Source organism: Janthinobacterium saanense (assembly GCF_014200675.1).
In the GTDB taxonomy this organism is placed as follows: Bacteria; Pseudomonadota; Gammaproteobacteria; order Burkholderiales; family Burkholderiaceae_D; genus Janthinobacterium.
Genome location: NZ_JACHCI010000005.1, coordinates 1 through 230686 on the forward strand (window position 1 = coordinate 1; position 230686 = coordinate 230686).

The 230686-nt window shown below is 60.6% G+C and carries 201 protein-coding genes, 1 tRNA gene and 1 pseudogene (1 of these 203 cut by a window edge); 116 read left to right on the forward strand and 87 right to left on the reverse strand.

The window, feature by feature from the left end; translation table 11 throughout:
* Window positions 1-802 precede the first annotated feature (802 nt).
* From HDE72_RS09155 to HDE72_RS09165, 3 genes are read left to right on the forward strand one after another with little or no spacing between them, the layout of a single operon-like run.
* The gene (locus tag HDE72_RS09155; protein ID WP_183739326.1) at window positions 803-1597 is read left to right on the forward strand and encodes a sialate O-acetylesterase; all 795 of its coding nucleotides are present in this window, start codon (window positions 803-805) and stop codon (window positions 1595-1597) included.
* A gap of 20 nt (window positions 1598-1617) precedes the next feature.
* Complete coding sequence (locus tag HDE72_RS09160) at window positions 1618-2631, forward strand: acyltransferase family protein (protein ID WP_183739329.1); 1014 nt, start codon at window positions 1618-1620, stop codon at window positions 2629-2631.
* Window positions 2615-3379, forward strand: a complete 765-nt coding sequence (locus HDE72_RS09165) for a hypothetical protein (RefSeq protein ID WP_183739332.1) — start codon at window positions 2615-2617, stop codon at window positions 3377-3379. Before HDE72_RS09160 ends, HDE72_RS09165 begins: the two co-directional genes overlap by 17 nt.
* A gap of 163 nt (window positions 3380-3542) precedes the next feature.
* Here HDE72_RS09165 and moaC read toward each other — a convergent pair whose 3' ends face one another.
* On the reverse strand, window positions 3543-4046 hold the full coding sequence (gene moaC / locus HDE72_RS09170; RefSeq protein WP_183739335.1) for a cyclic pyranopterin monophosphate synthase MoaC: 504 nt from the start codon (window positions 4044-4046) through the stop codon (window positions 3543-3545).
* A 221-nt stretch (window positions 4047-4267) separates the two neighbouring features.
* On the opposite strand from moaC, the gene HDE72_RS09175 reads away from it, so the two are divergent.
* The gene (locus HDE72_RS09175) at window positions 4268-5776 is read left to right on the forward strand and encodes a M48 family metalloprotease (RefSeq protein WP_311735216.1); all 1509 of its coding nucleotides are present in this window, start codon (window positions 4268-4270) and stop codon (window positions 5774-5776) included.
* A gap of 10 nt (window positions 5777-5786) precedes the next feature.
* On the opposite strand, the gene HDE72_RS09180 is transcribed toward HDE72_RS09175, so the two are convergent.
* The 4 genes from HDE72_RS09180 to HDE72_RS09195 form a co-directional block, all read right to left on the reverse strand.
* Window positions 5787-6374, reverse strand: coding sequence for a DUF2946 family protein (locus HDE72_RS09180; RefSeq protein WP_183739338.1), 588 nt, complete (start codon window positions 6372-6374; stop codon window positions 5787-5789).
* Complete coding sequence (locus HDE72_RS09185; RefSeq protein ID WP_183739341.1) at window positions 6367-7380, reverse strand: YheT family hydrolase; 1014 nt, start codon at window positions 7378-7380, stop codon at window positions 6367-6369. Before HDE72_RS09185 ends, HDE72_RS09180 begins: the two co-directional genes overlap by 8 nt.
* A gap of 9 nt (window positions 7381-7389) precedes the next feature.
* The gene (locus tag HDE72_RS09190; RefSeq protein ID WP_183739344.1) at window positions 7390-7815 is read right to left on the reverse strand and encodes a YybH family protein; all 426 of its coding nucleotides are present in this window, start codon (window positions 7813-7815) and stop codon (window positions 7390-7392) included.
* 91 nt (window positions 7816-7906) lie between these two features.
* The gene (locus tag HDE72_RS09195; protein WP_183674399.1) at window positions 7907-8101 is read right to left on the reverse strand and encodes a zinc-finger domain-containing protein; all 195 of its coding nucleotides are present in this window, start codon (window positions 8099-8101) and stop codon (window positions 7907-7909) included.
* 449 nt (window positions 8102-8550) lie between these two features.
* Between HDE72_RS09195 and HDE72_RS09200 the strand changes: the two genes are divergently transcribed.
* The 9 genes from HDE72_RS09200 to HDE72_RS09240 all read left to right on the forward strand — a co-directional run bounded on the left by HDE72_RS09200 (window position 8551) and on the right by HDE72_RS09240 (window position 18604).
* Window positions 8551-9762 carry a phosphoglycerate kinase gene (locus tag HDE72_RS09200; protein WP_183739349.1) on the forward strand — a complete coding sequence of 404 codons (1212 nt, stop codon included), beginning with the start codon at window positions 8551-8553 and terminating at the stop codon, window positions 9760-9762.
* A gap of 119 nt (window positions 9763-9881) precedes the next feature.
* Window positions 9882-11333 carry a pyruvate kinase gene (gene pyk, locus HDE72_RS09205; protein ID WP_183739352.1) on the forward strand — a complete coding sequence of 484 codons (1452 nt, stop codon included), beginning with the start codon at window positions 9882-9884 and terminating at the stop codon, window positions 11331-11333.
* Between the two features lie 78 nt (window positions 11334-11411).
* Window positions 11412-12476 carry a class II fructose-bisphosphate aldolase gene (gene fba / locus HDE72_RS09210; RefSeq protein WP_183739355.1) on the forward strand — a complete coding sequence of 355 codons (1065 nt, stop codon included), beginning with the start codon at window positions 11412-11414 and terminating at the stop codon, window positions 12474-12476.
* Window positions 12477-12583: 107 nt separating this feature from the next.
* On the forward strand, window positions 12584-13477 hold the full coding sequence (locus HDE72_RS09215) for a phosphoribosylaminoimidazolesuccinocarboxamide synthase (protein ID WP_183739358.1): 894 nt from the start codon (window positions 12584-12586) through the stop codon (window positions 13475-13477).
* A gap of 2 nt (window positions 13478-13479) precedes the next feature.
* Window positions 13480-13983 carry a 5-(carboxyamino)imidazole ribonucleotide mutase gene (gene purE / locus HDE72_RS09220; protein ID WP_183739361.1) on the forward strand — a complete coding sequence of 168 codons (504 nt, stop codon included), beginning with the start codon at window positions 13480-13482 and terminating at the stop codon, window positions 13981-13983.
* Entirely contained in the window at window positions 13983-15179 is a 1197-nt protein-coding gene (locus HDE72_RS09225; protein WP_183739365.1) for a 5-(carboxyamino)imidazole ribonucleotide synthase, read from the forward strand. The genes purE and HDE72_RS09225 overlap by 1 nt, the downstream gene beginning before the upstream one ends.
* Before the next feature lie 2 nt (window positions 15180-15181).
* Window positions 15182-16210, forward strand: coding sequence for an L-threonylcarbamoyladenylate synthase (locus tag HDE72_RS09230; protein ID WP_409254958.1), 1029 nt, complete (start codon window positions 15182-15184; stop codon window positions 16208-16210).
* Window positions 16211-16450: 240 nt separating this feature from the next.
* Window positions 16451-17839, forward strand: a complete 1389-nt coding sequence (locus HDE72_RS09235) for an SGNH/GDSL hydrolase family protein (protein WP_183739371.1) — start codon at window positions 16451-16453, stop codon at window positions 17837-17839.
* A gap of 84 nt (window positions 17840-17923) precedes the next feature.
* Window positions 17924-18604 (forward strand): OmpW/AlkL family protein, encoded by a 681-nt coding sequence (locus tag HDE72_RS09240; RefSeq protein ID WP_183739374.1) that lies wholly within the window; start codon window positions 17924-17926, stop codon window positions 18602-18604.
* Between the two features lie 55 nt (window positions 18605-18659).
* Here HDE72_RS09240 and HDE72_RS09245 read toward each other — a convergent pair whose 3' ends face one another.
* Window positions 18660-19166 (reverse strand): flavin reductase family protein, encoded by a 507-nt coding sequence (locus HDE72_RS09245; RefSeq protein WP_183739377.1) that lies wholly within the window; start codon window positions 19164-19166, stop codon window positions 18660-18662.
* Between the two features lie 207 nt (window positions 19167-19373).
* Here HDE72_RS09245 and msrA point away from each other — a divergent pair, with 207 nt between their 5' ends.
* On the forward strand, window positions 19374-19907 hold the full coding sequence (msrA, locus tag HDE72_RS09250; RefSeq protein ID WP_183739395.1) for a peptide-methionine (S)-S-oxide reductase MsrA: 534 nt from the start codon (window positions 19374-19376) through the stop codon (window positions 19905-19907).
* Window positions 19908-19945: 38 nt separating this feature from the next.
* On the opposite strand, the gene HDE72_RS09255 is transcribed toward msrA, so the two are convergent.
* Both HDE72_RS09255 and pdxH read right to left on the reverse strand, forming a co-directional pair.
* Window positions 19946-21142 (reverse strand): class I SAM-dependent methyltransferase, encoded by a 1197-nt coding sequence (locus HDE72_RS09255; protein WP_409254955.1) that lies wholly within the window; start codon window positions 21140-21142, stop codon window positions 19946-19948.
* Between the two features lie 163 nt (window positions 21143-21305).
* A complete protein-coding gene (pdxH, locus tag HDE72_RS09260; protein WP_183739401.1) occupies window positions 21306-22517 on the reverse strand; it encodes a pyridoxamine 5'-phosphate oxidase in 1212 nt (403 codons plus the stop codon).
* An 82-nt stretch (window positions 22518-22599) separates the two neighbouring features.
* Here pdxH and tcdA point away from each other — a divergent pair, with 82 nt between their 5' ends.
* The 3 genes from tcdA (at window position 22600) to cysK (ending at window position 25176) form a co-directional block, all read left to right on the forward strand.
* Window positions 22600-23448 (forward strand): tRNA cyclic N6-threonylcarbamoyladenosine(37) synthase TcdA, encoded by an 849-nt coding sequence (tcdA, locus tag HDE72_RS09265; protein ID WP_183739404.1) that lies wholly within the window; start codon window positions 22600-22602, stop codon window positions 23446-23448.
* A gap of 241 nt (window positions 23449-23689) precedes the next feature.
* On the forward strand, window positions 23690-24160 hold the full coding sequence (locus tag HDE72_RS09270; protein ID WP_183739408.1) for an FKBP-type peptidyl-prolyl cis-trans isomerase: 471 nt from the start codon (window positions 23690-23692) through the stop codon (window positions 24158-24160).
* An 83-nt stretch (window positions 24161-24243) separates the two neighbouring features.
* On the forward strand, window positions 24244-25176 hold the full coding sequence (gene cysK, locus HDE72_RS09275; RefSeq protein ID WP_183739412.1) for a cysteine synthase A: 933 nt from the start codon (window positions 24244-24246) through the stop codon (window positions 25174-25176).
* On the opposite strand, the gene HDE72_RS09280 is transcribed toward cysK, so the two are convergent.
* On the reverse strand, window positions 25173-26441 hold the full coding sequence (locus tag HDE72_RS09280) for an SGNH/GDSL hydrolase family protein (protein WP_183739414.1): 1269 nt from the start codon (window positions 26439-26441) through the stop codon (window positions 25173-25175). The two genes, cysK and HDE72_RS09280, sit on opposite strands and share 4 nt — an antisense overlap.
* Window positions 26442-26538: 97 nt before the next feature.
* Here HDE72_RS09280 and HDE72_RS09285 point away from each other — a divergent pair, with 97 nt between their 5' ends.
* Together HDE72_RS09285 and HDE72_RS09290 are read left to right on the forward strand one after the other, a co-directional pair.
* Window positions 26539-27459 carry a LysR family transcriptional regulator gene (locus HDE72_RS09285; protein WP_183739416.1) on the forward strand — a complete coding sequence of 307 codons (921 nt, stop codon included), beginning with the start codon at window positions 26539-26541 and terminating at the stop codon, window positions 27457-27459.
* A gap of 87 nt (window positions 27460-27546) precedes the next feature.
* Complete coding sequence (locus HDE72_RS09290; RefSeq protein ID WP_183739418.1) at window positions 27547-27948, forward strand: ribosomal maturation YjgA family protein; 402 nt, start codon at window positions 27547-27549, stop codon at window positions 27946-27948.
* A gap of 53 nt (window positions 27949-28001) precedes the next feature.
* Here HDE72_RS09290 and HDE72_RS09295 read toward each other — a convergent pair whose 3' ends face one another.
* The 3 genes from HDE72_RS09295 to HDE72_RS09305 are packed head-to-tail and all read right to left on the reverse strand — an operon-like array spanning window position 28002 to window position 31954.
* Window positions 28002-30809: a M16 family metallopeptidase gene (locus HDE72_RS09295; RefSeq protein ID WP_183739420.1), complete on the reverse strand. Its 2808-nt coding sequence runs from the start codon at window positions 30807-30809 to the stop codon at window positions 28002-28004.
* A gap of 18 nt (window positions 30810-30827) precedes the next feature.
* Window positions 30828-31226, reverse strand: coding sequence for a hypothetical protein (locus tag HDE72_RS09300; RefSeq protein ID WP_183739422.1), 399 nt, complete (start codon window positions 31224-31226; stop codon window positions 30828-30830).
* Window positions 31226-31954 (reverse strand): P-loop NTPase family protein, encoded by a 729-nt coding sequence (locus tag HDE72_RS09305; protein WP_183739424.1) that lies wholly within the window; start codon window positions 31952-31954, stop codon window positions 31226-31228. Before HDE72_RS09305 ends, HDE72_RS09300 begins: the two co-directional genes overlap by 1 nt.
* A 360-nt stretch (window positions 31955-32314) precedes the next feature.
* Here HDE72_RS09305 and HDE72_RS09310 point away from each other — a divergent pair, with 360 nt between their 5' ends.
* Window positions 32315-34078 (forward strand): tetratricopeptide repeat-containing diguanylate cyclase, encoded by a 1764-nt coding sequence (locus HDE72_RS09310; RefSeq protein WP_311735208.1) that lies wholly within the window; start codon window positions 32315-32317, stop codon window positions 34076-34078.
* Window positions 34079-34080: 2 nt separating this feature from the next.
* Here HDE72_RS09310 and HDE72_RS09315 read toward each other — a convergent pair whose 3' ends face one another.
* Window positions 34081-34563: a CinA family protein gene (locus HDE72_RS09315; protein WP_183739428.1), complete on the reverse strand. Its 483-nt coding sequence runs from the start codon at window positions 34561-34563 to the stop codon at window positions 34081-34083.
* Window positions 34564-34777: 214 nt separating this feature from the next.
* On the opposite strand from HDE72_RS09315, the gene HDE72_RS09320 reads away from it, so the two are divergent.
* The 3 genes from HDE72_RS09320 to HDE72_RS09330 are packed head-to-tail and all read left to right on the forward strand — an operon-like array spanning window position 34778 to window position 40007.
* Window positions 34778-35398, forward strand: a complete 621-nt coding sequence (locus HDE72_RS09320) for a TOL_0243 family YfiR-like periplasmic protein (protein ID WP_183739431.1) — start codon at window positions 34778-34780, stop codon at window positions 35396-35398.
* A gap of 2 nt (window positions 35399-35400) precedes the next feature.
* Window positions 35401-37449 carry a sensor histidine kinase, YfiR-like protein-associated gene (locus HDE72_RS09325; protein WP_183739435.1) on the forward strand — a complete coding sequence of 683 codons (2049 nt, stop codon included), beginning with the start codon at window positions 35401-35403 and terminating at the stop codon, window positions 37447-37449.
* A complete protein-coding gene (locus tag HDE72_RS09330) occupies window positions 37446-40007 on the forward strand; it encodes an EAL domain-containing protein (RefSeq protein WP_183739438.1) in 2562 nt (853 codons plus the stop codon). Before HDE72_RS09325 ends, HDE72_RS09330 begins: the two co-directional genes overlap by 4 nt.
* A gap of 6 nt (window positions 40008-40013) precedes the next feature.
* Here the strand turns inward: HDE72_RS09330 and thiL are convergent, their stop codons facing one another.
* Both thiL and HDE72_RS09340 read right to left on the reverse strand, forming a co-directional pair.
* On the reverse strand, window positions 40014-40994 hold the full coding sequence (gene thiL, locus HDE72_RS09335; RefSeq protein WP_183739441.1) for a thiamine-phosphate kinase: 981 nt from the start codon (window positions 40992-40994) through the stop codon (window positions 40014-40016).
* Window positions 40995-41045: 51 nt separating this feature from the next.
* Window positions 41046-41570 (reverse strand): MarR family winged helix-turn-helix transcriptional regulator, encoded by a 525-nt coding sequence (locus HDE72_RS09340; protein ID WP_183739444.1) that lies wholly within the window; start codon window positions 41568-41570, stop codon window positions 41046-41048.
* A 118-nt stretch (window positions 41571-41688) separates the two neighbouring features.
* Here HDE72_RS09340 and HDE72_RS09345 point away from each other — a divergent pair, with 118 nt between their 5' ends.
* Window positions 41689-42894 carry an MFS transporter gene (locus HDE72_RS09345; RefSeq protein ID WP_183739447.1) on the forward strand — a complete coding sequence of 402 codons (1206 nt, stop codon included), beginning with the start codon at window positions 41689-41691 and terminating at the stop codon, window positions 42892-42894.
* Between the two features lie 205 nt (window positions 42895-43099).
* Window positions 43100-45418, forward strand: coding sequence for an NADP-dependent malic enzyme (locus tag HDE72_RS09350; RefSeq protein WP_260176588.1), 2319 nt, complete (start codon window positions 43100-43102; stop codon window positions 45416-45418).
* Window positions 45419-45700: 282 nt separating this feature from the next.
* Here the strand turns inward: HDE72_RS09350 and HDE72_RS09355 are convergent, their stop codons facing one another.
* The 3 genes from HDE72_RS09355 to HDE72_RS09365 all read right to left on the reverse strand — a co-directional run bounded on the left by HDE72_RS09355 (window position 45701) and on the right by HDE72_RS09365 (window position 47209).
* Window positions 45701-46201 carry a hypothetical protein gene (locus HDE72_RS09355; protein WP_183739450.1) on the reverse strand — a complete coding sequence of 167 codons (501 nt, stop codon included), beginning with the start codon at window positions 46199-46201 and terminating at the stop codon, window positions 45701-45703.
* Window positions 46202-46267: 66 nt separating this feature from the next.
* Window positions 46268-46927 (reverse strand): M56 family metallopeptidase, encoded by a 660-nt coding sequence (locus HDE72_RS09360; RefSeq protein ID WP_183739453.1) that lies wholly within the window; start codon window positions 46925-46927, stop codon window positions 46268-46270.
* Window positions 46928-46930: 3 nt separating this feature from the next.
* On the reverse strand, window positions 46931-47209 hold the full coding sequence (locus HDE72_RS09365; RefSeq protein ID WP_409254959.1) for a GNAT family N-acetyltransferase: 279 nt from the start codon (window positions 47207-47209) through the stop codon (window positions 46931-46933).
* Window positions 47210-47451: 242 nt separating this feature from the next.
* Between HDE72_RS09365 and HDE72_RS09370 the strand changes: the two genes are divergently transcribed.
* Both HDE72_RS09370 and HDE72_RS09375 read left to right on the forward strand, forming a co-directional pair.
* Window positions 47452-47844 (forward strand): Imm10 family immunity protein, encoded by a 393-nt coding sequence (locus HDE72_RS09370; RefSeq protein WP_183739459.1) that lies wholly within the window; start codon window positions 47452-47454, stop codon window positions 47842-47844.
* A gap of 27 nt (window positions 47845-47871) precedes the next feature.
* Window positions 47872-48391 (forward strand): annotated as a pseudogene (locus HDE72_RS09375) (GNAT family N-acetyltransferase).
* A gap of 49 nt (window positions 48392-48440) precedes the next feature.
* On the opposite strand, the gene HDE72_RS09380 reads toward HDE72_RS09375, so the two are convergent.
* The 4 genes from HDE72_RS09380 to HDE72_RS09395 form a co-directional block, all read right to left on the reverse strand.
* Window positions 48441-49460 (reverse strand): hypothetical protein, encoded by a 1020-nt coding sequence (locus HDE72_RS09380; protein ID WP_183739462.1) that lies wholly within the window; start codon window positions 49458-49460, stop codon window positions 48441-48443.
* Window positions 49447-50877, reverse strand: coding sequence for an MBOAT family O-acyltransferase (locus HDE72_RS09385; RefSeq protein ID WP_183739465.1), 1431 nt, complete (start codon window positions 50875-50877; stop codon window positions 49447-49449). The genes HDE72_RS09380 and HDE72_RS09385 overlap by 14 nt, the downstream gene beginning before the upstream one ends.
* 4 nt (window positions 50878-50881) lie before the next feature.
* Entirely contained in the window at window positions 50882-52006 is a 1125-nt protein-coding gene (locus tag HDE72_RS09390; RefSeq protein ID WP_183739469.1) for a hypothetical protein, read from the reverse strand.
* 329 nt (window positions 52007-52335) lie between these two features.
* Window positions 52336-52422, reverse strand: a tRNA-Leu gene (locus tag HDE72_RS09395).
* Window positions 52423-52609: 187 nt separating this feature from the next.
* On the opposite strand from HDE72_RS09395, the gene HDE72_RS09400 reads away from it, so the two are divergent.
* Both HDE72_RS09400 and HDE72_RS09405 read left to right on the forward strand, forming a co-directional pair.
* Window positions 52610-52804, forward strand: coding sequence for a hypothetical protein (locus tag HDE72_RS09400; protein WP_183739471.1), 195 nt, complete (start codon window positions 52610-52612; stop codon window positions 52802-52804).
* Window positions 52801-53421 carry a TetR/AcrR family transcriptional regulator gene (locus tag HDE72_RS09405; protein WP_183739474.1) on the forward strand — a complete coding sequence of 207 codons (621 nt, stop codon included), beginning with the start codon at window positions 52801-52803 and terminating at the stop codon, window positions 53419-53421. The genes HDE72_RS09400 and HDE72_RS09405 overlap by 4 nt, the downstream gene beginning before the upstream one ends.
* A 70-nt stretch (window positions 53422-53491) precedes the next feature.
* Here HDE72_RS09405 and HDE72_RS09410 read toward each other — a convergent pair whose 3' ends face one another.
* Together HDE72_RS09410 and HDE72_RS09415 are read right to left on the reverse strand one after the other, a co-directional pair.
* A complete protein-coding gene (locus tag HDE72_RS09410) occupies window positions 53492-54808 on the reverse strand; it encodes an enoyl ACP reductase FabMG family protein (protein ID WP_183739477.1) in 1317 nt (438 codons plus the stop codon).
* Window positions 54809-55094: 286 nt separating this feature from the next.
* Window positions 55095-57440, reverse strand: a complete 2346-nt coding sequence (locus tag HDE72_RS09415; RefSeq protein ID WP_409254956.1) for a DNA polymerase II — start codon at window positions 57438-57440, stop codon at window positions 55095-55097.
* 226 nt (window positions 57441-57666) lie between these two features.
* On the opposite strand from HDE72_RS09415, the gene HDE72_RS27965 reads away from it, so the two are divergent.
* Both HDE72_RS27965 and HDE72_RS09425 read left to right on the forward strand, forming a co-directional pair.
* Window positions 57667-58137 carry a type II secretion system protein gene (locus HDE72_RS27965; protein ID WP_183739483.1) on the forward strand — a complete coding sequence of 157 codons (471 nt, stop codon included), beginning with the start codon at window positions 57667-57669 and terminating at the stop codon, window positions 58135-58137.
* Between the two features lie 98 nt (window positions 58138-58235).
* Window positions 58236-59915, forward strand: a complete 1680-nt coding sequence (locus HDE72_RS09425; RefSeq protein ID WP_183739486.1) for an AMP-binding protein — start codon at window positions 58236-58238, stop codon at window positions 59913-59915.
* Between the two features lie 62 nt (window positions 59916-59977).
* Here HDE72_RS09425 and HDE72_RS09430 read toward each other — a convergent pair whose 3' ends face one another.
* The 8 genes from HDE72_RS09430 to hutC all read right to left on the reverse strand — a co-directional run bounded on the left by HDE72_RS09430 (window position 59978) and on the right by hutC (window position 70513).
* A complete protein-coding gene (locus HDE72_RS09430; RefSeq protein WP_183739489.1) occupies window positions 59978-60988 on the reverse strand; it encodes a choice-of-anchor A family protein in 1011 nt (336 codons plus the stop codon).
* Between the two features lie 212 nt (window positions 60989-61200).
* Entirely contained in the window at window positions 61201-62925 is a 1725-nt protein-coding gene (locus tag HDE72_RS09435; RefSeq protein WP_183739492.1) for an ArnT family glycosyltransferase, read from the reverse strand.
* 196 nt (window positions 62926-63121) lie between these two features.
* Entirely contained in the window at window positions 63122-63391 is a 270-nt protein-coding gene (locus HDE72_RS09440; RefSeq protein ID WP_183739507.1) for a type B 50S ribosomal protein L31, read from the reverse strand.
* A gap of 278 nt (window positions 63392-63669) precedes the next feature.
* Window positions 63670-64932 carry a transcription termination factor Rho gene (gene rho / locus HDE72_RS09445; protein ID WP_034746249.1) on the reverse strand — a complete coding sequence of 421 codons (1263 nt, stop codon included), beginning with the start codon at window positions 64930-64932 and terminating at the stop codon, window positions 63670-63672.
* 154 nt (window positions 64933-65086) lie between these two features.
* The gene (gene trxA, locus HDE72_RS09450) at window positions 65087-65413 is read right to left on the reverse strand and encodes a thioredoxin TrxA (protein WP_183739510.1); all 327 of its coding nucleotides are present in this window, start codon (window positions 65411-65413) and stop codon (window positions 65087-65089) included.
* A gap of 277 nt (window positions 65414-65690) precedes the next feature.
* Window positions 65691-66140 (reverse strand): response regulator, encoded by a 450-nt coding sequence (locus HDE72_RS09455; RefSeq protein ID WP_183739513.1) that lies wholly within the window; start codon window positions 66138-66140, stop codon window positions 65691-65693.
* 32 nt (window positions 66141-66172) lie between these two features.
* Window positions 66173-69580 carry a PAS domain-containing hybrid sensor histidine kinase/response regulator gene (locus HDE72_RS09460; protein WP_260176589.1) on the reverse strand — a complete coding sequence of 1136 codons (3408 nt, stop codon included), beginning with the start codon at window positions 69578-69580 and terminating at the stop codon, window positions 66173-66175.
* 213 nt (window positions 69581-69793) lie between these two features.
* Window positions 69794-70513, reverse strand: coding sequence for a histidine utilization repressor (hutC, locus tag HDE72_RS09465; protein ID WP_183739516.1), 720 nt, complete (start codon window positions 70511-70513; stop codon window positions 69794-69796).
* Window positions 70514-70674: 161 nt separating this feature from the next.
* Here hutC and ada point away from each other — a divergent pair, with 161 nt between their 5' ends.
* The 3 genes from ada (at window position 70675) to HDE72_RS09480 (ending at window position 74173) form a co-directional block, all read left to right on the forward strand.
* Window positions 70675-71742 (forward strand): bifunctional DNA-binding transcriptional regulator/O6-methylguanine-DNA methyltransferase Ada, encoded by a 1068-nt coding sequence (ada, locus tag HDE72_RS09470; protein ID WP_183739519.1) that lies wholly within the window; start codon window positions 70675-70677, stop codon window positions 71740-71742.
* Window positions 71739-72428, forward strand: a complete 690-nt coding sequence (locus HDE72_RS09475; RefSeq protein WP_183739523.1) for a 2OG-Fe(II) oxygenase — start codon at window positions 71739-71741, stop codon at window positions 72426-72428. Before ada ends, HDE72_RS09475 begins: the two co-directional genes overlap by 4 nt.
* A gap of 86 nt (window positions 72429-72514) precedes the next feature.
* Entirely contained in the window at window positions 72515-74173 is a 1659-nt protein-coding gene (locus tag HDE72_RS09480; protein WP_183739526.1) for a mechanosensitive ion channel family protein, read from the forward strand.
* 15 nt (window positions 74174-74188) lie between these two features.
* On the opposite strand, the gene HDE72_RS09485 is transcribed toward HDE72_RS09480, so the two are convergent.
* The 3 genes from HDE72_RS09485 to HDE72_RS09495 all read right to left on the reverse strand — a co-directional run bounded on the left by HDE72_RS09485 (window position 74189) and on the right by HDE72_RS09495 (window position 76895).
* The gene (locus tag HDE72_RS09485; RefSeq protein WP_183739529.1) at window positions 74189-74632 is read right to left on the reverse strand and encodes an STY0301 family protein; all 444 of its coding nucleotides are present in this window, start codon (window positions 74630-74632) and stop codon (window positions 74189-74191) included.
* Entirely contained in the window at window positions 74619-75029 is a 411-nt protein-coding gene (locus tag HDE72_RS09490; protein WP_183739532.1) for a BPSL0067 family protein, read from the reverse strand. The genes HDE72_RS09485 and HDE72_RS09490 overlap by 14 nt, the downstream gene beginning before the upstream one ends.
* A gap of 345 nt (window positions 75030-75374) precedes the next feature.
* Complete coding sequence (locus HDE72_RS09495) at window positions 75375-76895, reverse strand: hypothetical protein (RefSeq protein WP_183739535.1); 1521 nt, start codon at window positions 76893-76895, stop codon at window positions 75375-75377.
* A 126-nt stretch (window positions 76896-77021) separates the two neighbouring features.
* Here HDE72_RS09495 and HDE72_RS09500 point away from each other — a divergent pair, with 126 nt between their 5' ends.
* The 9 genes from HDE72_RS09500 (at window position 77022) to HDE72_RS09540 (ending at window position 88277) form a co-directional block, all read left to right on the forward strand.
* Window positions 77022-77645, forward strand: coding sequence for a GNAT family N-acetyltransferase (locus tag HDE72_RS09500; protein ID WP_183739538.1), 624 nt, complete (start codon window positions 77022-77024; stop codon window positions 77643-77645).
* Between the two features lie 53 nt (window positions 77646-77698).
* Complete coding sequence (locus HDE72_RS09505) at window positions 77699-79372, forward strand: amidohydrolase (RefSeq protein WP_183739541.1); 1674 nt, start codon at window positions 77699-77701, stop codon at window positions 79370-79372.
* A 97-nt stretch (window positions 79373-79469) separates the two neighbouring features.
* Entirely contained in the window at window positions 79470-81173 is a 1704-nt protein-coding gene (gene hutU, locus HDE72_RS09510; RefSeq protein WP_183739544.1) for a urocanate hydratase, read from the forward strand.
* A gap of 2 nt (window positions 81174-81175) precedes the next feature.
* On the forward strand, window positions 81176-82735 hold the full coding sequence (gene hutH, locus HDE72_RS09515; RefSeq protein ID WP_183739546.1) for a histidine ammonia-lyase: 1560 nt from the start codon (window positions 81176-81178) through the stop codon (window positions 82733-82735).
* Window positions 82736-82794: 59 nt separating this feature from the next.
* Window positions 82795-83583 carry an N-formylglutamate deformylase gene (gene hutG, locus HDE72_RS09520; protein WP_183739549.1) on the forward strand — a complete coding sequence of 263 codons (789 nt, stop codon included), beginning with the start codon at window positions 82795-82797 and terminating at the stop codon, window positions 83581-83583.
* Between the two features lie 5 nt (window positions 83584-83588).
* Window positions 83589-84950, forward strand: coding sequence for a formimidoylglutamate deiminase (locus HDE72_RS09525; RefSeq protein WP_183739552.1), 1362 nt, complete (start codon window positions 83589-83591; stop codon window positions 84948-84950).
* Window positions 84950-85525 (forward strand): HutD/Ves family protein, encoded by a 576-nt coding sequence (locus HDE72_RS09530; RefSeq protein ID WP_183739555.1) that lies wholly within the window; start codon window positions 84950-84952, stop codon window positions 85523-85525. Before HDE72_RS09525 ends, HDE72_RS09530 begins: the two co-directional genes overlap by 1 nt.
* Window positions 85526-85538: 13 nt before the next feature.
* Window positions 85539-86765, forward strand: coding sequence for an imidazolonepropionase (hutI, locus tag HDE72_RS09535; RefSeq protein WP_183739558.1), 1227 nt, complete (start codon window positions 85539-85541; stop codon window positions 86763-86765).
* Window positions 86766-86855: 90 nt separating this feature from the next.
* The gene (locus HDE72_RS09540) at window positions 86856-88277 is read left to right on the forward strand and encodes a glycine betaine ABC transporter substrate-binding protein (RefSeq protein ID WP_183739561.1); all 1422 of its coding nucleotides are present in this window, start codon (window positions 86856-86858) and stop codon (window positions 88275-88277) included.
* 5 nt (window positions 88278-88282) lie between these two features.
* Here the strand turns inward: HDE72_RS09540 and HDE72_RS09545 are convergent, their stop codons facing one another.
* Window positions 88283-88462, reverse strand: coding sequence for a hypothetical protein (locus tag HDE72_RS09545; RefSeq protein WP_183674584.1), 180 nt, complete (start codon window positions 88460-88462; stop codon window positions 88283-88285).
* Between the two features lie 252 nt (window positions 88463-88714).
* Here HDE72_RS09545 and HDE72_RS09550 point away from each other — a divergent pair, with 252 nt between their 5' ends.
* Window positions 88715-88852: a hypothetical protein gene (locus HDE72_RS09550; RefSeq protein ID WP_183739564.1), complete on the forward strand. Its 138-nt coding sequence runs from the start codon at window positions 88715-88717 to the stop codon at window positions 88850-88852.
* A 194-nt stretch (window positions 88853-89046) separates the two neighbouring features.
* Here HDE72_RS09550 and HDE72_RS09555 read toward each other — a convergent pair whose 3' ends face one another.
* Window positions 89047-89547, reverse strand: coding sequence for a GNAT family N-acetyltransferase (locus HDE72_RS09555; protein ID WP_183739567.1), 501 nt, complete (start codon window positions 89545-89547; stop codon window positions 89047-89049).
* Entirely contained in the window at window positions 89544-90488 is a 945-nt protein-coding gene (locus HDE72_RS09560; RefSeq protein ID WP_183739570.1) for a DMT family transporter, read from the reverse strand. Before HDE72_RS09560 ends, HDE72_RS09555 begins: the two co-directional genes overlap by 4 nt.
* Before the next feature lie 165 nt (window positions 90489-90653).
* Here HDE72_RS09560 and HDE72_RS27730 point away from each other — a divergent pair, with 165 nt between their 5' ends.
* Window positions 90654-90785, forward strand: a complete 132-nt coding sequence (locus HDE72_RS27730; protein ID WP_260176590.1) for a hypothetical protein — start codon at window positions 90654-90656, stop codon at window positions 90783-90785.
* Between the two features lie 10 nt (window positions 90786-90795).
* Here the strand turns inward: HDE72_RS27730 and HDE72_RS09565 are convergent, their stop codons facing one another.
* Window positions 90796-91245, reverse strand: coding sequence for an outer membrane lipoprotein (locus HDE72_RS09565; protein ID WP_183739573.1), 450 nt, complete (start codon window positions 91243-91245; stop codon window positions 90796-90798).
* 176 nt (window positions 91246-91421) lie between these two features.
* Window positions 91422-91850, reverse strand: a complete 429-nt coding sequence (locus tag HDE72_RS09570; RefSeq protein WP_183739577.1) for an Mpo1 family 2-hydroxy fatty acid dioxygenase — start codon at window positions 91848-91850, stop codon at window positions 91422-91424.
* A gap of 111 nt (window positions 91851-91961) precedes the next feature.
* Between HDE72_RS09570 and HDE72_RS09575 the strand changes: the two genes are divergently transcribed.
* Complete coding sequence (locus HDE72_RS09575; RefSeq protein WP_183739580.1) at window positions 91962-92480, forward strand: DNA-deoxyinosine glycosylase; 519 nt, start codon at window positions 91962-91964, stop codon at window positions 92478-92480.
* Window positions 92481-92519: 39 nt separating this feature from the next.
* On the opposite strand, the gene HDE72_RS09580 is transcribed toward HDE72_RS09575, so the two are convergent.
* Window positions 92520-93455, reverse strand: coding sequence for a LysR family transcriptional regulator (locus HDE72_RS09580; RefSeq protein WP_183739583.1), 936 nt, complete (start codon window positions 93453-93455; stop codon window positions 92520-92522).
* A 92-nt stretch (window positions 93456-93547) separates the two neighbouring features.
* On the opposite strand from HDE72_RS09580, the gene HDE72_RS09585 reads away from it, so the two are divergent.
* From HDE72_RS09585 to HDE72_RS09630, 10 genes are all read left to right on the forward strand, one after another.
* On the forward strand, window positions 93548-94543 hold the full coding sequence (locus HDE72_RS09585; protein WP_183739586.1) for a zinc-dependent alcohol dehydrogenase family protein: 996 nt from the start codon (window positions 93548-93550) through the stop codon (window positions 94541-94543).
* A gap of 396 nt (window positions 94544-94939) precedes the next feature.
* The gene (gene uxaC, locus HDE72_RS09590; RefSeq protein ID WP_221291219.1) at window positions 94940-96343 is read left to right on the forward strand and encodes a glucuronate isomerase; all 1404 of its coding nucleotides are present in this window, start codon (window positions 94940-94942) and stop codon (window positions 96341-96343) included.
* A gap of 19 nt (window positions 96344-96362) precedes the next feature.
* On the forward strand, window positions 96363-97961 hold the full coding sequence (locus HDE72_RS09595; protein ID WP_183739589.1) for a UxaA family hydrolase: 1599 nt from the start codon (window positions 96363-96365) through the stop codon (window positions 97959-97961).
* A gap of 11 nt (window positions 97962-97972) precedes the next feature.
* Entirely contained in the window at window positions 97973-99415 is a 1443-nt protein-coding gene (locus HDE72_RS09600; protein WP_183739592.1) for a tagaturonate reductase, read from the forward strand.
* Between the two features lie 132 nt (window positions 99416-99547).
* Window positions 99548-100837: an MFS transporter gene (locus HDE72_RS09605; protein WP_183739595.1), complete on the forward strand. Its 1290-nt coding sequence runs from the start codon at window positions 99548-99550 to the stop codon at window positions 100835-100837.
* Between the two features lie 117 nt (window positions 100838-100954).
* Window positions 100955-102226: a porin gene (locus HDE72_RS09610; RefSeq protein ID WP_183739598.1), complete on the forward strand. Its 1272-nt coding sequence runs from the start codon at window positions 100955-100957 to the stop codon at window positions 102224-102226.
* A gap of 87 nt (window positions 102227-102313) precedes the next feature.
* Window positions 102314-104449, forward strand: coding sequence for a glycoside hydrolase family 28 protein (locus HDE72_RS09615; protein WP_183739601.1), 2136 nt, complete (start codon window positions 102314-102316; stop codon window positions 104447-104449).
* A gap of 77 nt (window positions 104450-104526) precedes the next feature.
* The gene (gene kdgK, locus HDE72_RS09620; protein WP_311735209.1) at window positions 104527-105468 is read left to right on the forward strand and encodes a 2-dehydro-3-deoxygluconokinase; all 942 of its coding nucleotides are present in this window, start codon (window positions 104527-104529) and stop codon (window positions 105466-105468) included.
* Between the two features lie 81 nt (window positions 105469-105549).
* Window positions 105550-106272 carry a GntR family transcriptional regulator gene (locus tag HDE72_RS09625; RefSeq protein WP_183739604.1) on the forward strand — a complete coding sequence of 241 codons (723 nt, stop codon included), beginning with the start codon at window positions 105550-105552 and terminating at the stop codon, window positions 106270-106272.
* Between the two features lie 86 nt (window positions 106273-106358).
* Window positions 106359-107888 carry a methyl-accepting chemotaxis protein gene (locus HDE72_RS09630; RefSeq protein ID WP_183739607.1) on the forward strand — a complete coding sequence of 510 codons (1530 nt, stop codon included), beginning with the start codon at window positions 106359-106361 and terminating at the stop codon, window positions 107886-107888.
* On the opposite strand, the gene HDE72_RS09635 is transcribed toward HDE72_RS09630, so the two are convergent.
* From HDE72_RS09635 to HDE72_RS09645, 3 genes are all read right to left on the reverse strand, one after another.
* Window positions 107872-108534, reverse strand: a complete 663-nt coding sequence (locus HDE72_RS09635; RefSeq protein WP_183739610.1) for a DUF2306 domain-containing protein — start codon at window positions 108532-108534, stop codon at window positions 107872-107874. The two genes, HDE72_RS09630 and HDE72_RS09635, sit on opposite strands and share 17 nt — an antisense overlap.
* A gap of 91 nt (window positions 108535-108625) precedes the next feature.
* Entirely contained in the window at window positions 108626-109834 is a 1209-nt protein-coding gene (locus HDE72_RS09640; protein WP_183739614.1) for a DUF2863 family protein, read from the reverse strand.
* 114 nt (window positions 109835-109948) lie between these two features.
* Window positions 109949-110815: an HDOD domain-containing protein gene (locus HDE72_RS09645; RefSeq protein WP_183740139.1), complete on the reverse strand. Its 867-nt coding sequence runs from the start codon at window positions 110813-110815 to the stop codon at window positions 109949-109951.
* Between the two features lie 262 nt (window positions 110816-111077).
* Between HDE72_RS09645 and HDE72_RS09650 the strand changes: the two genes are divergently transcribed.
* Window positions 111078-111677 (forward strand): DNA-3-methyladenine glycosylase, encoded by a 600-nt coding sequence (locus HDE72_RS09650; protein ID WP_183739618.1) that lies wholly within the window; start codon window positions 111078-111080, stop codon window positions 111675-111677.
* Here the strand turns inward: HDE72_RS09650 and HDE72_RS09655 are convergent.
* Both HDE72_RS09655 and HDE72_RS09660 read right to left on the reverse strand, forming a co-directional pair.
* Entirely contained in the window at window positions 111654-113339 is a 1686-nt protein-coding gene (locus tag HDE72_RS09655) for a methyl-accepting chemotaxis protein (RefSeq protein WP_183739620.1), read from the reverse strand. The two genes, HDE72_RS09650 and HDE72_RS09655, sit on opposite strands and share 24 nt — an antisense overlap.
* Window positions 113340-113424: 85 nt before the next feature.
* On the reverse strand, window positions 113425-113883 hold the full coding sequence (locus HDE72_RS09660; protein ID WP_183739623.1) for a cache domain-containing protein: 459 nt from the start codon (window positions 113881-113883) through the stop codon (window positions 113425-113427).
* Window positions 113884-114169: 286 nt separating this feature from the next.
* On the opposite strand from HDE72_RS09660, the gene HDE72_RS09665 reads away from it, so the two are divergent.
* The 7 genes from HDE72_RS09665 (at window position 114170) to HDE72_RS09695 (ending at window position 123785) form a co-directional block, all read left to right on the forward strand.
* Window positions 114170-115543, forward strand: a complete 1374-nt coding sequence (locus HDE72_RS09665; protein WP_221291220.1) for a KamA family radical SAM protein — start codon at window positions 114170-114172, stop codon at window positions 115541-115543.
* Window positions 115544-115545: 2 nt separating this feature from the next.
* Window positions 115546-116889, forward strand: a complete 1344-nt coding sequence (locus tag HDE72_RS09670; protein WP_183739626.1) for an MFS transporter — start codon at window positions 115546-115548, stop codon at window positions 116887-116889.
* Window positions 116834-117685, forward strand: coding sequence for a fumarylacetoacetate hydrolase family protein (locus tag HDE72_RS09675; RefSeq protein ID WP_183739627.1), 852 nt, complete (start codon window positions 116834-116836; stop codon window positions 117683-117685). The genes HDE72_RS09670 and HDE72_RS09675 overlap by 56 nt, the downstream gene beginning before the upstream one ends.
* Window positions 117686-117853: 168 nt before the next feature.
* Complete coding sequence (locus HDE72_RS09680) at window positions 117854-120004, forward strand: TonB-dependent siderophore receptor (protein ID WP_183739630.1); 2151 nt, start codon at window positions 117854-117856, stop codon at window positions 120002-120004.
* 3 nt (window positions 120005-120007) lie between these two features.
* Window positions 120008-121540, forward strand: coding sequence for a histidine-type phosphatase (locus HDE72_RS09685; protein WP_183739633.1), 1533 nt, complete (start codon window positions 120008-120010; stop codon window positions 121538-121540).
* Between the two features lie 45 nt (window positions 121541-121585).
* Window positions 121586-122140: a carboxymuconolactone decarboxylase family protein gene (locus HDE72_RS09690; protein WP_183739636.1), complete on the forward strand. Its 555-nt coding sequence runs from the start codon at window positions 121586-121588 to the stop codon at window positions 122138-122140.
* 103 nt (window positions 122141-122243) lie between these two features.
* Window positions 122244-123785, forward strand: a complete 1542-nt coding sequence (locus HDE72_RS09695; protein ID WP_260176591.1) for a S1C family serine protease — start codon at window positions 122244-122246, stop codon at window positions 123783-123785.
* 55 nt (window positions 123786-123840) lie between these two features.
* Here HDE72_RS09695 and HDE72_RS09700 read toward each other — a convergent pair whose 3' ends face one another.
* The 3 genes from HDE72_RS09700 to yjgA form a co-directional block, all read right to left on the reverse strand.
* Entirely contained in the window at window positions 123841-124509 is a 669-nt protein-coding gene (locus tag HDE72_RS09700; protein ID WP_183739639.1) for an alpha/beta hydrolase, read from the reverse strand.
* The gene (gene mog / locus HDE72_RS09705) at window positions 124506-125132 is read right to left on the reverse strand and encodes a molybdopterin adenylyltransferase (RefSeq protein ID WP_183739642.1); all 627 of its coding nucleotides are present in this window, start codon (window positions 125130-125132) and stop codon (window positions 124506-124508) included. Before mog ends, HDE72_RS09700 begins: the two co-directional genes overlap by 4 nt.
* Before the next feature lie 87 nt (window positions 125133-125219).
* Window positions 125220-125819, reverse strand: a complete 600-nt coding sequence (yjgA, locus tag HDE72_RS09710) for a ribosome biogenesis factor YjgA (RefSeq protein WP_183739645.1) — start codon at window positions 125817-125819, stop codon at window positions 125220-125222.
* Between the two features lie 92 nt (window positions 125820-125911).
* Here yjgA and pmbA point away from each other — a divergent pair, with 92 nt between their 5' ends.
* Complete coding sequence (gene pmbA / locus HDE72_RS09715; protein WP_183739648.1) at window positions 125912-127264, forward strand: metalloprotease PmbA; 1353 nt, start codon at window positions 125912-125914, stop codon at window positions 127262-127264.
* Window positions 127265-127337: 73 nt separating this feature from the next.
* Here the strand turns inward: pmbA and HDE72_RS09720 are convergent, their stop codons facing one another.
* Window positions 127338-128321 carry a hypothetical protein gene (locus HDE72_RS09720; protein WP_183739651.1) on the reverse strand — a complete coding sequence of 328 codons (984 nt, stop codon included), beginning with the start codon at window positions 128319-128321 and terminating at the stop codon, window positions 127338-127340.
* A gap of 312 nt (window positions 128322-128633) precedes the next feature.
* Here HDE72_RS09720 and HDE72_RS09725 point away from each other — a divergent pair, with 312 nt between their 5' ends.
* Entirely contained in the window at window positions 128634-131048 is a 2415-nt protein-coding gene (locus HDE72_RS09725) for a TonB-dependent receptor plug domain-containing protein (RefSeq protein ID WP_183739654.1), read from the forward strand.
* Window positions 131045-132349, forward strand: coding sequence for an aminotransferase class V-fold PLP-dependent enzyme (locus HDE72_RS09730; RefSeq protein WP_221291221.1), 1305 nt, complete (start codon window positions 131045-131047; stop codon window positions 132347-132349). Before HDE72_RS09725 ends, HDE72_RS09730 begins: the two co-directional genes overlap by 4 nt.
* Before the next feature lie 70 nt (window positions 132350-132419).
* Here the strand turns inward: HDE72_RS09730 and HDE72_RS09735 are convergent, their stop codons facing one another.
* Window positions 132420-133544, reverse strand: coding sequence for a M14 family metallopeptidase (locus HDE72_RS09735; RefSeq protein ID WP_183739657.1), 1125 nt, complete (start codon window positions 133542-133544; stop codon window positions 132420-132422).
* A gap of 154 nt (window positions 133545-133698) precedes the next feature.
* Here HDE72_RS09735 and HDE72_RS09740 point away from each other — a divergent pair, with 154 nt between their 5' ends.
* A complete protein-coding gene (locus HDE72_RS09740) occupies window positions 133699-133962 on the forward strand; it encodes a hypothetical protein (RefSeq protein WP_183739660.1) in 264 nt (87 codons plus the stop codon).
* Window positions 133963-133994: 32 nt separating this feature from the next.
* Here the strand turns inward: HDE72_RS09740 and paaX are convergent, their stop codons facing one another.
* Entirely contained in the window at window positions 133995-134927 is a 933-nt protein-coding gene (paaX, locus tag HDE72_RS09745; protein ID WP_183739664.1) for a phenylacetic acid degradation operon negative regulatory protein PaaX, read from the reverse strand.
* A gap of 233 nt (window positions 134928-135160) precedes the next feature.
* Here paaX and paaA point away from each other — a divergent pair, with 233 nt between their 5' ends.
* The 12 genes from paaA (at window position 135161) to paaZ (ending at window position 147116) form a co-directional block, all read left to right on the forward strand.
* Window positions 135161-136150 carry a 1,2-phenylacetyl-CoA epoxidase subunit PaaA gene (gene paaA, locus HDE72_RS09750; RefSeq protein WP_183739667.1) on the forward strand — a complete coding sequence of 330 codons (990 nt, stop codon included), beginning with the start codon at window positions 135161-135163 and terminating at the stop codon, window positions 136148-136150.
* 23 nt (window positions 136151-136173) lie between these two features.
* The gene (gene paaB / locus HDE72_RS09755) at window positions 136174-136458 is read left to right on the forward strand and encodes a 1,2-phenylacetyl-CoA epoxidase subunit PaaB (protein ID WP_034746356.1); all 285 of its coding nucleotides are present in this window, start codon (window positions 136174-136176) and stop codon (window positions 136456-136458) included.
* A 13-nt stretch (window positions 136459-136471) separates the two neighbouring features.
* Window positions 136472-137224 carry a 1,2-phenylacetyl-CoA epoxidase subunit PaaC gene (gene paaC, locus HDE72_RS09760; protein ID WP_183739671.1) on the forward strand — a complete coding sequence of 251 codons (753 nt, stop codon included), beginning with the start codon at window positions 136472-136474 and terminating at the stop codon, window positions 137222-137224.
* A complete protein-coding gene (gene paaD, locus HDE72_RS09765; RefSeq protein WP_183739673.1) occupies window positions 137224-137763 on the forward strand; it encodes a 1,2-phenylacetyl-CoA epoxidase subunit PaaD in 540 nt (179 codons plus the stop codon). Before paaC ends, paaD begins: the two co-directional genes overlap by 1 nt.
* A 40-nt stretch (window positions 137764-137803) precedes the next feature.
* Complete coding sequence (paaE, locus tag HDE72_RS09770) at window positions 137804-138883, forward strand: 1,2-phenylacetyl-CoA epoxidase subunit PaaE (RefSeq protein ID WP_183739676.1); 1080 nt, start codon at window positions 137804-137806, stop codon at window positions 138881-138883.
* Window positions 138884-138973: 90 nt separating this feature from the next.
* Window positions 138974-139765, forward strand: coding sequence for a 2-(1,2-epoxy-1,2-dihydrophenyl)acetyl-CoA isomerase PaaG (paaG, locus tag HDE72_RS09775; RefSeq protein WP_183739679.1), 792 nt, complete (start codon window positions 138974-138976; stop codon window positions 139763-139765).
* Between the two features lie 9 nt (window positions 139766-139774).
* Window positions 139775-141340 (forward strand): 3-hydroxyacyl-CoA dehydrogenase PaaH, encoded by a 1566-nt coding sequence (gene paaH, locus HDE72_RS09780; RefSeq protein WP_183739682.1) that lies wholly within the window; start codon window positions 139775-139777, stop codon window positions 141338-141340.
* Window positions 141333-141785 carry a hydroxyphenylacetyl-CoA thioesterase PaaI gene (paaI, locus tag HDE72_RS09785; protein ID WP_183739685.1) on the forward strand — a complete coding sequence of 151 codons (453 nt, stop codon included), beginning with the start codon at window positions 141333-141335 and terminating at the stop codon, window positions 141783-141785. Before paaH ends, paaI begins: the two co-directional genes overlap by 8 nt.
* 21 nt (window positions 141786-141806) lie before the next feature.
* Window positions 141807-143135, forward strand: coding sequence for a phenylacetate--CoA ligase PaaK (gene paaK, locus HDE72_RS09790; RefSeq protein ID WP_183739689.1), 1329 nt, complete (start codon window positions 141807-141809; stop codon window positions 143133-143135).
* 20 nt (window positions 143136-143155) lie between these two features.
* Window positions 143156-144361: a 3-oxoadipyl-CoA thiolase gene (gene pcaF, locus HDE72_RS09795; RefSeq protein ID WP_183739691.1), complete on the forward strand. Its 1206-nt coding sequence runs from the start codon at window positions 143156-143158 to the stop codon at window positions 144359-144361.
* Between the two features lie 22 nt (window positions 144362-144383).
* On the forward strand, window positions 144384-144998 hold the full coding sequence (gene paaY / locus HDE72_RS09800) for a phenylacetic acid degradation protein PaaY (protein ID WP_183739694.1): 615 nt from the start codon (window positions 144384-144386) through the stop codon (window positions 144996-144998).
* Window positions 144999-145064: 66 nt separating this feature from the next.
* Window positions 145065-147116 carry a phenylacetic acid degradation bifunctional protein PaaZ gene (paaZ, locus tag HDE72_RS09805; RefSeq protein ID WP_183739697.1) on the forward strand — a complete coding sequence of 684 codons (2052 nt, stop codon included), beginning with the start codon at window positions 145065-145067 and terminating at the stop codon, window positions 147114-147116.
* Between the two features lies 1 nt (window position 147117).
* Here the strand turns inward: paaZ and HDE72_RS09810 are convergent, their stop codons facing one another.
* The 12 genes from HDE72_RS09810 to HDE72_RS09865 all read right to left on the reverse strand — a co-directional run bounded on the left by HDE72_RS09810 (window position 147118) and on the right by HDE72_RS09865 (window position 159051).
* On the reverse strand, window positions 147118-148341 hold the full coding sequence (locus HDE72_RS09810) for a M24 family metallopeptidase (protein ID WP_183739701.1): 1224 nt from the start codon (window positions 148339-148341) through the stop codon (window positions 147118-147120).
* A 47-nt stretch (window positions 148342-148388) separates the two neighbouring features.
* Window positions 148389-148931: a type II secretion system protein gene (locus HDE72_RS09815; protein ID WP_260176593.1), complete on the reverse strand. Its 543-nt coding sequence runs from the start codon at window positions 148929-148931 to the stop codon at window positions 148389-148391.
* Window positions 148918-149307 (reverse strand): type IV pilin protein, encoded by a 390-nt coding sequence (locus HDE72_RS09820; RefSeq protein ID WP_260176594.1) that lies wholly within the window; start codon window positions 149305-149307, stop codon window positions 148918-148920. Before HDE72_RS09820 ends, HDE72_RS09815 begins: the two co-directional genes overlap by 14 nt.
* Before the next feature lie 5 nt (window positions 149308-149312).
* Window positions 149313-149783, reverse strand: coding sequence for a type II secretion system protein (locus tag HDE72_RS09825; RefSeq protein ID WP_311735210.1), 471 nt, complete (start codon window positions 149781-149783; stop codon window positions 149313-149315).
* Window positions 149780-151672, reverse strand: a complete 1893-nt coding sequence (locus HDE72_RS09830) for a general secretion pathway protein GspD (RefSeq protein WP_260176595.1) — start codon at window positions 151670-151672, stop codon at window positions 149780-149782. Before HDE72_RS09830 ends, HDE72_RS09825 begins: the two co-directional genes overlap by 4 nt.
* Complete coding sequence (locus tag HDE72_RS09835) at window positions 151669-152202, reverse strand: hypothetical protein (RefSeq protein WP_183739706.1); 534 nt, start codon at window positions 152200-152202, stop codon at window positions 151669-151671. The genes HDE72_RS09830 and HDE72_RS09835 overlap by 4 nt, the downstream gene beginning before the upstream one ends.
* Complete coding sequence (gene pilO, locus HDE72_RS09840; protein ID WP_183739709.1) at window positions 152199-152816, reverse strand: type 4a pilus biogenesis protein PilO; 618 nt, start codon at window positions 152814-152816, stop codon at window positions 152199-152201. The genes HDE72_RS09835 and pilO overlap by 4 nt, the downstream gene beginning before the upstream one ends.
* A complete protein-coding gene (locus tag HDE72_RS09845) occupies window positions 152804-153358 on the reverse strand; it encodes a hypothetical protein (protein ID WP_183739712.1) in 555 nt (184 codons plus the stop codon). Before HDE72_RS09845 ends, pilO begins: the two co-directional genes overlap by 13 nt.
* Window positions 153349-154131 carry a hypothetical protein gene (locus tag HDE72_RS09850; protein WP_183739715.1) on the reverse strand — a complete coding sequence of 261 codons (783 nt, stop codon included), beginning with the start codon at window positions 154129-154131 and terminating at the stop codon, window positions 153349-153351. Before HDE72_RS09850 ends, HDE72_RS09845 begins: the two co-directional genes overlap by 10 nt.
* Window positions 154118-155773, reverse strand: a complete 1656-nt coding sequence (locus tag HDE72_RS09855; RefSeq protein WP_183740159.1) for a GspE/PulE family protein — start codon at window positions 155771-155773, stop codon at window positions 154118-154120. Before HDE72_RS09855 ends, HDE72_RS09850 begins: the two co-directional genes overlap by 14 nt.
* 38 nt (window positions 155774-155811) lie before the next feature.
* Window positions 155812-157005, reverse strand: coding sequence for a type II secretion system F family protein (locus tag HDE72_RS09860; protein WP_183739718.1), 1194 nt, complete (start codon window positions 157003-157005; stop codon window positions 155812-155814).
* Window positions 157006-157263: 258 nt separating this feature from the next.
* Complete coding sequence (locus HDE72_RS09865; protein ID WP_183739721.1) at window positions 157264-159051, reverse strand: M4 family metallopeptidase; 1788 nt, start codon at window positions 159049-159051, stop codon at window positions 157264-157266.
* Window positions 159052-159747: 696 nt separating this feature from the next.
* Between HDE72_RS09865 and HDE72_RS09870 the strand changes: the two genes are divergently transcribed.
* Window positions 159748-160368 (forward strand): hypothetical protein, encoded by a 621-nt coding sequence (locus tag HDE72_RS09870; RefSeq protein WP_260176597.1) that lies wholly within the window; start codon window positions 159748-159750, stop codon window positions 160366-160368.
* A 63-nt stretch (window positions 160369-160431) separates the two neighbouring features.
* On the opposite strand, the gene argH is transcribed toward HDE72_RS09870, so the two are convergent.
* On the reverse strand, window positions 160432-161829 hold the full coding sequence (argH, locus tag HDE72_RS09875; RefSeq protein WP_183739728.1) for an argininosuccinate lyase: 1398 nt from the start codon (window positions 161827-161829) through the stop codon (window positions 160432-160434).
* A gap of 272 nt (window positions 161830-162101) precedes the next feature.
* On the opposite strand from argH, the gene HDE72_RS09880 reads away from it, so the two are divergent.
* From HDE72_RS09880 to HDE72_RS09890, 3 genes are all read left to right on the forward strand, one after another.
* A complete protein-coding gene (locus HDE72_RS09880; RefSeq protein WP_183739733.1) occupies window positions 162102-162305 on the forward strand; it encodes a hypothetical protein in 204 nt (67 codons plus the stop codon).
* A 160-nt stretch (window positions 162306-162465) separates the two neighbouring features.
* Window positions 162466-162915 carry a GNAT family N-acetyltransferase gene (locus tag HDE72_RS09885; RefSeq protein WP_183739736.1) on the forward strand — a complete coding sequence of 150 codons (450 nt, stop codon included), beginning with the start codon at window positions 162466-162468 and terminating at the stop codon, window positions 162913-162915.
* A 203-nt stretch (window positions 162916-163118) separates the two neighbouring features.
* Window positions 163119-163322 carry a hypothetical protein gene (locus HDE72_RS09890; protein WP_183739739.1) on the forward strand — a complete coding sequence of 68 codons (204 nt, stop codon included), beginning with the start codon at window positions 163119-163121 and terminating at the stop codon, window positions 163320-163322.
* A gap of 71 nt (window positions 163323-163393) precedes the next feature.
* Here HDE72_RS09890 and HDE72_RS09895 read toward each other — a convergent pair whose 3' ends face one another.
* Both HDE72_RS09895 and HDE72_RS09900 read right to left on the reverse strand, forming a co-directional pair.
* Window positions 163394-164782 carry a YfcC family protein gene (locus HDE72_RS09895; RefSeq protein WP_183739742.1) on the reverse strand — a complete coding sequence of 463 codons (1389 nt, stop codon included), beginning with the start codon at window positions 164780-164782 and terminating at the stop codon, window positions 163394-163396.
* A gap of 29 nt (window positions 164783-164811) precedes the next feature.
* Complete coding sequence (locus HDE72_RS09900; RefSeq protein ID WP_183739745.1) at window positions 164812-165948, reverse strand: succinylglutamate desuccinylase/aspartoacylase family protein; 1137 nt, start codon at window positions 165946-165948, stop codon at window positions 164812-164814.
* Between the two features lie 201 nt (window positions 165949-166149).
* Here HDE72_RS09900 and HDE72_RS09905 point away from each other — a divergent pair, with 201 nt between their 5' ends.
* From HDE72_RS09905 to HDE72_RS09920, 4 genes are all read left to right on the forward strand, one after another.
* Window positions 166150-167151, forward strand: a complete 1002-nt coding sequence (locus HDE72_RS09905) for a MurR/RpiR family transcriptional regulator (protein ID WP_183739748.1) — start codon at window positions 166150-166152, stop codon at window positions 167149-167151.
* 20 nt (window positions 167152-167171) lie between these two features.
* Complete coding sequence (locus HDE72_RS09910) at window positions 167172-169967, forward strand: TonB-dependent receptor (protein ID WP_183739751.1); 2796 nt, start codon at window positions 167172-167174, stop codon at window positions 169965-169967.
* 120 nt (window positions 169968-170087) lie between these two features.
* Entirely contained in the window at window positions 170088-171347 is a 1260-nt protein-coding gene (locus tag HDE72_RS09915; RefSeq protein ID WP_183739754.1) for a cyanophycinase, read from the forward strand.
* Window positions 171348-171435: 88 nt separating this feature from the next.
* Complete coding sequence (locus HDE72_RS09920; protein WP_183739757.1) at window positions 171436-172869, forward strand: IgA Peptidase M64; 1434 nt, start codon at window positions 171436-171438, stop codon at window positions 172867-172869.
* 11 nt (window positions 172870-172880) lie between these two features.
* On the opposite strand, the gene HDE72_RS09925 is transcribed toward HDE72_RS09920, so the two are convergent.
* Entirely contained in the window at window positions 172881-175064 is a 2184-nt protein-coding gene (locus HDE72_RS09925; protein ID WP_183739760.1) for a TonB-dependent receptor, read from the reverse strand.
* 461 nt (window positions 175065-175525) lie between these two features.
* Here HDE72_RS09925 and fabI point away from each other — a divergent pair, with 461 nt between their 5' ends.
* The 11 genes from fabI to HDE72_RS09980 all read left to right on the forward strand — a co-directional run bounded on the left by fabI (window position 175526) and on the right by HDE72_RS09980 (window position 191163).
* Complete coding sequence (gene fabI / locus HDE72_RS09930) at window positions 175526-176299, forward strand: enoyl-ACP reductase FabI (RefSeq protein WP_311735211.1); 774 nt, start codon at window positions 175526-175528, stop codon at window positions 176297-176299.
* A 10-nt stretch (window positions 176300-176309) separates the two neighbouring features.
* The gene (locus HDE72_RS09935; protein WP_183739766.1) at window positions 176310-177773 is read left to right on the forward strand and encodes an efflux transporter outer membrane subunit; all 1464 of its coding nucleotides are present in this window, start codon (window positions 176310-176312) and stop codon (window positions 177771-177773) included.
* Window positions 177774-177791: 18 nt separating this feature from the next.
* The gene (locus HDE72_RS09940) at window positions 177792-178865 is read left to right on the forward strand and encodes an HlyD family secretion protein (RefSeq protein ID WP_183739769.1); all 1074 of its coding nucleotides are present in this window, start codon (window positions 177792-177794) and stop codon (window positions 178863-178865) included.
* Window positions 178866-178873: 8 nt separating this feature from the next.
* Window positions 178874-181633 (forward strand): ribosome-associated ATPase/putative transporter RbbA, encoded by a 2760-nt coding sequence (gene rbbA / locus HDE72_RS09945; protein ID WP_409254957.1) that lies wholly within the window; start codon window positions 178874-178876, stop codon window positions 181631-181633.
* Between the two features lie 11 nt (window positions 181634-181644).
* Window positions 181645-182769 (forward strand): ABC transporter permease, encoded by a 1125-nt coding sequence (locus tag HDE72_RS09950; RefSeq protein ID WP_183740162.1) that lies wholly within the window; start codon window positions 181645-181647, stop codon window positions 182767-182769.
* A gap of 123 nt (window positions 182770-182892) precedes the next feature.
* Complete coding sequence (locus tag HDE72_RS09955; RefSeq protein WP_260176612.1) at window positions 182893-185100, forward strand: DUF3141 domain-containing protein; 2208 nt, start codon at window positions 182893-182895, stop codon at window positions 185098-185100.
* Between the two features lie 9 nt (window positions 185101-185109).
* On the forward strand, window positions 185110-186525 hold the full coding sequence (locus tag HDE72_RS09960) for a bifunctional enoyl-CoA hydratase/phosphate acetyltransferase (RefSeq protein ID WP_183739778.1): 1416 nt from the start codon (window positions 185110-185112) through the stop codon (window positions 186523-186525).
* Window positions 186522-187733: an acetate/propionate family kinase gene (locus tag HDE72_RS09965; protein ID WP_183739781.1), complete on the forward strand. Its 1212-nt coding sequence runs from the start codon at window positions 186522-186524 to the stop codon at window positions 187731-187733. Before HDE72_RS09960 ends, HDE72_RS09965 begins: the two co-directional genes overlap by 4 nt.
* Before the next feature lie 198 nt (window positions 187734-187931).
* The gene (locus tag HDE72_RS09970; RefSeq protein WP_183739784.1) at window positions 187932-188408 is read left to right on the forward strand and encodes a hypothetical protein; all 477 of its coding nucleotides are present in this window, start codon (window positions 187932-187934) and stop codon (window positions 188406-188408) included.
* 165 nt (window positions 188409-188573) lie between these two features.
* Entirely contained in the window at window positions 188574-190811 is a 2238-nt protein-coding gene (locus HDE72_RS09975) for a DUF8189 domain-containing protein (RefSeq protein WP_221291222.1), read from the forward strand.
* Window positions 190812-190824: 13 nt separating this feature from the next.
* Window positions 190825-191163: a hypothetical protein gene (locus HDE72_RS09980; protein ID WP_183739787.1), complete on the forward strand. Its 339-nt coding sequence runs from the start codon at window positions 190825-190827 to the stop codon at window positions 191161-191163.
* 80 nt (window positions 191164-191243) lie between these two features.
* On the opposite strand, the gene parC is transcribed toward HDE72_RS09980, so the two are convergent.
* Genes parC through HDE72_RS10000 form a run of 4 tightly spaced genes read right to left on the reverse strand, consistent with a single transcriptional unit; the run spans window position 191244 to window position 199146 of the window.
* On the reverse strand, window positions 191244-193604 hold the full coding sequence (gene parC, locus HDE72_RS09985) for a DNA topoisomerase IV subunit A (protein ID WP_183739789.1): 2361 nt from the start codon (window positions 193602-193604) through the stop codon (window positions 191244-191246).
* A gap of 50 nt (window positions 193605-193654) precedes the next feature.
* A complete protein-coding gene (locus tag HDE72_RS09990; RefSeq protein ID WP_183739792.1) occupies window positions 193655-195427 on the reverse strand; it encodes a J domain-containing protein in 1773 nt (590 codons plus the stop codon).
* A gap of 12 nt (window positions 195428-195439) precedes the next feature.
* Window positions 195440-197149, reverse strand: a complete 1710-nt coding sequence (locus tag HDE72_RS09995) for a molecular chaperone HscC (RefSeq protein WP_311735212.1) — start codon at window positions 197147-197149, stop codon at window positions 195440-195442.
* Window positions 197149-199146, reverse strand: a complete 1998-nt coding sequence (locus tag HDE72_RS10000; protein ID WP_183739796.1) for a DNA topoisomerase IV subunit B — start codon at window positions 199144-199146, stop codon at window positions 197149-197151. The genes HDE72_RS09995 and HDE72_RS10000 overlap by 1 nt, the downstream gene beginning before the upstream one ends.
* Before the next feature lie 461 nt (window positions 199147-199607).
* Between HDE72_RS10000 and kdpF the strand changes: the two genes are divergently transcribed.
* From kdpF to HDE72_RS10035, 7 genes are all read left to right on the forward strand, one after another.
* Window positions 199608-199697, forward strand: a complete 90-nt coding sequence (gene kdpF / locus HDE72_RS10005; RefSeq protein ID WP_034746483.1) for a K(+)-transporting ATPase subunit F — start codon at window positions 199608-199610, stop codon at window positions 199695-199697.
* Window positions 199697-201502 (forward strand): potassium-transporting ATPase subunit KdpA, encoded by a 1806-nt coding sequence (gene kdpA, locus HDE72_RS10010; protein WP_183739799.1) that lies wholly within the window; start codon window positions 199697-199699, stop codon window positions 201500-201502. Before kdpF ends, kdpA begins: the two co-directional genes overlap by 1 nt.
* 9 nt (window positions 201503-201511) lie before the next feature.
* Window positions 201512-203596, forward strand: coding sequence for a potassium-transporting ATPase subunit KdpB (gene kdpB / locus HDE72_RS10015; RefSeq protein WP_183739802.1), 2085 nt, complete (start codon window positions 201512-201514; stop codon window positions 203594-203596).
* A gap of 10 nt (window positions 203597-203606) precedes the next feature.
* Complete coding sequence (gene kdpC, locus HDE72_RS10020; protein ID WP_183739805.1) at window positions 203607-204182, forward strand: potassium-transporting ATPase subunit KdpC; 576 nt, start codon at window positions 203607-203609, stop codon at window positions 204180-204182.
* Window positions 204183-204241: 59 nt separating this feature from the next.
* A complete protein-coding gene (locus tag HDE72_RS10025; RefSeq protein ID WP_183739809.1) occupies window positions 204242-207007 on the forward strand; it encodes a DUF4118 domain-containing protein in 2766 nt (921 codons plus the stop codon).
* Window positions 207000-207698: a two-component system response regulator KdpE gene (gene kdpE / locus HDE72_RS10030; RefSeq protein WP_183674826.1), complete on the forward strand. Its 699-nt coding sequence runs from the start codon at window positions 207000-207002 to the stop codon at window positions 207696-207698. The genes HDE72_RS10025 and kdpE overlap by 8 nt, the downstream gene beginning before the upstream one ends.
* Before the next feature lie 139 nt (window positions 207699-207837).
* Window positions 207838-208587, forward strand: a complete 750-nt coding sequence (locus HDE72_RS10035; protein WP_183739812.1) for a TorF family putative porin — start codon at window positions 207838-207840, stop codon at window positions 208585-208587.
* 53 nt (window positions 208588-208640) lie between these two features.
* Here the strand turns inward: HDE72_RS10035 and HDE72_RS10040 are convergent, their stop codons facing one another.
* The 3 genes from HDE72_RS10040 to HDE72_RS10050 are packed head-to-tail and all read right to left on the reverse strand — an operon-like array spanning window position 208641 to window position 210530.
* Complete coding sequence (locus HDE72_RS10040) at window positions 208641-209138, reverse strand: P-loop NTPase family protein (protein ID WP_260176598.1); 498 nt, start codon at window positions 209136-209138, stop codon at window positions 208641-208643.
* 10 nt (window positions 209139-209148) lie between these two features.
* Entirely contained in the window at window positions 209149-210198 is a 1050-nt protein-coding gene (dapA, locus tag HDE72_RS10045; RefSeq protein WP_183739818.1) for a 4-hydroxy-tetrahydrodipicolinate synthase, read from the reverse strand.
* Window positions 210195-210530 (reverse strand): hypothetical protein, encoded by a 336-nt coding sequence (locus HDE72_RS10050; protein WP_260176599.1) that lies wholly within the window; start codon window positions 210528-210530, stop codon window positions 210195-210197. The genes dapA and HDE72_RS10050 overlap by 4 nt, the downstream gene beginning before the upstream one ends.
* A gap of 249 nt (window positions 210531-210779) precedes the next feature.
* Between HDE72_RS10050 and HDE72_RS10055 the strand changes: the two genes are divergently transcribed.
* Both HDE72_RS10055 and HDE72_RS10060 read left to right on the forward strand, forming a co-directional pair.
* The gene (locus HDE72_RS10055; protein WP_183739821.1) at window positions 210780-211775 is read left to right on the forward strand and encodes a gamma-glutamyl-gamma-aminobutyrate hydrolase family protein; all 996 of its coding nucleotides are present in this window, start codon (window positions 210780-210782) and stop codon (window positions 211773-211775) included.
* Window positions 211776-211786: 11 nt separating this feature from the next.
* Window positions 211787-212848: an alginate lyase family protein gene (locus HDE72_RS10060; RefSeq protein ID WP_183739824.1), complete on the forward strand. Its 1062-nt coding sequence runs from the start codon at window positions 211787-211789 to the stop codon at window positions 212846-212848.
* A gap of 11 nt (window positions 212849-212859) precedes the next feature.
* On the opposite strand, the gene HDE72_RS10065 is transcribed toward HDE72_RS10060, so the two are convergent.
* From HDE72_RS10065 to HDE72_RS10085, 5 genes are all read right to left on the reverse strand, one after another.
* Window positions 212860-213990 (reverse strand): YbdK family carboxylate-amine ligase, encoded by a 1131-nt coding sequence (locus HDE72_RS10065; protein WP_183674848.1) that lies wholly within the window; start codon window positions 213988-213990, stop codon window positions 212860-212862.
* The gene (locus tag HDE72_RS10070) at window positions 213991-215178 is read right to left on the reverse strand and encodes a cation:proton antiporter (protein ID WP_183739827.1); all 1188 of its coding nucleotides are present in this window, start codon (window positions 215176-215178) and stop codon (window positions 213991-213993) included. It lies immediately after the preceding gene.
* A 293-nt stretch (window positions 215179-215471) separates the two neighbouring features.
* Entirely contained in the window at window positions 215472-216641 is a 1170-nt protein-coding gene (locus HDE72_RS10075; RefSeq protein WP_183739830.1) for a vWA domain-containing protein, read from the reverse strand.
* Entirely contained in the window at window positions 216635-217261 is a 627-nt protein-coding gene (locus tag HDE72_RS10080) for a GNAT family N-acetyltransferase (protein WP_183739833.1), read from the reverse strand. Before HDE72_RS10080 ends, HDE72_RS10075 begins: the two co-directional genes overlap by 7 nt.
* A 9-nt stretch (window positions 217262-217270) precedes the next feature.
* Window positions 217271-218140 (reverse strand): AAA family ATPase, encoded by an 870-nt coding sequence (locus HDE72_RS10085; RefSeq protein WP_183739836.1) that lies wholly within the window; start codon window positions 218138-218140, stop codon window positions 217271-217273.
* Between the two features lie 228 nt (window positions 218141-218368).
* Here HDE72_RS10085 and HDE72_RS10090 point away from each other — a divergent pair, with 228 nt between their 5' ends.
* Both HDE72_RS10090 and HDE72_RS10095 read left to right on the forward strand, forming a co-directional pair.
* Window positions 218369-218698, forward strand: coding sequence for a c-type cytochrome (locus HDE72_RS10090; protein ID WP_183739839.1), 330 nt, complete (start codon window positions 218369-218371; stop codon window positions 218696-218698).
* An 11-nt stretch (window positions 218699-218709) separates the two neighbouring features.
* Window positions 218710-219051, forward strand: coding sequence for a c-type cytochrome (locus tag HDE72_RS10095; RefSeq protein ID WP_183739842.1), 342 nt, complete (start codon window positions 218710-218712; stop codon window positions 219049-219051).
* 11 nt (window positions 219052-219062) lie between these two features.
* Here the strand turns inward: HDE72_RS10095 and HDE72_RS10100 are convergent, their stop codons facing one another.
* The 4 genes from HDE72_RS10100 to HDE72_RS10115 are packed head-to-tail and all read right to left on the reverse strand — an operon-like array spanning window position 219063 to window position 221515.
* Window positions 219063-219464 carry a DoxX-like family protein gene (locus HDE72_RS10100; RefSeq protein WP_183739845.1) on the reverse strand — a complete coding sequence of 134 codons (402 nt, stop codon included), beginning with the start codon at window positions 219462-219464 and terminating at the stop codon, window positions 219063-219065.
* Window positions 219461-219931, reverse strand: a complete 471-nt coding sequence (locus tag HDE72_RS10105; protein ID WP_183739848.1) for a DUF2269 family protein — start codon at window positions 219929-219931, stop codon at window positions 219461-219463. The genes HDE72_RS10100 and HDE72_RS10105 overlap by 4 nt, the downstream gene beginning before the upstream one ends.
* A complete protein-coding gene (locus HDE72_RS10110; protein ID WP_221291223.1) occupies window positions 219928-221046 on the reverse strand; it encodes a saccharopine dehydrogenase family protein in 1119 nt (372 codons plus the stop codon). The genes HDE72_RS10105 and HDE72_RS10110 overlap by 4 nt, the downstream gene beginning before the upstream one ends.
* A 46-nt stretch (window positions 221047-221092) precedes the next feature.
* Window positions 221093-221515 carry a DUF1841 family protein gene (locus HDE72_RS10115; RefSeq protein WP_183739854.1) on the reverse strand — a complete coding sequence of 141 codons (423 nt, stop codon included), beginning with the start codon at window positions 221513-221515 and terminating at the stop codon, window positions 221093-221095.
* A 486-nt stretch (window positions 221516-222001) separates the two neighbouring features.
* Between HDE72_RS10115 and mqo the strand changes: the two genes are divergently transcribed.
* A complete protein-coding gene (gene mqo, locus HDE72_RS10120) occupies window positions 222002-223648 on the forward strand; it encodes a malate dehydrogenase (quinone) (RefSeq protein WP_183739857.1) in 1647 nt (548 codons plus the stop codon).
* A 136-nt stretch (window positions 223649-223784) separates the two neighbouring features.
* Here mqo and HDE72_RS10125 read toward each other — a convergent pair whose 3' ends face one another.
* Window positions 223785-224396, reverse strand: coding sequence for an RNA pyrophosphohydrolase (locus HDE72_RS10125; protein ID WP_183739860.1), 612 nt, complete (start codon window positions 224394-224396; stop codon window positions 223785-223787).
* Between the two features lie 204 nt (window positions 224397-224600).
* On the opposite strand from HDE72_RS10125, the gene HDE72_RS10130 reads away from it, so the two are divergent.
* Window positions 224601-226337, forward strand: a complete 1737-nt coding sequence (locus HDE72_RS10130) for a proline--tRNA ligase (protein ID WP_183739863.1) — start codon at window positions 224601-224603, stop codon at window positions 226335-226337.
* 5 nt (window positions 226338-226342) lie between these two features.
* Window positions 226343-226960, forward strand: a complete 618-nt coding sequence (locus HDE72_RS10135; protein ID WP_183739866.1) for a lytic transglycosylase domain-containing protein — start codon at window positions 226343-226345, stop codon at window positions 226958-226960.
* Between the two features lie 116 nt (window positions 226961-227076).
* Here HDE72_RS10135 and HDE72_RS10140 read toward each other — a convergent pair whose 3' ends face one another.
* Together HDE72_RS10140 and ffh are read right to left on the reverse strand one after the other, a co-directional pair.
* Window positions 227077-227472 carry an SWIB/MDM2 domain-containing protein gene (locus HDE72_RS10140; RefSeq protein WP_183739869.1) on the reverse strand — a complete coding sequence of 132 codons (396 nt, stop codon included), beginning with the start codon at window positions 227470-227472 and terminating at the stop codon, window positions 227077-227079.
* A gap of 430 nt (window positions 227473-227902) precedes the next feature.
* Window positions 227903-229270 carry a signal recognition particle protein gene (gene ffh, locus HDE72_RS10145; RefSeq protein ID WP_183739871.1) on the reverse strand — a complete coding sequence of 456 codons (1368 nt, stop codon included), beginning with the start codon at window positions 229268-229270 and terminating at the stop codon, window positions 227903-227905.
* Here ffh and HDE72_RS10150 point away from each other — a divergent pair.
* The 3 genes from HDE72_RS10150 to HDE72_RS10160 form a co-directional block, all read left to right on the forward strand.
* A complete protein-coding gene (locus HDE72_RS10150) occupies window positions 229269-229430 on the forward strand; it encodes a hypothetical protein (protein ID WP_183739874.1) in 162 nt (53 codons plus the stop codon). The two genes, ffh and HDE72_RS10150, sit on opposite strands and share 2 nt — an antisense overlap.
* Window positions 229431-229514: 84 nt before the next feature.
* A complete protein-coding gene (locus HDE72_RS10155; RefSeq protein WP_183739876.1) occupies window positions 229515-230024 on the forward strand; it encodes a sigma-70 family RNA polymerase sigma factor in 510 nt (169 codons plus the stop codon).
* A 2-nt stretch (window positions 230025-230026) separates the two neighbouring features.
* Window positions 230027-230686, forward strand: partial view of a FecR domain-containing protein gene (locus tag HDE72_RS10160; protein WP_183739879.1) — the 5' portion only. 324 nt of this gene lie beyond the right edge of the window; 660 of the gene's 984 nt are visible here — the first part of the coding sequence; it begins with the start codon at window positions 230027-230029; its stop codon lies off the right edge, out of view.

Below are 230686 nucleotides of genomic sequence, written 5' to 3' on the forward strand. Positions count from 1 at the left end.
GCTGATATCGCTCGGGTAAATCTTTCTGGCCATTTCTTTGCCGCTCCGTGGATCAACTCATGGAGCCTTAGACATCAAAATGTTAAACAGGTTCTAAGGTGTGTCGCGATTTACCGCGGCGATGGCCACTGCCTCGGTAGCGCATGTTTCGCGCCTTGGCCGTAACTCACGGTTTCTCGCGACGGTCTTGTCAGGCGCTGCTAAAGAATCTATCGGTCCGTGGCTATATGGTGCCATGTCGGGAAAAAGCTTCTGCATCATGCATCCTCGACGTCATTTTTCGATCTACTTTCCCGTATGAAATGATGAATGGCCGCGCATTTAAACATGCGGTTCGCTAGTTATGAGCGGCACTTTGTGGCGTTTGCCTGGCGTCGTTCAGTCTGCCTGATTCGGTGGGATCGAACCGAATCCGTGCTCGTCAAATACAGTAGCGTACCCTCATCAAGGGGCGAGTGTTTCATTTTTTCAGCTTTTCATATGATGTTACTTTTCGAAAAACAGCGATTTTCGAACGTTAATTAAATTTCAAATTAAATAAATAATTGACAATGTTGCGCAACTTTAATTAGTAACTAATAGTAACAAACTCTATATTTAGATGTTCTTTATGCATGACTTGGCGATAACTCTCGCATGGAAATGTGATTTATTAGATGATATGTTATAATTTGTCAATTTTTAAAATATTTAAATTTAAATTTAAATATTTTCAATATAATTAATTTAATATTTATTATGCTTTTTTGTTTTTATTGATTTAATAGTTATATTTATTAATCGTATATATCGGGTAAAGTACATGAAAATTTTTTTTGTAATTAGATATATCATCGTTTTTATTTTTTGTTCGGCCATTTCTGCTTGTGGGGGAGGGGGTGCTAGTGCTACTCCTGCGGCGGTTACGCCTCCAGTTGCCAAATTTTTATTTCCAGAACTTCGTATTCTTGTTCTCGGTCAATCGATATCTTCGAATTGTAATGAATCTGTTTACGGACCTGTTAATAATGTACTTCAAATAGGGAAAAACGGTGCAATAAAAGCCGCTGCAGATCCTTTTGAATGGGCAGACTGTGCTCGTGGAAGTATGTGGATGCCACTTGGACGAAATTTAATCGAGGCTGGTATTGCGCAAAAAGTAATATTTATGCCAATTGGTGTTGCAGGCAGCAAAGTGGGAGATTGGCAAGCAGGAGGAGCAGCGTTCGGTAAGTTGGATGATGCAATTGCACTAATCCAGGCAAACGGGCTCAATTTTGATTTTGCATTTTGGCATCAAGGTTCTTCCGATTATGGTATAGATCAAAAGGTGTATTCTGAAAAATTGAATTCGGTACTTAATTATGTAAACGGAAAGGTGAAAATAAGTCGTTGGTTGATTGCGATTCATTCTCGCTGTTCTGGTCTGTATGATAAAAATGTCGAGGCTGCTCAGTTAGCTCTCGCTGCTGCTTCCAATCTTCATCGATATCCGGGGGCAAATAATAATTTATTAGGTGATGAATATCGTTTTGATGGATGTCATCTTAATAAAATCGGTCAGGAAAAGATGGCATCTATGTGGGTAGATTCAATAAATTATGCTGTTAAACAATAAAAGGTTAATTGGGATTTTAAATGAAATTGAAGTTCAGATATTCGTTGGAAAATTTTAGAGGTGTTGCAATAATTTTTGTCATGTTAGGTCACATGTCATCATTTATGGATATGGGTACCACCGGTAATTATTTTCATTTCTTTTTTGTTGATGCCACAGCATGGTTTATTTTTATTTCTGGATATCTTTTTTTCTATCTTGAAATAGATCGGTTTAAGTATGGAAATTATTTGTATAAAAAAATAAAATACGTCATCTTTCCATATTTATTACTATCTATCCCAGCTATATTGTTGGGATTGTATTATTCTAGAAATATTATGCATGATCTAACGCCAGGTATGTATGCACTCTGGTCTTTGTTTGTCGGTGGAATAGTAGTTGCGCCTATGTGGTTTATACCGATGATAGCTATTTTCTTCTTGCTGACGCCAGTATTTAATGTTATTTCTAGAACAAAATTAATACTTTTTGTAACCATTGTTAGTTTGTTTTTTGGTATTTTTTCGTTTAGATCTATTTATAATACGAATCCATTTTTCTCTTTTTTGCATTTTTCGGGATTTTATTTTTTAGGTATGGCTACGGCAAAATATACATCATCCTTGGATGCAATGAGTAATTCTTTTAAAACGATCATTATTTTGGTTTCTTTTTCTGTTTTTCTTTTGGTAGGTGTTTTCTATCCAGGTATGGAAAATGAGCCCATGGGTTTTTTGGGGGCGTATGGAGAATTGAATTACATAATTTTAGGCAAATTAGCTTTGTTGATTTTCATATTCTTTATTTTTGAAAAATTCTTCAATGTGAAAAATGTGTTTCTTGGCTTTTTGGCGAAAATAAGTTTTGGTTTGTTTTTCATTCATGGTTTCATGATGTTGTTTTTTTCTAAGTTTTTATATGGTTTTTTTTACCCCAATTCATTTATAAAATTTCTTTGTGAGATAGTTGTAGTTATTTTCTTTTCCATTGCTGTTGTTGTTTTATTGAAACGTGTATTTGGAAGGTGGAGCAGGTATGTTATTGGTTGTTAAATTTTTCATTACGATCTTGTTGTTGTCGTTTTCGACTTCCGCAATTTCCAAAGATATTTATGTTTTATTACTCCAGGAAAAGACTTCATCCATTTGTAAAGTTGAGATGTTGGACGGTGTTCAAGGGGTGTACCAACTTGGCTTGGATGGGCAAGAAATACCAGTACGTTCTTCATCTTTTTCTGGGAATTGCATGGAGAGCGGAATTTGGATCTCGCTGGGCCAGGAGATGATCAAATCAGCTAAGGCTAGCCGCGTAATTTTTATGCTGGTTGGAGCAGAGCGGACCGCCATAGATGACTGGCTGGAAGGGGGGCGTGCTCGAGAAAAATTACAATTAGCGTTGGTAAAGGCTAATGAGAAAAAAATTAATTTCGATTATGTTTTTTGGCAAGGTGGATTGATTGATCATTCATTTTCCGAACAGAATTATCAGATGAAAGTTCAAAAAGTACTTAAGCTCGTGAAGTTGAATGCGAGGGCTGGGAAATTTATTATTTCTGGAAGTGTAAATTGTTCTGGGAAAATAAATAAAAATCATACAGGTTATAGATGGGATCCGCTTTTAAAGCGTTTTTCAGGTCCTATTATTAGTGAACTTGGCAGTCAATCTTATACCGATCAGTGTGAATTCAATGAGCTTGGAAATAGGAAGATGACACAGCTTTGGTTACGGGCGATAAATGAGGCAGAGATAGGAGACAGAAAATATCAGAAAGAATCACTTCTGTTCTATTTCAAGACTTAAGACGGAGCTCTAAAAATCTGTCGCCAGTCTGTCCGAGAAGTACGGCGTCAAGCGGCGTCAACGAGTACACGCGAAACTTCAAGGGGCTGGATGGTGTCTACGCTGCCATGCCGAGGCCAGCGTATGCCACAGGTGGTGGTTTTGTGTGAAGACGTCAATCTAGTCAAGCCGCCGTCCAATCCCCCGACTTCCCCCCTTGCTTTTCCAGCACCCGCACATTGGTCATAACCATGCCCCGGTCGACTGCCTTGCACATGTCGTAGATGGTCAGTAGCCCGATCTGCACGGATGTCAGCGCTTCCATTTCCACGCCGGTCTTGCCTGTGGTGTCGACTTGGGCGCGGCAGTGCACGCTGTTGGTGGTCTCATCCACTTCGAAGTCGACCGTGACGCGCGTCAATGCCAGCGGGTGGCACAGGGGGATCAAATCGCTGGTGCGCTTGGCGGCCATGATGGCGGCGATGCGGGCGATGCCCAGCACGTCGCCTTTGCTGGCGTTGCCGGAAACGATCAGGGCCAGGGTGGCTGGCTGCATGCGGATGGTGCCGGCCGCCACGGCGCTGCGGCGCGTGTCGTCCTTGCCGCCCACGTCGACCATATGGGCCTGGCCGGCGGCGTCGAAGTGGCTCAGTTCCCCGGCGGGGGCTTGCTTGTCGGATGGTGTCATGGCGTCGGGTCAGGGTGAAAAAGAGCTGGTGAAGGGGCATCATGCAAACGCATCAGGCATTTGCATGTGAGAAACACCTATGCTTACGAGGTATCATATCACCCGTGAAATCAAAACCCACCTCTCATTCCTGCCATTTCCGCCTGAGCGTGAGCGTGCTGGCGCCGCTATTAGCTGCGCTGCTGGCCGCGCCGCTGGTCCATGCAGATGCTCCGGCAACTGTGCCCGTTAAACCGGCCAGCAGCTGGACGCCCTTGGCCGTGCCGCCGGCGCCGAATTTGCCCAATCTGGGCGATACCTCGCGTGAAGACTTGTCGCCGGCGATGGAGCGCAAGGTGGGCGAAGAGATCATGCGCGACTTGCGAGGGGACCGCGATTATCTCGATGACGCGCCCTTGCTCGAATATATGAATACCTTCGGCAATGCGCTGGTGGCGGCGCGCCCCAGCGTGCGGGGCGAGACCAGTTACGACTATTATTTTTTCGTCGTCCGCGATCCGCAATTGAATGCCTTCGCCTTGCCGGGCGGCTTTATCGGCGTGCACTCGGCACTGTTGCTGGCTGCGCAAAGCGAGGCGGAGCTGGCTTCCGTGCTGTCGCATGAAATCGGCCACGTTGCCCAGCGGCACATTGCACGCATGCTGGGCCAGCAGCGCCAGGATGCCTTGCTGCCGCTGGCCGCCATCCTGCTGGCGGCGCTGGCGTCGCGCGCGGGCGGCGATGCGGCCATCGGCGTGTTTGCTGCAGGGCAAGGCCTGGCCATCCAGCGCCAGCTCAACTTTGGCCGCGATGCTGAACGCGAGGCTGACCGCATCGGTTTCCAGATCATGGGCGAGGCCGGTTTCGATACCACCGGCATGGTGGCTTTTTTTGGCCGCATGCAGGCGGCCAGCCGTTCCTATAGCGACCTGGTGCCCGCCTATTTGCAAACCCATCCGCTGACAACGGAAAGGATAGCCGACATCCAGGCGCGTATCCGCGAGCAGCCCTACAAGCAGCGGCCCGACAGCCTCAATTTTCACCTGGCGCGTGCCCGCGCGCGCGTGCTGCAAGATGAAAGCATGCAGGGGCTGCTCAATGCGCAAGCTTATTTCAAGACGCAGCTGGAACTGCAAAGCCGCTTCCAGCTGACGGCCGCCCACTATGGCCTGGCGTTTGTGGCCATCAAGCAGGGCAAGGTCGCCGAAGCCCAGGCTGAACTCGACGCGGCCAATGCCGCCCTGTACAAGCCGGCCGCGTCCAATGTATTTACCTCGGCCGGCACGCAGGCGCCCAATTCGCTGCTGGCGGCGATGGCGCTGGAAGTGTTGTTGATGCCGGGACAAAAGCCGGAAGTGGCGGAGCAGGCGATGAAAGAGGCCGACGCGGCGCGCCAGAAGTTTCCCCTGTCGCGCGGCATTGCCTACCAGTATGCGGAAGCGCAGATCGCTGCCGGCAAGCTGGAGCAGGCAATCCTGTATCTGCGCGACCAGGTGCAGTTGTACCGGGAAGAGCCGGCACTGTACGACTTGCTGGCAAAAGCCTATGCGGGCCAGGGCAAGATGACCTTGCAGCACATGGCCCTGGCCGAATCGTATGTGTTGCAGGGCGCCACCATGTCCGCGCTGGACCAGTTGACGATCGCCCGCAAATCCACCGACGCCACCTTTTATGACCAGGCCGTGATCGATGCGCGCGAGCGGGAATTGCAAGAAAAACGCCGAGAACAGATCAAAGATCAGAAGTCATGATGGCTGTGGCTTAGGCTTGCGGCGCCTGCTGAAAGCCGAAATGCTGGGCCATCGTGGCATGGGCCAGCGGCTGCACGCTGATCTCCTTGCCAGCGTGTAATAGTGTCAGCGCTGGCTGGCCATCTTCCAGCCAGGCCAGCAAACCATCATCCGTGACGCTCTGGCCGGCCAGGCGCAGCGCTGGCAGCACCTGGGCCAGATCGCGGTCATCGAGCTGGGCGACGATCTCGCCACCATGCAAGACCAGGGCGCCGTTGTCGCACAGATAGGCTGCGTCGATATTGTCCAGCGGCGCGCCCGTTTGCAGCAAAAAACCGTGCTGCGGGTCGCTGCGGGCGATGTAGGGCGTCGCCTCCAGGTTCAGGTAGACGCGCTGCGGACCATTCTGGAAAAACCAGCAGCCGCGTTCATCGTGAGTGTAATTGTGGTTGATAAAGCCCAGCAGGGCTGCGTGGACAATCTTGTCGCCGGGCAGTTGCAATTGCTGCGCGTGCTGGTCGCGCATGCGCCAGTGGCCGCGCGCGTCCAGGCCCAGCCAGCCGTAGCAGTGGGGCACATTGGGCCATTTGGCCAGCGCCTGTTTGACGAGCTCATCCATGTAAAGTGTGTTCCGTGTTGGTTTGTCGGGCGTCAGCCTGACAGCTTGCGCTTGCGGGCGGCGCGCCGTTGCTCTCTTCAAAAAAGCGCATCAGCCGCTGCGGCAGCCAGTCCAGGCGTCCCGGCAAGCTGCCGAACACAAAACCAACGTGGCCGCCATGGCGTGGATAGTCGAGCTGTACGGCAGGCGAGGCGCTGCCCGGCAGGTAGCGCCCGGGCAAGAAGGGGTCGTTGCGGGCGTTCAGCACCAGCGTGGGCACAGTGATGTCGTGCAACACGTGTTTGGCGCTGGCGCGGTCCCAGTAATCATCGGCGTCGCGGTAGCCATGCAGGGGCGCCGTGACGACATTGTCGAAATCATGCAAATTGCGCGCAGCCAGCATGGTTTCACGCGCAAACAGGCCGGGAAACTGTTCCAGCTTGGCCAGGCATTTCGGTTTCAGGGTGCGCAAGAACATGCGCGTGTATAGCCGGTTGGCCCCCGTGGAGAGGGCCTTGCCGCCTTGCGCCAGGTCCAGCGGAGCGGAAACGGCGCCCGCCGCATCGACGATTTCCGCCGCATGCTGCGACTGGCCCAGCCAGCACAGCAGGGCGTTGCCGCCCAGCGAGACGCCGGCTGCGTAAAATTTCCCCGTGGCACGCGGATGCAGCTTGCGCAGCACCCAGTCCACTTCCTGCGCATCGCCAGAATGATAGAAACGGGGCGCCAGATTGGCCTCGCCCGAGCAGCCGCGAAAATGCGGCACGGCGCCAGACCAGCCGCGCGCCGCCACTTCGGCCATCAAGGCCCGTGCATAATGGCTGTCCGACGAGCCTTCCAGGCCGTGGAACAGCACCACAAACGGTAATCCCGGCTGGCCGTCGACCAGGTCGACATCGACAAAGTCGCCATCGGGCGCCGTCCAGCGTTCGCGCCGGAAGGCTACCTTGGGCTTGGCGATGCACATGGCCGGATATATCGTTTGCAAGTGGCCGTTGGGCAACCAGAGCGGGGAAATGTAATTCATGGGCAAGGCTTAATGCAGTATCTGCGTTCCCACATTGTCTGTTGGCGCGCCGCCCGGTGCGATCGACGCGTGGTGCAGCACGATGCGCCAGCCGCGCGGTGTCTTGATGTACACATTGCTGGCCAGTAAATGCGCTGGTCCCTTGTCGCTGGCCGTGACGCCTTCGATGACGGTGTGTATGGAACTCATCAGATTGTGTGTTTCATGCAGTTGCACCGGCACGATGTGCAGGCCGCCACCAGTCAGGATGCTGGTCCATGAAGCGCGGATGGCGGCATGTCCGATCAGGCGCACGCCGCCCGGATGGATGCAGACGATTTCTTCGTCATCGGCCCACAGCGCCATCAGCGCTTCGAGATCGGCGCGGTTGAGCGCATCGTAAAAGGCCGCTTCCACTTCGGCGGCGCTGCCATTTAATTCCTTCAGACTTTTCATGGTGACTCCGCTCTCGCTGCTGTATTGCTGGACTTTGCTGGGCTGCAAATAAAAACGGCGCGCCAGTTTGAGTGGGCGCGCCGTCTGGCGATTAATGATGGCCGGCGCTGGCGCCTTCCTTCAGGGTGTAGGCCGTGCCGCAGTAAGGGCACTTGGCCACGCCATCTTTGTTGAATTCTAGAAACACGCGCGGATGCGACGACCACAGCGGCATGGCCGGGTTAGGGCAGTGGGCAGGCAGGTCTTTACCGTCGAGTTCGACCGCTGGCTGGGTGGTGTGTGTCATCTTGTCATGCTCCGTGAGGCTGTGTTGGGGTATCGTTAGGAAGAATCGGCTACTGCCAGGGCTAGATTTTAACGGATTCGGGCAGGCAGCAAAAATCATGGCTGAAATGGCAGCTTTGATAAGCTTCCGCTGGCAGGCGGCTGGGCCTGACTATACGCCATCGGTGGCGCCGAAAAACCCGATTGTCCGATGACGGGGCCGCTTTCCTGTCCATAGCTGTTCTGCGCGGCACTGTTGTGCCCGTACCACAGTGGGCGCATGGCCTGGTCCATGAGCATCACGAGCAGCATGACGCCTGATGACATGTTGCAAACGATAGCGCGCGCTCAGGCGTTTTTTGTGAAATTATCTTTGTTGTATGTTTTTCAGTAATCCCGGACAAATCGGCGATTTGGTCTGGTGCTTGCGGTAAAATAGCGCACTTCCTTCCACTCGTCATCTGGATCGCCATGTCAGCTGTTCTCAACTTCGTCCGTCTGCAAGATTTGATCGCCCAAAATGCACTGCAAGGCAAGCGCGTCTTTATCCGCGCCGACCTGAATGTTCCGCAAGATGACAGTGGCAAGATTACCGAAGACACGCGCATCCGCGCTTCGGTGCCCGCCATTCGTGCGGCCGCCGCTGCTGGCGCTGCCGTGATGGTGACTTCGCATCTGGGCCGTCCGACGGAAGGCGAATTCAAGCCGGAAGACAGCCTGGCGCCCGTCGCCGCCCGCCTGTCCGAACTGCTGGGACAGCCGGTGGAATTGAAACAGAATTGGGTCGATGGCGCAGGCCTGGAAAACCTGGCTGCCGGCCAAGTGGTATTGCTCGAAAACGTGCGCGTGAACAAGGGCGAAAAGAAAAACAGCGATGAACTGGCGCAAAAAATGGCCAAGCTGTGCGATATCTACGTCAACGATGCCTTCGGCACCGCCCACCGCGCTGAAGCGTCCACCCACGGCATCGCCAAGTTCGCGCCGGTCGCCTGCGCCGGCCCGCTGCTGGCTGCCGAACTCGATGCCCTGGGCAAAGCGCTGCACGCCCCGGCCCGTCCTTTGCTGGCCATCGTTGCCGGCTCGAAAGTATCGAGCAAGCTGACCATCCTGAAAGCGCTGTCCGACAAGGTCGATAACCTGATCGTCGGCGGCGGCATCGCCAATACCTTCATGAAAGCCGTTGGCTTGAATATCGGCAAATCCTTGGTGGAAGCCGAACTGGTCGATGAAGCCAAGGCCATCATCGACATCATGGCCAAGCGCGGCGCGCAAGTGCCGATTCCGGTCGATGTGGTGTGCGCCAAGGAATTCTCGCCAACCGCAGTGGCAACGGTGAAAGATGTGGCCGACGTGGCTGACGACGACATGATCCTCGATATCGGCCCGAAAACCTCGGCCCTGCTGGCGCAGCAGATCAAGGCTGCCGGCACCATCGTCTGGAACGGCCCGGTGGGCGTGTTCGAATTCGACCAGTTTGGCAACGGCACCAAGACCCTGGCGCTGGCAATTGCCGAATCGAGCGCTTTCTCGATTGCTGGCGGTGGCGACACCCTGGCGGCGATTGCCAAATACGATATTACCGACAAGATCAGCTATATCTCGACCGGCGGCGGCGCCTTTTTGGAGTTCCTGGAAGGCAAGACCTTGCCTGCAGTAGAAATACTGATGCAGCGCGCTGGCTAAAGCGCACGACGTCACAGAACAGTACCAAGCGCAGCCTGACCGCTGCGCTTTTACCTTGCCGGGCGGTGTCGCCGTCTGGCCTTGCTGAGTTAGCGTCTTGTCGACGCATAAGGAATCCTATGCCACGCGGTACAAAAATCGTAGCAACCATCGGCCCCGCCTCGACCAATTTCGATATCCTGGTCAAGATGATACGAGCGGGTGTCGATGTGGTGCGGCTCAATTTTTCCCACGGCAAGGCGCAAGACCATATCGACCGCGCGGCGCTGGTGCGCCAGGCAGCAGCCGAGTGCGGCCGCGAAGTGGCCATCATGGCCGATATGCAAGGGCCGAAGATTCGTGTCGGCAAGTTTGAAAACAACCGCATCCAGCTGGAGGCGGGCGACAAGTTCATCCTCGACGCCAAGTGGGGCGAGAATGGCGAACTGGGCAACCAGGAGCGCGTGGGTCTCGACTACAAGGCCTTGCCGCGCGATTTGCACAAGCATGACGTGCTGCTGCTGAACGACGGCCTGATCGTGCTGATCGTCGAGCGCATCCACGGCAGCGAAATCCATACGGTCGTCAAGATCGGCGGCGAGTTGTCGAACAACAAGGGTATCAACCGCCAGGGCGGTGGCTTGACGGCGCCGGCGCTGACAGCCAAGGACATGGAAGACATCAAGACGGCCATGAGTTTCCAGGCCGACTACCTGGCCATTTCCTTCCCGAAAAGTGCGACCGACATGGAAATGGCGCGCCAGCTGGCCAATATCGCCGGCGAACCGTTCCACCACAAGCCGATGATGATCGCCAAGATCGAGCGCGCCGAAGCGATTCCTGCGCTGCAGGAAATTCTGGATGCCTCCGACGGCATCATGGTGGCGCGCGGCGACCTGGCCGTGGAAGTGGGCAATGCGGCCGTGCCGGCCTTGCAAAAGCGCATGATCAAGATGGCGCGCGCCTCCAACAAGCTGGCGATCACGGCCACGCAAATGATGGAATCGATGATCGTCAACGCCGTGCCGACCCGCGCCGAAGTGTCCGACGTGGCCAATGCCGTGCTCGATGGCACCGACGCCGTGATGACCTCGGCTGAAACAGCTTCCGGTAAATACCCGATCGAGACGGTGGAAATGATGGCCGCCATCTGCGTGGAAGCGGAACAGTCCGAATACAACAAGCTCGACGCCGATTTCCTCAACGTCACGTTTACCCGCATCGACCAGTCGATCGCCTATGGCGCGCTGTTTACTGCCCACCATTTGCGCGTGAAAGCCATCGTGGCGCTGACGGAATCGGGTTCCACGGCTCTCTGGATGAGCCGCCACAGCATCGATACGCCGATCTTTGCACTGACGCCGAGTGTGACGACTTTGCGCAAAGCGGCGCTGTACCGCAATGTGCGGGCGTATCATCTGCTGCAGAATGCCCCGAGCGCGCAAGTGCTGAAACAGGCCGAAGATTTGCTGGTGGCCAACGGTACCGCGAAAAAGGGGGATTTGATCGTCGTCACCTGGGGCGAACCGATGGGGCAAGTGGGCGGCACCAACGCCCTCAAGATTGTGAAGGTCGGCGAGTTTGATTGTTAATAGCTAAGATTTCAGGCGCCGGCGCGGTTGATGACCGCGAAGCGCCGCAACGGTTCTATTGTTCTCTGGAGTATTACCATGTCTCTCGTATCCATGCGTCAATTGCTGGACCATGCCGCCGAAAACGGTTATGGCATCCCTGCTTTCAACGTCAATAACCTGGAGCAAGTGCAAGCCATCATGGCTGCCGCCGATGCGCTCAACAGCCCGGTGATCATGCAAGCGTCCGCTGGCGCGCGCAAGTACGCAGGCGAAGCCTTCCTGCGCCACCTGATCGACGCTGCCGTCGAAGCCTACCCACACATTCCTGTTGTCATGCATCAAGACCATGGCCAGTCGCCAGCCGTCTGCATGGGCGCCATCCGCTCGGGCTTCACGTCCGTCATGATGGACGGTTCGCTGGAAGCCGATGGCAAGTCGGTCGCTTCCTACGAATACAACGTGGAAGTATCGCGTGAAGTGGTGAAATTCTCGCACGCCATCGGCGTGACGGTGGAAGCCGAACTGGGTGTGCTCGGTTCGCTGGAAACCATGAAGGGCGACAAGGAAGACGGCCACGGCGCCGACGGCACCATGACGCGCGAGCAATTGCTGACCGATGTAGCGCAAGCTGCCGACTTCGTGCAGCGCACCCAGTGCGACGCGCTGGCAATCGCCATCGGCACCTCGCACGGCGCCTACAAGTTCACCCGCAAGCCGACTGGCGATATCCTGGCCATCGACCGCATCAAGGAAATCCACACGCGCATCCCGAACACCCATCTGGTGATGCACGGTTCTTCGTCGGTGCCACAGGAATTGCTGGCCATCATCCGTGAATTCGGCGGTGACATGAAAGAAACCTACGGCGTGCCGGTAGAAGAAATCCAGGAAGGCATCCGTCACGGCGTGCGCAAGATCAATATCGATACCGACATCCGCCTGGCGATGACGGCAGCGACCCGTAAATTCCTGTTTGAAAACCCATCGAAATTCGATCCGCGCGACTTCCTCAAGCCAGCCCGTGCCGCTGCCGAGCAGATCGTGCGCGCCCGCTTCCAGGCGTTTGGCTGCGAAGGCCAGGCGTCGAAAATCAAGGTGATTCCGCTGGAAAAAATGGCTGAGCGCTACAAGGCCGGCGAGCTGTCGCAGATTGTGAAGTAAAATTCTGTCTGGCACGGGCCGCAAACGCAGCCCGTGCCCGATATTCTTGACCGGCAGGCAAGCCCCTGCCTGCCGGTTTTGTTTCATCAAATCATTCCTCCTCCGCTATGAACAGCCTCTATCAGACTTCCATCCATTCCCTGCCATTGCTGGGCCACGGCAAGGTTCGCGACAACTATGCCGTCGGCGACGACAAGATCCTGATCGTCACCACCGACCGTCTGTCGGCCTTCGATGTCGTCATGAACGAGCCGATTCCCGGCAAGGGCAAGGTCCTCAATCAGATGAGCGACTTCTGGTTCGAGAAACTGGGCCATATCGTGCCGAATCATTTGACCGGCGTGGCGCCGGAATCGGTGGTGGCGCCAGAGGAAGTGGAACAAGTGCAAGGCCGTGCCGTGGTGGCCAAGCGCTTGAAACCCATCATGGTCGAGGCGGTGGTGCGCGGTTACATCATCGGTTCGGGCTGGAAAGATTACCAGGACACGGGCAGCATCTGCGGCATCAAGCTGCCAGCCGGCTTGCAGCAAGCTGAAAAGCTGCCTGAGCCATTGTTCACCCCGGCGGCCAAGGCCGATCTGGGCGAGCATGATGAAAACATCAGCTTTGCCGACATGGAAAGCCGCATTGGTGCCGAACTGGCCGCCAAGATGCGCGATGTCAGCATTGCACTGTACAAGGCTGCGGCCGATTACGCGGCCACGCGCGGCATCATCATCGCCGACACCAAGTTTGAATTTGGCCTGGACGACAATGGCGTGATGCATTTGATGGATGAAGTGCTGACGGCTGATTCGTCGCGCTTCTGGCCTGCTGATTCGTATCAGCCTGGCATGTCGCCACCATCGTTCGACAAGCAATTCGTGCGTGATTACCTGGAAACCTTGACCTGGGGCAAAACCGCACCGGCGCCTGCGCTGCCAGCCGACGTGATCGATAAAACCCAGGCCAAGTATTTCGAAGCCATCGAGCGCCTGACGGGCGAGAAGCTGAAGGCGTAAGAATGAGCGATCTGCAACAACAGCCGCTGGTCGGCATCATCATGGGCTCGTCTTCGGACTGGGACGTGATGCAAAACGCGGTGGCCATTTTGAAACAGTTTGGTGTGCCATTTGAAGCGCAAGTCATTTCCGCGCACCGTATGCCGGACGAAATGTATGCCTACGCCAAGAGCGCCCGCGCGCGTGGCTTGCGCGCCATCATCGCCGGCGCCGGTGGGGCGGCCCATTTGCCTGGCATGGTGGCCGCGATGACCATCGTGCCGGTGCTGGGCGTGCCCGTGCCATCGAAATATTTGCGTGGCGAAGATTCGCTGCTGTCCATCGTGCAAATGCCCAAGGGCGTGCCGGTAGCCACCTTTGCCATCGGCGAAGCGGGCGCTGCCAATGCGGCATTGACGGCGGTCGCCATGATCGCCTCCACCGATGACGCGCTGGCCGAGCAACTCGAAGCTTTCCGCGTCACGCAAACCGAGGCCGCCAAGGCCATGACACTGCCCTTAGCATAATGAATCATTCGAAGTTCAGTCCTATTTTGCCAGCCGCCACGCCGCCAGCCTGGCTGGGCGTGATGGGCGGCGGCCAGCTGGGCCGCATGTTTGCCCAGGCCGCACAAGGCATGGGTTATCAGGTGGCGGTGCTGGAACCGGCCCGCGACTGTCCTGCCGGGCAGATCGCCCAGCGCGTGGTCGAAGCCGGCTACAGCGATGCAGCCGGCCTGGCTGCGCTGGCTGCGCAGTGCCTGGCCATCACCACCGAATTTGAAAACGTTCCCGCCGACAGCCTGTCGCGCCTGGCCGAGACGGTGTTTGTGGCCCCCAACGCCCACGGCGTGTCGGTGGCGCAAGACCGCATCGCTGAAAAACGTTTCTTTGTCGATTGTTCCGCCAAGTCGGGCGTGTTGCCGGCGCCGCACAAGGTGATTGCCACCCTGCAAGATATTGCCGACATCGGCGACGACTTGTTGCCTGGCATCTTGAAAACCGTGCGCATGGGTTACGACGGCAAGGGCCAGTACCGCGTGCGCACACGCGACGACGTGCGGGCCGCCTTCGAAGAAATGGGGCAAGTCGTTTGCTTGCTGGAAAAAATGTTGCCGCTGGCCTATGAAGTCTCGGTGCTGACGGCGCGCGGTGTCGATGGCCAGTCGGTGGTGTATCCGATTGCTGAAAACGTGCACCGCGATGGCATTCTGTTTACCACCACCGTGCCGGGGCCGAATGTGTCTGGCGACAGCGCGCTCAAGGCGCAGCATGCAGCGCAAGTCATCGTGGCCGAACTCGGTTATGTGGGCGTGCTGTGCATCGAATTTTTCGTGCTGACCGATGGCAGCCTGGTGGTCAATGAAATGGCGCCCCGTCCGCATAACAGCGGCCACTACACCATGGACGCCTGCGTCACCAGCCAGTTTGCGCAGCAGGTGCGGGCCATGGCGCGCTTGCCGCTGGGCGACGTGCGCCAGCATTCGCCGGCCGTGATGCTCAATATTCTCGGCGATGTCTGGTTTGATGGCGACAGCGAGGCGGCGCGCGAACCGGCCTGGGACCGCATCCTGGCCTTGCCAGGCGCGTGTTTGCATCTGTATGGCAAGAATGATCCGCGCCGGGGCCGCAAGATGGGCCATCTGACCTTGATCGCTGCCAGCTTGCCAGAGGCGCAGGAACATCTGCACGCCGCCTGCCTGATACTGGGAATTGCGCCGTGAGTGTGCCTAACGCAACACTGGAACTGGCTGCGATTGCAGCGGCGGCGCGTCTGCTGGAAACGGGGGCGCTGGTGGCCTTCCCCACGGAAACCGTGTACGGCCTGGGCGCCGATGCTGAAAACCCGGCTGCCGTGGCGCGCATCTATCAAGCCAAGGGCCGTCCGTCCGATCATCCGGTGATCGTGCACGTGGCGCCGGGTGCGGATTTGAGCCACTGGTCCGATGATTTACCGGTAGAAGCACGACAACTGGTGGCGGCTTTCTGGCCCGGTCCGCTGACCCTGATCGTCAGGCGCGCCGCGCATATCCCCGATGCTGTTTCCGGTGGGCAAGATACGGTGGGCTTGCGCTGCCCCTCGCATCCGGTAGCGATCGCCTTGTTGCAAGAATTCAAGGGTGGCAAGGGCGGCCTGGCGGCGCCGTCGGCCAATAAATTCGGCAATGTCAGCCCGACGACGGCGCAGCATGTACGCGATGAGTTTGCTGATGAACTAGCCAGCGGCTTGCTGGGCGCGGTGCTCGATGGCGGGCAAAGCGCGGTCGGCATCGAGTCGACCATCGTCGATTTGTCACGCCTGGCCACGCATGGCCCGGTGCTGTTGCGCCCTGGCCATATCAGCAGCGCGCAGATTGCGGCCGTGATTGGCCGCGCACCGGCGGTGGCCGATGCTGCTGCGCCGCGCGCGTCCGGCACGCTGGAATCGCATTACGCACCGCATACGCCTGTTGCGATGCAGCACAGTGATGAGTTGGGCGAAACGCTGAACCGCTTGCTGAACGATGGCCGCCGCGTGGCCCTGATCCATTACTCGGATTTGCCAGCCGCCAGCGCCAGCGTGCGCCTGACTGCCGATCCGCAAGGTTACGCACATGCGCTGTACGCCTCGCTGCGCACGATGGACCAGGTCGGCGCCGAGCTGATACTGGTGGAAGCACCGCCTACCGGCCCGGACTGGCTGGGCATCAATGACCGTCTGCGGCGTGCCGCTTTCGGCTCAAGTGGTATCTTGCAGCAATTCCTCGACGCCTGATCAAAGCCCCTCACGGGGCTTTTTCTTGATGCAGCGCAATAGAAGTGCTTGCCCCGAAACATGGTTAATCAGCCATAATCTGCCCCAAACTCCCGCGGCGATGGGTGGCAACATTGTTGTAAATTGGCAGATTTTTGAAACATAATTTCTATACAAGACTACAGAACGATGGCATATTAGGTGGGTAGCGAATAGCACGCCCGTTCGTTTAGAAACCAGAAAAAGACCCAAGGAGACAAAATGCATCAAACAAAATTCGCGCTGGCCGTGTTGGCTGCGGCTGTTCTGGCCGGTTGCGGTGGTTCGACTGCCGGTGACCAGACACTGAAAGTAAAATACAGCGCCCAGGTATCGTTTGGCGACAGCCTGTCCGACGTGGGTTCCTATGCCGTTGGCACGGTCGCTGCATTAAAAGGCGGTAAATTCACCATCAATGGCGATAACCGGGCCATCAATCCTGAACTGACGGGCAAGAACTGGACCGAATTGATGGCGGCGCAATTCAGCCTGCCAGCGCCGTGCGCGGCGGAAACCGGTCTCGACGGCGACGCCAGCCAGGGTTTCTCGGTTCCCATCAAATTCAATACCGGCTGCTATGGCTACGCCATGGGCGGTTCGCGCGTGACCAATCCGATTGGCCCGAACAATAAACTGACCGGTAGCGCGCTGGGCGCCTTGACCGTGCCGGTAGTGACCCAGATCAGCAACCACCTGGCAGCTATTGGCGGCAAGTTCAAGGGCGATGAAATCATTTTCGTGATGGCAGGCGGCAATGACGCCTTGTTCCAGCTGGGCGCCTTGCAAAGTGGCGCCACCGCTGCCGGTACCGCTGCCGGTGCGGCGGCAGGCGCGCAAGCTTTTGGCGCCAATCTGGTCGCGGCCTTCGCTGCCGGCGCACCTAATCCAGCGACGGCTGCGCAATCCATCGGCGCCGCAGTGGCCGCCGCCAGTGCGGCGCCAGGTGCGACATCAGCATCGATTGTGGGTGCTGCCGTGCAAGCCGCCGTCATCGCCGGCAATACGGCGGTTGGTTCGCAGGCCGTGTATCTTCCGCTGGTCGCCCAGGCGCAGGCCGCTGCCACCGCCACCGGCAATGCCGCTGGCGCCGCTGCTGGCGCGGCTTACGCCGCTGCCCAGGGACCGGCACTGGTAGCCGCCATGGCAACGGCAGGCAACGATCTGGTTGCGCTGGTGAAAAACCAGATCATCGCGAATGGCGCGACCCGCGTGGTGGTCAATAACCTGCCCGATATCGCCAACACGCCTTCCGGCCTGAGCAAGGACGCGCCGACCAAGGCCTTGATCAACGCCATGGTCAGCGCCTACAACGGCGCGCTGACCCCGTTGGCTAGCGAGCCGAAAGTGCTGATCGTTGATGTGTTTGCCGTCAGCCACGACCAGGCCACCAATCCAGCCCCGTATGGCTTGACCAATGTGAGCGAAACTGCTTGCGACCTGACCCCGGCCAAGAATCCCCTGGGCAGCTCGCTGGTTTGCAATGGCAGCAACCTGAAAGCCGGTGACGTGAGCCACTACTCGTATGCCGATGATGTGCATCCTACCCCGTTCAACAACCTGTTGCTGGCGCGTTATGTGTCCAAAGCCATGGTCGTGAAGGGCTGGCTGTAAGACATCGCGCGTGGGGCCGCTTTGCCGGTCCCACGCTAAAGAGTACTCACGGCGTATCGCCGACATCATGAATCAGGAGACATAATGAAAATTCGTTTGAACAGTGCATTAAAAGTGGTGGCGCTGGCCGCCGCGATGGTGGCGGCATCGGGTGCCTCGGCGCAAAGCGCAGGCACTTGGACGGCCAAGGTCGGCATGAACAAGATCACACCGAAAGTAGACAGTGGCGACCTGTCGGCGCCGGCATTGCCAGGCACCAAGGCCGATGTCAAAGCCGACACCAAGCCTATCTTCACCATTGCCTACATGATCACGGACAATGTTTCGGCTGAGCTGGACCTGGGCGTACCGTATAAACATGACCTGGTTGGCGCTGGCGCGATCGCCGGCACCGGCAAGCTGGGTTCTGCCGAAGTCTTGCCACCGACCGCGTTCATCCAATACCGCTTCTTCCAGCCTAACGCGATGATACGTCCGTATGCTGGTATCGGCCTCACGTATGCCTATTTCCAAAAGGAAACTGGTTCCGGCCAGATGACCGCCTTGCTCAATACGGGCGGCTCGGGCGAGACGTACAAGCTGGATAATAAATTGACGGTCAGCTTCCAGGTCGGCGCCACCTGGGCCTTCAATGAACGCTGGTTTGCCGACGTTGCCGTGGTCAAGACGCCGCTGAAAACCACGGCCCATTTCACGACCGGCCAGACGCAGGAGATCAAGCTCAATCCACTGGCAGTCAGCCTCGGTATCGGCTACAAGTTTTAATTAGCCCAGTCATAAAAAAATCCGCCTCGGCGGATTTTTTTTCGTCCCGGCTGTATCAAACCTGCGGCGTGTTGAACTGGCCGTTGTGGAAAATCAGCGGCGCTTGCGGGTTGTAGGCGCATTCTTCGACTTCACCGACGAAGATGACATGGTCGCCTTCCGGGTAGCGGCTGCGGTTGTGGCATTCGAACCAGGCCGACGCGCCTTTCAGGATAGGCTGGCCGGTGCGCGACAGTTCGTACTCGACACCCTCGAAGGGGTTTTCCGTGCGGCGCGCAAAGCGCTGCGCCAGCTCTGCCTGGTCGACGCCCAGCACATTGATCACGTAATGGGAATTGCCGCTGAAGATGGGCATGCTGTTGGCCACCGAGCCCAGGCTCCACAGCACCAAAGGCGGCGATAGCGAGACGGAATTGAAAGAGCTGGCCGTCAGGCCGCGGAAACTGCCGTCCGCCAGGCGCGTGGTGATCACCGTGACGCCGGTGGCAAACTGTGACAATGCTTGTCGGAAATGCGTCGTATCGAATGTCTGCGCTGGTGCGCGGGGAGAGCGTGTGTTCATGGGGGACCTGTCTTATTTGCTGACATTATGCCAAAAATCGGCCAGGCCAGCGTAATCATGGCTGGCAGACCCTGTAGATGGTGCGTCACGCGCTCCGTTTCAAGCGTTGATGCAGCGCATGCCGCTTTGCGTTACAGTGGTGTAACGACAGGGTAGTTGCACTGGAATCTAGTCGCTGTTTTGCTTGGACCTCTGCGGGAGAGCATCATGAATGGACGGACGGAAGTCGCGCTATTGGGCGGTGGCTGTTTCTGGTGCCTGGAAGCGGTATTCCTGGAAGTGGGCGGCGTCACGCATGTCGAGTCCGGTTACGCGGGCGGCACGGTGGCCGCTCCCAGCTATGCGCAAGTGTGTGCCGGCGACACGGGACACGCGGAAGTGGTGCGCCTGGAATTCGATCCGGCCGTCATCACTTACCACGATCTGCTGGAAATGTTTTTCACCATCCACGATCCCACCACCCTGAATCGCCAGGGCAACGATGTGGGAACGCAATACCGTTCCGTGATTTATTTCCAGTCAGCCGAGCAGGAAAAAGTGGCGCGCAAGGTGATCGCCGAGATGGCCAATGTGTGGGATGCGCCCATCGTCACGGAACTGGCGCCTGCCCAGCCTTACTTCAAGGCCGAGGATGAACACCAGCGTTATTTCGAGCGGCATCCCTTGCAGAGCTATTGCGCCTGCGTGGTGGCGGCCAAGCTGGAGAAGTTCTGCGCCATGCATGCAAACCGCCTGAAATAAGCGTGATGCCCGATGGTCCGCATCGGGCATCAGCGCGCTCAGTTAGCCAGCGCCGGCGTTGCGGGCTGCTGTTTGTCGTACATATAGTTGCGCGACCAGGGTAGCGTGGAGGAACGCCGCCCGGCCTTCACGCAGACGATCTGGTACAGGCTGATCAGATCCTGCTCAAACGCGTAACTGCAACCTGCCAGGTAGACATGCCAGATGCGGAAGCGCCGTTCGCCGGCCAACGGACGGATCTGCTCGGCATTGGCTTCGAAGTTTTCCGTCCACAATTGACAGGTACGCGCATAGTGGCGGCGCAGGTTTTCCACGTCCAGCACTTCCAGTCCCCCTTGCTGCATGGTTTTCAGCACATTGCCGATATGCGCCAGCTCGCCGTGCGGAAACACGTACTTTTCGATGAATTCACCGCCGCCATACGGCGTTTCGCCATTGTCGGGATCGGTCGACGTGATGCCGTGGTTCATCGCCATGCCGTCCGGCGCCAGCAGTTTGTTGATGATGCCGAAATAGTCAGGCAAATGTTTCAGGCCCACATGTTCAAACATGCCCACGCTGGTGATGCGGTCGAACTGGCCCGTCACGTCGCGGTAGTCTTGCAAACGGATTTCAATCAGGTGTTCCAGGCCGGCCGCCGCAACGCGCTCGCGTGCCAGCGCAAACTGGTTTTCCGACAAGGTCACGCCCACGCAGCGGGCGCCATATTGCTGCGCCGCCCGTATCACTAGCGCGCCCCAGCCGCAGCCGATGTCGAGCAGGGTCTGGCCAGGCTGCAACTGGATCTTGCGCAGGATATGGTCGATCTTCTTGACTTGCGCCTGTTCCAGGGTTTCATCGCCGTTCTCAAAATAGGCGCAGGAATACACCAGGGCGGGGTCGAGAAATTGCTGGTAAAACGCGTTGGACACATCGTAGTGGTAACGGATGGCTTCGGCATCCTTGCGCTTGTCATGCGTAAAGCTGCGCACGATGCGTGCCAGCTTGCCCTCCTGCTTGAGGGTGTTGCGCGCCAGCGCATTGCCGATCGAAATCATGTCGTTGGCAGACCCCTTGACTTCGATATTGCCCTCGACATAGGCCGAGCCCAGATTGGCCAGCGACGGGTTGAGCAGGTAGCGTGCCGACGCCACCGTCGGCAGGCGGATGGTGACGCGGGGTGCTTCGCTGGACAGGTCGATATGCTGACCGTTCCACAGTTCTATACGCAGTGGCAAGGCAGTCTTGCTGCGCATGCCGGCAATCCAGGACTTGAGTTGGTTTTGTACAAACAAAATGGCCTCCAATGCAGCGACCGTCATGACGGCCGCAAATTGAGTAACATGTCATTAACACTCTACCGTGATAGCCTACACCTATATTGCCTTGCTTGCTGCGCGCCGCCGTGTATCGTTTCTGCTAAGGTTGTAAACGTTGCATGCTCCATTGCCCTTCGGCATCGCGCGTAAACACGATGCGGTCGTGGAAGCGCGAGCGCCGGCCTTGCCAGAATTCGATGCGCTCGGGCTGCAGGCGGTAGCCGCCCCAGTGTTCCGGGCGCGGCGGACTGGCCTCTTCGCCGACGGTGGCCGCCACGGCGGCGTAGTTGGCTTCCAGCGTGGCGCGGTCGCTGATTGGCGCGCTTTGCTGGGATGCGATGGCTGCCAGCCGGCTAAGCAGGGGGCGTACATTGAAATACTCGTCGCTCTCGGCCGCCGTGGTTTTCACCACCGTGCCTTCGATACGCACCTGGCGTTCCAGTTCGCGCCAGAAGAACAGCAGCGCGGCATGCGGGTTGTGCGCCAGTTGCTGACCCTTGTCACTATCATAATTCGTGTACCAGGTGAAACCGCGCTCGTCGAACTGCTTGATCAGCACGATGCGCGAGCTGGGCTTGCCATCAGGCGTGACGGTGGCCAGGCTCATGGCGTTCGGTTCGCCCACTTGCGCGTTGACGGCTTCGCCAAACCATTTCTGGAACTGGGCAATGGGATCGGCCAGCACATCGGACTCGCTGAGGCTGGAATGAGCGTAATCGGTGCGCATGGCAGCGAGCAAGGCGGCGGCATCGGGTGCTTCGGGAGCCAAGGTGGCGTCAGGCGCGATGCCGCGGCGGCGCTGCATGGCCGTGCCCAGTTGCTCCATCTGCTGTGCGCTGAACAAACGCTTGGCCATGGGCGCCAGCTGGCTTTCTTCCTTGCTCATATGGGCCTGGTAAGCGGCCACGTAATCGCGCACGCCATGGGCCGATAATTGCTTGCCCGTGCCGGCGGCGATGGCTTCCAGTTCCGGGCGCAAGCTGGCCCAGGCCGCGTCCATGCGCTGATGGTCGGCCAGGATTTCCGGCACCAGGGTGGTCAGCAGGGTGGCATCATCGCCAGTCGCTGTCGCTTGCAGCATGGGCATCAAGTCTTGCTCTTCGTCATCGTGGTGCAAATGCGCGGCTTTATTGAAATATTGCAACACTGCCTTGGCCGCCTGTTGCGCCTCGGCCGTGTTGCCTTGCTGCAGCAGATGCACCAGCAGGTTTTGCATGGTACTCAGCTGCTTGCGGATCTTGTCGTGGCAATGCTTGAGGACGGCAATCGGCTGGTCAAAGCCGGGAACGGTGTCGAACAGGGGGGCGGTCATGGTGTAGCTCTCTTGGTAGGCGGTGTGGGGGCTGGGCCTATTTTAGAATATCTCGAAGCGCCTTGTCCGTTAAAATGGCGGTATGCATACTTCCACCAATGAACTTATTTCTTCGGACTTGACCGAGATCGATTTTGACCGCCGTTTTGGCGGTATTGCCCGTCTGTATGGCGCACCGGCGCTGGAGCGCTTCCGCGCGGCGCACGTGTGCGTGATCGGCGTGGGCGGCGTCGGCTCGTGGATCGTCGAAGCGCTGGCGCGCAGCGCCGTGGGCCGGCTGACCCTGATCGACCTGGACAATGTTGCCGAATCGAATATCAATCGCCAGATCCAGGCCATGAGCGACACCATAGGCCAGGCCAAGATCACGGCCCTGGCCGAACGCATCGCGCTGATCAATCCGTTTTGCGCGGTGACCGAGGTCGAGGATTTCATCGCGCCCGATAACCTGGAGCAACTTTTGAAGGGCCGCGACTTTGACTACGTGGTCGACGCCATCGACAATGCCAAGGCCAAGGCGGCGCTGATCGCCTATTGCCGCGCGCACCAACTGCCCATGCTGACCATCGGCAGCGCGGGTGGCCAGACCGACCCGACCCTGATCGCCGTGCGCGACCTGTCGAAGACGGAACAGGAGCCCTTGCTCAAGCGCGTGCGCAAGCTGTTGCGCACCGAATATGGTTTCCCCCGTGGCGTGAAAAACAAATTCAATGTCGACGCCGTGTTTTCGATGGAACCGTTGACGACGCCGGAGAATCCCGAAGCTTGCGACATCGATGGCGCTGCCGCCGGCGTGACCGGCTTGAACTGCGCCGGTTTCGGTTCCAGCGTGGTGGTCACGGCCAGCTTCGGCATGGTGGCCGCGTCCCATGTGCTGAAAACCTTGCGCCAGCCCGCCGCTAGCGAGATGGCCGAGTCCGCCGCCGCTTGAGGTGACAGCCTGACAGGGCATTTACAACGCCTAACAAAACCGTAGCGAGCGGAAGGGAGTTGTGGCTGAGAAGCGCAACTGTACGGAGGTACAGTGAGCATCGCAGGCCGCAAATACCGACGCGCAGTAGGTTTTGATAGGCGCTCTTAAGCCTATCGTCGCGGCGGTTTGCTATTATTCGTGGATTGCCTGCCCGTTTGGCATGGCAGGCACTTATCGAAACTCACAGAAAGAATACATCATGACGCGTAGCTCCGTTTTGTTTGCCCTGATCTGCTCCGTCGCCGCGTCGCTGGCGCAGGCACAGGTCGCTGTACCGGCTCCCGTGCCTGCTTCGGCAGTCTCGCTGAGCCCAGGCCCTGCCGCCGATAAGTTCATCATCATCGACAACAAGGTTGGTACGGGCAAGGAAGCCGTTGCTGGCAATAACGTGACCGTGCACTACACGGGCTGGCTGTACCGTCCACTGGCGAAAAATTCGCGCGGCAAGCAGTTCGACAGCTCCGTCGGCCGTGGCCCGTTTGACTTCCCGCTGGGTAAAGGCATGGTCATCAAGGGTTGGGATCAAGGCGTGGCTGGCATGAAAGTGGGCGGCAAGCGCACCCTGATCATTCCTGGCGAACTCGCTTACGGCCCGCGCGGCGCCGGCAATGGCGATATTCCGCCAAACTCGGCATTGATCTTCGATGTCGAATTGCTCGATGTAAAGTAATTGACCATTTAACAGTGGCGCATTGTTGCGCCACTGTTAAAAGGGTAGACTGGGGTCTTCTGGCATTGCAGTGGAGACCCCTCATGAAGATCGCGAACGACGTTACTGAACTGATCGGTAACACCCCCCTGGTGCGCATCAATCGCATCGCTGATGGCAGTGTGGCCACCATCCTGGCCAAACTCGAATTCTACAATCCTGCCCACAGTGTCAAAGACCGCATCGGCCTGTCGATGATTGCGGCCGCCGAAAGCGCAGGCAAGATTCATCCCGACACCATCATCGTTGAACCGACCAGCGGCAACACCGGCATTGCGCTGGCCATGGTCTGCGCGGCGCGCGGCTACCGCTGCACTTTGGTCATGCCCGACACCATGAGCCGCGAACGGCGCATCCTGCTGCGCGCGTATGGCGCGGAACTGATATTGACGCCAGGCAGCGAAGGCATGCTGGGTGCGATCCGCAAGGCCGAGGAACTGGCGGCCACCGACCCGCGCTATCTGATACTGCAGCAATTCAACAATCCCGCCAACCCTGCCATTCACCGCCAGACGACGGCCGAGGAAATCTGGCGCGACACGGATGGACAAGTGGACATCATCGTGGCCGGCGTGGGCACCGGCGGCACCATCACGGGCGTGGGCGAAGTGTTGAAGGAACGCAAGCCCGGCCTGCAAGTGATTGCCGTGGAACCGGAAGCGTCGCCCATGCTGTCGAAAGGGACCAAAGGGCCGCATCCTATCCAGGGCATAGGCGCCGGTTTCGTGCCGCAGATCCTGAACACGGCCATTTACGATGAAGTCATCTGTGTCAAGAATGACGACGCGTTTGCCACGGCGCGCCTGGCCGCCAGCAGCGAAGGCTTGCTGGTCGGCATTTCTTCGGGCGCCGCCCTGTGGGCTGCCGTGCAAGTGGCGCGCCGTCCTGAAAATGCCGGCAAGACTATCGTCACCATCATCCCCTCGTTCGGCGAGCGCTACCTGAGCACGGCCTTGTACGCCGGCCTGGGCGACTAAGGTTTGGCCGGCGCCGGCAGCAGCAGCGACAGCGCGATTTGATCGGCCAGCGCCTGGTTGCCGGCATCGCCCGGATGCAAATGGTCGCCGGAATCATAGGCGGCCCGCAGGCGCAGCGGGTGCGCCGGATCGCGCGCCCAGGCGTCGAAGTCCAGCACCGCATCGTAGTTGCCGCTGCCCCGTATCCAGGCATTGAGTTGCTGGCGCAGCGTATCTTTTCCCGGCTGGTAATAGTCGCTCAGTGGCGTGCCGGGCAGCGCCCCTTCGAACGGCGTCAGGGTGGCGCCGATCACGCGCACACCGCGGCTGTGCGCCCGCGCAATCAATTGCGTGTAGCCCGCGATTAATGCTTTCAGCGTGGGGCGTGCGGCATGGGCCTCGAAGGCGGTGCCGGGCCAGCTGATGTCATTGATGCCTATCAACACGACGACGGCGCGCACGCCCGGCTGCGCCAGCACGTCGCGCTCGAAGCGCGCCAGCGCATTGTCTCCCATGCCATCGGACAACAAACGGCCGCCGGAAATGCCGGCGTTGATGACGGCCACGCCATGCGGCGCCAGGCGGGCCGCCAGCACGTCGGGCCAGCGGGTGTCTGCATCCAGGCTGGCGCTGGCGCCATCGGTGATCGAATCGCCGATCACCGCCACCACGGACGCCGCCGCCGGTACTTCCACTTCGATGGCGCTCAGTATCAGGCGCGCGGTGCTGGTGCGCACGCCAGGCTGGCTGGTGTCGATGCGGGTGGCGCGGGTCTGGTCGTTTGGTGCTATCCAGGCGGTGGCGCGGCCATCCCAATGAAAGGTGTTCATCGCACTGTGCGGCGGCAGGTGCAGGCTGACCGTCAGCCGCGCCAGGTCCGGTACGGTTAGGGCGATGGGATCGCTGAGCAGTGGTGCGCCCGGGGCGATGGTGGCCGACGCCCGCCCGCCAAAGGTGATGGTGCGCAAGCTGCCCGGACGTATGGCCGACGCTTCGCCGGCCAGCGCCACGGTGGCCGCCTGAATGGTCAACGGCGTGCGCCCATAGGCATTCGACAGCACGATGCGCACGCGCTTGCCGCCCAGGCTGATGCGGGCCACCTGGCGCACGGTTTGTTCATCCAGTGTGGCTGGCACATTGCTGGGAAACAGGAAATCCTGTCCCCAGACGGCTTGCGGGCTGGCTGTCCAGCTGGCAAGCCAGGCTGGTGCCGGATCGGCGTGGGCTGCGCCGCTCAGGGAGCAGGCCAGCAGGGCGCTGGCAGCGAGGGTGGGTAATCGTTTCATGGTATCAACTTCATCGTGGGGAATGCCCCATGATCAATTCAAAACCATTTATGTACTAGACTGTCTCATCTAAGAACATTTATGAATTGAATTCACAATGGCCAGACTGGAAGTGAACCGCTCCGGCGAGCTGGAAATCTTCGTGCGGGTGATCGAGCTGGGGGGATTTTCAGCCGCCGCGCGCGCCTGCGGCATGACGCCATCGGCTGTCAGCAAGCTGGTGGCTCGGCTCGAGCAGCGCCTGGGCGCGCGGTTGCTGAACCGTTCCACGCGGCAGCTGAAACTGACGCCGGAAGGTTGCGGGTTGTATGAGCGGGGCGTGCGCGTGCTGGCTGCCCTCGACGAGGCGGAACGTTGCGCCGGCATCCAGGGCGTGCCGCGCGGGCGCTTGCGTGTGAATACCAACGTGCCGTTCGGCCAGCATTTCTTGTTGCCGCTAGTGCCGGCTTTTCTCGAACGTTATCCCGAGGTGACGCTGGACATCGTGCTGACCGATGAAGTGGTCGATATCCTGGAGCAGCGCACCGATGTGGCGGTGCGGGCGGGGCCCTTGAAAAGTTCGAGCCTGGTGGCGCGCAAGCTGGGCCAGACGCGCATGGTGCTGGTGGCGTCACCGGCCTATCTGGCGCGCCACGGCACGCCGCTCCTGCCTGCCGAGCTGGAACAGCACAACCGCCTGGGCGCCAACTATGCGCGTGCCCAGGCCGGCTGGCCGCTGCGGCAGGCCGACGGCACGCAGATCGCCGTGCCCGTCACGGGCAATGTCCAGGCCAGCGATGGCGAAGCCTTGCGGCGCCTGGCGCTGGCCGGCCTGGGCCTGGCCCGGCTGGCGCAATTCCAGGTACGCGACGATATTGCGGCGGGCCGCTTGCAAGCCGTGCTGGAAGCGTTTAATCCCGGTGATCTGGAAGAAGTCCATGCCGTCTTCGTCGGTCCGGGCGGACAAGTGCCGCTGCGCGTGCGCGCCTTGCTGGATTTCCTGGCCGAACAGGTGGTCTTTGATGCGCCAAGGGAATAAGCCGCGGCAGTTCTGGCAAGCCCGGCAGGCGCAGTACAATAGGGGAACGCGCCGCAATCGTTCGGCCCCGTCTCTTTAAGTGAAAATATGTTCCTGGTAAAACCTGAACGCCGCCGCCTGCTGCAGGCGGGCGCGACCGTGGCCGTCATCGCGCTGGGCCTGGCCTCGCGTGCTTATCCCTCTTTCGTGCCTGAGGTGCTGGGCAAGTATCCGGGCGACGCCCTGTGGGCCATGATGATCTTCTTCGCGCTGGGCGCCGTGGCCACGCGTTTGCTGACATGGAAGCTGGCAGCCTGGGCGCTGCTGGTCTGCTTTGCCGTCGAATTCAGCCAGTTGTACCAGGCGCCGTGGATCAATGCGATCCGCGCGCATACCCTGGGGCATCTGGTACTGGGTTCCTTTTTCGGCTGGGTCGACCTGATCGCCTACACGGTAGGCGTGGCCATCGCGGCGCTGGTGGACAAGGGAATCTTGTTCCAGCGCCGCTAAGTTTTGCTAAGGTTTGATATGGGGGGGCAGGCCTGAAGGACTGACCCCAGGAATTACTTTACGTTCCCTTCCGTATCGCGCACTTCCACCGGCGCCAGTTTCAGCCTGGACAGTTGTGGCGCGATCTTCGCTTGGTCGCCCACGCCGATGACGATCAGCTTTTCAGGCTGCAGGTATTTCTTGACCACCTCCTGCACCTGCTTGCCCGTTACGCTGGAGAAACGTTGCGGCAAGCTGCTGTAGTAGTCCAGGCCCAGGCCGTAGATATACGTATTGGCCATGCTGGCGCTGATGCTGGCATTCGTTTCGAACTGGCCCGGCAGCGACAGTACTTGCGAATTGCGCGCATTCGACAACTCCTTGGCCGTCAACGGTTTGGCGATCATGGCGCGGATTTCCTTGAACGTTTCCGATACCGCCGGGCCCGTCACATCGGTACGCACGCCAGCGGCGATCGAGAATGGACCTGGCTGGCTGCGGTACTGGAATTGCGAGCGCACGCCATAGGTATAGCCCTTTTCTTCGCGCAAGTTATTGCTCAGGCGGCTGGTAAACAAGCCACCCAGCGCCGCGTTCATCACTTGCAGCGGAGCATAATCAGGCGTCTTGCGGTCCACGGCAATCGTCGACAGGCGCACGGCCGTTTGCGGCGCGCCCGGCTTGTCGACCAGGATCAGCCTGGCCTTGGTGGTTTGCGGCGTGGCGTTCACCGATGGCGCCACCGTGCCGGCTTTCCAGGCGCCGAATTTCGCTTCAGCCAGCGTTTTCAATTCCGCCTCGCCGATATCGCCCGAGACGATCAGCGCCGCATTGTTCGGCACATAGTGCTGCTGCCAGAACGCTTGCAGGTCGGCGCGGGTAGTGGCTTTCAGCGCTGCTTCCGTGCCCAGCTGGATATTGCCATACGGATGTTTCGGACCATACAGGGCGGCCGCTTCCACGCGGGCCGCAACCGCGCCGGCGTTTTCGCGCTGCTGCGCCAGTTCGCCGATGCGGCTGGCGCGCTGGCGCTCGACTTCTTCTTGCGGGAATTGCGGGTGCTGCACCACGTCGGCCAGCAGGTCCAGCGCTTGCGGGAAGGTGGCTTTCAGCGATGTCAGCTGGGCGAACGAGGCATCCGCGCCGGAACCGGTGCCCAGGAAGGCGCCCAGTTGCGCCACTTCATCGGCGATCTGCGGCGCGCTGCGCGTGGCCGTGCCTTCCTGCAGCAATTGCGCCGTAAAGCTGGACAAGCCGGGCTGGGCCAGCGGATTGGCGCCCGAGCCGCTCTTGATCACCAGCTGGGTCGATACCAGCGGCACGCCCGGATTGCTGTTGTAGATCACGGTCAAGCCATTGGCCAGGGTGAACGACTTGCCTTGTGGCAAATGGATGGCCGGTGCGGGGCCGGCCAGCGGCACCTTGTTGCGCCAGGCTTCATCGGCATTGATGGCCGTGCCCGGTGCAGCCTTGAGCTTGCCTGGCGCCGGTGTCGGCACTTCAGGGCCCAAGTCCGGCGTGCCGGGCACGCCATAGACCACCACGCGGGCCTGGTTTTTCAGGTAAGTGTCGACGGCGCGCTGCACGCCGGCCGCCGTCACTTTGCGGTAGCGCTCGATATCTTTCGCCAGATAGCCAGGGTCGCCCGTGTACTGGTTGTACTGGTTCATCATGTTGGCGTTGCTGCCGACTTTTTCCACCTGGCCCAGCATGCCCGTTTCGATGCCGTTGCGGGCCCGTTCGATTTCCTTCTCGGTGGGCCCCTGGGTACGCAATTGCTCCAGCTCGGCATTCATGGCTAGTTCGATTTCTTCGGGCTTGTGGCCGGGGCGCGCCGTCACGTCGACCGAAAACACGGAAGTCAAGGCGTTCGAGCTCTGGTTGGCGCCCACGTCCTGCGCGATCTGCTTGTCGTACACCAGCGATTTGTACAGGCGGCTGGACTTGCCGCCGGCCAGGATTTGCGCGGCGATCGACAATTCTGCATCGTCAGGCTGGAAAGCCGGTGGCGTCAGCCAGGCCATGAAGACGCGTGGCAATTCCACATGGTCTTGCACCACCACGCGGCGTTCCTGCGTGATCGGCGGCGTCACCACATTCGGCTTGGCCACGGCCGGGCTGCTCTTGAAGCTGCCAAAGTATTTGTTGACCAGTTCCTTGGTCCTGGCCTTGTCGATGTCGCCGGCGATCACCAGGCTGGCATTGTTGGGGCCATAGTATTTGGTAAAGAATTCGCGGATATCGGCCAGCTTGGCATTCTGGATGTCGGCATGCGAACCGATCACGCTGGCGTAATACGGGTGGGTCTTGGGAAACAGCTGGTGGTACAAGGCTTCTTCGACGATGCCGTAAGGGCGGTTTTCCACACTTTGGCGGCGCTCGTTGCGCACCACGTCCTGCTGGTTGGTCAGCGCCGTCTGGTCCAGCACGTCGAGCAGATAACCCATGCGGTCGGAATGGGCCCACAGCGCCAATTCCAGCTGGTTAGCCGGGACTGTATCGAAATAATTGGTGCGGTCGAAATCGGTGCTGCCGTTTGAATCGGTGGCGCCCGCGCCTTCGAGCAACTGGTCGGCCAGGCCGCGCGGCACGTGCTTGGTGGCGGCGAACATCATGTGCTCGAACAAATGGGCAAAACCGGTCAGGCCAGGCGCTTCATTGGCCGGTCCCACGTGGTACCAGATATTGACGGCGGTCACCGGCAGCTTGTGGTTTTCCACCAGGATCACTTCCAGGCCATTCGGCAGGGTGTATTTTTCGTAGGCAATATTCGGCACGACTGTCGCGGACGCTGCCGCGTCGGCGGCGTAGCTGAGCGATAGCGGGGCGCCGTACAGCGACAGGATCAGGGCGGGAATGGCCAGCAATTTCGTCGATTTCATGCGTGCTTCCAGGTGGGGTTAGGAGGAGGTATTGTTTACTTGTGTCGCCGGCGATGCCGGGGCTGGCTGGTACAGCAGGGCTGCGCCGCCCAGCACCAGCAGCGCGCAGCTGATGGCAACGATGGCGGCCGCACCCAGCAGACGCCATTCGCGCGGCGTGAACCAGGCCGTGGACGCTGGCGTGGGTGTGGCGGCTGGCGCTGGCGCTGGCGTATCTATCAGCGGCGACAAGCCCCCCGCCGCGCGCGCCTGCGCCGCCAGTGCTTGCGTGGCTGCATCAAGCTGAGCCAACTGGCGCTGCACGGTTTCGGCCAGCACGGCTTCGTTCAGCGCCACCAGCGCAAATATCGGGTCGTCAACATCGATCTTGATGCCCGTCTTGTCGAATACATGGCTGCGCAGTTTATGCTGGTCCACTACCATTGCACCTTGTCGAGTTGTTCAAAGATGTCGCGGTAAACGACCTTGATGCGCTGCTTTTCCATGATGTTGAACTTTTCATTTTGCAGCACTTCCTGCATCGTCAGGCGCGCCGTATTCATCTTCTTCACATCGGCGCCGAAGGTGTCGGGATTGCGCTGGCTCAGGGTAATGCTGCCCTTGACGCGCGCGCGGTTGTCGGCATACGACTGCGATTCCATGAATTGCTTGCCCGACGCCGATTGCAGCAGGCCGAAGTGTTCGTTTTGCCACAGCACCAGCGGCACATTGGTGGACCTGGCCGTGGCGACAAAGCCGGTGGCCGTGTCGTGCAGGGTGTCGCCGCCGCCCACGATGGTGTGGATATACACTTTGCGGCCCGATTCTTCCAGCAGCGAGAAGCAATCGTTTTCCAGCAGATAGCCCATCAGCGGCGAAAAGGTGTTGGCGCCATTGTCGACCACGCAGTTGCCGTCTTCTTCCAGGATATCGATCATCAGCGCATCGAAACGTTTCGGGTCGATATTGCGCGTATCGGTCATCACCGGCACATGCTTGACGTTCATCGCCTTGTAGCGCGAGAAGGTGGCGTTTTCCTGGTCGGTGTCATAGCAGCGCAAAGGCGTGCCATCCTTGCCGCCTATCCATTGCGCCAGCAGGGTAGAGACCAGCGTCTTGCCGATGCCGCCCTTGCCCTGCAGGATGAAATGTACCGTGTTTTGCATTGCGACTACTCCAAGTTGTTGCGTCAAAAGTTCTGTACCAGCGGCGCCGTTCCTGCCATCTCCGCACACGGGCTGGCAAGCAGGGCAGGCAGGCAAGGCGGAAGCAAAAGCGTAGGGGGCATGAATAGGAAAGGCGGGGCGGCTGGCGATTGTTGAGAATAAGTCTTTTTTATCTGTTAGGCAACCGCAGCAATGATGGCGGCATCACCGTCGATGCCCGGCATGGCGTGCTTTTTTACCACAATAATTTGCAAAGTTGCCATGGATGCCAGTGAATCTGGTTATGATGGTAGTGAGGATACCATTGTTGCAGGGCAATTTTTTGCGTGAAGTAGAGTCCAGCGTTTGAACGGGGATGCAGTGCCGATATCCAGTCTCGATAAAGCCGATATAGACCGCTTGAATTTGCAGGGATTGTCTTGCCTGGTCGGTAATCGCCGCCAGGCGCGGCGCCTGGTGCAGATGGCGCTGGCGGCAGCGCGCCAGCGGCAATATGCGCGCGGCAGCGCCTACGCCGAACTCAATCACTGCTGGTTGGCCTATTACGGCGGCGAGGCAGAACCGTCGTGCGATGTGGTGCAAACGCATTTTTTGCAGTGCGGCGACCTGGAAGGCGCGATGGGCGTGGCCACCTTGCAAGGCGCGTATGCCAGCCGGCGCGGCGAGTTTGCCATCGCCGAGCAGCATTTTCTGCTGGCGCGCGAACTGGCCGCGCAAATTCCCGATTCCCTGCATAAATTCATGCTGTATGGCCGCCTGGGCGTCGATGCGCTGAACCGTGGCGACACGCAGGAAGGGCCGCGCAATTTTTTGCTGGCGCTCGATATTGCCGAACGCTATGGCACGCCCGCGCACCGGGTCAACAGCCTGTCGAACCTGGCCTCGTCGCAGCACGACCTGGGCAATGATGAAGACGCCATTCCCCTGTTGTACGAAGCGCTCGACATCATTGGCACGCAAAAGCTGAAATACCAGCAAACCATCGTCTCGGCCAACCTGGCCATGTGTTTATTGACCACCGGCAAGCCGGCCGAAGCGCTGGCCGTGATCGAACCGTTTTATGAGTGGCCGGAAGAAGACCTGGCCATCCGCGCTTTTTTATTTTGCATCGCGGCCCATGCCACGATTTTGTTGCAGCGGCCGGAACAGGCCCAGCAACTGCTGCTGCGCGCGGAACAGTATGCGCGCCAGGGCCAGGACCTGGAAGAACAGATGCATGCCTGGCTGGTGCGCGGCAAGCTCGACTTGCAGGGCGGCGCGCTGGCGCGCGCGCTGGTCTCGCTGACGCAGGCGCACGACTTGCTGAGCTGGACGCGCAACCCGTTTCACCAGCAGCAGATCTTGCGGGGCCTGGCCGATATCAATGCCCGCCTGGGGCAGTGGGAGCTGGCCTACGGCTTTCTGCAGCAATACCAGGCGGCATATGAGGCCAGCAGCAAGTCGGCGCGCGCCTCGCGCATCCTGATGCGCAACCTGGAAAAGGAAATGTGCAGCCTCAAGGCCGAGCGCGACACGGCGCTGGAACTGCAGGCCGCGCGCGAATCGGAAAATGCCAAGCTGGAACATTTGAACCGCGAGCTGGCGCACCAGATCATGCATGTCAGTGCGCTGCAAGACAGCCTGAAGGAGCAGGCCATGCGCGATCACCTGACGGGCTTGTACAACCGCCGCCACTTTGAAAACAGCCTGAACGCGATCCTGCAGGAAACCGGCGCGCAGGCGCCGCTGGCCATCGTGCTGATCGACCTCGATTTCTTCAAACGCGTCAACGATACCTATGGGCATAACTTTGGCGATGAAGTGCTGATCCAGTTTGCGCGCCTGGTGGAAAGCCAGTTGCGCGGCAGCGACATGCTGTGCCGTTATGGCGGCGAAGAATTCTGCCTGTTGTTGCGCGACGCCGACAGTCTGATCGCCATGCACAAGATCGATGCAATCGCCGCGCTGTACCGCCGGCTGCAGATACGGCAGGCGCCGCACAGCCTGTCTGGCTGCACCTTTTCAGCGGGCATCGCCGAATATCCGCGCCACGGCGTTGACCGTCATAGCTTGCTGGCGTGCGCCGACGGCGCCCTGTATGCCGCCAAACTGGCCGGCCGCGACCGGGCGCTGGCGGCGCAATAAAGCTATTGGATAAACCGCAGCAAACCTTGCAGGGCATGGGCGATGGCCTGTTCGCGCACGGCCTGGCGGTCGCCGGCAAACACCCGCCGTTCCGTGTGGACGACGGCGCCATGGGCCCAGCCGAAACACACGGTGCCGACCGGTTTGCCGGGCACGGCGCCGCCGGGGCCGGCGATGCCGGTGGTCGATACCGCCACCTGGGCGTCGCTATTGGCCAGCGCGCCTTCGGCCATGGCGGCGGCCACTTCCTCGCTGACGGCGCCTGCTTCGGCAATCAGGGCGGCCGGCACGTTCAGCAAGTCGGTCTTGGCGGCATTGCTGTAGGTAACGAAGCCACGTTCGAACCAGGCAGATGAACCGGCGATGTCGGTGACGGCTTGCGCCACGCCGCCGCCCGTGCATGATTCCGCTGTTGCCAGTAGCCATTGTTTCGCCTGCAAGGCCAGGCCTGCCTGGCTGGACAGGCTGAATATATCGTTGTGCATGCTTGGCTCCTGACGCGGAAAAGGGGAATTGGGGACTGTATCACGGCCGATGCACCCGCTTGAGCGCGGTAAAAGAAACTTTCCCCGCTAACAGCGAAAATGCGTACACTCTTTTATGCATTTGGCAGCAGAATATATAAGGTTTGACCGCCCCATCAGGCTAACTGGCTGGTTGGCCCTGGGCCCCTGAACGTACGACCTTTATGCGTTTGTCATGGCACTTCTGGACTGGACCTGCCGGCAATTGTCTGATCATCTGGACGGCCAGGTGCGCATGCACATCCGTCTGCGTATACCCATGTTCCTGGGCGGGTTATTCTTTCTGTTGCTGATGGCCTGTGCCGTGGTGCGGGCGCAAGCGCCTGAGCAGGAGCGCCAGGTCAAGGCCGCCTATCTGTACAAGTTTGCCGGATTCGTCGATTGGCCCGATGGCAGTTTCGAGCGGCCCGACAGTCCGCTGCTGATCGGCGTGGCTGGCGACACGGCGCTGGCCGAGCAGCTGGAGCTCAGCGTGGCCGGGCATAGCGTCAACGGGCGTGTGGTGCAGGTGAAAAAAGTGCGGCGCGGCGAACCGCTGGCCGGCTTGCATGTGCTCTACCTGGGAGGGCTGGACAAGGCGCTGGCGCAAGAGATGCTGGTCGCCAGCCGCGGCCTGGCGCTGTTGACGGTGTCCGATTCGGACGAGGTCCATGCCATGGGCAGCATGATCAATTTTGTGATGGCCCGCGACAGGATGCGCTTCGACGTCGCCTTGAAACCGGTGGCGCAGGCGCATATCCGCATCAGTGCGCGCATGCTGCTGGCCGCCTACCGCGTGCAGACGGAGGGCGCCTGAGCATGCTGCGCCTGCGCTCCATCCGCCACAAGCTGATGTCGGTGGTTTTCCTGACCACCCTGGTGGCGCTCGTCATTTCGCTGGGCACCATCGTCATCTTCGATTTGCGCGCCTATCACCGCAATCTGATGGCCGACATCAGCACCCAGGCCGAACTGCTGGGGCATATGAGTTCGGCCGCGCTGGCCTTCGACGACCAGCGCCTGGCGCTGGAAAACCTGAACCTGATGCGCATCCGTCCGCGCGTCACGGCTGGCGCCCTGTACCGTGCCGATGGCAGCCTGTTTGCCAGCTACCAGGCCAATAAGCATACCGGGGCGCTGCCGGCGCGGGCCGGCCTCGAAGGGGAACGCATCGATGCCAATTCGGTCGAACTGTTCAAGTCCATCGTCGATAATGGCGAATTGCTGGGTACTGTGTACCTGCGCGCCGATTATGAACTGGCTGGCCGCACGGCCGACTACCTGGCCATCGCGCTGGGCGTGACGGTGCTGGCGCTGCTGGTGGCCTTGCTGCTGCTGCGCCGCCTCGATTACATGATTACCCAGCCCATACTCAATATCGCCGACGTGGCCCGTGAAGTGATCGAGACGCGCGACTATTCGCGCCGCGCGCGCAAGCTCAGTTCGGACGAGGTGGCCCAGTTGGTCGATTCCTTCAATAAAATGCTGGCCGAGATACAGCACCGCACGCATGCGCTGGAAAGTTCGAACGCGGAACTGGCGCGCGAAGCGGGCCAGCGCGCCCAGGCGCAGCAGGAAATCATGCGCCTGAACCAGCAGCTGGAAGTGCGCGTGCATGAACGCACGATGCAGCTTGAACTCACCAATGGCGAACTGGCGATGGCGATGGAAGAGGCGCGCAGCGCCAATTATGCCAAGTCGGCTTTCCTCTCCTCGATGAGCCATGAATTGCGCACGCCGCTCAACGCCATCCTCGGCTTTGCGCAAATCCTCAGTTCCGACCGCCTGCCGTCAACCTTGGCGCAAAAGAAGGAATTCGCCGGGCATATCCTCAAATCCGGCCGCCACCTGCTGACCTTGATCAATGAAATCCTCGACCTGGCCAAGGTCGAGTCGGGCACCGTCAGCCTGTCGCTGGAACCGGTGGCCCTGCACGTCATCCTCGACGAATGCCGCGACATGATCACGCCGCTGGCCAGCGGGCGCGGCATCTCCATGGTGTTTCCCGATGTGAGTGCGCTGACGGTGCTGGCCGACCGCACGCGCCTCAAGCAGATCTTGCTGAACCTGCTGTCGAATGCCCTCAAGTACAACCGCGAACAAGGGCAGGTGGAAGTCGATTGCGCCTGGGATGGCGAGGGACTCTCCGGTGGCCGCGTGCGCATCAGCGTACGCGACACGGGCAATGGCTTGAGCGCAGAGCAGCAGGCGCAATTGTTCCAGCCGTTTAACCGCCTGGGCCAGGAAGGCGGCACGGAAGAGGGCAGCGGCATCGGCCTGGTGGTGACCAAGCGGCTGGTGGAACTGATGGATGGCAGCATCGGCGTAACGAGCGAGCCGGGCGAGGGCAGCACCTTCTGGATCAGCTTGCGCGCCGTCGATGCGCTGCCCGGGCCATCGTCGAGCAGCCCGTCGCCAGACCTGGCTGGCGCGCTGCTCGACAACAGCGGCCCGGTGACCTTGCTGTATGTGGAAGACAACCCGGCCAACCTGACACTGATCGAGGAAATCATCCGCTATTGTCCGCGCTTGCAGCTGCTGACGGCGCAAGATGGCCGCCAGGGCGTGGAGATGGCGCGAACCCATATGCCGCAGTTGATACTGATGGATATCAATCTGCCCGATGTGAGCGGCACCGAGGTGCTGCAGCTGCTGCGCGCCGATGCGCGCACGGCGCATATCCCCGTGATTGCGCTGACGGCCAACGCCATGCCCAGCGAGGTGGAACGCAGCATGGCGCTGGGCTTTTACCGCTATCTGACCAAGCCGATCAATCTTGAGGAATTCAGCGAGACGATCAATAGCGCGCTGGCCTATGTTGCGCAGATGGCCCGCCAGCGCCAGCAAAAAAGCGGGCGTGCGCCATGATCAGCCAGGCCGACCTCTATGGCGCCAGGATCCTGCTGGTCGACGACCAGGAAGTCAATCTGCGCCTGCTCGAGCATTTGCTGGCAAGCGGCGGCTATACGGCCGTCACCAGTACGCAGGACCCGCGCGCCGTGGCGGCGCTGCACCAGCACCATCAATATGACTTGATCATCCTCGACCTGGCGATGCCGGGCATGAGCGGCTATGAAGTCATGGATGCGCTGCGGCCACTGGAGCAGGAAGGCTATCTGCCGGTGCTGGTGATCGCCGCCGATCCCGATGCCAAGCTGGCCGCGCTGGAGGCGGGCGCGCGCGATTTTCTCAGCAAGCCTTTTGACGCGCTGGAAGTGCTCACGCGCATCCGCAATATGCTCGAAGTGCGGCTGCTGCACCGGACCGCGCGCCATTACAATGCGCTGCTCGAACGCACCGTGACCCAGCGCACGGCCGAATTGCAGCGCTTTCGCGGCGCCATGGACGCCACTGCCGACGCCATCTTCCTGATCGATGCCGTCGGCATGACGCTGGTCGACGTCAACGATGGCGCTTGCCGTTTGCTCGGCTATACGCGGACCGAATTGCTGTCGCTGTCGCCGGGCGACTTGCTGCCCACGCCGCCGCCAGCACCGCTCGACGGCCTGTTTCACCAGGCGCCCGAGCTGATCGAGTGCGAACTGCTGCGGCGCGACCTGGGCATGGTGCCGGTGGAACTGGGCTGGCACTGGCATGCGCAAGGTCCGGTGGAGGCGGGCTTGGCCGGCTCCCACAGCCTGCTGCTGATCGCCGTGGCGCGCGATATCAGCGAGCGGCGCCAGACGCAGGAGCGGCTCAAACAGCTGGCCCACTACGACAGCCTGACGGGGTTGCCGAACCGGGGCCTGTTTTACCAGACCTTGCGCCAGGCGGTCGAGCTGGCGCAGGAAAAAGCCTGGCGCATCGTGGTGCTGTTCATTGCGCTTGACCGCTTCAAGAGCATCAACGACACCCTGGGCGCTGCGCTCGGTGATGAATTGCTGCGCCAGTTCAGCAACCGCCTGGTCGAATGCGTGCGCCTGCGCGATACGGTGGGGCGTCTGGGCAATGATGAATTTGCGCTGATCCTGACCATGGGCCGCAACCAGCAGGAAGCGGTGATGGTGGCCAACCAGGTGCGCGAAGCCTTGCGCGCGCCTTTCGACCTGCATGGCCATCCGGCCACCCTGACGGCCAGCATCGGCATTGCCATGTATCCCGACGACGCAACGGATCCTGAAACCCTGATCAAATACGCCAATACGGCCATGGGCGGCGCCAAGCAGGCGGGGCGCGATGGCTACCGCTTCTTCACGGCCGGCATGAATGTGCAGGTGCTGGCGCGGCTGGACCTGGAACTGGCCCTGCGCCACGCGCTGGAACATGAGCAGTTCATCCTGTACTACCAGCCCAAGGTGGATTTGCGCACGGGCCGCATCAGCGGCGTGGAAGCGCTGCTGCGCTGGCGGCGTCCCGGTTATGGCCTGGTGGCGCCCGCTGAATTCGTGCCGGTGCTGGAAGACACGGGCTTGATCGTGCGCGTGGGCGCCTGGGTGATCCAGGCCGCCTGCCGCCAGATAGCGCAATGGCGCGATAGCGAAGTGGGCCCCGTGCACGTGGCCGTGAATGTGTCGAGCCGCCAGTTTGCCGAAGGCGACCTGGAAGGCGAGGTGACGCGCGCACTGACGCTGCACCAGGTGCCGGCTGATTTACTGGAACTGGAACTGACGGAAACGGCGCTGATGTCGAATGCCGAGCGCACCATCGTGGTGCTGGGCAAACTGAAAAAAATCGGCGTGAAGGTGACCATCGACGATTTCGGCACCGGCTATTCCAGCCTGGCCTATCTGCAGCGCTTCCCGATCGACAAGCTGAAGATCGACATCGCCTTCGTGCGCAATATCACGAATAATCCGAACGATGCCGCCATCGCGCTGGCCATCATCAGCATGGCGCACAGCCTGAAGCTGAGCGTGGTGGCCGAGGGCGTGGAATCGCGCCCGCAACTGGAATACCTGCGGCGCAACCGCTGCGATGAAATCCAGGGCTTTTATTTCAGCCGCGCCCTGCCTGCGCTGGAACTGGGGCAAATGATCGCCGCCGGCGCCGGCCTGCCGCCTGGCCATGATCCCGCCGCGCAACCGGCGCAGACCTTGCTGATTGTCGATGACGACGTCAATGTGCTGTCATCCCTGCACCGATTGTTCCGCCCGGACGGCTACCAGATCCTGACGGCCAGTACGCCCTCGGAAGGTTTTGAGATGCTGGCGCTGCACCGCGTGCACGTGATCGTCTGCGACCAGCGCATGCCGGGCATGAGCGGCACCGAGTTTCTCAGCAAGGTCAAGGAGCTGTACCCGGAAACCATCCGCATCATCCTGTCTGGCTACACGGGCCTCGAAGCGGTGCTCGACTCGATCAACCGGGGCGCCATCTACCGGTTTTACACCAAGCCCTGGGACGACACCGAACTGCGCGACAACATCCGTTTGGCCTTCCAGCATTACTGGATGGTCAATCCGCCGGGGCTGGCGCGGGTGCGCTAGTCCTGCTTATTCACTGAAATGGTCAAACGACGTCAGTGACAGATCGAGCGGCAAGCCGGCCGCATCGACCAGGCGCAAACCTGCTTCTGCGTCGATACGGCCCACGCGCGTGGCCGGTGTGCCGCAGCTGATCGCCAGCGCGCCGATGGCGTCACGCGATGACGCCGGGGCGGTAAAACACAATTCATAATCGTCGCCACCGGCGGCCGTGTAGCGGCGGCGCAGCGCCGTGTCTTGCCGGGCCAGTACCGGGCCGGCCGGCAGGGCGTCGACATCCAGCGTGGCGCCCACCTGCGAGGCTTTTAAGATGTGGCCCAAATCGCCCACCAGGCCGTCCGAGATGTCGATGGCGGCGTGGGCGATGCCCGCTTCGGCCAGCGCGCAGCCCAGCGCGACCCTTGGCGTGGGCGTGTGCAGGCGCGCCGCTGCCGTGGCCAGGTCGGCCGGCGGCAGCTTGTGCTCCATGCGGTAACCTGCCAGCGCCAGGCGCGCGTCGCCCAGGCTGCCGCTGATCCAGATATCGTCGCCCGCCCGGGCCGCGCTGCGGCGCAAAGCCTGGCCAGGCGCCAGTTCGCCAAATACGGTGATGCAGATATTCAAAGGGCCCTTGGTGGTGTCGCCACCGATCAATTCGCAGCCGTGCTCGTCGGCCAGCGCAAACAGGCCTTCGGCAAAGCCGGCCAGCCAGTGGCGCTCGGCCTGCGGCAGCGACAAGGCCAGGGTAAACGCCACCGGGCGCGCGCCCATGGCGGCCAGGTCCGACAGATTCACGGCCAGGCTTTTATGCCCCAGCATGCGCGCATCGGCGCCGGCAAAAAAATGCCGGTCCTCGACCAGCATGTCTGAGGAAATCGCGATCTGCCTGCCGGCCGTGGGCGTCAGCAGCGCGCAATCATCGCCGATGCCCAGGGTGGCGCGGCCAGGGCGCTGGCGCACGAAATAGTGTTTGATCAGGTCAAATTCAGAGAGCGCGTCGTGTTGGGGCATGGGTAGGATGTGCAGTGAGGTGGTCGCGACTGCCTATTATAGAGGTGGTGGCTAGCTGCCTGGCCGCGCCTGCGCCATGCCTTGCAGCAGCTTGCCCAGCAACTGGTCCAGCTGCTGCTGTTCGTCCGCGCTCAGCGAGGCCAGCATGCTGCGCTCGTTGTCCACATGCAGGCGCACCAGTTTTTCTATCAGCTCCAGTCCCTTTGCCGTCAAGGCCACCAGCACGCCGCGCCGGTCGCTCGGGTGCTTTTGGCGCTCGATCAGGCCTGCCGTTTCCAGGCGGTCGATGCGGTTGGTCATGCCGCCCGAAGACAGCATGGCTGCTTCGTACAGGGCGGTGGGCGTCAGCGCATACGGCGCGCCCGAGCGGCGCAGGGTGGCCAGCACATCGAATTCTCCCTGCTGCAAGCCGTGTTCCGCAAACAGGGGATTGAGCCAGTCGCGCGACATCAGTTGCGCCACCGTGCCCAGCTGGCCGACTAATTGCATGGCGGCCGTATCCATGCCAGGTAATTCGCGCTGCCATTGTTCGGCGGCGTAACGGGCGCGGTTGTGTTGCAGCGGGGTATCTGTCATTTTTGCATTTATCTTCACGTCGAGAGAGTTTTTAATCTCTGTGTTAAGATACTTTCCATCAAGTTAATTCTGCGTAAAGCATTAAACCATGCGCCTCCGTGCGAGGCAAGGACTATCCATGAGCACTGATTCTTCTTCTGCAACAGTAACGCCGGCAGGCGCGGCCCCGCATGCGGCATCGACGGCGCTGCTGGTGGCCGCCATCATTTTGCTGGGCCTGAACCTGCGCCCCATCCTGGCCGCCATCGGCCCCCTGCTCGACAGCATACAGGCCGCTACCGGCATCAGCAGCGCCGATGCGGGCTTGCTGACCACCGTGCCCGTGTTCGCCATGGGACTGTGCGCCCTGGCCGGCGCTCAATTGCAAAAGCGCCTGGGCGTGGTGCGCGGCATCGGCCTGGGCATCGCCATCATTAGCCTGGCCTGCGCCTTGCGCTGGCCCTTGCATGACAGCGCCGGCCTGATCGCCACGGCGGCGCTGGGCGGCCTGGGCATCGCGCTGGTGCAAGCCTTGTTGCCGGCATTCATCAAGCGCCACTTCCCCGAGCGGGCTGGCCAGTTGATGGGTTTTTATACCACCGGCATCATGGGCGGCGCGGCGATTGCCGCCGCCAGCGCCTCGCCGCTGGCGCAAGCGCTGGGCTGGCAAGTGCTGCTGGCCTTGTGGGCGCTGCCGGCCGTGGCGGCGGCGCTGCTGTGGCGCCGCGCCAGTGCATCGCGGATCGATGTATCCAGTGGCGTGGGCGCCAGCCTGCCCGTGAAGGCGCCGCGCGCCTGGCTGCTGATGGTGTTTTTCGGCATCGGTACCGGCGCTTATACCCTGGTGCTGGCCTGGTTGCCGCCGTTTTATACGGAACTGGGCTGGAGCGCGGCCGAAAGCGGCTTGCTGCTGGGCGGGCTGACCCTGGTGGAAGTACTGGCGGGCCTGGTCGTGTCGAGCATCATCAACCGTTTTCCCGACCGCCGCATCCTGCTGCTGACGGTACTGCTGAGCGTGCTGGCTGGCCTGGCTTGTCTGATCCTGGCGCCCGCACAGCTGGCAATCCCTGCGATGGTCTTGCTTGGCATCGGCATCGGTTCGCTGTTCCCGCTGTCGCTGATCGTCAGCATGGACCATGTACGCGACCCTGCCAGCGCCGGTGCGCTGCTCGGTTTCGTGCAGGGCGGCGGTTATATGCTGGCCAGCGCCATGCCCTTCATCGCCGGCCTGATCCGCGAACATTCGTCGAGCCTGGCGCAGGCGTGGATGGTGATGGCGGCAGGCGTGCTGATCCTCCTGGTGATCGCCTTGCGCTTCCGGCCTGGCGCCCGCCTTGTGTCATAATGTCTATTGTTTAAATTTATCAAATAATTGAATTTGATAGTTTTTGCTGCTGTGTCCGTTGGCGTCCACAGGGAAGCTTACAATGTGGGGTTATACGTTTTAGTGATATCAGACTGTGGCTAGCGGAAAATACCTAGCTAATTGAAAGAATCGGTCTGATAAAATCAAAGACTACCCGATCGACCAAACAGGAAGGCAGCACAGCATGGATTCGTCATCTGACCAAAAAGAAGAATTGCGTCAACAATTGCGCCAGGCCGCACTCGAATATCACGAGTGCCCGCGCCCCGGCAAGATCAGCGTGACGCCCACCAAGCAACTGACCAACCAGCGCGATCTGGCGCTGGCGTACTCGCCAGGCGTGGCTGCGCCATGCGAAGAAATCGTCATCGATCCGGCCAATGCCTATAAATATACGGCGCGCGGCAACCTGGTCGCCGTGATCACCAACGGTACGGCAGTGTTGGGTTTGGGCAACATCGGCCCACTGGCCGCCAAGCCTGTGATGGAAGGCAAGGGCGTGTTGTTCAAGAAGTTTGCCGGCATCGATGTGTTCGATATTGAAATCAACGAGATGGACCCGGACAAGCTGGTCGACATCATCGCCGCGCTGGAACCGACCTTCGGCGGCGTGAACCTGGAAGACATCAAGGCCCCCGAGTGTTTCTATATCGAGCGCCAGCTGCGCGACCGCATGAAGATTCCTGTCTTCCATGACGACCAGCACGGCACCGCCATCATCGTGGGCGCGGCCATCCTGAACGGCCTGAAAGCGGTCGGCAAGAAAATCGAAGACTGCAAACTGGTGGTCTCGGGCGCGGGCGCTGCGGCGCTGGCCTGCCTGGACCTGATCGTCGACCTGGGTTTCCCGTTGAAAAACATCTACGTCACCGACCTGGCTGGCGTGGTCTACAAGGGCCGCACGGAATTGATGGACCCGGACAAGGAACGTTTCGCGCAAGATACGCCGTTGCGTACCCTGGCCGAGATCATCCCTGACGCCGACATTTTCCTCGGCGTCTCCGCCGGCGGCGTGCTGAAACAAGACATGGTGCGCAAGATGGCGCCGAATCCATTGATACTGGCGCTGGCCAATCCGAACCCGGAAATCCTGCCGGAAGAAGTCAAGGCCGTGCGCAGCGACGCCATCATCGCCACCGGCCGTTCGGATTACCCGAACCAGGTCAACAACGTATTGTGCTTCCCGTACATCTTCCGTGGCGCCCTCGATTGCGGCGCAACGACGATCACGCGTGAAATGGAAATTGCCGTGGTGCACGCGATTGCCGACCTGGCGCACGCCGAGCAGTCCGACATCGTGGCCACCACCTACGGCATCAGCAACCTGTCCTTCGGTCCTGAATACCTGATCCCGATGCCGTTTGACCCGCGTTTGCTGATCAAGATCGCGCCAGCCGTCGCCAAGGCAGCGGAAGATTCCGGCGTGGCAACGCGTCCGATCAAGGATCTGCAAGCCTACGCAGACAGCCTGCAGCAATTCGTCTACCGCAGCGGCACTTTCATGAAGCCGCTGTTCCTGATGGCAAAATCGACGCCGGCCGACCTGAAACGCATCGTCTACGCCGAAGGCGAAGAAGAGCGCGTGCTGCGCGCCGTGCAAGTGGTGGTCGATGAGAAACTGGCGCGTCCTATCCTGGTGGGCCGTCCTGCCGTGCTCGACGCGCGCATCGCCAAATTCGGCCTGCGCCTGAAACAAGGCGTCGATTTCGACGTCATCAATCCGGATTCCGACGAGCGTTATCGCGATTACTGGCACACGTATTACGACATGACCAGCCGCAAGGGCGTCACCGAGGAATACGCGAAGCTGGAAATGCGCCGCCGCCATACCCTGATCGGCTCGATGATGATACACAAGGGCGACGCCGACGGCATGATCTGCGGCACCTTTGGCACCACCCAGTTGCACCTGAAATATATCGACCAGGTACTGGGCAAGCGCGCCGGCAGCAATGTCTACGCCGCCATGAACGTGCTGGTATTGCCTGAACGCCAGTTGGTGATGGTCGACACGCACGTCAATGAAAACCCGGACGCCGATCAATTGGCCGAGATCACCATCATGGCTGCCGAAGAAATGACCCGTTTCGGCCTGTCGCCACGCGCAGCGCTGCTGTCGCACTCGAACTTCGGTTCCAGCGACAGCGCTTCGGCGCAAAAGATGCGCGCCGCCCTGGCCATCATCCAGGAGCGCGCACCGGAACTGGAAATCGACGGCGAAATGCATGGCGATACGGCCCTGGACAGCAAGCTGCGTCAAAAAATGATGCCGAACTCGTCATTGAAAAACGACGCCAACCTGCTGGTCATGCCAAACATCGAGTCCGCCAACATCGCTTACAACCTGCTGAAAACAGCGGCAGGCAACGGCGTGGCCGTGGGTCCTATCCTGCTGGGCTGCGCCAAGCCTGTGCACATCCTGACCCCATCGGCTACCGTGCGCCGTATCGTCAACATGACGGCACTGTGCGTGGTGGACGCTGTCGCCCAGCGTAAAGTGTGATCACGGCGGCGGTGGCCGCCAAACGATAAAAGCCGCCCTATCCGAAAGGAGGGGCGGCTTTTTTTATATGGCGTGGACAGTTCATTGAGCACAATTTGATATTGATCAAATTCTCTCTTGCCTGTTAGCGTTAAGCTAGTCGGGAACTCCTTGCTCTGCCCGTGGTCTTCATCGGCGTCAACCCCATCGTGTTGACTCTTCTTTGTGTGACGCAACAACATGGGCTGTGGCGGGAGTTCACTTCATTGCACTTCACTCCCTGTTCACTCCCCGCCGGCGGTTTTAGTTATATGGCTGCAAGTCCAGCCACACGGCGTATGACAGCCGCTTGCCATTCCACAAGCCACCACCGCGTATCACGGCGTCGCACGAGGTCAGCTGGCCCACCAGGTCCTGGCGGCCCAGGTTGCGGCGCAGGCGCAGCGCATCGTTGTGCGCCAGGTAGCCGACCAGCTGGCCGTCGATAAAGACGGCGATGGCCTTGTCCTGGAAAGGGTTGGCGTCGTCGCAGACCAGCAGCGCCAGGCATTTTTCATCGGCATTGCCGGGGCCATGGTCGCCGGCCAGCCTGGCGATGGCGGGTTGGTAGATCGAATCGTTTTCCACTTCCGAAGCATAACGCCCCTCATCGCTCCAGTGATGGGCAGGCGGGCCCGGCGGAATTTCCGGCACATACTGGCGCACCGAGATCAGCGCCCGTTCCAGCGGCTGGACGGGCGTGCGGCCGCTGAAAACGTAATACAACAGACCGATGACAATCGCGAAGGCGAGCAGGTAAAGCATGGTATCTCTCTGATTTCTGGGTAGGATGAGTCGATGGCGAACAAACAAGCTGCTGCGCCGCCGCTACTATAGCAAGTTCGCCGCCACTGTACGGGCTTGGGCCTGCCTGGCCATGATGCTGCGGCGCTGGCGCAGCGTACGCGGATCGTCCTGCGCAAATGGGGCGGCGCCCGTCAGGCCCGAATAATACTGGCCATGCCGGCGCAGTACGGCAACATAATCCTTCAAGCCATGGCCTAGCGCCAGCATGCGCGCATCGCAATCGACTTCGATGGCAAAGCGCAACCGGTGCAGCAGCCACCATAGCGGCAGATTCCAGGGCATCACGACGATCAAGGCATAGGCTGCAGCCAGCAATTGCGGATCGCGCGCGCGTAGCCGGCACTGTGCATGCGCCAGCAGCAAAGCCTGTTCTTGCGCTGGAATAACGCTCAGCCAGGCTGGCATCACGATGCAGGGCCGCAGCCAGCCCGCCACGCAGGGGCCGAGAAAGGCGCTCAAATACACGGGTCTGCCCAGCAACATGGTTGCTTGCCAGCGCCGGCGGTGCAGCATCAGTTGCACGCTGCGCACCGCCAGCGTCAGCAACATTGCCACCACCAACACGGCACAGCCCAGTTTCCATTGCGCCGGCAGGGCAGGCAATAGCGTCAATGACAGCGGAACCCAGACTGCCATGGCCGAGAACCACAGCCAGCGGCGGCGTGACTGCAGCCAGGCTGGCATGGCCTAGCGTTTCAGCGCCATGCCGACCGAGGCAGGCGCCGTGTGGCTAAAACCGAACTGGGCGTACAAGTCTTGCGCCTGGCCATCGGCAATCAGGCTGATATACGCGCTTTGAGGGACGCTGGTATCGATATAGCGGCGTATCTCTTGCATGATCAGCTTGCCCAGCCCCTTGCCTTGATGGGCGGGCAGCACGGCAATATCGACCACCTGGTAAAAACAGCCATCATCGCCGATCACACGGCCCATGCCGACCACATCCTTGCCGTGCAGGATTTGCACTGCGAACAGGGAATTGGGCAAACCGCGGGCTGCCGCCTCCATCGATTTGGCGCTCAGGCCAGCTGCCACGCGCAAATGCTGGTAGGTGGCGATGTTCGGCGTTTCCAGCAAGGTGGTGTAGGGATTATCGTTGGACAAGACAGTCTCCAGGGTTGTATTTGGCGATTATAGCGGGCAGGGCTGGCAAGGCAGGTGCCGTTTGCGTTATGGTGGCGCCATTGATCTCAGAATGAAAGCACGCCATGTCCGCAGGATTTACCGCCACCAACTTGTCCATCCTCAATCAGGATGATGCCCTGATCACCACCCTGGCCGCAGCGACGGCCGGCAGCGAACCCATTTACCTGATGCTGCAGCGCGCCGAGGCCTGCGACGAGCAGGATGCCGCGCTGGGCATGGATGAGCCGTATATCGAATTCGGCGGCCAGGAATTTGCCTGGTATGGCCATATGCACGCGGTCATCCTGCATCCGAACCGCTTATCGGTGCAGCTCGATGCGGAAGCGGCCATGCAAATGGATGACGACGGCCAGCTCGACGTGCGTTTTAATTTCACGCCGGAACAGTTTGCCCAGTTGCAGCAGGCGCTGCGCACCACCTTCGAAGGCTGCGAGTATTATCGCGAAGAACGCTGATCTGGATAGCCCGTTGACTGGAAAACCATGCACCAACAAGCCAGCCTGACCGGCAAGACGGTCGGCCTGATCCCCCTGTCGGTGGACCATGCGCTGCAATTGCTGCAAGCCGCCGCCGATGGTGAACTGTGGGCCATGACCGTGACGGTGGTGCCCGGCCTCGCCACCATGGACCAGTATATTGCCACCGCGCTGGAAGATCGACCGGACCAACCGCAAGATGGAAATCGGCCACACCTGGCTCAGCGCCTCGGTGCAGCGTTCCAGTGTCAACACGGAAGCGAAATTATTGCTGCTGACGCACGCATTTGAAACGATGGACGCCGTGCGCGTGCAGTTCACCACCGATGAACTGAACGAAAAGTCGCGCGCCGCCATCCTGCGTCTGGGCGCCACCCAGGAAGACATCGTACGCCACAAGCGCATCATGCCCGACGGCCGCAAGTGCAACTCGCTGCGTTTCAGCATCATCGATACGGAGTGGCCGGAGGTGAAGGCTGGTCTTGAAAAACGACTGAAATATCAGGTTTGCACGCCAGATCAGTAGCTATCTGCGATAGCTGCATTTCATTGTGACGGCCGCCGCCTTTCCGCTACTACCTTATCAGCATATCTGCCAGCAAGTGGTCGCCAATACGGTTGGAGAAGTGGGTGTCGTCCCAAAAGAGTGGCATTGCCTGAGCTGTCGCAGGAAAATCGTTGCGTTGCTCGTAATCGAGCAGCGTTGCATGAAATTGCATCGCCAGTTGAGATACATTGATATTCCATTGCGCTATCGTTGACGCTAATCCTGCCTTCCGTATCCGAGCCTGCCATGTGGTAGCTGCGGGAAGCAGTAACAAAACGACCTCAGTGTTGTTGGCTTGAGCCAGCTTGAAAATGTCTGTCAAGTCCTGGATATCGGCCGCATTGCCTGGATTGTATTTGCAATGGCTTGCCGTTTCTTGAAAAAAACCGTTGTAGTTGATTTCTTCTTTCTCCATGTTTTTGGCTCGAGAGGCAGCGCCGCTTGGATCGTCATGATATCTGCCCTGTTGGTCAACATACTTATCGAAGCCGCGGAGACCAAATAAATTCACCCGTAATGTTTCTACGCTTTGCATGGCAGCATCTCTGGGAGAAAACTGATAAAACTGATAAAACTGATAAGCGCGATTTTTTTCGCCTGTTTGGGCGTCATCCGACGCCTTGCAATCATTGGACGTCATGTAATTGACTTCCAGGTATAGTTTTTTGAGATGTGTTTTTTTACTGATGGTGAAGAACAGGTCTTTTGCGGCGGATAAGGACAAGGCATCAATACCCGTAACTTGAACCTTAGCGCCATACAGCCGGGTTGCGAGCGTTTCATTGAAGCCACGCCTTACCCTTGACGAGCCAAGAATCAGGACTTCAGGCGTATGCAATACGCTGTTGAGTAGAGCAGCTCCCTTTTGGGAGAAGTGCGGGACCTCCAAACGAATTGCATTGATGCCGCCAAGAGCTTTTTTCCGCCAGATATGATACGGATCTATGAGGAAAATACAGCCGGAAATGAAGAAGATCATGCCGATCACCGCCAGCAGGATGTAGGCAAAAAAGCGCGCGATGGAAATATTTTTCTTAAAATCCAGCATATTTAAACTCTTTGAGGCCAGGCAGGTAAACAAGCGCCATGCAAAGTGCGGCCCCGACAGCAGCAGCCCACGCAACGTTCGGTTCCCAGGCAAACTTGCTGCGGGTGGATTTTTTCAGTTGCACGCTCCAGGCGGGTAATTCTTTGCTGAGCAGATCGATCAGCGAAGGCGCAAGCCAGTTGAAGGCGATACCGGTGATGATGATAACGATGCCAAATCTGCCAGCCGGCATGATCGGCCCGTGACCGGCACCGAGCAAGCCGAGGATGACGTGCCAGGCCTCGTTCCAGTTCGGTGTCGCCCATAGGCTGACGGAAAAGGCGATGGCAGCCAGTGTGAAGACACGGCCAGCCCAATGCTGTAAGTTGCCTCCCCGGCGCGAAATGATATTCAGGCGCCGCAGAGCGTGGTTACCCGTGACCAGCAGACCTTGATAAACGCCAAAAATCAGCAGCGGAACGGTGGCGCCATGCCAGATGGCGACAGCCATCATCACCACGAACAGGGCCGCATAATGGCGCCATACCTGGCGTTTTTTGGTCAGGGGACGATACAGGTAGTCGCGCATGAAGGCGCCCAGCGTGATATGCCAGCGGGTCCAGAACTCCACCGGACTGGAAGATTTGAAGGGAGCATGGAAATTGACCGGCAGATGGATGCCGAACATCCTGCTAATGCCCATCGCCATTTCCGAATAGCCGCAAAAGTCATAATAGGTTTCAAACAGAAATCCCAGGCATGCTATCCAGGTCTCGACGAGTCCAATCGGGTCGCCTTGACCTGCGCGCAGGAAGACATTGCCTTGAAAATGCTGAAAGATGGGAGAAATACAGGCTTTTTTAAACAGGCCGATCGCAAACAGGGTGATGCCGACGGCGTAATCACGCGGCGCCGGACGCAGGGCGGATAGGTTTGCCTGCGCGGCCATGAATTGCGGCAGCATATCCTTGTGCGACAACAAGGGGCCGGCAGGGAGATGGGGAAACCAGGCGACAAATAAGGCATATTCCAGTGGATTGGTGCTTCTGGCTTGTCTGCGTGCCGTATCGACCAGGAAAGCTATCTGGGTAAACGTGAAATAAGAGATGCCCAGTGGCAATGCTGGAATCACCGTCCCCGATACCATGAAGAATTTTGCATACTTGTAAAAGGCGAGAAAACATAAATTTCCGGCGATGGCCAGTGCCAGATAGATTGTTTTCTCACGGTTGTTGGCAATGGCGCGGGCCATCAGCCAGTTGAAGCTCATTGATGCGCAAAACAGCAGGAGATTATGTGCATCGTTGAAATGGTAAAATAACAACGAAATGAGCAGGGGTAGTAGCAGATTGACGTGCTTCCTTGTTATCAAGCGATGATACAAGTATAGCGAAAACGGCAAGAAAGCCAGGGAAAACCAGTACGAGGTAAAACTCATTACATTACATGTCGGCGGTGGTCGATTTATCGGTGTTCAGGAACAGTTTGGCCCAGATCTCTCTTACCTCGATCCATTTCGCCAGCTCTTCGGGTTTTCTGACGGCGTCACGGATACGCGACAGGTAGGTCGATTGACCCATCGCGTAAGCGCGGCAGTTGCTGCAATCGATATTCGAACTGCAGCATTTACCCTTGCCGGGCTGATGGTCGACATGGACATGCACCTGCTTTGTGATGCGAAAGCCGCAATTTTTCGCGATCTTGCTGACCGGATCGATATCGTAGAGTTCCTTCCCCGTGACCCAGTCGTCATAACTGAGGGAGTATTGCACCGTTTCTGGATAAGCTTGCATGGCGCGTACAATTTCAGCACGTGCTTTGGTGAAATTCGCTTGCGTCAACGCCAGGCTTTGCGTGGCACTGCTGATGCGGAAATACGCCTTATCGTTATCCGCCTTATTTTCCAGTTTGTCGAGATAGCGGGTGGTGGGGCTGAAATAACTGAAGGTGAGCGGCAGGCCATGGTTATTGGCAAGCTCTGCCATGATCATGATCTGGCCGATATTCAGGGACGTGATCGTGAAGACGCACACAGCGCGTGGATCATCGCGATAATTGTTCAAGGCCTTGGTCAGCACATCGCCGGCGCGCAAGGAACTGCCGATTTCATCGACACCCCACGAGGAAATATGGATGCGATAAAAAATATCGTCGGGTAAGCGTATCGTGCCGTTGGTAAATACTATCCCGTGGGGGATGCTGCGTTGGGCCGCGCGTATCCGGTCCGGCACCAAGCTGGGTTCTGCGCCGGCCAGATAGGCGAGCGTAACGCCGCGGGCAGCATCAGCGGCGAACAGCGCATCCCATTCCGCGAGCGAACGGCAATCCTCGTGTCCTTCGTTTTCTTCGCCCTCGAAGAACAAACAGCCTTCACAGCGCAAATTGCATTTCGAAACAATATCGTAATTAGCCGCCTTGAGGGTGCCCAAACGCGCATTCAGTTCGCGGAAATAGGCGAGATTGCCTTGACTCGTGGAGGAAGCAAGTTCGGATATGGAATTCATAAACACCGGGTGTGATATCGACTGATTATTAAGTGTGCTGCTGCCACGCCTCATGCGTGACATTGCACCGCTCATATACTTGACGAAAAGGAAATAGGATGAAATTATTACTAAGATGCATCAGTATGCATCATAAAAATATAAATAGAAAGATTGATGTGAAGACAATTTAATTTCCAACCACACATTATTTTTATAAAATTAATTTATTTGACAATATGCAATTCCTTTTTTTCCTATTCTCTGGGGGGGGAAGGTCTCATCATGTTGTTCGGTGGGTATGAAAGTGACATTGTCTTTCTATCGGCAAGTTGAGTGAAAGAATCAATGGACGTAAAAAAAGCCACTAAACTCTGAATTTAGTGGCTTTCTTTTACTACTGCAATGTCTGGTGGTGCCGGGAGCCGGAATCGAACCGGCACGCTGTTTCCAGCGCGGGATTTTGAGTCCCGTGCGTCTACCTATTCCGCCATCCCGGCAACGCGAGACGTATTATCACTGATCTGTCACAATCCGGCAAGTTTTTTGCCGGAATAGTTTATTTTGTTAGCGAAGGCAGCGAGATGCGCTGTCTCGCCTACGCTGTGCCTGGTCTCTGCTCCAGCTGTTTTTTCATACTGGAAGGTACGATATATTGATCTTCACTTTAAACCTAAAGGGAATGTCATGCAGTTGTTTCTTTGTACCTTGTTGACCTTGCTGTTCTGGAGCGCCGGCATCTTTGGCCTGTTTAATTTTTCTGCCGTCGTTGCGGAAGTGAGCGCCATCGGCTTGCCCTACGCGCGCTGGACCGCTGCCGCGACGATCGCCCTGCAGCTGGGCGGCTTGCTGCTGGCTGCGTATTACCTGAAACGCGCATGAGCGAGGTCAAACGGGACAGGGGGCGCCCCAGGAAGCTGGAATGCAAAGAAACTTTATTGGAAGTGGGCAAGAACCTACTGCTGTCGCATGGCTTGCGGGTGAGCGTGGATGCCATCGTTGCCAAGGCCGAGGTCGCTAAAACCACGTTTTATACCTACTTTGCGGATAAAGAGGCGTTCATCGAAGCGGTCCTGCTGCGCGAATCGGCGCACACGATATCGGATGACGATTTTTCCGCTGCCGCCAGTGCCGACCTGCGCGAGGTGCTGCTGGCGTTCGGCACGCGCTATCTACGCTTTGCCAACGAGCGCCGTTTGCTGGGCTGGGACAGGCTGATTGCCTCGGCCTACGATATTTATCCGGAACTGGCCCGGCGCCTGTACGAAGCGGGGCCAGGACGCGGCTATACGCTACTGACGTTCATCTTGCGCCAGGCAGCCAGCAAGGGCCAGCTGCGACTCGACGATCCTGCCGTCGCGGCGGAAGACTTGACGGCGCTGTGGTACGGCAACACCATTTTGCGCATCAACCTGCGGGTCTCGGCCCCGCTGTCGGACGACGCGATACAGGCCCGTGCCAAGCGCGGCGTGGACCTGTTTTTCAAACTATATGGCTGATGAGATGGCCGATACGTAAAAACGCCGCCCGGGCGCTCACCCGGGCGGCGTTTTTTTTTCATGCTGATGCTTAGTTATGTACGCGATTGAGCTGGCGCGCGATGATGTCGTGGTTCAGCCAGATCACCGGTGCTTTCGGTTCCGACATTGCGTGGAACATCAGCGGGCCCGTGCCTTCCAGTACCAGCGAGCTCAGGTGGTCGGTGATCAGTTCCTTGCGGTCCTTGTGCAGCTTGGTGATGTCGTCCGAGGTGCCGATCATGACTTCAGCCAGTTCTGGCGTGTTGTCCATAGGCCAGGCTTCGAAGTTGCGGAACTGCACGCTGGTGCTGTCGCCATTGTAGGCGGCGATGCGGTCCAGCAAGTCCTGCAGCGAGGTGCCGTCTTCCAGCAGGGCCTGGCAAGCATCCCATTGCGCTTGCGCCCAGGTGGCGCCGCTTTCTTTTTTCAGCGCATCCAACAGCGGGAACAGCGACAGTTCCACGCCGACGAAGATGTCCGAGGAATTGGTGCGGATTTCCGGGCAGTTGAACACGGTGGCCTTGATGCCTTTGTCCCACGCAGCCTTGGCCACATCTTCCAGGCGCTTCTTGGCCAGACCCTGGGTGTAGTTGCTATAGGTTTGCCACTGGTATTTGCCGTCGATCAAGATCTCGGTGCCGTGGTAGCCGTAGGCGCTGTAGCGCACCTGGCCGCCCGTCTGTTCGATACGGGCGCGGATGGCGGCGCTGCCGTCGATCAGGTGTTGCAGGGTGTTGGCCGTGACTTCGTCGAAGTTCATCAGGATCAGCTTGCCCAGGTCGCTGTCGAGCAGGGCGCGCGAGGACATGAAACGCTCGCCGCGGCCTTTGTAGATACGGTTGGCGATCGCCAGGAATACTTTGACTTTGGGGATGCCGCCGGCCATGGTGTGGGCGAAATACACATTGCTGCCGTCAGGGATCAGGCTGTCGAGCTCAGCCATGGCTTTCGCCACGGAGGCGCTGAAGCGGGCGATGCCGGCTTCGCGGCAGCGTTCTACCTGCGCCCAGTCCAGTTTGTCTTCCTGCCAGCTTTTCAGGGTCAGGCCGCCCAGCAGGGCGGTAGGCGTCGGTTCGCCGGCCGGTGCGTCCAGGTCGAAACCGGCCATCAGCGGCACGTTGATGATGCGGCCGCCCAGGTTGGCTTCCGCTTCGGCCAGTTCTTCGGCGTTCAATGGACGCAGTGCCAGGTTTTCATCGCGGCGGCCCACCGTCATGCCGATGATGTTCATGCCCGCCTTGCGCGCTTCGTCCAGCAAGCCATTGACATAGCCCCGGCCGAACAGCTCGCCAAACAGGACAAAGGTATCGCCTTTGCGGAAGATATTTTTTTGCGGGATGTCTCTTAAGGACGTGATCTCGGTCATGGTTTCAATTCATTCAAAAATTAACAAACAAGCGGCAGGTAGGCGCGCATTGATTGCTGGTTCAACATGGATATAGTATGCGCCATTTCAGGATGTAGAATCTTCTTGCGAATGATTCTCGTCCTGAGTGACATCTTCTTCGGTACTGCGCTTATTCTTTCGCCATGGCGTATTTTACGCTGCCGCCGCATGGACCTGCCGCAGGCCGCTTGCAGACAGGCGTGGGCAGGCGCCGATATTACCTCAGCTTGGCCGCGCTGATAAGCACTATCGAGCCAGCGTCAACTTAAAACAGGTCTTGCTGCCCCGAAACCAGGCGCGAAAAATCATCGCCCAGGAAGGGCAGGATGGCGTCGGCCACCGGTTGCAGCTGGCGCGTCAGGTAATGGTGGTAATCGATGGGCGAACGCTGGGTTTCCAGCGGTTCCGGCCCGGCCACCGTGATCACATAGCTGATCCAGCCGCCATTCTGGTATTGCAGCGGGCGCCCTTGCGCCAGGTTGTAGGCGTCGGCCGTGCGCGCCGCGCGCACATGGGGCGGTACATTGCGCTGGTAATCTTCCAGCGGACGGCGCAAGCGCTTGCGGTACACCAGCAGCGCATCGCACTCGCCGCGCACGGTACGCGTCACATAGTCGCGTACATAATCCTGGTAGGCGGCGCGCTGGAAGATGCGCCGGTACAGTTCTTGCTGGAATTGCTGCGCCAATGGCGTCCAGTCGCTGCGCACCGTTTCCAGTCCCTTGTAGACCATCTCTTCACTGCCGTCCGCCTTGCCCACCAGGCCGGCATAACGCTTCTTGCTGCCTTCTTCCGAGCCGCGGATGGTGGGCATCAAGAAACGCCGGTAATGCGTTTCAAATTCCAGTTCCAGCGCATTGTCTAGGCCAAACTCTTCGCGCAGGTGCCGGTCCCACCACTGGTTCACGTGCGTGACCAGGGCGCGGCCGATCTTGCCCGCGGCTTCATCCGTGTGCGCCGTTTTCAGCCACACGAAAGTGGAATCGGTGTCGCCATAAATCACCTGGTAACCCTGCTGCGTGATCAGTTCGCGCGTGCGGTGCATGATGTCGTGGCCGCGCAAGGTGATCGACGAGGCCAGGCGCGGATCGAAAAAGCGGCAGCCGCTGGAGCCCAGCACGCCATAAAACGCATTCATGATGATTTTCAAGGCTTGCGACAGGGGCGCGTTGCGTTCGCGCTTGGCTGCTTCGCGGCCTTGCCACACCTGTTGCACGATGGCTGGCAAACAATGTTTGAGGCGCGAAAATTGCGCGCCCCGGTAGCCGGGCACCGTGTCGGCTTCATCGCCGCTGGTGCCCACCACCAGGCCGACCGGGTCGATCAAAAAGGTGCGGATGATGGAGGGATACAGGCTTTTGTAGTCGAGCACCAGCACCGAATCGTACAGCCCCGACTGCGAATCCATCACGAAACCGCCCGGACTGTTTTCGCCCGAGATATCGCCCAGGTTGGGCGCCACATACCCTTGCCGGTGCATCAGCGGCAAATACAGGTGTTCGAACGCCGCCACGGAACCGCCGCTGCGGTCGGCCGCCAGCCCCGTCACGCTGGCCCGTTCCAGCAAAAAGGTCAGCAGTTCCGTCTTGGCAAAGATGCGCGTGACCAGCTCGCAATCCTTGAGGTTGTAGCGGGCCAGGGCCGGCTTGTCTTCGCGGAAGCGGCGGTCGATCTCGGCCATGCGCTGATAAGGGTTGTCGATCGATTTACCCTCGCCCAGCAGGGTTTGCGCCACGTTTTCCAGGCTGAAGGAAGGGAAATTCCAGGTGGCCGAACGCAGCGCTTCGATGCCATCGATAATCAAGCGCCCGGCAGCAGCGGCAAAATAGTGTTCCTGCTTGCCGCCATGCTCGCGCCATTCCATCACGGCGCCGCCGCGTCCCAGCTTGAGCGGCACCTGGTAGCGTTCGGCATGTTCGCGCAGCACGCGCAAGTCGAACTGCACCAGGTTCCAGCCGATGATGGCGTCCGGGTCATGCTCGGCCATCCAGCGATTGAGGCGTTCGAGGATGGCCGGGCGGCTGTCGCAGTATTCCAGGTCGAAATTGAGCACCTCGTCGCCACCGTTTTTCGGCCCCAGCATATATACCTGGCGCTGGCCGCAGCCTTCCAGCGCGATCGAGTACAGCTCGCCATGGGCCGTGGTTTCGATGTCGAGCGACACCAGTTTTAATGTGGGCCGATAGCCCGTTGCCGGTTTTAATTGCCCTTCTGCTGCTTCCCCGCTGAAACTCACGGGCGCCGTGATGAAGCGTTCCATCAGATAACGTTCGGGCGGGCGGACATCGGCTTCGTACACGTCCACGCCATGCGCGCGCAACTGTTTTTCCAGCTTCAGCAATTGCCGGTATTGCTTGCAATACAGACCCAGCACGGGTCGATGGTGAAAGTCGGACAGCGACAAGGGCCGCAGTTCGGCATGGCGCTGGCCGCGCAGCAACTCTTCGGCCCGTTCACGCTGCTCCATCGGTATGAACGCCACCGAGGTTTGCAGCGGCAGGCGCACGTGGCGGGGCCCGCTCTCCGTTGCCAGCCAGAAATCGACTTCCGTGCCGGTGCTGGTATCGCGCCAGTGGCGGGTCAGGATAAAACCCTGTTGTAATATTGCCACCTTGGTCCCTGCTGATGTCATGTTGTAAGCGTTTGATTGCATGCTATTGCGTGGTGTCGCATGGTAATGCAAATTGCCATCCGTGCGTGGGCGCTCATGGTAGCGAAAAGATATCTGCCCAGAGTCTTTCTGGAGGGATTTATCCAGTAGAATTATTGAAATTTTTTATTGGCAACAAATTGCCTCATGGATAATCCCCATTGACTCTTCTGCCTGGTAAAACCCTATGAATGTATTGCAATTGCGTGCACGTGCCCAGGGCGGCTTCACGCTGGTCGAACTGATTATCGTCATCGTCATCCTGGGCGTCCTGGCAGCGACCGCGTTGCCGAAGTTTATCAATATAGGCAGCGACGCCCGCAAGGCCACAGTCAGGGCAGCGGGCGGTGCGCTGGCAGCCGTCAGTGCGATGACGCATGGAAAGACACTGATCACCGGTTCAGCGACCACGGCGATCGACATGGAAGGCAGCAGTGTGGCCATGGTCAACGGCTACCCCTCGTCGGCCGCCACCACCGCCACCGCAGCCGGCCTGACTGGCGACGACTGGAACATCGTCGTCAACGGCCGCGACCTGATGGCCCGCTCCAAAAGCGCCCCCACGCCAGCCAACTGCCAGGCTACCTATTCCGAGGCAGTGGTCGATAACACCGTGCTCACGCCGGCCAGGGTTGCCATAGTCGACAGCGGTTGCTGAAACGGCCGAGCATGACAGCAAGCCGTCGCAGAGCGGGCGATGCGACTATAATTTTATCCAGCTAACAAGAGCGCAAGACGCCATTACCTGGAGACAGCATGCAAGCAATGAGTTATGTACACGGCGCCCACGAGACGCCCTTGATCGGCGAAACCATAGGCACTTACCTGGACGGCATCGCCGCCCGCCATGGGCAGCACGACGCCCTGATCGTCGCGCACCAGAACGTGCGCTGGACCTACAGCGAATTCCTGCAGCGCGTGCACCGTCTGGCGGCCGGCTTGCTGAAGCTGGGCTTGCAGCCGGGTGAGCGTGTCGGCATCTGGTCGCAAAACTGCGCCGAATGGGTGCTGACCCAGTTTGCCACGGCCAAGGCTGGCTTGATCATGGTCAATATCAACCCTGCTTACCGCCGCTCGGAACTGGAATATGTGCTCGACAAGGTACAGTGCAGCGCGCTGATTCTGTCGCCCAGTTTTAAGTCCAGCGATTACCTGGCCATCGTGCAAGATGTCGTGCCGGAAATCGCCAGCAGCCGCGCCGGCGCTTTGCAATCGCCGCGTTTGCCGCAATTGCGCCATATCATCCGCCTGGGGGAGGCGTCCACGCCGGGCATGCATAATTTCGATAATTTGCTGGAAGGCATCAGCAGCGCGGACCTGGCCCAGCTGGAAGAAATCAGCGCTGCCGTGCAATTTGATGATGCCGTCAATATTCAATTTACTTCCGGCACCACCGGTGCGCCCAAGGGCGCGACCTTGACGCACCACAATATCCTGAACAATGGTTTTTTCATTGGCGAGGCCATGCGTTTAAGCGAGCAAGACCGGCTGTGCATTCCGGTGCCCCTGTACCACTGCTTCGGCATGGTGCTGGGCAACCTCGCTTGTGTCACGCATGGCGCGGCCATGGTGTATCCGGGCGAGGGCTTCGATCCGAAGGCCGTGCTCGAGACGGTGCAGGCCGAGCGTTGCACGGGCTTGCATGGCGTGCCCACCATGTTCATCGCCATCCTCGACCATCCCGACTTCCCGCAATATGATTTGTCGACCTTGCGCACCGGCATCATGGCCGGCTCGCCATGTCCGATGGAAGTCATGACGCGGGTGATCGAACTGATGCATATGGAGGAAATCACGATTGCCTATGGCATGACAGAAACATCACCCGTTAGTTTCCAGACCTCCATCGACGATCCGCGGACAATGCGCGTGGCCTCGATAGGCCGCGTCCATCCCCACCTGGAAGTAAAGATCATCGATGTGGAAGGGCGTATCGTGCCGCGCGGTGAAAAGGGAGAATTGCTGACGCGTGGTTATTCCGTGATGCAGGGTTATTGGGGGGACCCTGAAAAGACGGCGGAAGCCATCGATAGTGCCCGCTGGATGCACACGGGCGACCTGGCCGTGATCGACGACAATGGTTTTTGCAGCATCGTCGGGCGTTCGAAGGATATGGTCATCCGTGGCGGCGAAAACATTTATCCGCGCGAAGTGGAAGAATTTTTATACCGCCATCCCAAGGTGCTCGATGTGCAATGCGTGGGCGTGCCGGACGCCAGATATGGCGAGGAACTGTGTGCCTGCATCATCTTGCGTCCCGGCATGCAAGCCAGCCAGGAAGAAGTGCGGGAATTCTGCCAGGGGCAGATCGCCCATTACAAGATTCCCCGCTACGTGCGCTTTGTCGAGGAATTCCCGATGACGGTGACGGGCAAGATTCAGAAATACCTGCTGCGCAAGCAGGTGGCCACGGATCTGGGCTTGAGTGCAGAATAAAGCTGGAAATAAAAAAACACCGGGCAGCTCACGCTGGCCGGTGTTTTTTTATAGGGAAAGACTTAAGCGGCTTGCAGCATCGTGCTCGCTGGCTTGCGGCGGCGCAGGAACAGGACGCACAGGCCGGCCAGCAGCATGGCGTAGGTGCCTGGTTCCGGTACAGCCGAAATGTTGGCGGCGGTAAAGCCGGTAGCGCCGATTTCCACTTGCGAACCCCAGGCATTCTTGGCGCTGACGGAATTGGCAACCAGCGTGCCTTCCAGGTGGCCGGTGCCCGAGAAATCGCTGTTCGGCGCCAAAATGCTGCCCCAGGCGTACGTGGTCAGGCTGGTGCTGGTGGCATTGGTGAAATTGAACAGGGTGCGGTCGGCAAAGCCGCTGAAGCTGCTGTAGCCGCCCGACAGGTTGATCGTGGTGGCGCTGTCATTGATGATGATGTGGGCCGTGCTCTTGATCGAGGACAGGTCCAGACTCAGGTTTTGCAGCGAGCTTGAATCGATATTGAAAATGTTGATGTCGGCATTGATGTCGCCGCGCAGGGTGTAGCCGCTGTTTTCAATCACCACGGTGCCGGTTGGTTTCAGCTTGGACACATCGTTCGACAAGGCCGTCAGTTGCTGCTTGGCAGCGCCGAAGTCCAGGGTGGAGGCGTTGCCCTTGCTGAAAGTACCTGCGTCAAACCATTGATTGGTGTTGATCGTGGCGTTGGCGTTGCTGACGCCATACACGGCTTTGCCCGCGCCGGCGCCATTGTAGATGGCGCCGGAACCGATGTTCAGGCTGCCGCCGGTGACGATGCTGGGGGCGCTGGCGCCTGCCGTGCTTTTCTGGCCTACCGAGAAACTGCTGAGCCAGGCGTTGCCGCCGACGGCCAGACGGCCTTCCACGTCATGGAAACCGGAGTTGATACTGTTAGCCGTGCTGCTGCCCACATTGCCGAAGATAAAGGCGGAATAGCCGCTGGCCACTCCGAGGTCGATGGTCGTCACGGCGGCCTGGGCCGGGGTAGCGAAGGAGAGGGCGAGCAGGGAGGCGCTGATGACGGGCAAGACGCGTGCGGCAAACGATTTCATGGATACTCAGTATAAATAGTGATGGGATGGGCGGGAAAGCAGGACCACCGCCATCACGCAGAAACGCATTATATATAAAAAACAAGTTTCATTCAATAAATATAACAAAGTATTTTTTTTGGCAATTTTACATTGTTTTTTGATAATCTTTTTTGTATGTGTCTTGCGCGTAAAAAAACCGGGTTGCCCCGGTTTTTTCTGTAAGGAAATGTTTATTTGGTCCGCTGATACAGGCGGAAGCGCTCGGCATCGTCCGTGATGCGGCGTCCTTCCCACAATTTTGTCCACTCGGCATCATTGTGATCAGGCAAGATTTCCTTGTTGTCGTGCACCTTGACGCTGTCTTGCACCAGCAGCAGCTCGCAGTGCCGTTGGCCGACTGTGGCAAACGGCAGGCGGCCATAATAGGCAAACGAAGCCCGTTGTGCGGCGCCGGCATTGGTGTTGATGCAGGCATTGCCCGGCGGTAAGGACATCGAAATCTGATGCGCCACGCCGGCGTAGCTCTTGCTGTAATTGAGTTCCTGCAAGAACAGCGTCATCATCAATACCCAGATCAGTATCAGGCCGCCTGATGACAGCACCACGGCGCGCCACAGCACGGCTGGCTGGCGCGAGATGCGCCAGTGCACCAGGGCTACCCAGCCGGCGGTAGCGGCGGCGGCGACGAAGAAGCCGATCAAGTCCAATTCGGGTTTGAAGCCTGGCACCAGCTTCAGGGCATTATGGGCCAGTTTCGGCGGCCAGCCCGTCAGGATGGCGAACCAGAATAGCCACAGCGCGCCGGCGCAGATGGTCAGCACCATCACCGAGAACCAGTCGATGGCGTTGATGGCGCCCCGTTTCATCGTCAACAAACCAAATGCGGCCATCACGGCCAGTGGCGGCAGCAGCGGCAGCAGCTGGCTCTGGTCGGGATCGGGATGGCACAGGGCCAGAATGGCCAGCATGGCAACAAAAGTCAGCGGCACGACGATGTGCAGCACGTGGTGCTGGCGGCGCCAGGCATACACGGCCCAGGCCGCGAAAGGCCAGGCGGGCCAGAAGAACCAGATGCCGACACGGAAGAAGAATTGCAGGCTTTTTACGTTGGGCAAGCTCAGTTGCTGGTAATTCCATTGCATCCAGGCATGCAGCGGCGAATGGCCGTAGGGCTGCAGCAGTTCGCCCGGCAGCAGCCAGAGCAGGGTCAGCGCGGCGCCGATCAGCACGGCCAGGGCCAGGTGGCGCAGGGTGCGCAGCGGCGGCAGGCGCAGGAACAGGGTGCACAGGAACAGGGCGATGGTCAGCGCCACCGGCGTGACCCAGCCGCGCGTGAGGGTCAGTCCACCCAGTGCCAGGCCCAGCAGGGCAGCATTGCGCAACGACGCCAGTTCCACATAGCGTACGGCGCGGTACAGCAGGTAGGCCAGCAGCGACACATACAGCGCTTCGGCCGTGATGTCATGGCTGTGGGCCAGCAAGCCCAGGCAACCGAGGTAGATCAGGACGGCGGCATCGGCCAGGGTACGGCCGAAGTCATTCGGTTCGGGCTGGCCGCCAAAGGCCAGGCGCAGCGGCTGGGCGTCGCCACGGCGGCCCAGGTTGAAGGCCGTGTACCAGACGGACAAGGTGCCGATGGCGAAGATGCCAATGGTGGACGTGCGTGCACCGAACACCTCGCCATCGATCCAGCCGAACAGTTTGATGAAGATGGCGCCCAGCCAGAAGGCCAGCGGGCCTTCCTCGGGCATGGACATGCCGGCGATATTCGGCCATAGCCAGTCATTCAGGCCGCCATGCGCCATGGTCCACATGATGCCGAAACTGGCGGCGTCATCGTTCTTCCACGGTTCGCGGCCGATCAGGCCGGGCAGGATGTACAGCAGGCCGAGCGCAAACAAGGCCCATCGTGGCAGCGCGAGTGTGGCAGCAGCGGGAAGGCGGACTGGCTTCATCGGGAATCGGTATCAGTAAAAATGGTAAGACGCATTCCAACTCGCGTCGGGGTAAGCGGCAGTATAAGGGAAAGTGCGTGGTAGCTGCTGCGCAAAGCGCAGGGGCAGCGGATTGTGGCCAAAGGCAAAAAAGGCAGCCGAAGCTGCCTTTTCTTTGGTAGCCGAAGCTGCCTCTTTTGCCGCACAGCGGCAAAAATCAGCCTGCTGCGATTGCCGTTTTCGAACCAACGGAACCGAACTTCTGACGGAACTTCTCGACGCGACCAGCGGTATCGACGATTTTGTGCTTGCCCGTGAAGAATGGGTGCGATTCAGCCGAAACCTCGATCTTCACCAGTGGGTATTCTTTACCGTCGTGGGTGATTTTTTCGCGGGTTTGGATGGTCGAACGGGTAACGAATTTGAAATCGCACGACAGGTCGTGGAAAACAACTTCGCGGTAATCTGGATGGATATCGGCTTTCATGGGATTCTCTCTAGTTTGGTAGCCAAACAGCACTTCGTCGGTCGTCTTGCTTCTTGACCCGATTGCCGATCACTTGCCAGGGTTTAAAATAATGCAACCGCAGATTATATAGCGCTTTCGCCCCCGCGGCAATAAAAAAGCCGCTCAATGAGCGGCTTGTACCTCAACCAGAGGCGAGATAAAACCGTCGCGAGCAGGCCCGATATACGGCTGAGAAGCGGAGCTGTACGAATGTACAGCGAGCATCGGAAGCCGTAGAGCGGGACGCGCAGTAGGTTTTAGCCGCCTCTACGCATCATGTCGAAGAATTCGGCGTTGTTCTTGGTGGCTTTCATCTTGTCCAGAATGAACTCCATCGCCTCGATCTCGTCCATCGAGTACAACAACTTGCGCAGGATCCAGATTTTTTGCAGTTCGTTCGGCTTGATCAGCAGTTCTTCGCGGCGGGTACCCGATTTGTTCAGGTTGATTGCCGGGTAGACGCGTTTTTCAGCCAGGCGGCGTTCCAGATGCACTTCCATGTTGCCGGTACCTTTGAATTCTTCAAAGATCACGTCATCCATGCGCGAACCGGTTTCGATCAGCGCGGTGGCGATGATGGTCAGCGAGCCGCCTTCTTCGATATTGCGCGCGGCGCCGAAGAAGCGTTTTGGACGTTGCAGCGCGTTGGCGTCGACACCACCGGTCAATACCTTGCCCGAGGCAGGGATCACGGTGTTGTAGGCGCGTGCCAGACGGGTGATCGAATCCAGCAGGATGACCACATCTTTTTTCATTTCGACCAGGCGCTTGGCTTTTTCCAGCACCATTTCAGCCACTTGCACGTGGCGCGTGGCTGGTTCGTCGAAGGTCGAGGCGACCACTTCGCCGCGTACCGAACGTTGCATCTCGGTAACTTCTTCCGGGCGTTCGTCGATCAGCAGCACGATCAGGGTGATGTCGGGGTGATTCGCGGTGATCGCATGCGCGATGTGCTGCAGGATCACGGATTTACCCGATTTCGGCGACGCCACCAGCAGGCCGCGCTGGCCTTTGCCGATCGGGGCGATCAGGTCGATGATACGGCCGGTGATGTTTTCCTGGCCATTCATTTCACGTTCCAGGCGCAGCGGCTCGTTCGGGTGCAGCGGCGTCAGGTTTTCAAACAGGATGCGGTGTTTCGACATTTCCGGCGATTCGCCGTTGACCTTGTCTACTTTGACCAGTGCGAAATAGCGTTCGCCATCTTTCGGGGTCCGTACCTCGCCTTCGATCGAATCGCCGGTGTGCAGATTGAAGCGGCGGATCTGCGAAGGGGAGATGTAAATATCGTCGGTGGACGCCATGTAGCTGGCGTCGGGCGAGCGCAGGAAGCCGAAGCCGTCAGGCAGCACTTCCAGGGCGCCATCGCCAAAAATCTGTTCGCCGGACTTGGCGCGTTTTTTCAGGATAGCGAACATCAGCTCCTGTTTGCGCAAGCGGGCTGCGTTGTCAATGTCAAGACCGATCGCCATTTCAAGCAGGGCGGATACGTGTAAGGCCTTTAGTTCAGATAAATGCATATGTCTTGAGTGTCCCGAGACGGGATGTAAAGGTAGGGGAGGGAACTACGTGGCTAGCTTAATTATCAGGCAAGGGGTGACAGGTATGGTGTCTTGCCGCTTCCCGGTGTGTCCAATCAGGCGGCGCTGCGGGCGCAGCGCTGCCTATCATACATTAAATATTGCTGTCGACGAAAGCGGTCAACTGGCCTTTGGCCAAGGCGCCTACTTTTTGAGCAGCTGCAGCACCGTTCTTGAACAGGATCAAGGTCGGGATGCCACGGATGCCGAACTTGGCAGGCACTGCCTGGTTCGCGTCCACGTCCATCTTGGCGATCTGGATGCGGCCAGCGTATTCCTTGGCAACTTCTTCCAGGATAGGCGCGATGGCCTTGCATGGACCGCACCACTCTGCCCAGAAATCAACCAGGACAGGCAATTCGGAATTCAGGACGTCTGCTTCGAAAGAAGCATCGCTAATGTGTTTGATATTTTCGCTCATATTTTCCTCAAATGAGGGTGGGGTCAATAATGCCTGGAACAACCATACGCTGGTTCGCCATCCATGCTTCCTGAAGTACAGCTAGCAGATGGGGGCAATGGGCACGAATTCAATATGATTGGAAGGTGCGACCAGAGGTATGCAGGCGGGGATGGCTGAAATAATAACCCATTTTTTCAAAGCGTGGAGATTATTGCAGAAAAACTTGAGCCAGATTGTGTTGCCGCATTGCCAGCCGGCGGCAAAGCCGCATGGTTGCTGGCTCTGGCGACCGCGATCATGTGTCTGGTCCACCCGTCAGGCGGGCCGAATGCTGGCGTTGCAAACTGACCATCTGCAGCAATTCCGCGCTTTCCAGCGGCTTGCGGAAAGTGCCTAATATATGCAGGCCGTTGGCCACGGCCAGGCGCTCGGCGGCCAGGCGCACGGCCGAGTGCAAGCCCGACAATAAAACCACGCCACCCTGGAAACCGCTTTCGGCCGCCATGCGCAAAAATTCGATGCCGTCGACGTCGGGCATGGACAGGTCGCAAATGAGCAAATCCGGTTGGTGCTGGCGTAAGCTGGCCAGCGCCAGTTCGCTGTGCGATTCGCAACGGATGTCGAATTCGCCCAGGTGTTCCAGCATGTCGCTGAGCACGTCGAGCATGAAGACGTCATCGTCGAGCAGCAGCACGCGCAGCGGCGCCAGCCCGGTATTGCTGGCTTGGGTGGAGAGTGTGTTCATGGTCGTCTTTCTATGCGCTGTATGGCTTCGCGTTAATCATCATTGGCAAAGCTGGTGTTATTCATGATCTGTTCGGTAATCTGGTCCAGCAATGGCCACAGGCGCACCACGATGCGCCCGGCCCGTTCGGCTTCATCGTCCGGTTCGCCTGGCGCCAGTACTTCCAGGCTGTGGCACAGCTCGGCCAGGCCCAGGGCGCCCACGGTACGGGCCGATGACTTGATGCGGTGGCCCAGTTCGCGCACCTGGTTGACGTCGCCACGCGCCAGGGCTGCATCGATCTCGGCAAAACCGTCTTGCGTGGTTTGCAAAAACTTGAAGGCAAACTTGCGCACCTTTTGCGGGTTGTAGCCCAGCAGCTTGGCCAGGATGGACAAATCGATCACCAGCGGATCGCCAGCCAGGGTGGTCTTGAAGGCGGGTCCGCTGCGGCTGCGCGCGGGCGGCGGCGCATCGCGCTCGGGCAGCCAGCTGGCGATGGTCCGGTACATCATGGCTGGCTGGATCGGCTTGGAAATGAAATCGTCCATGCCCGCTTCGAGGCAGCGCACCCGGTCTTCGCTGGTGGCGGTGGCCGTCATGGCCAGCACGCGCAACTGGGCCAGCTGCGGATCGGCGCGGATATGGCGCGTTGCTTCCAGGCCATCCATCAACGGCATCTGCACATCCATCAGCACGCAGTCGAACTGCGCCTGGCGCAGCAAGTCCAGCGCTTCCACGCCATTATTGGCCAGGCAGACGGAGGCGCCCGCTTCTTCCAGCAATTCCAGCGCCACCTGCTGATTGAAGGGATTGTCTTCCACCAGCAGGATGCGGGCATGTTTGAGCGTGCTCATGACCAGGGCGGCATCGGCGCTGGCGCGCATGGCCGCTGCCGTCTGCACCATGGTGTCGAGCATGGCCGGGGCCGCCTGGTCCGAAATGCCCAGGTGGGCGGTGAACCAGAAAGTGCTGCCGGCGCCGGGCTGGCTGTCGACGCCCACGTCGCCGCCCATCAGCTGGGCCAGCTGCTTGCAGATGGCCAGGCCGAGGCCGGTGCCGCCATATTCGCGCGTGGTGGAGGTGTCCGCCTGCTGGAAGGACTGGAACAGCTTGCTCATTTCATTTTGCGACAGGCCGATGCCGTGGTCGCACACTTCGAAGCGCACCACGCACTGCCGCGCATCGCCCACTATTTTGCGCACCTTGACGGTGATGCTGCCCTGTTCGCTGAACTTGATGGCGTTATTGGTGTAATTGATCAGCACTTGCCCCAGGCGCAGCGGGTCGCCCACCAGCACGGCCGGCAATTGCGGGTCGATCTCGAACACCAGTTCCAGATTCTTGCCGGCGGCGCGCGGCGCCACCACCGTGCTCAGGGTTTGCAGCACGTGATCAAAGCTGAAATTGACGCGTTCGATTTCCAGCTTGCCCGCTTCGATCTTGGAAATGTCGAGGATATCGTCGATGATGCCTAGCAAGTGCTCGCCGGCAAAACGGATTTTTTCCAGGTAGTCGCGCTGGCGTGGTTCCAGTTCCGTCTTCAGGGCCAGGTAGGCCATGCCGATCACGCCATTCATCGGCGTGCGGATTTCATGGCTCATATTGGCCAGGAATTGTCCCTTGGCCTGGCTAGCTTCCTCGGCCACCTGCTTGGCCTGGTCCAGCTGCTCGGTGCGCTGCGCCACCCGCTCTTCCAGGTGTTCATTGAGCTCGCGCAGGGCGTTTTCGCTGCGCTTGTGATAAGTGATATCGGTCAGGCTGGCCACCACCATGCTGACCTTGCCGTATTCGTCGCGGATGGCTTCCGTATTCACGGATAGCCACGACAGGCTGCCATCGCCTTGCTGCACGCCCATCAGCACGTCGCGCATGGCTTGCCCGGTCGACAGGGTAATGTGCACGGGATGGCTGCGCTGGTCGAAGCTCGAGCCGTCTTCGCGAATGGCGCGCCACAGGCTGTGGTTGTTGTGGCTGCCCAGGCTGGCGGCCAGCATGCGTTCGGCGGCCGCATTGCTTTCCAGGATGAGGCCATTGCTGTCCTGCACCACCAGTCCATTCGTGACGGCGCCGAAGACCGAGGCCATGCGCTGGCTGGAGTTCGATAGCGCAATCGAGGCCTGGCGCCGTTCCGTGATGTCGGTGATCATCGCCAGGGTGCCGCCGGCTTCGCCGTTTTCCGACTGGATGCCGGTGCTCGACACCAGGCCCCACAGGCTGGAATGGTCTTTGCGGAAGAAGCGGAAATCGACCTGGTCCGGCTGGCTGGCCTTGTTGCCGTGGCTGGCCAGGCGCCGCTGCATCAGCAACTGGCTGTCGCGGTCCATGAAGTCGAGCAGGGGCCGGCCCAGCATGTCCTGCACCGCATAACCGAGCATATGCGCCATCTTCGGATTGACGAAGGTGGTCTTGCCATCCGCATCCGTCATCCAGATGCCTTCGGCAGCCGTCTGCACGATCAGGCGGTAGCGTTCCGAGCTGGCGTGCAGCGCCTCTTCGGCGCGCTGGCGCTGGGTCATGTCACGCAGCGAAACGATGGAATACAGATGGCCCGCCATGCGCAGCGGCGACAGGCTGACCTTGGCCGGGAATTGCGAACCATCGCGGCGTAGCGCCATCATCACTCTGCCAGGCAGGGTGTGCCGCCCTTGCGGGTCGCCCACGGTGCGGCTTCCCGTGCTTTCCGGCACCAGTTGCTCCAAAGACAAGCCGATCAGTTCGGCCAGCGGATAACCGAAGCAGCGTGCGCCGATCTGGTTGGCGTAGTGCACCCTGCCATCGATATCGGCCACCAGCATGGCTTCAGGCGCTGCTTCCAACAGGCAACGCATGCGCCATTGCTCGTCAGCCTTGCGTTCGCTGATATCGCAAACGATGCCGCCCGCCTGCGTGGCCGTGCCGTCGGCAGCGCGGGTCAGCACGGAGCCGCGCGCCAGCAGCCAGCGCCATTGTCCATCGCTGTGGCGCAAGCGAAACTCATAACTGACGGGGCCAGGCGCCTTGCCGTCGACATGCTGGCGAAATACCTGGCTCATGCGTGCGCGGTCGTCGCGGTGTACTTGCGACAGCCAGTCGCCCAGCTTTTGCTCCAGCCTGGCGTTCTTGTCACCGAGAATATCCTGATACAGGCTGGACATCACCAGACTGTCGTTCTGGCGTTGCCAGGTCCAGCTGGCCATGGCGGCGCCATGCAGTGCCTGCACAAATTGCTGTTGCGCCGGGGTCCTGGCTGCGGCGGCACGCCAGCGCCACGCTTGCCAGCATGCGATGGCGGCCAGGGCGCTGGCCGCCATCGCCACATACGGCCAAGGCTGGCCGGTGCCGGCTTCAGGCGCGGCTGCCTGCGCCATGACAGGCAAGGGCAGCGCTACGCCGGCCGCCAGTATCGTATGCGCGAGCCTGTGCACCGCAAGGCGCGCCGGGCGCAATGCACTGAAACGGGTGTGGCTGCGATACGACAAATGCTTCCCTTTCTGGGCCCTGATTGAACCTGACTGACATGGTGACACGGACGCTGTTACCCGGTATGGCGGCAACTATAGCATTGAATATTTAGCCAGAGTAGCGAACTTGGATGCTGCTCTGCAGGACGGCTTTTTTAGCACCGAAAATGGCGGTTTTTCAGCCTGCCCTGTGAGTATGTGTGAGAAAGCGGGCGCGGAACTATATCGGCCTCAGCTGAAGCTGCCGGCGAATTGATAGCGGTGTCCCGGATGCCACATGGTGGCGATCGACGCCACCTTGCCGCCTGAACGCGTCTGGCGGCGCAGCACCAGGCATGCCTGCCGCGTGTCGATGGCCAGCATTTCAGCGATATCGCGCGGGGCCGACAGCGCTTCGATGCTGTAGGTGGCTCCCTGCAAAGGGGCGGCGGCCATCAGGTATTCATTCGGCGTGATGCTGGAAAAATCCTGCGTCATGTAATCGGGCGCGCAATCAGGGTTGACCCAGCGGTCTTCCACCTGGATCGGCACGCCGTTTTCAAAGTGCACGATCAGCGAGTGAAACAGCTGCTGTTCGGGCGCCAGGCCAAACTGCTTGGCCAGCAAATCCGAAGCTTTGCTGCGTTCGAGCAGCTGCAAGCTGCTGCGGTGGATATGGCCGCGGGCGCGCACTTCGTCGGCGATACTCTTAATTTCCAGCAAGGTTGCCTGGTACTTTTGCTGCGCCACATAGGTGCCGGAACCCTGGCGCCGGGTCAGTATCTGCTCGCTGGTCAGTTCGCGCACGGCGCGGTTGACCGTCATGCGCGAGACGCCAAATTGCTTGACCAGCGCCTGCTCGGAGGGGATCACATCGCCTTCCTTCCAGCGGCCAGAGGCGATGCCCGCCAGCAAAAAATCCTTGATGCGCTGGAAAATGGGCGTATTTTCCTGGGTAATCTGGTCATCCAATGCAGTTTCTCCGAAGCGCGGCAGGGGCACGTCTCCGGCCGGAGGCGTGATGGCAATTTTAGCACTGCCCGCCGATGCAATTCAAAAGCAAGCGCCGGAGTGCGCTTGCTGCCAGCGCCGCTTATGCTCGATACTTATCAATCACAGGCACGGAGTGCGTCATGGAGCATATTAATTTGCCCGCTTATCTGAACGATGAAGAGCGCTGGGCGGCAGTGCAGCGGCGCGCGCCCGAGGCCGACGGCGTCTTTTATTATTCGGTGCGCAGCACCGGCGTATATTGCCGGCCATCTTGCGGGGCGCGCCCCGCCTTGCGCCAGAACGTGGCCTTTCACGCCAGTTGCGCCGAGGCCGAGGCGGCCGGTTTCCGCCCTTGCCTGCGCTGCAAGCCCGGCCTGCCGCCGCTGGCCGAACGCCACGCCGCCATGGTGGCTGAAAGCTGCCGCCTGATCGGCGCCAGCGCAGAACTGCCTGATCTCGACAGCCTGGCGCTGGCGGCCGGCATGAGCCGTTTTCATTTTCACCGCATCTTCAAGGCGCACACGGGCATCACGCCCAAGGCCTATGCTGCGGCGCGGCGCGGCGAACGCCTCAAGGCCGGTTTGAGCGGAGCTGGCAATGTGACTGAAACGTTGTATGCGGCCGGCTTCAATTCCAGCGGACGTTTCTATGCCGCCACGCCAGGTTTGCTGGGCATGACGCCGGGCGCTTACCGCGCTGGCGGCAACGGCGCCGTGATCCGTTTTGCGCTTGCCGCCTGCTCGCTGGGCGCCATCCTGGTGGCCAGCACCGACAAGGGCATCTGCGCGATTCTTATCGATGACGACCCGGAAGTATTGCTGCGCGACTTGCAGGACCGCTTTCCGCGCGCCGAATTGCGCGGAGCAGAGCCCGACTACGAGCAAACGGTGGCGCAGGTGATCGGCCTGGTGGAAGCGCCGCAAATCGGCCTGGACCTGCCGCTCGACGTGCGCGGCACGGCTTTCCAGCAGCGGGTATGGCTAGCCCTGCGTGAAATTCCCGCCGGCAGCACCGTCAGCTACGCCGAACTGGCCCGGCGCATAGGCGCACCCAAGGGCGCACGCGCCGTGGCGGGCGCCTGCGCAGCCAATGCGCTGGCGGTGGCGATCCCCTGCCACCGGGTGGTGCGCAACGACGGGGCTTTGTCCGGCTACCGCTGGGGCGTCGAGCGCAAGCAGGTGCTGCTTGACCGCGAGGCGGGCAAATGAGGGCACCGGACTGGCAAGCGCTGGAAGATGCGTTGAACCAGCATGGCTGCGCCGTCGTGCCCGGCTTGCTGAGCGCTGAAACCTGTGCCGCGCTGGCCGCGCAGTACGATGCGGCGCAACTTTTCCGCAGCCGGGTGGTGATGGAGCGCCATGGTTACGGGCGCGGCGAATACCAGTATTTTGCCTATCCGCTGCCGCCGGTGGTGGCGCAGTTGCGCCAGACACTGTATTCGCCGCTGGCGGCGATTGCCAACCGCTGGCAGGAACAGATGGGACTGGAAACGCGCTTTCCGCTCGAGCATGCTGATTTTGTGGCCCGCTGCCATGCCGCCGGGCAAGTGCGGCCCACGCCCTTGCTGCTGCGCTATCGCGCAGGCGATTACAACTGCCTGCACCAGGATCTGTATGGCGAACAGGTGTTTCCGCTGCAACTGGCCGTACTGCTGTCGCGCCCGCAAGACGATTTCACGGGTGGCGAGTTCGTGCTGACGGAGCAGCGCCCGCGCATGCAGTCGCGCGCCGAAGTGGTGCCGCTGGCGCAGGGCGACGCGGTGATCTTTCCCGTGTTTCACCGCCCCGTGAACGGCACGCGCGGCAGCTACCGCGTGCAGATGCGGCATGGTGTATCGCGCCTGCGCTCGGGTTTGCGCCATACGCTGGGGATCATTTTTCACGATGCAAACTGAGCTTCGAGCTGAGCCCTATGCGTAGTGCTTGAGTTTCCCGTATTACATGGCATGATGGCTGCTCCTGACCACTTCCCCTTCTTGCCATGTCCGCGTTGCTTCGCCTGCTGTGTCTATTGACGATCTTCCTCTTGCCTGGCGCCCATGCGTCCGACGATGCCGTGTCGCTATTGCCTGATGCCACGGCAGCCGTGGCGCCATCCAGCACCGAAGCAGCAAAGACAGCGGCATTCACTTTTACCAACCGCAAGATATTCGTCTTCCGCGCCGCCCTGGCCGGTTATCCACCCGATGAGCGTGCCTCGGGCGCCCGGCACCGGCTGCAAGGCGTGCTGGCAAAGAATGGCCCGCTGCAAACGGGCACGCGCACCATCCCGGAAGGCACGCAAGTGCTGCTCGATGGCGTGCAATTGTTTGTCGTCATCCCCGGCGACGTCAACCAGCTGGCCGGCGACACCACCGACAGCGTGGCCAAGGAGGCGGCCGGGGAATTGCGCAAATCCCTGCTCGACTATACCGAGCAGAGCAGCTGGCGCTACCTGGCCATCGCCGCTGCCGTGTGCGCCGTCGCCACCCTGGTGTTCTGGCTGGTCTGGGCCGGCCTGACGCGGCTGCACCGCTGGGCCAAGCGCCGCAGCGGCGTGCTGCTGGCCTCGCGTTTGCGCGATGTGCGCCTGAAAAATGTACGCGTGCTCGATGCCGAACACTACATCGCCTTTGCCTATCAGTTGCTGAGCGCGGGTCTGTGGGCGCTGCGTTTGATGGCTACGTATGTGTGGGTGGCTTTCGTGCTGGGCCGCCTGCCTTACACGCGCGCCTGGGGCGAAAGCCTGAGCGGCTATCTGCTGGACGTGGCGACCGATGTGCTGCACGCCGTCATTGGCGCCTTGCCGGGGCTGCTGCTGGTGTGCGTGATCTTCGCCATCGCGCGCCTGGTGGCAGCGACCGCATCGTCGCTGTTCAAGCGCGTGGAGAGTGGCGAATTGCAGATCGGCTGGCTGGACAAGGACACGGCCATGCCCACGCGCCGCATCGCCAGCGTCGTCATCTGGCTGTTTGCGCTGGCCATGGCCTATCCGTATCTGCCCGGATCGCACACGGCCGCCTTCCAGGGCTTGTCGGTGCTGGTCGGCCTGATGGTGTCGATCGGCGCATCGAGCATCGTCGGCCAGGGCGCCAGCGGCCTGATCCTGATGTACACGCGCGCCTTGCGCAAGGGAGAATATGTGCGCGTGGGCGAGAGCGAAGGCACGGTGGTCGACGTCGGCATGTTCGAGACGCGCTTGCGCACCGGCCTGGGCGAAGAAGTGGCCTTGCCGAACGCCTGGGTGATGTCGCAGACGACCAAGAATTATTCGCGCGCCTTGCCCGGCGGCGGCTTCGTGCTGGACGCCAGCGTCACCATCGGCTACGCCACGCCCTGGCGCCAGGTGCACGCCATGCTGGAACTGGCGGCCGCCCGCACCACGGAATTGTCCGCCACGCCCAAACCCTATGTGATGCAGCTGGCCCTGCACGACTACTACGTGCAATACCGCCTGGTCGCCTACGCCAGCGCCGAAGTCCCCCGCCAGCGCGCCGAAGTGCTGAACCGCCTGCACCAGAACATCATCGACGTCTTTAATGAGTTCGAAGTGCAGATCACCTCGCCGCACTACATCGCCGACCCGGAAGAGTCGCAAGTGCTGCCGCGCGAGGAATGGTTCAGGGCGCCGGCGAAAGGGCCTGAGGAAGATGGGAAGTAGGCGTCGTGTTTATGCTTACTGGATCGTGGTGCAGGAAATCGAAATAGTGATGTCCTTGTTTCGATTTCGCGCTACCCGGATGAGGCAGTGATCGGCGGCGGCTGGAAGCCGGTAGGCCTGTTCCAGTTCGCCACCTTGTCCGTACGCGCAAATCAGCCACTTTTCAGTTCCCGCCAAGCCCGGATATGCCGTCTGCGTGACCTGCTTGCTGATCTGCCGGGTATCGCCACGCAGTTCGGCCCTGGGTTCTACATCGGGCCGCCCGTTGACGATACCAGCGCCGGACAAGAGCAAACGCGTTGTCACTACGCCAGTCCATCCAGGCGCGGGTCGGACCTGTATGGAATTGGCGCTCAACTCGCCCGGGCACTGTGGCACTTGCGCCATGCAGGTGCTTGCTGCCACGCCAAGCAAGAAGAAAACGGCCGTGTTCATGGTCATGGTGTTAGCGGATGACATAAAAGGCTGCGGCATTATCGGAGTCCAATATACGTTTTGCCTTGGCTGCCTCGGGACTATAGTAGTCAATACGGCGAGATCTTACCCTGCGTCCCTTCCATTGATCCATCACTACGATATATTTGGCCTGATGAGAGATGGGGTCTTTAGGGCCAGCATACATGAATAGCGCTGCATGGTTGCCATGAGTGGGCTGGAAAGATGCGGCAGGACTTGAAAAGGTAGCGATGGCGGTTCCTGGTGCGATGTAGCTGGTATCGATAACGTGCTTTCCTGGCCGCCAATACACAGTGCGAGGTGCTTTTGCATACGCTTGTACCAGTGCGACACATTCACCAGTGCCAACCGGATCATGACCTTGTAGCTGATTCATATCACCATGATATCGATATTCCATATTGCTTCCCTATCGATGGAGCGCTGATGGATATTTTTTGTTAGCAATGGATATCGCGCCTTGACCGTTCGCAAACAGCTTGTTGATCAACCCGGACGTGAACGCCCGACACTATTCAGACGAGGGAGAGGTCGGGCAGGCCTCGCTTAGGGCGCAGTTGGACAAACTTCATCTATCCACGCCCGTGTAATGCTTCGGATGGGAATGACTTGCTGGCCGTCGTCAGGTTTCAGCGCGATGCAAAATTTTCCCTTGTAACCGTAGGTCGAGTCAGATGGATCATCTGGTCTGCCGTTCAGGAAGATGCTAGCCAGATGGTGATGACAGGTCATGGCATGCTTCGAACTATTGTGACGCTGGGTTGACTGGACAGGCATCATCTCTCCAGGCTTGCGTATCGATTTTGATGGCGATGATGAGTGAATTGCCAGAAGCGTCTGGAGCGAGACAGAATTTGCCCACATATCCGTAGGTAGAGTCGTAAGGATCTTTGGGCCTACCGTTCAGAAATACCTCATACATTCTGCCGGTTCTCAGTGCTGGCGCTGGCGTGGCTTGCGCGTATGGTGGAATATGGCCGTATGGAATGCAATCTTCCGATGAGATGGGAACTTTCCTGCCGCCAGTCATAAGAAATCCCCACACCTCGGTGGTCGGTTTCTCAGTAATGTCTGACACGCTCAAAGCCCCGAGGAAAACTTGACCATTACGGGCTTCCTCTTTTGCGGAAATGCTAAAGCAAGGTAGGCCATTGATGGACGTAACTTCGGCATTGGCCATGCGTGATCGTGCCAAAGTTTCAGGGTATATCGACCATATCATTACGCTCAATATTGTAGCCAGGTAGATTTTTTTATTTTTTTTATTTTTAATAAAATCACAAAGTACCTCTTTATATAGTGGTAAGGAGTTGGCATACTTTTCTTGAAGCATAGCTCTCGGATAGTTTAAATACATTAATACAAAATAGTCCGCCAATAAATCGCCCTGGGCTTCCATGTTGTAGTCCGCTAGCCTTTGTTCTTTAGATAGAACATAGTCGTAGCTTAGACCTAGTCGTATTGCTCCTCTTACCCTCACTGGGTAATTCAACTGAAACTGCCAGACATGAACCATTTCATGCATGAACCAGTGTTTTAGTCTTGGATCTTCTTTAGAAAAATCATCCACAAATCTCGACTCATGAAAGTACATTTCGCCATTTGGCGTCATGGCAGTATTCTCTGGCTGAAATAGCCATAGATAGGGTCTTTTGTGGATTTTCACTTTGCTATAGTCAATGGCATCTTCAAAGATCATCCATGCCATGTCGATCTCACCTTGAGTCAATTGGCGGGCATTACTATCGACTTTGATCCGTTTTACTGACGTGCCAACCTCGGTATCCCTGGTTGTTACGTCTTGTAGCTCCACTATTACTGCCGTTGGTGCGGCCGGACGATGTGCGGTGGAGCAGCAAGGAAAACTGTCTTCTGGTGGAAAGAATTCTACTGTCGTGATTTGTTCTTCCTGCTTGCTGCCAATCCTCTCCGTACGTCCCTTTGCATTCGTCGTCCCCGTCCACATCTCGCCATTGCTCAAGGTGAGCCGGTAGTCGGCATGCGCCAGCGGCACGTCGTGTTGTGAGACGAATTCCAGTTGTTCGTCGTAGCCGCAGCACCAGCATTCGTCTGCCTGCCCGGCGCGCCTGTGCATTTCGCAGCCGCTTTTTGCGTCGCGCTGGGTGGCGCCCAGCACGGGATTGCCGTTGGCGCCGAAGGTGACGGTCATGTCGTCAAAGCGTGCGCCGAATTTTTCCTTGTAGTGGGTCACGAGCTTGAAAAAGACGTCGCAGCCGGTGGTACTGATGACATGGTGTCTGGCCATGATGCTCTCCAGCGTAAAACGCCAGCGTAGGCCGGTGCAGCCATGGCCTTATTGATTGAACACAAGATCGGTGTGTCTAAGTTAAGATGCTTGTCCTTTATTGACACAATCAAAAAGGCAATACCGATGGTCAACGCAGTACCGCAATCCCGCGCCGCCCGCAGCCTGGCTGCCGCCCTGATCGACGATCCGTTTTACCGCACCGTCACGCTGGCTTGCGGTGATGATGAGGCGGCGCGGCTGGAGATGCTGGCGGTGTATTTTGAACTGGCGCTGACCGAAGGTCGGCAGGCGGGGCGGGTCGATCTGGCCGATATTGACGGCAATGGCGCGGCTATCTGGAACACCGATACGCCGGCTGCCGCGCGCCAGGCCGCTTATGCACAGCGCGAGGCAGCGTTGCGCACCTTGCTGGGGCGACAGGGTTTTGCCCATTTCACGGCCATCGTGGAGAACATGGAACAGGCGCTGTCTGAACACGACTTGAAGGATGCGTGGTATCTGTCGATCGCCGGCGTGGCGCCGGCTGCGCAGGGCAGGGGGCTGGGCGCGTCCGTGCTGGCGCCGGGCTTGGCGGCCGTCGACCAGGCCGGCGCCGTCTGTTTCCTTGAAACTTACAATGAACGCAGCCTGCCGTTTTATGGCCGACTTGGTTTCACCGTGGCGGGCGTCTACAAGGAAGCGGTGACGGGCTGCGATTACTGGCTGATGGTGCGTCCATCTGTACGTCCATCAAAGCTGCCTGATTGACCATTTTGCCCATTTCTATACACTGGTCTTTTTAATAAAAACCTGGAGATGGAATGACTACCCTGCCATTGCGCCGCACCCTGCTCATGCTCGCCTGCCTGGGCGCCTTCGGCCATGCCCACGCCGATACGCTGATCGCCAACGCCAATGGCTATACGCTCAATCATGCGGGCAAGGTAGTCCGTTTCACGGCGCTGGCGTTTGATGATGCGGGCAAGATCATCGCCGTCGGCTCCAAGGCGGAAGTACAGCGCAAGGCGGCCAAGGGCGCCACGCTGATCGATGTGCAGGGCAAGACGGTGTTGCCGGGCCTGATCGATGCGCACGGCCATGTGTTTGGCCTGGGGACCATCGCCAGCGGGGTGCTGCTGTATGGTTCGCCCACCTTGGCTGGCGCGCTGCAGACGGTAGCCGATTTCGCCAAAGCGCACCCGGAACGCAGCTGGATCACGGGGAATGGCTGGAACCAGGAAATCTGGAAACTGGGCCGTTTCCCCACGGCCGCCGAACTCGATGCGGCGGAAAGCTTGCGGCCTGTCTGGCTGCGCCGGGTCGATGGCCATGCGGGCTGGGCCAACAGCCGCGCGCTGGCGCTGGCCGGCATCACGCGCGACACGCCTGACCCTGTAGGCGGCAAGATAGTCCGCGATGCCGATGGCAATGCCGCCGGCGTGCTGGTCGATAATGCGGTGGAGCTGATGGACGCCGTGCTGCCCAAGCCGGGCGACGCGGAAAACCGCGCTGCGCTCGACGGCGCCTTGGCGCAGCTGTCGCAGGTGGGTCTGACCAGCGTGCACGACGCGGGCATCGGCCAACTACAGGACCGGCTGTTCCGCGACTACGCCGACCATGGCAAGCTGACGGTGCGCGTGTACGGCATGATCATGGATACCACCGACGATTTCGATGCGCTGTCCAGGAGCGGTCCCTTGAACAGCTATGCGCACGACCTGTACGCGCTGCGGGCCGTCAAGCTATTGTCCGATGGCGCGCTGGGCAGCCGTGGCGCGGCCTTGCTGGCGCCGTACAGCGATGATCCCGCTACCCGCGGCCTGCTGTTTTACAAGGACGATGTGATGCGGGCCAAGATGGACAAGGCCATGCGCGCCGGCTACCAGGTCAATGTGCATGCGATTGGCGACGCGGGCAATCATCAAATCCTCGATGGCTACCAGGCCCTGATCGGCAAATATCACAACGTGGGCCTGCGCCACCGTATCGAGCACGCGCAGGTGGTGCAATTGAGCGATATTCCCCGTTTCAAGACCCTGGGCATCGTGCCGTCGATGCAGCCCACGCATGCTACCTCGGACCAGAACATGGCCGAGCAACGCGTGGGCCATGAGCGCATCAAGGGCGCATATGCCTGGCGCACCTTTTTAAAACAGGGTTCGCGTATCGCCTGCGGTTCGGATTTCCCCATCGAGTCGCCCAACCCGTTCGAAGGCATACACGCCGCCGTCACGCGCCAGGATAGCGCCGGCCTGCCAGCGGGCGGCTGGTATCCGCAGCAAGCCATGACGGTGACCGAGGCGCTGCGCTGCTTTACGCTGGATGCGGCCTGGGCGGCGCACCAGGAAAACATCATCGGCTCGCTGGAAAAGGGCAAGTGGGCGGACTTCATCGTGGTCGACCAGGATTTGTTCAAGGTAGCCCCGGCCGCCATCGGCAAGACGCAGGTGCTGCAGACCTGGCTGGCGGGCAAGCGGGTGTTTGAAAAAAGATAAAGCCAAAGAAAATCTGTTGACTTGGTTGTATAGACAACCTATGCTGGGAGTACCAGAGCGGGTCGCGCATGCCCGCTCGCACCCTAGAGGAGACAGCATGAACAGCACTATGGACACAGATCCACGCTTTGATGCCAGCCGTACCATCCGCGCGCCGCGCGGCACGGTGATGGCCTGCAAGAGCTGGCAGGCCGAAGCGGCCTACCGCATGTTGCAAAATAACCTGGACCCGGAAGTGGCGGAAAACCCGCAGCACCTGGTCGTCTACGGCGGCATCGGCCGCGCCGCCCGCAACTGGGCCTGTTTCGACCAAATACTCGCTTCCTTGCGCGAACTGGAAGACGATCAAACCCTGCTGATACAGTCCGGCAAGCCGGTGGGCGTATTTCGCACGCATCCGGATGCGCCGCGCGTGCTGATCGCCAATTCCAACCTGGTGCCGAAATGGGCCAACTGGGAACACTTCAATGAACTCGACCGGCAAGGCCTGTTCATGTATGGCCAGATGACGGCCGGCAGCTGGATTTACATCGGCACGCAGGGCATCGTGCAAGGCACTTATGAAACCTTCGCCGAAGCGGGCCGCCAGCATTTCGGCGGCGACTGGGCGGGGCGCTGGATATTGACGGCGGGCCTGGGCGGCATGGGCGGCGCGCAGCCGCTGGCCGCCACCATGGCGGGCGCCGTCTCGCTCAATATCGAATGCCAGCAAAGCAGCATCGATTTCCGTTTGCGTACCCGCTATCTGGACAAGCAGGCGGCCAGCCTGGACGAAGCTTTGGAGCTGGTCAAATACCATACCGAACGCAAGGAAGCCATTTCCATCGGCTTGTTGGGTAACGCAGCCGAAGTGCTGCCCGAACTGGTGCGCCGCGCAAAGGCGGGCGGCATGCTGCCCGACCTGGTGACGGATCAAACATCTGCACATGACCTGGTCAACGGTTATCTGCCGCGCGGCTGGAGCGTGTCGGACTGGAAGGCGGCGCAGCAAGACCCGCAGCGCCATGCGCGTTTGACGGTGGCGGCCGCCGATTCCTGCGCCGCCCATGTGCAGGCCATGCTCGACTTCCACGCCATGGGCGTGCACACCGTCGATTACGGCAATAACATCCGCCAGGTGGCGTTCGACCAGGGGGTGCAGAACGCCTTTGATTTTCCCGGCTTCGTGCCCGCCTATATCCGCCCGCAGTTTTGCGAAGGACGCGGGCCATTCCGCTGGGTGGCTTTGTCGGGCGACCCGGAAGACATCTATAAAACCGACGCCAAGATCAAGCAACTGTTCCCGCACCACGCGCAGGTACACCACTGGCTGGACATGGCGCGCGAGCGCATTGCCTTCCAGGGCCTGCCGGCGCGCATCTGCTGGCTGGGACTGGGCGAGCGCCATATCGCCGGCCTGGCTTTCAATGAGATGGTGCGCACGGGCGAACTGAAGGCGCCCATCGTGATCGGCCGCGACCACCTCGATACGGGTTCCGTCGCCAGTCCGAACCGCGAAACGGAAAGCATGAAGGATGGTACCGACGCCGTCTCCGACTGGCCGCTGCTGAACGCCATGCTGAACACGGCTGGCGGCGCCACCTGGGTTTCGCTGCACCATGGCGGCGGGGTAGGCATGGGCTACTCGCAGCATGCGGGCATGGTGATCGTGGCCGATGGCACGGAAGGCGCAGCGAAACGCCTGGCGCGCGTGCTGGTCAACGACAGCGGCTCGGGCGTGATGCGCCATGCCGATGCCGGCTATGAAACGGCAGCCGCCTGCGCCAAGCGCAACGGCTTGATTCTTCCTATGGTGAATTAAAAATGACACAGCATTCCAACAGTTGGACCTTGAAGCCGGGCGCGATGACCCTGGCCGACCTGCGCGCCGTATGGGCTGCGCCCGCCAAATTGATACTCGCCGCCGATGCCTACCCTGTGATCGAAGCATCGGCCGCTGCCGTGCAAGCCATAGTCGCCAAGGGCGATGCGGCCTACGGCATCAACACGGGTTTTGGCTTGCTGGCCAAGACGCGCATTCCCGATGAAAAGCTGGAGCAATTGCAGCGCAACCTGATTTTGTCGCATTCCGTCGGCACCGGCGAACTGCTGTCCGACGCGGTGGTGCGCCTGATCATGCTGATGAAGATAGGCAGCCTGGCGCGCGGTTTTTCCGGCGTGCGCCCGCTGATCGTCGATACCCTGATCGCGCTGTACAACGCAGGCATCATGCCGGCCATTCCCGCCAAGGGTTCGGTGGGCGCTTCGGGCGACCTGGCGCCGCTGTCGCACATGACGCTGGCCATGCTGGGCGTGGGTGACGTGCGCGTGAATGGTCAATTGATGGCGGCGCCCGAGGCGCTGGCGCAGGCGGGCATCGCGCCGGTGGTGCTGGCGGCGAAAGAGGGCCTGGCGCTGATCAACGGCACCCAGGTGTCGAACGCGCTGGCGCTGCATGGTCTGTTCATGGCCGAACGCCTGCTGGAAGCGGCCATGGTTACGGGCGCCTTGTCGCTCGACGCAGCCAAGGGCAGCGATGCGCCATTCGATGCGCGCGTCCACGCGGTGCGCGGCCAGCCGGGGCAAATCCTGGCGGCGCAGATGTACCGGCAACTGGTGGCGCATAGCGCGATCCGCGCCTCGCACCTGGAAGGCGACGAGCGCGTGCAAGACCCCTACAGCCTGCGCTGCCAGCCGCAAGTGATGGGCGCCTGCCTGGACCTGATCGTCAATGCGGGCCGCACCCTGCTGATCGAAGCGAACGCCGTCACCGACAATCCGCTGATCTTCCAGGACGGTCCTGGCGGCCGCGCCGAGATCGTCTCGGGCGGTAATTTCCACGCCGAACCTGTCGCCTTTGCCGCCGATACGCTGGCGCTGGCGATCGCCGAAATCGGCGCGCTGGCCGAACGGCGCATCGCGCTGCTGATCGACGCCACCCTGTCAGGCTTGCCGCCATTCCTGGTGCGTGATCCGGGTGTCAACTCCGGCTTCATGATCGCCCATGTGACTGCCGCCGCGCTGGCGTCGGAAAACAAGTCGCTGGCGCATCCGGCCAGCGTGGACAGCCTGCCCACGTCCGCCAACCAGGAAGACCATGTCAGCATGGCCACGTTTGCCGGGCGCCGTCTGGACGACATGGCGCACAATACGGCGGTCATCGTCGGCATCGAATTGCTGGCCGCCGCACAGGGCATCGATTTCCACCGTCCCCTGAAAACCTCGCCGCATCTGGAACACGTGCACCAGCAGTTGCGCCAGAAAGTGCCGTTCTTCGACGCTGACCGCTTTTTCGCACCTGATATCGAGGCGGCCAAGCAGATGGTCTTGCAAGGCGAGTTGAGCACCAGCTGCAAAAACCTGTTCGCCCCGCTGTACGCCTGAATCATGAACACCAGCAGCCCGGCCGGCGATTGCCAGGAGCCGGGCGCAAGGAGACAAGCATGGATTTTCGCTTCAATGAAGGCAGCATCGCGCTGCTGGTGTCGATGCCCCATGTGGGCACCGATATACCCGACGATATCGCCGCGCGTTTGACGCCGCAGGCTTTGCAGAAGGCGGACACGGACTGGCATCTGCGCGAGCTGTATGGCTTTTTGCGCGAGATGGATGCGTCCGTGCTGTCGGCGCGCTGGTCGCGCTACACCATCGACTTGAACCGTCCGCAGGAAGACACGAATCTGTATCCGGGCCAGGATACGACAGGCTTGCTGCCGCACGATACCTTCCACCGCGAAGCGCTCTACCTGTCTGGCCAGGAGCCCGATGCGGCCGAGGTGCAGCAGCGCGTGCAGCGCTATTGGGCGCCGTATCACCGCCAGCTGCGTGCAGAACTGGACCGTCTGCTGCGCGTGCACGGCGCCGTGGTGCTGTGGGACGCCCATTCCATCGCTTCCCACGTACCGCGTTTTTTCGACGGCAAGCTGCCGGACCTGAACTTCGGCACGGCCGATGGCGCCAGCTGCGATGCCGGATTGGCTCATGCCGTGATGGACGTGGCGCAGGCACAGGATCAATTTACCTTGGCCCTGAATGGTCGCTTCAAGGGCGGCCACATCACGCGCCATTACGGCCAGCCGGCCAAGCGCGTGCACGCGATCCAGCTGGAGATGTGCCAGTGCCTGTACATGGATGAAGCTTCGCCTTTCGGCTACCGCCCCGAGGTGGCGGCCAAGGTGCAGCCGCTGCTGCGCCAGATGATGGAAGCGGCCTTGACGTGGGTGCAGCGGTGAGTGGCATGAATGCCTTGTTCGCCCGCCATGCGCTGCTGCCGCAGGGCTGGTGCCGCGACGTGCTGCTGGCCTGGGATGCGGCGGGCGACCTGACGGCTGTGACGGCGAATGCAGAGCCGCCCGCTGGCGTGGAAGTGGCCGAATATGTCTTGCCCGGCATGGTCAACCTGCATTCGCATGCCTTTCAGCGGGCGTTGGGCGGCATGACGGAAAGGGCCGGAGAACAGGCGGACAGTTTCTGGACCTGGCGCGACCTGATGTACCGTTTCGCGCGCCAGATCACGCCCGAGCAGATCGCCAGCATCGCCGCCCAGCTGTTTGCCGAATGCCTGCGCCATGGCTACACGGCCGTGTGCGAATTCCATTATCTGCAGCGCGATGCGCAGGGCGCGCTGTATGCCCGGCCGGCCGAGACGGCAGAAAAAGTGATACAGGCAGCGCGCTTGAGCGGCATCGGCATCACCATGCTGCCCGTGCTGTACAGCCATGCCGGTTTCGGCGAACAGCCCTTAAAACCCGAGCAAGCGCGCTTTCGCACCGATGCCGATGATGTCTTGCATATCATCGAGGCCTTGGCGCCGCTGCGCGATGGCCAGACAGAAGTGGGTTTTGCTCCTCACTCTTTGCGCGCCGCCTCGGTGGGCCAGATCAGGGAAGTAGTGGCGGCGCTGCCGCCTGAACGCCCGGTGCATATCCATATCGCCGAGCAGCAGGGCGAAGTGCGGCAGTGCCTCGATTTCAGCGGCCGGCGCCCGGTGCAGTATCTGTACGACCAGCTCGACGTCGATGGGCGCTGGTGCCTGGTGCATGCCACGCATCTGCAGCCGGACGAAGTGGTGCAGATGGCGGCCAGCGGCGCCGTGGCAGGGCTGTGCCCGACCACGGAAGCGAACCTGGGCGACGGCTTGTTTCCGCTGGCTGAATTCATCAGCGCTGGCGGGTCTTTCGGTATCGGCAGCGACAGCCACGTGTCGCAGTCGCCGGTGGAGGAATTGCGCTGGCTGGAATATGGCCAGCGCCTGTTGCGGCAGCAGCGCAATATCGCCGCCACGCCTGAACAGCGGCAGGTGGGCGATTATCTGTGGCGAACAGCTTTGCAAGGCGGCGCGCAGGCGGCGGGGCGCAAGCTGGGCGCGCTGGCGCCAGGCAAACGTGCCGACTTGCTGGTGCTGGACGATGCCCACGTCAATCTGGCCGGCGTGGCGCTGGCCGATGTGCTGGGCAGCTTTCTGTTCTGCGGCAACGATAACCTCGTACGCGATGTGCTGTGCGGCGGCCAGTGGCAGGTGCGTCATGGGCGCCATCTGGCGCAGGACGCCATCGCCGCCGCGTATAAACGCACCTTGGCGCAATTGAGGGCGCTCTGATGGCAATCTTGATACCCCACGCCAGCCTGCGCGTCGCGCCATGGAAAAATGGCGGTGGCAGCACGACGGAAATCGCCGTCTCGCCAAAGGGGGCAGGCTTCGATGATTTCGACTGGCGCATCAGCCTGGCAACGATCACGGCCAGCGGGCCGTTTTCCAGCTTTCCCGGCATCGACCGCAGCCTGATGCTGGTCGATGGCGAGTCCGTATCCTTGACACTCGACGGCGCGCGCAAAGTGGTCTTGAACGCGGGCCAGCCGATGTTGTGGTTTCCCGGCGAGGCGGCTGTCAGCGCCGAGGTAGCGGGCGCCACCACCGATTTCAATGTGATGACGCGGCGCAGCCGTTGCCGCCACCAGCTGGAAAAAATCACCGCGCCTGGCCGGCTGGCACGGCGCAGCGACAAGACCTTGCTGTTTGTCGCTGGCGAGGGCTACGTGCTGGTGCGCGCTGGCCAACAGCAGTTCAATCTGTCCCGCTACGATGCGCTACTGCTGGACGCTGGCGATGCGCAGCAATGGCAGCTGGAAGCGGCACAGGACGTCGCCATTTTCCGCGTCGATCTGTTTATCTAGGAAGGAAGAAGCGATGCAAGACTGGGATCTGGTGATTCACAACGTCCACCTGGCCACCATGGAGCAGGGCTATGGCGAACTGCTGGACGCGGCCATCGCCGTCAAGGATGGCCGCATCGCCTGGTTTGGGCCAGGCGATGAATTGCCGGCCAGCGCCGCACCGCTGATCGATGGCCAGGGCTGCTGGCTGACACCGGGCTTGATCGACTGCCATACGCACATCGTTCATGCGGGCAGCCGCAGCGATGAATTCGAGGCGCGACTGAATGGCGCCAGTTATGAAGAGATCAGCCGCGCCGGCGGCGGCATCATGTCCACCGTGCGCGCCACGCGGGCGGCCAGCGATGAAGAACTGCTGGCGCTAAGCCTGCCGCGCCTGCTGGCGCTGCTGGCCGAAGGTCTGACGACCATCGAAATCAAGTCGGGCTACGGCCTGGATCTGGAATCGGAAGCGAAGATGCTGCGCGTGGCGCGCAAGCTGGGGCAGGTGCTGCCCGTTTCGGTGCGCACCACCTTTCTGGGCGCGCATGCGCTGCCGCCCGAATACGCGGGCCGTGCCGACGACTATATCGACCTGCTGTGCGCGCAGATGCTGCCGGCGCTTGCGGCGCAAGGACTGGTCGACGCCGTCGATGCCTTTTGCGAGCGTATCGGCTTTACGCCCGCACAAACGGAGCAGGTATTCGAGGCGGCGCGCGCCTGGAAGCTGCCCGTGAAACTGCATGCAGAGCAGTTGTCTGACCTGGGCGGCGCGGCGCTGGTGGCGCGCTACGACGGTTTGTCGGCCGATCACCTGGAGTTTTTGTCCGATGCGGGCGTCGCGGCCATGGCGCAGCATGGCACGGTGGCCGTGCTGCTGCCGGGCGCTTATTATTTTTTGCGAGAGACGCAGCAACCTCCCGTGGCGGCCTTGCGCGCGGCTGGCGTGCCGATGGCCGTGTCCACCGATTGCAATCCGGGCACCTCGCCGATGACGTCCTTGCTGCTGGCGATGAATATGGCGTGCACCTTGTGGCGCTTGACGCCGCAGGAGGCGCTGGCCGGTGCTACCTGCCACGCGGCGCGCGCGCTGGGCCTGCAGCACGACAGGGGCAGCCTGGCGGTGGGCAAGCGGGCCGACTTTGCCCTGTGGCGTATCGCGCGCCCGGCTGACCTGTCGTATGCGATGGGGCTTAATCCCTGCGCGGGCGTGGTACAGGGCGGTGTCTGGCGCACAGCGGTGGTAAGCTTGCCGGATTGATGATACGTCCCGGAGCGCCGCGTGCGTTTGAGTTTTATTTTTCTGCTGCCCCTAGTCCTTTTCTTTAACGCCGCGCCGCCTGCGCAAGCCATGGACGGGGGCACCCTGAAGGTGGGTTCCAAGCGTTTCACGGAATCCTACATCCTTGGTGAAATCGTCAGGCAGAGCGCTGCGCCGCATGTCAGGACCGAGCATCGCCAGGGACTGGGCAACACGGCCATCGTGCTCGCTGCGCTGCAGGCGGGCAGCATCGATGTGTATGCCGAATACATGGGCACCATCGCCAGCGAAATCCTCAAGCACGATACGCCGATCAGCCTCGATGAGATGCGCCGCGAGCTGGCGCCCTTGGGCCTGGGCGTGGCCGTGCCGCTGGGCTTTAACAACACCTATGCGCTGGCCATGCGCAGCGACGCCAATATCGCCAGCCTCGATCAGCTGGCCACGCAACCGGCGCTGAAATTCGGCCTGTCGCATGAATTCATCGGCCGCGTCGATGGCTGGCCGGGCCTGGCGGCGCGTTATGGCTTGCCGCAGCGCCCGCGCGGACTCGATCACGGCATCGCTTATGAGGCGCTGGCCCAGCGCCAGGTGGACGTGATCGATATCTATTCGACCGATGCGAAGATACGCCAGTACGGCTTGCGCGTGCTGGCCGACACGCAGCAGTATTTCCCCCGCTACGACGCCATGCTGCTGTACCGGCTCGACTTGCCGCCGCGTTTCCCCACCGCCTGGAAGGCGCTGCAAGCACTGCAGGGGCGTATCAGCGAGAGCGACATGATCGCCATGAATGCGGCGGTGGAAATCGATGGCAAACGCTTTGCCGATGTGGCGCAGCAGTGGTTGGCGAAAGGCGGGCAGGCAAGCAAGGTGGCACAGCGCGCTACCCTGGCCGATAAAATCCTCGGCGACGATTTATGGACCCTGACGCGCCAGCACCTGACGCTGGTCTTGCTGTCGGTGGGCGTGGCTTGCCTGATCGGCATTCCCTTGGGCGTGCTGGCGGCTTTTTATGCGCCGCTGAGGCAAACCGTGCTGGCGCTGGTGGGGGTATTGCAGACGGTGCCCTCGCTGGCCCTGCTGGCGATATTGATCCCGGTGCTGGGCATGATAGGCACCGTGCCAGCCCTGGTGGCCTTATGCGTGTACGCCTTGCTGCCCATCGTGCGCAATACCTGCACCGGCATTTTGCAAGTGCCCGAAGGCTTGCGCATGGCGGCGCTGGCGCTGGGCTTGAGCAAGCGTGACCGCCTGCTGTACGTAGACTTGCCGCTGGCCTTGCCGGTGATACTGGCGGGCGTGAAAACGGCGGCCGTGATGAGCGTGGGCACGGCCACCATCGCCGCCTTTATCGGCGCTGGCGGCTACGGCGAACGCATTACCATCGGCCTGGCCCTGAACGATAACGACATGCTGCTGGCCGGCGCCATTCCGGCGGCCGTGCTGGCCTTGCTGACGCAAGGCTTGTTCGAACTGGTCGAACGCTGGGCCGTGGCGCGCCGGCCTTGATCGGATCACAGCGAGTGCAGTTTCGAACGGACGGAAACGACCGCCTGGTGCAGGATGCGTTCAGCCTGGAAATCGTTTTCGCGCTGTTCGGCGATGGCTTGCAAGTCGCGCGTGTAGCGTTCCAGGCGGGAGCGCAAATAGGCGCGATAGAGTTTGACGACCAGCGGTTTGGCAGAAACATTCATGAATGGCTCCCAGTGCGTGAAGATGCGTTCATTTTGTGCGAGCACAATGCCGCCATTTTGCGAGGTATCAATGAGCACGGCGCCTGAAAAATGGCGTGTTTGATCTCCCGCAATGCCCTTGGGATGAAAGATGCCACACTGAATCTTCCCTGCAAGCATCAACCGACTCTCTGATCAACTCGGTGTCGAGTCCAGTGCCGATTCCATGCACTGTGATGCGCAGATCCTGATACCGTCCAAGGAGATTGTCGCATGGTCATTTTCGCCCTGATTGCTGGCTGCATCGCTTGCCTGACAGTGTACCAAATCTATAAGAAATCACGCGACGGCAGCGGTGTTGCGCAACAACACATTGGCTTGCACGGCACATTAATTGAGCCACGGAAATGAAATGACGACATTTAGTGAGCATCTCCCCTTGTAAATGTAAAGGGCAGTAAGCAAATGTAAAGGTAGGCGCAGGCCGCACAGTCAAGGTTTATATTGAACTCGTTGATTGCATTCTCCCCCTCCCACTTGACAATGGGTTCACCCCACGGTGCCGCTAGCCCGTGGGGATTTTTTTTGGAGTGAAGCTTAATATCTTATTGTGCTTCTTTCGACAACTGCGTCAAAGCATCACCCGTTACCCTGCAGATGCGCCAGTCGGGCATCACGTCGGCGCCCATGCCCTTGTAGAAGTTGATGGCATTTTCATTCCAGTCCAGCACCGACCATTCGAAGCGGCCGCAATCGCGTTCGACGGCCAGTTGCGCCAGCGCCGCCAGCATCTGCTTGCCATAGCCCTTGCCGCGCGCGGCCTGCTTGACGTACAGGTCTTCCAGGTACAAACCCTTGCGGCATAAAAATGTGGAAAAATTATGGAAGAACAGGGCGAACGTCACCACCACGCCATCTTCCGTGCCGACCAGTGCTTCGCAAGCGGGATGGTCGCCGAACAGGCTGTCGTGCAGCATGGATTCCTTGGCGATCATCATGTGTTCGAGTTTTTCAAACACGGCCAGCTCATGGATCATGCCAAAGATGGCGGCCACGTCAAATATCTGTGCAGGGCGGATGGTCAGGGTGGGGGTAGAAATGCTCATGTTGCCTTTGCGCTCTGTTGATTGGAAATGGAGTCGATAGCCTGTGTCTTGCGCGCGCCCGAAGTCAGTGCCCATGCCACGCTGGACAGGCATAGCACCATGCCCAGCCATTCGATGGGGGCAGGGCGGTAGTGTTCGAACTGTACTGACAGCAGCACGGAAATGACGGGCGTGACGACGCCGATATACACGGTCTTTTGCGTGCCGATGCGGGCGATTAAAGTGAAATAGGCGCTGAAGGCGATCACGGAACCGAAAATGGCCAGATAAGCCAATCCCATCCAGTAACTGGAGCGCGCCGGCAAATTCCAGGACTGGCCGGTGGCAATCGCCCACACGGCCACCATCGACGTGCCCCACAGCATGGTCCAGGCCATGGTCAGCATCACATTGGGTGAGTGCTCACGCACCTTCATGACGAGGGCGTTGCCCACCGTGCTGGCCATGGTGGCCACCAGGGCCAGTAGAAAGCCCAGCAGGAAGTGGCCCGTGCCGCCACCCAGCAAGTCTTTCAGCGCCAAGCCTATCGATTGATAAAACAGCAGCACGATGCCGCAGATGGCCACCGCCGCTGCAAAGCAAGTGCTCAAGGTGATGCGCGTGCCGAAGGCGATGCGGTTCAGCAGCGGCGTCCAGAACACCATCAGGGCGAACAATACGCTGACAAGGGCCGACACCAGATATTGTTCCGAAGTGTAAGTGCACACATAGCTGAGGGCGAATGAAGCCAGGCCCTGCAGCATCATCCATTTTTGCGCGCGCCAGGGCAGGCGCAGCTTGTCGCCGCGCAAGGCGCACCAGGCAAACAGGGTGGCGGAAGCGAGGCCAAAACGGTAGACCACGGACACGGCGGGGGCGACATCGCCCAGCTGCAAGGTGATGGCCCAGAAGGTCGAGCCCCAGATCAGGCAGGCAATAATAAACAGGAAAGGAGATGGCATGGCGCAAGTATATGCGATGCGCTATCAGGGGGAATCATTCGCTGGCGGATCGGCTTGAAACAGCGATGGCAGCCAGCCATTGAGGCAGCGCAGTGTCTGCGAGGAATGTTGAATTTTTGAAAATATTTAAATTATCATTAAGTAAATATTTCAAGGAGTAGCGCCATGCCGAATTCTCTGCAACTCAAAGTGTGGACCCTGATTGCCTATGTCATCATCATGACGCTGATTTCCATCTGGCTGCACGAAGGCACGGCCCCATCTTCCTTGCTGATGGCCGCCGGCGCCTTTGGCTAAATGACGACGATCAGTGCGTCACGCGGGTCTTGCGGCCATCCGACAGCAGGCGCACGCGCTCGCCAGGGCGGAACAGTTCATCGGCATCTTGCACGATGGCGCGCAGGTCGCCATTGTCCAGGCGTACGGTGATTTCAAAGCCGCGTTTGTTCGACGCATTGGCTTCGATGCTTTGACCGGCGAGGCCGCCAGCGACCGCGCCGAGGATGCTGGTTGCAATGGCGCCCTTGCCGCCGCCAATCGCCGAACCGGCCACGCCGCCCAGCGCCGCGCCAGCCAGTACGCCAGTGCCGCTTTCGCCCTTGTCGATGGTCACGTCACGCACCGATTCCACGGTACCCATGCGCACCGATTGCTCATTTTGCGTCTGGCGCGCGCTGTAAACATTGGCCGAATTCGGTTGGACGGCACAGCCGGCCAGGGTGGCGAGCAAGGCGACGGCGATAATTGGTGCTTTCATGAGTGACTCCCTTGGACAAAAATAGTGAGTGCTGATGGCATGGAACAGCATCTGCATTACTGGTCATCATGAGTATCTTCTCAAGATAACTAGTTTTGAATAGTAATAAAATGTTGCGGCAAGGCGCTACTCTACTACTGCTCGCTTATAGATCGCTTATAGCGTACTTCAGCTGCTCAATACGCCAGCTTGAAGCGCCGGTACAAAAATCCCAGCACAAAAAGCGGGCCTATCAGCAAGAAGCGCAGATCGTCGAGAAAGGACGGTTTCTTGCCCTCGATCTGGTGGCCGATGAATTGGCCTATCCACGCCAGCACGAAGATCGCCAGCGACAGCGGCAAGATGGTTGCCCCCGGCAGTATCAGCAAGACTGCCAGTATCACGGCCAGCATCATCAGCATGCCCGCCGCAAATGGCCGCGACAATTTGTAATAATAGTATAAGGCCACAATACTGCCGGCCAGCGCCACGCTGGCGTGCAAGCTCCACAACAACCCCAGCAGGCTGAACACGATCAAGGGCACGCACACGATGTGTACCCATTCATTGACGTGATTGCGGTGGCTTTCGCCATACTGTGCCAGCAGGCTATCGATGGTGCGCATGAGTTGTCTCTTGTTTTACATTTGATGGAAATTCTACACCGGAATACACGCGTCAGCGCCGGGTAGCATGCCGGGTAAAATACACGCCTCTTCCAGTCGCCAGGAAAGCCCATGAACCAGCCCTTATTTTCAGCATTGCCCGACACGCGCAAGCGCTGCTTCGATCCCGTTGTCGATGCCAGGACGCGCCTGTTGATACTGGGCAGCCTACCCGGCGAAAAGTCGCTGGCGCACAGCCAGTACTATGCCCATCCGCAAAACAAATTCTGGTTGCTGATGGGGGAAGTACTGGGTGTGGATTTAAAGAGTTTGGCCTACGAAGCGCGCCTGACAGCCTTGCTGGCCCATGACGTGGGCCTGTGGGATGTGGTGGCGCAGGCGCACCGCGCCGGCAGCCTGGACAGCAATATCCGCGAGCGCGACGACAACGACCTGGTGGCGCTGGCATCCAGTTTACCCAAGCTCGAAGTGATCGCCTTTAATGGGGGCACTGCTGCGAGGCTGGGATTGAAGGTTTTACAGAAACAGGCGAATCGCTATCGCATCGTCAAGCTGCCATCGAGCAGTGCAGCCCATACGCTGCCATTCAGTGAAAAATTGGCGCTTTGGTCAGCCCTGAAGGAGGGCTAACAGCATGCCCCATGCCCAGTGCGAACGCATCGAATGGTTTTAAGGGTAGTAATCAGCGGCCTCGAAGGCGCGACGCATTCTATCGCGGGCGAAATCGACGAAGGCCCGTAACTTTGGCAAAGACTGGCTGCGGCCGGGATAGTAGAGCGACAGGCCAGGAGTCTCGATACTGAAATCATCGAGTACCGTCACGAGATTGCCGTTTTCCACGTGGCGCATCGCCTCTGGCAATGGCATCTGGAACAGGCCAGTGCCGCGCAGCGCGGCACTGACACACATGGCGACGTCATTGACGATGAGTGGCCCCTTCACATCGACTTCTACACGCTGCCCCCGCATCGTAAACTCCCAGGGACGCGTCGCATGGACTTTCTGGCGCAGCCGAATACACGGAAAGCGCAGCAAGTCCTGCGGCTCGGCTGGCTGGCCATGCACATCGAATAGCGCCGGTGCTCCCACCACGACAAAACGCAACGGCGGCGTCAGACGGATTGCAACCATGTCTTGCTGCACCAGTTCGCCAAGACGTATTCCTGCATCGAATCCCTGCTCGATGATATTGACCAAATCATCGTCTGCAACCAGTTCGAGTTCGACCTCGGGATACAGTACAAAAAAATCAGGCAATAGGCGTTTGGACAGCAAGGGCAGCGCTGATCGGGGCACGTTGATGCGCAAACGTCCGCTGACCTTGCTGCCCAGGCCAGCAGCTGCGTTCAAGCCAGTTGTCAGTAGTTCAATGGCTGGTCGCACATGTGTCAATAGATGTTCTCCTGCTTCAGTCAGGTTGACATTGCGGGTAGTGCGGAAGAACAAGGGCGCGCCGATGCGCAGCTCGAGCGTGCGTATCGATTGGCTGATTGCCGACGGCGTGACACCGAGAATTCTTGCCGCGGCCCTGAAGCCATGTTGTTCAGCGACCGTAGTGAAGGTCACCAGGCCGTCCAGATAAGTTCTATCAATTGGTAAGTTCATCTAATCATACTGTTCTGAATGTTCAGTATTGTCAATCAATAGACCGAAACTTACACTTGATGTACTCCACTCCAAACTCTAAGGAAACAGTGATGCGTAGCTATCGTATTGAACAATTCGGCGGTCCTGAGGGACTTACTGCTGGTCAGGAACCCGTTCCCTTGCCTGGTGCCGGGCAAGTGCTGGTGCGTATTCGCGCCAGCTCCATGAACTTCCGCGACATGGCAATCCTGGCTGGCTGGTATCCGCTGCCAGTCAAGCCTGGTGTGGTACCGCTGTCCGATGCGGCTGGCGAGGTCGAGGCGGTAGGATCCGGCGTAAGTCGATTCAAGGTTGGTGATCGCGTCGTCAACAGTTTTTTCCCGAATTGGTTTGGCGGCACTTTCAACAGCATGCCGCAGCAATATGTCGTCGATCAGGATGGCTGGCTGACAGAGTATAAAATTGTCGATGCAGAAGCGCTGGTGGCGCTGCCCGAGCATCTCTCGTTCGAGGAAGCGGCTACCTTGCCTTGTGCAGGCGTGACGGCCTGGTCAGCGCTGGCAGGCGTAGGCGCGGGTGACACTGTTTTGACCCAGGGCACAGGCGGTGTATCGCTGTTTGCGGTGCAGCTGGCCAAAGCGCTCGGGGCTCGCGTGATCGCCACCACGTCGAGTACCGAAAAGGCGGACCGGCTGCTTGCATTAGGCGCAGATCACGTCATCGATTATCGTGCAACGCCCGATTGGGGGAGCAAGGCGCGCGAATTGAGCAATGGTAAGGGTGTGGACAGGGTGGTCGAAGTGGGCGGGCCAGATACCTTGGGTCAATCGATCAAGGCGGTAGCGCTGGGTGGACAAGTGGCTTTGGTTGGTGTGCTTGCAGGCGTGGCAGGTAATATCGACTTCATGTCCATGTTCATGAGCCAGGCCAGCTTCAGGCCGGTCGCTGTCGGTAGCCGGCGGGATCTGGAAGATATGATCAGGGTAATTGCCCAACACAATATCCGGCCTGTCATCGATAGCACGTATGCTTTTGACGACATCAAAGCTGCCTGGGTTCATTTTTCTGAACGCAAGCTCTTTGGTAAAGTCGTGATCCGCCATTAATGATGAATTAAGAACGGACTTCATCTTCATCCAGTAGAACGCATCGTTGAAGACCGGTCGCCGTATCGGTCATGATTCTGGTTTTCATCGATGCGCCTTGCTGTTGTTGCTCTCCCCCCAATAGTATCGTCAGCGTACCCGATCGGGCAGCTTGCTCAAGCGCGATGTTATTGACGATTCCTGTCTGCGCCTGACCTTCTTCCCCTGCCTCCCGCCGTTCCGGGCCGCTACCCCAGCTGTTGTTTCCCCGCCCGTTAAATTGCCTTGGTAACACTTTTGCGCTTGCTTGATCTGATATATTAGATTTAATATTCTGATATATCAGAGTGCGCCAATGTGGTGCCACGACAAAAACACAGCGCGATGGAGAGCAGATTCATCGTGCGCAGCAAGGAGATGGCTACGATGACCGAGTTCATGAATCAGGATTTTCTTCTCACCACCGAGATGGCGCGCAAGCTGTATCACGAGGTGGCAGCCGACTTGCCTATCATCGATTACCACTCGCACTTGCAGCAGGGCGAGATCGCCAGCCGCAAGACCTTCCGCAATATCGCCGAACTGTGGCTGGCGGGCGACCATTACAAATGGCGCTTGATGCGCACGGCTGGCGTGGCCGAGGAATTTATCACGGGCGAGCGCTCGGACCAGGAAAAATTCCGCGCCTTTTGCAAGGTGCTGCCACTGGCCATCGGCAACCCTATCCACCACTGGAGCCATCTGGAACTGCGCCGCATCTTTAACATTGATCTGCTGATCAATGAAGAAAACGCCGATGCGATCTGGGAACAGGCGAACGCCAGGCTGGCGTCCATGGATACCTGGTCGCTGCTGGAACAGGCCGGCGTGGAAATCGCCTGCACCACCGATGATCCGGCCGACGACTTGCTGCAGCATGCGGAAATCGCCGCCTCGGCCTTGAAAACGCGCGTGCTGCCTGCCTACCGTCCGGACAAAGCCATGCGCATCAACCAGCCGCGCTTCCCTGAGTATCTGAAGCGCCTGGGCGAAGTGGCCGATGTCCCCGTCACCTCGTTTGCTTCACTGATCGCCGCACTGGCCGTGCGCGTGGAATTCTTCCATGCACGTGGCGCGCGCATTTCGGACCACGCCGTCGACGTGACCCTGCCGGTGCAGGCGGCCAGCGCGGAAGAACTCGAAGCGCTGTTTGCCAAGCGTCTGCAAGGCACTTTGTTGAGCGATGCTGAAAATGGTTTGTACCTGCGCGGTTTGCTGGAGGCGATAGGCCGCGTGTACGCCAACTATGGCTGGACCATGTGTCTGCACATCGGCGCGCAGCGCAACAACAATGACCGCATGCGGGCCAAACTGGGCCCGGATACGGGCTACGACTCGATCTCGGACATGCGCTGCAGCGCCGGCCTGGCGTCCTTGCTGAACGCGCTCGACCTGGACGACCGCCTGCCGAAGACCATGCTGTTCTGCCTGAACCCGAACATGAATGAAGTGCTGTCTACCATGGTTGGCAACTTCCAGGACGGTACCGTCGCCGGCAAGCTGCAGTTCGGCCCGGCCTGGTGGTTCAACGACCACAAGGAAGGCAATCTGCAGCAGCTGGTCGGCTTCGGCAACCACAGCGTGCTGGGCGTGTTTGTCGGCATGGTGACCGATTCGCGCAGCTTCGCTTCGTATCCGCGCCACGATTATTTCCGCCGCCTGGTATGCCGCCAGATCGGCGATTGGGTCGCGGGTGGCGAATACCCGGCTGACTTCGAGGCGCTGGCCACCATCGTGCGCGGCATCTGCTACGACAACGCCCGCAAATACTTCCAACTCTAAGCCGCCGCCAGGAACTGTCATGCAAAAAGTATTGTGCATTCATCCCGACGACGACATGCTGGTCGCCCTGTCCGATCTGGTGGCTGGTGAAGTGGTGCAGTGGGAAGCGGAATCCATCCTCATCAGCAGCCCCGTGAAGACCAAGCACAAGCTGGCCCGCCACGCCTTTGCGGCCGGCGAGATTCTGCGCCTGTACGGCGTCCCGGTCGGCAAGGCGACGGCGCAGATACGCCGCGGCGAAGCCGTCACCACGGAAAACCTGCAGCATTACGCGGCCGACGTGGAACTGGAAGCGCAGGCGCCGTATCGCTGGACGCCGCCGGACGTGACGCGTCTCAAAGGCGCCACGTTTCCCGGCGTGGTGCGCGCCGACGGCCGCGTGGGCACGGCCAACTACTGGCTGATTTTCCCGCTGGTGTTCTGTGAAAACCGCAATGTAGAACACTTGCGCAATGCGCTGGAAGCGCCGCTGGGCTACACGCGCAACGACCTGGCTTCATTTACATTGTCGCTGCTGGGCGAAGACATGGAAGCGCCGAAACCCGTGGTACGGCCGTTTCCGAATCTGGATGGTGTGCGCATCATCACGCACAACGGCGGCTGCGGCGGCACGCGCGCCGATGCGCGCTCGCTGTGCAAGATCCTGTCCGCCTATGCAGACCATCCTAACGTGGCCGGCATCACCGTCTTCAGCCTCGGCTGCCAGAACGCGCAGATCGCCATGTTCCAGGAAGCGCTGGCCAAACAGAATCCCCATTTCGACAAGCCATGCCTGATCTATGAACAGCAGAAGTGGGATAGCGAAGACGCGATGATGAAGGCCGTGCTGACCGATACCCTGGTCCAGCTGAAGGAAGCGAACAAGGTGCAGCGCAAGCCGGTGCCGCTGTCGCACCTGAAGATCGGCGTCAAGTGCGGCGGCTCGGACGGTTTTTCCGGCATCTCCGCCAACCCGGCCATGGGCTTGGTGTCGGACATGGTGGTGGCCGTGGGCGGTTCGTCCATCCTGGCTGAATTTCCCGAACTGTGCGGCGTCGAAGCGAACCTGATCGAGCGCTGCGAAAACGACGACGACAAGCGCCGCTTCCTGGGCCTGATGCGCGACTTTGAAGCGCGCGCCGAAGCAGTGGGCACGCATTTCGCCGACAATCCCAGCCCCGGAAATATCCGCGATGGCTTGATCACCGACGCCATGAAATCGGCCGGTGCAGCCAAGAAGGGCGGTACTTCGCCCATCGTTTCCGTGCTCGATTATGGCGAACAAAGCGCCAGGCCGGGCCTGTCTTTACTGTGCACGCCGGGCGGCGATGTGGAGTCGGTCACGGGCATCGTCGCTTCGGGCGCCAACGTGGTGCTGTTTTCCACGGGCCTGGGCACGCCGACGGGCAACCCCATCGTGCCGGTGCTGAAAATTTCCAGCAATACGCGGGTGGCCAAAAAGCTGTCGGATTTGATCGATTATGATTGCGGTCCCGTGATCGAGGGCACGCCACTGCCGGATGTGGCCAACGGCCTGTTCGACATGGTGGTGGCGACCGCTGGCGGCCAGTACCAGGCCAAGGCCGACCGCCTGCAGCAATACGATTTCATCTTCTGGAAACGCGACATTTCACTGTGATTCACACTCCCATGCAAGCATCAGTATCAGCACTGCAGCGCAGCGCGCCGTTCGACCTGCCGATCAAGTTTCTTCAGTTCGGGCAGGGTAATTTCATGCGCGGCTTTTTTGACTGGCAAGTGGACCTGCTCAACGAACGCACTGGTCTGAATGGCGGCGTGGTGGTGGTGCGTCCGCGCGGCGGCAGCGGCTCGCCCCTGCTTGACGTGCAGGATGGCTTGTTTACCACCATCGTGCGCGGCCTCGATGAAGACGGCAAGGCCGTCAGCACCTGCCGCACTATCCGCTGCGTGCAGCGCGAAATCGATCCATCGACCATGTATGGCGATTACCTGGCGCTGGCCAGCCTGCCTGAACTGCGTTTCATCGTCTCGAACACGACGGAGGCGGGCATCGCCGTCAATGATCACGACGCCTATCACGATGCGCCGCCATCGAGTTTTCCCGCCAAGCTGGCGCGTTTGCTGTTCGAGCGCTACACGCATTTCGAGGGCGACCGCAACAGGGGTGTGGTGCTGCTGCCGTGTGAATTGATCGAGCGCAATGGCCCCGCGCTGAAGGCGGCCGTGCTGCACTTTGCCCGCTTGTGGCAGCTGGACGCGGGCTTTGCCGACTGGCTGGCTGGCACTTGCGTGTTTTGCTCGACCCTGGTCGACCGCATCGTCACCGGTTATCCGCAAGGCGAGGCCGAGGCCATCGAAGAAGTGCTGGGCTATCGCGACCAGTTCCTGGTGGCGGCCGAACACTACTATCTGTTCGTCATCGAAGGCCCGGCATGGCTGGCCGATGAATTGAAGCTGGCCGGTGCCGGCTTGAATATCCAGCTGGTCGACGACATCACACCTTACAAGAAACGCAAGGTGGGCATCCTGAATGGCGGCCATACGGCGCTGGTACCCGTGGCCTTGCTGGCGGGCCTCGATACGGTGGGCGCGGCCGTCAGCGATGCCCAGGTGGGCGCCTGGCTGGCCGATACGCTGGCGCAGGAAATCATCCCCGCCTTGCCGCTGCCGCAAGAGCAATTGCAGCAATTCGCGCGCGACGTGCTGCTGCGCTTTCGCAATCCCTACATCCAGCACCGCTTGTCGGCGATTGCCTTGAACAGCTGGAGCAAATTTGCCGCGCGTGTCGCGCCGCAAATGCTGCGTTATGTCGATTTGCATGGCCGTTTTCCGCAGCGTCTGGTGCTGGCGCTGGCCGCCACCATGCGCCTGTACCGGGGCGATGTGATCGTGCTGTCCGACGATGCGGCCAGCCTGGCGTGGTTCAGCCAGGGCTGGGACAAGGTGGATAGCGGCCGGCAAACCTTGCTGCAACTGGCGCAGGACTGGCTGGCGAACGACAAGGTATGGGGCCGCGACATGAACCTGGTGCCGGGCCTGGCGCAAGCGGTGGCCGCCGCATTGCAGCGTATCGAACAGCAGGGCATGCGGGGCGCCTTGCAGGCGCAATAAGAGTATCAAGGCAGCACAGAAGTAACAGGCAGTACGCATAACCGAGGCCGAAGGCACTTCCCCAGGAAGGCTGAACGGCCCAAAAAAGAGACGGCGCACATGCGCCGCCATGGATGGATAGAGGGAGACACAATGACTAAAATACGCGGCATGCGCTGGTGGATGGTCGGGCTGGTGACGGCTGGACTCATCGTCAATTACCTGGCGCGCAATACCTTGTCGGTGGCGGCACCGACGATGATGAGCGAACTCAATATCACTACCCAGGAGTATTCCTATATCGTGGTGGCGTGGCAGGTGTGCTACGCACTGATGCAGCCCATTGCCGGTTATGTGATCGACGCCATCGGCACCAAGATCGGTTTCGCCATCTTCGCGCTGGCCTGGTCCGTGGCTTGCGCCTGCGCGGCGATGGCGACAGGCTGGCAAAGCATGGCCCTGTTCCGTGGCATGCTGGGTCTGACTGAAGCGGCCGGTATTCCAGCCGGTGTGAAGGCCACCACCGAATGGTTTCCCGCCAAGGAGCGCTCGATCGCCATTGGCTGGTTCAATATCGGCTCTTCTATCGGCGCCCTGTGCGCACCGCCGCTGGTGGTGTGGACCATTTTGCACGGCAGTTGGCAAATGTCCTTCGTCATCGTCGGCGCCATCGGCATCGTCTGGACGGGCTTGTGGCTGCTGTTCTACAAGCATCCGCGCGACCAGAAACTGTTGTCCGACAAGGAGCGCGATTTCATCCTGGAAGGCCAGGAAGCGAGCCACCACAGCGACAAGGTCAAGAAGGCCCGCTGGCACCAGATCGTCCGCAGCCGTAATTTCTGGGCCATCGCCATACCGCGCTTCCTGTCCGAGCCAGCCTGGCAGACGTTCAATGCCTGGATTCCCCTCTACATGGCCACCGAGCGCCATATGAACATCAAGGAAATCGCCATGTTCGCCTGGCTGCCATTCCTGGCCGCCGACATCGGCTGCGTGCTGGGCGGCTATTTGAGCCCGTGGTTCCACAAGTACTGGAAAGTGTCGCTGTTCACTTCGCGCAAACTGGTCGTCATCGTCGGCGCCGTCTGCATGATAGGCCCGGCCTGCATCGGCCTGGTGGCCAGTCCGTATGCGGCCATCGCGCTGTTATGCGTGGGTGGCTTCGCGCATCAGACGCTGTCCGGCGCGCTGTATTCGATCACTTCCGACGTCTTCGGCAAGAACGAAGTGGCCACCGCCACCGGCCTGGCCGGCATGTCCGGCTACCTGGGCGCCACCGTCTTCACCCTGCTGTTCGGCGTGCTGGTGACGGTGGTTGGCTACAGCCCGCTGTTCATGCTGCTGGCCGTATTCGACCTGGTCGCCGCTGCCGTGGTGTGCCTGCTGATACGCGAAAAGATCGCTCCGAGTGTGCCATTGGGCCAGCCAGCCTTCAGCAGCTAAAGACCTATCCCGATTTTCCCCGCTGTTTTCCTGCACCGCGCGGTGCGGCGGGGAGCTGTTTTTTTACGATGTTTATACACATAGGCGTCCACCAAGGCGCGAGAAGAGGAGAAGCACATGACACCATTGAATAATCACTACCCCCGCAAGCTGCTGGCGGCCGCCATGCTGGCAGCGCTGTCCGGCAGCGCGCTGGCCGACGGCATCCTGGAAAACCGCCATGTGGAAACGCGCATCTACGGTTTCCTGAACGGCGAAATCGAATCGGTGAAAGCCGTCGGCGGCGCTACGCCTTACGCCAGCCGTGGCCGTATTTCGGATGGCAATTCGCGCATCGGCTTTGCCGGTTCTATCGGCCTGCGCGGCGACGTGAGCGGCATCTGGCAAATCGAAGGCAGCCTGAATAACTTCGACGAAGGCGGCGTGAATGGCCAGGGCAAATCGGCCACCATCGAATCGCGCAATACCTTTGTCGGTATCGACAGCAAGCGTTTCGGCCGTTTCATCGTCGGTAATAACGATTCGGTCTACCGCAGCCTGGTCGGCTCGGGCGGCGCCCTGGGCGGCAACCTGGGATTGTCAGTGCAGGGCGTGGACGTGTGGAACAACACCTCGGCCCAGTTGAGCGGCAACGCCGACAGCCTGTTCGGCCGCGGCGAAGCGCGCTACAAGAATTCGGCCCACTACCTGTCGTCTGAATGGCGCGGTTTCCAGGCTGGCGCATCGTATGGCTTCGATGAACAGCGCAGCACGGGCGACGACCGTGCGCGCTACTCGCTGGCCGCCAAGTACAGCATCGGTGCGTTTTCCATCGGCGCCGGCTACGACCGCCAGCAAAATACGGGCGTCGATGTGGAAAACCTGTCCAAGGGTTTCGGCATGCGCAATACCTCGGTCAGCGGCGTAAACACCTCGTTCTACAAGCTGCTGGCGACGTATAAATTCCCGACCAGGACCTCGGTTGGCCTGGGGTTTGAGTCGGGCAGCTATGGCTACGCCGTGCAGTCGCTGCCGACACCGGGCAACATCTACACCTCGCTGGTCACGGGCAGCATGAAGCAGCGCTCCGTGATGGCCTCGCTGAGCCAGGAAGTGGGCTACGACGTGACCGTGATGCTGGCCGCCGGCAAGCTGGGCAAGCTCGATAACACCACTTTCGCCAAGCCCGACGATTTCGGCGCCACGCAGGTGTCGCTGGGCGCGACCTACAAGATTGACGAGCAGTTCATGCCGTATGTGTATTTCACGCGCATCAATAACAAGGCGCAGCAGAACGTCAACCTGGGCCAGTCTCCGCTGCACAGCAATAACTCGGGCAAGGATGACGCCTTCCTCGCACCGGGTAATTCGCCGCGCGCCTTCGGCTTCGGTTTTATCGCCCGTTTTTAAATTCGTAATGAACAAGTCCGGCCAGAGCCGGCTTAAGGACTACAGCGCTGCCACGTCAGAGCGGCGCTTACATCAGGAGATGCAAACATGAAGTCAGGTAGCAAAAAACTCAATACAGGCTGGACGCAAGCCTGCGTGGCACTGCCACTGGCCGCGATGCTGGCCGCGTGCGGCGGTGGTGGCAGCACCAATGGCGACACCGCCACCAGCTATAACCCGGGCAGTGTCTATCAGGTTGGCACCACGTCCTACGATCCGGACCTGCCGGCTGAACCTAGCCTGCCGAAAGACACGCAGGTCTGCGCCACGCTGGAAGCGTCGGGCAACCTGGTGCGCCGTCCCGACGGCTCGCTGCCGCCGGAAGCCGACCCGTCGAAACCTGGCGTGGGCGCCGTGGTGACTACCGCCACCGCCAATCCTGACCAGGCCCGTATCCAGGCCGCGCTGGACGCTTGCGGCGCTGCCGTCGACGCTGAAGTGGGTGCGAAGATCGCCGCCGCCGACGCTGCCGCCACGGCGGCGCAAAAGACGGCCAACGTCAAGAACGTCAATATCGCCGGCGTCTCGGGCGAGGAACTGGCCAAGCCCGAATACCGCGCCAGCAAGTTCGCCGTGCGCCTGGTGGTCAACCGTTCCGGCGTGGGCGATGGCTTCATCAGCGGTCCATTGACCCTGCCATCGGGCGTGACCCTGTGGATCGACAAGGGCGTGACCCTGTACGCCTCGCGCGACGTGACCACGTATTCGCCGAATCCGGCCGGCCCCTACTGCGGCAATACGGCCGTCAGCTCCAGCAAGGCTGGCAGCTCGGGTAACTGCTCGGCGCTGATCAACGGTTCCAACCTGGTCAATTCGGCCGTCATGGGCGATGGTTCAATCGACAGCCGCGCCTACTCGGAAATCGTCACCACCAACAAGCTGTACCCGTTGATGAAGGTCGACATGACCTGCTCGAACACCTATACCTCGTACGCGGCCGGCAAGCAGGCGGCCGATGGCGTGTCGTGCGATAACGGCGGTACTTTTGTCGATTCCAAATCGTCGGCGCGCAACATGAGCTGGTGGGACCTGGCCTTCCTGGGCAATATGGTGCAGAACGGCGTCACGGGCACGGGTTCGCAATCGAACTTCCGCATGATGGTGTTTAACTATGCGAAAAACCTGACCCTGTACCGCATCTCGCTCAATAACAGCGCCAACTTCCACGTCGTGCCTAGCGGCGTCGATGGCTTGACGGTGTGGGGCGTCAAGGTGCAGACGCCGACGCTGGCAGCTTTTGCCAACCCGGCCGGTAACGGCAACCCGCTGTACAACGGCGAAACCTGGAATGCGGACAACGTCAAGAATACGGATGCCTTCGATCCGGGTGCGGCCAGCAAGGCCATTTCGGGCAAGCTGGCTACCGGCAGCAGCACCACTTCTGCGGGCGCCATGTCGTTTGACGGCTACCTGAAAAACTTCGTCTTTGCCTACAATTTTGTGAGCACGGGCGACGATGACGTGGCCCTGAAAGGCAGTTCCAATCCATCGCCGGCCGGTTCTGGCCTGTTCGCCATCGATGGCAAGCGCGACGTGCGTTCGGACCGCAAGCACGGCATCGTGATCGCGCATAACCACATCTACTGGGGCCATGGCATTTCGGTGGGCAGTGAAACCAACGCCGGCGTGACCAACGTCGAGGTCTACGACAATTCGTTCACGCATTCGGAAGAAGGCTTGCGCATCAAGTCCGACTATGCGCGCGGCGGTGAAGTGAGCAATGTCCACTACCGCAATATCTGCATCCGCGATGCGCAGAACGCGCTGCTGTTTACCACCTACTACAGCACCAAGGCCTTGCCGGCGGCCGGCCCGCTGTACCCGAACTTCCACGATATCACGCTCGATAACGTGCGTATCATGGGTAACACGGCCATCAAGCTGCAGGGCTTCAAGGCCAATACGGGCGGTTTCGACAATCCACAGTATCCTCTGGTGATGAGCCTGAATAATGTGGTGACCGACTCGCCTAACGCCACGACGATGACTTCGTCCGACGCCAACCTGACGATCAAGGGCAGCAATTTGCCGATCTTTGCCAATGCCGCCGAACGCGTGACGGTCAATGGTACGGCCACGCAGGCGGTCGATGTGGACAAGGTAGTCGATTGCAGCAAGGCTTTCGTCGACTTCCCGGCCATCGGCCAGTCGAACCTGTTCGGTTCGACCTGGGATAAAAAGTAACACCGGCAGGCGCCGCGCCATGCATCTTGCGTGATGCCGGCGCGGCAGCTTGTTCTCCTGATTGAAAGGGAAGCATAGTGGAATCAGCAGACACCGTATTCGTGATCGGCGAATGCATGATCGAATTGCAGCGCAAGGAACAGCAGCAGGAGCAAGCCATGGCCTACCGCTTTGGCGGCGACACCCTGAATGCGGCGCTGTACATGGCCCGCCTGCTCGATGCGCGCCAGCACCAGGTGGCGTATGTGACGGCGCTGGGCAGCGATGGCCTGTCCGACGATATGTGCGCCAGCTGGCAGGAAGAGGGCATCGATACCCGCTGCGTGCAGCGCCTGGACGATAAACTGCCGGGCATGTATCTGATCGAAACCGATGCCTTGGGCGAGCGCCACTTTCACTACTGGCGCAGCGATTCGGCGGCGCGCTACTGGATGCGCGGGCTGCAGGCGCCGCACATCTTGCGTGAGCTGGCTGGCGCGCGCCATGTGGTTTTGTCCGGTATCAGCCTGGCGATTTTGCCGCCCGCCGACCGCGAACTGCTGCTGGCGACCCTGGCGCAATGCCATGCGCAGGGCGGCCAGATCATCTTTGATAATAATTACCGCCCCCGTTTATGGGAAAGCGCGGATGCCGCCGCTTCGATTTACCACCGCATTCTGAGCCTGTCGTCGCTGGCCTTGCTGACCTTGGACGATGAAGAGGCGCTGTACGGGCCGGCCAGCATCGCGCAGGTACTGGCGCGCACGGCGGCGCTGGGCGTGCCCGAGATCGTGCTCAAGCGCGGCGCCCAGCCTTGCATCGTCTGGCGCGAGGGCGAGCAGCAAGAAGTCGCCGCCCAGCCGGTGGCGCGCGTGGTCGACACTACGGCGGCCGGCGATTCCTTCGGCGCAGCCTATGTAGCGGCGCGCCTGGCGGGCCAGCCGCCGGCCAGTGCGGCGCGGGCAGGGCACCGCCTGGCCGCCTGCGTGATAGGCCAGCGTGGCGCCATCATCGCGCGCACGGAAATGCCTGCCGTATGAGCGTAGAAGCTGTATCATCGAATACGCCGTTTTCCCCGTTTAATTTGCTGTTCCGCTAAAAACAAGTCTACAAACAAGTCTATGAATCTGACGTCTACTCTTTCTTCGGCCGATGGCGAAACCGGCGTCAGCGCCGCGCGCCGCGTGTACGGCCTGCTGCGCCAGCGTATTGTCGAGATGAGCATGCTGCCCGGCACCCGCATCGTGGAGAAGGAACTGGCCGAAGAACTGGGCACCAGCCGCACGCCCGTGCATGAAGCGGTGCAGCGCCTGGCCGAGGAAGGCTTGATCGAGGTGCTGCCGCGCGTGGGCACCTTTGTCGCCCGCATTCCCCTCGATTCGCTGGAAGAAGCCATGCTGGTGCGCTGCGCGCTGGAGACAGCGATCATAGAAAAAGCCACGGAGCGGGCCACGCCGGAAGGCATCGCCAGGCTGCGCGCCATCCTCGCCGCGCAGGCCGACTGCATCACCAATAACGATATACGGGGCTTTCACCGCACCGATGAGAATTTTCATGCAGCCCTGGCCGAATTGTCAGGGTATCCCGGCGTCTGGCCCATGATTTTGCAGGCGAAAACCCAGATGGACCGTTATCGCCAGCTGACCTTGCCTCTGGAAGGACGCATGAGCGACGTGATGGCCGAACATGGCAAGGTGGTGGAAGCGGTGGCCTCGGGCGACCCGCAGCACGCCGTCGCCGCCATGCGCAGCCATCTCGATCATGTGCTGCCGGTGCTGGAAATCACCCGCAAACTGCGGCCTGAATACTTCATGCCGCATCTCGCCGTCAAACCCAGGCGCTAACGCCTTCCTGCCGTCCGTCATCTGCCTGCCAGCGCAGCGGGCGGGACCCGGCACGCCTGTCGATATGCATCAATAAAGGATTACACATGAAAGTGTCCCACCGTCTGACCCTGCTGGTCGGCGCCGCATTGCTGGCCATGGCCATGCTGGGCGCCTACAGCCTGCGCAATCTTTACCAGGCCATGCAGCATGACCGCCAGGCGCAAATTATCAATATGCTCAAGATGGGCGCGCACCTGGCCGCCCATTATCACGGCCAGGAATTGTCGGGCCAGCTCACGCGCGAACAGGCGCAGGCAGCAGCAAAGGAAGCGCTGACCCAGCTCAATAACGATGGCAAAAGCTATTACTGGGCGCGCCTGCCGAACGGCTTGAACCTGGTGCACCCGAATCCGAAAAATATCGGCGTGATCGCCGAAGGCGAAACCATGGATGGCCGGCCCGATTCGTTGGCCTACATTGAAGCGCTGGCCAAGGATGAAGTGGGACTGGTGTCCGTCAAGAGCCGCCGCGATGGCCAGCTGGTGGCCAAGCTCAATGGCATCATCGCCTTCAAGCCCTGGGGCTGGTGGATAGGCACGGGCTTTTTCAATGACGATATCGAGAACGCCTTCTGGCATGCAGCCATGCAGTTCCTGTGGTTCTTTGTCGCCGCCCTGGCCGTGATGCTGGCGCTGGGCTGGCAAGTGATACGCAGCGTGCTGGGCGTGCTCGGTGGCGAACCTGCCTATGCGGGCGACGTCACGCGGCGCATCGCCGGGCGCGATTTATCGGCTCCGGTGGCCTTGCGTACGGGCGACGATGGCAGCCTGCTGCACAGTATCGCGCGCATGCAGCAAGACCTGGCCACCACGGTGCGCCAGATCCGCGGCAATGCGACGGCGATAGCGGCGGCCTCGAAGGAAATCGCCAATGGCAACCTGGACCTGTCGGCGCGCACCGAGGCGCAAGCCAGTTCGCTGGAGCAGACGGCCGCCTCGATGGAGGAACTGACGGGCACCGTCAGCCAGAATGCAGGTAATGCGCAGCAGGCGAGTGCGCTGGCTGGCGATGCCTCGCAACTGGCGCAGCAGGGTGGCGCCGTGGTGGCGCGCATGGTCGATACCATGGGCGCGATAGGCCAGTCGTCACGCAAGATCGCCGAGATCACCGGCGTGATCGACGCCATCGCTTTTCAAACGAATATCCTGGCCTTGAACGCGGCCGTGGAAGCGGCGCGCGCGGGCGAGCAGGGAAGTGGTTTCGCGGTGGTGGCGGGCGAAGTGCGCAGCCTGGCCCAGCGGGCGGCCAGTGCGGCCAAGGAAATCAAGGACTTGATCGGCGTGTCGGTGACGCAGGTAGAGGCGGGCGGCGCGCTGGCCAGCCAGGCCGGCGAGACCATGCAGCACGTGGTCGAGAGCATCGCCAAGGTGACGGCCTTCATGCACGACATCAGCGCGGCCACGCATGAACAGAGCGAGGGCATCGCGCAAGTGAACCAGGCCATCATCAGCATGGACGACGTGACGCAGCAAAATGCGGCGCTGGTGGAACAGGCCGCCGCCGCCGCGCAGGCCATGCAGGAACAGGCGCATCAGTTGTCGCAACTGGTGAGCCTGTTCAGGCTGGAACGCTGACTGTTTGCCGCGCTTGCCGCTGTTGCTGATACTGGCGGCGCCAGTACCAGGCGATGCAGAGCAGGCCCAGCACCGATGGCCCCAGCTGCGTCCAGGCCTGGCCCGCAGGCAGCAGGTTGCCGGCGGCGGCCGACAGCATGGCGAACAGCGAGGCCAGCAATTTATAGATGTGTTCGTAGCGCCACAATACGGCATGCCAGCGGTGGGGAAACAGCCAGCGCGCGCTGTCGTAGAGCAAAATGGTGGCCAGGCCGCCCAGGGACGACAGCACCACGATGGCCCGCTGGCCCGAGTCATCTTCCACCAGGCGCAGCAAGATAAGCAGCCCTGCGGCCAGCGCCGCTACCGTCATGGCGCCATCGATGGCCTGCGGGCCGCTTGCCCGCGTGTACACGGCGCGCCAGCCGCTCAGTAACTGGTACAGCACCAGCACCGTCAGCACGGCAAACACGGGGCGGTAGCCAAACAAAACATTACCGATGGTGGCCGTGGTGCAGACCAGCAAGGTCAGCCCGGCGAATAGCCGGCCACGGCGGCGGTGCTCAGAGCTACCCTTGGCTTTTGCCAGCAGGAAAAATCCCAGGAGGATGGCGGCGCTGCCCGCGAGGATGTGGATGCTGATATTGATCAGGTGCGGCTGGGGCATGCATGACTCCGGGCTGATGCGTCCGACAACACGGACGCGCCCGAAGATAATAACTTGATAATTTCCTTCTGGCTATCTCCTGCCGGGAAAATCAGCCTGGCGTATAAGCCTGTACTTCCAGCGGCTGGCCCTTGGCGTCGAAGCGCAAGGCTACCGACAATTGGCTCACGCCGATGATGGCCAGTGCGTCGCAGATGTCGTTCACTTCATCCTGCAGGTCGGCCGCCAGGTCCAGCGGCTTGTCTGCGCTGTGCAGCAATGCGCCGCCAGCTGCATGGACATTGACGCGCAGCAGCATTTCGCCGTGCTCGTCGGTGGGGCCCACGATCACGGACACATCGGCAGGGGCGGCATTGTTTTCTGCCAACGCATGGTTAATGCCCGACATCATTTGCAGCATGGTGTATTCGGCCATACCTTGTTCCTTGCCGCCGTGGAACAGATCCTGGTACAGGAAACTGACTTCCAGCGCCGTGCCGGCGGGCGCCAGGCAGCGCTTGACGAGCTCGGCCACGTCGCTCGTCCATTGCTGGTAGCGGGCCATGCGCGCATCGAACCAGGCGTCCAGCGCCGCTTCATCCTTCGGTTCTTTGTAGAAAGGATCGTCCACGCGCTTGAGGGCAAAGCCCAGCAGGAAGCGCAATTCCACCGCCGTATCCTGTGGACCGAAGGCTGTCTCGCTCCAGCCCACGATGCTGCGCTCCAGGCCAGGCGCGGCGACGATTTTCTTGTCCGTCATCGAGGTATAGGCGTCGCGCACCATTTCATGCAGATGGCTGTAGGTGATGCGGTCGATTTCGTCGAGGTCGTAGGCGTGGCTCATCAAGACTACCTTGGCCTTGGCGCTTTCCAGTTCAGCTTGCTGAAAACTTTTCACCAGCGCTTCGAACGCTGGCTGGTCCTGGAAAGTGTCCGCCTGCTGCAGGCCGCCCGTGCTTTGCACCAGCAGCGGCACCACGAAGGCATTGATTTCCATGGACGGCGCATTTTCGCGGCGGATGACCACTACCGACGAGGCTTCCTCGATCTGCTGGCGCAGATACTGGTAGGCGCCCACATCTTCATATTTCGCCCTGTCGATGGCGTCGTACAGCACTTCATCGTTTTTCTGGTTCAGGGTCTTGCGGATGATGCGGCCAAATTCGACGGCCTGTTCGGCCAGCACCGTGCTTTGCGATACGCTGTCTTCCTGTTCCGCCAGGTTCAGGGCCATCGTGCACAGCATGCGCGTGACGGCTTCATCCTTGTCTTCAGGCGTATTGGCGGATTTACGGGGGACAGGGCGCTTATTTTTAGGCATGGTGGTCGTGATGGTTGATTAATGAGGTAAAGCAGGTAAAGCAAACGGGCGCCGCGGCGATGCCGCCTGGCGCCCGGAAGGGATGATACAGGCCGTGGAGGCCGCACGGTGCAATCAGTGATCGGTATCGAACATCTCGTGCAATTCATCGAGCAGGTCGGTGGTTTCTTCGGCCGACAATCCAAGATGCTTGCAGGCAAGATCACCGCCCTTGTCCCACTCCAGCGAGTTACTGTTGCCATGGTAGCGCTGAATGCCTTTTTCGGCCAGCAAGGACAGGGCTACCAGCGAACGGATGGCGTCGTCGGTGGACGGATCGGCCAACACGCTGTAATCGTGATGATGCAAGATGGCCCAGGCCACGTCCGACGACAAGCCCCAGTTGCGGGCCAGCAAGCAGCCGATGGCGGCGTGGTTGGTCTGGTGGCGCGCATCTTCCAGGCGCGTGAAACAGTGCCGGGCATCGTTGGCCGCCGCCGCATACGTGTTGACGTAATCGGGAAAACGGTTCATCAGCAGGGGCACGCCGATATCGCAGAACAGGCCAAAAGTGTGGGCGATGTCGGGCGGGGCGATGCGCAGCTTGCGCGAGGTAAACACCACGGCACGGGCCCGCTTGGCCGAGACATCCCAGAAATTGTTCAGTTCCACGCCTTCTGCTTCGAGCGCCTGGCGCGCCAGCAAGCCCGTCATCATGGCGCTGCACTGGTTGATGCCGAGAAAGTTGATGCCTTGCTCGACCGACTTGGCCTTGCGCGCGGCGCCATAAAACGGCGAATTGGCCAGTTTCAGCAGCGCGCCGGACATGCCGACATCGTCAGCGATGATGCGGGCGATCTTGCGCGGCGAGGGATCGGTTTGCGCCAGTTCGCGCTGCAAGTCAACCAGCAGGCTGGGGCGCGGTGGAATGCGGATGGAACGCATCAAGGCATCGACTGGATCACCTTCAACGGCCTTCGCTTGCGTTGCTGCTATCGTCATCATTCTTTTCGCATCACTGGGTGGTTGGTCTGTCATGCCCTGTGACGGATGTCGCTGACAGGCATCCGGCGCAGTGCCTGGAGATTATCGCTGTTTATGGATGGTAATAGTTCATCTATGCAATAAATTGTGCAAAAAAGTATGCTTTTTATCTTGTTGGCGCGATTTTTTAATGGCCATATCCATAATATTTATTGATTTTTAAGAATGATGTGTCTGTGCGCGGCACAGGCGGAAAGCAGGGGCGCGCTACAATTGCGCCATGAAAAGCATACTTGCCGGTATCGATTTTGCAGACGATTCCTTCATCGTGGCGCAGCAGCTGATCGGCGTCACCGTGCTGGTCAATGGCGTGGGCGGGCGCATCGTGGAAACGGAAGCCTATGACGGGCTGGACCCTGCTTCGCACACGTTTTCAGGCATCACGCCGCGCAATGCGGCGATGTTCGGCCCGCCTGCACACGCGTATGTCTATCGCTCCTACGGCATCCACTGGTGTCTGAATTTTGTCTGCCGCGAACCTGGCCATGGTGCTGGCGTGCTGATACGGGCGATAGAACCGGTCACGGGGCTGGAGACCATGCGCGAGCGGCGCGGCGTCGATGATGTCCGCCTGCTGTGTTCGGGGCCGGGCAAGGTCTGCCAGGCGCTGGGTGTGACGCATCTGCAGAATCGCCTGGATTTGAACGCGCCGCCTTTCGAGTTACTGGCGCGCGAGGACGAGGTGGCGGTGCTGGCCGGGCCGCGCATCGGTATTTCGAAAGCCATGGACCTGCCATGGCGTTTCGTGCAGGCCGGTTCGCGCTATTTGAGCAAGCCGATGCGTAGCCAAGCTAAGCTAGGCGCGGCGCTTGCCCCGTAGCGGACTTTGCAGTGAGCGCCGCTCGGCCTGACTTGCGCGATGCTCTTCCGGATGCTGGAAGGAATCGGCTTCGCTGGGCTTTTCCTGCACCGCCACCACCACGGCGGGCGCTGCCGCCTGGTCCAGGGTGAACACGGCCACGGCCGACGACAGGGTCACGGCCTGATCCTGCAAGCTGGCCGCGGCGGCCGCCGCCTGTTCGACCAGGGCCGCATTTTGCTGCGTCACATCATCCATCTGCGCCACCGCCATATTGACTTCGTTGATGCCCGACGCCTGTTCCGCGCTGGCTGCCTGCACGCGCTGGATGATGTCATTGACTTGCTGCACCGAGGCCACGATGGCGCCCATGCTGTCGCCCGCTTGCTGTACCGCCACGCTGCCGCCATCGATGGTGGTCACCGAAGTAGCGATCAGGGTCTTGATTTCTTTCGCGGCGGCGGCCGAGCGGTGCGCCAGGGTGCGTACTTCCGAGGCGACTACGGCAAAGCCGCGTCCCTGTTCGCCGGCGCGCGCCGCTTCCACTGCGGCATTCAGCGCCAGGATATTAGTCTGGAATGAAATGCCGTCGATCACGCCGATAATTTCCACGATCTCGCGTGAATTGGCCCGTATTGTCGTCATCATCGTCACAGCTTGCTGCATCGCCGCGCCCCCTTGTACGGCCAGGGTGGAAGCCTGGGCCGCCAACTGGCAGGCGAGCTGGGCGTTGGAAGCATTGTTATTGACGGCTTCCGTCAGCGTTTCCATGGCGCTCGAGGTTTCTTCCAGCGAGCTGGCCTGCATTTCCGTGCGCGCCGATAAATCCATATTGCCGGTGGCGATTTCGCGGGCAGCCGTGTCGATCGAGTGCACGGCATCCATGATGGTGCGCAAGGTCTGGTTCAGGTTGGCGATGGTTTGATCGAGCACGCGCGACGTGCCGGCGATTTCGTCGCGGCCAGGATTTGGCGTGCCCGCGATCAGCTTGCCGGCCGCCAGGTCTTGCACTACGTCGGCAATGCCGCGTATTTCTCCCAGCATGGCGCGCCGCACCAGCATCGTCACCACGATGGAGGCAAGGATGGAGAGGATAACGCTCAGCAGCAAGCTCCAGCCCAGGCTGCGAAACTCCGCGCTGGCTGTGGCATGCGCCTGGCTGCTGAGGCTGGTTTCCAGCGTCGACAGTTTTGCCAGCTGCTCGTTCAGCTGGACAAATTGTGTTTCCGCCTTGAGCATGGAATTGGTGGCGATCGATTGATCCATCTGCGCGATTTCCATGGTTTCCAGCACCGCCTTGCGATATGCCGCCAGGGGCACACCGGCCGCATCAATCAGGGTGCGTTCCGCTTCCGACGCCGAAGCGCGCAAGGTGGACAGTTGTTCGGCGATCGCCTGGTGGCGCGCCTTGATCTGTTGTTCCAGCGCATCGAGGCGCTCCTTGGCAAAACTGCCGTTGGTCCATGCCAGCAGCTGGTACATATTTCCGTGCGCATATTTTGCATCGCTCGCCACGTCCGAGGCCGCCTTCAGATGGCTGATGCGCACCGTCACCATGTTTTCCAGCGAGGCATTTTGCCGCACCATGCCATACCAGGCGCCGGCCGAGCTGAATATCAGCAGCAGCAAGACGAGGGCAGGCGCCAGCAACAATTTTGGTCCGATGCGTAATTTGTCGAGCATTTTCTTTACTCCTACCAGACTCCTGCCTGTGGCTGTATCGGGCGTGACGGAACCCCGCGCTGAGGCGGGGTATTTGTCCGCCTGGCTATTTTTTGTAAAGACCTGCTTCCAGCACCACATCGTTGACGCGCAGGATGTAGGTGGTCTTCGGTTCGATCTTGCCGCTGACGGGATTCTTGTACAGATAGTCGACCCAGCCCTTGCCCTGCTTTTGAGCCAGTTCAATGATTTCACGGCGATATTTCTTGCCGTTGGCATCAGGCACATCCGTCAAGTCCTTGCCGACGATGGCCGGGTTGATTGGATGGGCCAGCACGATGCCTGTCTTGATGTCGCGCATGTCCACATACAGCGAGCCTTGCACGAAGTCGGGATCCTTGGCGATGAGCTTCTTGATCATTTCTTCCTTGCCATGCGCCTTGATGAAGGCGGCGCCCCGTTCCGCCATGGCGATGGCGTCTTTTTCAGTCGGCTCCGTGGCGGCGCTAACGGCAAAACTGGTCAGTGCCAGGCATAGCAAACTACCCGTGATGAGGTGTTTCATGAAGACTCCTTGTGAAATCGAGAGAGATGTTGCCAAACCGTAATTTACGTCGCACTGGTCTACACAGAGTTGCGATTGAACAAACTTAAGTCTTGCCTAAGTGCATGTCTCATTCCATGCATGGAGTAGAAGACTTGTTGATGTGCGGCAATTGGTTCTATCTGGCAAGAACTATGATGAATTCCCAGCATGGAGATTTTTCACCATGAAAAGAATATGGCCGAAGTTGGCCTGATTTTCATTCAACTTAATGGAAGTTATTATCATTACCGTACAGGAGCTGAACATGTCCGATTACAGCAGCGAGCTTTCAAACGCCAAATTCAAACCTTATACGCGGCAGACGATTAGCCAGGCCAGGCAGTGGGATTGGCTGCCCCCCGAACAGCGCGAGGCGGTGCAAGTGGTATCACACGTTTTGCCGTTTCGAACCAATGAATACGTGCTGGATCAATTGATCGACTGGAACAATATTCCTGACGATCCGATCTATCGCCTGGTGTTCCCGCACCGCGACATGCTACCGCCCGAGCAATATGCGCATTTGCGCGACCTGGTGCTGGTGCGGCAGGACAAGCCCGCCATCGAGGCCTATGTACGCGGCATCCGCCTGGGCATGAACCCGCATCCGGCCGGGCAGATGACGCATAACGTTCCCACCATGAATGACGAACCCGTGCGGGGCTTGCAGCACAAATATGCGCAAACCGTGCTGTTTTTCCCTAGCGCCGGCCAGACTTGCCACGCTTATTGCACCTTCTGTTTCCGCTGGCCCCAGTTTGTCGGCATGGACGACATGAAGTTTGATGCGCGTGAATCGCATGAGCTGGCCGCTTACCTGAAGCTGCATACTGAAGTGACCGACGTGCTGATCACGGGCGGCGATCCGATGATCATGAATACGCGTTCGCTGGCCGCGTATCTGGAGCCCTTGCTGGACCCGGCGCTGGCGCATATCCAGAATATCCGCATCGGCACCAAGTCGGTAGCCTACTGGCCCCAGCGTTTTGTCTCCGACCGCGATGCGGATGACTTGCTGCGCCTGTTTGAACGCATCGTCAAGGCAGGCAAGAACCTGGCCATCATGGGCCATTACAGCCACGCCGTCGAATTGCGCCAGGGCATCGCCCAGCAAGCCGTCAAGCGCATCGTCTCGACGGGCGCCACCTTGCGCATGCAGGGGCCGCTGATACGCCACATCAATGAAGACCCGAATAGCTGGGCCGAGCTGTGGCAGACGGGCACCCGGCTGGGAGCGATTCCGTATTACATGTTCGTTGAGCGCGACACGGGGCCGCGCGGCTATTTCGAAGTGCCGCTGTTCAAGGCCCACGAGATTTTCCAGGCCGCTTACCAGAAGGTGTCTGGCTTGTCGCGCACGGTGCGCGGGCCTTCCATGAGCGCCTTTCCCGGCAAGATCGTCATCGATGGCGTGGTGACCATCGGCGGTGAAAAAGTGTTTGCGCTGCAATTTTTGCAGGCCCGCAATCCGGACTGGGTGCGGCGGCCGTTTTACGCGAAGTTCGATGCCGAAGCGACCTGGTTCGATGATTTAAAACCCGCGTTTGGCCAGGAGAAATTCTTCTTTGAGCTGGACCAGGCCTTGCCCGCAGTGGAGCATGCGCCGCAGCGTGTGATCCGCCTGATGCAGGCAGCCTGAGCATGGAGCGCGCCGGGCCGCCTGCGCGTTCCGGCGTGGCCGTGTTCTGCCTGATTTTCCTGCCGTATGCGCTGGGACATTATCTGTCCTGCCTGCTTCGGGGCGTCAATGCCGTGCTGACCTCGGAATTGCTGGCGGCGGTACCGCTCACGGCGACGCAGCTGGGTTTGCTGACCAGCGCGTTTTTCCTGGCGTTTGCGCTGGTGCAATTGCCGGTTGGTTTGGCACTCGACCGTTATGGCCCCCGCACGGTGCAACTGCTATTGCTGCTGGTGGCGGCGCTCGGCGTGTTGCTGTTCAGCCAGGCCCATGGCTTTGCTGAGCTGATGTGGGCGCGCGCCGTGATGGGGGCGGGCCTGGGCGGCTGTTTCATGGCTGCCGTGAAAGCCATTTCCGGCGCCGTCGCGCCTGAGCGCCTGCCGTCCATGCATGGTTATCTGATCGCCGTGGGCGGCTTGGGGGCTGCCACGGCCACCATGCCCGTCAAGCTGGCCCTGCATTACACGGATTGGCGCGGTCTCTTTCTGGGGCTGGCTGTCGCGGCATTGGCCATCGCCTTGCTGATACGCCTGCTGACACCGGCCATGCCCATACCTCAGGCGCCCACCGCTCCGCGCATCGGCCTTCGCGACGTGTATGCCGACCCAGTTTTTCGCCGCACCATCCGATTGATCCTGTTGCCGCATACCGTATTTTTTGGCATCCAGGGGCTGTGGGTAGGGCGCTGGCTCAGCGACGTGGGCGGCTTGTCCGACGATAATGTGGCTTATCTCTTGTATCTGGGCATGGCTGCCGTCATTTTCGGCGCCATTGCCATGGGCATGGTAACGGAATGGGCGGCACGGCGCGGCATCACGACCATGCAGGTGGCCGCCATCGGCATCGCCCTGTTCTTGCTGGTGCAACTGGGCATGGCCAGCAATTACCAGCCCGGCCTGCCTTTGTTGTCCGTGCTGTTCACCTTGATGGGCACGGTGGCCGGCCTGGAATACGCCATCGTCGCGCAAAGCATGCCGGCCAGTTTGACGGGACGGGCGGCTACCTGTTTGAACTTGCTGATTTTTACAGGCGCCTTTTTGGTGCAGGCGGGCTTTGGCCTGATCCTGGGACTGTGGCCCGTCGATGCCCAGCATCATTATCCTGCCGAGGCTTACCGGATCGCGTTCGCGATGCTGGTAGCCCTGCAATTGCCGGGACTTGTGTTGTTTTTCATGGAGCATATCAGGCATGCCGGTGCATCCGGTAAAATGGCAGCCTGCTCAGCGGCAATGATTAACTCCAAGGAAGACTATGAAACTCGTTCGTTACGGACGTCCAGGCAAGGAAAAACCGGGCCTGATCGATGAAGAAGGCAAACTGCGCGACCTGTCCGGCGTGATAAGCGATATTGACTGCGCCCAACTGTCCGACAAGGCCTTGCGCAAGCTGGCCAAGATCGACGAAAAAACGCTGCCCCTGGTGCGCGGCAATCCGCGCTACGGCGTACCGCTGGCCAAGGTCGGCAAGTTCATCGGCATCGGCCTGAATTACGCCGATCACGCGGCCGAAGCAGGCATGCCCTTGCCGGCCGAACCCATCGTTTTCATGAAGGCGGTCAGCTGCCTGAATGGCCCGGACGATAATGTGATCTTGCCGAAAGGCTCGAAAAAGACCGACTGGGAAGTGGAACTGGGCGTGGTGATCGGTACCCGCGCGCAATACGTGAGCGAAGAAGAGGCGCTGAAATACGTGGCCGGTTACTGCGTCGTCAACGATTTGTCCGAGCGCTCCTTCCAGCTGGAACGCGGTCCGCAATGGGACAAGGGCAAGGGTTGCGATACCTTCGGCCCGGTCGGCCCATGGCTGGTGACGCGCGATGAGGTGTATGACGTGCAAGACCTGGACCTGTACCTGGAATTGAACGGCAAGCGCATGCAGACGGGCAACACGCAAACCATGATTTTCAATGTGGCGCAGATCGTCAGCTACTTGTCGCAATTCATGACCCTGGAACCGGGCGACATCATCGCTACCGGCACGCCACCGGGCGTGGGCCAGGGCCGCAAGCCACAGCGCTTCCTGAAAAAAGGCGACAGCCTGCGCCTCGGCATCGCCGGCCTGGGCGAGCAGCAGCAGGACGTGGTGGCCTGGACCGCCAGCTGATAGCGCAGCCAGCGCGGTGCGCCATGCTGGCTTGTTATCAGCCATGACATGGCATAACTGTCACAGCTCAGCTAAAAAGTCGTATGACCTCAGCCAGGTCATACGATTGTCACACAAACTCACTATCATGATGCACCTAATATCCTCCCTCTTCTTATTAGGCGCTTCATGTTCCCCACCCCGTCTTCCGCAAAGCACTTCCGCGTCACCCGTTTGCATCTGGCCCTGGTAGCGGCCGGTCTGTGCGCGCTGCATACTGCCGCCTTCAGCGCCCCCGATGCGGCTGATGCCGCGTCCAGCCCTGGCCTGGATGCCGGCCCGGTATCCCAGGTGGTGGTCAAGGCCACGGTCGAAAAGAAAAAGCTCAGCGACAGCGTCAGCAGCGGCGCCTTGGGCCGCAAGTCGGAACTCGATACGCCATTCTCGACCAAGGCCGTCAGCAGCGATGAAATCGAAGACCGCCTGGCCACCAGCATTTCCGAAGTGCTGAAGTACGATGCCTCGGTCACCGCCATCAGCCCGCCGATCAGCACCCACCCGGCCACCATCCAGATACGCGGCCTGCGTCTCGATGACTTGAATGGCTACAAGGTCGATGGCCTGGCCAACATCAACCGCGGTACTGAAATGCCGCTGGAAATGTTTGAAAGCGTGGAAGTACTGAAAGGTCTGTCGGGTTATATGTACGGCTTCGGCTCGCCGGGCGGCATCGTCAACTACGTCAGCAAGCGCCCGACCACCGACAAGAGTTTCAGCGCTGCGCTGGGCTATCAGGAAGGCGGTGCGATCAAGGAGCATATCGATACCGGCGGCCGCCTGGGCGAAGACGGCGCCTTTGGCTACCGTTTGAACCTGCTGCATGAAGACGGCGGCGTGAAGGAAGAAAGCGGCTCCATCAATCGCAATGCCGCCAGCCTGAACCTCGACTGGCGCCTGAGCAGGGATCTGACCTTGAGCTACGATGTGCTGTACCAGCGCCGCGCCACTGTCGGCGGCACCGATATCGTGATTGCACCCAGCTTCAAGATTCCTGCACCGATTGCCGGTGACAGCAAACTCAATAGCATAGGCGCCGGCAGCGACGTCGAATATTCGCTGTACACGACGGGCCTGGAATACCGCTTGGCGCCGGATTGGACCGCCAATTTCTCGTACCGGACCTCCGATTCGAGCCGCGTCTACAAGAAGGACCAGTACTACATTACTAGCAATACCGGCAACTACAAGGACCGCGTGACCTCCGAGCGCCACGACTACCATTTTGACCAGGTGCAAGCCAGTCTCACTGGCAAATTCGCTACCTTCGGCCTGCAGCATGAAGTGGTGGCGGGCGTCATGTCGCAGAACCTGGGGTCGACCGATTCTGTCGTCACGCCCAAGCCCTATCTGGGCACGGGCAACCTGTATGCACCGACCATCTTCAACGCCACGAGCACCAATTACAGCGGTGGCTTGTACCAGGATGAAACAACCCGCCAGGATGCGGTCTTTGCCAGCGATACGGTCAAGCTGAGCGATCACTGGTCGGTGCTGGCCGGCCTGCGCTACACGCAGTTCCAGGATACCGCCTACTCCACCAAGGGCGCCGTGATTGCCAGCTATCCTGCCAACAAAACCACACCGACCATCGCGCTGATGTACAAGCCGGGTGCCGACACCACGCTGTATGGCAGTTATGTCGAAGCCCTGGAACAAGCGTCCAGCGCGCCGACTTCCGCAGTCAACGCGCTACAGACTTTTGCGCCTATCAAGAGCAAGCAGACCGAATTCGGCATCAAGACGGAACGCAGCTTCTGGAACGCCAGCGCAGCGCTGTTCCAGATTGAACGCGGCGCCCAGTACACCAACGCCGCCAACATCTACGTGGCGGATGGCCAGACGCGCTACCAGGGCCTGGAGTTCAACTCGGTGCTGCAGGCGGCGAAGAATGTGTCGATCGAAGGCGGCATCATGCTGCTCGATGCGACCTTGCAAGATGCGGCGCCCGGCTACAGCGGCAAGCGCGCCGTCGGTGCGCCGCGCCAGCAGGCTTCGGTGCAGGCGACCTGGCGCGAAGTGTTGCCGGGCCTGGCACTGCACGCCGGCGCCCAATACCTGGGCAAGCTGGCGATGGACGCCGCCAACGCCAACACCTTGCCGGACTACACCTTGTTCGATGCGGGCTTCAATTACCGTCACCGCTACTTCGGCAAGATGGTCAGCGTGCGCGCGAATATTTCCAACCTGACCAACCGCAAATACTGGACTTTCTACCAGGAGAATTATCTGAACGTCGGTTCGCCGCGCACCGCCAGCGTGAATGTACGGGTAGACTTTTAAAGTATGAAAACCTACCGTCTTGCGGCCGGCGCCGCGCTGTCCCTGCTGCTGTTGAACGCTAACGGCGAGCAGTATTATCAAAGCAAAACGCCGTATGCACCGCAGCAGGACATGGCTAGCTACGAAGCGGCGCCGCCAGGCTATCGTCCGGTCTATACGCAGATGCTGGCGCGCCACGGTTCGCGTGGGCTGAGCAGCTTCAAGGCCGACCTGGCGCTGTACAATCTGTGGCTGCAGGCCAACAAGGACGGTGCTTTGACGCCGCTGGGCCAGCAACTGGGGCCTGATATTGTGCAACTGATGAAGGCCAATTTCCTGCTTGGCTATGGCGTGGCCGGCATCAGCAAGCCAGGCTACGGCAATGAAACCATGCAGGGCGTGGCCGAGCATACGCAACTGGCGCAGCGCCTGTACCAGCGCTTGCCGCAACTGTTCAGCGACGCTGCGGCTCAGTCGCGCCAGATCGTCGTGCTCACTTCCGGCAAGGACCGCGCCGTCGACAGCGGCTATTTCTTTACCCGCTCGCTGCTGGCGCAACAAGCAAGCCTGGCGCCGCTGCTGGCCTATCCCGACTCACTGGCGCCGCGCGCCGAAACCAGCCACGACAGCCGCCCCAGGGGCACCGACCGCTACCTGCTGTATTTCCATAAACTGAGCGCCAAGCAGGATCGGGTGGCCGATACCGCCGATCCGCTCTACCCGGCTTACCAGGCGAGCCTGTCCTACCAGGCTTGGCTCAAGAGCGATGCGCTGCGCGCCCGCGAGGCGGCGATACTGGCGCAGCCAGGTCTTGCCGCCGCCTCAAAAACGGTGCTGGAACGCCTGTTCACGCCAGCCTTTGTTGCGTCGCTGGAGCAGGGACGCTACCGGGTCGCCAACACCGGCACCTACAGCTACACCAGCGCGGACGGCAAATTTACCAATACGCTCATCGGCGATGGCGATACCGTGATCGCCTCCGCCACCGACGCCGCGCTGGCGCTGTACGAACTGTATGCGGCGGCGGCCGACATGCGCCAGGAAGTGGCAGCCGACTTCACGCGCTACGTGCCGCCGGCCCAGGCCCAGGTGTTTGCCTTTGTCGACGATGCGCAGTCTTTCTATGCCAAAGGGCCGGGCATCGCTGAAAATGGCGACCTGAACTATCGCATGGCCGATACGCTGCTGGGTGACTTCTTCAGCGAGGTGGACGCCGTTGCCGGCGGCGACCTGTCGCATGCCGCCAAACTGCGCTTTTCCCACGCTGAAATCGTGATTCCCATGGCGGCCATCCTCGGCCTGCCTGGCATGGCGGTACAGTTGCCGCGCGCTACCATGTACGACTACGCCAATAATCCCTGGCGCGGCGCCACGGTGGCGCCAATGGCGGCCAATATCCAGTGGGATGTGTACACAGATGGCAAGGGCAACACGCTGGTACGCATGTTGTACAACGAAAAGGAAACCGACTTCAAGCCTGTCTGCGACAGCGCCAGGATAGCCCCGGCCAGCCATTTCTATCGTTATGCTCAGTTGAAGAGTTGTTATCAGCACTAGCAAGCACCTGTACACTACAGGCAAGAGCATAAAACAGACCCCTACATGATTGACCGCCTTCCTCCCCTTGCTTTCGAACAATTGAGTGCAGAGCAGCAAACGGCCGCGCAAGCCATCATCGATGGTCCGCGCGGGGCGCTGTACGGCCCCTTCGTGCCGCTGATCCGCAGCCCGGAGCTGATGGAAGCGGCCCAGCGCCTCGGTGAATACCTGCGCTATCGCAGCGCCATCGGCACGCGGCTGTCGGAACTGGCGATACTGGTCACTGCGCGCCAGTGGGACCAGCAAGTCGAGTGGGCCATCCACGCACCGCTGGCGATACAGAATGGCATCGCCCCGGCAGCGGTGGACGCCATTGCCGATCGGCGCATGCCGGGTGGTTTGCCGCCAGACGAGCAAGCCGTGCACGACTTTTGCATCGAGTTGCAGCAACATAAACGGGTCAGCGATGCGACGTATGCACGGGCCTTGAAGCTGTTCGGCGAGCAGGGCGTGGTCGATTTGATGGGCATCAACGGTTATTACACGTTCCTGGCCATGGTGATGAATGGGGCGCAGACGGCCGTGCCGGCCTCGGCGGCATTGCCGCTACCGGACTGAGGTGTCGGGCGGTGTTGTTAGGAAGTAACATGGATAAAATGTCATATATTATTGCCATTGCTGAATATATACTTTAATTCCCCTTCCACAGCGAAAACGCTCCATGAAAACTCGTTCGTGCTTTACCCTGATGGGCCGCGCCGTTCTGGCGTTGGCCCTTTCTTTTTGTCCATTGATCGTGGGACATGCGGTTGCTGCAGAGACCGCTTCCGGGCTGGAAAACTCGGTCGTCAAGGTATTTTCCACCTTGCGTGGCCCCGATCCGTACAAACCCTGGAGCAAGGCCGGGCCGCAGGAAGTGACGGGTTCTGGCGTGGTCATCGATGGCCACCGCATCCTGACCAATGCGCATGTGGTCGGTTATGCCAGCCAGGTGCAGATCCAGGCCAATGGTGCGGGCGACAAGATACCAGCCACCGTGCTGGCCATTTCGCGGGGCATGGACCTGGCCTTGCTGAAAATCGATGACGACAGTTTTTTTGACAGCCACAAACCGGTGCCGCGCGCGAACGTGTTGCCTGACGTGCGCGACGCCGTGCTGGCCTACGGTTATCCCACGGGCGGCACCTCGCTGTCTATCACCAAGGGCATCGTTTCGCGCATCGAGTTTGTGCGCTACAACTATCCTGTGTCCGGCTTGCGCATCCAGATCGATGCAGCGATTAATCCGGGTAATAGCGGCGGCCCCGTGATCGCCGGCGACAAGATGATAGGCCTGGCCTTTGCCGGCGCACTCAATATGCAGAATATCGGCTACATCATCCCCAACGAGGAAATCGAACTGTTCCTGCGCGATGAAGCCAGCGGCACGCCCCAGGGCAAGCCTGCCATGTTCGATACCATACAGACGCTGGAAAACCCGGCCCTGCGTGCCTCCCTCAAGCTGGGCAAGAATGTCGAGGGCGCCGTGGTCTTGACCCCGTTCAGCAAGGAGGCCGATTATCCGCTCAAGGAATTCGACGTGATCACGCATATCGGCGATTTCCCTATCGACAATCAGGGCATGGTCAAGCTCAATGCGAACAGCCGGGTGCGTTTCCAGTACCGCGTGCAGCAATTGGCGAAAGATGGTCTGCTGCCGCTGACGGTGGTGCGCAATGGCGCTGCCATGAAGGTCAGCTTGCCCGTGGCGTCTTCGCACCCGATGCTGATTCCTGGTTTGGCGGGCAACTACCCGTCTTACTTCATCTTTGGCCCGATGGTGTTTTCGCGTGCTACGTCGGAATTCATGAATGTTCCGAATGGCAATCCACAGATATTGTATGGCATGGCTTTTGCCGGTAATCCATTGATGACGCGGCGCGGCGACAAGCCTGATGCCCAGCGTGAAGAACTGGTGGTGATCGCCGCGCCATTCTTCCCGCACAAGCTGATGAATGGCTACGGTAACCGCTTCTTCTCGGTGCTGTATTCGGTCAATGGCGTACCCGTGCGCAGCCTGGCCCATCTGGTCACCCTGCTGCGCGACCAGACCGACGACTTGCTGACTTTCCGCTTCGAACAGCGCGATGCCGAGGCAATCGTCGTGCCGCGCAAGCAAATGCTGGCCGCGACCGAGGCTATATTGACGGACAATGGCATCCGTTCGGAAGCCTCTGCCGACATGTTGAAAATCTGGAATGAAAAAACGCCGGCAGGCAAGTAAGCCCCCGGCGTTTCAGGTCATGCTCAGGCGCAGTCAAGGCTGCGCCTGTTTTGTTTTAAGCGAGGACTTTTTTCAGCCAGGTACCGATATCGTCGATCTCTTCCTGGCACAGCGAGTGCTGCATATAATACTCATGCCACTCGATCTGGTAGCCCAGACCAGTGAGCAAGTCGCGCGACTGTTGAGCACGCGGCAGTTGCACCACCGGGTCGGCCGTGCCGTGGGCCATGAAGATAGGCATTTCCAGGCTGGCTGGGGTGCGCTCGGCGGCCGTTTTGTCGGCCAGCGGCAAGTAACCGGACAAGCACATCAGGCCAGCCAGTTTTTCCGGGTGGCGCAAGCCCGTTTGCAGGGCCATGGCGCAGCCTTGCGAAAAGCCGGCCAGGATGATGCGGTTAGCTGGGATGCCGCGCGCTTTTTCACGCGCGATCAGTGCTTCGATCTGTGCTTGCGAGGCGCGCAAGCCAGACTCGTCTTCGCGGCGCACCAGGTCGCTTACCAGGATGTCGTACCAGGCGCGCATCACATAACCGTTGTTGATGGTGACGGGCATGGTGCCGGCGCTGGGGAAGATGAAGCGGATGCCTGGGCAGCCGCGCAAATCGAGTTCCTTGACCAGCGGCACGAAATCGTTGCCGTCGGCGCCCAGGCCGTGCATCCAGATGATGGAGACGGTCGGATTCGGCGCGCTGTCGAGTTCTATGGTTTCCAGCAAAGTGCTCATGTGTTTTCCTCTGGTAGGGGTTGCGCCGGACGCAGCGCGGATTTGGGGCGGAAAGCCTTGCAGATGGCCGTGTCGGTTTCCATGTAGGGGCCGCCGATGAGGTCGATGCAATAGGGCACGGCGGCAAAAATGCCGTTCACCAATTGTTTTCCATCGGAATCTTTCAAGCCTTCCAGGGTTTCCTTGATGGCCTTGGGCTGGCCCGGCAGATTCATGATCAGGCAGGCGTGCTCGGGCGTCTCGCGGATCACCGCGACCTGGCGCGACAAGATTGCCGTGGGCACGAATTGCAGGCTGATCTGGCGCATCTGTTCGCCAAAGCCCGGCATTTCCTTGCTGCCAACGGACAGCGTGGCGTCCGGCGTTACATCGCGCCGCGCCGGTCCCGTGCCGCCTGTCGTCAAGATCAGATGGCAGCGGTTCAGGTCGGCCATGTCGATCAGGGTGTGTTCAATCTGCGAGCGCTCGTCGGGTATCAGGCGTTTTTCCAGGCGGAAGGGCGTGCGGATGGCCGCCGACAGCCAGCTTTCCAGGGCAGGAATACCCAGGTCTTCATACACGCCGCCGCTGGCGCGGTCCGAGATCGACACGAGGCCGATAATCAATTCGTCAGTGTTGCTCATCGGTCACCTATAAAAATCTGAAGTGGCGTAAAAACAATAAAACCGGGATTATCCCGGTTTTTTTCCATCTGAGGGCAAGACGGTGTATTACTCGTCTTCGTCCGTCTCAAGACCATCTTCGTCGCCATCTTTCTTGCCGCTGTTTTTCTTCTTGGCAATCTCTTTCAAGATCTGGAAGATTTCACGATAGGCTTTTGGCGGCTTGTTCTCGGCTTGCTCCTTGCGGGCATTGCGGATCAGGGTGCGCAGGTGCTGCACGTCCAGTTCCGGGTTTTCCGACAGCAAGACGGTCAGCGCCTTGTCATCCGTCAAGAGCTTGTCGCGGCGGCGCTCCATCGCGTGCATATTGGCCGTGTCGGCTTTCGACAGGCCTTTCCAGCTATCGATGGTGCGCTGGATGGCAGCTATTTCTTCTTCATCGAGGGTGCGCATCTTCTTGCCGACGAATTGCAGCTGGCGGCGGCGGCCTTCATGATCCTTGATCATCTGGCATTCGAGTATGGCGTCGCGCACGTCTTCCGGCATCGGGACGCGCTTGACGCGGTCGCGTGCTTCATTGACGAGCTCTTCTCCCATCTTTTGCAGGACGGTCATTTGGCGCTTGAGTTCCGACTTCGATGGACGTTCATATTCCTGTTCGAATTCGGTAGATTGGAAGCCGCAAGCTCCCCGGTTTGGATTTGGCATGATAAGGCGGGATTGGCCGCGTAGGCCGCACCTGTAAACTGTAAACGACTGCTATGATAACCGTTTTAGCGGCTTTCCGAAGAAAACAGCACATGAACGACAGCGTATTTACCCATAGTCAAGAGCAATTGCAGCAACTTGCACGTGATGTGTTGTCTTTTGCGCGGGAAATCGGCGGCACCGACGCCGCAGTGGAAGTGAGCGAAGGCGGCGGCCTGTCTGTTTCTGTACGAAAAGGCAAGATCGAGACGATAGAGCAAAATAAAGACAAAGGCATGGGCGTGACCGTGTTTGTCGGCAAGAAGCGCGGCAATGCCAGCACTTCCGACTTTTCGGCCAGCGCCCTGCGCGCCACGGTGGACGCCGCCTACAATATCGCCCGCTTCACGGCCGAGGACGATTGCGCGGGCCTGGCCGATGCCGACCTGCTGGAAATGGCGCCGCGCGACCTGCAATTGTTTTATCCATGGCATATTTCCGCCGAAGAAGCCGTGGTGCTGGCGCAGCGCGCCGAAGCGGCCGCCTTTGCGGTTGATCCGCGCATCACCAATAGCGAAGGCGCTGGCGTGCACGTGCAGCAATCGCACTTTGTATCGGCCAATTCGCGCGGTTTTATTGGCGGCTACCCGTTTTCGCGCCACACCCTGTCGGTGGCGCCCATCGCCGGCAAGGGCGCCAGGATGCAGCGCGACGACTGGTATAGCTCCGTGCGCGACGCCTCCAAAATGTCGAGCCCGGAAGCCATCGGCCGCTATGCCGCCGAGCGCGCGCTGTCGCGTTTGAATGCGCGCAAGCTGGGCACGCGCACCTGCCCGGTGCTGTTCGAAGCGCCGCTGGCGGCCGGTTTGCTGGGGACGTATGTGCAAGCGACCTCGGGCGGCGCGCTATACCGCAAATCCACCTTTCTGCTCGACTCGCTCGGTACGCAAGTGCTGCCATCGCATGTGCAGATATTTGAAGACCCGCATGTGATCGGCGGCGTCGGCTCCGCCCCGTTCGATGAAGAGGGCGTGAAAACCGTCAGCCGCGAGGTCGTCAAGGATGGCGTGGTGCAAGGCTATTTCTTGTCGACCTACACGGCCCGCAAGCTGGGTTTGCAGACCACGGGCAATGCCGGCGGTTCGCACAATCTCTACCTGACTTCCACGCAGACGGCCGCCACCGACGATTTTAGCGCCATGCTGAAAAAGCTGGGCACGGGCTTGCTGGTGACGGAATTGATGGGGCAGGGCACCAACTACGTGACGGGCGACTATTCGCGCGGTGCATCGGGCTTCTGGGTGGAAAACGGCGTGATCCAATATCCGGTGGAAGAAATCACCATCGCCGGCAATATGAAAGACATGCTGCGCAACATCGTCGCCGTCGGCGCCGACGTACTGCGCCGCGGCACCAAGGAGACCGGTTCCATCCTGATCGAGAGCATGGTGGTGGCTGGCGGCTGAGGCCGGCCCCGCTACATTCGAGCCATCGATATGCGGTGTAATGCCTTGCGTATCGGTGGCCCTGATGACTGCCTTATCTTGATGTTACGTTTGCGCAAGTCCACGCGATATTGGAGGCACTCCACGTTGCTTTCCAATTGATGGTCGTCTGGTCCCGGCATGCCTGCTGCGATGCAAATTTGGTCCCTTCGTAGGTTTGATATACATACCCGTCCTGAGGGCGCCATACGACGCCGTACCAATAATTGTTCGGATCGACTGCCGTACTGAGTTGTTCCACCGGTTTATTCAAGGCCGTATTTTTGTAGTCAAGCAAGACTTGGCCGCCTGCATCGTAGAGTCGTACCCACACAGAATTGTTCAGCGCGCCCGTCGAATCGACAGGAATACACATTCTTGTCTTTGCCGAGGCGATGGCTTCGGGCATCGTCAGGCAGAAATAGGGATTGGGCGAACCTGCCACAACCGACCATTCCACGTTGGAGGCGGCGTTGGAGCCCGGATCGCAATAATGTGCATATTTTCCAGCTCTGAATTCCTGAGCATAATTCGACGTTGGCACACCTGAAAAATACACACCCGATGCATTGCTGGCGCTGGGCAAGTCATTCTGGCTGCTGACTGACATGCATTGTTTGTATCCGGCATCGGCATAGCCCATCGCCATGCCGATGGGCTTCATTTGTGCATCCAGATGCAGCTTCCAGGTGTTTCTATATCGCAGTTTCCCATTCGCATCGCTACGCAGCAATGAAATGACTCTGACCGAGGCCGCTTGTTGCGTTACGCCGTTGACGATCAGTGGCGTTGGTTGCCCTGTCTCCTGGCTTACACTGAGCGTCGCCGTGCCCAGATAGCCGTCATTGGAGGCCAGCTCCACGCTTGTTTGTTCTGTGTTGAGAAATTTCTTGAGCGAAGCAGCGGCATCAATCGATGCCAGTGCCGGTTTGACAGGGGGGGAAACTTGCGTGCCGCCACCATCATTACTGCCACCGCCACCGCCACCGCAGCCAGCAAGCAAGGTCAAAAAAGCGTATAGCGTGAGCTGTTTTTTCATGTGTATTAACCAGGATATCGACAAAGCTGCGTGCCGTTGCGCGGCGGCATTATAGGCAATGTTGTCATTTGGAAATCTATCGAATTGTTGCCTTGTCTGCCCTGGTATGCCAGCCCGCTGTGGTTTTTCGGTCACTTGTCTGATCGTCACACTGTTGAAATATTGGCTTCGTAAGATGTCGCTGCCTGACGTTAATTGCGTGAATTAAATGCTTTTAATGTAAGTAAGCCGAACTTCGTGATATTTCATGCAAGATGAGAGTCTTGCAGCAAGCGCGACGTTGTTGATCGACCACTGCCCAGAGACCTTCCCATGACCTTATCCCGTACCCGCATCGCCCGCGCGGTCGCGCTGTTTTGCGCCATGAACGCCTTGTTTGCCGCGTCCGCCCATGCAGCTGGCGATGCTGCCGCTGCCCCCGCCCCTGACAGCGCCCAGGCCGATGCCGCACCGCAGGCCGTGATCGTTACCGGCACGCGCGGCAGCAACCGCACGCAATTCGACACCATGGCCCCGGTCGACGTATTCAACCGCGACGATATCAGCGCCGTGAAATCGTCGGACTTGAACGATGTGCTGGCGCAACTGGTGCCATCGTATGTGGTGCAGCGCCTGCCGATGGCCGATGGCCAGGTGTTTGTGCGCCCGGCAACCTTGCGCGGCCTGTCGCCGGACCAGACGCTGGTGCTGGTCAACGGCAAGCGTTTCCACCGCAGCGCCTTGCTGGGCGCGCGCGGCGCGCAAGCGGCCGACCTGGCGCAGATACCCGTGTCCGCCATCAAGCGCATCGAAGTGCTGCGCGATGGCGCATCGGCCCAGTACGGTTCCGATGCGATTGCCGGCGTGATCAACATCATTCTGGACGACAGCGTGGGCACGGAAATGTCGGTGCGCCATTCGCAGTATTCCGAAGGCGATGGCAAGGCCAATGAGTTCAATGCGCGCAGCGGTTTTGCCATCGGCGAGACGGGCAAGCTGTCGCTGTACGCCACCATCAACCAGTCGGACCCGACCTCGCGCACGCGCCAGCGTCCCGACGCGATTGCCTTCCAGGCTGCGCATCCGAACCTCGATGTGCCGAATCCCGTGCAGCGCTGGGGCCAGCCGAAATTGTCGAGTGAACACATCGGCTACAACGGCAGCGTCGCGCTGACCGATGACGTGGAACTGTATTCCTTTGGCATGTTCAGCCACAGCGACGGCACTTCGGACTTCAACTGGCGCAATCCCGATACCAGCACGGGCGCCTTCAAGGTGACGCCACTGTTTCCTGGCTGGGATTTGCGCAACCTCTATCCGGTCGGTTTCAGCCCGCAGTACTCCAACAAGCAGAACGACGCGCAAGTGGTGGCCGGTTTGCGCGGGCACATCAATGAGCGCCTGGGCTGGGATGTCAGCGCTTCGTATGGCATGAACCATATCGATTACAACCTGGCCAATTCCATCAATGCCTCGATGGGACCGTCCAGCCCGACCTCGTTTTACCTGGGCCAGTTGTCGCAGGAAGAAAAAATCCTCAATGCAAACTTCAACTATGAATTGCCCGTGGCTTCCCTGGCGCAGCCGGTCAATATCGCTTTCGGCACCGAGGCGCGCAATGAGACCTACGGCGTGAAGGCGGGCGACCTGGCCTCGTACACGGTGGGGCCGGGCGCGGCAGTCGGCCTTGATGCCAACGCCAACGGCGCGCCCGGTTTCAGCGACCGCCAGGCGGGCAGCTGGGGCCAGACCAGCTACGCCGGCTACCTGGACGTGGAAGTGCCGGTCACGCGCGACCTGAGCCTGGGCGGCGCGGCCCGTTACGAACATTTTTCCGAGTTCGGCAGCACCGTCAACGGTAAGCTGTCGGCCCGCTACACGGTCACGCCCGATATCGCCGTGCGCGGTTCCTACTCGACCGGTTTCCGCGCGCCGACGCCGGGCCAGTCGAATACCAACAGCACCAACCAGGGTCTCGATACCAAGACCCTGCTCTTGTTTACCAGCGGCCGTCTGGCCAACAACGATCCGCTGGCGATCTTGCTGGGCGCCAAGCCCTTGAAGCCTGAAAAATCGAAAAACCTGTCGCTGGGCTTTACCTGGAAGACGCCGGCTGGCTTCTCCGGTTCGGTGGACGTGTACAACATCAAGGTCAGCGACCGCTTCAGCACCTCGGCATCGTTTGCCGTGCCTGCCGGCGTGGCCAATCCGCTGCGCTACACCTCGATCAGTTATTTCACCAACGATTTCGACACCACCACGCGCGGCATCGATATCGTGGGTAACCACACCAGCAAGCTGGGCGATGGGCGTCTGAATTTGACGCTGGCGTATAACTACAACACGACCAAGGTCGATGGCGGCAATTCCAGCATCGCCACCAACGATGCGCAGCGCACCGTGTTTGAAGAGCACTTGCCGCGCCAGAAGGCAACCTTGGGCGCCACCTATGACCTGGGCCAATGGAGCTCGCTGGCCCGCTGGCGCTATTATGGCGCCTGGACCGACAACACCGGCAACGCCACCGGCGACGTGTTCCAGCGCTTCAGCGCCATCCAGTTCCTGGACCTGGCCCTCAGCTACAAGATCAACGCCATGCATACGGTGCGCGTGGGCATCGACAATGCGCTCAATAAATATCCGGACGAAGCCACCTTCCAGGCCAGCCGCGGCCTGATCTATTCGCGCAACGCACCGTACGATACGGATGGCCGCAGCCTGTTTGCCGAATACCGGGTGAAATTTTGAGTACCGGCCTGAGCCGCCGCAATATGCTGCGTTTTGGCGCCTTGCTGCCGATGCTGCCGGCCAGTGCACTGGCCGCATCGGCCGCCCCCGCCGTGCCGCAACTGGCGCCACCGAAGGGCAGCGAGCCACTGGCCCTGGCCTCCGATACGGGCTATTGGGCATCGGTGGCGCGCCAGTACGACATCACCGATGAGGTGGTGCTGCTTGACAATGCCTATTGGGGTTCCATGGCCTTGCCCGTGCTGGAAGATTATCAGCGGCAAGTAGCAATGGTGAACCGTGGCAATTCCTGGTATGGCCGCGTCCGTTTTCCTGCCGCGTTTGAATCGGCGCGCGCGCACGCTGCCCAGGCGCTGGGCGTGCATCTTGACGAAATTGTGTTGACGCGGGGCGCCACGGAGGCGCTGCAAATCCTGATCGCCAGCTATAACCGCCTCAAACCGGGCGACACGGTGCTGTACGCGGACATCGATTACGACAATATGATCACCACCACGCGCTGGCTCAAGCAGCGGCGCGGCGTGGACGTGGTGTCGATTGCCATGCCGGAACCGTTCAGCCATGACAGCGTGGTGGCTGCCTATGCGCAAGCCCTGGAAAACCATCCGAAACTGAAGCTGATGCTGCTCACGCATGTGAACCACCGCAATGGCATGGTCTTGCCGGTGGCGCAGATCGCCAGCATGGCGCGCCAGCGCGGGGTGGACGTGATCGTCGATACGGCCCACGGTTTTGGCCAGCTGGACATGACCATTCCCGACTTGCAGGCGGACTTTGTCGGCATCAATCTGCATAAATGGATAGGTGCGCCGGTGGGCGTGGGCGCCGTCTACATCAAGCGGGGCCGGCTGGCCGATATCGACGCTTACCAGGGCGAGGAGCAGGGCAACGATATCCGCACGCGCGTGCATACGGGCACCCTGAACTTTGCGGCATATCTGTCCTTGCCGCTGGCCTTCGATATCCACGGCCAGATCGGCGTGGCCAACAAGCAGGCGCGGCTGCAGCGCTTGCGCAACCGCTGGGTGGAAGTGGCGCGCGGCATCGATGGCGTGGAAGTGCTGGCCTCGTCGGACCCGCGTTTGACCAGCGCGCTTGCCTCGTTCCGGCTAAAAGGCAAGACCAGCTTTGCCGACAACCTGGCGCTGTCGAAACGCCTGGTTGCCGAACACGGCATCTTTACCGTGCCGCGCGATGGCCTGGCCTCGGGCAGTTGCATCCGCGTCACGCCTGGCATCTTTACGCCAGACGCGCATATCGAGCGCTTTATCGTGGCGCTGCAGCAGGTGGCGCGCAGCTGATTAAACTGCGCATAAAAAAACCGGCCCCATCCGTAAGGAGGGGCCGGTTGTATTTTTGCGCCGGAGATGATCAGGCGCGCAATGTCGCCAGGATCGGTTGCAATACTGCCGCACCCAGCGCTGCGCTGCGTGCACCGCTCCAGCCCGTTTGCGGGTCGGGATCGTTGGCATTGTCCTTGAACGGCAATTCCAGGGTCAGCGCCAGGCAGCCGAAGGCGTGCGTGATGTGGGGCGAACCCATGGTCAGCACTTCCGGCGTGAACGGGCCATCTTCATAGCCGTACACATCCTGGAAGTCGGGGCTGGCCACCTTGAAGTCCGCGATGAAACGGTCTTGCTCGGCTTTTTGCGCAGGCGTGAAGTTTTCCAGCGAGTCGCTGCCGGCCACGAAGACATAAGGCAAGCCTTCATCGCCATGCACGTCGAGGAACAAATCGCAGCCGATTTCATGCATCTTCTGTTTCACCAGGAATACTTCCGGGCTGCGTTCCATCGTCGGCGTCATCCATTCGCGGTTCAGGTTGGCCCCGGCCGCGTTGGTGCGCAGGTTGCCGTGCACGGAACCGTCCGGATTCATGTTCGGCACCACATAGAAGACGGCGTCTTGCAGGCACTGGCGGGCAAACGGATTGGCCTGGTCCAACAGCGCTTCGAGCATGCCTTCGACAAACCATTCCGCCATCGTTTCACCGGGATGCTGGCGCGCGATGACCCAGACTTTTTTCTCGGCATCGGCATCGCCGACTACCAGCAAATTCATGTCGCGCCCTTCCACCGTGCTGCCCAGATCGATCAAGCGCACCAGCGGCGAGGCTTGCGCGCTGTCGATCAGCGCCAGGTGGCGGTCCCATGGGTACGGCTCAAAATAAGCGTAATACACGCTTTCTTCTTCGGGCGTGTGTTCGATGGTCATCACCGTGCCGTCAAAGCTGGTCGGCACGCGGAACCACGTTTCACGGTCGTAGCTGGCCACTGCCTGGTAATCTTTCCAGCCGTCCGGGTAAGCAGACTTGCCAGCATTCATGAAGCGGATCGTGCACGCCTCGCCTTGCGCGCCTTGCAGGCGGAAATAAAACCACTGCGTGATGTCGGCGTGGGAATCTTTACGGATGTTCAGCTCGATGGATTGCGCATCGTCGGCGCGCAGCACCTCGATCGCGCCGGCGTCGAATTGCTGGCTGATTTTAATGGTCATGAATGTTTCCTGATAAAAAACAAATAAGGTTTGCATCGTGTGCAATGGCGCGATGATACCCGTTTTACTTGTCACTTTGTGCTGGCGCAAAGGGCGATGCCCTTCCTTTGCTAAGGTAAAAAGTCCTAGTGGCGTTTAATCAGGGGAGAACATCATGGCTACGAATGGCACACAAGATACGCATATCCGGGAACTGGACAAGAAAATCAGCGCCCTCAGCGATGCGCTGGCGCATCTGGGGCAAGGCACCAGCTTGAAGGAGTTGCTGCGCATTATCCGTTTCCCCGGCTACACCACGCCGGCCGAATTCGCCTTTAACGTCGCCATCCTCGACACCATGCTGGTGCAGGCCAATGCGCTGGAAAAGCTGGGGCAGGATTTGGTAGCAGGGGCGAAACTTGTGGTCGGCAAGCAGTAATCCGGGGTCAGACCCGCCGGGTCTGACCCCATTTACAAGCCGCCGAAGCGCTCAAAGAACCACGGCTCGACGTCTGGCGCATGCTCATCCTCGCGCCGCAAGGTAGCCAGGATATAGTCTTCGGCAGCTGCATAGGTACGGCGGTACAGGGCGCGCGCCAGGGCGTAAGCTTGCGTGCCGGGCCAGGGTTCAGGCAGCAGTTCGACGGGCAGTTGCGGGTCATGCAGTTGCACGCGGCGGTAGGTATGCGTTAGCAGTGAGCGAATGACAAACGCCTGTTCTGCATCGATCGCGGCGTCCTTTGCCTGCGCTTGCAGCAAGTGCAGCAGCGGCTGGAAGCGGGCGATGAATTGTGCATAGCCGGCCATCACTTCCGACAAGTCCCAACACTCACTGACCATGTCGCGCAGCGGCCGGGTGCTCACGCCCGGCAATTCCGTGGCGTGGCAAACATACAGCTTGCCCAGCACCTCGTTGCGGGCCAGGATATCTTCCAGCACCTCCGGGTCGGCGGCCGGGTGGCCGAAAATGCCCGGTGCAATCAAGCCATAACCTGCCCACAATAATTCCTTGCGCACGGCGCCCCGTTCGGCCGCGTCTATGCTACCTGCCGGGCCGATCACCAGGGTCCAGCTGCCATCCCAGTGCGCCACCAGCGGCGCATAGATGCGGCGATAGGCGCGCTCGAAGCGGGCCGATGCTTCCGGGCGTATCGTATAGGCGCTGCGGCGGCCGTCGCGTTGCGAGCTGAGCCAGCCTTCCTGGGCCAGGCGGAACACGCTGGTGCGCAGCAAGCGGTCATTGACGCCGAAGGGCGCCAGCAATTCGATCAGGCTGCCCAGCCAGAGCGCGCCGCCGCGCGGCACGATGGCGTCGCCGAAGATGGTCATCACCAGCGACTTGGAGCGGGGCGGGTCGTTGGCGAGGAAATCGGCTATCCATGCGGTACAAGCGGGGTTTTTCATGTGGTCCTGGGCTGGTTGCTGCGGTATTTGACAAGATGCACAGTTTACTTTGCCGCGCCTTTTCCGTGCGGAAAGGTACTGACTATTTTTTCACATCATACCTTGATAAAAAATTCACAGGATACGAAATATTTAAATGATTCAAATTAAGTGTATGCAAACTGATTTTTGTATCGTATTATCTGATTATCGCCATGCGCTACTGCGCATGCATAGAACATGGGAGACAGATCATGTACGCACAAATGGTTGAAACCGGCCTGAAAAATGTCCGTTCCATCGATGACATGGGGCAAGACGAACGTGCTTTCCAGGCACGCATCGACGAAGGCATCAAGATCGAGGCCAAGGACTGGATGCCGGATGCTTACCGCAAGACCCTGATACGCCAGATTTCGCAGCACGCGCACTCGGAAATCGTTGGTCAATTGCCAGAGGGTAACTGGGTCACGCGCGCACCGACCTTGAAACGCAAATCGATCCTGCTGGCCAAGATACAGGATGAAGCAGGCCACGGTCTTTACCTGTACAGCGCGGCGGAAACGCTGGGCGTGTCGCGCGATGAGCTGCTGGCCGCCTTGCATTCAGGCAAAGCCAAATATTCCAGTATCTTCAATTACCCTACCTTGTCGTGGGCCGACATGGGTGCCATCGGCTGGCTGGTGGACGGTTCGGCCATCATCAACCAGATTCCGCTGTGCCGCTGCTCCTATGGCCCGTATGCACGCGCCATGGTGCGCGTCTGCAAGGAAGAATCCTTCCATGCGCGCCAGGGCTACGACATCATGATGTCGCTGTGCAAGGGCACAGCAGAGCAGAAAGCCATGGCGCAAGATGCCTTGAACCGCTGGTGGTGGCCATCGCTGATGATGTTCGGCCCGTCCGACGCCGCTTCCGTCAATAGCGCGCAATCGGCGCAATGGCGCATCAAGCTGTTCTCGAACGATGAACTGCGCCAGCGCATGGTCGACCAGACCGTGCCGCAAATCGAATATCTGGGCTTGACCGTGCCCGATCCCGACCTGACATTCAATGCCGAAACCGGCCATTACGAATTCGGCGAAATCGACTGGGCCGAGTTCAACAATGTATTGAAGGGCAATGGCCCGTGCAACCGCGAGCGCTTGCAAACGCGGGTCAAGGCGTATGACGATGGCGAGTGGTTCCGCGATGCGCTGGTAGCCTACGCCGACAAGCAAGCCGACAAAAAAGCGGCAGCCTGACAGACACAATAGAGGAGATCAACATGAGCAAAGAATGGCCATTGTGGGAAGTTTTCATCCGCAGCCAGCACGGCCTGGCGCACAAGCATGTGGGCAGCCTGCACGCGTCCGACGCCACCATGGCGGTCAACCATGCGCGCGACGTCTACACGCGTCGCAATGAAGGCGTGAGCATCTGGGTAGTGCGCGCGGCCGATATCGTCGCCAGCAGCCCCGGTGACAAGGGCGCCCTGTTCGAACCATCGAACAGCAAGGTGTACCGCCACCCGACCTTCTTCCCGATGCCGGAAGAAGTCAAGAACCTGTGATGCGGAGATTGTGATGGACGATAAGGTCAACTACCTGCTGCGCCTGGGCGACAATGCCTTGATCCTCAGCCAGCAGCTGTCGCAGCTGTGCGGCAAAGGCCCGGCGCTGGAAGAAGACATGGCGCTGACCAACGTGGCGCTCGATCTGCTGGGCCAGACGCGCCTGTGGTTCGGCTATGCGGCCGAGCTGGAAAACACGGGCCGCGACGAAGACGATATCGCCTTCATGCGCGACGCCCACGATTTCAAGAATTGTCTGCTGCTGGAGCAGCCGAACGGCAATTACGCCGACACCATGATGCGCCAGTTCTTCTTCGACACCTGGCATTATTTCCAGCTGGCTGAACTCATCAAGTGCGGTGATCCGCGCATCGTGGAAGTGGCGCAAAAATCGATCAAGGAAGTGACCTACCACTTGCGCCGCAGCGGCGATCTGATCGTGCGCCTGGGCGATGGCACGGCGGAAAGCCATGCGAAAACGCAGGCCGCCGCCAATGCGCTGTGGATGTACACGGGCGAGATGTTCCATTATGACGCGGTTGATCAGGCGATGTTTGACGCCGGCATCGCCCCTTCGAGCGCGGTATTGCGCGAAGCTTTCCTCGAACACGTGGCCGAGATCTTTGCCGAAGCCACCCTGGCCATGCCGGCGCCGGACGCCTGGATGCAAAAGGGCGGCAAGCAGGGCCGCCACACCGAGCACCTGGGTTTTATCCTGGCCGAGATGCAGTTCCTGCAGCGCGCTTATCCCGGAGCGGAGTGGTAATGAATACCGCCGCAGCAGCGCTGGACGCGGCCCAGGTCTGGGCCTGGCTGGGCGAAGTGCCCGACCCGGAAATCCCCGTCATTTCAGTGGTGGACCTGGGCATCGTGCGCGCCGTCGATGTGCTCAGTAGCGATGAATGTGTGGTGACGATCACGCCCACGTATTCCGGTTGCCCGGCCATGCAGGTGATTGCCGACGCCGTCACCGATGCCTTGCGCAGCCACGGCGTGGCCAAGGTCACCCTGGTGAACCAGCTGGCGCCCGCCTGGACCACCGACTGGATGAGCGAGATAGGCAAGGCCAAACTGAAAGGCTATGGCATCGCGCCACCGCAGCAGCAGGTAATCGATATCAGCGGCTTGCGAGGTGGTGCAGGGGCGGGAGTCAAGCGCCACGCCATACCGAAGCTGGACGTGATTTGCCCGAACTGTGGCTCAAGCCACACGCAGCTGACCAGCCAGTTCGGCTCCACGCCGTGCAAGGCCCTGTACAAGTGCCTCGATTGCCGCGAACCGTTTGACTACTTCAAGTGCCACTGAAAAAAACAGGCACGCGCCGCCAAGAAACTGGAGATGAAGCATGAGTAAATTTTATCCGCTGTCCGTGGCCGACGTGCGCCATGAAACGCGCGACACCATCGCCGTCACTTTTGCCGTGCCGGACGAACTGCAGCAGCTGTTCCGCTTCCAGCAGGGCCAGCACCTGACCCTGCGCACCCATATCGATGCGGAAGACGTACGCCGCTCCTATTCCATCTGTTCGGCGGTACAGGACGGCACCCTGCGCGTGGCCATCAAGCGCACGCCGGGCGGTGCGTTTTCCACCTGGGCGAATGACACCCTGAAAGCGGGAGCGACCATCGATGTGATGCCGCCCATGGGGCACTTCAACGTGCCGCTCGACTGCGTCAACCGCAAGCACTACCTGGCGTTTGCGGCCGGCAGCGGTATCACGCCCATCCTCTCCATCATCAAGACCACGCTGCTGGCCGAACCCCTGAGCCGCTTCACGCTTTTTTACGGCAACCGCGCATCGTCTTCCGTCATCTTCAAGGAAGAATTGACGGACTTGAAGGATATGTACCTGGAGCGCTTGAACCTGGTCTATGTGATGAGCCGCGAGCAGCAGGATATCGAATTATTCAATGGCCGCATCACGCAGGAAAAATGCGAGCAGTTTTTGCAGCACTGGATCAAGGTCGAAGACTACGACCATGCCTTTATCTGCGGCCCGGAAGACATGATGCTGGGCGTATCGAATGCGCTGCAGGCAGCGGGCATGCCCAAGCAAAATATCAAGATCGAGCTGTTCGCCGCCAGCATCCCGAAAAACGCCCACAAGCCGCGTGCCCAGCTTGACGAGGCCGCCCGCCAGGAAACGGAAGTGACCGTCATCATGGACGGTTACCACACCAGCTTTACCATGGACCGCGACAAGGAATCCATCCTCGACGCGGGCCTGCGCTATGGGCTCGACATGCGTTATTCGTGCAAGGGCGGCGTGTGCTCTACCTGCCGCTGCAAGGTCACGCAAGGCAAGATCGAAATGGACGTCAACTACGCACTGGAAGACTACGAAGTGGCGCGCGGTTTTGTATTGAGCTGCCAGAGTTTTCCATTGACTGACAAAGTGGTCGTCGATTTCGACCAGGCCGAGTAAACGCAGACCCCAAACAACATCTGGGGTCGGACCCTCAGGGTCCGACCCCGGCACTTGTCCTTGGGTTAAATAACGCATTCGAGACACGCCATGAGCTACCAAAACATCCTCTTCACCATCGAGCAGGGCATCGCCACCCTGACCCTGAACCGTCCCGATAAACTCAACAGCTTCACGCAAGCCATGCACGAGGAAGTGCGCGACGCCATAGCGAAAGTCAACGCCGATAAAACCGTGCGCGTCTTCGTGCTGACGGGGGCGGGCCGTGGTTTTTGCGCGGGCCAGGATTTGTCGGACCGCGCCGTGGAGCCGGGTTCCAAGGGCGTGGACCTGGGCGTGTCGGTGGCAAAAAACTATGCACCGCTGGTGCTGTCCCTGAAAGCCTTGGCCATGCCCGTGATTTGCGCCGTCAACGGCGTGGCAGCCGGTGCGGGCGCCAACCTGGCGCTGGCCTGCGATATCGTCATTGCGGGCAAGTCCGCCAGCTTCGTGGAAGTGTTCTGCAAGCTGGGCCTGATCCCGGACACGGGCGGCACTTTCTTCTTGCCGCGTTTGATCGGTTCGGCGCGCGCCATGGGTTTGGCCATGTTAGGTGAAAAGCTGACGGCGGAAAAAGCGGAAGACTGGGGCCTGATCTGGAAATGCGTCGATGACGCGCAACTGGCCGAGGAAACGCGCAAGCTGGCCGTGCACTTTTCCACCGCGCCGACCAAGGGCCTGGCGTTCACCAAGCAGGCGCTGGCCGCCAGCGGCGCCAATACCTTGCCGCAGCAGCTGGCGCTGGAAGCAGGCATGATGAGCGAACTCGGTAACAGCGACGATTACCGTGAAGGCGTGGCCGCCTTCATGGAAAAGCGCGCACCGCAATTCACAGGACATTAAGGAATCGCTATGGCAGCATTGGAAAAAAATTCAGTCGTCGCCGTGATCGGCAGTGGCGCCATGGGCGCGGGCATCGCGCAAGTCGCGGCAGCCGCCGGCTATCGCGTGAAACTGTACGACACGCGCCCGGAAGCCGTCAGCAAGGCGCTGGCCGACATCGCCAAAATGTATGGCAAGCTGGCTGAAAAAGGCCGCATGACGATGGACGAAGCGGTCGCCGCCACGGCCCGCCTGCACGCGGCGGGCAGCCTGGCGGACGTGGCTGACGCCGCACTGGTGGTGGAAGCCATCGTGGAAAACCTCGACGTCAAGCGCAGCGTTTTCGCTGAACTCGAAGCGCTGGTGGCCGACGACTGCATCCTGGCCACCAATACGTCCTCGATTTCCGTCACGGCGATCGCCGCCAAGCTGCGTCGCCCGGAACGCCTGGTCGGCATGCATTTCTTTAACCCCGTGCCCCTGATGGCGCTGGTGGAAGTGGTCGAAGGCCTGGCCACCAGCGAGGCTGTCGCCGCCACCGTCTACGATACGGCGGCTGCCTGGGGCAAGAACCCCGTGCATGCGAAATCGACGCCGGGCTTTATCGTCAACCGCGTGGCCCGTCCATTTTATGCGGAAGGCTGGCGTTTGCTGAGCGAACAGGCGGGTGACCCGGCCACCATCGACGCCGTGCTGCGCGAAGCGGGCGGTTTCCGCATGGGCCCCTTCGAACTGATGGACCTGATCGGCCATGACGTCAATTTCTCCGTCACCCAATCCGTGTTCGGCGCTTATTTCAACGATCCGCGTTTCACGCCGTCCGTGCTGCAGCAGGAAATGGTCAACGCCGGTTTCCTGGGGCGCAAATCGGGCCGTGGCTTTTATGCCTATGGTGAAAACGCTGGCGCTCCCGTGGCGCAGGCGGAAGCCGCGCAGCCGAAACCTGAAGTGGTCACCCTGAGCGCGGCCATCGGTAGCGATGGCCGTGGCCATAGCGGCATCGTTCACAGCCTGGTGCAGCGGCTGGAACAATCGGGTTTCACCGTCAGCAGCCGCGTGCTGCTGGAAGGCCAGGCGCATGATGCCGCGCCGGCCCTGCATTGCAATGGCGCCGCAATCTACTTGACCGATGGCCGCAGCGCGACCCAGCGCGCGCACGACAACCAACATGCGGACACGGTGTTGTTCGACCTGGCATTGGACTACGCCACTGCCAAGCGCATCGCCCTGGCCCGTGCCGACCAGTGCAGCGACGCCGCCTACGCCGCCGCCGTCGGTCTGTTCCAGGCAGCCGGTTTTACCGTCACCCTCCTGGACGACGTGGCGGGCATGGCGGTGATGCGCACCGTGGCCATGCTGGCCAACGAGGCGGCCGACGCCGTCAACCAGGGCGTGTGCACGGCGGCCGCCGTCGATATCGCCATGCAGAAGGGCGTCAATTATCCGCGCGGACCGCTGGCCTGGGCCGACCAGGTGGGCATAGAGCACATCGTCACGGTGCTACAGAATCTGGCGCAAGGTTATGGCGAAGACCGCTACCGCGTCTCGCCGCTGCTGCGCCGCAAACTCGCCAGCGGAGCGCCATTCCATGCATAAGCCAGATCCCCTGCACGGCGCGCAAGCCCTGGCCGAAGCATCTGCCGCCGCCATGCTGTCGCGTGACAGCGCCACCCTCGCCATGGGCATGGCCCTGGCCGAGGTGCGCCCCGGTTATGCGCGCATGACGATGACAGTGCGCCCTGATATGTTGAATGGCCACCTGAGTTGCCATGGCGGTTTCATTTTTGCGCTGGCCGATAGCGCTTTCGCCTTTGCCTGCAACAGCTACAACATGAACACCGTGGGCGCAGCTTGCACCATCGATTATTTGGCGCCCGCGCACAAAGGCGATGTGCTGGCTGCGGAAGCGATAGAACAGTCCCTGGCCGGCAAGAGCGGTATCTATGACGTCAGGGTCAGTAATCAGGATGGCCGCGCGATTGCCCTGTTTCGCGGCAAGTCGATCCGCGTGGCTGGCAGCGTCATACCAGAAAAAAATTAAAGAACCAATCAGGAGACAAGCATGGTCCAACGCAATCCAGCACCGAATGAACTGGAAGCGATCGAACGCGCCAGCAAGGATGAACTGCAGGCGCTGCAGCTAGAACGCATGCAATGGTCGCTCAGGCACGCCTATGACAATGTGCCCCATTACCGCGCCGCCTTCGATGCAGCAGGTGTGCATCCGGACGACCTGAAGTCGCTGGCCGACCTGGCCAAATTCCCTTTCACCGATAAAAAGGTCTTGCGCGATAATTATCCCTTCGGCCTGTTTGCCGTACCGCGCGAGCAGGTGGTGCGCATCCATGCATCGAGCGGCACTACGGGCAAGGCCACGGTGGTCGGCTACACGCAAAACGATATCGACACCTGGGCCAATGTGGTGGCCCGCTCTATCCGCGCCGGCGGTGGCCGTGCGGGCGACATGGTGCACATCTCTTACGGCTACGGCCTGTTCACGGGTGGCCTGGGTGCGCACTATGGCGCCGAGCGCCTGGGTTGCACGGTGATTCCCATGTCCGGCGGCCAGACGGAAAAGCAGGTGCAGTTGATCCAGGACTTCAAGCCGTCCATCATCATGGTCACGCCTTCGTACATGCTCAACATCATCGAGGAATTCACGCGCCAGGGCCTGGACCCGGCAGAATCGTCGCTGAAAGTGGGCATCTTTGGCGCTGAACCGTGGACGGACGCCATGCGCGCGGAAATCGAAGTGCGCGCCGGTATCGACGCCGTCGATATCTACGGCCTGTCTGAAGTGATGGGACCAGGCGTGGCGTCCGAATGCATAGAGAGCAAGGACGGTCCCGTCATCTGGGAAGATCATTTTTACCCGGAGATCATCGACCCGGAAACGGGCGAGGTGCTGCCGGACGGCGCAGAGGGCGAACTGGTATTCACCTCGCTGTCGAAAGAGGCGCTGCCCATCATCCGCTACCGCACGCGTGACCTGACCCGCTTGCTGCCGCCCACTTCGCGCTCCATGCGCCGCATCGGCAAGATCACGGGCCGCTCGGATGACATGCTGATCATCCGCGGCGTGAACGTGTTCCCCACGCAGATCGAAGAACTGATCCTGAAAATGCCGAAGCTGGCGCCGCAATACCAGCTCATCGTCACGCGCGACGGCCACCTGGACAAGCTGGAAGTGATCGCCGAACTGCGTCTCGACCTGACGGCGAGCCTGTCGGCCAGCGACACGGACGCCCTGGCGCGCGAACTGGAACACCGCATCAAGACACATGTGGGTGTCAGCACGCGGGTGCGCCTGGTGGCGGCGTCCGGCATCGAACGCACCCTGACGGGCAAGGCCAGGCGCGTGATCGACCAGCGCCCGAAGAATTTCTCTTAAACGATTTTGCAGGATAGACCATGAACGAAGCTTTTATCTGTGACGCCGTGCGCACTCCCTTTGGCCGCTATGGCGGCGCCTTGTCCGGCGTGCGCGCCGACGACCTGGGTGCGCTGCCGATCGCCGCGCTGATCGCGCGCAACCCATCCGTCGACTGGGCCGCCATCGACGACGTGTATTACGGCTGCGCCAACCAGGCCGGTGAAGACAACCGCAACGTGGGCCGCATGGCCGCACTGCTGGCGGGTTTGCCTGTCGACGTGCCGGCCAACACCATCAACCGCCTGTGCGGTTCCAGCCTGGATGCGGTCGGCCTGGCCGCCCGCTCGATCAAGGCTGGTGAAGTAGAGTTGATCATCGCCGGCGGCGTGGAAAGCATGACGCGCGCGCCTTTCGTGATGGGCAAGGCTGACAGCGCGTTTTCGCGTGCGGCGAAAATCGAAGACACGACCCTGGGCTGGCGCTTCGTGAACGGCAAGATGAAAGCGCAGTACGGCATCGATACCATGCCCGAGACAGCGGAAAACGTGGCTGCCGAATTTGGCATCAGCCGCGCCGACCAGGATGGCCTGGCCCTGCGCAGCCAGCAGCGCTGGGCGGTTGCCCATGCTGCCGGCGTGTTCGAGCGCGAAATCGTGCCCGTCGCCGTGCCGCAAAAAAAGGGTGATCCGAAGATGGTGACGAAGGATGAACACCCGCGCCCCGACACCTCGCTGGAGATGCTGGCCAAGCTCAAAGGCGTGGTCAAAGTGGATGGCACTGTCACGGCTGGCAATGCCTCTGGTCTCAACGACGGCGCCTGCGCCATTTTGCTGGCGTCCGCCGCTGCGGTGGACAAGTACAAGCTGAAGGCGCGCGCGAAAGTGCTGGGCATGGCCACGGCCGGCCTGGCGCCGCGCATCATGGGTTTCGGCCCGTCGCCAGCCACCCGCAAAGTGCTGGCGCAAACGGGACTCACCATCGAGCAGATGGATGTGATTGAACTCAATGAAGCATTCGCTGCGCAAGCGCTGGCCGTCACGCGCGACCTGGGCCTGGCTGACGATGCCGCCCACGTGAACCCGAACGGCGGGGCCATCGCCATCGGCCATCCGCTGGGCGCCTCGGGTGCGCGCCTGGTGATCGCTGCCTTGAACCAGTTGGAACGCACGGGTGGGCGCTATGCGCTGTGCACCATGTGCATCGGCGTGGGGCAGGGGATTGCGGTGGTGATTGAACGCGTATAAAAAGTCGCAACAGGAGAACAGCATGGTCAAAGTCTATGAAATCAATGGCGTCAGACCCGTCGTCCATCCATCGGCCTATGTGCACCCGACGGCCGTCTTGATCGGCGACGTGATCGTCGGTCCGCGCTGCTATATCGGCCCCTTGGCGTCGATACGCGGCGACTTCGGCCGGCTGATCCTGGAAGAGGGCGCCAATTTGCAGGATACCTGCGTCATGCACGGTTTCCCGGGCTGCGACACGGTAGTGGAAGTAGATGGCCATATCGGCCATGGCGCCGTGCTGCACGGCTGCCGCATCGGCCGCAATGCGCTGGTCGGCATGAATGCCGTGGTGATGGATAACGCCATCATCGGCGAGGAATCCATCGTCGCGGCCATGAGTTTCGTCAAGGCGGGCATGATCGTCGCGCCGCGCAGCATGGTGGTGGGCACGCCGGCGAAGGTGATGCGGTCCTTGACCGACGATGAAATCAAATGGAAAAGCTCGGGCACCCGCCAGTATCACGAACTGGCCGTGCGCTCCATGCACACGATGCGCGAGGTGGAGGCCTTGACGGAAGTCGAGGCTGATCGCCAGCGCCTCAATTTTGAATCGGCGCTGCCGCTGCATCTGCATAAGAACGCTGGCGTTCCTTAATTGAACCCCAAAACCTTAAATGCTGGGGTCAGACCCGGCGGGTCTGACCCCCAAACGGAGAATTGAATGGCTGATATATCCACCCTGCAAAGCTTGATCGCCGGCCGCTGGCTGGGCGCAAGCGCCGCCGTGCCGCTGCACAGCGCCTTGAACAACCGCGTGATTTATCACACGCACGCGGAGAAAATTGATTTTGACGAGGCCGTCACGTATGCGCGCAAGACGGGCGTGCCCGGCTTGATGGCGCTCGACTTCCAGCAGCGCGCCGCGCGCCTGAAGGCGCTGGCCCTGTACCTGGTCGAGCGCAAGGAAGAACTGTATGTGATCTCGCACCTGTCGGGCGCCACGCGCGCCGATAGCTGGGTCGATATCGAAGGCGGCACGGGCACCCTGTTCGCCTACGCCAGCATGGGCAGCAACGAGCTGCCATCGTCAAATGTGCTGCACGAAGGCCCGGCCATCGCGCTCGGTAAAAAAGGCGGTTTCGCCGGCACCCACATTCTGGTGCCGCGTGGTGGCCTGGCCGTGCATATCAACGCCTTCAACTTCCCTATCTGGGGTTTGCTGGAAAAATTCGCTCCCAGCTTCCTGGCTGCGATGCCCTGTATCGCCAAGCCGGCCACGGCAACCAGCTATCTGACGCAGGCCGTCGTGCGCATGATGCATGAATCGGGTTTGCTGCCCGAAGGCAGTTTGCAGCTGGTGATCGGCTCTACCGGCGACTTGCTGGACCGCCTGAATGGCCAGGATTTCGTCACCTTCACCGGATCGGCCGCCACGGCGGCCAAGCTGCGCACCAACCCGAATCTGATCGCCCAGTCGGTGCCGTTCAACGGCGAAGCCGATTCGCTGAACTGCGCCATCCTGGCGCCCGATGTGACGCCCGACGATGTGGAGTTCGACCTCTTCGTCAAGGAAGTCGTGCGCGAAATGACGGGCAAGTCGGGCCAGAAGTGCACGGCGATTCGCCGCATTATCGTGCCCGATCATTTGCTCGACGCGGTCGGCACGCGCTTGCGCGAGCGCCTGGCCAAGGTGGTGGTGGGCGACCCGTCCATCGAAGGCGTGCGTATGGGCGCGCTGGCGTCGAAAGAGCAGCAAAGCGATGTGGCTGAAAGAGTGGCCATGCTTGCGCAGGGCAATGAGGTAGTGTTCGGTGCGGCCGACGGTTTTAATCCGCTGGGCGATGGCGCGCAAGACGGCAGCTTCTTCTCGCCGACCCTGCTGATGTGCCGCGATGCGCACGGCAACGACGTGGTGCATGACGTGGAAGCGTTTGGCCCCGTCAGCACCATGATGGGTTATGGCGATTTCGACGAAGCGCTGGCCCTGGCCGCGCGCGGAAAGGGTAGCCTGGTCAGCACTCTGGTCACGCGCGATCCGAAAATCGCTGCGCGCGCCGTGCCGGTGGTGGCCGCCACGCACGGCCGCGTGCACGTGCTGGAACGCGTAGCGTCCGTCGATTCGACTGGCCATGGCTCGCCCTTGCCGCAACTGAAACACGGCGGTCCTGGCCGCGCCGGCGGTGGTGAAGAACTGGGTGGCGTGCGCGCCGTGCGCCATTACCTGCAACGCGCTGCGGTGCAAGGTTCGCCCACCATGCTGGCGGCGATTACGGGAGAATATGTGCGGGGCGCGGCTGTCAATGAAAGCCCTATCCACCCCTTCCGCAAGCACTTCGAAGACTTGCAGACCGGTGACTCCCTGCTCACGCACCGCCGCACCGTCAGCGAAGCAGACATCGTCGCCTTCGGCGGCATTTCGGGCGATTTCTTCTATATGCACTTCGATGAAATTGCGGCCAAGGAATCGCAGTTCGGCAAGCGCATCGCCCATGGCTACTTCGTGCTGTCGGCCGCGGCCGGCCTGTTCGTCTCGCCGGGGGTGGGGCCCGTGCTGGCCAACTATGGCCTGGACAACCTGCGCTTCGTGGCCCCGGTCGCCATCGGCGACACCATACGCGCGCGTCTCACCTGCAAGCGCAAGGTGGACCGCAACCGCAAGGACGTCTTCGGTGTCGGCCAGGGCGTGGTTGCATGGGATGTTCAGGTGACCAACCAGAACGATGAACTGGTGGCCAGCTACGACATCCTGACGCTGGTGTCGAAGCGCGAGTAACTTAGCTATTCAAGCCGAACGGATCGTCGATGCTGTGCGCCGGCTGCGTGAACCAGCGGGGACCATTTTCCGTCATGTAAAAATGGTCTTCGTGGCGGATGCCGAATTCGCCGGGGATGCAGATCATCGGTTCGTTCGAGAAGCACATGCCCACGTCCAGCGGCGTGCTGTCGCTGCCGACCAGGTAAGGCCATTCGTGGATGTCCAGGCCGATGCCGTGGCCCGTGCGGTGCGGCAGGCCAGGCAGTTTGTAGCCGGGACCAAAGCCATCGGACGCCAAGGAGGTACGGGCGGCGCGGTCCACGTCGCCGCATGGCACGCCCAGCTGGGCGGCGGCAAACGCCGCTGCCTGCGCTTTCTTTTCACTATTCCACACGCTGCGCTGGCGCTCGCTGATAGTGCCGTACACATAGCTGCGCGTGATGTCGGAAATGTAGTTCATCACCTGGCAGCCCGTATCGATCAGCACCATGTCGCCCGGTTTCAGGGTTTGCACGTAGTTTACGCCATGCGGATACGCGGTCGCTTCGCCGAACAGCACGATGCAGAAATACGAGCGGGGCGCACCGACCTTGCGGTGTGCGCGTTGGATGAATTCTTCCACTTCGGTCGTCGTGATGCCTTCGTACAGCATGCTGGCCGTGGCCACATGTACAGCCAGAGTCATGTCCATTACGCGCTGCATCAGGGCGATTTCCGCTGTTGATTTACGGCTGCGGCAGTACGCCGTTACCGTACGCGCGTTTTCCAGCGCGTAACCGGCAGCCAGCGGCTTGATGCCGTCGTAGATGAAGAAGGCGGCGCTTTCGCAGATGCCCACGCGTGGCCGATGGGCTGTATTTTGCGGGATTCCCATGCGGGCCAGCACATCGACAAATAACTGGTACGGGCTTTCATACTCTTCCCAGCAATTGACTTTTCCCTCTACCAGCATGAAGCCTTGCAGGGTACTTTCTTCAAACGCGGGAGCGATGTATTCGAGCGGGCCGCTGGCAGGCAGGATGGCGCCCACCATACGTTCGCTGGCATACCATTTGGTGCCCGTGAAGTAAGTGAGGTTGGCGCCCGCGTTCAGGTAGATGGCGGCGATGCCCTGTTCGCGCATATACGTTTGCGCCTTGACGATGCGTTGTGCGTGTTCGTCCTTGCCGATGGGGGTCATGCCGGCCGTCATGTCCGACAGCGACGCCAATGCCTGTTCGATGGAAGTGCCACCTATGTTCATGCCTGCTCCTTCATGCCTGATGCGCTATGTGTAAGGAGGGCATGATATCAGTTTGGCGTCTTCGGTTTGAGGCTGGGCGCGCCGCCGGCCGCGTCAGGCTGTGCCAGCACCAGGTCGTGCGGATAGGTGAATTGCCAGTCCGCGTAGTGCTGCTGGTGGCGCAGGCTGGCGTCTTCGTCAAGGAAGTTGTCTTGCTTGATGGGCAGTTGCGGCGACAGGGAATGGATGCCGACGATGCGCCCTTGCTGCAGCAGCAAGCCCCATTCCGCCTTGCCCGTGACGGGGTCGGCATACAGGCGGCGCAGATGGCGTTTGGCGTTTGCAGAGCGGGGATCCTGCAGCAGCTCCTGCAAGGTCAATGGGTAGCGTGGACGGCCATCGCCAGGCGTGCCTGCATGATAGCGTTCCAGCGCGTTGCGAAATTCATGGCCGATGAACAGCAGTTCGCGTTCCTTGTCGCGCCGCGCAGCCGTGGCGTACAGATCGCTGGCCAGCGCCAGGCCCACGCCCATGAAAGCCACCAGCAGCAGGGTCCAGATATAGGCGAATCCCAGTGCATTCGGGCGGCGTACGAGGCTAGAGCTGTTCAAAAGGGATGCCCTCGCGCGTCTTGCCCTTGGCGCCGCTGCGCACATCGGCCACGCCGCTGATGTCGCCGTTCGGCGAAGTCACCAGCTGCCAGGTGGTGGCGGACTCCGTGACGGGGTCGAGCGGCACGCTGCGAAAATAATGGTGGGTTACCAGGTCGGCCAGCGTGGAGGGATATTCCCCCTTGTCGGCATAGTATTTATCGAGGCCGCTCCTGAGCACCTGCAGGTTTTCCCTGAGCGCGACTTCTTTCGACTTTTCCACCGAACCGAAATAGCGGGGGATGGCGATTGTCAGCAGCAGCGAGATAATCGCCAGCACCACCAGCAGTTCGACCAGGGTAAAGCCGCCTTGGCGGCGTGGGAATGACAAACGCATGGAAGTCACCATTGATTGAGCGGCACGCCGTTCAGGCCTACCCTGGTTGAGCGTGAAGCGACATCGAACACGTCTTCGCCTTCGCTGGGATCATCGGGCGGCGAGGCGTAGGCGCGGCGGCTCCAGCTGTCAGCCGCATTGCCGTTCTCTTTGGCTTGGAACGGGTCGCGCGGCAGGCGGCGCAAAAAATACATGTTTTGTTTGGAGGCGCTGCGCTGGTCGGGCACGCCCTCGACCAGTTCTTCCAGTTTTTTCGGATAACCGGAACCACCCAGCGACAGCTTGATGCGGCCATTGTCCGACGCCCGCTTGTAGGCGTCGATCGCCTCGCGTATCTCGATCAGGGACGTGCGCAGCTCGTGTTCCTTGGCCCTTTGCAGCGCCACCTGCGCCATCGGCACGGCGACCGTGGCCAGGGTCGCCATGATCGCCAGGGTGATCATCAACTCGATAAAGGTAAATCCCCGCTGTTTCACTGGCCACCCTTGACATTGGCTGCCGGCGTGACGGTCTGGATTGCTGCGGGCGCATCGTCGCCGCCCGTCATCGGCGAGCTGGCGCGCGCTGGAGTCTCTGGCACGGAGGCGGCGTCAGTCCCGCCGCCAACGCTGGCCCGGCCACCTACGGCCGTTTCGGTGCCTGAATTGAATTCGGCCGTCGTCAGGTCCGGGCGGCGGATGCTGCGCAGCAGGCGCGGCGTGATCGACAGCACGATTTCGCTGCGCATGGCGTCATCCTTCTGGCTGCCGAACAGGCGGTTCAGCACGGGCAGTTCGCCCACGCCGGGCACCTTGTTGGCCGTGCCCCGGTCTTCATCGCTGATCAGGCCCGCCAGTACCTGCGTCTCGCCATCGCGCAGGCGAAGCACGGTGGAAGCGCTGCGGGTGCCGATCTGGTAAGCCTGCGTACCGGTCTTGCTGATTACTTCCTTGACCACATTCGATACTTCCAGATTGACCTTGATGGCCACTTCATCGTCCAGGTAGACATTCGGTTCCACGTCGAGTTTCAAGCCCACGTCGAGGTAATTGACGCTGTCCGAACTGACGCCATTGTTGGTCGTGACGGTAATCACGGGCACCCGGTCGCCGATCAGGATCTTGGCCTTTTCCTTGTTGCGCACGCGGATGCGCGGATTGGCCAGGATATTGCTGTCGCTATCGGTCTTGTTGGCGTTAAGCGTCACGCCGCCGACGCCCAGGTTGATATTGTCGCCATTGATATGGCGCAGATCGGACACCTTCAGGCCACCGAGTCCATTGCCGATGCCGGCCAGTGTCAGGTTGGCCTGGTCCGGCCAGCGGACGCCCAGCTCCATCAGGCGCGTGCGTTTGACTTCCAGCACCTCGACTTCCAGCATCACTTCCGGGTCGGCCAGGTCTTGCACATTGATGATGCGCTCGGCCATGCGCACCATTTCCGGCGTATCGCGCAGCATGATGATGCCCAGCCGTTCATCGGTGACGATATCCCTGGCCTTGAGCAGGGTCTTGATGGAATAGGCTACCGTCTTGACGTCGGCATTGGCGAGGAAAAAAGTACGCACCACCAGTTGCTGGTAATCCTTCACTTTTTGCGGCGTGTTCGGGTAAATGGTGATCGACTTGTCGCTGGTGACGCTTTGCTCGAGCTGGTTCGCGCCCAGCAGCATGGCGATGGCTTCTTCGATGCTGGTATCGCGCACGGAAATGGTGGCGCGCAGGCCGGGATCGACTTCCTTGTCGAAGACGAAGTTCAGGCCCGACACCTTGCTGATGAAATCGAACACGGAGCGCAGGGGCGCATCGCGAAACTCGAGGGTGACCGGTTTGCGGTAGGCGGCAGCGAGCTTGCCGCCGGCCGGCCGGTTCCTGGCCTGCTCGTCGCTGATACGGCTTTGCAGGCTCAAGGCTGCGCGCTGGCTGGGGCGCTCTTGCAGCACCTGGCGCAGGGTTTCCTGTGCCTGCGCGAGATTCGCCTCGCCGCCCCGTTTGTAGACCGATTCCGCCTCCGCTACCTGCTTGCGGTGGCGTTCATCCTGCACCACGCCATCCAGGCCCCGCAGCGCCACGTCGTTGCTGGCGTCGATGGCCAGCGCCTGCCGGTACAGCGTTTGCGCTTCGGGCAGCAAACCTTGCTGGCGCAGCGCGTCGGCGCGGCCATTCAGATTGTTCAGCGCGCGCATCTTGCCATTGGTGGCGGCAATGCGGTATTTGGCGTTGGTCGGCTCGGCTTGCGCCGCCTGCTCCAGCAAGGCCAGCCCCTGTTCCGTGCGGCCCGCCCCCAGCATGGCCTGGCCTTGATCGTAAGCCGAGTTGCTGGCGCAGGCGGCCAGCAAGGATAACAAAGGCAGCAGGGCGATCATGCCGGGTGTGCGTGGTTTCAATTGAGGTCCCCTACGGCGAGTGTCTGTTTCTGGTTAAGCGGCAGATAAGTAAATTGCAGTGTACCTTGCACCACGCCGTCGAAGCGGTAGCGTTCGTCCAGCAGGTCGCCGGGCCGTGCCACCACATTGCGCTCGCCCGCCTGCAAGAAGTAGGCGGCCTTGCCTTCATCGACAAAGCGTCCGAGGAACTGGAAGGGCAAGGGTGGCGGCGCGTTTGGATCGGCTGCTACTGGCGATGCGTCCGCCTGGACCGTCTGCTGGCCGGGCATGATGTTTTGCGGCGTTTGCCAGCTTTGCCTGGTAAACAGGCTGGCCGCTTCCTCATCGTCATCGAGATTGCGGCGCGGATGAATCGCCAGCGCGGGATTGATCGCCGGTGCAGCCGCCGCGATGACGACCGGCGCAGGCGCCCGCTCCATCCGGCGCGTGGTGGCGGTGGCGGCGCCCACGATGCTGCCCTCGTCTTCGGGGGCGAAGATGGCGGCCAGCAGGGTCGCCACGGCGGCGGTGCCGAGCACGATTTTTTTCATGCCCGGGCCTCAGGCTTTTTCACCAGCAGGATGAACTGGATACGTGCATCGATCTCGCCCGCCTCAATCTGTTCGCGCTTGAACAGCACGGAATCGAGGGTCAGGGTGGGAACGGCTTGCAGCGCCTCGACGATGAAGGCTTGCAGCTGTGCGTATTCCGCTTTCACCGGCAGGGAAATCTGGTAGCGCAAAAAGGCCGTGTTGCCGTCTTCCTGCGGTTTGTAGTCGGCCTTGGCCAGGGTGACGCCGGTGCGTTGCGCCACTTCCAGCAGTTCCTTCAGCTGCTCGGGGATGGTGTCGTGCGCAGGCAGGTAGGCGTGGAAGGCGGCCAGGCTGTCGGCATCGGCATCGAGCCTGGTGGCCGCTTGCGGCAGCGCCGCCTGTTTTGCCGCTACCGCCAGTTGCGCCGTCAAGTGCTGCAGGCGTGCGCCCAGTTCGCCAGCTTGCTGCAAGGCGAAGACGGCCAGCGCCATGCAGGCGATGCCGATGGCGCCGGGCCAGCCCAGCTTGCGCCCTACCCGGGCCGCTTCCCAGGCCAGGCGCGGCGGCATGCGCAACTGCAGGCGGTGCGATGCAGGCGTATTGGCCTTGAACACGGGTTTTATTGCCGCCATTGCGCCTCCAGCTGAAAACGATACGGATGTGCCGGCGCATTCGCGTTCGCATCCTTGCCCATCTCGTGCTTGAGCAGGTACACGGAACTGAACATCGGCTGCTGGTTCAGGAAGGCCAGGTAATTGAGCATGTCTTGCGGCGTTTCCGCCTCGGCGGCGATCTTTAGCACGCTGGCGCCATCCTGTCCCTGCTGCGCGTTCAGGTCCAGGCCCAGCAAGGCGACGCGCACGTCGCGCGGCGCTTGCACCGTCTTGATCAGGCGCGTGACGGGTAAATTAAGCTGGCGCACGGCGGCGGCCACCTGCTTCAATTCGATGTCGCGCTCGCGCTGCCGGGTCGCGGACAGCGGCGCGCGCACGGGCTGTGTGGGTTGTAGCTGTGCCAGTTGCGCTTCCAGCCGCCGCGTTTCCTGGAACTGCACCAGCCAGCCCAGGGCAGCCGGCAGCAGGACGGCGATGCCCGCCAGGCACAGTGCCAGGCGCCAGCCTTTATATGTTTGCGCCGCGCCGGGCGGCAGGAATTCGAGCCGGCTCAAGCCCATGCGGCCTCCCGCATCAGGTGCGCGGCCCCGGCCACGGCGATGGGCTGGAAGCGTGCCGGGATGCCGTCTTGCGGCATGCCGCTCAAGTCGATCAGGGCCACCTGTTCGATCACATCGAGCTGCGGCGTGCGCAAGCTCCAGCGCTGCCATGCCCGCTCCAGTTCCTCGCCCCATGCAGCTGCGCAGGGCTGGCTGTGGATGGCGGCGATGCGCCCTTTGCCACTGGTGGCCAGCAGCAGCCGTCCTGCTTCCACCAGGGCGAAGGCGGCCGGCTTGCCAGCGGCGATGCTGCGCCAGGCGGGGCCCACGATGGGTTCGATGGAGATACAGCGCCGGCCGTGCGCAGCGGCCGCATCCTGCACGCCTTGCAGCAGCGCTGTGTCGATGCCGCAGGCCAGGCGCGGCTGGCCGTAGGGCGCATCGTCTGCCGTCATGCGCCAGGCGCGCGCGCTGTCACCGTAGACGGCGCCAAACTGGCTTTGTAAAAAACGCTGTGCGCTGGCCCGGACCAGCAGCGCACTACTCCATGGCACTACCTGCATGGCGCACCAGCGGCTGGCCAGGCTGACGGCCAGCGGCAGTTTTTTTGCAGTGCCGCTATTTTGTTCCAGCCATTGGCGCAGGGTCGCCAGCGCCACTTCCCAGCTGGCGGCTGAATTGGCAATGGGCAGCTGGAAGGCGCTATCGGCCAGCGGGCGTCCGGCGCGCCGCACCACGCCGCGCAGTTCCTGTGGCGCCAGGTGCAGGCACAGGGTATGGTCAATAAGTGACACGATTAAGCTCCGTCAAGGTGGTTTCACCGCGCCGCACCAGGTCCAGGCCCGCCTCGCGCGCCAGGCGAAAACCGTTGCGCGCCGCTTCTTCCTTCATCTGGCTCAAGGGCGCGCGCGTGCAAATCATTTCGCGCATGGCGTCGCTGAGCATCAGTACCTCGGCGACTGCCTTGCGGCCCTTGTAGCCGGTGCCGCGGCAATGGCCGCAACCTTTGCCAGCCATGAACTGCCAGTCCTGTACCTGATGCGCGGACAGGCCGCTGTCGCGCAGCTGCTGCGTATCGGCGAGCACTTCGGCGCTGGCATCGACGGCGCAATGACCGCAATTGAGGCGCAGCAGGCGCTGGGCCACGATGCCGTTCAGGGCGGCAGCAAAGCTATAGGCGTCCACGCCCATGTGCAAAAATCGGCCGACCACGTCGAACACATTGTTCGCATGCACGGTGGTAAACACCAGGTGGCCGGTCAGTGCCGCCTGTACCGCGATCTGCGCCGTTTCGTCATCGCGGATCTCGCCTATCATGATCTTGTCGGGGTCGTGGCGCAGGATGGAGCGCAGGCCGCGCGCAAACGTCAATCCCTTCTTTTCATTGACAGGGATTTGCAGCACGCGCGGCAGCCGGTACTCGACAGGGTCTTCGATGGTGACGATCTTGTCGCGTCCCGTATTGATTTCCGTGATGGCCGCGTACAGGGTGGTGGTCTTGCCGGAACCGGTGGGACCGGTCACTAGCAGCATGCCGTGCGGTTTGGCGGCCAGGCGGCGTATCTGTTCGATGGCGTCTTCGTTCAGGCCCAGGCTTTCCAGGCGCAGCGCCTGCGCCGCTTCTGTGAGCGCGCGGCGGTCCAGCAGGCGCAGCACGGCGTCTTCGCCAAAGATATTGGGCATGATGGAGACGCGGAAATCGATCTCCGCGCCTTTGACGCGCACCTTGAAGCGGCCGTCTTGCGGGATGCGCCGCTCGGCGATGTCGAGGTCGGCCATTACCTTGATGCGCGAAACGATCTGTTCGGCCATCGCCAGTCCCTGTACCTGGCCCGCCTGCACCAGCACGCCGTCGACCCGGTATTTGATGACCAGGCTGGCCACGTCGCATTCGAGGTGGATGTCACTAGCCTGGAATTTCAGCGCATCGTAGATGGTTGAATTGACCAGTTTCACCACCGGGCTGCTGTCTTCGCTGATGCGTATCAGCGAGATATCCTCGATGCTCTGGTCCAGTCCTGGCACGTCATCCCCGTGCTGCATTTCCTGCATCGCCTGCTGCACGCTTTCCTGCTGCTGCAAATAGGCGGCCAGGTCGTCCGGGTGCGCCAAGGCTACGGTAAATGGCGTGCGCAGGGCGAAATCGGCCCATTGCAGCAAATCGTCCGCAAAGGGATTGCCGATGACAAGCACGGGCGGCGCGCCCATGGCCACTGCCTGCATCAGCACGCAGTCGCGCTGGGCGCAATCGGTGTAGGGCAGCAGGGCAAAGGCGGCTTGGCCCGCTTGCAGTTCGGCCATCGTCCAGGCGGGATAGCGGAACAGGGTAGCCAGTTGCTGCAAAAAAACTTCGGGCGGCAGGCTGCTTGTCTCCTGCAGCACGGCCATTTGCGGTCGTCCCTGGGCCAGTGCGCTGGCATGCGCCTGGCGCAGCATGGCCGCATCGATAACGGTCCGTTCCGGTTCGCGCGCATTCAAGATAAACTCCCGGCCAGTTCAAAGATCGGCATATACATCAGTACCACCACGCCGCCGATCACCACGCCGATGATGGTCATCAACAGCGGTTCGAGCAGGCGCGAAGCCCAGTCCACCCAGCGGGCGAATTCCTCGTCGTGGAATTTCGCCGAGCGTTCCAGCATGTCGCCCAGGCGGCCCGTGTTTTCACCTACTTTCAGCAGCGACTGCGCTACCGGCGTGGCCATATTGGCCTGTTCCAGCGCGCTGGAAAACGGCATGCCTTCCTGTACCGCGCGGCGTGCCTGCGCCAATTGTTCCTGCTGGGCCGGCAGCAGCATGGGCGCCACCATGGCCAGCGCCTTGTGCAGCGGAATGCCTGCGTGCAGCAGCAAGCTCAGGGCGCGGTAGAAGCGCGCCAGACGGAATTCCGCCGCTTTTTCCGCCAGCACGGGCAGGCGCAGCAGCCATAACACCAGCGCCATGCGCATGGCCCGGTTGCTGATGCCGAAGACGATGGCGGCGACAGTGGCGGCCAGCGCACCCGCGCACAGCAGCGGATGGGCGGCCAGGGTTTGGCCAAAGCCCAGCAGCATTTGCGACATCCAGGGAATCTCGCGGCCCGAGCTTTCATACACGACGCTGAACTTCGGCACCACGTAGCCGAGCAGGAACAAGGTCACCAGGCCGCCCACCACCAGCAGCATGCACGGGTAGATGGCGGCCGAAATCAGCTTTTTGCGGATGGCGTCGAACTGCAGCTGGTAAGACACGAAGCGGGCCAGCGCTTCGGGCAGGTTGCCCGAGCGTTCAGCTGCATGCACGGTGGCGATATAAATGTCGGGGAAAATGTCGGGGAAGCCGGCCAGGGTGTCGGAAAAGCTGTGGCCCTGCTGCAGCGTGAGCACGATGGCCGCCAGGGTGGCCCTGGCGCTGCTGCGTGTTTCCTTGTTGTGCAAGGTGGCCATGGCTTCACCCAGGTTCAGGCCAGCCTCCAGCAGGGCCAGCAGCTCCTGGCTGAATTGCAGCAGGTGCAAGCCTTGCTTGCCGGGCCGCGCCGGTGCACCTGCATCGTGCGCCAGGCTGTCGTCGACGGCCAGCACGCGCCAGCCGCCACGCACGGCCGCGCGGATCGCCTCGGCCTCGCTGGCGGCATCGATGGCCAGCGCCTGGCTGCCGGCCGGGCCCTGCACCTGGAGGTGGAACTGCATGGCCGGCTCAGGCGTGCATGGCTGTGATCACGAAAAGGGACAGGCCGGAATGGGGAAATGCGCGTACGCTCAAGATCGAATTAGGCATCGGTGAGAACAATCCAAAAAAGTTCAATTCGTCGCAGGTAGCGGCAGCAAGCAACTGTCATGCGCTGCCCCAGAGTAGACTGCAATTGTAAAAAAATCAATCATTGTGTGCGGGTGGCCGGCCAGCGTCGACCGGCTACCCGCACAGGCTACTGCTTACTGCACCATCAATTACTGTTCAGCGACGTCTGCGCCCACGTTAATGGCTGCATACGCGCGCTTGACGGCTGTCGCTTCCTTGCTACCCACGCCATACAGTTCCTCTGCCGCCGCCACGACCTTGTTGCGGGCATCGGCGTAGTTGGTCGTCGAGGTGAACTTGGTGGTGGCTGCCTTGAACCAGATGCGGTAAGCCTTGTCACTGCCGATACCGGTCATGGCCAGTGGGCTTTTGTTCAGGTAGGAGCTGTAGTAGTCGCTGCTGGTAGTGGCGTTCGAGCCTTGCGACAGGAAGTAGAACATGCGGTTATTCGGGCCGCTGCTGTAGTGGACATCGAGATTTTTCAGTGTGCTGCTCCACGCGTTCGGGCTGCTGCCATCCTTGCTGGGCTTGTACATCCAACGCAGCGGCTGGCCATTCTTGGCGATCTCCTTGCCCATTACCCAATCGTTGCCCGTGTTGGGGATGACGCTGCCGGTGCCACCCGCGCGTGCATAGGCTTCCACCATTTCGCCGGCGATGTCCGAGTTCGATTCGTTCAAGCCCCCCGATTCCTGCGAGTAGACCAGGCGGGAAGTGGCGTCCGTGATGCCGTGGCCCATTTCATGGCCGATCACGTCGATCGAGCCGAGGTTGTTGAACGAGCTGCCGCCGTCACCGATATACATGCACTTGCAGCTGCTATCGTAATAAGCGTTGTCGTAGGCCGTGTTGACGTGGGCAGCGATGTAGGTGGCCGTATTATTGCCATCCAGGCTGGACCAGCCCAGCACATTCTTGTGCGTGTCATAGGTATTCATCAAGCCCCACATGGCGTTGACGGCTGCCGTCTGGCCATTGGCATTGGTGGTGCTGCCGCCGCTGATGTATTGCAGGCCGTCGCCCCAGGTATTGCTGGTGTTGGTGTACACGCTGCCTGCGGTGGTGCCATGGTTGGCATTCGTGATGGCCATCGCGCCGAATTTGCCGCCCGTGCCGCGCGTGGAATCTTTCAGCGTATAGGTGCTGCCGCTGAGCGTGGTGTTGATCGGCACCTGGCCGTTGTACTGGCTTTTGCCGACGCCGACCACGGTTTTCAGGGCTTTCCACTGGCGCAGGATGCTGCCATCTTTGGCGCTGACGACGGTGTCGTAATACACCGGCGTGCTGCCGCTGATCATGCGGGTTTCCACCAGATAGGCCAGCTCATAGTGATCGACGACGTCTTCTACGTCGAGCGCGTTCAGGGAAGCTTCCGCTTTGGCTTCGGCGCCGGCCACGCGCACCGTCTTGAGGACCGGGTAGATCAGCAGTTGCGCATGTGGCGGCACGTGATCGATGGCTTGCACGCCGGTGCTTTTCACGGCGATGGAAATCGCCGCCGCAGCGCTGATGGCTGGCGTGGTGTTGATATCGGTGGTCGCGCTGCGGGTGACGGAATTGACGTTGCCGCTACCGAGGCCGGACGCGCGGTCCGACACGGATTCGCTGACGATGTCGCCGGCTGCGTTGCTGACGACGACCGTTTCCGAACCGAAGACGGGCAAACCCTTGTAAGTGTGCTGTACACGGCTGATACGCGTGCCGCTGACACCGGGATGCTGGTTGCCGATGACAAAGCCATGTTCAGTGTTCAAACCCTGGTTGCGCGCTTGCGTTGTCAGTTTGTTGACCAGGCTGGTGTTTTCCTGCGGCGAAGCCAGGCTGACCGGCGCGGCCATCAGGGGCTGTGGCAAGGGTGTGGCGGCAGTAGCCGAGGTGATGGCCATCAGCGGCAGGGCGGCGATGGATGCGGCAACTATTGTCAAACGTAAATTCATTTCTGCTCCATGGTATCGGTTAGAAAATGGTGTATGAGCTGGCCGCAATTGTTGGATGGCCACCCCGGTGTATCCGGCGGCGAGCGGATGGCACACCACCGTGATCGCACCGGGTAGCGCACACTAAACTTGCCAAGATAGCCATGTCAAAATTTTTAAGAAATGGGTCATGGCGCCGATTTTTGTTAAGAATTGAACATTTGCCAGATAATTAACAGCTGAAGGTTTGATCTGCCACAAGCAGCAGATTCTGTTTTGGATATGTTGCAACACTAGCAAATCGTTTTCGTAAAACACTGTTGCCTTTTTTAAATGTTGCGATCTACACTAGCTACTCGTGTTACTTGCTTGTAGGTAACATGCTATATAAAAAAGCGTACGCGGCAATGACCGCGTCCGTTAGCGCATCGGGAAAAAATCGGGAGTTTTACATGACGTTCTTACTGTCTTCGGCAACGGGTTTTAATCATTTCCCCTCTGGAGCGGCATTGATGCTGCATCCGCCTTCCTAGCTTTTACCGTCCAGTTCTTTTTCGCGTAAGGGTTTTTCAAAGTGTGCGGTCATGCCTGCAGGTATGGCCGTTGGCGTAGTGCGTCTTTTTTTTCAGGAAGGGATGCCGGCTGCAGGCGCGTGCGCCGGTGGTAGCGGCCCCATCAACTATGCTTTCGATAGCGACTAAAGTAGAACAAATTGTGATGGAATCGGCGTTTCTCAGCGAGGGGCTGGGACGTGGCTTGTTGAATCTGTCAGAGCTGGCGCGCCAGTTGCAGCCGCAGCTGCAGAGCGACTTATGGAAACCAGTGGGCCAGGCCGCCGTGGTGATGGCGCTGCGCCGTTTGGCCGAACGGATGCCGCGGCAGAAAAGCGGCGAAGTCGTGCTGGCGCACCGCGCGGGAGAGCTCAGCACGCGCAGTGAATTAATGATTTTTACCTACCGTTATTCCGACCAGACCTACGCCTGCCAGCGCCAGCTGCTGGCGCTGGCCGCTCCGCAACGGGGCACGTTTATTACCGTGACGCAGGGTGTCAACGAGGTGATGGTGATTTGCAGCCGAACTTTGCATGGGCTGGTCGAAGCGGTTTTCGGTAAGGAGCAGGAGCTGGCACGCCTTGAACGGGTGACGGCCGTGACCTTGCACCTGACGCCTGAAACCTGCTACACGCCGGGCGTATATCACGCCATTTTGCGGCGCCTGGCCTGGGATCGCATCAACCTGATCAACATCATCTGCACCTATACGGAACTGACCCTGCTACTGGAAGCGTCGCAGACGGGAGCCGCTTTTTCGGTGCTGTCTAAAATCGCCGCACAATGAAAAACGCCCCGCCGCATGGCTGCGGCGGGGCGTTTGCGGGGTGGACTCCGCTTATTTTTCCACTTATTTTTCCAGCTGTGTGCGTACGCGGGCAATCGCTGTGCGTACCTGGCGGGGCGCGGTGCCGCCCACGTGGTCGCGCGCGGCCACGGAGCCTTCCAGCGTCAGCACCTCGAACACGTCTGCCTGCGTCAGTGGCGAGAAGGTCCGCAACTGTTCCAGCGACAGGTCGGCCAGGTCGCAACCGGCATCGACACAGGCGCGCACGGCCAGGGCCACCGCTTCATGGGCGTCGCGGAAGGGCAAGCCTTTCTTGACCAGGTAATCGGCCAGGTCGGTCGCCGTGGCGTAGCCTTGCAGGGCCGCCGCGCGCATCGCTTCGGGCTTGACGGTGATGCCGCCAGCCATGTCGGCGAAGATGCGCAGGGTGTCGATCACGGTATCGACGGTGTCGAACAGCGGTTCCTTGTCTTCCTGATTGTCCTTGTTGTAGGCCAGCGGCTGGCCTTTCATCAGGGTCAAGAGGCCGATCAGGTGGCCGTAAACGCGGCCGGTCTTGCCACGCGCCAGTTCCGGCACGTCCGGGTTTTTCTTTTGCGGCATGATCGACGAGCCGGTGCAGAAGCGGTCGGCGATATCGATGAAGCCGATGCGTGGGCTCATCCAGATCACCAGTTCTTCAGCCATGCGCGACACGTGCATCATCAGCACGGCCGATGCGGCGCAAAATTCGATGGCAAAATCGCGGTCCGAGACGGCGTCCAGCGAATTATGGCAAACGTCGTCGAAACCCAGGGTCCTGGCCACGCGCAGGCGGTCGATCGGGAAGGTCGTGCCGGCCAGCGCGGCGGCGCCCAGCGGCAGGCGGTTGACGCGCTTGCGGGTGTCGGCCATGCGCTCGGCATCGCGGCCGAACATTTCTACATATGCCAGCATGTGGTGGCCGAAGGTGATCGGCTGGGCCACTTGCATGTGGGTAAAGCCCGGCATGATGGTGTCGGCGTGCTGTTCCGCCAGATCCGTCAGCGCGCCACGCAGGGTGGCCAGCAGGGCGGTGATGTCATCAATGGCCGAACGCACATACAGGCGGATATCGGTCGCCACCTGGTCGTTGCGCGAACGGCCAGTGTGCAGGCGCTTGCCTGCATCGCCTACCAGTTCGGTCAGGCGTTTTTCAATATTCAGGTGGACGTCTTCCAGGTCCAGCAGCCATTCGAACTGGCCGCTGGCGATTTCCTGCGAAATTTGCGCCATGCCGCGCTTGATTTCAGCATAGTCGGCGGCATTGATGATGGCTTGCGCATGCAGCATTTCCGCATGGGCCAGCGAACCTTCGATATCGAACAGCGCCAGGCGCTTGTCAAAAAATACAGATGCGGTGTAACGCTTGACGAGGTCCGAGACCGGTTCGGAAAACCGGGCCGACCAGGCTTCGCCCTTTTTGGAGAATTGATCAGTCATGAGAAAGAGGTCCTTTAGTGTAGGGCGATTATAAACAAGGTTGGCTTGCGGTAGGGCTTTTAGGGGCTTTCCGGGGCGATGAAGAGGGTGGAACGGGGCTGGCAGGCGACAAATCGGCGCCACGCGGGTGGTGCGCGCCTTCCATCCCGGCTTTTTGTATTCTGTCCCGCAAATTGTGCGTTTGGTCGCAATCCGGTGGCGATTGCGGGGGTGCTGGCCTAAAGTTTCATCATCGCAGCACACAAACCACACACCACTTAAAGGAAAACATCATGAACATCGCTAAAAACATGGAAGCCATCTTCGTTGCCATCATCGCCATCGCCGGCGCCACCACCCTGGCCACCGCCGCCGTGCCGAAGTTCCACGCCGCGCCAGCCACCGCTAACGTCATCGCCAGTGCCGACAACGTCGCCATGCACACCGTGTATGTCAGCGCAAAACGCTTGAGCCCAGCAGAAAAAGCAGCCCTGTAATCGATGAAGGCAATCGCAGCAGAAGTAAGTGTAGTACGTAGCAGCACCACACTCTTACAGGCAGTCAGGACGGGCGGCGCCCCCGGTTCTTTCCAGCCCTGGTGACAGCACAGCCAAAATCGCCGATGATCGTGTTTTCAACGACAGGCGGACCGGCATCATGTCTCATCTGAATCTCGCATACTTGAACGTCAGCAGCGACAAGACGGAACTCGACGTTCCTGCAATTCACCATTTTCTCAGCACGCAATCGACATGGGCCATCGGCATACCGCTGGCAACCGTGCAGCGCGCGATCGATCATTCTCTCTGTTTTGGCGGCTATATCGATGGCCACCAGGTGGCGTTCGCCCGCGTGGTCAGCGACTACGCCACGTTTGCCTATCTGGTTGATGTGTATGTGCTGGAAGAGCACCGGGGAAAAGGCTATAGCAAGCGGCTGATGGAGACCGTCATGGCGCATCCCGATGTGCAGGGCCTGCGCCGTTTCATGTTGGCTACCAGTACTGCGCATGGCTTGTATGCGCAGTATGGATTTACGCCACCACTGCGGCCTGCAGCCCTGATGGAGCGCTATGTGCCGGATCTTTATCAGCCAAAGAAGGCTTGATCGTGCGCCATTGGATGGCGCTGTATCTGTAGTCTCTTTGGGTAGGCGATGGTGAAAATCCCGATAAGCAGGGCCAGTATGGCTATTTTGCATTCTGTCCCGCAAATGGCGCGTTTTGTCGCAATCCGGTGGTGATGGCAGGCACCTTGGCCTAAAGTTCCATCATCGCAGGACAACAACACAACCATTTAAAGGAACACATCATGAACATCGCTAAAAACATGGAAGCCATCTTTGTCGCCATCATCGCCATCGCTGGCGCCACCACCCTGGCCACTGCCTCCGTGCCGAAGTTCCACGCCGCGCCAGCCGCTTCCGCGCTCGTCGCCAGTGCCGACAACGTCACCACGCACGTTGTGTATGTCAGCGCCAAGCGTTTGAGCGCAGCAGAAAAAGTAGCCCTGTAATCGAAGCTGTTAGTAACAGAAGCCATTGCCGTAAGCAGTAACGATGTAGTAGCACAAGCAATCAGAACGGGCTACTGCCAGTGCATCAGGCACGGCGGTATCAGCAGCAGCAATGCCAGCACCAGATAAATCAGTTGCAGCGGTATCATCCACTTGGCCCAGGTAATCCAGGGCACGCGCGCCAGGGCCAGCACGCCGACGGTAATGCCGGATGTGGGTATCATCGGCGTAGTGAATTCGCCGAACTGGAAAGCCAGGATCGCTGTCTGGCGCGTCACGCCCACCAGGTCGGCCAGCGGCGCCATGATGGGCATGGTCAGTGCGGCCTGTCCGCTGCCCGAGTGGATGAAGAAGTTGATCACCGACTGCATGAAGAACATTTTTTGTGCGGCGAAAACGGGGCTCGACGAAGCCACCAGCGGCGTCAGGGCGTGCAGCATGGTATCGATGATTTGCGCGTCGCGCGCCAGTATCATGGTGCCGCGCGCCAGGGCGATCACCAGCGCCACGCTCACCATATCCCTGGCGCCCTGCACGAAGGCAGCTACCAGGCTATCCATGTCGAGCCGGCCCACCAGGCCGACAACGATGGCCATCACCAGAAACAGGGCGGCGATTTCATCGATGAACCAGTCGTACTTGACCACGCCCACCACCATGGTCAGCAAGGTGGCCAGGAAGATCCACAGCACGGCGCTGTGCGTGCGCGTCATGCCGGCAAAGCTGTCCAGGTCCATCGTGTGTTCGCGGCGTTTTTCGATGTCGAGCAGGTAGGTAGGACTTTTTTCAGGGTGGCGCTTGATGCGCGCCGCGTACCACATCAAAAACACGATGCTGACAAACGTGGCGATGGCCCACACGATCAGCCGGTAGCCTATGCCTGAAAAGATGGGAATGCCGGCAATGCCTTGCGCGATGCCCACATTGAAGGGATTCAGAAAGGCGGCCGAAAAACCCACTTGCGAGCCGATGAATGGTATCGATATGCCGGTAATCGTGTCGTAGCCCAGGGCCAGCGCCAGCGGCACGAAGATCAGGATGAAGGGTATCGCTTCCTCGTTCATGCCAAAGGTGGCGCCGCCCAGCGAAAACATGGTGAAGAAGACGGGGATGATGGCGGCCCGCACGAAGCGCGAACTGGTGTGGGCCTTGGCGATGGCCTTGATCAGCGAGTCGAAGGCTTCCGTTTTTTGCAGCACGGCGAAGGCGCCGCCGACGATCAGTATGAAACCGATGATCAGGCTGGCGTCGACGAAGCCCTTGATGGGCGCCATCATCAGCGCCGCCAGCCCTTGTGGCTGGTTGTTGACGTAATGGAAGGTGCCGGGAATGATCAGGTGCTTGCCATTGACCAGCTGCGTATCGAATTTCCCGCCCGGTACCAGCCAGGTCGCCAGTGCGATCATGGCCAGGATGCCGCATAGCAGGACGAAGGTATTGGGCAGCTTGAATTTTTTCATGTCGTCGATCTTGTATTTTTCTTGTCTTTTTATTGGCTGAGCAGACTGCCGCCGCGGTAGGCGATGGCGCCTGCGACCTTGCCCACATTCATGCCGCGCAAGACGTGGCGGTGGGCGCTGCGCGCGAAGAATACACCAGCGACGCTGCAGCGCAAAGTCGTCGTCGCGCCGCTGACCGGGTCGATCAGGTCGGCCAGCGCATCGCCGGCCGCCAGCACCTCGCCCATTTCGCGCAGATACACCAGCACGCCCGCGTGCGGCGCCAGTATCGGCTCCACGCCGGCCAGCGGCGTCGGCTCGCATAACGGTGCCGGCAGCGCCTCGTGCGCGCCATCGAGTTCCAGCACGCCTTCGATGGCCAGGAAGCGCAGCAGCGCATGCGCATCGCGTTCGGCCAGCGCATAACTCACTTCCACTTCGCCGCGCAATTCCACCGTGGTCGACAGGCAGGCCATGGGTATGGGATAAGCGCCCTGGAAATGCGCATCGAGATCCCACCATACACGGCTGCACGCTTCATCGAATGGTTCTTCGCCGGCCGCCAGTTCCAGCAGCAAGGCGCGCGCGCCCAGCAGCGCCGACAGGGGAGCGATGCGTGCCGCCAGCGGCGTGCCCGTATAAATGTGCAGGGCAGCCTCGTTATCGCAATGCAGGTCGAGCACGATGTCGGCGTCGATGGCCATCGCCAGCAAGGTTTTTTTCAGGGTTTCCGCATCGGTGCGCGGCTGCCAGGCGGCGATGGCGCCGCGTGCATGGCTGCGTATCAAGGCCACGTTGGCGTTTGCATCCTGTCCCAGCTTGCCTGCGAGCGTGGTTTTCAGTTCATCGGCCACGTGGCGGTAGGCGCGGTTGAAGTTGATGCCGGTCGACAGGTCGAAGCGGCCGAACGGCGCGCCGTGGATGGCTTGCGCCAGGCCGATGGGATTGGCGGCGGGCACCAGTATCACTTCGCCATGCAGCTTGCCCGCCGCTTCCAGCGCCAGCAGTTCGCGGCGCAGGAATTGGGACACCAGCATGCCTGGTACTTCGTCCGCGTGCAGGGCCGCCTGGATATACACCTTCTTGCCGCTGCGGCTGCCGGCGGCAGGCACACCGAAGTGAAAGCTGCTCAATTGATAGGCAACGCTGGCGTGTTCGGTGGAGATGGGATGCTGGTGTACTTGCATGGTCTGGTGCCCCGGAGTGGTGCATGGTTGGTGGACTTCGGTCGATTATGTAGCATTATTTTCACTAAGTAAATCAATGAAAATCCTTTTACAAATAGTTGTTGAGTTTTCTTTTTGATATGCGTAGAGTGGATTCCGACGCATGTTTTTTGCATATCGTTCCACTGCCAGCAACACAAAATAAAAAGAGGCCGCCGTGTCATGAAGCCACCTGCACATTCAGTCAGCGCTGCCGCGCCGCTGTCCGCTCCCGATGCCGCGTTTGCGCAATCGGCGCTGGGGCAGATGCTGATGCACGTGCTGGCGACTGGCTCGGCGTCGCACCGGCAGATCGCCGACCATCTGCTGCGTTACCCGATGCGCGTGACCGCGCTGGGCATCGAAGAACTGGCCGACAGCTGCCAGGTATCCACCGCCACCATCAGCCGCTTTGCGCGCGACATCGGCCAAAAGAATTACTCGGCCATGCGCGGCGCCATGGCGGAAACCCTGCAAGCGCTGTTGCAGCCTGTCGACAAGCTGCGCCACACCATAGAACGTCGCGCCCGCGCCACATCGCCCGTTACCGAAAGCCTGGAATACGCGGCCGCGAATATCGCCGCCACGGCTGGCGCCCTGTCGCTGCCTGAAATGCAGGCCGTAGTGCGCCGTCTCACGCGCGCCAAGGTCGTCTACGTGATGGGCTTTGGCCTGTCCGCCAACCTGGCCGGCATGCTGGTCCAGCATCTGCAGCCCTTTTGCCCGCATGTGGTGGAAGTGGTGGGCATAGGCGGCTCGGAAGTGGCGGCCGGCCACCTGGTCAACCTGACGTCGCACGATGTGCTGGTGGTGATCTCGTTTCCCCGCTATACGCTCGATTGCATCGGCCTGGCCAGCTTCGCGCGCGACCGTGGCGCCCGCATCGTGGCGCTGACCGATTCCCCCGCTTCTCCGCTGGCCGAACTGGCCGACCACACGCTGTATGCGCAAAGCACGCACCCGGTCTTGCCCAGCAGCGCCAGTACGGCGCTGGCCATGATAGAGGCGCTGGCCGTGGCGCTGATGGTCTCCAACAAGGACAACGTTGAAAAAGCGGCGCGCTTGAGCGATGTCATCGCCGCCTATCTGTATGGCGGCGAACATGGCGTGCAGGGCCCCAGAAAAACAGCAGTGAGGCAGCACAAAGCAGTGAAAAAAAGCAGTCCATATAAAAATCAGGGTTAACACACTCCGGGAGAGTTTGAATGCAACCAGAAAAACAAGAAGGCAGGCGATCCATCCATCCGCCGCGCAAGTCGGTATTGGCGTACTCCGTATGCCTGGCGCTGGGAGCCGCGAGCATCATGCTCGGTAGTGCTGCATTGGCGCAGGAGCAGACCATAGATCCGGCGGCGCCGGTCGTGCCGCCGTCCAGACTGCAGCGCGTGGAAATCACTGGGTCGGCCATCAAGCGGCTGGAATCGGAAACGGCGCTGCCGGTGCAAGTCATCACGCGCGCCGATATAGAAAAGGCTGGCGTGACGACGGCGTCCGAACTGATGGCGCGCGTGTCGGCCAACGTGGGTGGCCTGAGCGATGGCGGCAGCATCAACGTAGGCGGCGACCAGCGCGGCTTCAACAGCGCCAACCTGCGCGGCGTGGGCACCTCATCGACCCTGGTGCTGCTCAATGGCCGGCGCATGGCCAACTTTGCCTCGCCCGGCGACGACGCCGGCGTGGACTTGAATAACATCCCGGCCGCTGCGCTGCAGCGCGTGGAAATTCTGCTCGACGGCGCCTCCGCCCTGTACGGCACGGATGCCATCGGCGGCGTCATCAACTTCATCACGCGCAAGGATTACCAGGGCGTGGAGCTCAATGTGTATGGCAGCGGCACGCAGGAAGGCGGCGCCGGCAAGCGCACGGCCAGTATCACGGCCGGCAAGGGCGACCTGGAGACGGATGGCTACAATATCTTCGCCGTGGTGGACCTGCAAAAGACGGACCGCCTCAGCTCCTCGCAGCGCAAGTTCATTCCCAACTTGCAGATCCCGCAGCGCCTGGGACACTTGCTGTCGAGTTTTACCAGCCCGGCCAATATCCGTTTGTCCGGCGACCAGCGCGATTATTTGCAGGACAACGGTTTCCTGCTCAATGGCCGGCCGATCACCAACCGCCAGATCAATCTCTCGATTCCCAACTGCGCCCCGCCGGCCAATCTGTATCTGCCCAAGGGTACGGGCGGCGTCGATGCCTGTACCTACGATTACATGGGCGATACGGAGCTGTATCCAAAGACGGACAAGCAGAACCTGCTCACGCGCGGCGTGCTGAAACTCAATGCCGACAACCAGCTGTATGCGGAAGTCGCCTTGAGCCGCTCGCGCAGCTATTACGTAGGGTCGTCGGCGCGCGTGATCGGCTACATCGATTACAGCAAGGTTCCGCAGCTGGCCAATAGCGGCCTCGATAACATCGTGGACGACGATGGCACGCCGACGGGGCGCGAACTGGAACTGCGCATGCGCCTGAACGAAGCGGGCATGCGCACCAGCGAACTGACCAGCGAGAGCCAGCGTATCGTGGTGGGCGCCAACGGCACCATGGGCGGCTGGGATTATGACGTGGGCCTGAACCACAGCGTCAACACCGTCAAGGACAGGGATACGCACGGCTACGTCTTGTACGACCAGCTGCTGGCAGGGATTGCCGATGGCCGCATCAATCCGTTCGGGCCATCGAGTGCTGCGGGCAGGGCGCTGCTCGACAGCATCCAGGTCAATGACGAAGTACGCCATGCGCGCGGCACCATGGACTCGCTGGACTTCAAGGTGTCGCGTGCGCTGATGCCGCTGGGCGGCGGCGACCTGGCGCTGGCCGTCGGTGGCGAAGTGCGCCGCGAGCGCACGGAGTTCCGTCCCTCCGCGCTGCTCATGAGCGACAATATCAACAACGATGCGGCGCCTGAAGGCGGCATGGCCACCAGCGACAGCCGCAATGTGCAGGCCATCTACAGCGAATTGCTGCTGCCATTCACCAAGCAGTGGCAGGCGCAATTGTCCGGCCGTTACGACCATTACCAGCAGGTGGGCGGCGCCCTCAGTCCCAAGATCGGCCTGACCTATATGCCCAGCAAGCAGGTGCTGATGCGGGCTTCAGCAGGCAAGGGTTTCCGCGCACCGTCAATGTCGGACCTGCACCGTCCCACGGTCTACAGCAGCACCTCGACCTTGCCTGATCCCGTGTATTGCGCTGCGGAGAATAATGACTATTCCGTTTGCGCCGATAACTGGGACACGCGCCGCTACAGCAACGACAAGCTGAAACCGGAACGCAGCCGCCAGTTCTCGGCCGGCCTGGTGCTGGAACCGAGCGAGCGCTGGACCCTCAGTGCCGACTACTGGAATATCAAGCGCACGGACCTGATCAGCGAAATCGGCGACGACATCATCCTGGGCAATTTGGCCAAATACGGCAACCTGGTGCACCGCGACGCCGATGGCCTGATCGACTACATCGAATTGCGCAAGGAAAACCGCGGTGCGCAAAAAGCCTCGGGCATCGACTTCACGGCCGACCTGCATGGCATAAAAACGGCGTGGGGGCGTTTCGGCGGCCACTTGAGCGGCACCTATGTGCTGGACTCGAAAATCCAGACCAGCCCGGGCGACACCTTCATCAGCAATTTGAACACCTTCGTGACCGAAGGCGTGGTGCAGCGCTGGCGCCATACGATCACGCTCGATTGGGATAATGGCCCGTATTCGGCCAGCCTGTCGAATACCTATTCGAGTGGCTACCAGGACCAGAACTCGGCCATCAATACTGACGATGGCAGCGTGGTGGCGGCCAACCGCGTGAAGGCCTATACCATCTGGGACATGTCGGGCGCATATGCCGTCAGCAAGCAGTTCAAGCTGCGCGCGGGCATACAGAATCTGTTCAATACCAGCCCGCCGTATTCGAACCAGGCGTATTTTTTCCTCTCTGGTTATGATCCCAGCTACACGGATCCACGTGGCCGGCGCTTTTATGCCTCGGCTAATTACAGCTTCAAATAAAGTCCATCAGGACGGCAAGACCCGTAGTCAGTTTCAAACGGCAAGAGCAGTGTGTATTCGTAGTCAGCGGCGCGCCTGGGCTTCTATCGTGCGCCGCCTTCCATGCATCTGAAAGGCACCATGAAACCAAACGCAATCTCGCTTTACAAGTTGTGCTTCATCTTTATTCTCGGCTGTGTGCTGGCATGGTCAGGCATGCCGGCCAAGGCAGCGCCCTCCACCAACGCTGCCAACGCTGCGCCGCAAGGCACACTGGTCATTATCGGCGGCGGCCTGCGTGCCGACAATGCCGAAGTCTGGCAGCGCATCGTGACCCTCTCGGGCGGCAAGGGCGCCCGCATCGCCGTGCTGGCGTCGGCCTCGAGTAACCCGGAAAAATCGGGCCTGAGCATCATCAGCAAATTGAACCAGTATGGCGCCGACGCTTTTTTCGTGCCGCTGGGCGTCAAGCTGGCCAATAGCGATTACCGCAAGGCGGCCGAAGATCCCGCCATCGTCGCGCAAATCAAGTCGGCCAGCGGCATTTATTTTGCCGGCGGCGACCAGGGCCGCATCACGCAAGCCTTGCTGCGCCCGGATGGCAGCCGCACGGCCGCGCTGGAAGCCATCTGGTCGGTCTACCGCAATGGCGGCGTGATCGCCGGCTCCAGCGCCGGCGCGGCCATCATGAGCACCACCATGTTTTATGACGCCAAGCCGGTGCTCGACATGCTGAAAATGGGCGTCACCGACGGCAAGGAGATCGCGCCTGGCCTGGGTTTCATCGGCAGCGATGTCTTCGTCGACCAGCATTTGCTGGTGCGCGGCCGTTTCGCCCGCATGATCCCCGTGATGCTGAAAAAGGGTTACCACCTGGGTCTGGGCATCGATGAAAACAGCGCCATGGTGGTCGACGCCAAGCGCGACGTGGAAGTCATCGGCTACAGTGGCGCACTGCTGATCGACCTGTCGGGCGCCATCAGCGATAGGGGCGTGAAAAATTTCAATATCAGCAATGCCGCCATCAGCTACCTGGACCGGGGCGACAAGTTCAACCTCGTCACACGCGCTTTCACGCCTTCGCCGGACAAGGCCGACAACAAGCTCGACCCGAACCAGCCCGACATGCGCGAACCCGTATTCACCAACGATATCCTCGGCAATAACGCCGTACTCGATTTGATGGGCAATTTGATCGACAACGCCCAGCAGGAAGCCATCGGCATCGCCTTTGGCAATCCGCGCGACCCCTACCCGGACCTGGGTTTCGAGTTCAGGTTCAGCAAGACCGTCAACAGCGTGGGCTACAGCTCCACCGAAGCGGAAGCGTATTCGGTGCTGAAGCTGCGCCTCGACATTCGTCCTATCCAGCTGCGCCAGCCCTTGTACCGTTACAAGTAAGAAGATCCGCCTGTAGCATGCCGGCGCTTTCAAAGCGCCGGTCCTGCCGCTACAATCAAGCTTCATCTTCTACCGTTTTAGGAACGCCATGCAGCACACCCCGATACGATCCTTCCTGTGCGCGCTGGCGCTGGCCATCGGCATCTTGCCGATGGCGCAAGCAGCCAGCCCGGCACAGCCGGCCACCATGCGCCTCGATTACCAGCATAGCGGCAATGCGCTGGGCGAACACTATGCGGTTGAACGGGTGCTGGTCGAGCCTTTACCCTGGCCGGGCAATATGGCGCGCACCATCGACGATAGCAATCGTGGCAACAATATGGTGGAAGTGGTCGATATCAAGACGGGAAAACTGTTGTATTCGCGCGGCTTTTCCACCGTCTTCGGCGAGTGGAGCAGCACCGATGAAGCGAAAACCACCACGCGTGCCTTCCAGGAATCGGTGCGTTTCCCGCAGCCGCAGCAGCCGGTGCGCGTGCGCATCCTCAAGCGCGACGAGCGTGGCCTGTTTTCTGTTGTGTGGAGTACCGACGTCGACCCGGCCGCGCAGGATGTGATCCGCAAGCAGCCGCCGGCGCCTGTCAAGCCCATCCCCATCCGCATCAGCGGTCCTTCGTCTGAAAAAGTCGATCTGCTGGTGCTGGGCGATGGTTATACGGCAGCCGAGATGGGCAAGTTCGAAGCGACGGTGCGCCGCATGGTCGACCATCTGTTCAGCGTGTCGCCGTTCCGCGAACGGGCCAAGGATTTCAATGTGTGGGCCATGGCCGTACCGACCCAGGAGTCGGGCGTGTCGCGTCCCTCGACGGGCGTGCACCACGCTTCGCCGTTGGGCACGCGCTACGATATCTTCGGCAGCGAGCGTTATGTGCTGGCGGTGGATAACCGCGCGCTGCGCGACCTGGCCCAGTATGCGCCGTATGAATTCATCGAAATCCTGGTCAATAACGACACCTATGGCGGTGGCGGCATCTTTGGCCAGTTCAGCACGGCGGCGGCCAATAACGACTGGGCCAATTATCTGTTCGTGCATGAATTCGGCCACCACTTTGCCGGCCTGGCCGACGAGTACTACACCTCGCCGGTGGCCTACCAGTCCAGCGGCGAGCGCCGCGAACCATGGGAGCCGAATGTCACCGCGCTGCATGACCCGGCCAACGTGAAATGGAAGGGTCACGTCAAGGCTGGCACGCCCATGCCCACGCCATGGCCCAAGGAAGAATATGAAGCAGATTCACGCGCTTACCAGCAAGAGCGGGCCCAGCTGCGCAAGGATAACCGGCCCGAATCGGACATGAGTGCGCTGTTTCACCGCGACTTGAAACAGAGCGAGGCGCTGTTTTCGAAAGCCCCGCACCAGCATCAGGTGGGAGCTTTCGAAGGCGCGAATTACGAAGCCAGCGGCTACTACCGGCCCGAGATGCAATGCATCATGTTCGACCGCAGCGATCAATTCTGCTCGGTGTGCCAGGACGCGATCAGCACCATCATCGACCTGTATTCGCGCCCACCGGCACCTTGACACTACTGGCGTCAGATATGACCTTGCACGCCAAAGCCGATCTGGCGTGCATTGCCCAGGTTGACCAGATAGCGCCCGGTGACCGAGTCCAGATGATTGGCCGCGATGTAGGTGTGGTTGGTCAGGTTGCTGCCAAAGGCGAATAGCGACACGCCATTGGACAAGGTGTAGGCAGCCTTGGCGCCCAGGACGGTGGAGCCGTCATTGCGGTCGGTGTTGTCCGGGCTGGTGTAGTTGCTACCGCTATGCACCAGGTTCGCATTGAACAGCCAGTGATCCGGGGTCCAGCTGAAACCCACCGACTGGGTTTGCCTTGGCGAGCGGGCAAACTCCTTGCCCGCATAACTACCCTGCGGCGTATCGAAATCGATGAAGCGCGATTTCGACAAACCCAGTGCGCCAAATAATTCCAGATGCGGCATCACCTTGCCGCGTATTTCCGCTTCCAGTCCCTGCAGGCGCGAGCTGCCCGCGTTGACGAGGTAAGTATCGAGCGTATTGCGGCCGATATCGACTTGCTGCTTGCTCCAGTCGATGCGGTAGGCATTGAGCGCCACCACCATGCCATTGCCGACCACGCCCTTGAGCGAGGCTTCATAGTTCTTCGTGAATTCCGGGCCATAGGCGTTCGAGCCGCGTTCATAGCTGTAATTGACGCCGCCCGTGCGGTAGCCGCGCTGCGCCGTCAGGCCGGCGACCCACGCTGGCGCCAGCGCGTAGCGCAGCCCCAGTTTGGGCAGCCACACGGCATTGTCGGACTGCAGATTTTGCACGCCATCGGGTGCAAAAATGCCGCCGCCGATTAACTGGCCCACGATGCTGGTCGCCAGCGCCGAGGTGCCGCTGGTGGCTGTCGTCAGTACGCGGCTCTGGCGTTCGCTGTCGTAGCGCATGCCAGCCGTCGCAGTCAGCTTGCCGATCACATAATCGAATTCGCCAAATACCGCGTGTGTCTTCGTGTCGTCCGCTTCCAGATTGCCGCGATTGATGAATTCGGAACCAAAGGCCGCATCGCACGCCGCCTGTACCTTGCATTGACCCGTCAGGCCCAGTACATATGACACGGGCACCGTGAACAGATCGTTCGCGCCGTAATGGGCATTCTGGTAATAGACACCGGCCACGCCTTTCAACTGATGGCCGAAGAGCTGGGTCTCGAAATTGGCGCGCGCTTCCTGCGAAAACTGGCGGTCGATATTTTCGCCGGTGCGATAGCCCTGATTGAGCTCCGTGCCATCGTAGTCCTGCACGCGCGAGTACAGATTGTGCGAATACGTGGTCAGCAAGGTGATGTCGGCGCCGCCTGCCTTGAAGGTTTGTTCGAGCGCCGCCGAACGCGTGAGGTTATCGGCATTGCGCGGTTCATTCGACAGGTTCTGGCGCGCTTCGATAGGGCGGGTCACGGCTTCTACGCCTGGGCTGCCCAGCTGCTGCTTGTCGTCCACCAGCGTGATCAGGGCTTGATAGTTTTCGCCGATGGGCGTGATGCGCAATTTGGCGCGCAAGGTGTGGCCATCGTCGTGATTGAAGCGTTTGTCGTTGCGGGTCGGGTCAAACACATCGCCGTCGCGCTTGCGGTCTTCGAAGCTGATGCGACCGGCCAGTACCTGGTCGATGATGGCGCCGCCGCCCGCCACTGCGATGCGCTGCGCGTTCTCGTTGCCAGCGCTGACGCGGTAGCTGAAGTCGGGAATATCGGAGGGATTGCGCGTTTTCATCACCACCGCGCCGGCCAGCGAGTTGCGGCCCTGGTTGGTCGATTGCGGCCCACGCAGCACTTCCACCCGGTCTGCATCCCAGACGCTGAGCGCACTGATGTCCTGGCCGAAGCCGTCTTGCGGTACGCCGTCGACGACCATGGTGATGGTGCGCCCGCCACCACCACCGGCCGGGCCATAGGAATTGATGCCGCGGATGGACAGGCCGCTGGCCGTGCCCACGTTGGCCATTTGTCCGGCCACGTCTTCCAGGGTGGTGTTACCCGATTCGCTGATCTGCCGGCTATTGCGTGACCCCACGCTGGCACTGCTGTCGATTTCCGTGCGTTTCAGCTTGTCGCCACTGATTACTACCTGTTCAACAGCTACGCTGCCATCGGCCGTCGCGCCAGGGGCTACCGCGGCATTGCCATCCGCATGTGCCTGCCAACTTGCCAGCACACTCGCCAAACCCAACACCATCACCTTGATACGCATCGTTTACCTCATGTTGTGAATGAGAATTAATCTCAAGTAAAATAATTCTAAATGAGAATGATTTTCAATCAAATAAAAAGAAGGTAATTGTTGGGTAAGCGTTGCTGCTTTCAAACAGTTACCTCTTTGCTCTCCGGTGTGACATTAAAAGCGGGCTCTGGTTTATATTCTGAGATTGCTTATTTGCAATTTTTTCTTTGCTTATGTTGCAGCTGCGGATGGCGATGCTGCGCTATCTCCATCGTATCGCGCTGCATCTGTGAGCTATCAGTATTAAATAACAGCTCATATTGCAAAATTTGATATAGATCAATGTTGCGCTGCCGCAATGACTCGTATAGTTGCGATGTCACAAGGCGCAGCGACGCCAGCCTGGCCTATGGCCGCTCGCTTTTTTGCTTTGTCTTGTTGTGGCAGAGCAACGGTGTACACACGATGGAGACAAGATGAGGAATGGGAATGTGAGCAGTTTGACTAGTTTGCAGGGCAAGAAAGGCCTGGTGATCGGCATCGCCAATGAGCAGAGCATCGCCTGGGGCTGTGCGCGCGCCTTGCGCGACGCCGGCGCCGAACTGGCCGTGACATGGCTGAACGACAAGGCAAGGCCGCATGTCGAACCGCTGGCGCAGCAAGTGCAGGCGGGTATTGCGCTGCCGCTCGATGTCAGCCTGCCGGAGCAGGGTGTAGCGCTGTTTGCGCAGATCGCGCAGCAGTGGGGCCGGCTCGATTTTCTCGTCCATTCCATCGCCTTCGCGCCGCAGCAAGACCTGCACGGCCGCGTGGTGGATACCTCGCCGGCCGGCTTTGCGCAGGCGATGGATATCTCCTGCCACTCCTTCATGCGCATGGCCAGGCTGGCCGAGCCGCTGATGCGGGACGGTGGCAGCCTGATGACCATGAGTTATCTGGGCGCCGAAGGGGTGGTCAACGACTACGGCGTGATGGGGCCCGTGAAGGCGGCGCTGGAAGCATCGGTGCGCTACCTGGCCGCCGAACTGGGGCCGGCTGGTATCCGCGTCAATGCGATTTCACCAGGGCCGCTGGCCACGCGGGCCGCTTCCGGCATCGCCCATTTCGATCGCCTGCTGGCGGACGCCGAAGCGCGTTCGCCGATGCGCCGCCTGGCCACTATCGATGATGTGGGCGCTTTATGCGCCTTTTTGGCCGGCGATGCTGCGCGCTCGATGACGGGCGGCACCCTGTATGTCGACGGCGGCTACAACATCCTGAATTGACTGGAAGACGATGAACAAGCACCTGTTTGATTTCCCCTTCCGCATGCCTGCCAGGCCAGCGGCCCTGCTGGCGCTGGCTGCGGCCATGGCGCTGGCCGGCTGCGCTTCGATGGCGCCGCCCTACACGTCGCCGGCGCTGCCGGTGCCTGCGCAATATCCGGAAGCCGATCCGGCTGGCGCGAACGCCGTCGATATCGGCTGGCGCGCATATTTTGCCGATCCCCGTTTGCAGCAGACCATAGAACTGGCGCTGGCCAATAACCGCGATATCCGCATCGCCGCCCTGCGCGTGGAAGAAGCGCGCGCCGTGTATGGCATACAGCGCGCCGACCAGTTTCCCACCATCGGCCTGGGTGCTGCTGGCAGCCGTACACGCGTGCCGGGTGACTTGAGTATCACCGGCCAGCCCATGACCTCGGCGCAGTACCAGGCGGGCTTGAATGTCAGCGCCTGGGAACTCGATTTCTGGGGCCGCGTGCGCAGCCTGAAAGACAGCGCGCTGCAAAACCTGCTGGCCAGTGACGAGGCGCGCCGCGCCGTCGGTCTGGCGCTGGTGGCGCAAGTAGCCAATGGCTACCTGGTCTTGCGTGAACTGGACGAGCGCGTGGCGCTGGCGCGGGCTACCGTCGATAGCCGCGCCGAATCGCTGCGCATCTTTACGCGCCGCTTTGAAGTAGGTTCGATTTCCAAGCTGGACCTGACCCAGGTGGAAACCCTGCTCAGCCAGGCGCTGGCCTTGTCCGCCCAGCTGGAGCAGTCGCGCGCCGCGCAAGCGCATGCACTGGCCCAGCTGGTGGGCGGCCCGGTCGACCTGACACCCGACCTGCGCCGTTTCGACGACGCCAGCGTGCTGTTGCCGCTGCATGCGGGCTTGCCGTCATCTTTGCTGACACAGCGGCCCGACCTGGTGGCGGCCGAATACCAGCTGCGCGCCGCGCAGGCCAATATCGGCGCCGCACGTGCCGCCTTCTTCCCCCGCATCAGCCTGACGGCCTCGTATGGCACGGCCAGCGCGCAACTGAGTGGCTTGTTTGACTCGGGCAGCGGCGCCTGGAGTTTTTCGCCGCAACTGGCTTTGCCGATTTTTGATGCGGGCCGGCTGCGCGCCAATATGGACCTGGCCGAAGTGCGCCGCGATGTGGCCGTGGCCAATTATGAAAAAAGCGTGCAGGGCGCCTTCCGCGAGGTGGCCGATGCGCTTTCGAACCGGCGCTGGCTGGCGCTGCAGGTCGAGATCGGCAAGGCCACCCTGGCCGCGCAGACGGAACGCGCGCGCCTGGCCAAGCTGCGCTATGACAATGGCGCCGCACCCTACCTGGAAGTACTCGACGCCCAGCGCGACTTGCTGACGGTGGAACAGCAGCTGGTGCAGACGCGCCGCGCCTTGCTGTCCAGCCAGGTCAGCCTGTATGCCGCCCTGGGTGGTGGCGCTCCCGCCGCCGATGCCGCCAATGTGGCCACTTTCACCAACTAATTTGACCGCGCCGATACCATGACCCCTCAACTGAAGAAAAAAATCATCCCTGCCGCGCTGATCGTGGCCGCCGTCGTGCTGGGCTACGTAGCCTGGCAAAAAATGCGTTCCACCGGCCCCGGCGACGGTTTCGTCAGCGGCAATGGCCGCATCGAGGCGACCGAAATCGACGTGGCCACCAAGCTGGCCGGCCGCGTCAACAGCATCACTGTGCGCGAAGGCGATTTCGTCAAGGCGGGCCAGCCGCTGGCCACCATGCAGGTCGATTCCCTTTCCGCTCAGCGCGACGAAGCGCGCGCGCGCCAGCAGCAGGCGTCCGATGCAGTGGTGGGCGCGCAAGCGCAAGTGGCCGTGCGCGAAAGCGACAAGGCGGCTGCCCTGGCCGTGGTGGCGCAGCGCGAAAGCGAACTCGATGCGGCCCGGCGCCGCCTGGCCCGTTCCGAAACCCTGTCGAAAGAGGGCGCGTCATCGGTGCAGGAACTCGACGACGACCGTGCCCGCGTGCGCAGCGTGGCTGCCGCCCTGAATGCCGCCAAGGCCCAGGTCACGGCCGCGCAGGCCGCCATCGATGCAGCCAAAGCGCAGGTGGTTGGTTCGCGTTCGGCCGTCACGGCCGCCGAAGCGACTACGGCCCGCATCGACGCCGACCTGGCCGATGGCCAGCTGAAGGCGCCGCGCGACGGCCGCGTGCAATACCTGGTGGCGCAGCAGGGCGAAGTGCTGGGCGCCGGCGGCAAGGTCTTGAACCTGGTCGATTTGTCCGACGTCTACATGACTTTCTTCCTGCCCGAGACGGCCGCCGGCAAGGTGGCGCTGGGTGGCGAGGTGCGCATCATCCTCGATGCAGCGCCGAACTATGTGATCCCGGCGACGATTTCCTTCGTGGCGGCCAGCGCCCAGTTCACGCCAAAGACGGTGGAAACGGCCAGCGAGCGGCAAAAGCTGATGTTCCGCGTGAAAGCGCAGATCAGCCGCGAATTACTGCTCAAGCACCTGGCCTTGGTCAAAGTGGGCTTGCCGGGCGTGGCCTGGGTGCGCCTCGATCCGAAACAGGCGTGGCCGGCTGAATTGACGGCCAAGGTTCCGCAGTGAGCGTGGCCGTGAACACGTCTGTCGCCAACAACTTCGTTGCCAGCATCAAGGGCGTCAGCCAGCGCTATGGCGCGACGCTGGCGCTGGACGCCATCGATCTCGACGTGCCGGCCGGCTGCATGGTGGGCTTGATCGGGCCCGATGGCGTGGGCAAATCGAGTTTGCTGTCGCTGGTGGCTGGCGCGCGCGCAGTGCAGGAAGGCAGCGTGATGGCCTTGGGCGGCGACATGCGCGATGGCCGCCACCGCGACGATGTCTGTCCGCGTATCGCTTACATGCCGCAAGGCCTGGGCAAGAATCTGTATCCGACTTTGTCGGTCGAAGAAAATCTGCAGTTCTTTGCGCGCCTGTTCGGCCATGACGCGGCCGAGCGCCGCCGCCGCATCGACCAGCTCACGCGCAGCACGGGCTTGCAATCTTTCCTGGAACGCCCGGCCGGCAAGCTGTCGGGTGGCATGAAGCAAAAGCTGGGGCTGTGCTGTGCTTTGATCCACGATCCCGACCTGCTGATACTCGACGAGCCGACTACCGGCGTCGATCCGCTGGCGCGGGCCCAGTTCTGGGACCTGATCGCCGGCATTCGCGTGCAGCGCCCGCAAATGAGCGTGATGGTGGCTACCGCCTATATGGACGAAGCCCAGCGCTTCGATTGGCTGGTCGCCATGGATGACGGCAAGGTGCTCGACACGGGCACGCCGGCCGAACTGCTGGCGCGCACCAACAGTGAAAACCTGGAAGCGGCCTTTATCAAGCTGCTGCCCGAAACCAAGCGCGCCGGCCATCAGCCGGTGGTGATCACGCCGCTGGACGCAGCCAGCGCAGCCGATATCGCCATCGAAGCGCAAGACCTGACCATGCGTTTCGGCGATTTCACGGCTGTCGACCATGTGAATTTCCGCATCGGCCGTGGCGAAATTTTCGGCTTCCTGGGTTCTAACGGCTGCGGCAAGTCGACCACCATGAAGATGCTGACCGGTTTGCTGCCGGCCACCGAAGGCAAGGCCTGGCTATTCGGCCATGAAGTCGATTCCAGCGATATTGATACGCGCCGCAGGGTCGGTTATATGTCGCAGGCCTTTTCGCTGTATGGCGAACTGACGGTGCGCCAGAATCTGGTGCTGCACGCGCGCCTGTTCCACGTGCCGGAAAACGAGATAACCGCCCGCGTCGAGGAAATGGTGCAGCGGTTTGACCTGGCCGAGGTGCTCGACAATCTGCCCGACAGCCTGCCGCTGGGCATACGCCAGCGTTTGTCGCTGGCGGTAGCCATGGTGCACAAGCCGGAAATGCTGATACTCGACGAACCGACATCGGGCGTGGACCCGATCGCGCGCGATAATTTCTGGCGTCTGATGATCGAGCTGGCGCGGCGCGACCACGTGACGATTTTCATTTCCACCCATTTCATGAACGAAGCCGAGCGCTGTGACCGCATCTCGCTGATGCATGCGGGCAAAGTGCTGGTCAGCGACGCGCCGGCCGAACTGGTACGCAAGAAGGGCGCTGCTACCCTGGAAGCGGCCTTTATCGCCTACCTGGAAGAGGCGGGCGGTGGCACGGCGCCATCGCAGGAGGCGGAAACGCCGGCGCCGGTAGTAAAACAGGAAGAAGCTGAACACCCGCAACGGCGCAGCCCTCTCAGCAGTTTTAGCCTGGGCCGCATGCTCAGCTACATGTGGCGCGAAACGCTGGAACTGCGCCGCGACCCCGTGCGCCTGACCCTGGCGCTGGGTGGCTCGGTGCTGCTGCTGTTCGTGATCGGTTTCGGCATCAGCCTGGACGTGGAAGACTTGAGTTATGCGGTGCTTGATCACGACCAGACCAGCTTGAGCCAGAACTACACGAACAATCTGGCCGGTTCGCGCTATTTCGTGGAAAGGCCGCCGCTGCGCGATTACGCCGATCTGGACAAGCGCATGCGCAGCGGCGAGCTGGCGCTGGCGATTGAAATTCCACCTGGTTTTGCGCGCGACGTGCAGCGTGGCGCGCAGGCGCAAGTGGGCGCCTGGATCGATGGCGCCATGCCGATGCGCGCCGAAACCGTGCAAGGTTATGTGCAAGGCATGCATCAGGGCTGGCTGGCCGACCAGGCCTTGCACCGCTATGGCGTAACGATGAGCAGCCCAGTGGCTGTCGAGACGCGTTTTCGCTACAACCCCGACGTGAAAAGCCTGCCCGCCATGGTGCCGGCCGTGATCCCCATGCTGCTCCTGATGCTGCCGGCCATGCTGGCGGCGCTGTCGGTGGTACGTGAAAAGGAACTCGGTTCCATCATCAACCTGTACGTGACCCCCGTCACGCGGCTGGAATTTTTGCTTGGCAAGCAGGTGCCGTATGTGGTGCTGGCGATGCTGAACTTTGTGCTGATGACATTGCTGGCGGTGACGGCGTTCGACGTGCCGATCAAGGGTAGTTTGCTGACCCTGGCCGCCGCCACCTTCATTTTCAATATCTGCGCCACCGGTATCGGCCTGTTTGCCTCGACTTTTACGCGCAGCCAGATCGCAGCCCTGTTCGTGACCATGATAGGCACCATGATCCCGGCCATCCAGTTTTCCGGCCTGCTCAATCCCGTGTCGTCGATGGAAGGCACGGGCAAGGTCATCGGCCTGATCTACCCGGCCACGCACATGCTCAATATCAGCCGTGGCATTTTCAACAAGGCGCTGGGTTTTTCGGACTTGCACGCCTCGTTCCTGCCGCTCTTGATCGCCATCCCCGTGATCCTCGGCGTGACGGTGGCGCTGTTGAAGAAACAGGAGAGCTGATGGGTAACTCTATGCGACACCTTGAAAATATCTACCGCCTGGGCGTGAAGGAAATCTGGAGCCTGATCCGCGACCCGATGATGCTGATCCTGATCGCCTACACCTTTACCCTGGCGATCTACGTGGCTGCTACCGCCAAGCCGGAAACTTTGCACATGGCGGCGATTGCTATCGTCGATGAAGATGGCTCGCCCCTGTCGGCGCGCATCGCCTCGGCCTTCTTTCCACCCCAGTTCACGCAGCCGGCCATGATCAACCAGGAGGAAGTCGATGCGGGCCTCGACGCAGGCCGCTATACCTTCGTGCTGACGATACCATCGAAACTGCAGGCCGACGTGCTGGCCGGGCGCAAGACGACATTGCAGCTGAACGTGGACGCTACGCGCATGAGCCAGGCCTTCAGCGGCAGCGGCTATATCCAGCAGATCGTCGCTGGCGAAGTGGCGGAATTTTCGAAACGCTACCGGGCTGCCACCACGCTGCCGGTGGACCTGGTGATGCGCGCGCGCTTCAATCCTTCGCTGAGCCAGGCCTGGTTTGGCTCGCTGATGGAAATCATCAACCAGGTGACGATGCTGTCCATCATCCTGACGGGCGCGGCCCTGATACGCGAGCGCGAACACGGCACCATTGAGCATTTGCTGGTGATGCCGGTGACGCCAGCCGAAATCATGCTGGCCAAGGTCTGGTCGATGGGGCTGGTGGTGCTGGTCGCCGCTGCGCTGTCGCTGAACCTGGTGGTGCGCGGCTTGCTGCATGTGCCCATCGAAGGCTCGATCGCCTTGTTTCTGTGCGGCGCAGCCTTGCACTTGTTTGCCACCACCTCGATGGGCATTTTCCTGGCCACCCTGGCGCGCAGCATGCCGCAATTTGGCATGCTGCTGATCCTGGTGCTGCTGCCGCTGCAGATGCTGTCGGGCGGCAGCACGCCGCGCGAAAGCATGCCGGAACTGGTGCAGAACATCATGCTGATCGCGCCCACCACGCACTTCGTCGAATTGAGCCAGGCGATTTTGTACCGGGGCGCGGGTATCTCGGTGGTGTGGAAACCATTCCTGGCCCTGCTGGTGATCGGCACGGCCCTGTTTTCTTTCGCGCTGGCCCGGTTCAGGAAGACCATCAGCCAGATGGCGTAATTTCGAATCCTGTGCCTGAATCCCACTGGCGCAGCAATCTGCAAGTAGACATCTGCAAAGAGGATAGCCATGACGAATAAAACTGCAGCACCCTTCTCCACCGGCGGCCTGCCATCCCTGGGCATGCTGGGCGACTATGCGCGCGATTCCTGGCAGCGCATCGTGCTGTACGCGGACGTGATGCGCCGGCGCGGCAACCAGTACCAGGAGCACATGGCTGAAAAAGTACCGAACGTGCTCGACTTCCCCGCTGAAATGGTGATGACGGGCCTGGAGCTGGAGCGCCCCGTCAACTATGGCCTGGTGCGCATCCTCACGCCCGACGCACCCGATCCCCTGCCATCGAAGCGGCCTTTCGTCGTCGTCGATCCGCGCGCCGGTCACGGCCCCGGTATCGGCGGCTTCAAGGCCGAGAGCGAAATCGGCGTGGCCCTGCGCGCCGGCCATCCCTGTTATTTTATCGGTTTCCTGCCCCATCCCGTGCCGGGCCAGACGGTGGAAGACGTGATGCATGCGGAAGCGATTTTCCTGGAAAAAGTCATTGCCCTGCATCCTGATAGCGAAGGCAAGCCTGTCGTCATCGGCAATTGCCAGGCGGGCTGGCAGATACTGATGACGGCCGCCATGCGCCCGGAATTGTTCGGCCCCATCATCGTGGCCGGCGCACCCGTGTCCTATTGGGCCGGCTGGCATGGCCGCAATCCGATGCGTTATGCGGGCGGCTTGATGGGCGGCAGCTGGGCCACGGCGCTGGCGGGCGACCTGGGGAACGGCGTGTTCGACGGCGCCAGCCTGGTGCAGAATTTTGAAAAGCTCAATCCGGCCAATACCCTGTGGAGCAAGCAGTACAATCTGTACGCCAACATCGATACGGAAGCGCCGCGCTACCTGGAATTTGAAAAATACTGGGGCGGCCATGTGTTCCTGAACGCCGTCGAGATGCAGTACATCGTCGACAATCTGTTCATCGGCAACCGCCTGGCCACGGCGGAACTGATCACCTCCGAAGGCGTGCGCCTGGACTTGCGCAATATCCGCTCGCCCATCGTCGTATTCTGCTCGAAAGGCGACAACATCACGCCGCCACCGCAGGCGCTGGGATGGATCACGGACCTGTACCGCGATGACCACGACGTGCTGCTGCATGACCAGACCATTGTGTATGCGGTGCATGACAGCGTAGGCCACCTGGGCATTTTCGTGTCCGGCAAGGTAGGGCACAAGGAGCACCAGAAATTCGCCAGCAATATCGACCTGATCAACCTGCTGCCGGCCGGGATCTACGAAGCGCTGATCGTTGAAAAGACGCCCGATACGCCGAACGCCGACCTGGCCAGCGGCGACTATGTGCTGTCGGTCGAGCGCCGCAACCTCGATGATGTACGTGCCATCGTGCAGCCGGACGTGGAAAATGACCGCAAGTTCGCCACCGCCGCCCGCATCTCGGAAGTGAATCTGTCGCTGTACCGCAGCTTGGTGCAGCCGTGGGTGCGTGCCGTGGTGACGCCGCAATCGGCGCGCTGGCTACAACTGATGCATCCGCTGCGCATCTCGTACGAGCGCTGGACGGATCGCAATCCATTGGCCGCGCTGGTGGCGAAAGAAGCGGAAAAAGTGCGCGAACATCGCCAGCCTGCATCGCCCGATAATCCGCTGCTGGCCATGCAGGAAGCATTTTCCGGCGCCGTCACGGCAGGTTTGAACAGCTGGCGCGACTGGCGCGACACGGTGCAGGAACAGACCTTCGACCTGATCTACGGTTCGCCGCTGCTGCAGGCGCTGGCGGGCCAGGGCAAGGATGTCACGCCGCGCCCGCACCCCAGCGTCTCGCCCGAACATCTTGAATACGTGCGTTGCGAAACCCGGCATATGGACGATGATGTGAACCAGGGAGCACTGGCTGAAGCGGGCGTGCGCGCGCTGTTTTATATCTACCGCTTCCGCATGATCGCCGACGAACGCCGGGTCAACCTGGCCCTGAAACTGATACAGCCGCAGTACACAGGCGGCTTGGGCATGGAAGCGTTCCGCCGTACCGTGCGCCAGCAGTCGCGTCTGATGCTGCACGACTTCGACGGCGCCATGGCGGCCTTGCCGCTGCTGCTGTCGCGCGCCAAGCCGGACGCCATCCGCGCGCTGGCCGAGTGGCTGCAGCAAGTGCTGCTGGTGCCGGACGCGCCGACGCCCGATGAAGAAGCCAGCCTGCAGCAGATGCTGGACGTATTCGAGCGTGCCGCGACTGCACAAGCTGCGCCTGCTGTGTCAGTATCGCAGCGTGCTTCCGCGCCGCAGCCCAAAGCCAAACCTGTCAAAAATAGTAGTCCAGCCTAGAAGGTTCACATGATTAATAGTAAAGACGATGATTTGCATGTCGTGCGCAACCGCACTTTCGAACAGATTGCCATCGGCGACAGCGCCAGCATCACGCGCACCTTGAGTGCCGACGACATCGCCCTGTTTGCGGTGATGTCGGGCGACGACAACCCGCAGCACCTGGATCCGGAATTTGCCGCGTCCAGCCGCTACCAGGGCGTGATCGCGCACGGCATGTGGGGCGCTGCACTGATTTCAGCTGTGCTGGGCACGCGTTTGCCCGGCGCCGGTACCGTGTATGCGAGCCAGACCCTGCGCTTCCTGCAGCCCGTGCGGGTGGGCGACACGCTCGATATACGCGTCACCGTGACGGCGCTCGAACCGCTCAATCGCCATGTGACCCTGGCTTGCCGCTGCGTTAACCAGCACGGCGCCGTGGTGCTCGATGGCGAAGCCGAGGTGATCGCGCCGGCCGAGCAGATCGAACGGGCGCGCGCCACCTTGCCTGAAGTACGTTTGCATAATGGCGATGGCACGCGGCGCCTGCTCGAGCATGCGCGCACGCTGGGGCCGATCAAGGTGGCAGTGGTCCATCCTTGCGATGAATTGAGCTTGTCCGGCGCGCTGGACGCCCATGCGGCGGGCCTGATCATTCCCGTGCTGGTGGCGCCCCGTGCGCGCCTGGAAGCGGTGGTGGCGGCAGCAGGCTTGTCGCTGGACGGCATACAGATCGAAGACGTCGAGCATAGTCATGCGGCCGCCGCGCGCGGTGCCGAACTGGCGGGCAAGGGCGAAGTGGAGGCGCTGATGAAAGGCAGCCTGCATACAGATGAATTGATGTCGGCCATCCTGGCAGCCAGCGCCGGCTTGCGCACCAAGCGCAGGGTCAGTCACTGCTTTTTGATGCAGACGCCGGCCTATCCGCGTCCCTTCATCATCACCGACGCCGCCGTCAATATCGCACCGACGCTGGAAATCAAGGCTGATATCGTGCGCAATGCCATCGACCTGGCGCACGTGATCGGCGTGGCGCAGCCGCGCGTGGCCATCCTGGCGGCCGTGGAAACGGTGAACCCGACCATGCCTGCCACGGTGGACGCGGCAGCCCTGTGCAAGATGGCCGACCGTGGGCAAATTACGGGCGCGATTCTGGACGGCCCGCTGGCGTTCGATAACGCCGTCTCTATCGCTGCCGCCACCGTCAAGGGCATTGTGTCGGAAGTGGCGGGGCGCGCCGATATCTTGCTGGTGCCGGATCTGGAAAGCGGCAATATGCTGGCCAAGCAGCTCGAATACATGGGCGACGCCGACAGTGCCGGCATCGTGCTGGGCGCTAAAGTGCCCATCATTTTGACCAGTCGCGCCGATTCGCGCGCCAGCCGCATCGCTTCGTGCGCGCTGGCCGTGATGCTGGCCTATCACTATCGGAGCACGCCACCATGAGCGCCACCACAGAAAACTCCCTGATCCTGGTGCTCAATTGCGGCTCGTCCAGCATCAAGTTCGCGCTGTTCGACGCCAGCGGCGAGACCGTGCCGCAAGAGCCTGAATGGAGCGGCAAGGTGGAAGGCATAGGCCGCGAAAGCGCGACCTTCCGCGTTGCTGGGCAGCCAGCGCAGCCCTTGCAGCTGGACTCGCAACTGCCGCATCACGCGGCGCTGGAAACCATCCGCGAACGGGTGGTGGCGCAGCTGGCAGGGCGTACCTTGCGGGCCGTGGTCCATCGCGTGGTGCATGGCGGCAGCAAGTATTTCGCTCCCGTGCGCATCGATTTCGACGTGCTGGCCGACCTGAAAAGTTTTATCCCGCTCGCGCCCCTGCACCAGCCGTTCGCACTGGAAGCGATCGAAGTGCTGCTGGAATCGCGGCCCGATATCGCCCAGGTGGCGTGTTTCGATACGGCTTTCCACCACACGGTGCCGCAGGTGGAACAGATGCTGGCCTTGCCCTACGATGCGTGGGAGCGGGGCTTGCGCCGCTATGGTTTCCACGGCCTGTCCTACGAGTACCAGTCGCTGGTGCTGGAACAGCGTTATGGCCCTGTCGCACGCGGCAAGGTCATCGTGGCCCACCTGGGCAGCGGCGCCAGCCTGTGCGCGATGGAAGGCTTGCACAGCGTGGGCACCACCATGGGATTTTCCGCGCTCGATGGCCTGATGATGGGCACGCGCTGCGGCGCGCTTGATCCGGGCGCGGTGATTTACCTGATGGAGATCGAGAAGCTGTCGCTGGAAAAAGTGGCGCATGTGCTGTACCACGAATCGGGTTTGCTGGGTGTGTCCGGCGTGTCGGCTGATCCGCCCGTGCTGCTGGCGCAGGAAGGCCGGCAGGATGCGACGGGCGAGCGCATACGCGCGGCGCTGGCCCTGTATGTGCGCCGCATCGTGCGTGAAATCGGCGCGCTGACGGCGGTATTGAAAGGCCTGGACCTGCTGGTGTTTACAGCGGGTATCGGCGAGCACAGTGCGGAACTGCGCCGGCGTATCTGTGCGGAGCTGGGCTTCGTCGGCCCCGTGCTCGATAGCGAGGCCAATGCAGACAACGCCAGCGTGATATCCAGCGCCGGCAGCCGCATCGTGGTGGGCGTGGAACCGGCCAACGAGGAGTGGGTGGCTGCCCGGCACGCGGCGCTGGCGGTGCCACTGGCATAGGACAGAGAAATTGCCCAACTGAACATATTTTCCCCTTGCGTGGGCTAACGCACAGTGTGGTTTTGATTCTTGCTCTACTATGAAGTCATGCCATCGCCGGGTGTGAAAACGACGGCGATGCCAGGCAAGCTTGAACATTTTGCCAGCCTTTAATCAGAATGCATCATAAGAATTTTAACGACATTGAAAGGTCACATCATGAACAAATTACTCGCCGCTCTGATCGCTACCCTGTTTGCCAGCGCTGCTTTTGCACAAACCGCGCCGGCCACTGAAGCTGTCGTGAAAGCCCAGGCTTCCGCGCAAAAAGACGTCAACAAGGCTGCCGCCTCGGAAGCCAAGGTCGACGCCAACGCTGACGCAGACGTCGCCAAGGCACAAGCCAAGGCAAACGAAAAGAAAGCTGACGCCCATCACAAGGCTGCTAAAACCAAGGCCAAGGCCCACGACAAGGTCGTGAAGGCCGATCCTGAAGACCAGGCCAAGGCAGAAGCCAAAGCCGAAAAAACGGCTGCCAATGCAGACGCCAAAGCCGGCAAGACTTCCGTGAAAGCGGACGCCAAGGTCGCCAAAGAAAAAGTGGATGCGAATGCCGACAAGGCCCTCGCCGCCGCCAAGACGGAAGCGGCCAAGGCCAAGGCAGAAGCCGACATCAAGGCGGCCGCCGCCAAGTAATCGTGTACCTGCAGGCTTGGGCCTGCAGCCCGAAAGACAGCTACGGCTGTCTTTTTTTTCGCCCGGCGCTTTGCCGTTCTCCGCTAGACAGTCTTGATGCGCCTCAAATGCTCCTGTTTTTTGCATGCCATAGTGAATTGGCAGGCAGACTGAAAGGGAGACATCATGAACACCAACAAAACGAAAAAAGTAGCAGGCAGCGGTTCTGACGAGCGGCAGACAATTTCTGACATGCCCATTGAGGGCGAACTGGAAGAACGCATGGGAGTGTCCTACGCTGACCAGGCGGCGATCCATGCCGGCGGCATGCCTGGCGCAGCGCAGGATATGGCGAACACCGGTTGCATGAACACGGGTAATGGCAACGGCATGGGAGGCGGCGGCGCCGGCATGGACGGTGGAGGTGGCGGCGCCAATGGACAGGGCGGCGGCACGCCGCAGGTGCGCACCTGCGCCACGATGACGGTGTATCGCCGCCTGCTGAACGAAGACCCTTCCTATGCCCGCGTGCGCGACGAGATCGAAAACCTGGCTGGCCTGTATGAGGGGGACCAGGGTCTTGCTGCCCGCTCGGGTGTGACCACAGTACCGGTGGTGGTGCACGTGGTATGGAATATGGCTGCGCAGAATATCTCGGATGCGCAAGTGGCCAGCCAGATCGATGTGCTGAACCGCGACTATCGGCATACCAACACGGACGTGGCCAATACGCCCGCACCTTTCCTGCCGCTGACGGCCGATGCACGCGTGGAGTTTGCGCTGGCCACGGTCGATCCTCATGGCGCGGCCACCAGCGGCATCGAACGGCGCCAGACGACTGTCACCTCATTTGGCGCTGACGATGCCGTCAAGTCGCAAGCGACGGGCGGCATGAATGCCTGGCCGGCCGATACCTATCTCAATATCTGGGTCTGCCAGCTGGGCGGCGGCTTGCTCGGTTATGCGCAGTTTCCCGGTGGCCCGGCCGCTACCGACGGCGTGGTGATACTGCAATCGGCCTTTGGCACCATCGGCACGGCGGCGCCACCGTTCCACCTGGGCCGCACGGCCACGCATGAAGTGGGGCACTGGCTGAACCTGAATCATATCTGGGGCGACGATGGCACCGGTTGTACTGGTACCGATAACGTGGCCGATACACCCAATCAGGGCGGCGCGAATACCGGTACGCCGTCGTTCCCGCATGTGTCCTGCAATAACGGCCCGAATGGCGACATGTTCATGAATTATATGGACTACGTGGACGACCCGGCCATGTTCATGTTCACCGCCGGCCAGGTGGCGCGCATGCAGGCTTGCCTCGATGGTCCGCGCGCCAGCATCGGCACGGCTGCGGGCGGTGGCGGTGGGGCGACATCGCGCCAGAGCTCATCGCCGGTGGTCGCCTGGGGCGCCAATCGCCTCGACGTCTTCGTGGCGGGCACCGATAGCGCGCTGTATCACAAGGCCTGGAATGGCACGGCGTGGGCGCCGTCCGTCACCGGCTATGAAGCGCAGGGTGGCATCGTGACCAGTGCGCCGCAAGTGGTGTCGTGGGCGCCGAACCGGCTCGATGTCTTCGTTACCGGCAGCGACAGCGGCTTGTACCACAAATGGTGGAATGGCTCGGCCTGGGGGCCGTCGCTGACGGGCTATGAAGCGCTGGGCGGCTTGTGTCTGGGCGATCCGCGCGCCGTGGCCTGGGGGCCAAACCGCCTCGATGTGTTTGTCGTCGGTACCGACCGCGCTCTGTATCACAAGTGGTGGAATGGCTCGGCCTGGGGACCGTCGGTAACGGGCTACGAAGCGATGGGCGGCATCTGCCTGGGCCAGCCTGAAGCGGTGGCGTGGGGACCGAACCGGCTCGATGTGTTTGTCATTGGCACGGACCGGGCGCTGTATCACAAGTGGTGGGATGGCACTGCGTGGGGACCGTCCGTGACGGGCTACGAACGGCTGGGCGGCATCTGTACCTCGTCGCCGAAGGCCGTGGCCTGGGGGCCGAACCGTCTTGACGTGTTCGTGACAGGTACCGATGGCGCGCTGTACCACAAGTGGTGGGATGGCGCGAAGTGGGGACCGTCCATCGATGGCTACGAGCGCCTGGGTGGCGTCTGCGTAGGCGAAGTGGAAGCCGTGTCGTGGGCGGCGAATCGGCTCGACCTGTTCGTCATCGGCACGGATAGTGCGCTGTATCACAAGGCCTGGAACGGCACGGCCTGGTCGCCCTCGCTGACAGGCTTTGAAAACCTGGGCGGCATTTGCACTTCGCGTCCCCGCGCCACGGCCTGGGCGGCAAATCGCCTGGACGTATTCGTCAGGGGTAGCAACGGCGCGCTATTCCACAAGGCGTGGAATGGCACGGCCTGGTCGCCCTCCGTGAGCGGCTACGAAAACCTGGGCGGCGTGATATCGTGTTTTTAAGGGAGGGACTGGCATGCACGGTATGACAAGGGTACTGCCCAGCGGCAGCTGGACGCATTCGTTCGAGGAAGATGGCGCCGGTATCGAGGTGTATCGGCCGACGGCCACGTTTGCCTTTCCACCCAGCCGCAAGGGGCGCAAGGTGCTCGATTTCGACGCGGCCGCCAACGGTGTCGGTATGGTGACGACCATGGCGCCCGGTCCCGATGACAGACCTCGCGCGGGGCCAGCTACCGCGCTGATCCCCTTGGGCATGAACCGCTATGCGCTGGGGGGTACGCCGGAAGCGCCGCAAGCCGTGATTGAAATCGTCGAAGCGGCGGCAGATATCCTCAGGCTGGTCCGGCATTGAGCGCAGCAGGTCTTGGTGGCGACAGACACAAAAAAAGACAGGCGCACCTGTCTTTTTTTGTGAGGGTATTAACTCATCGCTCAGCCGATAGCCGTCATTTTCACCGGTTTCAGTTTGGCAGCCAATGGTTTGCCCTTCTTGCCACGTTTGCCGAAGTGTTCGCCCAGGGCGGTAGCGCCCAGCGAGGCGTCCTGCGGTTTCGACGCCCGGCCGATGCCCGACACCACCACGCCGCGCTGGGTGATCGGTTGCACGGCCAGCAATTTGTCCTTGCCTTCCAGCTCGATCAGCTTGACGCCAGTGCCGCCCTTGGTCAGGGTTTTCATCTCGTCCATGCCAAATACCAGCAGGCGCGCACCCTCCGTCAGGCAAGCCAAGGCCAGCGCGCTGGCTGATTCCGGAATGACTTTGGGAGCCAAAGGCAAATCGCCATCGTCCAGGGTGATGAACGATTTACCACCCTTCAAACGGCTGGCCATGTCGCCGGCCTTGGCGATGAAGCCATAGCCGGCGTTGGACGCCAGCAGCAAATTGGTGGCGCCATTGCCTGCAAAGTAATGCAGGATACGGATGGCATTGCCGGGCGTGCCGCCGCTCAGGTCGACCAGGGTCGTGATCGGCACGCCGTCGCCACGCGCGTTGGGCAGGGCAGCTACCGGCACCGAGTAGATCTTGCCGTTGTTGCCGAAGCCCAGCAGGGTATCGACCGTGCGGCATTCGAAAGCGCCATGCAGCGTGTCGCCGGCCTTGAAGGTGAATTGCGCCGCATCGTGGCCGATGCCGGTACGCGCGCGTACCCAGCCTTTTTCAGAAATGATGACGGTCACCGGCTCATCGACGACCTTCTGTTCGGCCACGGCTTTTTGCGCTTCTTCGATCAGGGTGCGGCGCACATCGCCAAACTGCTTGGTATCGGCTTCGATTTCGCGGATGATGGCGCGCTTCATCGAACCCGGGTTGTCCAGCAGGTCTTGCAGGGATTTTTCTTCCTTGCGCAACTCGGCCAGCTCTTGCTGGATCTTGATCGTTTCCAGGCGCGCCAGCTGGCGCAAACGGATTTCCAGGATATCGTCGGCCTGGCGTTCGGACAGCTTGAACGCTTCGATCAGCGCAGCTTTCGGTTCATCCGAATTGCGGATGATGTGGATTACCTTGTCGATATTGAGCAGGATCGCTTCGCGCCCTTCCAGGATATGGATGCGGTCCTTGACCTTGCCCAGTTTGTAGCCGGTACGGCGCGTGACAGTAATAAAGCGGAAGTCGATCCACTCGCGCAGGATGTCGCCCAGGCCTTTCTGGCGTGGACGGCCATCGCCGCCTATCATCACCAGGTTGATCGAGGTCGACGATTCCAGCGAGGTGTGCGCCAGCAGCATCAGCATGAATTCGCTCTGATCCTGGTTCTTCGATTTCGGTTCGAACACCAGGCGCACGGGCGCGGCGCGGCCCGACTCGTCGCGGATGGTGTCGAGCGAATTGAGGATCAGCGCTTTCAGGGCCACCTGTTCCGGCGACAGCGCCTTCTTGCCCAGCTTGATCTTCGGATTGGTCAGTTCCTCGATTTCTTCGAGTACTTTTTGCGACGAGGTGCCCGGTGGCAGTTCCGTCACCACAGCTTGCCACTGGCCGCGCGCCAGCTCTTCAATTTTCCAGCGCGCGCGCACCTTCATGCTGCCACGGCCGCTCGCATACATGTCCTGGATTTGCGATGGCGGGGTGATGATCTGGCCGCCGCCGGGGAAATCCGGACCCGGAATGATGGCCATCAGTTCGGCGTGCGTGATCTTTGGATCGCGTATCATGGCCACGGCCGCCCTGGCTACTTCCGTCAGATTGTGCGAGGGGATTTCCGTCGCCAGGCCCACGGCGATGCCGGACGCGCCATTGAGCAGCACCATCGGCAGGCGCGCCGGCAGCAGCTTCGGTTCTTCCGTCGAGCCGTCGTAGTTGGGCTGGAAGTCCACCGTGCCCATGCCGATTTCATCCATCAGCAATTTGGCGATCGGCGTCAGGCGCGCTTCCGTGTAGCGCATCGCCGCCGCGCCATCGCCGTCGCGCGAGCCGAAGTTGCCCTGGCCATCGATCAGCGGATAACGCAGCGAAAAATCTTGCGCCATGCGCACCAGCGCGTCGTACACGGACTGGTCGCCATGCGGATGCAGCTTGCCCAGTACGTCGCCGACCACGGCCGCCGATTTGCGCGGCTTCGCCGTGGAATTCAAGCCCAGCTCATTCATCGCATACAGGATGCGGCGCTGCACCGGCTTCTGGCCGTCGCACACGTCGGGCAGGGCGCGGCCCTTGACCACCGAAATGGCGTAATCGAGATAGGCGCGCTCGGCGAAGGTAGACAGGGTCAGCGCTTCGCCGTCGAATACCGGTTCATCTGGCAAGGTAGGCTCAGGCTGGGCATCGTCAAATAAATTGGTTTGTGTGGACATGGTGCGGGTTTCAGTAATTTAAATGGTTGCGGTTGAACGTATGGCGCTGATTATGACAGCCCGGGTTGGGACAAGGACATGCGGTAGGACTGATAGATACTGCGTACGGTGAAGTACAGCACCGCCAGCGCCAGGACGACGGCCAGGCGCAGCAGCGGCTGTATTTGCGCGGCGTCCTGCTGATGGAGCAGTATGAAAGAGGCGATGGCAGGTGCCAGTATTACGGGCCAGCCCGCCTTCAAGCTGAAATCGCAGGACGCGAGCAGCATGCCGATGCAAGACCAGGCAAACAGCGCCGCGCCGAGCAGGGCGGCGGGTAGGAGGTGCAGATACAGTTCCAGTATCAAGCCGATGCAGCCGATAATCCATGCCATGCGCAGCCAGGGCAACATCGCCACAGTACCGCCGCATGCGGCATACAGCCCTTCCTTGGCGCGGATGGTCAGCATCAGCGCGCAGAATGACAGCATCATGCCTTCGTTGCCGTTCATGGCAGACGTGCCGTTGCCCATGATGATCAGGGTGGATAACAAGGTCAGTCCTACCATGTACAGCAATTGTCTGCCAGTCAGTAGTGAGCGGCTTGAGGCACCCGCGATCAAAGTGGCAAAACACAAGCCGCTGGCAGTGGCGATGCGCAGTTCCTTGTCGGGTGACGGTATGAAGTACAGTGCGCCTACGACCAGGAACGGCACTATCCAGGCCAGATACAATAGTTCTGGCCGTTCGTGCAAGACAGGCAGGTAGTTGATACTGCGTTTTTTCAACAATTGCCAGAGTGAAAATAACGGTGCAGGCCAGCCGAAAGCATGCATGGTCATGAGCGCAAAAGCCACTACCTGGCAGAACAGTAAATTGGTCCACTGCGGCTGCAACAGCGGCAGGCGGGCGACACCGGCAATGGTCGCCAGCATGAAATTGAACGCGCAGCCCAGGCCTATCGAGGTGAGGGCAGTGTCCTTGAAATAGCGCTTGCTATGGACAGCGTGCTCCCAGCGCTTAAACAAATCTCCATCGAGCTTGTAGACCAGCATTTCCGGATGGTGCCAGCGTACCGTTTGCAGCAAACCTTTGACTTCCTCCGTAAACGCCTGGTCGAACAACTGGCGCCCGTAAGCCGATGGCGGCTGTTGCGACAGCAGGCAGGCAATACCGCGATGCTGGTCGCGGTTGTCCAGGAACAGGGCGTAGGAACGGTCGGCCCGGTAGCGCGCCATGGCGTTGTGCATCAGCTCCGGCTGGCGGCGCGCCAGATAAGCATGGTCTTCATTCCAGCCCATGGTTTCAAACAAGGCCAGGCGCAGCGACAGGTCATAGCCCTCGCTGGCGCAGTAACGGAGCGCGCACAGCTCGAATTCTTCGTGCACATCCAGGTTGAGCAGTTCTTCGCGCGCCATGAAAGCAGGCAGCATGGCTTCCGCATTGCGATGCTGGGCCAGCGTCATGAGTTCATGCCACAAGCTTGCAGCCTGTTCGGCCGGATCGATGACGACCGTGCCCCATAGTTCGCGTACAGGTGACGATATCTTCGCGGGCGCCGTTTCCTGAGCGACCACTCCCCACAGTTCGGCCGGTGCTGCTGGCGTTTCGAGCGTGACCGTTTCTTCTTGCGGCCCGCGCTCGTGCTCCAGCAACTGCGCGTTCAACATGGGCGCATGCCGCAGCGCGTACTCATACGCTTCGCGCAGCTGCTGGAAGGCGGCCGGATCGTCGTCGGGCCGCGTGGTTTTCAGCTGCTTCGCATACGCGCGCTTGATGGCGCGCTCGTCACCAGTGGGCTCCGTGCCGAGAATATCCCACAGGCTGCGCTGTCCCTGATGCATGCCGTCGTTCATTTACAGGAAACTTTCGCTTTCAACCTGCCGCAGTGCTTCATCGAGCACCTGCCGCGACTTGCGGATGGTGCTCGGGTCCTGTGTCTCCAGCGCGGCCTGGAAATTGGCCGTATGCGTGGCCAGATAATTACGCACATCACCCAGAGACTGTTCGTACAGGCGGTCGGCGCGTGAAACCAGGGTGCGGTTTTCCATCTGCTCGCGCGGGTGGATCTTCAGGTCGGCCAGCTCAAGAAAGCGCTGTTCGATCTGTTCCGGCGTCATCACGCCTGCGTTGTCGCTGATGACCATCTTGTGGCGTTCCTGCGTGGCCAGTACCGTCACTTCCGCTTCCAGCACGCCGCTGATATCGTAGGTGAAACGCACGTCGATACCCACTTCACCAGCCTTTTTGGCCGGTATCGGGAAGCTGATTTTCCCCAGGAAGACGTTATCGGCCACCAGGCGCGATTCGCCCTGGTAGATCGTGACATTGATCTCTTTCTGGTTGTCGTGGATGGTGGTGATGTTTTCCGTGCGCGAGACGGGCACCACCGAGTTGCGCTCGATGATGGGCATGTAATGGCCGCCCTCATACTGGTTCGGCCCCACCTGGCGCGAAATGCCGATGCCCAGCGAATACGGCGCCACGTCCGTCATCACCACTTCATCTAAGGCGGCGTCGCGCATCTTCAGGCCCGCCTGCACGGCCGCGCCCAGGGCCACGGCTTCGTCCGGGTCCAGGTGGATGGCGGGGAAGCGGCCAAACATGCGCGAGACGAGCTTGCGCACCAGCGGCATGCGCGTGGCGCCGCCGGCCAGCACCACTTCATTGAGTTCCGAGGCACGGATGGTGGCGTCGCGCAGCGCCCGTTCCACCGGCACGCGCAAGCGGGCCAGCAGCGGTTCGCACAGCTGCGCCAGTGTGTCTTCGCTGACGTCCCAGTGATAGTCTTTATCCTGATAACGCGTGCTCATGCGCGCCGACGGCTGCTCTGACAGCAAACGCTTGACCCGTTCGGCTTCGTCGCGCAGCAACTGCTGCTGGCGCGCGTCGAACAATCGGCTGCCGGCGGCGCTGCGCAAGCCGCTCTCATCCAGGAAGGCCTCGACCAGCACGGTGACGAAATCCTCGCCACCGAGGAAATTGTCGCCGGCCGAAGCGCGCACTTCCATCACGCCTTCAAACAGTTCCAGGATCGAGACGTCGAAGGTGCCGCCGCCCAGGTCGAAGACGAGAAATTTGCTTTCCTGTTCCTTGTCGCGGATGCCGTAAGCCAGTGCGGCGGCCGTCGGCTCGTTGAGCAAACGCTCCACGCGCAAGCCCGCCAGCTGGCCGGCAATGCGCGTGGCCTTGCGCTGCGCATCGCTGAAATACGCAGGCACGGTGATAATCGCTTCTTCTACCGGGTGGCCGAGAAAGGCTTCGGCATCTTCCTTCAAGGCGCGCAGCACCATCGACGACAATTCCTCGGGACGGAATTGCTGCGTGCCGAGCGTGATCTTCTTTTCGCTGCCCATATAGCGCTTGAAGACGGACGCCGTCAGTTGCGGGTGCGTTTGCAGGCGCTCGCGCGCGGCGCGCCCGACCAGCACGGTGCCGTCTTCGTCGATGCTCACGCACGATGGAGTCAGGTGTTCGCCGAGCGCATTGGGGATGATGGAGGCTTTGCCATCGCGCCAGATGGCGGCCAGGCTGTTGGTGGTGCCGAGGTCGATACCGATGATCATCAGATATCTGCCTCCGCCTCATTGCCGTGTTCTTCGATCCAGGCGCGGCGTCCTGCCGCTTCGCCTTTGCCCATCAGCATATTGAAGCGGGCAGCCGACGCCATGTGGTCGATTTCGCCCAGGGTCACGGGCAGCAAGCGGCGCGTGTCCGGGTTCATGGTGGTTTCCCACAGCTGCTCGGCGTTCATCTCGCCCAGACCCTTGAAGCGCGAGATGGACCAGGCGCCCTGTTTCACGCCTTCCTTGCGCAGCTTGTCTTCGATGGCCAGCAGTTCTCCATCGTCGAGCGCGTAGATTTTCTGGATCGGTTTCTTGCCGCGCGCTGGCGCGTCGACGCGGTACAGCGGCGGACGGGCGATGCAGATATGGCCCTTGGCGATCAGTGCCGGGAAATGCTTGAAGAACAAGGTCAGCAGCAGCACCTGGATGTGCGAGCCATCCACGTCCGCATCCGACAGAATGCAGATTTTGCCGTAGCGCAGGCCGGACAGGTCGGGCGTGTCGCCATGCGTGTGCGGATCGACGCCGATGGCCACGGCGATGTCGTGGATTTCGTTATTGGCAAACAGGCGGTCGCGGTCGGTTTCCCAGGAGTTCAGCACCTTGCCGCGCAGGGGCAGGATGGCCTGGAATTCCTTGTCGCGGCCCATCTTGGCCGAACCGCCCGCCGAGTCGCCCTCGACCAGGAACAGTTCATTGCGCGTGATGTCCGACGATTCGCAGTCGGTCAGCTTGCCTGGCAAGACGGCCACGCCCGAGGATTTTTTCTTTTCCACTTTTTGCAGCGAACGCTGGCGCGACTGCGCCTGCTTGATCACCAGCTCGGCCAGTTTCTTGCCGTATTCGACGTGCTGGTTCAGCCACAGTTCCAGCGGCGGCTTGCTAAAGGTCGAGACCAGTTTCACGGCGTCGCGCGAATTGAGGCGTTCCTTGATCTGGCCCTGGAATTGCGGGTCCAGCACCTTGGCCGACAAGACGAAGGAAGCGCGCGCAAATACGTCTTCCGGCAGCAGCTTGACGCCCTTGGGCAGCAGCGAGTGCATTTCGACGAAGTTTTTCACGGCGCCGAACAGGCCTTCGCGCAAGCCCGATTCATGCGTGCCGCCGTTCGAGGTGGGAATCAGGTTGACATACGATTCGCGCACGATGGCGCCTTCTTCGGTCCATGCCACTACCCAGGCCGCGCCTTCGCCTTCGGCAAAACCGTCGTTCTCGCCGTTGGCGTATTGCGCGCCTTCGAACAGGGGGATCAGGGTTTCGCCGTTGGAGCTTTGCGCCAGCGCTTCGGTCAGGTAACCGCGCAAGCCTTCGGCGTATAGCCAGGTTTGGGTGTCGCCCGTCTTGGCGTTGGTCAGGGTGACGGTGACGCCAGGCAGCAGCACGGCTTTCGAGCGCAGCAGGCGTTGCAGCTCGGTTTGCGAGATATTGGGCGAGTCAAAATATTTCGGATTCGGCCAGGCGGTCACGCGGGTGCCCGACTTCTTGCCATCGCGCAGCGCCGGTTTCGAATGCAATGCTTCGATCACGTCGCCATCGGCAAACACCATGTGGTGCAGGCCGTTGCCATCGCTTTCCTTGCGCCAGACGGTAATTTCCAGGCGCGAGGACAGCGCATTGGTGACGGACACGCCGACGCCGTGCAAGCCGCCCGAGAACGCGTAGGCGCCGCCCGATCCCTTGTCGAACTTGCCGCCTGCATGCAATCGCGTAAACACGATTTCTACCGTCGGCACGCCTTCCTCGGGGTGCAGGCCGACCGGAATGCCGCGGCCATTGTCTTCGACGGTGATGCTGCCATCGGTGTTTTGCGTGACGGAGATGTGGGTGCAATGACCGCCCAGCGCCTCATCGGAGGCATTGTCGATCACTTCCTGGATGATATGCAGCGGATTTTCAGTGCGGGTGTACATCCCCGGGCGCTGCTTGACGGGTTCCAGTCCTTTCAGGACACGGATGGATGATTCGCTGTAGTCGGATGCTGGTTTTTTAGTGGCCATACGTGTTCAAGCTAAGTAAAGACAAGGGTTGGAACGCCAGGCCAGAGCGCTGCAGGCGCAATGACAGCGGCGGCGATAGCTGTATGAATATACAGTATATCCCGTCCAGCGTCACTGGGGGAGGGCAGGCGGCAGGCATGGCGTCCTTGTGCGGACGCTTGCGCATTCTATCTTGATCAGCGAGCAATAGCGCTACTCCTTGGCAACAATGGTGCGCCGCGTACGGGCGTTTTAGGACTACTGTAGGTCAAATCACCTGCTGCCGCCCCGATTTTTACATCTTGTTTACATGGCACTCCCCAGTCTTTACCAATTTTTTATGCCCTTTTTGTTAACCTGCTTTTATCAACACAAACCTGAATGAGGGTGGGAATGGATATCGTCTATATCGGCTTGATTGCCGTGTTCTGCGTGGTAGTGGCGGCTTTCGCCATCGCCTGCGACAAATTAGGGAGCGTGAAATGAACGCATTTTATGTACTGGGCGCCGTGGTCTCGGCCGGCTTGCTCGTGTATCTGCTGGTAGCGCTGCTGAAGGCGGAGGAACTGTGATGACGACCCAATCAATACTGTTATTGATCCTGTTCCTGGTGGTGCTGCTGGCCCTGTCCTATCCGCTGGGCCAGTACATGGCCAAGGTGGCTGGCGACGCTCCCGTGCCCGGCCTGGGCTGGCTGCAAAAATGTGAAAACCTGTTGTACCGCTGGGCTGGATTATCAAACGACAAGGCCATGGGCTGGAAGGGCTATGCCATCGCTCTGATCGTCTTCAATACCCTGGGCGCCTTATTTGTGTATGGCCTGCAGCGCCTGCAAGGCCTGCTGCCGTTCAATCCACAGGGTTTGCCTGCGATTACACCCGATTCCTCGTTCAATACGGCGGTCAGCTTCGTCGCCAACACCAACTGGCAAGGCTACAGCGGCGAACAGGCCATGAGCTACCTGACCCAGATGCTGGGCCTGGCCTGCCAGAACTTCTTCTCGGCTGCCACCGGCATTGCCGTGATCTTTGCCTTGATCCGTGGTTTTTCTTCGCGCTCTAGTAAATCGATCGGTAATTTCTGGGTCGACCTGGTGCGCTCCACCCTGTACATTTTGCTGCCGCTGTCGCTGGCCCTGTCGGTGGTCTTCATGGGCGAAGGCGTGATCCAGAATTTTTCGCCTTACAAGGAAGTGACTTTGCTCGACCAGGTGGCGTATGAAACGCCAAAAACCACGGCCGACGGCCAGCCTGTGCTCGACGCCACCGGCAAACCGGTAATGGAAGTGCAAGTGGCCAAGACGCAGACGATTGCCATGGGCCCGGTCGCCTCGCAAGAGTCGATCAAGATGCTGGGCACGAACGGTGGCGGCTTCTTCAACGCCAATTCCGCCCATCCTTATGAAAATCCGACGGTGATGTCGAATTTCCTGCAGATGCTGGCGATCTTCCTGATCCCTGCCGGCCTGTGCTTCACCTTTGGCCGCATGGTCGGTGACATGCGCCAGGGTTGGGCCGTGATTGCCGCCATGACCCTGATCTTTGTCGCACTGACGGTGGGCGTGATGAGCGCGGAGCAGCAAGCCAATCCAGCCCTGCAAACGCTGGGCGTGGACCAGCAGGCGAGCAGCCTGCAATCGGGTGGCAATATGGAAGGCAAGGAAACGCGCTTCGGTATCAGTTCGTCGACCCTGTTCGCTGCCATTACCACAGCGGCTTCCTGCGGCGCCGTCAATTCCATGCACGATTCCTACATGCCCTTGGGCGGTATGGTGCCGCTGCTGCTGATGCAGTTCGGCGAAGTGATCTTCGGCGGCGTGGGCACGGGCTTGTATGGCATGCTGATGTTCGCCATCCTGGCCGTCTTTATCGCCGGCCTGATGATAGGCCGTACGCCTGAATACCTTGGCAAGAAAATCCAGGCTTATGAAATGAAGATGGTGTCGCTGGCCATTCTGGTGACGCCAGCGCTGGTGCTGACCGGTACCGCGATCGCTGTCATGGTCGATGCCGGCACGGCAGGCGTGGCCAATCCTGGCGCGCACGGTTTCTCGGAAATCCTGTACGCCTTCACTTCGGCGGCCAATAACAATGGCAGCGCGTTTGCCGGCCTGTCCGCCAACACGCCGTTTTATAACGTGATGCTGGCCATCGCCATGTGGTTCGGCCGTTTTGCCGTGATCGTGCCGGTGCTGGCCGTTGCCGGTTCCCTGGCCAGCAAGCAGCGCCTGACAGCCAACTCGGGCACCATGCCCACGCATGGCCCGATGTTCATCATGCTGCTGATCGGCGTCGTCGTGCTGGTCGGCGTGTTGAACTATGTTCCGGCGCTGGCCCTGGGCCCCGTCATCGAACACCTGCAACTTTTCACCCAATAAGAGGCTACCATGTCACGCAAAAGCCTGACGTTATTCGATTCCGCATTGATAGGCCCCGCCATCGTCGATGCGTTTAAAAAACTCGACCCCCGCACGCAGTGGCGCAGCCCCGTGATGTTCGTGGTCTATGTGGGCAGCATCATCACCACCATGCTGGCGATCCAGGCCCTGATCGGCAAGGGTGAAGCGCCATTCGGCTTCATCGCCGCCGTCGCCGTGTGGCTGTGGTTTACCGTGTTGTTCGCGAACTTCGCCGAAGCGCTGGCCGAAGGCCGCAGCAAGGCCCAGGCGGCCTCGCTGCGCGCCCTGAAGCAAACCGTGATGGCGAAGAAGATGCAAACGCCTAAATACGGCACGGCCTGGCTGCCAACGCCAGCCACCGATCTGCGCAAGGGCATGACGGTGCTGGTCGAAGCGGGCGACGTAATCCCTGCCGACGGTGAAGTCACCGCCGGCGTGGCCTCGGTCGACGAAAGCGCTATCACTGGCGAATCGGCTCCCGTGATCCGCGAATCGGGCGGCGACTTTTCGGCTGTGACGGGCGGCACCCGCGTGCTGTCGGACTGGCTGCTGGTGCGCGTGTCCGTCAATCCTGGCGAAGCGTTCATCGACCGCATGATCGCCATGGTCGAAGGCGCCAAGCGCCAGAAGACGCCGAATGAAATCGCCCTGACGATCCTGCTGGTGGCCCTGTCCATCGTCTTCCTGATCGTCACCGTGACCCTGCTGCCTTACTCGCTGTTCGCCGTGGCGGCCGCCAAGAGCGGCACGCCCGTCACCATCACCGTGCTGATCGCGCTGCTGGTGTGCCTGATCCCGACCACCATCGGCGGCCTGCTGTCGGCCATTGGCGTCGCTGGCATGAGCCGCATGATGCAAGCCAATGTGATCGCCACTTCCGGCCGCGCCGTGGAAGCGGCTGGCGACGTGGACGTGCTGCTGCTCGATAAAACGGGCACCATCACCCTGGGCAACCGCCAGGCGTCGAACTTCATGCCTGCGCCCGGTGTCACGGAACAGCAGCTGGCCGATGCGGCGCAACTGGCGTCCTTGGCCGATGAAACACCGGAAGGGCGCAGCATCGTGGTGCTGGCCAAGCAGCGTTTCAATATCCGCGAACGCGAAATGGCCAGCCTGCACGCGACCTTCGTGCCATTCACGGCGCAGACGCGCATGAGCGGCGTCGATATTCCAGGCGTGGACGAGCACACCGTGCGCGAAGTGCGCAAGGGCGCGGCCGATTCCGTGCGCAAGTATGTGGAAGCGCTGGGCCAGCCGTATCCGGAAGAAGTGGCGCGCGCCGTCGACGACATCTCGCGCCGTGGCAGCACGCCGCTGGTAGTGGTCGATGATGGCCGCATCATGGGCGCCGTGGAGCTGAAGGATATCGTCAAGGGCGGCATCAAGGAGCGCTTTGCCGAATTGCGCCGCATGGGCATCAAGACGGTCATGATCACCGGCGACAACAAGCTGACCGCCGCCGCCATCGCCGCTGAAGCCGGCGTGGATGACTTCCTGGCCGAAGCGACGCCGGAAGACAAGCTCAAACTCATTCGCAGCTACCAGTCCGAAGGCCGCCTGGTGGCGATGACGGGCGACGGCACCAACGATGCGCCTGCGCTGGCCCAGGCCGACGTGGCCGTGGCCATGAATTCGGGCACGCAGGCAGCGAAGGAGGCGGGCAATATGGTCGACCTTGATTCGAATCCGACCAAGCTGCTGGAAATCGTTGAAATCGGCAAGCAGATGCTGATGACGCGCGGTTCCCTGACGACGTTCTCGATTTCGAACGACATCGCCAAGTACTTCGCCATCATCCCGGCTGCGTTCGTGGGGACTTATCCACAACTGAAGGCGCTCGACATCATGCATCTGGCCAGTCCGTCGTCGGCCATCATGTCGGCCGTGATCTTCAATGCGCTGATTATCGTGGTGCTGATTCCGCTGGCCCTGAAAGGCGTGCAGTACCGCGCCATCGGCGCGGCCAGCCTGTTGCGCCGCAATCTGCTGGTGTATGGCGTGGGCGGCATCATCCTGCCCTTTATCGGCATCAAGCTGATCGACATGATTTTGTCCGCACTTAATTTCGTCTAAAGGTACCATCATGAGCACTATCGTTCGCCCCGCAGTCGTCCTGTTTGCCGCGCTGACCTTGATTTGCGGCGTGATTTATCCCATCGCCACCACTGGTATCGGCAAGCTGGCTTTCAGCCAGCAGGTCGATGGCAGCATCATCGAGCGCGATGGCAAGCCGGTCGGTTCGAGCCTGATCGGCCAGTCCTTCACCTCGCCCAAGTACTTCTGGGGCCGCCCTTCAGCCACCTCGCCGATGGCCAACAATGGCGTCGGCTCGGGCGGCTCCAACCTCGGTCCGAGCAATCCAGCCCTGGTGGACGCCGTCAAGGCGCGCATCGCCGCCCTGAAGGAAGCCGATCCTGACAACACCACGGCCATTCCGGTTGACCTGGTGACGGCGTCGGGCAGTGGCCTGGACCCTGAAATCAGCCTGGCCGCCGCCGTGTACCAGGCGCGCCGCGTGGCCCGCGTGCGCGGCCTGCCGCTGGCGCAGGTGGAAAATACCATCGCCAAGCTGCAGAAAACCGCGTATATCGGCTTTTTCGGCGAACCGCGCGTGAATGTGCTGGAACTGAATCTGGCGCTCGATGCGGCGCAGAAGTAAGATGATGCTGGGGGCAAAGCCGCCGGCTTTGCCCCTTGTTTTCACATTTAAAGAGATCCATGCATCCCAACGACAGCCAACGTCCCGATCCTGACGCCCTGCTGGCACAAGTACAGGCGCAGGAAAAAAAGGCCGCACGCGGCAGGTTGCGCATTTATTTCGGTGCGTCGGCCGGCGTGGGCAAGACTTACGCCATGCTCGCTGCGGCCCGTAAATTGCTGGCCGATGGCCAGGATCTGCTGGTTGGCGTGGTGGAGACGCACGGGCGCCAGGATACGGCTGCCCAGCTTGAAGGCTTGCCTGTGCTGCCGCTCAAGGCGGTTGAATACCGGGGCAAGACCTTGCTGGAGTTTGACCTCGACGAGGCGCTGCGGCGCGCACCGCCCCTGATCTTGATGGATGAACTGGCCCACTCGAACGTGGCAGGCTCGCGCCATCCCAAGCGCTGGCAGGACGTCGAGGAATTGCTGGCCGCCGGTATCGATGTGCTATCGACCGTCAATGTGCAACACCTGGAAAGCCTCAACGATGTGGTGGGGGGTATCACCGGCATCCGCGTGGCCGAAACCCTGCCCGACACTGTATTTGACCGCGCCGATGAAGTGGTGCTGGTCGATATTCCGGCGGATGAATTGCTGCGCCGTTTGAAGCTGGGCAAGGTGTACAAGCCGCAGCAGGCCGAGCGCGCTTCACAGAATTTTTTCCGCAAGGGCAATCTGATCGCCTTGCGCGAACTGGCCCTGCGCCGCACGGCGGACCGGGTGCAGGACGACGTGCAGGCTTACCGCGTGGAGAAATCGATCAATCCCGTATGGAAGACGGGCGTGGCCCTGTTAGCCTGCGTGGGCCCGCGCGCCGGTGGCGAACACGTGATCCGCAGCGCGGCGCGCCTGGCCGGCCAATTGAACGCGGAATGGCATGCGCTGTATGTGGAAACGCCGGGTTTGCAGCGGCTGCCGGCGCGCGAGCGCGAGCGCATCCTGAAAACTCTGAAGCTGGCGCAAGACCTGGGCGCGCGCACCGCCATCGTCGCTTCCGCCGATATCGCTGCCGCCGTCGTCGAGTATGCGCGCGGTGCGAATATCTCGAAAGTCATCGTCGGCCGTAGCCGTGCCGGCCTGCTGGCACGGCTGTGGAACGCGCCGCCGGCGCAGCGCATGGCCAGCCTGGCGCCCGATGTCGACCTGATCGAAGTGGGCCAGCCTGCGGGCGATGCGCCGCTGCGGCATGCGGGCGGCGATGACGAGGCCGATGGACCGCGCCGTCCTTCGCGCCATTGGCGCTATATTTTTGCCGCTGTCGCCAGCCTGTTGACGGCCGTAGCCTCGGTGCCGCTGCAGCCTTACCTGGACCTGGCCAATATCGCCATGCTGTCCTTGCTGACGGTGGTGCTGGTGGCCGTGCGCCTGGGCCGCGGACCGGCGGCGCTGGCCAGTCTGGTAGGCGTGGCCTGCTTTGATTTCGTTTTCGTGCCGCCCCGTTATTCGTTTGCGGTCGGCGATTTCCAGTACGTGATCACGTTTGGCGTGATGCTGGCCGTGGGTCTGATCACCGGCCATTTGACGGCGGGCCTGCGCTTCCAGGCACGGGTGGCGTCGCACCGCGAATCGCGTGCCCGCGCCCTGTATGAATTTTCGCGTGAATTGTCGGGCGTGCTGCAGACGGAGCAGATTTTCGACATCACGAAAAGCGCCATCGAACGGGCGTTTCGCGCGCGCGCCACCTTGCTGCTGCCTGATGAGCAGGGCAGGCTGCAGGCGCCAGCGAATGTAGCGGAGCTGGACCTGGGCATCGCGCAGTGGGCGTTCGATCGCGCCGAAGCGGCCGGTACGGGCACCGATACCTTGCCCGGTTCGAACATCTTTTATTTGCCGCTGATCGCGCCGATGCGCACACGCGGTTTGCTGGCGCTGCTGCCGCTCGATGAACCGAACCACCGCCGCTGGCTGCTGGTGCCGGAACAGCGGCAGCACCTCGATACCTTTGCCGCGCTGGCGGCCATTGCACTCGAGCGCGTGCATTACATCGATGTGGCGCAGGGCGCCCTGGTGCAGATGGAATCGGAGCGCTTGCGCAATTCCCTGCTGGCGGCGCTGTCGCATGACTTGCGCACGCCCTTGACCTCGCTGGTGGGGCTGGCTGAATCGCTGGCGCTGTCGAAGCCTGCCTTGTCGAGTGCGCAGCTGGACATGGCGCGCTCGCTGCAGTCTGAAACCGTGCGCATGAGCGCCCTGGTGGCCAATCTGCTCGATATGGCGCGCATCGAAAGTGGCCATGTGCGGCTGAACCTGCAATGGCAGGCGCTGGAAGAAGTCGTCGGCAGCGCGCTGCGCGCCAGCCGCCCGCAGTTGCAGGGCCATCGCTTGCAGACGCAGCTGGCGCCTGACCTGCCGCTGGTGCGCTATGACGCCGTGCTGGTCGAGCGCGTGCTGTGCAATCTGCTGGAAAACGCCGCCAAGTACACGCCGCCGGGCAGCACCATCACGATCGCAGCCAGGGTGCTGGGCCAGCTTTTACAGGTGACGGTCAGCGATGATGGCCCCGGCTTGCCGCCTGGCCGCGAAGAAGCGATTTTTGAAAAATTCACGCGCGGCGAACGCGAATCGAACAAGCCGGGTGTGGGGCTGGGGCTGGCCATCTGCCGCGCCATCGTCGAAGCGCATGGCGGCACCATCCGGGCGCAGGCGCAATTGCCCGGGCAGGGCGCAGCCATCGTGTTTACGCTGCCGCTGGGCACGCCGCCGGCCTTGCCGGAGCTGGAGCTCGACGAGATAGACACTGGTCCTGGTACTGATAAAACCAAACGAGAGAATGATCATGAATGAACCTTCCGCTACTGCCTTGCTGGTTGAAGATGAACCGCAAATCCGCCGTTTCGTGCGCTCTGCGCTGGAAGAAGAGGGCTGGCAGATTTTCGAATCGGCCACCATGCAGCGCGGCTTGATCGACGCCGGCACGCGCCGGCCCGACCTGATCGTGCTTGACCTGGGTTTGCCCGATGGCGATGGCATCGATTTCATCGCCGACATCCGCAAATGGTCGGCTGTGCCCATCATCGTGCTGTCGGCCCGCGTCGACGAGCAGGACAAGATACGCGCGCTCGATGCGGGCGCTGATGACTATTTGACCAAGCCGTTTGGCGTGGGCGAATTGCTGGCCCGCGTGCGCGCCACCTTGCGCCGCCAGCGCCAGCCCAGCGCCAACGAAGATGGCGTGGTGCAGTTCGGCGACGTGCGGGTCGACCTGAAAGACCGCCTGGTCACGCGTAACAAGCAGCTGGTGCACATGACGCCGACGGAATTTCGCTTGCTGTCCGTGCTGGTGAAAAATGCCGGCAGGGTAGTCACCAATCCGCAACTGCTGCGCGAAGTGTGGGGGCCGTCGAATAGCGAAAACGGCCATTACCTGCGCATCTACATGGGCCATTTGCGCCAGAAGCTGGAAGCCGATCCGGCCCAGCCCCAGTATCTGCTGACGGAAACGGCAGTCGGCTACCGCCTGCTCTTGCCGCTCTGATGCCGCTCTAACTTCATCCTTCCCCCTGTTCGAAAACAGGCGCTGCGCGCGCCAGGGGGAGGCTTTAGCCAAATTTTCTGCAGCATCGGGCTAGCTGCGCCAGTTGGCAAAGGCCCATACCAATAATAAAGAGAATCGCATGAAAAAACTACTAGTTGCACTTGCCGTCGCCACGACCTGTATGGGCGGCGTGGTCCACGCTGAAGAGGCAAAGCCCGACAATGAACTGAGCTTTAATGCCGCCGGCGTATCGGACTACCGCTACCGCGGCATTTCGCAAACGCGGTTGAACCCGGCATTGCAGGGCGGCGCCGACTATGTCAATAATCCGACCGGCCTGTACGCGAGCGCCTGGGCATCGACCATCAGCTGGACCAGGGATAGTGGTGGCAGCGGTGGCGTGGAGCTCGATCTGTCTGCCGGCAAGCGTGGACAACTGAGCAGCGATATCGGCTATGACGTGGGTCTGCTGGTGTATGTGTATGCCGACAATGGCTTGAAAGACGTCGTCGGCCTGGCCGATGCCAATACCCGGGAAGTCTATGGTCAACTTTCCTACGGCGTCGCCTACATCAAGTATTCGCTGGCTGTATCGAACCTGTTCGGCATCGCCAATAGCCGTAACAGCAGCTATGTGGACGTGGGCGCGAATATCGACCTGACGTATGGCTGGACCGCCAATCTGCACGCGGGCTACCAGAACGTGAAAAACAATGATGCGTCGAGCTACGCGGACTGGAAGGTGGGTCTGACGCGTGATTTCGGTATCGTCACGGGCGCACTGGCCGTGATCGGCACGAACGCAGATAAACAGGCTTATGCTTCGCCGGCGAATGGCAAATTCCTGGGCAAGACAGCGCTGCAACTGACGCTCGGCAAGACGTTTTAATTGTATGAAAAGAGCGGCCGGGTGCTGTGCGCCTGGCCGGCTTTTTCAGGTTTTCAGGATGGCGTGAAATCGAAAACAGCGTGGTACAGCTGTTTGGCACTTATTGTGCTGGCAGCCGGAATTTGTGCGGCCAGCGCGCGCGCCGCGAGCGGTGCTGCATCGGCCACCAGCAGCACGCGCAGTTCGGGATTGATGGTGCGCGCATGGGCGATGCGGCGCACCAGGCTCGCTTCGTCGGCCAGGCCGTCGACGGACACCACCAGCACACGCGCGGCGATCATGGCCGAGCGGCTGCCGAGGGAGTCGCGCGCTTCGCTGTCGATCACGATGTCGTGGTAGCAGTTGACCAGGTGTTCCAGCTCGGGCTGCAAGCCCTTGGCGCTGATAGGGCGCGCCGTCAGGTGGGCCAGCGCGCTTTCGCCCGCCGCCTGGGCTTGATCGAGGGCGCCGTGGCGCGGATCGGCGTCGAGCAGCAGCACCTTGCGGCCCGCTTGCGCGCGCGAGGCGGCCAGCGTGCTGGCCAGCCTTGCCGCCAGTATGGATTTCTCCATCCGGCCTTGTTCAGCTGTGATAGCGATGATCATCTTGGCGTACCGCTGGAATGATGTTGGAGGTCGACACGAGTTGCAGCAGACAGCCTTCGCGCGGTGCGTCCTGTGCTTCCTTGCCGCAGGCGCTCCAGCGCGGCAGCTCCATCAACTGCTCCAGTGCCTCGGCCAGTTCGGCCTGGCCAGCGGACGACATGGGTGTCATCGGCAGGCGCAATTCGTCGCGCACCTTGCCTTGCAGCGCCAGCGCTGCCTTGACCGGCGCCGGATTGGGCTCGGAGAACAGCAGGCGGATCACCGGCAGCAGGGCCTTGAACAAGAGACTGGCGGCGCCATGGCGGCCGGTTTTGACAAGGTCGTACAGTTGCGCATACAGGTCGGGGCGCACCTGGGCGGCGGCCGACATGGCGCCGTGTGCACCCATGGTCAGACTGGCCAGCATCAGCGCGTCATCGCCGCACAAGACGTCCAGCCGGGTTTCCAGCAGCAGTTCGCCCAGTTGCTGCAGCTTGCCGCCGGCTTCCTTGATGGCGACGAAATGCGAGTCGCGCGCCAGCTGGGCCACGGTGTGCGGCGTCATGTTGACACCGGTGCGCGCTGGCACGTTGTACAGCACGATCGATTGGTCGGTGGCGTCGGCGATGGTCTGGAAATGGCGCACGATGCCTTCCTGCGAAGGGCGCACATAGGATGGCGTGGAAATGAGCAGGCCGGCCAGCGGGTGGTCGTTATAGCGCTGGACGGTGGCCGTGACGGCACGTGTATCGCTGCCACCCACGCCCATCACGACCGGGAAGTGCGGGCCGACGGCTTCGAGTACGGCGTCAAGCAGCATGGTCTGTTCCGCTGCGTCGAGCATGGCCGCTTCACCGGTGGTGCCGCAGACGACCAGCCCCGAGATGCCGCTGCCGGCCAGTTCGTCGGCCAGCTGCTGCGCCGCGTCGAGATCGATTTCGCCATCGCGGAACGGCGTCACCATCGGTACCCAGATGCCCTGGAAATGGGTGGTGATGCGCGAGGAGGACATGGTTTTTTCAGGGGGATGCTGCAGATAGGTGCTCATGCGCTTTTCCTTTCGCTGATGCGGCCAAATTCCGCAGCCGGCAGCAAGCGCATCACCGCATCCATCGTCAGGCGCAGCGCCGGCTCCGTCACGCACAGCCATACCTTCATGCGCTCGGCATGTTCAATCGCCTCGATGCGCATGAACGACAGCATGCTGCCGCAGGTTTTCACGACCAGCTGGCGCAGTTCGGCCAGGCAGGCTTTGTCGACCGTGATATGCATCAGGAATGTGGGCAGGCGGGACTGATGATGGCGCGGATACGCGGCGTGATGGCTGGAGGTATGGCTGATTTCGTGCTGGCGCATAGGCAGGCGTGAATGGGGTTCCATGGTGGCTTTGCAGCAGTGGTTGAGATGTAGCCAAGGTTAGCAGCGGCGCCGTAAAGATACTGTAAAAAGCGCGGGCTCAGGCGTAAATGGCTTGTATGCGTTTTTGTCTATTCGCCGTGCTACGGGGCCACGCTGTTGCATTTATGCGGCGCTTATAGAGTACATATGCACTTTTGTTACAAAATTGAATCGTGTATCAGGGGCTGGAGGTTTATATTGAAACCGTCTCCGCTTTCAGCAAGCCATGCCATGTCAGACGAAAAAAAACCTCCCGACCCAGCCGATTTGAACCCACCGCGCCGTCCCGAAACCGTGGGCAAGGCGCCGGCCGGCGACGACGGTGAACACCGCGCGCGCGATGCTGTTCCCCGCTATTTGAAAGAAAACGATACGCCGTTTGCATTGGCCTGGCGCGTAATCACCTCACGCTACCGCGCCATGCGCGACAAGGCCAGCCGCGACTTCATGCGGCGTACCCTGCGCATCGGTATTTCGGCGCGCATTTTCCACCCCGAGCCGGGTAGCACCGGTTTGCGCAGCAAGAACCTGCAATACCTGGAAGAGTCGATTGCGCAGTGGGTCATGTCGCGCGACGTGCTGGTCTTCATGATCCCGACCGTTAATACCGGTGGCTTGCTACATCCAAGTAACATCACCTTGCGCCATTACGCGCGCCATCTCGATGGCCTGGTGCTGCAGGGCGGCGCCGATGTGTCGCCGCAAACCTATTCAGAGACGGCCACGCGCCCCGAGTGGAGCGGCGACCGCGCGCGCGACCTGTACGAACTGGAACTGCTGCACGAATTCGTCGATGCGGGCAAACCCGTACTGGGCATTTGCCGCGGCTGCCAGCTGATCAACGTAGGCTTCGGCGGCACCCTGTACCAGGATATCGCCTCCGACGTGGAGGGTGCCAGTTCGCACGTCAACGATTTGTATGACCGCCACCGCCACACCATCGTCTTCCCGAAAGGTTCGTCGCTGGCCGGCTTGTTTCCCAAGACGGGCGAAGCGCTGGTCAATTCCATCCACCATCAGTCCGTCAAGGATCTGGGGCGCGATATCACGATCGAAGCGGTGTCGCAGGGCGACAATATCGTCGAGGCGATCCGCTACCAGCGCGCGCGTTTTGTGATGGGTTTGCAGTGGCATCCCGAATTCCATTCTGCCGGTGGCGTCGAACTGCTCGATTGCACACCCATACTCGATAACTTTTTGCGCGCGGCGCGGGAGACACGGTTTTGAACCAGCACACCATGCACCCTCAACGCCGCTTGCTGCTGGCAGGCTTGCTGGCGCTACCCTTCGCTGGTCTCCATGCGGCGCCGCAGGCAGGTAGCGTGCAGCTGTTTGCCCTCACATCGCCGCAGCGCGCCGCCAGTTTGCGCGAGCGCACGGCGCCGGCCGCGCAGGCCGAATTGATCAAGGCGGCACAAAAAACGCTGGACCGGCCGCTGCACCTGATGTCGCTGGTGCGCACCAGCGGCCTGCTCGATGGCGAAGGCACGCGTGCACAAAGCCAGCAGGCCCAGGAAGACTGGCGCCAGGCGCGCTTGCAGGCGCTGGCCTGGCGCTTGTCGGGCAAGCAGGAACATCTGGACAGTGCGCGGCGCTATGTGCTGGGCTGGACGGCCAATTTCCAGCCCTCCTATAATCCCATCGATGAAACGGACTTGAGCAGCCTGCTGTTTGCCTATGACTTGATCGCGGACACCCTGGACGATGGCCAGCGCGAGCAGGTGCGCCGCTTTGGCCGCACCCTGGCGACCGGTTATCTGGCGGAGCGGGTGCTCAACGGCGGGCCTGGCACGGCGCGCAACAACTGGCAGAGCCACCGCGTCAAGCTCGGTACGGCGGGCGCTTATGTCAGTGGCGAGCCGGCGCTGATTGCAGCAGCGCAGCAGCGTTTTGCCGAGCACGTACCGCATAACATCCACGATGATGGCTTGCCCCATGACTTTGAACAGCGCGATGCGCTGCACTATGTGGTCTACACCCTGGAGCCGCTATTGATGGCGGCCTTGATGGCGCAGGCCCATGGTGTAGACTGGTATGGCACGCAGAAACGCCTGGGCGCGGCGCTGGCCTGGCTGGAACCGTATGCGCAAGGGAAGAAGACGCACGAGGAATTCGTCCACAGCACGGTGTCGTTCGACCGCAAGCGCGCCGCCACCGGCGTGCCGGGCTTCGCAGGTGAATGGCAGCGCAATGGCGCCGCCACCGTCTACCAGCTGGCGGCGCGCTTCGACATGCGTTATACGCCGCTGGCCGGCGGACTGCATCCGCCAGCGTGGGTGCAAGCCTTGTTCGCTGCCTGATTTTTGGGTCCTCAGTAATTCATCGGTTCGCCGCGAAAACACCTGATTGCTGAATCAACCATGCCTTCGGCGCTGCCTTGCAGGCTGTGCTGCTTGCGCAGGTATTGTGCATCGCTCCATTGCTTGACCACGTCCGACAGGTGCTTCAGCGCCGGCGTGCTGCCCAGCGCTTCGCAGTGCGGCTCCATCTTGCGCAAGGTGGTCATGATGTCTTCGCGCAGCGACATGGTTTCGTAGGTTTTCGGATGCGTGATGGCGCCGTCCAGACCGAAGCGGCAAGCCTGGAAGCGGTTGTAGTTGTACACCAGGTAATCGTCTTCCACCGGCGGCGTTTCCTTGCGTTCGAGCAGATAGCGGCACAGCGCCTGCAGATAGGCGGCCAGGGCGGCGGCCCGTTCCACCGTCAGCGGCGTGTCGCACACGCGCAGTTCGATGGTGCCAAATTCCGGCTTGGGCCGGATATCCCAGTAAAAGTCCTTCATGCTCTTGATGATGCCGGTGTTCTCCATCTTCGAGAAATACTCGTTGGAGAACTGGTCCCAGCTCAGGGTGAACGGCGCACGTCCGCTCATCGGGAAGGCAAATACGGAGTTCAGGCGCGCCGAGTCGAACAGGGTGTCGCGCCCCTGCACATAAGGCGAGGATGCCGACAGGGCAATGAAGTGCGGGATGTAGCGGTTCAGCGAATGGAGCAAAAACATGGCGTCATCGCCCGAGGCGCAGCCGATGTGCACGTGCTGGCCGAAGATGGTGAACTGCTTGGCCAGGTAGCCATACAGTTCCGAAATCTCCTGGAAGCGCGGCTTGGAAAAGATCTTTTGCGAGGACCATTGCTGGAACGGGTGGGTGCCGCCGCCGGAAATGCCGATATTGAGCTTGTCGCCGGCCGTCACCAGGGTGTCGCGGATTTCCTGCAACTGCGCCAGCAGCGGCGCATGGTGGGTATGCACGCTCGAGTTAATCTCGATCATGCTCTCGGTGATTTCAGGCGTGACGTTGCCAGGGAAGGGCTTTTTGTTCAGCAGGTGCAGCAGGTCGGGGCTGGCGGCTGTCAAGTCATAATCCGACAGGTTCACCAGTTGCAGTTCGAGTTCGACGCCGAATGTCAGCGCGGCCGATTGGCCAAAGGGTTCCAGCGGCATTTAGCGCTCCTTGATTTCGTGGGTTTCTTTGGCCAGCATCAGCACGCGCTGCACCAGTACGGGGCCGAGCAGTTCGAGCATCAGGGTGACGGCGGCCAGGGCGTTCAATTCATCGCCGAAATTGACGCCTTGCTGGCGCGCGTGTTCGAGCAGCAGGATGATGAAGACGGAAATCGGTGTCAGCGCCGTACCCGTCAGCATGCCCTTGCGCCAGGAAATGCCGCTGACATGCGAGAACGCGGCCACGCCGATGACCTTGGTCAGCAATCGTCCGCCGATGATGGCCAGGGCCAGGGTCGCGCCTGCCGTCACGCTGCTCCATTCCAGGGTCGACGCGGCGTAGACGAACAGCAGCACGGTCAGCAATTCGCCGAGCGGGCCGAAATTGCGCTGCGCCTGGCTGAAAGCGACCCTGCGGTGGCGCGCCACCAGGCCGAAGGTGAGGGTGGCCAGCAGCGGCGACAGGCTGGTGGTGTAGGTCAGGGCGACCAGCAGCATCACCGACAACGCAAAGGCGACGGTGGCGTCCTGCGCCATATTGCCCAGGCGGCGCAGCATGGCCGGCACGATGATGCCGAACACGGTGCCGGCGGCCACTGACGCGGCCAGCACGGCGGCGCTGCTGCTGGTCGCTTCGATCAGGTCGGTCGAGCTCTGGAACATCCAGAAGCCGACGATGATATTGAAGGTGAACACGGCCAGCACGCAGTTCAGGGCCGTCAGGTGGACGATGCGTTCCGTGACCTGGCCCGAGCTGCGTTCCTCATTGATCACGCGCATGATGGTCGCTGGCGAAGTCGACATGGACAGGGAGGCCAGCAGCAGCGCCGTCATCGAGGTCACGCCAAATTCGATGCCGATAAAGTACACGACGATAAAGGTGAACAGGGATTCCACCAGACCCGTGACGGCGATCCAGGGATTGTTTTTCAGCCAGCGCAGATTGATGCGGTAGCCGACCTCGAACAGGATCAGGCCGAAGGCCACGTCGGCCAGCACCAGCATGGGGCCGGCGTCCGTTTGCGGCAGCACGCCGACCTGGGACTGGGCCAGGATGAAACCGATCACGCCATAAAAGCTGATGCGCGGCAGGCCAGTCCAGCGGTGGCCGAATTCACCGACCACCCAGGCCAGGGTAATGGCGAACGGCCAGGACAGATCGGTGGCGATCGAGAGAATACTTTGCATGCTCACTCCTTTGAATTGGCGCTGGCACCGGCCGGCAGCGTCCAGGCTGGCGCGGCAACATCGTGGTGCAGCGATAGTGCATTTTTTGCGCAGGCCGCGATGCGCTGATTCTACCGGAGCAGAAGCCGCGCACGGCGTACGCAATCGAACCGTGCCACGGCCATGGCGGCCGTGCACAAGATGCAGCAAGGGCGGGCATGCTGCCCGCAGCGGAGTAGATCCGCAGAGTTAATCAGTACCGCAGTGTACGGCATGGCGGCGCCATGCCGCCATGGATTCTTTGTTGCGTCCTTTTATTTACTGAGCAGGCGCATGCCCCGTTCCAGCCCATCGACGGACAAGGGGAACATGCGGTTGTTCATCAATTGCCGCATCACCCCTATCGATTGGCGGTATTGCCACAAGCCTTCCTGCTCGGGATTAAGCCAGATGAATTTCGGGAAAGCCGTCGTGAAACGCGACAGCCAGACCGTGCCCGCTTCCTCGTTGTTGTACTCGACCGAGCCGCCCGGCTGCAGGATTTCATAGGGGCTCATGGTGGCGTCGCCGACAAAGATCAGCTTGGTGTCGGGCGGGTATTTGCGCAGCACGTCCCAGGTGGAAAAACGCTCGGATTGACGGCGCCGGTTGTTTTTCCACAGGGTGTCGTAGACGCAGTTATGGAAGTAAAAAAATTCCATGTTCTTGAATTCCGTCTTCGCCGCCGAGAACAGTTCTTCGGTGCGCTCGATATGGTCATCCATGCTGCCGCCCACGTCGAACAGCATCAGCACCTTGATGCGGTTCTTGCGTTCCGGGCGCATCCTGATGTCGAGATAACCCGCGTTATTGGCCGTGGCGGCGATGGTAGCGTCCAGCGCCAGTTCGTCTTGCGCGCCCTCGCGCGCGAACTTGCGCAGGCGGCGCAGCGCCACTTTCAGGTTGCGCGTGCCCAGTTCGCGTTCGCCGTCGTAATCCTGATAGCTGCGCGCTTCCCATACTTTGACGGCCGTGCGGTTGCCGCCCTTGCCGCCGATGCGTATGCCTTCCGGATTGGTGCCGCCATTGCCGAACGGCGAAGTGCCGCCCGTGCCTATCCACTTGCTGCCGCCTTCGTGGCGCTCCTTCTGCTCCTTCAGCAGTTCGTTCAGGCGGTCCATCAATTTATCGTAGCCGAATTTTTCCAGCTGCGCTTTTTGCTCGTCGGTCAGTTCGCGCTGCATGCGCTTGAGCAGCCAGTCCAGCGGGATCGCCGCATTCGATTCAAAGGCCGCATTGACACCCTTGAAATACTGCGCGAAGGCGCGGTCGAACTTGTCGAAATGGGCTTCATCCTTGACCAGGGTCAGGCGCGACAAATAATAAAAATCATCCATCGAAGCCTTGATGACATTCTTTTGCAGCGCCTCCAATAAAGTCAGGAATTCCTTGATCGAGACGGGTATTTTCGCGTCCTTGAGCGTGAAGAAAAAATCGATCAGCATGGCGCTTCCTGTACTGCGCGGGGCAGCGCGGCGATGGGGCGCTGTGCCAGCTTGTAGCGCAAGTGGGCGGCGATTTCCGGCCATTCGCCGCGCGTAATGCTGTACATGACCGTATCGCGCACGGTGCCATCGCGGCGCAGCGCATGGTGGCGCAGCACGCCATCTTTTTTCGCGCCCAGGCGCTCGATGGCCGCTTGCGAAGCGTGGTTGAAATTATCGGTGCGAAAACCCACCAGCGCACAGTCCAGAGTCTCGAAGGCATGCGTCAGCAACAGCAGCTTGGCCGTGGTGTTGACGTGGCTGCGCTGGCAGCGCCCGGCATACCAGGTGTAGCCGATTTCCAGGCGGCCGATGGTCGGCACCACATCGTGGTAGCTGGTAGTGCCGATCACCTCGCCGCTGTCCATATCGATGACGGCGAAGGCGAAGCGCGTGGGGCGCATTTCTATGCCCTTGAAGATGTACTGGTCGACCTGGTCCGGTTCGGGCACGGAGGTCACGCGCAGCTTCCACAGTTCGCCATCCATGGCGGCGGCGCGCAGGCCGGCTGCATGGTGGGGCGCCAGCGGTTCCAGGCGGATGCCGTTCAGCTCCAGCGTGACGGGCGTGATCTCGTTCATCGGCAGCCCTTAACGGTTGGTGCGCGACATGAACATCAGGCGTTCGAACAGGTGCACATCCTGTTCATTTTTCAGCAGCGCGCCATGCAGGGGCGGTACGATGGTTTTTGCATCCTGGCTGCGCAGGGCTTCGGCAGGAATATCTTCGGCCAGCAGCAGCTTGAGCCAGTCCAGGAATTCCGAGGTCGACGGTTTTTTCTTCAGGCCCGGCACGTCGCGCACGGCATAAAAGGTTTGCAGCGCCTGCGCCAGCAATTCCTGTTTCAGCTGCGGATAATGGACGGCGACGATCTGCTCCATTGTGTCCTTGTCGGGGAATTTGATGTAATGGAAGAAGCAGCGGCGCAAAAAGGCGTCCGGTAATTCCTTCTCATTGTTGGAAGTGATGATGACCAGCGGGCGGTGGCGCGCCGTGACCATTTCGCGCGTTTCATAGACATAGAATTCCATGCGGTCGAGTTCACGCAGCAAGTCGTTCGGGAATTCGATGTCGGCCTTGTCGATTTCATCGATCAGCAGCACTACCGGCTCGGGCGCCGTGAAGGCTTGCCACAGCACGCCCTTGACGATGTAGTTCTGGATCTCGCGCACGCGCTCGTCGCCCAGCTGCGAATCGCGCAGGCGCGAAACGGCGTCGTATTCGTACAGCCCTTGCTGGGCCTTGGTGGTCGACTTGATATGCCATTGCATCAGCGGCATGTTCAGCGCGGCCGCCACTTCCTCGGCCAGCATGGTCTTGCCGGTGCCCGGCTCGCCCTTGATCAGCAAGGGCCGCTGCAGGGTCAACGCTGCATTCACGGCCAGTTTCAGGTCGGCGGTGGCGACATACTGTTCGGAGCCTTCGAAGCGCGGGCCTGGCTGGGTGTGCGGTGCTTGCATGAGCGATCTGCCTGAGTGAGAAGATGAATGGTAAAAACCGAGTATAAACAGAACTGTGCCGGCCTGCCACGCAAGCGCTCTGTGCCAGCATGCACACAGCGTGTTTTTGTAGGTGGACTTGCAAGAACATCTTGGTTAGAATCGGCAATTAACAGCTTATTTGTCAACATTTAGGAATAAAAAACCAGCTCTGGCGTTTCTCCGATTATCTTTGTTCACTTTGCCACTATGAAAAAAATATTTGCACTTCTCGTGCTTGCCGGCATAGCAAATGCCGTCACAGCGGCTGACATTGTAGGAAACGCCAAGGCCGGGACAGCCAAGGTGGAAATGTGTATCGGTTGTCACGGTATTCCCGGTTACAAGGCCACCTTTCCCGAAGTCTTCCAGGTGCCGATGATCGGTGGCCAATCGGCGAAATATATCGAGAGCGCGCTGCAGGCGTATAAAAAAGGCGATCGCAAACATCCCAGCATGAAGGGGATTGCCACCAGCCTGTCGGACCAGGATATTGCCGACGTCGCCGCCTATTATTCGCAACAAGCCAAGTCGAACTGAGGACTAGCCAGATGAAAAAACTACTCGCCGCCCTGGTTTGCGCTGTCTTTTCGCTGGGCGCCAGCGCTGCCGGCAACATCAATGCGGGCAAGGCGCTGGCGGAAAAATACGCCTGCGCCAGCTGCCACGGCAAGGATTACAATTCGCCGACCGAAGCGACGTATCCCAAGCTGGCTGGCCAGCACCGCGATTACCTGGAACATGCACTGACCGGCTACAAGCGCGGCGACAAGGGGTATGGCCGCAACAATGCCGTCATGACGGGGCAGGTCAAGCCGCTGACCAACCAGGATATCAAGGACCTGGCCGCCTACTTCCACAGCTTGCCCGGCACCTTGGTGACGCACCGCTGATTGTTATCAAGCTATCTCCAAAAGCTGCGCTGGTCGCGGCTTTGTTCATACAGCGCCAGAAACACCAGGCCTGCGATCAGTGTGATGTTTTTCGTGAGCGGCCCGAAAGGGTGGAGCAGGAATTCCGGCAGGAAGACGGCGATCACCAGCGAGTAGCCGGCCACCAGCGCGCACTGCAGCGACCACAGCCATGGCCGGGCATGGGCCAGTGAGGCGATGCCCATGGCCAGGTCGGCCAGGCATGCGGCGGCAAACACCTGCTCTGTATGGGACGTGAGACCGCTGCGGCGCAGCCAGGCGAGCGACTCGGCCTGCGGGTACAGGTACCAGGAGACAAATGCAGTCCATAGCCAGAGGAAGGCCATGCCGAGACGCATGGCCCAGTATAGCCGGTGCAGGTTCGCCGGCTTCATAACGAAGGCTTGGCCACCATCAGCCAGTAGACCAGCATCAGCGCGACAAATGCCGGCACGCCCAGCCAGAACCAGCAGCGCGCATAAGCCCAGTACAGGCTCGGCAGCGCAGTCGCCGTGTCGTCGGCCAGGCGGGCCAGGCTGCGCATGCGGATCTGCAGCCACAGCACCGGCAGCCAGCAGGCGCCTGCCAGCGCATACAGCAGTATCGAGACCAGCACCCAGCCGGACAGTATCGGATAGCCTGCCAGGTGCGCCAGCGCCAGTCCGGATAGCGGCTGGATAATGACGGCCGGCGTCGTGAACAGCCAGTCGGCCAGCACGGTCTTTTCGGCCGACAGGCGAATCGCGCGCACCTCGCCGCCGCGGTCGGTGATCCACTTGAAGAAAGCGATGCCGATGCCGGTGCCGAACAGGATCGTGGCGCTGAGGATGTGCAGCCATTTGACGAACAGGTACCAGCTCATGCCGGCACCTCGGTCACGTCATGGCCTTGCAGCGCGGCCAGGTAGTCTTCCACCGTGAGCAGGCCGACGCAGGGCGTCGCACCGTGCGGCAATGGTGCACCACGGCCGGTGCCGGCGGCCAGTTTGTTTGCCAGTGCGATCGCCGCGCCGCAGGGGATATGCGGGCCGTGGTTTTGCGCTGCCAGCAACTGCCATGTCAAACTCAATGGCAGGCCATCGAACCCCACGCCGTCCATCGTCACGAACATGGCGCCCTTGTCGCTCACCAGCGGTTCCAGCCACTGGCTGATCGCGTGCAGCGGCCTGACCAGCGGCACCAGGCTGCGCAACAGGCCCAGCCGCACCAGCTGCGCCGCGGCCCAGACGAACAGGTGACCGGGGGCGCTGGCAAAACCGGCGTGAAACGTGACGGTCTCCAGGCCAGGATAGCGTTGCGGGAATAGCGCCAGGTCGGGCACGTCGCAACTGCCCAGCAAGCGCGCGCCAATTGGCGGGGCAAAACGGTGGCGTTGCAGGTCGAGCCAGCCGTGCGTGGTTTCCTGGCGGCCGGCGACGCGGCGCTGGAAGGGCTTGCCGCAATACGAAAAGATGCCGGCCATGGTGGCAATGCCCGGCGCGCGGGCGCCGGAGGCGATGCCGTGGCGGATCGATGAGAGCTGGCGAAAGCGCGGCAGGTAGCGGTCGACCACCGCCGACGACAGGGCCGGCAGCGAACTGGCGCCACTGGTGACGAAGACGCCGCGCTGAAGCGCCCGGTCATTGAGGCTGGCAATGCCGGCGACAAAATCACGGCCGTCCGCCAGGTCGATATAGTTGGCGCCAGCGTCTATCGCTGCGCACGCGACGCGATAATCCTGGCCCTGGAATGGGCCTGCGGTATGGATCAGTGTGTCTATTTTCAGTGCGGCCAGGCGCTGCGCCAGGTCCGGGGCATGCCCGTCGAGCGCCAGCGCTTGTTGCGGCGGCAGGCCCAATTGCGCCGTCAATGCCCTGGCCTTGCCAGGATCGCGCCCCGCCACCAGCAGATGGACATTCTTGTTGGCGGCCAGCGCCGTGCAAATGCGCGCGCCGAAAAAACCGTAACCGCCTAATACAAGAATGGTGTGATGGGCCAAGGTATCCTTCAGTTGATGAGTTCCTTGGCAAGATGATACTACCTGATCAGCGGCGCCGCACGCTTTCGATATACGCATCCGTATCCGGCGGCAAGCCCGAGCGCTGCGAGGCCCAGATCATCTGGCCCAGGCATTCCATCACTTCATGCTGGGCCGCGTGCATGGAATCGAGGCGCTGCATCAGTTGCTGCACGGCCTGGCGGATGCCGCGCGGCTGGTCCACTTGTATTTGTTCCGTGATCGACAGATGCATGGACAGGTGTAAAAAGGGATTGGCTTGCCCCCCTTCCACGGAATAATCGCGGGCCAGCGCCGCTTCGACGTCGCTCAACTCATTTTCATATTCGGGGTGTTCCAGGATCCAGTCGAGCGCAATCGCTTCCATGGGGCTGAGAATTTCATGCGCGCGGTGCTTGCGCAGGGTATCGCAAAAGAAACGGCGCACATCATCGGAGGATGGATTAAACATCGTATTAGTACGTAAATGGAAGCAAGCAGCATTGTACCGCGTACTGTGATGACCTACTGATTATTGCTCGATTTCCCGCTGCTACAGCGCATTTATGGTCTTTTTTTAATCTTTTGCTTAATTTAATTTAATACCAAGCAGTAAGTATTATCCACTATCCTTTCGAACGAGCAACGTCAATTAACGGTGATAAAATTCCTGTCCTTGACATTTGCTATGGACTTGACCGCGATTTTGTTGCCAGTTTTTGCCGCCCGGCGGGCTGTGCAGAGGCCGCGCCGTGGTTTGTATTGTCCGCACCCTTGCCACCAGATTTGCTCTTGAATCATCCGGGAGCATGGCAGCATGCATGCTCATTATCTCAACATCCGCCTGTCCGGCCGCCCTGGCGCACTGGATGGCGGACTGTTTGCTTTATCTGCTGATGTTGCTGTCGTGGTGGCGTGCAAGAACAACCTTCTGCTGTATTCAATAACGGAGTTACGTATGCGTAAATCGCTTTTACTTTTGATGTCGTGCCTGATCCTGGCGGCATGTGACAAGACGCCACCTGCGTCGTCGGAAAAACCGGTCGATGTGGTACTGATAGGCGCGGGCACCATGAGCGCCACCCTGGGCAGCATGCTCAAGGAACTGGATCCATCGCTGACCATGGCCATGTATGAGCGCCTCGATTCGGTTGCGGCCGAAAGCTCGGACGCGATGAACAACGCCGGCACCGGTCACTCCGCGTTCATGGAACTGAACTACACGCCAGAAGCGGCCGATGGCCACGTGGAAACCAAGAAGGCCGTTGACATCAACGAGCAATTCGAGATTTCCAAGCAATTCTGGGCCTATGAAGTGGCGCATAAAAATCTGGGCGATCCACGCAGCTTCATCAACAACGTACCGCACATGAGCTTTGTGTGGGGCGACGACAATATCAACTTCCTGCGCAAGCGCTACGCTGCCCTGCAAAAAGAAAATCTGTTCAAGGGCATGCTGTACAGCGAAGATTACTCGCAGATCCAGCAATGGGCGCCGCTTGTCATGAATGGCCGCGACAAGAACCAGAAGGTTGCCGCCACCCGCATGGAAATCGGTACCGACGTCAACTATGGCGCGCTGACCCGCAGCCTGGTGAAAAACCTGACCGAAAAACACGGTATGGAATTGCACCTGCGCAACCAGGTGGAAGACATCAAGCGTGGCGCCGATGGCGTATGGAACGTGAAAGTGAAAAACCTGGTTGACGGCAAGGAACAGAACGTGCGCGCCAAGTTCGTCTTCGTCGGCGCAGGCGGCGGTGCATTGCCACTGCTGGAAAAAACCGGCATTCCTGAAGCCAAAGGCTACGGCGGCGTACCGGTCGGCGGCCAATGGCTGGTGACCACCAATCCTGAGCTGATCAACCAGCATTACGCCAAGGTCTACGGCAAAGCTTCGGTAGGTTCGCCACCGATGTCGGTGCCGCATCTGGACACCCGTATCATCGATGGCAAGCGCGCTCTGCTGTTTGGCCCATTCGCTACCTTCTCGACCAAGTTCCTGAAAAACGGTTCGTGGATCGACCTGCCAGCCTCGATCGGCACCGGCAATGTGCGTCCTATGCTGCAAGCTGGCTACGACAATATTCCACTGACCAAATACCTGGTCCAGCAAGTGATGAATACGCCTGAAGACCGTTTGAAGGCGCTGCGCGAATACCTGCCGAACGCGAAAATGGAAGACTGGACCCTGCAAAACGCTGGTCAACGCGTACAGATCGTCAAGGATGATCCTGTCAAAGGTGGCTTGCTGCAGTTCGGCACCGAAGTTGTCGGTGCAGGCGATGGCAGCATCGTCGCACTGCTGGGCGCCTCGCCAGGTGCATCGACCGCGCCACCGATCATGATCAAAGTGCTGCAAAAAGCGTTTAAAGACCGTCTGGCCACCCCGGAATGGCAAGCGAAGATGCTGGAAATGGTCCCATCGTATGGTCAAAAGCTGAACAGCGACCCTGCACTGGCCAACCGTATCCGTCAATACAGCAGCGGCGTGCTGGGCTTGAAAGCGTTCACGCTGGACGTATCTGGTACACCGGCTGCAGCAGCGGCTGGCGTCTCGGCTTCGGCATCTGTGCCTGCACCAGTGGCAGTGGCGGCAAAATAAGCGTCAGGAGTGGGGATGGCGAGCCATCCCTGTCCTGATGCAGCCGGCGGCAAGATGAGTTGCCGGCATGAAAAAAGGGGCAGCCTGTCAAGGCTGCCCCTTTTGCATGGTGGACTGCAATCATGACGGTCTGGATTTACTCCTTGCCTGGCAGTATCAGTTCCGGCGTGCAACCTTCGGCGCTGGTAGCTGTGCAGCTCTGTTCCGCTGCACGCGGCGCATGCGGCTGGCGCAAGTAGCGCGAGGTATGGCGTTGCTGCCCGTTGCCATGCGCGGGCCAGGTCAGGAAGCGTGACAGCTCCTGCAAGGCGCGCTGATATACATCGCGTTTAAATTCAATCACGACATCGAGCGGGACCCAATATTCATGCCAGCGCCAGGCGTCGAACTCGGGATGGTCGGTCAGGCGCAGATTGACGTCGTTATCGCGTGCGCACATTCTCAGCAGAAACCAAATCTGCTTCTGGCCACGGTAATGGCCGCGAATTTCGCGTTTGATGAAGTGATCTGGCACTTCATAGCGCAGCCAGTCGCGGGTGCGGCCGACAATTTTGACGTGTTCCTGTCTGAGTCCGATTTCCTCTTCAAGTTCGCGAAACATGGCTTGTTCCGGTGTTTCGCCATATTTGATACCGCCTTGTGGAAACTGCCATGAGTGCTCGCGCACCCGCTTGCCCCACCACACCTCGTTCTGGGCGTTTAGCAGGATGATGCCGACGTTGGGCCGAAACCCTTCACGGTCGAGCATAATGCACCTCAAACTTTCTGCGACAGAGCGTCTTTTTTTACATAATTGCCCACAACTCCGCAAGCCGGCTGCCTTTTCGGAGGGCGAAAAGCGCCGGATTCGCACCAATTGAGCGCATTTGTGTAAAGTATGGACGCATCAGCCAGCTAATCCTTTAAAATTAGGTTGATTATAACCCTCTCTTTTTAAAAAGAATTCACCGTTATGCGCGCCTCCCGTTTTTTTATTTCCACACTTAAAGATGCACCTTCTGACGCAGAAATCGTCAGCCACCAATTAATGATGCGTGCAGGCATGATCAAACGCCTCGGTTCCGGCATCTACACCTACATGCCGATGGGCTTGCGCGTGATCCGCAAGGTGGAAGCCATCGTGCGTGACGAGATGAACAAGGCCGCCGGTATCGAACTGCTGATGCCGCTCGTGCAACCTGCTGAACTGTGGCAAGAGACTGGCCGCTGGACCAAGATGGGTGACGAGCTGATGCGCGTAAAAGACCGCCACGGCCGCGAATATGCGATCCAGCCGACCTCGGAAGAAGTCATCACCGACGTCGTGCGCACGGAAATCAAATCCTACCGCCAGTTGCCGCTGAACTTTTATCACATCCAGACCAAGTTCCGCGACGAGCGCCGTCCGCGCTTCGGCCTGATGCGCGGCCGCGAATTCACCATGAAGGACGCTTACTCCTTCGACCGCGACCTGGCCGGCCTGCAAGCATCGTATAAAGTCATGTTCGACGCCTACACGCGCATCTTCACGCGCTTCGGCTTGAAATTCCGCGCCGTGGCGGCTGACAACGGCGCCATCGGCGGTTCCGGTTCGCATGAATTCCACGTCATCGCCAACACCGGCGAAGATGCACTCGTGTATTGCCCAACTTCCGACTACGCCGCCAATATGGAAGCGGCTGAAGCGTTGCCGCTGGCAGGCGAGCGTCCAGCTGCTACCCAGGCATTGACGAAAACGGCCACGCCGGACACCGTCAAGTGCGACACCGTGGCCGCCCTGCTGGGCCTGGACCTGAAGCAAACCGTAAAAACCATCGCCCTGACGGTGGAAACGGAAAAAGACGGCAAAGTGGCTAAACAGTATTTCATGCTGTTGTTGCGCGGCGACCATGAATTGAACGAGATCAAGGTAGGCAAGGTTGCCGGCCTGGCCGGTCACCGTTTCTCGACGGAAGCAGAAATCCTGGAAGTCTACGGTTCCATCCCTGGCTACCTGGGCCCGATCGGCACGAAAGCACCGGTCACCATCGTGGCGGACCGTACAGTTGCTCACATGAACGACTTTGTTTGCGGCGCGAATGAAGGCGGTTTCCACTACACGGGCGCCAACTGGGGCCGCGACGTGGCCGAGCCTGCCATCGTGGCCGACTTGCGCAATGTGGTCGCTGGCGACGCCTCGCCAGACGGCAAGGGTGTGCTGGCCATCGAGCGCGGTATCGAAGTGGGCCACGTGTTCCAGCTGGGTACGGCGTACTCGGAAAGCATGAAAGCCACCTTCCTCGATGAAAACGGCAAACCGGCGCCATTGCAGATGGGTTGCTACGGCATCGGCATCACGCGCATCCTGGGCGCCGCCATCGAACAGAATTTCGATGACAAGGGCATCGTCTGGCCAGCCTCGATCGCGCCCTTTGAAGTGGTGCTGTGCCCGATGGGCATGGACCGTAGCGAACTGGTCAAGGAAGAGACGGAGAAGCTGTACGCGGCCCTGCAAGGCGCTGGCGTCGATGTTATCGTCGACGACCGTGGCTTGCGTCCTGGCGCCATGTTTGCTGACTGGGAACTGATCGGCGTGCCACACCGCGTCGTTATCGGCGAGCGCGGTCTGAAAGAAGGCAAGCTGGAATACCAGGGCCGCCGCGACACGGAAGCGACTGGCGTGGCGCCAGACGAGATCGTCGCCTTCATCCAGGGCAAAATGGCGCAGTGAAGCGCATGCAAGTAAATAAAACGGCTGGCGCCCTCGCGCTGGCCGCCTGCCTGGCCTGCGCTCCCTTTGCGCAGGCTGGCAACCAGAAGGAAGAGGCGCTGGCCGATTCCGTACGCCTGGCCCTGTCGCAAGCCATCCTGGATGGACGTCGGCCGCAAGCCCGATTTACTTCAAACACGGAACTGCAGCGCTACCAGCAATGGCTGGCGCAGATGTCGCAGCGCCTGCAGCGCAAGCTGCCCGATACCCAGCTGCGCACGGAATTTCTGGAAACCGTCTGGTATGAATCGCGCCGTGCAGGCCTGGAGCCGGCCCTGGTGCTGGGCCTGATACAGGTGGAGTCAGCCTATCGAAAATATGCCGTCTCGCTGGCGGGTGCGCGCGGCTATATGCAGGTGATGCCATTCTGGACAGGCGTCATCGGCGATAACGATCGCAGCAAGCTGTTCCACATGCAGACGAACCTGCGCTATGGCTGTTCCATCCTGCGCATGTACCTGGATATGGAAAAAGGCGATGTGTACTTGGCGCTTGGCCGCTACAACGGCAGCCGTGGCCGGCCCGAGTATCCGAATGCGGTGCGGGCCGCGTGGCAGCAGTGGGAATTCAAGCCTGCCGGGTGAATAACCCTACGGCAACTGCCGGGGTACGACCCGGAGGGTCGGACCCCAAAAAAATGCCCCGCTCGCTTTTTAGCGGCGGGGCACTCACATGGCTTGCTAGCCCTGCGTCGTTCTTATTATTTCAAATGATCGGAGATGAGTTTCGTCATTTCAAACATGGAGACCTGGGCTTTGCCGCTGAAAACGGCTTTGAGCTTGTCGTCCGCATTGATCATGCGGCGGTTGGCCGGATCTTGCAGATCGTGTTTTTTAATGTAATCCCATACCTTTTTGGTCACTTCAGTGCGCGGCAGCGGTGCTGCGCCAACGACGGCCGCCAGATCTTTCGATGGCGTCATGGCTTTCATGAATGCTGCGTTTGGTTTGCGTGGTGTTGCCGGTGCTGCCGCTTTCTTTGCCGCTGCTGGTTTAGCTGCTGCTTTGGCTGCGGGTGCTGCTTTCTTCACTGCGGCAGGCTTGGCTGCTGCTGCTTTGGCTGGCGCTGCTACTGGGGTTTTTTTGGCTGTTGCCATCTTCGAGCCTCCTTAACAAACACATGGGAAATTGCGCAATTGATCGCACGGCTAATATTGGTGTGGATTTAGACAGTATGCAAGTGTTTTTCACGTTTTCACGAGGAAAAAGTAACGAAAAGACGCGCCTGTCTCCCGGGCGCACCGCTTGGAAGCCCGGAAGACCGTTTTTGCCCGGAAATGGCATGGTTGCTGGCTATGCGGGGAGGGGGGAGAAAAGCGGGGGAGTCGTTATGCCGAACACACGAAAGTGCAGTACGGCATTACTTTGGAGCGATGTTTTTGACCTTCAGAACTTGGATACGCGGCGTATGGAAAGCTTTCAAAATCGTAGCGAGCGGGGATGATTTGTGGCCGAGAAGCGCAAGCGCACGCATGTGCGCTGAGCATCGCCGGCCGCAAAGCGCCCCGCGCAGTAGATTTTGAAGCTTTATCTCATACCTGGCATCATGCCTTTCATGCTGCGCATCATCTTCATCATGCCGCCGCCCGACAATTTCTTCATCATCGTCTGCATTTGCTCGAATTGCGTCAGCATGCGGTTCACTTCCTGCACCTGCACGCCAGCGCCGGCAGCGATGCGGCGTTTGCGGGTGGCCTTGATCAGTTCAGGCTTGGCGCGTTCCTGCGGCGTCATCGAATCGATGATGCCGCACATGCGGCGCACTTGCTTGTCGGCCTGATCCATGTTCTTGCCGCCTGCCGCCTGCTGGAACTGGGCCGGCAGCTTGTCCATCAGATTGGCCATGCCGCCCATTTTCTTCATCTGGCCCAGTTGCGCCTTGAAGTCATTCATGTCGAACTTGCCGCCGACCTTGATTTTTTGCGCCAGGTCGGCTGCCGCCTTGCTGTCGACGCCCTTGCGCGCTTCTTCCACCAGCGCCAGGATGTCGCCCATGCCCAGAATACGGTTGGCCATGCGGGTAGGATCGAATGCTTCCAGGCCATCGAGTTTTTCCGAGACACCGGCAAACTTGATCGGCTTGCCCGTGATATGGCGCACCGACAGGGCCGCACCGCCGCGCGCATCACCGTCCAGCTTGGTCAATACGATACCGGTCAGCGGCAGCGCATCATTAAAGGCCTTGGCCGTGTTGATGGCGTCCTGGCCCAGCATGGCGTCGACCACGAACAGGGTTTCGATCGGTTTCACGGCGCCGTGGATGGCGGCGATTTCACGCATCATCTCTTCATCGATACCCAGACGGCCTGCCGTATCGATAATCAGCACATCGTGGTAATGCTTTTTGGCCCAGTCCAGCGCGGCCAGGGCGATATCGACCGGCTTGTCGTCGCTGGTGGACGGGAAGAAGTCGGCGCCAACCTGAGCAGTCACCGATTGCAGCTGGGCAATAGCGGCAGGACGATACACGTCGGCCGAGACGGTCAGCACTTTCTTCTTCTTTTCTTCTTTCAGGTATTTCGCCAGCTTGCCGACGGTGGTGGTTTTACCCACACCCTGCAGACCGGCCATCAGGATGATGGCGGGCGGCTGCTGCGCAAAGCTGATCTGCGACGCTTCCGGGCCCAGGTCGGCGCCCATGATGGCGGCCAGCTCGCGCTGCACCACGCCCACCAGGGCCTGGCCAGGCGTGAGCGAGGAAATGACATCCTCGCCCAAGGCTTTTTCTTTGACTTTGGCGATGAATTCGCGCACGGCGGGCAGGGCGACGTCGGCCTCGAGCAATGCCAGGCGCACTTCGCGCAGCATCTCGGCGGTGTTCGATTCGGTCAGGCGCGCCTCGCCGCGCATGGTCTTGACGACTTTGGCAAGCCGCTGGGTAAGATTATCTAGCATGATGAACCTGCAATGGAAAGCTGAAGATGAGACGGCGCTAGCCGGACGATGGCCGCCATTTTACCCCATCGCGCTGCTGTGGCGGCCCTGGCCAGCGCCGGCCCGCCAGCTGTCTCTTTTTACGCGGCTTGGTCTGGTTGGCAATATCACGATTGCATGAAAGCTACGACAAGGTTAAAATGAGAATAATTCTTATTTACATTGGGCGCATAGGCCGAACAGCGCCTGCGTTGAAAGGGATGCCATGCCGGCCGCCGAAATTACCCAGCACCAGGAACTGCACGCGCTCTACCGTAGCCATTTCGGCTGGCTGCAGGGCTGGCTGCGGCATAAGCTGGGCAATGCCTTCGAAGCGTCTGATCTCGCGCAAGACACCTTTATCAGTGTCTTGACGGCGGGGCATGCACCGCAGATACGCGAAGCGCGCCCTTTCCTGGCAACCATCGCGCGCCGCCTGGTGGCGCACCGCTATCGCCGGCAAGTGCTCGAAGAAGCGTACCTGGCCGCGCTGGCGTGTTTGCCGCCCGAGGTGGCGCCCCCGCCGGAAGCGCGTTTGCTGGCGCTCGAAGCGCTGCAGGAAATCGATGCGGCGCTCGATGGCTTGCCGCCGCCCGTGCGCCAGGCTTTCTTGCTGGCGCAACTCGAAGGCCTCAGCTATGCCGACATCGCCGAACGCCTGGGCGTATCGAGTAGTTCCGTTAAGCAATACCTGACGCGGGCCAACCGCCACGTCTTTTTCGCCCTGCCGGCATGAGCATGCTGTGTGAACCCGTATCGCGGGCAGCGATCAGCGAGGCCGTGGAAGAGCAGGCGGCCGAATGGCTGACGCTGCTGATGTCGGACGAAGCGGGCGAGCAGGAGCGCGCGGCCTGGCAGCGCTGGCGCGCGCTGGATCCTGAGCATGAACGGGCCTGGCAGCATATCGAAGCCGTCACGCAGCGCTTGCACGGCTTGCACCGTGGCGCGGCCGCGCAGGCGCTGTCCAGCACAGGTGCGCCAGCCAATCGCAAGCGGCGCCAGTTGCTGCTCTGGCTGGGTGTGGTGGGCGGCACCGGTTTGCTGGCTGCGCAGACCGATGCCTGGCAGGGTGCACGCAGTTTGCGCGCCGATTACCGCACGGCCACCGGCGAGCAGCGCGAGGTGGCGCTGCATGACGGCAGCGTGGTGACGCTCAATACCGGTTCGGCCATGAATGTGCGGTTTGATGGCCAGCGCCGCCTGATCGAACTGCTGGCCGGCGAGATTCTGGTCGTCAGCGGTCATGGCGCTGGCAGCAACGCGCCGCTGGTGGTGGCCACGCGCGAAGGCCTGGTGCGCGCGCTGGGCACGCGTTTTTCGGTGCGCCAGGATGCAGGAAAAAGCACGGTGGACGTGTTTGAAAGCGCCGTCGAGGTCCGTCCGCACGACAGCGCTGGT

Bases quoted from the DNA above. Each gene is read 5' to 3' on its own strand.
- HDE72_RS09155 (WP_183739326.1), top strand. From the start codon at position 803: ATGAAAATTTTTTTTGTAATTAGATATATCATCGTTTTTATTTTTTGT.
- HDE72_RS09160 (WP_183739329.1), top strand. From the start codon at position 1,618: ATGAAATTGAAGTTCAGATATTCGTTGGAAAATTTTAGAGGTGTTGCA.
- HDE72_RS09165 (WP_183739332.1), top strand. From the start codon at position 2,615: ATGTTATTGGTTGTTAAATTTTTCATTACGATCTTGTTGTTGTCGTTT.
- moaC (WP_183739335.1), bottom strand. From the start codon at position 4,046: ATGACACCATCCGACAAGCAAGCCCCCGCCGGGGAACTGAGCCACTTC.
- HDE72_RS09180 (WP_183739338.1), bottom strand. From the start codon at position 6,374: ATGGATGAGCTCGTCAAACAGGCGCTGGCCAAATGGCCCAATGTGCCC.
- HDE72_RS09185 (WP_183739341.1), bottom strand. From the start codon at position 7,380: ATGAATTACATTTCCCCGCTCTGGTTGCCCAACGGCCACTTGCAAACG.
- HDE72_RS09190 (WP_183739344.1), bottom strand. From the start codon at position 7,815: ATGAAAAGTCTGAAGGAATTAAATGGCAGCGCCGCCGAAGTGGAAGCG.
- HDE72_RS09195 (WP_183674399.1), bottom strand. From the start codon at position 8,101: ATGACACACACCACCCAGCCAGCGGTCGAACTCGACGGTAAAGACCTG.
- HDE72_RS09200 (WP_183739349.1), top strand. From the start codon at position 8,551: ATGTCAGCTGTTCTCAACTTCGTCCGTCTGCAAGATTTGATCGCCCAA.
- pyk (WP_183739352.1), top strand. From the start codon at position 9,882: ATGCCACGCGGTACAAAAATCGTAGCAACCATCGGCCCCGCCTCGACC.
- fba (WP_183739355.1), top strand. From the start codon at position 11,412: ATGTCTCTCGTATCCATGCGTCAATTGCTGGACCATGCCGCCGAAAAC.
- HDE72_RS09215 (WP_183739358.1), top strand. From the start codon at position 12,584: ATGAACAGCCTCTATCAGACTTCCATCCATTCCCTGCCATTGCTGGGC.
- purE (WP_183739361.1), top strand. From the start codon at position 13,480: ATGAGCGATCTGCAACAACAGCCGCTGGTCGGCATCATCATGGGCTCG.
- HDE72_RS09225 (WP_183739365.1), top strand. From the start codon at position 13,983: ATGAATCATTCGAAGTTCAGTCCTATTTTGCCAGCCGCCACGCCGCCA.
- HDE72_RS09235 (WP_183739371.1), top strand. From the start codon at position 16,451: ATGCATCAAACAAAATTCGCGCTGGCCGTGTTGGCTGCGGCTGTTCTG.
- HDE72_RS09240 (WP_183739374.1), top strand. From the start codon at position 17,924: ATGAAAATTCGTTTGAACAGTGCATTAAAAGTGGTGGCGCTGGCCGCC.
- HDE72_RS09245 (WP_183739377.1), bottom strand. From the start codon at position 19,166: ATGAACACACGCTCTCCCCGCGCACCAGCGCAGACATTCGATACGACG.
- msrA (WP_183739395.1), top strand. From the start codon at position 19,374: ATGAATGGACGGACGGAAGTCGCGCTATTGGGCGGTGGCTGTTTCTGG.
- HDE72_RS09255 (WP_409254955.1), bottom strand. From the start codon at position 21,142: ATGCGCAGCAAGACTGCCTTGCCACTGCGTATAGAACTGTGGAACGGT.
- pdxH (WP_183739401.1), bottom strand. From the start codon at position 22,517: ATGACCGCCCCCCTGTTCGACACCGTTCCCGGCTTTGACCAGCCGATT.
- tcdA (WP_183739404.1), top strand. From the start codon at position 22,600: ATGCATACTTCCACCAATGAACTTATTTCTTCGGACTTGACCGAGATC.
- HDE72_RS09270 (WP_183739408.1), top strand. From the start codon at position 23,690: ATGACGCGTAGCTCCGTTTTGTTTGCCCTGATCTGCTCCGTCGCCGCG.
- cysK (WP_183739412.1), top strand. From the start codon at position 24,244: ATGAAGATCGCGAACGACGTTACTGAACTGATCGGTAACACCCCCCTG.
- HDE72_RS09280 (WP_183739414.1), bottom strand. From the start codon at position 26,441: ATGAAACGATTACCCACCCTCGCTGCCAGCGCCCTGCTGGCCTGCTCC.
- HDE72_RS09285 (WP_183739416.1), top strand. From the start codon at position 26,539: ATGGCCAGACTGGAAGTGAACCGCTCCGGCGAGCTGGAAATCTTCGTG.
- HDE72_RS09290 (WP_183739418.1), top strand. From the start codon at position 27,547: ATGTTCCTGGTAAAACCTGAACGCCGCCGCCTGCTGCAGGCGGGCGCG.
- HDE72_RS09295 (WP_183739420.1), bottom strand. From the start codon at position 30,809: ATGAAATCGACGAAATTGCTGGCCATTCCCGCCCTGATCCTGTCGCTG.
- HDE72_RS09305 (WP_183739424.1), bottom strand. From the start codon at position 31,954: ATGCAAAACACGGTACATTTCATCCTGCAGGGCAAGGGCGGCATCGGC.
- HDE72_RS09315 (WP_183739428.1), bottom strand. From the start codon at position 34,563: ATGCACAACGATATATTCAGCCTGTCCAGCCAGGCAGGCCTGGCCTTG.
- HDE72_RS09320 (WP_183739431.1), top strand. From the start codon at position 34,778: ATGGCACTTCTGGACTGGACCTGCCGGCAATTGTCTGATCATCTGGAC.
- HDE72_RS09325 (WP_183739435.1), top strand. From the start codon at position 35,401: ATGCTGCGCCTGCGCTCCATCCGCCACAAGCTGATGTCGGTGGTTTTC.
- HDE72_RS09330 (WP_183739438.1), top strand. From the start codon at position 37,446: ATGATCAGCCAGGCCGACCTCTATGGCGCCAGGATCCTGCTGGTCGAC.
- thiL (WP_183739441.1), bottom strand. From the start codon at position 40,994: ATGCCCCAACACGACGCGCTCTCTGAATTTGACCTGATCAAACACTAT.
- HDE72_RS09340 (WP_183739444.1), bottom strand. From the start codon at position 41,570: ATGACAGATACCCCGCTGCAACACAACCGCGCCCGTTACGCCGCCGAA.
- HDE72_RS09345 (WP_183739447.1), top strand. From the start codon at position 41,689: ATGAGCACTGATTCTTCTTCTGCAACAGTAACGCCGGCAGGCGCGGCC.
- HDE72_RS09350 (WP_260176588.1), top strand. From the start codon at position 43,100: ATGGATTCGTCATCTGACCAAAAAGAAGAATTGCGTCAACAATTGCGC.
- HDE72_RS09355 (WP_183739450.1), bottom strand. From the start codon at position 46,201: ATGCTTTACCTGCTCGCCTTCGCGATTGTCATCGGTCTGTTGTATTAC.
- HDE72_RS09360 (WP_183739453.1), bottom strand. From the start codon at position 46,927: ATGCCAGCCTGGCTGCAGTCACGCCGCCGCTGGCTGTGGTTCTCGGCC.
- HDE72_RS09370 (WP_183739459.1), top strand. From the start codon at position 47,452: ATGTCCGCAGGATTTACCGCCACCAACTTGTCCATCCTCAATCAGGAT.
- HDE72_RS09380 (WP_183739462.1), bottom strand. From the start codon at position 49,460: ATGCTGGATTTTAAGAAAAATATTTCCATCGCGCGCTTTTTTGCCTAC.
- HDE72_RS09385 (WP_183739465.1), bottom strand. From the start codon at position 50,877: ATGAGTTTTACCTCGTACTGGTTTTCCCTGGCTTTCTTGCCGTTTTCG.
- HDE72_RS09390 (WP_183739469.1), bottom strand. From the start codon at position 52,006: ATGTCACGCATGAGGCGTGGCAGCAGCACACTTAATAATCAGTCGATA.
- HDE72_RS09400 (WP_183739471.1), top strand. From the start codon at position 52,610: ATGCAGTTGTTTCTTTGTACCTTGTTGACCTTGCTGTTCTGGAGCGCC.
- HDE72_RS09405 (WP_183739474.1), top strand. From the start codon at position 52,801: ATGAGCGAGGTCAAACGGGACAGGGGGCGCCCCAGGAAGCTGGAATGC.
- HDE72_RS09410 (WP_183739477.1), bottom strand. From the start codon at position 54,808: ATGACCGAGATCACGTCCTTAAGAGACATCCCGCAAAAAAATATCTTC.
- HDE72_RS27965 (WP_183739483.1), top strand. From the start codon at position 57,667: ATGAATGTATTGCAATTGCGTGCACGTGCCCAGGGCGGCTTCACGCTG.
- HDE72_RS09425 (WP_183739486.1), top strand. From the start codon at position 58,236: ATGCAAGCAATGAGTTATGTACACGGCGCCCACGAGACGCCCTTGATC.
- HDE72_RS09430 (WP_183739489.1), bottom strand. From the start codon at position 60,988: ATGAAATCGTTTGCCGCACGCGTCTTGCCCGTCATCAGCGCCTCCCTG.
- HDE72_RS09435 (WP_183739492.1), bottom strand. From the start codon at position 62,925: ATGAAGCCAGTCCGCCTTCCCGCTGCTGCCACACTCGCGCTGCCACGA.
- HDE72_RS09440 (WP_183739507.1), bottom strand. From the start codon at position 63,391: ATGAAAGCCGATATCCATCCAGATTACCGCGAAGTTGTTTTCCACGAC.
- rho (WP_034746249.1), bottom strand. From the start codon at position 64,932: ATGCATTTATCTGAACTAAAGGCCTTACACGTATCCGCCCTGCTTGAA.
- trxA (WP_183739510.1), bottom strand. From the start codon at position 65,413: ATGAGCGAAAATATCAAACACATTAGCGATGCTTCTTTCGAAGCAGAC.
- HDE72_RS09455 (WP_183739513.1), bottom strand. From the start codon at position 66,140: ATGAACACACTCTCCACCCAAGCCAGCAATACCGGGCTGGCGCCGCTG.
- ada (WP_183739519.1), top strand. From the start codon at position 70,675: ATGGAGCATATTAATTTGCCCGCTTATCTGAACGATGAAGAGCGCTGG.
- HDE72_RS09475 (WP_183739523.1), top strand. From the start codon at position 71,739: ATGAGGGCACCGGACTGGCAAGCGCTGGAAGATGCGTTGAACCAGCAT.
- HDE72_RS09480 (WP_183739526.1), top strand. From the start codon at position 72,515: ATGTCCGCGTTGCTTCGCCTGCTGTGTCTATTGACGATCTTCCTCTTG.
- HDE72_RS09485 (WP_183739529.1), bottom strand. From the start codon at position 74,632: ATGTCATCCGCTAACACCATGACCATGAACACGGCCGTTTTCTTCTTG.
- HDE72_RS09490 (WP_183739532.1), bottom strand. From the start codon at position 75,029: ATGGAATATCGATATCATGGTGATATGAATCAGCTACAAGGTCATGAT.
- HDE72_RS09495 (WP_183739535.1), bottom strand. From the start codon at position 76,895: ATGGCCAGACACCATGTCATCAGTACCACCGGCTGCGACGTCTTTTTC.
- HDE72_RS09500 (WP_183739538.1), top strand. From the start codon at position 77,022: ATGGTCAACGCAGTACCGCAATCCCGCGCCGCCCGCAGCCTGGCTGCC.
- HDE72_RS09505 (WP_183739541.1), top strand. From the start codon at position 77,699: ATGACTACCCTGCCATTGCGCCGCACCCTGCTCATGCTCGCCTGCCTG.
- hutU (WP_183739544.1), top strand. From the start codon at position 79,470: ATGAACAGCACTATGGACACAGATCCACGCTTTGATGCCAGCCGTACC.
- hutH (WP_183739546.1), top strand. From the start codon at position 81,176: ATGACACAGCATTCCAACAGTTGGACCTTGAAGCCGGGCGCGATGACC.
- hutG (WP_183739549.1), top strand. From the start codon at position 82,795: ATGGATTTTCGCTTCAATGAAGGCAGCATCGCGCTGCTGGTGTCGATG.
- HDE72_RS09525 (WP_183739552.1), top strand. From the start codon at position 83,589: ATGAATGCCTTGTTCGCCCGCCATGCGCTGCTGCCGCAGGGCTGGTGC.
- HDE72_RS09530 (WP_183739555.1), top strand. From the start codon at position 84,950: ATGGCAATCTTGATACCCCACGCCAGCCTGCGCGTCGCGCCATGGAAA.
- hutI (WP_183739558.1), top strand. From the start codon at position 85,539: ATGCAAGACTGGGATCTGGTGATTCACAACGTCCACCTGGCCACCATG.
- HDE72_RS09540 (WP_183739561.1), top strand. From the start codon at position 86,856: ATGGACGGGGGCACCCTGAAGGTGGGTTCCAAGCGTTTCACGGAATCC.
- HDE72_RS09545 (WP_183674584.1), bottom strand. From the start codon at position 88,462: ATGAATGTTTCTGCCAAACCGCTGGTCGTCAAACTCTATCGCGCCTAT.
- HDE72_RS09550 (WP_183739564.1), top strand. From the start codon at position 88,715: ATGGTCATTTTCGCCCTGATTGCTGGCTGCATCGCTTGCCTGACAGTG.
- HDE72_RS09555 (WP_183739567.1), bottom strand. From the start codon at position 89,547: ATGAGCATTTCTACCCCCACCCTGACCATCCGCCCTGCACAGATATTT.
- HDE72_RS09560 (WP_183739570.1), bottom strand. From the start codon at position 90,488: ATGCCATCTCCTTTCCTGTTTATTATTGCCTGCCTGATCTGGGGCTCG.
- HDE72_RS27730 (WP_260176590.1), top strand. From the start codon at position 90,654: ATGCCGAATTCTCTGCAACTCAAAGTGTGGACCCTGATTGCCTATGTC.
- HDE72_RS09565 (WP_183739573.1), bottom strand. From the start codon at position 91,245: ATGAAAGCACCAATTATCGCCGTCGCCTTGCTCGCCACCCTGGCCGGC.
- HDE72_RS09570 (WP_183739577.1), bottom strand. From the start codon at position 91,850: ATGCGCACCATCGATAGCCTGCTGGCACAGTATGGCGAAAGCCACCGC.
- HDE72_RS09575 (WP_183739580.1), top strand. From the start codon at position 91,962: ATGAACCAGCCCTTATTTTCAGCATTGCCCGACACGCGCAAGCGCTGC.
- HDE72_RS09580 (WP_183739583.1), bottom strand. From the start codon at position 93,455: ATGAACTTACCAATTGATAGAACTTATCTGGACGGCCTGGTGACCTTC.
- HDE72_RS09585 (WP_183739586.1), top strand. From the start codon at position 93,548: ATGCGTAGCTATCGTATTGAACAATTCGGCGGTCCTGAGGGACTTACT.
- uxaC (WP_221291219.1), top strand. From the start codon at position 94,940: ATGGCTACGATGACCGAGTTCATGAATCAGGATTTTCTTCTCACCACC.
- HDE72_RS09595 (WP_183739589.1), top strand. From the start codon at position 96,363: ATGCAAAAAGTATTGTGCATTCATCCCGACGACGACATGCTGGTCGCC.
- HDE72_RS09600 (WP_183739592.1), top strand. From the start codon at position 97,973: ATGCAAGCATCAGTATCAGCACTGCAGCGCAGCGCGCCGTTCGACCTG.
- HDE72_RS09605 (WP_183739595.1), top strand. From the start codon at position 99,548: ATGACTAAAATACGCGGCATGCGCTGGTGGATGGTCGGGCTGGTGACG.
- HDE72_RS09610 (WP_183739598.1), top strand. From the start codon at position 100,955: ATGACACCATTGAATAATCACTACCCCCGCAAGCTGCTGGCGGCCGCC.
- HDE72_RS09615 (WP_183739601.1), top strand. From the start codon at position 102,314: ATGAAGTCAGGTAGCAAAAAACTCAATACAGGCTGGACGCAAGCCTGC.
- HDE72_RS09625 (WP_183739604.1), top strand. From the start codon at position 105,550: ATGAATCTGACGTCTACTCTTTCTTCGGCCGATGGCGAAACCGGCGTC.
- HDE72_RS09630 (WP_183739607.1), top strand. From the start codon at position 106,359: ATGAAAGTGTCCCACCGTCTGACCCTGCTGGTCGGCGCCGCATTGCTG.
- HDE72_RS09635 (WP_183739610.1), bottom strand. From the start codon at position 108,534: ATGCCCCAGCCGCACCTGATCAATATCAGCATCCACATCCTCGCGGGC.
- HDE72_RS09640 (WP_183739614.1), bottom strand. From the start codon at position 109,834: ATGCCTAAAAATAAGCGCCCTGTCCCCCGTAAATCCGCCAATACGCCT.
- HDE72_RS09645 (WP_183740139.1), bottom strand. From the start codon at position 110,815: ATGACGATAGCAGCAACGCAAGCGAAGGCCGTTGAAGGTGATCCAGTC.
- HDE72_RS09650 (WP_183739618.1), top strand. From the start codon at position 111,078: ATGAAAAGCATACTTGCCGGTATCGATTTTGCAGACGATTCCTTCATC.
- HDE72_RS09655 (WP_183739620.1), bottom strand. From the start codon at position 113,339: ATGCTCGACAAATTACGCATCGGACCAAAATTGTTGCTGGCGCCTGCC.
- HDE72_RS09660 (WP_183739623.1), bottom strand. From the start codon at position 113,883: ATGAAACACCTCATCACGGGTAGTTTGCTATGCCTGGCACTGACCAGT.
- HDE72_RS09665 (WP_221291220.1), top strand. From the start codon at position 114,170: ATGTCCGATTACAGCAGCGAGCTTTCAAACGCCAAATTCAAACCTTAT.
- HDE72_RS09670 (WP_183739626.1), top strand. From the start codon at position 115,546: ATGGAGCGCGCCGGGCCGCCTGCGCGTTCCGGCGTGGCCGTGTTCTGC.
- HDE72_RS09675 (WP_183739627.1), top strand. From the start codon at position 116,834: ATGAAACTCGTTCGTTACGGACGTCCAGGCAAGGAAAAACCGGGCCTG.
- HDE72_RS09680 (WP_183739630.1), top strand. From the start codon at position 117,854: ATGTTCCCCACCCCGTCTTCCGCAAAGCACTTCCGCGTCACCCGTTTG.
- HDE72_RS09685 (WP_183739633.1), top strand. From the start codon at position 120,008: ATGAAAACCTACCGTCTTGCGGCCGGCGCCGCGCTGTCCCTGCTGCTG.
- HDE72_RS09690 (WP_183739636.1), top strand. From the start codon at position 121,586: ATGATTGACCGCCTTCCTCCCCTTGCTTTCGAACAATTGAGTGCAGAG.
- HDE72_RS09695 (WP_260176591.1), top strand. From the start codon at position 122,244: ATGAAAACTCGTTCGTGCTTTACCCTGATGGGCCGCGCCGTTCTGGCG.
- HDE72_RS09700 (WP_183739639.1), bottom strand. From the start codon at position 124,509: ATGAGCACTTTGCTGGAAACCATAGAACTCGACAGCGCGCCGAATCCG.
- mog (WP_183739642.1), bottom strand. From the start codon at position 125,132: ATGAGCAACACTGACGAATTGATTATCGGCCTCGTGTCGATCTCGGAC.
- yjgA (WP_183739645.1), bottom strand. From the start codon at position 125,819: ATGCCAAATCCAAACCGGGGAGCTTGCGGCTTCCAATCTACCGAATTC.
- pmbA (WP_183739648.1), top strand. From the start codon at position 125,912: ATGAACGACAGCGTATTTACCCATAGTCAAGAGCAATTGCAGCAACTT.
- HDE72_RS09720 (WP_183739651.1), bottom strand. From the start codon at position 128,321: ATGAAAAAACAGCTCACGCTATACGCTTTTTTGACCTTGCTTGCTGGC.
- HDE72_RS09725 (WP_183739654.1), top strand. From the start codon at position 128,634: ATGACCTTATCCCGTACCCGCATCGCCCGCGCGGTCGCGCTGTTTTGC.
- HDE72_RS09735 (WP_183739657.1), bottom strand. From the start codon at position 133,544: ATGACCATTAAAATCAGCCAGCAATTCGACGCCGGCGCGATCGAGGTG.
- HDE72_RS09740 (WP_183739660.1), top strand. From the start codon at position 133,699: ATGGCTACGAATGGCACACAAGATACGCATATCCGGGAACTGGACAAG.
- paaX (WP_183739664.1), bottom strand. From the start codon at position 134,927: ATGAAAAACCCCGCTTGTACCGCATGGATAGCCGATTTCCTCGCCAAC.
- paaA (WP_183739667.1), top strand. From the start codon at position 135,161: ATGTACGCACAAATGGTTGAAACCGGCCTGAAAAATGTCCGTTCCATC.
- paaB (WP_034746356.1), top strand. From the start codon at position 136,174: ATGAGCAAAGAATGGCCATTGTGGGAAGTTTTCATCCGCAGCCAGCAC.
- paaC (WP_183739671.1), top strand. From the start codon at position 136,472: ATGGACGATAAGGTCAACTACCTGCTGCGCCTGGGCGACAATGCCTTG.
- paaD (WP_183739673.1), top strand. From the start codon at position 137,224: ATGAATACCGCCGCAGCAGCGCTGGACGCGGCCCAGGTCTGGGCCTGG.
- paaE (WP_183739676.1), top strand. From the start codon at position 137,804: ATGAGTAAATTTTATCCGCTGTCCGTGGCCGACGTGCGCCATGAAACG.
- paaG (WP_183739679.1), top strand. From the start codon at position 138,974: ATGAGCTACCAAAACATCCTCTTCACCATCGAGCAGGGCATCGCCACC.
- paaH (WP_183739682.1), top strand. From the start codon at position 139,775: ATGGCAGCATTGGAAAAAAATTCAGTCGTCGCCGTGATCGGCAGTGGC.
- paaI (WP_183739685.1), top strand. From the start codon at position 141,333: ATGCATAAGCCAGATCCCCTGCACGGCGCGCAAGCCCTGGCCGAAGCA.
- paaK (WP_183739689.1), top strand. From the start codon at position 141,807: ATGGTCCAACGCAATCCAGCACCGAATGAACTGGAAGCGATCGAACGC.
- pcaF (WP_183739691.1), top strand. From the start codon at position 143,156: ATGAACGAAGCTTTTATCTGTGACGCCGTGCGCACTCCCTTTGGCCGC.
- paaY (WP_183739694.1), top strand. From the start codon at position 144,384: ATGGTCAAAGTCTATGAAATCAATGGCGTCAGACCCGTCGTCCATCCA.
- paaZ (WP_183739697.1), top strand. From the start codon at position 145,065: ATGGCTGATATATCCACCCTGCAAAGCTTGATCGCCGGCCGCTGGCTG.
- HDE72_RS09810 (WP_183739701.1), bottom strand. From the start codon at position 148,341: ATGAACATAGGTGGCACTTCCATCGAACAGGCATTGGCGTCGCTGTCG.
- HDE72_RS09820 (WP_260176594.1), bottom strand. From the start codon at position 149,307: ATGCGTTTGTCATTCCCACGCCGCCAAGGCGGCTTTACCCTGGTCGAA.
- HDE72_RS09835 (WP_183739706.1), bottom strand. From the start codon at position 152,202: ATGAAAAAAATCGTGCTCGGCACCGCCGCCGTGGCGACCCTGCTGGCC.
- pilO (WP_183739709.1), bottom strand. From the start codon at position 152,816: ATGGCGGCAATAAAACCCGTGTTCAAGGCCAATACGCCTGCATCGCAC.
- HDE72_RS09845 (WP_183739712.1), bottom strand. From the start codon at position 153,358: ATGGGCTTGAGCCGGCTCGAATTCCTGCCGCCCGGCGCGGCGCAAACA.
- HDE72_RS09855 (WP_183740159.1), bottom strand. From the start codon at position 155,773: ATGCTGCGCCAGGCGCATGCCAGCGCACTGGCCCAGGGACGACCGCAA.
- HDE72_RS09860 (WP_183739718.1), bottom strand. From the start codon at position 157,005: ATGCAGTTCCACCTCCAGGTGCAGGGCCCGGCCGGCAGCCAGGCGCTG.
- HDE72_RS09865 (WP_183739721.1), bottom strand. From the start codon at position 159,051: ATGAATTTACGTTTGACAATAGTTGCCGCATCCATCGCCGCCCTGCCG.
- HDE72_RS09870 (WP_260176597.1), top strand. From the start codon at position 159,748: ATGGAATCGGCGTTTCTCAGCGAGGGGCTGGGACGTGGCTTGTTGAAT.
- argH (WP_183739728.1), bottom strand. From the start codon at position 161,829: ATGACTGATCAATTCTCCAAAAAGGGCGAAGCCTGGTCGGCCCGGTTT.
- HDE72_RS09880 (WP_183739733.1), top strand. From the start codon at position 162,102: ATGAACATCGCTAAAAACATGGAAGCCATCTTCGTTGCCATCATCGCC.
- HDE72_RS09885 (WP_183739736.1), top strand. From the start codon at position 162,466: ATGTCTCATCTGAATCTCGCATACTTGAACGTCAGCAGCGACAAGACG.
- HDE72_RS09890 (WP_183739739.1), top strand. From the start codon at position 163,119: ATGAACATCGCTAAAAACATGGAAGCCATCTTTGTCGCCATCATCGCC.
- HDE72_RS09895 (WP_183739742.1), bottom strand. From the start codon at position 164,782: ATGAAAAAATTCAAGCTGCCCAATACCTTCGTCCTGCTATGCGGCATC.
- HDE72_RS09900 (WP_183739745.1), bottom strand. From the start codon at position 165,948: ATGCAAGTACACCAGCATCCCATCTCCACCGAACACGCCAGCGTTGCC.
- HDE72_RS09905 (WP_183739748.1), top strand. From the start codon at position 166,150: ATGAAGCCACCTGCACATTCAGTCAGCGCTGCCGCGCCGCTGTCCGCT.
- HDE72_RS09910 (WP_183739751.1), top strand. From the start codon at position 167,172: ATGCAACCAGAAAAACAAGAAGGCAGGCGATCCATCCATCCGCCGCGC.
- HDE72_RS09915 (WP_183739754.1), top strand. From the start codon at position 170,088: ATGAAACCAAACGCAATCTCGCTTTACAAGTTGTGCTTCATCTTTATT.
- HDE72_RS09920 (WP_183739757.1), top strand. From the start codon at position 171,436: ATGCAGCACACCCCGATACGATCCTTCCTGTGCGCGCTGGCGCTGGCC.
- HDE72_RS09925 (WP_183739760.1), bottom strand. From the start codon at position 175,064: ATGCGTATCAAGGTGATGGTGTTGGGTTTGGCGAGTGTGCTGGCAAGT.
- HDE72_RS09935 (WP_183739766.1), top strand. From the start codon at position 176,310: ATGAACAAGCACCTGTTTGATTTCCCCTTCCGCATGCCTGCCAGGCCA.
- HDE72_RS09940 (WP_183739769.1), top strand. From the start codon at position 177,792: ATGACCCCTCAACTGAAGAAAAAAATCATCCCTGCCGCGCTGATCGTG.
- HDE72_RS09950 (WP_183740162.1), top strand. From the start codon at position 181,645: ATGCGACACCTTGAAAATATCTACCGCCTGGGCGTGAAGGAAATCTGG.
- HDE72_RS09955 (WP_260176612.1), top strand. From the start codon at position 182,893: ATGCTGGGCGACTATGCGCGCGATTCCTGGCAGCGCATCGTGCTGTAC.
- HDE72_RS09960 (WP_183739778.1), top strand. From the start codon at position 185,110: ATGATTAATAGTAAAGACGATGATTTGCATGTCGTGCGCAACCGCACT.
- HDE72_RS09965 (WP_183739781.1), top strand. From the start codon at position 186,522: ATGAGCGCCACCACAGAAAACTCCCTGATCCTGGTGCTCAATTGCGGC.
- HDE72_RS09970 (WP_183739784.1), top strand. From the start codon at position 187,932: ATGAACAAATTACTCGCCGCTCTGATCGCTACCCTGTTTGCCAGCGCT.
- HDE72_RS09975 (WP_221291222.1), top strand. From the start codon at position 188,574: ATGAACACCAACAAAACGAAAAAAGTAGCAGGCAGCGGTTCTGACGAG.
- HDE72_RS09980 (WP_183739787.1), top strand. From the start codon at position 190,825: ATGCACGGTATGACAAGGGTACTGCCCAGCGGCAGCTGGACGCATTCG.
- parC (WP_183739789.1), bottom strand. From the start codon at position 193,604: ATGTCCACACAAACCAATTTATTTGACGATGCCCAGCCTGAGCCTACC.
- HDE72_RS09990 (WP_183739792.1), bottom strand. From the start codon at position 195,427: ATGCATCAGGGACAGCGCAGCCTGTGGGATATTCTCGGCACGGAGCCC.
- HDE72_RS09995 (WP_311735212.1), bottom strand. From the start codon at position 197,149: ATGATCATCGGTATCGACCTCGGCACCACCAACAGCCTGGCCGCCATC.
- HDE72_RS10000 (WP_183739796.1), bottom strand. From the start codon at position 199,146: ATGGCCACTAAAAAACCAGCATCCGACTACAGCGAATCATCCATCCGT.
- kdpF (WP_034746483.1), top strand. From the start codon at position 199,608: ATGAACGCATTTTATGTACTGGGCGCCGTGGTCTCGGCCGGCTTGCTC.
- kdpA (WP_183739799.1), top strand. From the start codon at position 199,697: ATGACGACCCAATCAATACTGTTATTGATCCTGTTCCTGGTGGTGCTG.
- kdpB (WP_183739802.1), top strand. From the start codon at position 201,512: ATGTCACGCAAAAGCCTGACGTTATTCGATTCCGCATTGATAGGCCCC.
- kdpC (WP_183739805.1), top strand. From the start codon at position 203,607: ATGAGCACTATCGTTCGCCCCGCAGTCGTCCTGTTTGCCGCGCTGACC.
- HDE72_RS10025 (WP_183739809.1), top strand. From the start codon at position 204,242: ATGCATCCCAACGACAGCCAACGTCCCGATCCTGACGCCCTGCTGGCA.
- kdpE (WP_183674826.1), top strand. From the start codon at position 207,000: ATGAATGAACCTTCCGCTACTGCCTTGCTGGTTGAAGATGAACCGCAA.
- HDE72_RS10035 (WP_183739812.1), top strand. From the start codon at position 207,838: ATGAAAAAACTACTAGTTGCACTTGCCGTCGCCACGACCTGTATGGGC.
- HDE72_RS10040 (WP_260176598.1), bottom strand. From the start codon at position 209,138: ATGGAGAAATCCATACTGGCGGCAAGGCTGGCCAGCACGCTGGCCGCC.
- dapA (WP_183739818.1), bottom strand. From the start codon at position 210,198: ATGAGCACCTATCTGCAGCATCCCCCTGAAAAAACCATGTCCTCCTCG.
- HDE72_RS10050 (WP_260176599.1), bottom strand. From the start codon at position 210,530: ATGGAACCCCATTCACGCCTGCCTATGCGCCAGCACGAAATCAGCCAT.
- HDE72_RS10055 (WP_183739821.1), top strand. From the start codon at position 210,780: ATGTCAGACGAAAAAAAACCTCCCGACCCAGCCGATTTGAACCCACCG.
- HDE72_RS10060 (WP_183739824.1), top strand. From the start codon at position 211,787: ATGCACCCTCAACGCCGCTTGCTGCTGGCAGGCTTGCTGGCGCTACCC.
- HDE72_RS10065 (WP_183674848.1), bottom strand. From the start codon at position 213,990: ATGCCGCTGGAACCCTTTGGCCAATCGGCCGCGCTGACATTCGGCGTC.
- HDE72_RS10070 (WP_183739827.1), bottom strand. From the start codon at position 215,178: ATGCAAAGTATTCTCTCGATCGCCACCGATCTGTCCTGGCCGTTCGCC.
- HDE72_RS10075 (WP_183739830.1), bottom strand. From the start codon at position 216,641: ATGCTGATCGATTTTTTCTTCACGCTCAAGGACGCGAAAATACCCGTC.
- HDE72_RS10080 (WP_183739833.1), bottom strand. From the start codon at position 217,261: ATGAACGAGATCACGCCCGTCACGCTGGAGCTGAACGGCATCCGCCTG.
- HDE72_RS10085 (WP_183739836.1), bottom strand. From the start codon at position 218,140: ATGCAAGCACCGCACACCCAGCCAGGCCCGCGCTTCGAAGGCTCCGAA.
- HDE72_RS10090 (WP_183739839.1), top strand. From the start codon at position 218,369: ATGAAAAAAATATTTGCACTTCTCGTGCTTGCCGGCATAGCAAATGCC.
- HDE72_RS10095 (WP_183739842.1), top strand. From the start codon at position 218,710: ATGAAAAAACTACTCGCCGCCCTGGTTTGCGCTGTCTTTTCGCTGGGC.
- HDE72_RS10100 (WP_183739845.1), bottom strand. From the start codon at position 219,464: ATGAAGCCGGCGAACCTGCACCGGCTATACTGGGCCATGCGTCTCGGC.
- HDE72_RS10105 (WP_183739848.1), bottom strand. From the start codon at position 219,931: ATGAGCTGGTACCTGTTCGTCAAATGGCTGCACATCCTCAGCGCCACG.
- HDE72_RS10115 (WP_183739854.1), bottom strand. From the start codon at position 221,515: ATGTTTAATCCATCCTCCGATGATGTGCGCCGTTTCTTTTGCGATACC.
- mqo (WP_183739857.1), top strand. From the start codon at position 222,002: ATGCGTAAATCGCTTTTACTTTTGATGTCGTGCCTGATCCTGGCGGCA.
- HDE72_RS10125 (WP_183739860.1), bottom strand. From the start codon at position 224,396: ATGCTCGACCGTGAAGGGTTTCGGCCCAACGTCGGCATCATCCTGCTA.
- HDE72_RS10130 (WP_183739863.1), top strand. From the start codon at position 224,601: ATGCGCGCCTCCCGTTTTTTTATTTCCACACTTAAAGATGCACCTTCT.
- HDE72_RS10135 (WP_183739866.1), top strand. From the start codon at position 226,343: ATGCAAGTAAATAAAACGGCTGGCGCCCTCGCGCTGGCCGCCTGCCTG.
- HDE72_RS10140 (WP_183739869.1), bottom strand. From the start codon at position 227,472: ATGGCAACAGCCAAAAAAACCCCAGTAGCAGCGCCAGCCAAAGCAGCA.
- HDE72_RS10150 (WP_183739874.1), top strand. From the start codon at position 229,269: ATGATGAACCTGCAATGGAAAGCTGAAGATGAGACGGCGCTAGCCGGA.
- ffh (WP_183739871.1), bottom strand. From the start codon at position 229,270: ATGCTAGATAATCTTACCCAGCGGCTTGCCAAAGTCGTCAAGACCATG.
- HDE72_RS10155 (WP_183739876.1), top strand. From the start codon at position 229,515: ATGCCGGCCGCCGAAATTACCCAGCACCAGGAACTGCACGCGCTCTAC.